At 70.2% G+C, this 223,699-nt stretch carries 234 protein-coding genes, 1 tRNA gene and 3 pseudogenes (2 of these 238 only partly in view); 128 read left to right on the forward strand and 110 right to left on the reverse strand.

Annotated features, from left to right (window positions below; genetic code table 11):
* The 6 genes from QSK25_RS18165 to QSK25_RS18190 all read left to right on the forward strand — a co-directional run.
* On the forward strand, positions 1–585 hold the 3' portion of the coding sequence (locus QSK25_RS18165) for a helix-turn-helix transcriptional regulator (protein ID WP_285639695.1). 579 nt of this gene lie to the left of the window's left edge; the window shows 585 of its 1,164 coding nt (coding positions 580–1,164); the start codon falls outside the window, past its left edge; it ends in the stop codon at positions 583–585.
* 6 nt (positions 586–591) lie between these two features.
* Positions 592–1,326: a 5-formyltetrahydrofolate cyclo-ligase gene (locus tag QSK25_RS18170; RefSeq protein WP_285639696.1), complete on the forward strand. Its 735-nt coding sequence runs from the start codon at positions 592–594 to the stop codon at positions 1,324–1,326.
* 158 nt (positions 1,327–1,484) lie between these two features.
* A complete protein-coding gene (locus tag QSK25_RS18175) occupies positions 1,485–2,339 on the forward strand; it encodes a radical SAM/SPASM domain-containing protein (RefSeq protein ID WP_285640122.1) in 855 nt (284 codons plus the stop codon).
* A gap of 19 nt (positions 2,340–2,358) precedes the next feature.
* The gene (locus tag QSK25_RS18180; RefSeq protein ID WP_285639697.1) at positions 2,359–3,102 is read left to right on the forward strand and encodes an AAA family ATPase; all 744 of its coding nucleotides are present in this window, start codon (positions 2,359–2,361) and stop codon (positions 3,100–3,102) included.
* Positions 3,103–3,104: 2 nt separating this feature from the next.
* Entirely contained in the window at positions 3,105–3,929 is an 825-nt protein-coding gene (locus tag QSK25_RS18185; protein ID WP_285639698.1) for a phosphotransferase family protein, read from the forward strand.
* A gap of 111 nt (positions 3,930–4,040) precedes the next feature.
* On the forward strand, positions 4,041–5,045 hold the full coding sequence (locus QSK25_RS18190; protein ID WP_285639700.1) for a helix-turn-helix domain-containing protein: 1,005 nt from the start codon (positions 4,041–4,043) through the stop codon (positions 5,043–5,045).
* A 53-nt stretch (positions 5,046–5,098) separates the two neighbouring features.
* On the opposite strand, the gene QSK25_RS18195 is transcribed toward QSK25_RS18190, so the two are convergent.
* The 3 genes from QSK25_RS18195 to QSK25_RS18205 form a co-directional block, all read right to left on the reverse strand.
* Positions 5,099–6,112, reverse strand: a complete 1,014-nt coding sequence (locus QSK25_RS18195; protein WP_285639702.1) for a tyrosine-type recombinase/integrase — start codon at positions 6,110–6,112, stop codon at positions 5,099–5,101.
* Positions 6,109–6,573 carry an AbrB/MazE/SpoVT family DNA-binding domain-containing protein gene (locus QSK25_RS18200; protein WP_285639703.1) on the reverse strand — a complete coding sequence of 155 codons (465 nt, stop codon included), beginning with the start codon at positions 6,571–6,573 and terminating at the stop codon, positions 6,109–6,111. The genes QSK25_RS18195 and QSK25_RS18200 overlap by 4 nt, the downstream gene beginning before the upstream one ends.
* Before the next feature lie 93 nt (positions 6,574–6,666).
* A tRNA-Leu gene (locus QSK25_RS18205) sits at positions 6,667–6,752 on the reverse strand.
* A gap of 352 nt (positions 6,753–7,104) precedes the next feature.
* Between QSK25_RS18205 and QSK25_RS18210 the strand changes: the two genes are divergently transcribed.
* Positions 7,105–7,806, forward strand: coding sequence for a squalene cyclase (locus QSK25_RS18210; RefSeq protein ID WP_285639704.1), 702 nt, complete (start codon positions 7,105–7,107; stop codon positions 7,804–7,806).
* Here QSK25_RS18210 and QSK25_RS18215 read toward each other — a convergent pair.
* From QSK25_RS18215 to QSK25_RS18240, 6 genes are all read right to left on the reverse strand, one after another.
* Positions 7,803–8,408 carry a response regulator transcription factor gene (locus tag QSK25_RS18215; protein WP_285639706.1) on the reverse strand — a complete coding sequence of 202 codons (606 nt, stop codon included), beginning with the start codon at positions 8,406–8,408 and terminating at the stop codon, positions 7,803–7,805. The two genes, QSK25_RS18210 and QSK25_RS18215, sit on opposite strands and share 4 nt — an antisense overlap.
* Positions 8,405–9,571, reverse strand: coding sequence for a sensor histidine kinase (locus QSK25_RS18220; protein WP_285639708.1), 1,167 nt, complete (start codon positions 9,569–9,571; stop codon positions 8,405–8,407). The genes QSK25_RS18215 and QSK25_RS18220 overlap by 4 nt, the downstream gene beginning before the upstream one ends.
* Positions 9,544–10,251, reverse strand: coding sequence for an ABC transporter permease (locus tag QSK25_RS18225; protein ID WP_285639709.1), 708 nt, complete (start codon positions 10,249–10,251; stop codon positions 9,544–9,546). Before QSK25_RS18225 ends, QSK25_RS18220 begins: the two co-directional genes overlap by 28 nt.
* On the reverse strand, positions 10,248–11,132 hold the full coding sequence (locus QSK25_RS18230) for an ABC transporter ATP-binding protein (protein ID WP_285639710.1): 885 nt from the start codon (positions 11,130–11,132) through the stop codon (positions 10,248–10,250). The genes QSK25_RS18225 and QSK25_RS18230 overlap by 4 nt, the downstream gene beginning before the upstream one ends.
* A 115-nt stretch (positions 11,133–11,247) precedes the next feature.
* Positions 11,248–12,129 (reverse strand): LysR family transcriptional regulator, encoded by an 882-nt coding sequence (locus QSK25_RS18235; RefSeq protein ID WP_285639711.1) that lies wholly within the window; start codon positions 12,127–12,129, stop codon positions 11,248–11,250.
* Positions 12,130–12,147: 18 nt separating this feature from the next.
* A complete protein-coding gene (locus tag QSK25_RS18240; RefSeq protein WP_285639712.1) occupies positions 12,148–12,552 on the reverse strand; it encodes a hypothetical protein in 405 nt (134 codons plus the stop codon).
* Positions 12,553–12,652: 100 nt separating this feature from the next.
* Here QSK25_RS18240 and QSK25_RS18245 point away from each other — a divergent pair, with 100 nt between their 5' ends.
* From QSK25_RS18245 to QSK25_RS18280, 8 genes are all read left to right on the forward strand, one after another.
* A complete protein-coding gene (locus tag QSK25_RS18245) occupies positions 12,653–13,321 on the forward strand; it encodes a GAP family protein (RefSeq protein WP_285639713.1) in 669 nt (222 codons plus the stop codon).
* A gap of 58 nt (positions 13,322–13,379) precedes the next feature.
* Complete coding sequence (locus QSK25_RS18250; protein ID WP_285639714.1) at positions 13,380–14,537, forward strand: PucR family transcriptional regulator; 1,158 nt, start codon at positions 13,380–13,382, stop codon at positions 14,535–14,537.
* A gap of 144 nt (positions 14,538–14,681) precedes the next feature.
* The gene (locus tag QSK25_RS18255) at positions 14,682–15,275 is read left to right on the forward strand and encodes a DUF6801 domain-containing protein (RefSeq protein ID WP_285639715.1); all 594 of its coding nucleotides are present in this window, start codon (positions 14,682–14,684) and stop codon (positions 15,273–15,275) included.
* A 27-nt stretch (positions 15,276–15,302) separates the two neighbouring features.
* Positions 15,303–16,193: a glutaminase gene (locus QSK25_RS18260; RefSeq protein ID WP_285640123.1), complete on the forward strand. Its 891-nt coding sequence runs from the start codon at positions 15,303–15,305 to the stop codon at positions 16,191–16,193.
* Between the two features lie 19 nt (positions 16,194–16,212).
* On the forward strand, positions 16,213–17,538 hold the full coding sequence (locus QSK25_RS18265) for a M20/M25/M40 family metallo-hydrolase (RefSeq protein WP_285639716.1): 1,326 nt from the start codon (positions 16,213–16,215) through the stop codon (positions 17,536–17,538).
* A 13-nt stretch (positions 17,539–17,551) separates the two neighbouring features.
* Positions 17,552–18,340 (forward strand): SDR family oxidoreductase, encoded by a 789-nt coding sequence (locus tag QSK25_RS18270; protein WP_285639717.1) that lies wholly within the window; start codon positions 17,552–17,554, stop codon positions 18,338–18,340.
* A gap of 63 nt (positions 18,341–18,403) precedes the next feature.
* Positions 18,404–19,237, forward strand: a complete 834-nt coding sequence (locus QSK25_RS18275; protein WP_285639719.1) for an alpha/beta fold hydrolase — start codon at positions 18,404–18,406, stop codon at positions 19,235–19,237.
* Positions 19,238–19,250: 13 nt separating this feature from the next.
* Positions 19,251–20,354 carry a hypothetical protein gene (locus tag QSK25_RS18280; RefSeq protein WP_285639721.1) on the forward strand — a complete coding sequence of 368 codons (1,104 nt, stop codon included), beginning with the start codon at positions 19,251–19,253 and terminating at the stop codon, positions 20,352–20,354.
* Here the strand turns inward: QSK25_RS18280 and QSK25_RS18285 are convergent.
* The 3 genes from QSK25_RS18285 to QSK25_RS18295 all read right to left on the reverse strand — a co-directional run bounded on the left by QSK25_RS18285 (position 20,335) and on the right by QSK25_RS18295 (position 25,366).
* Positions 20,335–20,778 (reverse strand): hypothetical protein, encoded by a 444-nt coding sequence (locus QSK25_RS18285; protein WP_285639723.1) that lies wholly within the window; start codon positions 20,776–20,778, stop codon positions 20,335–20,337. The genes QSK25_RS18280 and QSK25_RS18285 overlap by 20 nt on opposite strands.
* A gap of 189 nt (positions 20,779–20,967) precedes the next feature.
* A complete protein-coding gene (locus QSK25_RS18290) occupies positions 20,968–24,597 on the reverse strand; it encodes an nSTAND1 domain-containing NTPase (RefSeq protein WP_285639725.1) in 3,630 nt (1,209 codons plus the stop codon).
* Between the two features lie 46 nt (positions 24,598–24,643).
* On the reverse strand, positions 24,644–25,366 hold the full coding sequence (locus QSK25_RS18295; RefSeq protein WP_285639727.1) for an MmyB family transcriptional regulator: 723 nt from the start codon (positions 25,364–25,366) through the stop codon (positions 24,644–24,646).
* Positions 25,367–25,595: 229 nt separating this feature from the next.
* Between QSK25_RS18295 and QSK25_RS18300 the strand changes: the two genes are divergently transcribed.
* Positions 25,596–26,528, forward strand: a complete 933-nt coding sequence (locus QSK25_RS18300) for an aldo/keto reductase (protein ID WP_285639729.1) — start codon at positions 25,596–25,598, stop codon at positions 26,526–26,528.
* Here QSK25_RS18300 and QSK25_RS18305 read toward each other — a convergent pair.
* The 3 genes from QSK25_RS18305 to QSK25_RS18315 all read right to left on the reverse strand — a co-directional run bounded on the left by QSK25_RS18305 (position 26,521) and on the right by QSK25_RS18315 (position 28,584).
* On the reverse strand, positions 26,521–26,733 hold the full coding sequence (locus QSK25_RS18305) for a DUF5703 family protein (RefSeq protein WP_285639731.1): 213 nt from the start codon (positions 26,731–26,733) through the stop codon (positions 26,521–26,523). The genes QSK25_RS18300 and QSK25_RS18305 overlap by 8 nt on opposite strands.
* Entirely contained in the window at positions 26,730–27,386 is a 657-nt protein-coding gene (locus QSK25_RS18310; RefSeq protein ID WP_502881867.1) for a YncE family protein, read from the reverse strand. Before QSK25_RS18310 ends, QSK25_RS18305 begins: the two co-directional genes overlap by 4 nt.
* 232 nt (positions 27,387–27,618) lie before the next feature.
* Complete coding sequence (locus tag QSK25_RS18315; RefSeq protein ID WP_285639732.1) at positions 27,619–28,584, reverse strand: aldo/keto reductase; 966 nt, start codon at positions 28,582–28,584, stop codon at positions 27,619–27,621.
* Between the two features lie 72 nt (positions 28,585–28,656).
* Between QSK25_RS18315 and QSK25_RS18320 the strand changes: the two genes are divergently transcribed.
* Genes QSK25_RS18320 through QSK25_RS18330 form a run of 3 tightly spaced genes read left to right on the forward strand, consistent with a single transcriptional unit; the run spans position 28,657 to position 31,226 of the window.
* Positions 28,657–29,706 carry an LLM class F420-dependent oxidoreductase gene (locus tag QSK25_RS18320; RefSeq protein WP_285639734.1) on the forward strand — a complete coding sequence of 350 codons (1,050 nt, stop codon included), beginning with the start codon at positions 28,657–28,659 and terminating at the stop codon, positions 29,704–29,706.
* Positions 29,703–30,530, forward strand: coding sequence for an undecaprenyl-diphosphate phosphatase (locus QSK25_RS18325; protein ID WP_285639736.1), 828 nt, complete (start codon positions 29,703–29,705; stop codon positions 30,528–30,530). The genes QSK25_RS18320 and QSK25_RS18325 overlap by 4 nt, the downstream gene beginning before the upstream one ends.
* A gap of 9 nt (positions 30,531–30,539) precedes the next feature.
* Positions 30,540–31,226, forward strand: coding sequence for a histidine phosphatase family protein (locus QSK25_RS18330; protein ID WP_285639738.1), 687 nt, complete (start codon positions 30,540–30,542; stop codon positions 31,224–31,226).
* Here QSK25_RS18330 and QSK25_RS18335 read toward each other — a convergent pair.
* Both QSK25_RS18335 and QSK25_RS18340 read right to left on the reverse strand, forming a co-directional pair.
* Entirely contained in the window at positions 31,198–32,373 is a 1,176-nt protein-coding gene (locus QSK25_RS18335; RefSeq protein WP_285639739.1) for an RNA polymerase sigma factor, read from the reverse strand. The two genes, QSK25_RS18330 and QSK25_RS18335, sit on opposite strands and share 29 nt — an antisense overlap.
* The gene (locus QSK25_RS18340; protein WP_285639740.1) at positions 32,370–32,744 is read right to left on the reverse strand and encodes a YciI family protein; all 375 of its coding nucleotides are present in this window, start codon (positions 32,742–32,744) and stop codon (positions 32,370–32,372) included. The genes QSK25_RS18335 and QSK25_RS18340 overlap by 4 nt, the downstream gene beginning before the upstream one ends.
* Before the next feature lie 103 nt (positions 32,745–32,847).
* Here QSK25_RS18340 and QSK25_RS18345 point away from each other — a divergent pair, with 103 nt between their 5' ends.
* Positions 32,848–33,297, forward strand: a complete 450-nt coding sequence (locus tag QSK25_RS18345; RefSeq protein WP_285639741.1) for a YybH family protein — start codon at positions 32,848–32,850, stop codon at positions 33,295–33,297.
* A gap of 76 nt (positions 33,298–33,373) precedes the next feature.
* Here QSK25_RS18345 and QSK25_RS18350 read toward each other — a convergent pair whose 3' ends face one another.
* The 4 genes from QSK25_RS18350 to QSK25_RS18365 form a co-directional block, all read right to left on the reverse strand.
* Complete coding sequence (locus QSK25_RS18350) at positions 33,374–34,885, reverse strand: M4 family metallopeptidase (RefSeq protein WP_285639742.1); 1,512 nt, start codon at positions 34,883–34,885, stop codon at positions 33,374–33,376.
* A 365-nt stretch (positions 34,886–35,250) separates the two neighbouring features.
* Complete coding sequence (locus QSK25_RS18355; protein WP_285639743.1) at positions 35,251–36,369, reverse strand: site-specific integrase; 1,119 nt, start codon at positions 36,367–36,369, stop codon at positions 35,251–35,253.
* Positions 36,366–37,412, reverse strand: a complete 1,047-nt coding sequence (locus QSK25_RS18360) for a threonine aldolase family protein (protein ID WP_285639744.1) — start codon at positions 37,410–37,412, stop codon at positions 36,366–36,368. The genes QSK25_RS18355 and QSK25_RS18360 overlap by 4 nt, the downstream gene beginning before the upstream one ends.
* 51 nt (positions 37,413–37,463) lie before the next feature.
* Complete coding sequence (locus tag QSK25_RS18365; RefSeq protein ID WP_285639745.1) at positions 37,464–37,832, reverse strand: DUF4180 domain-containing protein; 369 nt, start codon at positions 37,830–37,832, stop codon at positions 37,464–37,466.
* Positions 37,833–38,034: 202 nt separating this feature from the next.
* Between QSK25_RS18365 and QSK25_RS18370 the strand changes: the two genes are divergently transcribed.
* The 3 genes from QSK25_RS18370 to add all read left to right on the forward strand — a co-directional run bounded on the left by QSK25_RS18370 (position 38,035) and on the right by add (position 40,420).
* On the forward strand, positions 38,035–38,787 hold the full coding sequence (locus QSK25_RS18370) for a dienelactone hydrolase family protein (protein WP_285639746.1): 753 nt from the start codon (positions 38,035–38,037) through the stop codon (positions 38,785–38,787).
* 53 nt (positions 38,788–38,840) lie between these two features.
* Positions 38,841–39,350 carry a hypothetical protein gene (locus QSK25_RS18375; protein WP_285639747.1) on the forward strand — a complete coding sequence of 170 codons (510 nt, stop codon included), beginning with the start codon at positions 38,841–38,843 and terminating at the stop codon, positions 39,348–39,350.
* Positions 39,351–39,427: 77 nt separating this feature from the next.
* A complete protein-coding gene (gene add, locus QSK25_RS18380) occupies positions 39,428–40,420 on the forward strand; it encodes an adenosine deaminase (RefSeq protein ID WP_285639748.1) in 993 nt (330 codons plus the stop codon).
* On the opposite strand, the gene QSK25_RS18385 is transcribed toward add, so the two are convergent.
* Both QSK25_RS18385 and QSK25_RS18390 read right to left on the reverse strand, forming a co-directional pair.
* Positions 40,372–40,698, reverse strand: a complete 327-nt coding sequence (locus QSK25_RS18385) for a hypothetical protein (RefSeq protein WP_285639749.1) — start codon at positions 40,696–40,698, stop codon at positions 40,372–40,374. The genes add and QSK25_RS18385 overlap by 49 nt on opposite strands.
* Entirely contained in the window at positions 40,698–41,240 is a 543-nt protein-coding gene (locus QSK25_RS18390) for a DUF4240 domain-containing protein (RefSeq protein WP_285639750.1), read from the reverse strand. Before QSK25_RS18390 ends, QSK25_RS18385 begins: the two co-directional genes overlap by 1 nt.
* Positions 41,241–41,614: 374 nt before the next feature.
* Here QSK25_RS18390 and hrpA point away from each other — a divergent pair, with 374 nt between their 5' ends.
* From hrpA to QSK25_RS18405, 3 genes are read left to right on the forward strand one after another with little or no spacing between them, the layout of a single operon-like run.
* On the forward strand, positions 41,615–45,481 hold the full coding sequence (gene hrpA, locus QSK25_RS18395; protein WP_285639751.1) for an ATP-dependent RNA helicase HrpA: 3,867 nt from the start codon (positions 41,615–41,617) through the stop codon (positions 45,479–45,481).
* 16 nt (positions 45,482–45,497) lie between these two features.
* A complete protein-coding gene (locus QSK25_RS18400; protein ID WP_285639752.1) occupies positions 45,498–46,037 on the forward strand; it encodes a hypothetical protein in 540 nt (179 codons plus the stop codon).
* 42 nt (positions 46,038–46,079) lie between these two features.
* Complete coding sequence (locus QSK25_RS18405; RefSeq protein ID WP_285639754.1) at positions 46,080–47,489, forward strand: amidase; 1,410 nt, start codon at positions 46,080–46,082, stop codon at positions 47,487–47,489.
* On the opposite strand, the gene QSK25_RS18410 is transcribed toward QSK25_RS18405, so the two are convergent.
* The gene (locus tag QSK25_RS18410) at positions 47,450–47,791 is read right to left on the reverse strand and encodes a winged helix-turn-helix transcriptional regulator (protein ID WP_285639755.1); all 342 of its coding nucleotides are present in this window, start codon (positions 47,789–47,791) and stop codon (positions 47,450–47,452) included. The two genes, QSK25_RS18405 and QSK25_RS18410, sit on opposite strands and share 40 nt — an antisense overlap.
* A 24-nt stretch (positions 47,792–47,815) precedes the next feature.
* On the opposite strand from QSK25_RS18410, the gene QSK25_RS18415 reads away from it, so the two are divergent.
* On the forward strand, positions 47,816–48,175 hold the full coding sequence (locus QSK25_RS18415) for a YybH family protein (protein WP_285639756.1): 360 nt from the start codon (positions 47,816–47,818) through the stop codon (positions 48,173–48,175).
* Here the strand turns inward: QSK25_RS18415 and QSK25_RS18420 are convergent.
* From QSK25_RS18420 to QSK25_RS18430, 3 genes are read right to left on the reverse strand one after another with little or no spacing between them, the layout of a single operon-like run.
* Complete coding sequence (locus QSK25_RS18420; protein WP_285639757.1) at positions 48,144–48,905, reverse strand: ATP-binding cassette domain-containing protein; 762 nt, start codon at positions 48,903–48,905, stop codon at positions 48,144–48,146. The two genes, QSK25_RS18415 and QSK25_RS18420, sit on opposite strands and share 32 nt — an antisense overlap.
* Entirely contained in the window at positions 48,902–49,900 is a 999-nt protein-coding gene (locus tag QSK25_RS18425) for an ABC transporter permease (RefSeq protein WP_285639758.1), read from the reverse strand. Before QSK25_RS18425 ends, QSK25_RS18420 begins: the two co-directional genes overlap by 4 nt.
* Positions 49,901–49,904: 4 nt before the next feature.
* Positions 49,905–50,918 (reverse strand): sugar ABC transporter substrate-binding protein, encoded by a 1,014-nt coding sequence (locus QSK25_RS18430; protein WP_285639760.1) that lies wholly within the window; start codon positions 50,916–50,918, stop codon positions 49,905–49,907.
* Between the two features lie 136 nt (positions 50,919–51,054).
* Between QSK25_RS18430 and QSK25_RS18435 the strand changes: the two genes are divergently transcribed.
* Positions 51,055–52,101 (forward strand): LacI family DNA-binding transcriptional regulator, encoded by a 1,047-nt coding sequence (locus QSK25_RS18435; protein ID WP_285639761.1) that lies wholly within the window; start codon positions 51,055–51,057, stop codon positions 52,099–52,101.
* Here the strand turns inward: QSK25_RS18435 and QSK25_RS18440 are convergent.
* The gene (locus tag QSK25_RS18440; RefSeq protein ID WP_285639763.1) at positions 52,085–52,810 is read right to left on the reverse strand and encodes an alpha/beta hydrolase; all 726 of its coding nucleotides are present in this window, start codon (positions 52,808–52,810) and stop codon (positions 52,085–52,087) included. The two genes, QSK25_RS18435 and QSK25_RS18440, sit on opposite strands and share 17 nt — an antisense overlap.
* Before the next feature lie 157 nt (positions 52,811–52,967).
* On the opposite strand from QSK25_RS18440, the gene QSK25_RS18445 reads away from it, so the two are divergent.
* From QSK25_RS18445 to QSK25_RS18455, 3 genes are read left to right on the forward strand one after another with little or no spacing between them, the layout of a single operon-like run.
* Positions 52,968–53,309 (forward strand): effector-associated constant component EACC1, encoded by a 342-nt coding sequence (locus QSK25_RS18445; RefSeq protein WP_285639765.1) that lies wholly within the window; start codon positions 52,968–52,970, stop codon positions 53,307–53,309.
* Positions 53,309–54,586: a caspase family protein gene (locus tag QSK25_RS18450; RefSeq protein WP_285639767.1), complete on the forward strand. Its 1,278-nt coding sequence runs from the start codon at positions 53,309–53,311 to the stop codon at positions 54,584–54,586. Before QSK25_RS18445 ends, QSK25_RS18450 begins: the two co-directional genes overlap by 1 nt.
* A complete protein-coding gene (locus QSK25_RS18455; RefSeq protein WP_285639768.1) occupies positions 54,576–55,787 on the forward strand; it encodes a Clp protease N-terminal domain-containing protein in 1,212 nt (403 codons plus the stop codon). The genes QSK25_RS18450 and QSK25_RS18455 overlap by 11 nt, the downstream gene beginning before the upstream one ends.
* Here the strand turns inward: QSK25_RS18455 and QSK25_RS18460 are convergent.
* From QSK25_RS18460 to QSK25_RS18485, 6 genes are all read right to left on the reverse strand, one after another.
* On the reverse strand, positions 55,780–56,529 hold the full coding sequence (locus QSK25_RS18460) for a dienelactone hydrolase family protein (protein ID WP_285639770.1): 750 nt from the start codon (positions 56,527–56,529) through the stop codon (positions 55,780–55,782). The genes QSK25_RS18455 and QSK25_RS18460 overlap by 8 nt on opposite strands.
* Before the next feature lie 19 nt (positions 56,530–56,548).
* Complete coding sequence (locus QSK25_RS18465; RefSeq protein WP_285639772.1) at positions 56,549–57,517, reverse strand: PP2C family protein-serine/threonine phosphatase; 969 nt, start codon at positions 57,515–57,517, stop codon at positions 56,549–56,551.
* Entirely contained in the window at positions 57,517–59,643 is a 2,127-nt protein-coding gene (locus QSK25_RS18470) for a serine/threonine-protein kinase (protein ID WP_285639774.1), read from the reverse strand. The genes QSK25_RS18465 and QSK25_RS18470 overlap by 1 nt, the downstream gene beginning before the upstream one ends.
* A 13-nt stretch (positions 59,644–59,656) precedes the next feature.
* Positions 59,657–60,613, reverse strand: a complete 957-nt coding sequence (locus QSK25_RS18475) for a glutamate ABC transporter substrate-binding protein (RefSeq protein WP_285639776.1) — start codon at positions 60,611–60,613, stop codon at positions 59,657–59,659.
* Positions 60,610–61,851, reverse strand: a complete 1,242-nt coding sequence (locus tag QSK25_RS18480) for a GlnX family signal transduction membrane protein (RefSeq protein WP_285639777.1) — start codon at positions 61,849–61,851, stop codon at positions 60,610–60,612. Before QSK25_RS18480 ends, QSK25_RS18475 begins: the two co-directional genes overlap by 4 nt.
* Before the next feature lie 106 nt (positions 61,852–61,957).
* Entirely contained in the window at positions 61,958–62,713 is a 756-nt protein-coding gene (locus QSK25_RS18485) for a TetR/AcrR family transcriptional regulator (RefSeq protein ID WP_285639778.1), read from the reverse strand.
* Between the two features lie 41 nt (positions 62,714–62,754).
* Between QSK25_RS18485 and QSK25_RS18490 the strand changes: the two genes are divergently transcribed.
* The 5 genes from QSK25_RS18490 to QSK25_RS18510 are packed head-to-tail and all read left to right on the forward strand — an operon-like array spanning position 62,755 to position 67,764.
* Entirely contained in the window at positions 62,755–65,076 is a 2,322-nt protein-coding gene (locus QSK25_RS18490) for a DEAD/DEAH box helicase (RefSeq protein WP_285639779.1), read from the forward strand.
* Positions 65,076–65,834, forward strand: coding sequence for an SWIM zinc finger family protein (locus QSK25_RS18495; RefSeq protein ID WP_285639780.1), 759 nt, complete (start codon positions 65,076–65,078; stop codon positions 65,832–65,834). Before QSK25_RS18490 ends, QSK25_RS18495 begins: the two co-directional genes overlap by 1 nt.
* A 17-nt stretch (positions 65,835–65,851) precedes the next feature.
* A complete protein-coding gene (locus tag QSK25_RS18500; RefSeq protein WP_502881872.1) occupies positions 65,852–66,370 on the forward strand; it encodes a sugar O-acetyltransferase in 519 nt (172 codons plus the stop codon).
* Complete coding sequence (locus tag QSK25_RS18505; protein WP_285639782.1) at positions 66,360–66,998, forward strand: DUF2238 domain-containing protein; 639 nt, start codon at positions 66,360–66,362, stop codon at positions 66,996–66,998. Before QSK25_RS18500 ends, QSK25_RS18505 begins: the two co-directional genes overlap by 11 nt.
* Complete coding sequence (locus QSK25_RS18510; RefSeq protein ID WP_285639783.1) at positions 66,991–67,764, forward strand: DUF3626 domain-containing protein; 774 nt, start codon at positions 66,991–66,993, stop codon at positions 67,762–67,764. The genes QSK25_RS18505 and QSK25_RS18510 overlap by 8 nt, the downstream gene beginning before the upstream one ends.
* On the opposite strand, the gene QSK25_RS18515 is transcribed toward QSK25_RS18510, so the two are convergent.
* Positions 67,752–68,720 carry a helix-turn-helix transcriptional regulator gene (locus QSK25_RS18515; RefSeq protein ID WP_285639784.1) on the reverse strand — a complete coding sequence of 323 codons (969 nt, stop codon included), beginning with the start codon at positions 68,718–68,720 and terminating at the stop codon, positions 67,752–67,754. The two genes, QSK25_RS18510 and QSK25_RS18515, sit on opposite strands and share 13 nt — an antisense overlap.
* Positions 68,721–68,769: 49 nt before the next feature.
* Here QSK25_RS18515 and QSK25_RS18520 point away from each other — a divergent pair, with 49 nt between their 5' ends.
* Both QSK25_RS18520 and QSK25_RS18525 read left to right on the forward strand, forming a co-directional pair.
* Entirely contained in the window at positions 68,770–69,246 is a 477-nt protein-coding gene (locus tag QSK25_RS18520; protein ID WP_285639785.1) for a hypothetical protein, read from the forward strand.
* A gap of 64 nt (positions 69,247–69,310) precedes the next feature.
* The gene (locus tag QSK25_RS18525) at positions 69,311–69,814 is read left to right on the forward strand and encodes a DUF2087 domain-containing protein (protein ID WP_285639786.1); all 504 of its coding nucleotides are present in this window, start codon (positions 69,311–69,313) and stop codon (positions 69,812–69,814) included.
* On the opposite strand, the gene QSK25_RS18530 is transcribed toward QSK25_RS18525, so the two are convergent.
* Together QSK25_RS18530 and QSK25_RS18535 are read right to left on the reverse strand one after the other, a co-directional pair.
* Positions 69,796–70,527, reverse strand: coding sequence for an SDR family oxidoreductase (locus QSK25_RS18530; RefSeq protein WP_285639787.1), 732 nt, complete (start codon positions 70,525–70,527; stop codon positions 69,796–69,798). The two genes, QSK25_RS18525 and QSK25_RS18530, sit on opposite strands and share 19 nt — an antisense overlap.
* A 488-nt stretch (positions 70,528–71,015) precedes the next feature.
* The gene (locus QSK25_RS18535) at positions 71,016–71,261 is read right to left on the reverse strand and encodes a hypothetical protein (RefSeq protein ID WP_285639788.1); all 246 of its coding nucleotides are present in this window, start codon (positions 71,259–71,261) and stop codon (positions 71,016–71,018) included.
* 114 nt (positions 71,262–71,375) lie between these two features.
* Between QSK25_RS18535 and QSK25_RS18540 the strand changes: the two genes are divergently transcribed.
* Together QSK25_RS18540 and QSK25_RS18545 are read left to right on the forward strand one after the other, a co-directional pair.
* A complete protein-coding gene (locus QSK25_RS18540; RefSeq protein ID WP_285639789.1) occupies positions 71,376–71,954 on the forward strand; it encodes an RNA polymerase sigma factor in 579 nt (192 codons plus the stop codon).
* Positions 71,951–73,192, forward strand: coding sequence for a hypothetical protein (locus tag QSK25_RS18545; protein ID WP_285639790.1), 1,242 nt, complete (start codon positions 71,951–71,953; stop codon positions 73,190–73,192). Before QSK25_RS18540 ends, QSK25_RS18545 begins: the two co-directional genes overlap by 4 nt.
* Here QSK25_RS18545 and QSK25_RS18550 read toward each other — a convergent pair.
* Positions 73,176–73,895, reverse strand: coding sequence for a hypothetical protein (locus QSK25_RS18550; protein ID WP_285639791.1), 720 nt, complete (start codon positions 73,893–73,895; stop codon positions 73,176–73,178). The genes QSK25_RS18545 and QSK25_RS18550 overlap by 17 nt on opposite strands.
* 107 nt (positions 73,896–74,002) lie before the next feature.
* Between QSK25_RS18550 and QSK25_RS18555 the strand changes: the two genes are divergently transcribed.
* From QSK25_RS18555 to QSK25_RS18605, 11 genes are all read left to right on the forward strand, one after another.
* Complete coding sequence (locus QSK25_RS18555; protein WP_352236096.1) at positions 74,003–75,622, forward strand: MFS transporter; 1,620 nt, start codon at positions 74,003–74,005, stop codon at positions 75,620–75,622.
* Complete coding sequence (locus QSK25_RS18560; RefSeq protein ID WP_285639793.1) at positions 75,619–76,128, forward strand: GNAT family N-acetyltransferase; 510 nt, start codon at positions 75,619–75,621, stop codon at positions 76,126–76,128. The genes QSK25_RS18555 and QSK25_RS18560 overlap by 4 nt, the downstream gene beginning before the upstream one ends.
* A complete protein-coding gene (locus QSK25_RS18565) occupies positions 76,106–76,882 on the forward strand; it encodes an arylamine N-acetyltransferase family protein (protein ID WP_285639794.1) in 777 nt (258 codons plus the stop codon). The genes QSK25_RS18560 and QSK25_RS18565 overlap by 23 nt, the downstream gene beginning before the upstream one ends.
* Positions 76,883–76,921: 39 nt before the next feature.
* Complete coding sequence (locus QSK25_RS18570) at positions 76,922–77,431, forward strand: YflT domain-containing protein (RefSeq protein ID WP_285639795.1); 510 nt, start codon at positions 76,922–76,924, stop codon at positions 77,429–77,431.
* Entirely contained in the window at positions 77,428–77,649 is a 222-nt protein-coding gene (locus QSK25_RS18575; protein WP_285639796.1) for a hypothetical protein, read from the forward strand. The genes QSK25_RS18570 and QSK25_RS18575 overlap by 4 nt, the downstream gene beginning before the upstream one ends.
* Before the next feature lie 68 nt (positions 77,650–77,717).
* A complete protein-coding gene (locus QSK25_RS18580) occupies positions 77,718–78,416 on the forward strand; it encodes a hypothetical protein (RefSeq protein ID WP_285639797.1) in 699 nt (232 codons plus the stop codon).
* A gap of 69 nt (positions 78,417–78,485) precedes the next feature.
* Positions 78,486–79,241: a TetR/AcrR family transcriptional regulator gene (locus QSK25_RS18585; RefSeq protein ID WP_285639798.1), complete on the forward strand. Its 756-nt coding sequence runs from the start codon at positions 78,486–78,488 to the stop codon at positions 79,239–79,241.
* Complete coding sequence (locus QSK25_RS18590) at positions 79,238–80,074, forward strand: NAD(P)H-binding protein (RefSeq protein WP_285639799.1); 837 nt, start codon at positions 79,238–79,240, stop codon at positions 80,072–80,074. The genes QSK25_RS18585 and QSK25_RS18590 overlap by 4 nt, the downstream gene beginning before the upstream one ends.
* Positions 80,075–80,134: 60 nt before the next feature.
* On the forward strand, positions 80,135–80,365 hold the full coding sequence (locus tag QSK25_RS18595) for a YciI family protein (RefSeq protein ID WP_285639800.1): 231 nt from the start codon (positions 80,135–80,137) through the stop codon (positions 80,363–80,365).
* Positions 80,366–80,372: 7 nt separating this feature from the next.
* Entirely contained in the window at positions 80,373–81,617 is a 1,245-nt protein-coding gene (locus QSK25_RS18600; RefSeq protein ID WP_285639801.1) for an RNA polymerase sigma factor, read from the forward strand.
* 66 nt (positions 81,618–81,683) lie between these two features.
* Positions 81,684–82,445: a hypothetical protein gene (locus QSK25_RS18605; protein WP_285639802.1), complete on the forward strand. Its 762-nt coding sequence runs from the start codon at positions 81,684–81,686 to the stop codon at positions 82,443–82,445.
* Here the strand turns inward: QSK25_RS18605 and QSK25_RS18610 are convergent.
* Positions 82,438–83,028 carry a LysE family translocator gene (locus QSK25_RS18610; protein WP_285639803.1) on the reverse strand — a complete coding sequence of 197 codons (591 nt, stop codon included), beginning with the start codon at positions 83,026–83,028 and terminating at the stop codon, positions 82,438–82,440. The two genes, QSK25_RS18605 and QSK25_RS18610, sit on opposite strands and share 8 nt — an antisense overlap.
* 108 nt (positions 83,029–83,136) lie before the next feature.
* On the opposite strand from QSK25_RS18610, the gene QSK25_RS18615 reads away from it, so the two are divergent.
* Positions 83,137–83,574 carry a VOC family protein gene (locus QSK25_RS18615; RefSeq protein WP_285639804.1) on the forward strand — a complete coding sequence of 146 codons (438 nt, stop codon included), beginning with the start codon at positions 83,137–83,139 and terminating at the stop codon, positions 83,572–83,574.
* On the opposite strand, the gene QSK25_RS18620 is transcribed toward QSK25_RS18615, so the two are convergent.
* Complete coding sequence (locus QSK25_RS18620) at positions 83,567–84,304, reverse strand: helix-turn-helix domain-containing protein (RefSeq protein ID WP_285639805.1); 738 nt, start codon at positions 84,302–84,304, stop codon at positions 83,567–83,569. The two genes, QSK25_RS18615 and QSK25_RS18620, sit on opposite strands and share 8 nt — an antisense overlap.
* Before the next feature lie 100 nt (positions 84,305–84,404).
* Here QSK25_RS18620 and QSK25_RS18625 point away from each other — a divergent pair, with 100 nt between their 5' ends.
* From QSK25_RS18625 to QSK25_RS18635, 3 genes are all read left to right on the forward strand, one after another.
* Complete coding sequence (locus QSK25_RS18625; RefSeq protein ID WP_285639806.1) at positions 84,405–84,959, forward strand: TIGR03086 family metal-binding protein; 555 nt, start codon at positions 84,405–84,407, stop codon at positions 84,957–84,959.
* A 4-nt stretch (positions 84,960–84,963) separates the two neighbouring features.
* Positions 84,964–85,665 carry an aspartate/glutamate racemase family protein gene (locus tag QSK25_RS18630; protein WP_285639807.1) on the forward strand — a complete coding sequence of 234 codons (702 nt, stop codon included), beginning with the start codon at positions 84,964–84,966 and terminating at the stop codon, positions 85,663–85,665.
* A gap of 87 nt (positions 85,666–85,752) precedes the next feature.
* Positions 85,753–88,902 carry a S8 family peptidase gene (locus tag QSK25_RS18635; RefSeq protein WP_285639808.1) on the forward strand — a complete coding sequence of 1,050 codons (3,150 nt, stop codon included), beginning with the start codon at positions 85,753–85,755 and terminating at the stop codon, positions 88,900–88,902.
* Positions 88,903–88,951: 49 nt separating this feature from the next.
* On the opposite strand, the gene QSK25_RS18640 is transcribed toward QSK25_RS18635, so the two are convergent.
* The 6 genes from QSK25_RS18640 to QSK25_RS18665 form a co-directional block, all read right to left on the reverse strand.
* On the reverse strand, positions 88,952–89,089 hold the full coding sequence (locus QSK25_RS18640) for a hypothetical protein (RefSeq protein ID WP_285639809.1): 138 nt from the start codon (positions 89,087–89,089) through the stop codon (positions 88,952–88,954).
* Between the two features lie 151 nt (positions 89,090–89,240).
* Positions 89,241–89,651: a YciI family protein gene (locus QSK25_RS18645; RefSeq protein WP_285640125.1), complete on the reverse strand. Its 411-nt coding sequence runs from the start codon at positions 89,649–89,651 to the stop codon at positions 89,241–89,243.
* A gap of 5 nt (positions 89,652–89,656) precedes the next feature.
* Positions 89,657–90,055 (reverse strand): VOC family protein, encoded by a 399-nt coding sequence (locus QSK25_RS18650; RefSeq protein WP_285639810.1) that lies wholly within the window; start codon positions 90,053–90,055, stop codon positions 89,657–89,659.
* 46 nt (positions 90,056–90,101) lie between these two features.
* Complete coding sequence (locus QSK25_RS18655) at positions 90,102–90,665, reverse strand: TIGR03086 family metal-binding protein (RefSeq protein ID WP_285639811.1); 564 nt, start codon at positions 90,663–90,665, stop codon at positions 90,102–90,104.
* 4 nt (positions 90,666–90,669) lie between these two features.
* Entirely contained in the window at positions 90,670–91,341 is a 672-nt protein-coding gene (locus tag QSK25_RS18660; protein WP_285639812.1) for an RraA family protein, read from the reverse strand.
* A gap of 10 nt (positions 91,342–91,351) precedes the next feature.
* On the reverse strand, positions 91,352–92,512 hold the full coding sequence (locus QSK25_RS18665; protein WP_285639813.1) for an MFS transporter: 1,161 nt from the start codon (positions 92,510–92,512) through the stop codon (positions 91,352–91,354).
* A 74-nt stretch (positions 92,513–92,586) separates the two neighbouring features.
* On the opposite strand from QSK25_RS18665, the gene QSK25_RS18670 reads away from it, so the two are divergent.
* Positions 92,587–93,324, forward strand: a complete 738-nt coding sequence (locus QSK25_RS18670) for a DeoR/GlpR family DNA-binding transcription regulator (RefSeq protein WP_285639814.1) — start codon at positions 92,587–92,589, stop codon at positions 93,322–93,324.
* Complete coding sequence (locus tag QSK25_RS18675) at positions 93,321–93,869, forward strand: HAD-IA family hydrolase (RefSeq protein WP_285639815.1); 549 nt, start codon at positions 93,321–93,323, stop codon at positions 93,867–93,869. The genes QSK25_RS18670 and QSK25_RS18675 overlap by 4 nt, the downstream gene beginning before the upstream one ends.
* Positions 93,870–93,876: 7 nt before the next feature.
* On the opposite strand, the gene QSK25_RS18680 is transcribed toward QSK25_RS18675, so the two are convergent.
* Genes QSK25_RS18680 through QSK25_RS18690 form a run of 3 tightly spaced genes read right to left on the reverse strand, consistent with a single transcriptional unit; the run spans position 93,877 to position 95,440 of the window.
* A complete protein-coding gene (locus tag QSK25_RS18680; protein WP_285639816.1) occupies positions 93,877–94,413 on the reverse strand; it encodes a vitamin K epoxide reductase family protein in 537 nt (178 codons plus the stop codon).
* Positions 94,410–95,006, reverse strand: coding sequence for a DsbA family protein (locus tag QSK25_RS18685; protein WP_285639818.1), 597 nt, complete (start codon positions 95,004–95,006; stop codon positions 94,410–94,412). Before QSK25_RS18685 ends, QSK25_RS18680 begins: the two co-directional genes overlap by 4 nt.
* Before the next feature lie 56 nt (positions 95,007–95,062).
* Positions 95,063–95,440 (reverse strand): hypothetical protein, encoded by a 378-nt coding sequence (locus tag QSK25_RS18690; protein ID WP_285639819.1) that lies wholly within the window; start codon positions 95,438–95,440, stop codon positions 95,063–95,065.
* Positions 95,441–95,479: 39 nt separating this feature from the next.
* Between QSK25_RS18690 and QSK25_RS18695 the strand changes: the two genes are divergently transcribed.
* Positions 95,480–96,247, forward strand: a complete 768-nt coding sequence (locus QSK25_RS18695) for an NAD(P)-binding domain-containing protein (RefSeq protein WP_285639820.1) — start codon at positions 95,480–95,482, stop codon at positions 96,245–96,247.
* Here the strand turns inward: QSK25_RS18695 and QSK25_RS18700 are convergent.
* Together QSK25_RS18700 and QSK25_RS18705 are read right to left on the reverse strand one after the other, a co-directional pair.
* Complete coding sequence (locus tag QSK25_RS18700) at positions 96,244–97,626, reverse strand: carboxylesterase/lipase family protein (protein ID WP_285639822.1); 1,383 nt, start codon at positions 97,624–97,626, stop codon at positions 96,244–96,246. The two genes, QSK25_RS18695 and QSK25_RS18700, sit on opposite strands and share 4 nt — an antisense overlap.
* A gap of 70 nt (positions 97,627–97,696) precedes the next feature.
* Positions 97,697–98,263, reverse strand: a complete 567-nt coding sequence (locus QSK25_RS18705; protein ID WP_285639823.1) for a TetR/AcrR family transcriptional regulator — start codon at positions 98,261–98,263, stop codon at positions 97,697–97,699.
* A gap of 112 nt (positions 98,264–98,375) precedes the next feature.
* On the opposite strand from QSK25_RS18705, the gene QSK25_RS18710 reads away from it, so the two are divergent.
* From QSK25_RS18710 to QSK25_RS18730, 5 genes are all read left to right on the forward strand, one after another.
* The gene (locus tag QSK25_RS18710; RefSeq protein ID WP_285639824.1) at positions 98,376–98,657 is read left to right on the forward strand and encodes a hypothetical protein; all 282 of its coding nucleotides are present in this window, start codon (positions 98,376–98,378) and stop codon (positions 98,655–98,657) included.
* Positions 98,654–101,599 (forward strand): tetratricopeptide repeat protein, encoded by a 2,946-nt coding sequence (locus QSK25_RS18715; protein WP_285639825.1) that lies wholly within the window; start codon positions 98,654–98,656, stop codon positions 101,597–101,599. Before QSK25_RS18710 ends, QSK25_RS18715 begins: the two co-directional genes overlap by 4 nt.
* Positions 101,600–101,687: 88 nt before the next feature.
* Positions 101,688–102,566 (forward strand): helix-turn-helix domain-containing protein, encoded by an 879-nt coding sequence (locus tag QSK25_RS18720; RefSeq protein WP_285639826.1) that lies wholly within the window; start codon positions 101,688–101,690, stop codon positions 102,564–102,566.
* Complete coding sequence (locus QSK25_RS18725; protein ID WP_285639827.1) at positions 102,529–102,687, forward strand: DUF397 domain-containing protein; 159 nt, start codon at positions 102,529–102,531, stop codon at positions 102,685–102,687. Before QSK25_RS18720 ends, QSK25_RS18725 begins: the two co-directional genes overlap by 38 nt.
* A gap of 109 nt (positions 102,688–102,796) precedes the next feature.
* Positions 102,797–102,973, forward strand: a complete 177-nt coding sequence (locus tag QSK25_RS18730; protein ID WP_285639828.1) for a hypothetical protein — start codon at positions 102,797–102,799, stop codon at positions 102,971–102,973.
* 3 nt (positions 102,974–102,976) lie between these two features.
* On the opposite strand, the gene QSK25_RS18735 is transcribed toward QSK25_RS18730, so the two are convergent.
* A complete protein-coding gene (locus QSK25_RS18735) occupies positions 102,977–103,468 on the reverse strand; it encodes an FBP domain-containing protein (protein WP_285639829.1) in 492 nt (163 codons plus the stop codon).
* Between the two features lie 67 nt (positions 103,469–103,535).
* On the opposite strand from QSK25_RS18735, the gene QSK25_RS18740 reads away from it, so the two are divergent.
* The gene (locus tag QSK25_RS18740) at positions 103,536–104,105 is read left to right on the forward strand and encodes a TetR/AcrR family transcriptional regulator (RefSeq protein WP_285639830.1); all 570 of its coding nucleotides are present in this window, start codon (positions 103,536–103,538) and stop codon (positions 104,103–104,105) included.
* A 746-nt stretch (positions 104,106–104,851) separates the two neighbouring features.
* On the opposite strand, the gene QSK25_RS18745 is transcribed toward QSK25_RS18740, so the two are convergent.
* Positions 104,852–105,217 (reverse strand): VOC family protein, encoded by a 366-nt coding sequence (locus QSK25_RS18745; RefSeq protein ID WP_285639835.1) that lies wholly within the window; start codon positions 105,215–105,217, stop codon positions 104,852–104,854.
* Between the two features lie 84 nt (positions 105,218–105,301).
* Between QSK25_RS18745 and QSK25_RS18750 the strand changes: the two genes are divergently transcribed.
* Positions 105,302–106,204: a helix-turn-helix transcriptional regulator gene (locus QSK25_RS18750; protein WP_502881868.1), complete on the forward strand. Its 903-nt coding sequence runs from the start codon at positions 105,302–105,304 to the stop codon at positions 106,202–106,204.
* Here QSK25_RS18750 and QSK25_RS18755 read toward each other — a convergent pair whose 3' ends face one another.
* The gene (locus QSK25_RS18755; protein ID WP_285639839.1) at positions 106,205–106,642 is read right to left on the reverse strand and encodes an Lrp/AsnC family transcriptional regulator; all 438 of its coding nucleotides are present in this window, start codon (positions 106,640–106,642) and stop codon (positions 106,205–106,207) included.
* A 103-nt stretch (positions 106,643–106,745) separates the two neighbouring features.
* Here QSK25_RS18755 and QSK25_RS18760 point away from each other — a divergent pair, with 103 nt between their 5' ends.
* Together QSK25_RS18760 and QSK25_RS18765 are read left to right on the forward strand one after the other, a co-directional pair.
* A complete protein-coding gene (locus QSK25_RS18760) occupies positions 106,746–108,005 on the forward strand; it encodes an ArgE/DapE family deacylase (protein WP_285639840.1) in 1,260 nt (419 codons plus the stop codon).
* Between the two features lie 117 nt (positions 108,006–108,122).
* Positions 108,123–109,364: a coiled-coil domain-containing protein gene (locus QSK25_RS18765; RefSeq protein ID WP_285639841.1), complete on the forward strand. Its 1,242-nt coding sequence runs from the start codon at positions 108,123–108,125 to the stop codon at positions 109,362–109,364.
* On the opposite strand, the gene def is transcribed toward QSK25_RS18765, so the two are convergent.
* Complete coding sequence (gene def, locus QSK25_RS18770) at positions 109,304–109,888, reverse strand: peptide deformylase (protein ID WP_285639842.1); 585 nt, start codon at positions 109,886–109,888, stop codon at positions 109,304–109,306. The two genes, QSK25_RS18765 and def, sit on opposite strands and share 61 nt — an antisense overlap.
* Positions 109,889–109,932: 44 nt before the next feature.
* On the opposite strand from def, the gene QSK25_RS18775 reads away from it, so the two are divergent.
* From QSK25_RS18775 to QSK25_RS18790, 4 genes are all read left to right on the forward strand, one after another.
* Entirely contained in the window at positions 109,933–110,352 is a 420-nt protein-coding gene (locus QSK25_RS18775) for a winged helix-turn-helix domain-containing protein (protein ID WP_285639843.1), read from the forward strand.
* Positions 110,353–110,358: 6 nt separating this feature from the next.
* A complete protein-coding gene (locus QSK25_RS18780; protein WP_285639844.1) occupies positions 110,359–111,147 on the forward strand; it encodes a pentapeptide repeat-containing protein in 789 nt (262 codons plus the stop codon).
* Between the two features lie 82 nt (positions 111,148–111,229).
* A complete protein-coding gene (locus tag QSK25_RS18785) occupies positions 111,230–112,318 on the forward strand; it encodes an agmatine deiminase family protein (protein ID WP_285639845.1) in 1,089 nt (362 codons plus the stop codon).
* Positions 112,315–112,881, forward strand: coding sequence for a TetR/AcrR family transcriptional regulator (locus tag QSK25_RS18790; protein WP_285639846.1), 567 nt, complete (start codon positions 112,315–112,317; stop codon positions 112,879–112,881). Before QSK25_RS18785 ends, QSK25_RS18790 begins: the two co-directional genes overlap by 4 nt.
* A gap of 70 nt (positions 112,882–112,951) precedes the next feature.
* On the opposite strand, the gene QSK25_RS18795 is transcribed toward QSK25_RS18790, so the two are convergent.
* The 3 genes from QSK25_RS18795 to QSK25_RS18805 form a co-directional block, all read right to left on the reverse strand.
* On the reverse strand, positions 112,952–114,025 hold the full coding sequence (locus tag QSK25_RS18795) for an alpha/beta fold hydrolase (protein WP_285639849.1): 1,074 nt from the start codon (positions 114,023–114,025) through the stop codon (positions 112,952–112,954).
* A 94-nt stretch (positions 114,026–114,119) separates the two neighbouring features.
* Positions 114,120–114,626 carry a hypothetical protein gene (locus QSK25_RS18800; RefSeq protein ID WP_285639850.1) on the reverse strand — a complete coding sequence of 169 codons (507 nt, stop codon included), beginning with the start codon at positions 114,624–114,626 and terminating at the stop codon, positions 114,120–114,122.
* Between the two features lies 1 nt (position 114,627).
* Complete coding sequence (locus QSK25_RS18805; RefSeq protein WP_285639851.1) at positions 114,628–115,167, reverse strand: TetR/AcrR family transcriptional regulator; 540 nt, start codon at positions 115,165–115,167, stop codon at positions 114,628–114,630.
* A gap of 85 nt (positions 115,168–115,252) precedes the next feature.
* Here QSK25_RS18805 and QSK25_RS18810 point away from each other — a divergent pair, with 85 nt between their 5' ends.
* A complete protein-coding gene (locus tag QSK25_RS18810) occupies positions 115,253–116,464 on the forward strand; it encodes an FAD-dependent monooxygenase (RefSeq protein ID WP_285639852.1) in 1,212 nt (403 codons plus the stop codon).
* 12 nt (positions 116,465–116,476) lie between these two features.
* Here the strand turns inward: QSK25_RS18810 and QSK25_RS18815 are convergent, their stop codons facing one another.
* Positions 116,477–118,138: a M14 family metallopeptidase gene (locus tag QSK25_RS18815; RefSeq protein ID WP_285639854.1), complete on the reverse strand. Its 1,662-nt coding sequence runs from the start codon at positions 118,136–118,138 to the stop codon at positions 116,477–116,479.
* Positions 118,139–118,242: 104 nt separating this feature from the next.
* On the opposite strand from QSK25_RS18815, the gene QSK25_RS18820 reads away from it, so the two are divergent.
* Both QSK25_RS18820 and QSK25_RS18825 read left to right on the forward strand, forming a co-directional pair.
* Positions 118,243–118,962, forward strand: a complete 720-nt coding sequence (locus tag QSK25_RS18820) for a class I SAM-dependent methyltransferase (protein ID WP_285639856.1) — start codon at positions 118,243–118,245, stop codon at positions 118,960–118,962.
* A gap of 58 nt (positions 118,963–119,020) precedes the next feature.
* Complete coding sequence (locus tag QSK25_RS18825; RefSeq protein ID WP_285639858.1) at positions 119,021–119,599, forward strand: DinB family protein; 579 nt, start codon at positions 119,021–119,023, stop codon at positions 119,597–119,599.
* 151 nt (positions 119,600–119,750) lie between these two features.
* On the opposite strand, the gene QSK25_RS18830 is transcribed toward QSK25_RS18825, so the two are convergent.
* The gene (locus QSK25_RS18830; RefSeq protein WP_285639859.1) at positions 119,751–120,839 is read right to left on the reverse strand and encodes an epoxide hydrolase family protein; all 1,089 of its coding nucleotides are present in this window, start codon (positions 120,837–120,839) and stop codon (positions 119,751–119,753) included.
* 62 nt (positions 120,840–120,901) lie between these two features.
* Here QSK25_RS18830 and QSK25_RS18835 point away from each other — a divergent pair, with 62 nt between their 5' ends.
* Together QSK25_RS18835 and QSK25_RS18840 are read left to right on the forward strand one after the other, a co-directional pair.
* Positions 120,902–121,828 carry a helix-turn-helix transcriptional regulator gene (locus QSK25_RS18835; protein ID WP_285639861.1) on the forward strand — a complete coding sequence of 309 codons (927 nt, stop codon included), beginning with the start codon at positions 120,902–120,904 and terminating at the stop codon, positions 121,826–121,828.
* Positions 121,821–122,396: a pyridoxamine 5'-phosphate oxidase family protein gene (locus tag QSK25_RS18840; RefSeq protein ID WP_285639862.1), complete on the forward strand. Its 576-nt coding sequence runs from the start codon at positions 121,821–121,823 to the stop codon at positions 122,394–122,396. Before QSK25_RS18835 ends, QSK25_RS18840 begins: the two co-directional genes overlap by 8 nt.
* Before the next feature lie 69 nt (positions 122,397–122,465).
* Here QSK25_RS18840 and QSK25_RS18845 read toward each other — a convergent pair whose 3' ends face one another.
* Entirely contained in the window at positions 122,466–123,758 is a 1,293-nt protein-coding gene (locus QSK25_RS18845; protein ID WP_285639863.1) for a M20/M25/M40 family metallo-hydrolase, read from the reverse strand.
* Positions 123,759–123,803: 45 nt separating this feature from the next.
* Positions 123,804–124,631 carry a M55 family metallopeptidase gene (locus QSK25_RS18850; RefSeq protein ID WP_285639864.1) on the reverse strand — a complete coding sequence of 276 codons (828 nt, stop codon included), beginning with the start codon at positions 124,629–124,631 and terminating at the stop codon, positions 123,804–123,806.
* 83 nt (positions 124,632–124,714) lie between these two features.
* On the opposite strand from QSK25_RS18850, the gene QSK25_RS18855 reads away from it, so the two are divergent.
* Genes QSK25_RS18855 through QSK25_RS18870 form a run of 4 tightly spaced genes read left to right on the forward strand, consistent with a single transcriptional unit; the run spans position 124,715 to position 129,754 of the window.
* Positions 124,715–126,430: an ABC transporter substrate-binding protein gene (locus QSK25_RS18855; RefSeq protein ID WP_285639865.1), complete on the forward strand. Its 1,716-nt coding sequence runs from the start codon at positions 124,715–124,717 to the stop codon at positions 126,428–126,430.
* 45 nt (positions 126,431–126,475) lie between these two features.
* On the forward strand, positions 126,476–127,381 hold the full coding sequence (locus tag QSK25_RS18860; RefSeq protein ID WP_502881873.1) for an ABC transporter permease: 906 nt from the start codon (positions 126,476–126,478) through the stop codon (positions 127,379–127,381).
* Complete coding sequence (locus QSK25_RS18865) at positions 127,378–128,226, forward strand: ABC transporter permease (protein ID WP_285639867.1); 849 nt, start codon at positions 127,378–127,380, stop codon at positions 128,224–128,226. Before QSK25_RS18860 ends, QSK25_RS18865 begins: the two co-directional genes overlap by 4 nt.
* A 4-nt stretch (positions 128,227–128,230) precedes the next feature.
* Positions 128,231–129,754 carry an ATP-binding cassette domain-containing protein gene (locus tag QSK25_RS18870; protein ID WP_285639868.1) on the forward strand — a complete coding sequence of 508 codons (1,524 nt, stop codon included), beginning with the start codon at positions 128,231–128,233 and terminating at the stop codon, positions 129,752–129,754.
* 685 nt (positions 129,755–130,439) lie between these two features.
* Here the strand turns inward: QSK25_RS18870 and QSK25_RS18875 are convergent.
* Positions 130,440–133,157, reverse strand: coding sequence for an AfsR/SARP family transcriptional regulator (locus QSK25_RS18875; protein ID WP_285639869.1), 2,718 nt, complete (start codon positions 133,155–133,157; stop codon positions 130,440–130,442).
* Between the two features lie 173 nt (positions 133,158–133,330).
* Between QSK25_RS18875 and QSK25_RS18880 the strand changes: the two genes are divergently transcribed.
* Positions 133,331–135,430, forward strand: coding sequence for a choice-of-anchor P family protein (locus tag QSK25_RS18880; RefSeq protein ID WP_285639870.1), 2,100 nt, complete (start codon positions 133,331–133,333; stop codon positions 135,428–135,430).
* Between the two features lie 27 nt (positions 135,431–135,457).
* Here the strand turns inward: QSK25_RS18880 and QSK25_RS18885 are convergent, their stop codons facing one another.
* Positions 135,458–135,850 carry a cupin domain-containing protein gene (locus QSK25_RS18885; protein ID WP_285639871.1) on the reverse strand — a complete coding sequence of 131 codons (393 nt, stop codon included), beginning with the start codon at positions 135,848–135,850 and terminating at the stop codon, positions 135,458–135,460.
* Between the two features lie 49 nt (positions 135,851–135,899).
* Between QSK25_RS18885 and QSK25_RS18890 the strand changes: the two genes are divergently transcribed.
* Entirely contained in the window at positions 135,900–136,871 is a 972-nt protein-coding gene (locus QSK25_RS18890) for a GlxA family transcriptional regulator (RefSeq protein ID WP_285639885.1), read from the forward strand.
* Here the strand turns inward: QSK25_RS18890 and QSK25_RS18895 are convergent.
* The 5 genes from QSK25_RS18895 to QSK25_RS18915 all read right to left on the reverse strand — a co-directional run bounded on the left by QSK25_RS18895 (position 136,849) and on the right by QSK25_RS18915 (position 141,636).
* On the reverse strand, positions 136,849–137,385 hold the full coding sequence (locus QSK25_RS18895; RefSeq protein ID WP_285639886.1) for a GrpB family protein: 537 nt from the start codon (positions 137,383–137,385) through the stop codon (positions 136,849–136,851). The two genes, QSK25_RS18890 and QSK25_RS18895, sit on opposite strands and share 23 nt — an antisense overlap.
* Before the next feature lies 1 nt (position 137,386).
* Positions 137,387–138,259, reverse strand: a complete 873-nt coding sequence (ligD, locus tag QSK25_RS18900; RefSeq protein ID WP_285639887.1) for a non-homologous end-joining DNA ligase — start codon at positions 138,257–138,259, stop codon at positions 137,387–137,389.
* Positions 138,249–139,691, reverse strand: a complete 1,443-nt coding sequence (gene ligD, locus QSK25_RS18905) for a non-homologous end-joining DNA ligase (protein WP_285639888.1) — start codon at positions 139,689–139,691, stop codon at positions 138,249–138,251. The genes ligD (QSK25_RS18900) and ligD (QSK25_RS18905) overlap by 11 nt, the downstream gene beginning before the upstream one ends.
* A complete protein-coding gene (gene ku, locus QSK25_RS18910) occupies positions 139,692–140,516 on the reverse strand; it encodes a non-homologous end joining protein Ku (protein WP_285639889.1) in 825 nt (274 codons plus the stop codon).
* 142 nt (positions 140,517–140,658) lie between these two features.
* Positions 140,659–141,636 (reverse strand): tyrosine-type recombinase/integrase, encoded by a 978-nt coding sequence (locus QSK25_RS18915; protein ID WP_285639890.1) that lies wholly within the window; start codon positions 141,634–141,636, stop codon positions 140,659–140,661.
* Positions 141,637–142,406: 770 nt separating this feature from the next.
* Here QSK25_RS18915 and QSK25_RS18920 point away from each other — a divergent pair.
* A complete protein-coding gene (locus tag QSK25_RS18920; protein WP_285639891.1) occupies positions 142,407–142,901 on the forward strand; it encodes a DinB family protein in 495 nt (164 codons plus the stop codon).
* A 64-nt stretch (positions 142,902–142,965) separates the two neighbouring features.
* Positions 142,966–143,760, forward strand: coding sequence for an LLM class flavin-dependent oxidoreductase (locus QSK25_RS18925; protein WP_285639893.1), 795 nt, complete (start codon positions 142,966–142,968; stop codon positions 143,758–143,760).
* Here QSK25_RS18925 and QSK25_RS18930 read toward each other — a convergent pair.
* Both QSK25_RS18930 and QSK25_RS18935 read right to left on the reverse strand, forming a co-directional pair.
* On the reverse strand, positions 143,749–144,309 hold the full coding sequence (locus tag QSK25_RS18930; RefSeq protein WP_285639894.1) for a TetR/AcrR family transcriptional regulator: 561 nt from the start codon (positions 144,307–144,309) through the stop codon (positions 143,749–143,751). The two genes, QSK25_RS18925 and QSK25_RS18930, sit on opposite strands and share 12 nt — an antisense overlap.
* Before the next feature lie 9 nt (positions 144,310–144,318).
* Positions 144,319–145,113 carry an SDR family NAD(P)-dependent oxidoreductase gene (locus QSK25_RS18935; RefSeq protein WP_285639895.1) on the reverse strand — a complete coding sequence of 265 codons (795 nt, stop codon included), beginning with the start codon at positions 145,111–145,113 and terminating at the stop codon, positions 144,319–144,321.
* A 147-nt stretch (positions 145,114–145,260) separates the two neighbouring features.
* Here QSK25_RS18935 and QSK25_RS18940 point away from each other — a divergent pair, with 147 nt between their 5' ends.
* On the forward strand, positions 145,261–148,155 hold the full coding sequence (locus tag QSK25_RS18940) for an NACHT domain-containing protein (protein WP_285639896.1): 2,895 nt from the start codon (positions 145,261–145,263) through the stop codon (positions 148,153–148,155).
* On the opposite strand, the gene QSK25_RS18945 is transcribed toward QSK25_RS18940, so the two are convergent.
* Entirely contained in the window at positions 148,103–148,369 is a 267-nt protein-coding gene (locus QSK25_RS18945; RefSeq protein ID WP_285639898.1) for a hypothetical protein, read from the reverse strand. The two genes, QSK25_RS18940 and QSK25_RS18945, sit on opposite strands and share 53 nt — an antisense overlap.
* Before the next feature lie 2 nt (positions 148,370–148,371).
* The gene (locus QSK25_RS18950; RefSeq protein ID WP_285639899.1) at positions 148,372–149,316 is read right to left on the reverse strand and encodes a helix-turn-helix transcriptional regulator; all 945 of its coding nucleotides are present in this window, start codon (positions 149,314–149,316) and stop codon (positions 148,372–148,374) included.
* A gap of 52 nt (positions 149,317–149,368) precedes the next feature.
* On the opposite strand from QSK25_RS18950, the gene QSK25_RS18955 reads away from it, so the two are divergent.
* Positions 149,369–150,451, forward strand: a complete 1,083-nt coding sequence (locus tag QSK25_RS18955; RefSeq protein ID WP_285639901.1) for an epoxide hydrolase family protein — start codon at positions 149,369–149,371, stop codon at positions 150,449–150,451.
* A 46-nt stretch (positions 150,452–150,497) separates the two neighbouring features.
* Positions 150,498–150,635, forward strand: a pseudogene (locus tag QSK25_RS18960) (ZIP family zinc transporter); the annotation flags it as partial.
* Here the strand turns inward: QSK25_RS18960 and QSK25_RS18965 are convergent.
* Together QSK25_RS18965 and QSK25_RS18970 are read right to left on the reverse strand one after the other, a co-directional pair.
* Positions 150,632–151,261 carry a class I SAM-dependent methyltransferase gene (locus tag QSK25_RS18965; protein WP_285639903.1) on the reverse strand — a complete coding sequence of 210 codons (630 nt, stop codon included), beginning with the start codon at positions 151,259–151,261 and terminating at the stop codon, positions 150,632–150,634. The pseudogene QSK25_RS18960 and the gene QSK25_RS18965 overlap by 4 nt on opposite strands.
* A 50-nt stretch (positions 151,262–151,311) precedes the next feature.
* Positions 151,312–152,007 carry an SDR family NAD(P)-dependent oxidoreductase gene (locus QSK25_RS18970; RefSeq protein ID WP_285639904.1) on the reverse strand — a complete coding sequence of 232 codons (696 nt, stop codon included), beginning with the start codon at positions 152,005–152,007 and terminating at the stop codon, positions 151,312–151,314.
* A gap of 49 nt (positions 152,008–152,056) precedes the next feature.
* Between QSK25_RS18970 and QSK25_RS18975 the strand changes: the two genes are divergently transcribed.
* Genes QSK25_RS18975 through QSK25_RS18990 form a run of 4 tightly spaced genes read left to right on the forward strand, consistent with a single transcriptional unit; the run spans position 152,057 to position 154,173 of the window.
* Positions 152,057–152,644, forward strand: coding sequence for a PadR family transcriptional regulator (locus tag QSK25_RS18975; RefSeq protein ID WP_285639907.1), 588 nt, complete (start codon positions 152,057–152,059; stop codon positions 152,642–152,644).
* Complete coding sequence (locus tag QSK25_RS18980) at positions 152,641–152,970, forward strand: hypothetical protein (RefSeq protein WP_285639909.1); 330 nt, start codon at positions 152,641–152,643, stop codon at positions 152,968–152,970. Before QSK25_RS18975 ends, QSK25_RS18980 begins: the two co-directional genes overlap by 4 nt.
* Before the next feature lie 47 nt (positions 152,971–153,017).
* Positions 153,018–153,260, forward strand: a complete 243-nt coding sequence (locus QSK25_RS18985; RefSeq protein ID WP_285639911.1) for a hypothetical protein — start codon at positions 153,018–153,020, stop codon at positions 153,258–153,260.
* 49 nt (positions 153,261–153,309) lie between these two features.
* Positions 153,310–154,173, forward strand: a complete 864-nt coding sequence (locus QSK25_RS18990) for a ferredoxin family protein (protein WP_285639913.1) — start codon at positions 153,310–153,312, stop codon at positions 154,171–154,173.
* 43 nt (positions 154,174–154,216) lie between these two features.
* Here QSK25_RS18990 and QSK25_RS18995 read toward each other — a convergent pair whose 3' ends face one another.
* Positions 154,217–154,849: a cyclase family protein gene (locus QSK25_RS18995; protein ID WP_285639915.1), complete on the reverse strand. Its 633-nt coding sequence runs from the start codon at positions 154,847–154,849 to the stop codon at positions 154,217–154,219.
* A 40-nt stretch (positions 154,850–154,889) separates the two neighbouring features.
* Here QSK25_RS18995 and QSK25_RS19000 point away from each other — a divergent pair, with 40 nt between their 5' ends.
* Complete coding sequence (locus tag QSK25_RS19000; protein WP_285639916.1) at positions 154,890–155,420, forward strand: P-loop nucleotide/nucleoside kinase family protein; 531 nt, start codon at positions 154,890–154,892, stop codon at positions 155,418–155,420.
* Here the strand turns inward: QSK25_RS19000 and QSK25_RS19005 are convergent.
* Both QSK25_RS19005 and QSK25_RS19010 read right to left on the reverse strand, forming a co-directional pair.
* Positions 155,403–156,014 (reverse strand): TetR/AcrR family transcriptional regulator, encoded by a 612-nt coding sequence (locus QSK25_RS19005; RefSeq protein WP_285639920.1) that lies wholly within the window; start codon positions 156,012–156,014, stop codon positions 155,403–155,405. The genes QSK25_RS19000 and QSK25_RS19005 overlap by 18 nt on opposite strands.
* Complete coding sequence (locus tag QSK25_RS19010; RefSeq protein WP_285639922.1) at positions 156,001–156,207, reverse strand: hypothetical protein; 207 nt, start codon at positions 156,205–156,207, stop codon at positions 156,001–156,003. Before QSK25_RS19010 ends, QSK25_RS19005 begins: the two co-directional genes overlap by 14 nt.
* 26 nt (positions 156,208–156,233) lie before the next feature.
* Here QSK25_RS19010 and QSK25_RS19015 point away from each other — a divergent pair, with 26 nt between their 5' ends.
* Positions 156,234–156,734: a CGNR zinc finger domain-containing protein gene (locus QSK25_RS19015; RefSeq protein WP_285639923.1), complete on the forward strand. Its 501-nt coding sequence runs from the start codon at positions 156,234–156,236 to the stop codon at positions 156,732–156,734.
* Between the two features lie 3 nt (positions 156,735–156,737).
* Here QSK25_RS19015 and QSK25_RS19020 read toward each other — a convergent pair whose 3' ends face one another.
* Positions 156,738–157,610, reverse strand: coding sequence for a hypothetical protein (locus tag QSK25_RS19020; RefSeq protein ID WP_285639924.1), 873 nt, complete (start codon positions 157,608–157,610; stop codon positions 156,738–156,740).
* A gap of 80 nt (positions 157,611–157,690) precedes the next feature.
* The gene (locus QSK25_RS19025; RefSeq protein ID WP_285639925.1) at positions 157,691–158,188 is read right to left on the reverse strand and encodes an NlpC/P60 family protein; all 498 of its coding nucleotides are present in this window, start codon (positions 158,186–158,188) and stop codon (positions 157,691–157,693) included.
* Positions 158,189–158,238: 50 nt separating this feature from the next.
* On the opposite strand from QSK25_RS19025, the gene QSK25_RS19030 reads away from it, so the two are divergent.
* Positions 158,239–159,657, forward strand: coding sequence for an amidase (locus QSK25_RS19030; RefSeq protein WP_285639926.1), 1,419 nt, complete (start codon positions 158,239–158,241; stop codon positions 159,655–159,657).
* Between the two features lie 36 nt (positions 159,658–159,693).
* Here the strand turns inward: QSK25_RS19030 and QSK25_RS19035 are convergent, their stop codons facing one another.
* From QSK25_RS19035 to QSK25_RS19055, 5 genes are all read right to left on the reverse strand, one after another.
* The gene (locus QSK25_RS19035; RefSeq protein WP_285639928.1) at positions 159,694–160,770 is read right to left on the reverse strand and encodes a hypothetical protein; all 1,077 of its coding nucleotides are present in this window, start codon (positions 160,768–160,770) and stop codon (positions 159,694–159,696) included.
* Between the two features lie 83 nt (positions 160,771–160,853).
* Positions 160,854–162,128, reverse strand: coding sequence for an RNA polymerase sigma factor (locus tag QSK25_RS19040; RefSeq protein WP_285639930.1), 1,275 nt, complete (start codon positions 162,126–162,128; stop codon positions 160,854–160,856).
* A gap of 28 nt (positions 162,129–162,156) precedes the next feature.
* On the reverse strand, positions 162,157–162,582 hold the full coding sequence (locus QSK25_RS19045) for a YciI family protein (RefSeq protein WP_285639932.1): 426 nt from the start codon (positions 162,580–162,582) through the stop codon (positions 162,157–162,159).
* Between the two features lie 153 nt (positions 162,583–162,735).
* Positions 162,736–163,941 carry an SPFH domain-containing protein gene (locus tag QSK25_RS19050; RefSeq protein ID WP_502881874.1) on the reverse strand — a complete coding sequence of 402 codons (1,206 nt, stop codon included), beginning with the start codon at positions 163,939–163,941 and terminating at the stop codon, positions 162,736–162,738.
* 36 nt (positions 163,942–163,977) lie between these two features.
* Entirely contained in the window at positions 163,978–164,403 is a 426-nt protein-coding gene (locus tag QSK25_RS19055) for an NfeD family protein (RefSeq protein ID WP_285639935.1), read from the reverse strand.
* Positions 164,404–164,501: 98 nt separating this feature from the next.
* Between QSK25_RS19055 and QSK25_RS19060 the strand changes: the two genes are divergently transcribed.
* Positions 164,502–164,939 carry a hypothetical protein gene (locus QSK25_RS19060; protein WP_285639938.1) on the forward strand — a complete coding sequence of 146 codons (438 nt, stop codon included), beginning with the start codon at positions 164,502–164,504 and terminating at the stop codon, positions 164,937–164,939.
* Here QSK25_RS19060 and QSK25_RS19065 read toward each other — a convergent pair.
* The 4 genes from QSK25_RS19065 to QSK25_RS19080 form a co-directional block, all read right to left on the reverse strand.
* The gene (locus tag QSK25_RS19065; RefSeq protein ID WP_285639940.1) at positions 164,920–165,726 is read right to left on the reverse strand and encodes a DUF3097 domain-containing protein; all 807 of its coding nucleotides are present in this window, start codon (positions 165,724–165,726) and stop codon (positions 164,920–164,922) included. The genes QSK25_RS19060 and QSK25_RS19065 overlap by 20 nt on opposite strands.
* Positions 165,727–165,736: 10 nt before the next feature.
* On the reverse strand, positions 165,737–166,438 hold the full coding sequence (locus QSK25_RS19070; protein ID WP_285639941.1) for an aminoglycoside phosphotransferase family protein: 702 nt from the start codon (positions 166,436–166,438) through the stop codon (positions 165,737–165,739).
* A gap of 5 nt (positions 166,439–166,443) precedes the next feature.
* Positions 166,444–166,872: a hypothetical protein gene (locus tag QSK25_RS19075; protein ID WP_285639943.1), complete on the reverse strand. Its 429-nt coding sequence runs from the start codon at positions 166,870–166,872 to the stop codon at positions 166,444–166,446.
* A gap of 150 nt (positions 166,873–167,022) precedes the next feature.
* On the reverse strand, positions 167,023–168,057 hold the full coding sequence (locus tag QSK25_RS19080; RefSeq protein ID WP_285639944.1) for a S66 family peptidase: 1,035 nt from the start codon (positions 168,055–168,057) through the stop codon (positions 167,023–167,025).
* 2 nt (positions 168,058–168,059) lie between these two features.
* Here QSK25_RS19080 and QSK25_RS19085 point away from each other — a divergent pair, with 2 nt between their 5' ends.
* Complete coding sequence (locus tag QSK25_RS19085) at positions 168,060–170,516, forward strand: KAP family P-loop NTPase fold protein (protein WP_285639945.1); 2,457 nt, start codon at positions 168,060–168,062, stop codon at positions 170,514–170,516.
* On the opposite strand, the gene QSK25_RS19090 is transcribed toward QSK25_RS19085, so the two are convergent.
* A complete protein-coding gene (locus tag QSK25_RS19090) occupies positions 170,513–171,298 on the reverse strand; it encodes an SCO1664 family protein (protein ID WP_285639946.1) in 786 nt (261 codons plus the stop codon). The two genes, QSK25_RS19085 and QSK25_RS19090, sit on opposite strands and share 4 nt — an antisense overlap.
* A 1-nt stretch (position 171,299) precedes the next feature.
* Complete coding sequence (locus QSK25_RS19095) at positions 171,300–171,866, reverse strand: DUF3090 domain-containing protein (RefSeq protein ID WP_285639948.1); 567 nt, start codon at positions 171,864–171,866, stop codon at positions 171,300–171,302.
* Positions 171,867–171,944: 78 nt separating this feature from the next.
* Here QSK25_RS19095 and QSK25_RS19100 point away from each other — a divergent pair, with 78 nt between their 5' ends.
* The 3 genes from QSK25_RS19100 to QSK25_RS19110 are packed head-to-tail and all read left to right on the forward strand — an operon-like array spanning position 171,945 to position 175,450.
* The gene (locus QSK25_RS19100) at positions 171,945–173,831 is read left to right on the forward strand and encodes a prolyl oligopeptidase family serine peptidase (RefSeq protein WP_285639950.1); all 1,887 of its coding nucleotides are present in this window, start codon (positions 171,945–171,947) and stop codon (positions 173,829–173,831) included.
* Complete coding sequence (locus tag QSK25_RS19105; RefSeq protein WP_285639951.1) at positions 173,828–174,676, forward strand: S66 peptidase family protein; 849 nt, start codon at positions 173,828–173,830, stop codon at positions 174,674–174,676. The genes QSK25_RS19100 and QSK25_RS19105 overlap by 4 nt, the downstream gene beginning before the upstream one ends.
* On the forward strand, positions 174,677–175,450 hold the full coding sequence (locus QSK25_RS19110; RefSeq protein ID WP_285639952.1) for a poly-gamma-glutamate hydrolase family protein: 774 nt from the start codon (positions 174,677–174,679) through the stop codon (positions 175,448–175,450).
* A gap of 36 nt (positions 175,451–175,486) precedes the next feature.
* Here the strand turns inward: QSK25_RS19110 and QSK25_RS19115 are convergent, their stop codons facing one another.
* The 3 genes from QSK25_RS19115 to QSK25_RS19125 are packed head-to-tail and all read right to left on the reverse strand — an operon-like array spanning position 175,487 to position 178,355.
* A complete protein-coding gene (locus QSK25_RS19115) occupies positions 175,487–176,698 on the reverse strand; it encodes an acyl-CoA dehydrogenase family protein (RefSeq protein WP_285639954.1) in 1,212 nt (403 codons plus the stop codon).
* Positions 176,698–177,702, reverse strand: a complete 1,005-nt coding sequence (locus tag QSK25_RS19120; protein ID WP_285639956.1) for a phosphotransferase family protein — start codon at positions 177,700–177,702, stop codon at positions 176,698–176,700. Before QSK25_RS19120 ends, QSK25_RS19115 begins: the two co-directional genes overlap by 1 nt.
* Positions 177,699–178,355, reverse strand: coding sequence for an HAD family hydrolase (locus QSK25_RS19125; protein ID WP_285639958.1), 657 nt, complete (start codon positions 178,353–178,355; stop codon positions 177,699–177,701). Before QSK25_RS19125 ends, QSK25_RS19120 begins: the two co-directional genes overlap by 4 nt.
* Before the next feature lie 142 nt (positions 178,356–178,497).
* Between QSK25_RS19125 and QSK25_RS19130 the strand changes: the two genes are divergently transcribed.
* The 3 genes from QSK25_RS19130 to QSK25_RS19140 all read left to right on the forward strand — a co-directional run bounded on the left by QSK25_RS19130 (position 178,498) and on the right by QSK25_RS19140 (position 182,664).
* Positions 178,498–179,982 (forward strand): carboxylesterase/lipase family protein, encoded by a 1,485-nt coding sequence (locus QSK25_RS19130; RefSeq protein WP_285639959.1) that lies wholly within the window; start codon positions 178,498–178,500, stop codon positions 179,980–179,982.
* 3 nt (positions 179,983–179,985) lie between these two features.
* Positions 179,986–181,245: an MFS transporter gene (locus QSK25_RS19135; RefSeq protein ID WP_285639960.1), complete on the forward strand. Its 1,260-nt coding sequence runs from the start codon at positions 179,986–179,988 to the stop codon at positions 181,243–181,245.
* A 231-nt stretch (positions 181,246–181,476) separates the two neighbouring features.
* Complete coding sequence (locus tag QSK25_RS19140) at positions 181,477–182,664, forward strand: GGDEF domain-containing protein (RefSeq protein ID WP_285639962.1); 1,188 nt, start codon at positions 181,477–181,479, stop codon at positions 182,662–182,664.
* Positions 182,665–182,676: 12 nt separating this feature from the next.
* Here QSK25_RS19140 and QSK25_RS19145 read toward each other — a convergent pair whose 3' ends face one another.
* On the reverse strand, positions 182,677–183,519 hold the full coding sequence (locus QSK25_RS19145; RefSeq protein ID WP_285639964.1) for an alpha/beta fold hydrolase: 843 nt from the start codon (positions 183,517–183,519) through the stop codon (positions 182,677–182,679).
* A gap of 10 nt (positions 183,520–183,529) precedes the next feature.
* Between QSK25_RS19145 and QSK25_RS19150 the strand changes: the two genes are divergently transcribed.
* Complete coding sequence (locus QSK25_RS19150; RefSeq protein WP_285640130.1) at positions 183,530–183,994, forward strand: PPOX class F420-dependent oxidoreductase; 465 nt, start codon at positions 183,530–183,532, stop codon at positions 183,992–183,994.
* A gap of 1 nt (position 183,995) precedes the next feature.
* Here QSK25_RS19150 and QSK25_RS19155 read toward each other — a convergent pair whose 3' ends face one another.
* The 3 genes from QSK25_RS19155 to QSK25_RS19165 form a co-directional block, all read right to left on the reverse strand.
* Positions 183,996–184,604, reverse strand: a complete 609-nt coding sequence (locus QSK25_RS19155) for a VOC family protein (RefSeq protein WP_285639965.1) — start codon at positions 184,602–184,604, stop codon at positions 183,996–183,998.
* 51 nt (positions 184,605–184,655) lie between these two features.
* Positions 184,656–186,659 (reverse strand): sensor domain-containing protein, encoded by a 2,004-nt coding sequence (locus QSK25_RS19160; RefSeq protein WP_285639966.1) that lies wholly within the window; start codon positions 186,657–186,659, stop codon positions 184,656–184,658.
* A 72-nt stretch (positions 186,660–186,731) separates the two neighbouring features.
* Positions 186,732–187,073, reverse strand: a complete 342-nt coding sequence (locus tag QSK25_RS19165) for a hypothetical protein (protein WP_030475304.1) — start codon at positions 187,071–187,073, stop codon at positions 186,732–186,734.
* 296 nt (positions 187,074–187,369) lie between these two features.
* Between QSK25_RS19165 and QSK25_RS19170 the strand changes: the two genes are divergently transcribed.
* Both QSK25_RS19170 and QSK25_RS19175 read left to right on the forward strand, forming a co-directional pair.
* Positions 187,370–188,131, forward strand: coding sequence for a glycerophosphodiester phosphodiesterase family protein (locus QSK25_RS19170; RefSeq protein WP_285639968.1), 762 nt, complete (start codon positions 187,370–187,372; stop codon positions 188,129–188,131).
* 54 nt (positions 188,132–188,185) lie between these two features.
* Positions 188,186–189,598 carry an MFS transporter gene (locus tag QSK25_RS19175; protein ID WP_285639969.1) on the forward strand — a complete coding sequence of 471 codons (1,413 nt, stop codon included), beginning with the start codon at positions 188,186–188,188 and terminating at the stop codon, positions 189,596–189,598.
* Here the strand turns inward: QSK25_RS19175 and QSK25_RS19180 are convergent.
* Together QSK25_RS19180 and QSK25_RS19185 are read right to left on the reverse strand one after the other, a co-directional pair.
* Entirely contained in the window at positions 189,595–190,470 is an 876-nt protein-coding gene (locus QSK25_RS19180) for a hypothetical protein (protein WP_285639970.1), read from the reverse strand. The genes QSK25_RS19175 and QSK25_RS19180 overlap by 4 nt on opposite strands.
* A complete protein-coding gene (locus QSK25_RS19185) occupies positions 190,467–190,814 on the reverse strand; it encodes a PadR family transcriptional regulator (RefSeq protein ID WP_285639971.1) in 348 nt (115 codons plus the stop codon). Before QSK25_RS19185 ends, QSK25_RS19180 begins: the two co-directional genes overlap by 4 nt.
* Before the next feature lie 228 nt (positions 190,815–191,042).
* Here QSK25_RS19185 and QSK25_RS19190 point away from each other — a divergent pair, with 228 nt between their 5' ends.
* The 6 genes from QSK25_RS19190 to QSK25_RS19215 all read left to right on the forward strand — a co-directional run bounded on the left by QSK25_RS19190 (position 191,043) and on the right by QSK25_RS19215 (position 196,392).
* Positions 191,043–192,599 carry a 5'-methylthioadenosine/S-adenosylhomocysteine nucleosidase family protein gene (locus tag QSK25_RS19190; protein WP_285639973.1) on the forward strand — a complete coding sequence of 519 codons (1,557 nt, stop codon included), beginning with the start codon at positions 191,043–191,045 and terminating at the stop codon, positions 192,597–192,599.
* A gap of 1 nt (position 192,600) precedes the next feature.
* The gene (locus QSK25_RS19195) at positions 192,601–193,215 is read left to right on the forward strand and encodes an NUDIX hydrolase (RefSeq protein ID WP_285639975.1); all 615 of its coding nucleotides are present in this window, start codon (positions 192,601–192,603) and stop codon (positions 193,213–193,215) included.
* Positions 193,208–193,786: a hypothetical protein gene (locus tag QSK25_RS19200; protein WP_285639977.1), complete on the forward strand. Its 579-nt coding sequence runs from the start codon at positions 193,208–193,210 to the stop codon at positions 193,784–193,786. The genes QSK25_RS19195 and QSK25_RS19200 overlap by 8 nt, the downstream gene beginning before the upstream one ends.
* Positions 193,783–194,835, forward strand: a complete 1,053-nt coding sequence (gene selD / locus QSK25_RS19205) for a selenide, water dikinase SelD (RefSeq protein ID WP_285639979.1) — start codon at positions 193,783–193,785, stop codon at positions 194,833–194,835. The genes QSK25_RS19200 and selD overlap by 4 nt, the downstream gene beginning before the upstream one ends.
* Before the next feature lie 218 nt (positions 194,836–195,053).
* A complete protein-coding gene (locus QSK25_RS19210) occupies positions 195,054–195,809 on the forward strand; it encodes a thymidine kinase (RefSeq protein ID WP_285639980.1) in 756 nt (251 codons plus the stop codon).
* A gap of 238 nt (positions 195,810–196,047) precedes the next feature.
* Complete coding sequence (locus QSK25_RS19215) at positions 196,048–196,392, forward strand: RNA polymerase-binding protein RbpA (protein WP_065919117.1); 345 nt, start codon at positions 196,048–196,050, stop codon at positions 196,390–196,392.
* Between the two features lie 79 nt (positions 196,393–196,471).
* Here the strand turns inward: QSK25_RS19215 and QSK25_RS19220 are convergent, their stop codons facing one another.
* Complete coding sequence (locus tag QSK25_RS19220) at positions 196,472–197,113, reverse strand: TVP38/TMEM64 family protein (protein WP_285639985.1); 642 nt, start codon at positions 197,111–197,113, stop codon at positions 196,472–196,474.
* A gap of 30 nt (positions 197,114–197,143) precedes the next feature.
* Here QSK25_RS19220 and QSK25_RS19225 point away from each other — a divergent pair, with 30 nt between their 5' ends.
* Positions 197,144–197,968 (forward strand): aldo/keto reductase, encoded by an 825-nt coding sequence (locus tag QSK25_RS19225; RefSeq protein ID WP_285639986.1) that lies wholly within the window; start codon positions 197,144–197,146, stop codon positions 197,966–197,968.
* 209 nt (positions 197,969–198,177) lie between these two features.
* The gene (locus tag QSK25_RS19230) at positions 198,178–198,618 is read left to right on the forward strand and encodes an MgtC/SapB family protein (protein WP_285639987.1); all 441 of its coding nucleotides are present in this window, start codon (positions 198,178–198,180) and stop codon (positions 198,616–198,618) included.
* On the opposite strand, the gene QSK25_RS19235 is transcribed toward QSK25_RS19230, so the two are convergent.
* Complete coding sequence (locus QSK25_RS19235; RefSeq protein ID WP_285639988.1) at positions 198,615–198,923, reverse strand: DUF1540 domain-containing protein; 309 nt, start codon at positions 198,921–198,923, stop codon at positions 198,615–198,617. The two genes, QSK25_RS19230 and QSK25_RS19235, sit on opposite strands and share 4 nt — an antisense overlap.
* Positions 198,924–199,129: 206 nt before the next feature.
* Between QSK25_RS19235 and QSK25_RS19240 the strand changes: the two are divergent.
* From QSK25_RS19240 to QSK25_RS19250, 3 genes and pseudogenes are all read left to right on the forward strand, one after another.
* A pseudogene (locus QSK25_RS19240) lies at positions 199,130–201,001 on the forward strand (TIR domain-containing protein); the annotation flags it as partial.
* Positions 200,980–201,555 carry a tetratricopeptide repeat protein gene (locus QSK25_RS45600; protein ID WP_502881869.1) on the forward strand — a complete coding sequence of 192 codons (576 nt, stop codon included), beginning with the start codon at positions 200,980–200,982 and terminating at the stop codon, positions 201,553–201,555. The pseudogene QSK25_RS19240 and the gene QSK25_RS45600, both read left to right, overlap by 22 nt.
* Positions 201,552–202,139, forward strand: coding sequence for a hypothetical protein (locus tag QSK25_RS19250; RefSeq protein WP_285639993.1), 588 nt, complete (start codon positions 201,552–201,554; stop codon positions 202,137–202,139). The genes QSK25_RS45600 and QSK25_RS19250 overlap by 4 nt, the downstream gene beginning before the upstream one ends.
* Here QSK25_RS19250 and QSK25_RS19255 read toward each other — a convergent pair.
* Genes QSK25_RS19255 through QSK25_RS19265 form a run of 3 tightly spaced genes read right to left on the reverse strand, consistent with a single transcriptional unit; the run spans position 202,053 to position 205,163 of the window.
* Positions 202,053–202,889, reverse strand: coding sequence for a toll/interleukin-1 receptor domain-containing protein (locus QSK25_RS19255; RefSeq protein WP_285639995.1), 837 nt, complete (start codon positions 202,887–202,889; stop codon positions 202,053–202,055). The genes QSK25_RS19250 and QSK25_RS19255 overlap by 87 nt on opposite strands.
* A 31-nt stretch (positions 202,890–202,920) precedes the next feature.
* Positions 202,921–203,697: an amino acid ABC transporter ATP-binding protein gene (locus tag QSK25_RS19260; RefSeq protein ID WP_285639997.1), complete on the reverse strand. Its 777-nt coding sequence runs from the start codon at positions 203,695–203,697 to the stop codon at positions 202,921–202,923.
* Entirely contained in the window at positions 203,694–205,163 is a 1,470-nt protein-coding gene (locus QSK25_RS19265; protein WP_285639998.1) for an ABC transporter substrate-binding protein/permease, read from the reverse strand. Before QSK25_RS19265 ends, QSK25_RS19260 begins: the two co-directional genes overlap by 4 nt.
* Before the next feature lie 67 nt (positions 205,164–205,230).
* Between QSK25_RS19265 and QSK25_RS19270 the strand changes: the two genes are divergently transcribed.
* The 3 genes from QSK25_RS19270 (at position 205,231) to QSK25_RS19280 (ending at position 207,712) form a co-directional block, all read left to right on the forward strand.
* A complete protein-coding gene (locus QSK25_RS19270; RefSeq protein WP_285640000.1) occupies positions 205,231–206,010 on the forward strand; it encodes an alpha/beta fold hydrolase in 780 nt (259 codons plus the stop codon).
* Between the two features lie 95 nt (positions 206,011–206,105).
* Positions 206,106–206,690, forward strand: a complete 585-nt coding sequence (locus QSK25_RS19275; RefSeq protein ID WP_285640001.1) for an NADPH-dependent F420 reductase — start codon at positions 206,106–206,108, stop codon at positions 206,688–206,690.
* Positions 206,687–207,712 (forward strand): LLM class flavin-dependent oxidoreductase, encoded by a 1,026-nt coding sequence (locus QSK25_RS19280; RefSeq protein WP_285640003.1) that lies wholly within the window; start codon positions 206,687–206,689, stop codon positions 207,710–207,712. Before QSK25_RS19275 ends, QSK25_RS19280 begins: the two co-directional genes overlap by 4 nt.
* A 4-nt stretch (positions 207,713–207,716) precedes the next feature.
* On the opposite strand, the gene QSK25_RS19285 is transcribed toward QSK25_RS19280, so the two are convergent.
* The 4 genes and pseudogenes from QSK25_RS19285 to QSK25_RS19300 form a co-directional block, all read right to left on the reverse strand.
* Complete coding sequence (locus QSK25_RS19285; protein ID WP_285640005.1) at positions 207,717–208,253, reverse strand: hypothetical protein; 537 nt, start codon at positions 208,251–208,253, stop codon at positions 207,717–207,719.
* A 14-nt stretch (positions 208,254–208,267) separates the two neighbouring features.
* Positions 208,268–209,437 (reverse strand): ABC transporter permease, encoded by a 1,170-nt coding sequence (locus QSK25_RS19290; protein WP_285640007.1) that lies wholly within the window; start codon positions 209,435–209,437, stop codon positions 208,268–208,270.
* A 266-nt stretch (positions 209,438–209,703) separates the two neighbouring features.
* Positions 209,704–210,387: pseudogene (locus QSK25_RS19295) on the reverse strand (ABC transporter ATP-binding protein); the annotation flags it as partial.
* Entirely contained in the window at positions 210,384–211,421 is a 1,038-nt protein-coding gene (locus tag QSK25_RS19300; RefSeq protein WP_285640008.1) for an RND family efflux transporter, read from the reverse strand. The pseudogene QSK25_RS19295 and the gene QSK25_RS19300, both read right to left, overlap by 4 nt.
* An 80-nt stretch (positions 211,422–211,501) precedes the next feature.
* On the opposite strand from QSK25_RS19300, the gene QSK25_RS19305 reads away from it, so the two are divergent.
* From QSK25_RS19305 to QSK25_RS19325, 5 genes are all read left to right on the forward strand, one after another.
* Positions 211,502–212,197 carry a response regulator transcription factor gene (locus tag QSK25_RS19305; protein ID WP_285640009.1) on the forward strand — a complete coding sequence of 232 codons (696 nt, stop codon included), beginning with the start codon at positions 211,502–211,504 and terminating at the stop codon, positions 212,195–212,197.
* Positions 212,187–213,884 (forward strand): HAMP domain-containing sensor histidine kinase, encoded by a 1,698-nt coding sequence (locus tag QSK25_RS19310; RefSeq protein WP_285640010.1) that lies wholly within the window; start codon positions 212,187–212,189, stop codon positions 213,882–213,884. Before QSK25_RS19305 ends, QSK25_RS19310 begins: the two co-directional genes overlap by 11 nt.
* A 34-nt stretch (positions 213,885–213,918) precedes the next feature.
* Positions 213,919–214,710: a glycoside hydrolase family 20 zincin-like fold domain-containing protein gene (locus tag QSK25_RS19315; RefSeq protein WP_285640011.1), complete on the forward strand. Its 792-nt coding sequence runs from the start codon at positions 213,919–213,921 to the stop codon at positions 214,708–214,710.
* A 257-nt stretch (positions 214,711–214,967) separates the two neighbouring features.
* On the forward strand, positions 214,968–215,615 hold the full coding sequence (locus QSK25_RS19320; RefSeq protein ID WP_285640132.1) for a response regulator transcription factor: 648 nt from the start codon (positions 214,968–214,970) through the stop codon (positions 215,613–215,615).
* Positions 215,612–216,841, forward strand: coding sequence for a sensor histidine kinase (locus QSK25_RS19325; protein ID WP_285640013.1), 1,230 nt, complete (start codon positions 215,612–215,614; stop codon positions 216,839–216,841). The genes QSK25_RS19320 and QSK25_RS19325 overlap by 4 nt, the downstream gene beginning before the upstream one ends.
* Positions 216,842–217,038: 197 nt before the next feature.
* Here QSK25_RS19325 and QSK25_RS19330 read toward each other — a convergent pair whose 3' ends face one another.
* Positions 217,039–218,535 carry an aromatic amino acid ammonia-lyase gene (locus tag QSK25_RS19330; RefSeq protein WP_285640014.1) on the reverse strand — a complete coding sequence of 499 codons (1,497 nt, stop codon included), beginning with the start codon at positions 218,533–218,535 and terminating at the stop codon, positions 217,039–217,041.
* A gap of 63 nt (positions 218,536–218,598) precedes the next feature.
* Here QSK25_RS19330 and QSK25_RS19335 point away from each other — a divergent pair, with 63 nt between their 5' ends.
* The 4 genes in view from QSK25_RS19335 to QSK25_RS19350 are tightly spaced (each overlapping or abutting the next) and all read left to right on the forward strand, a layout consistent with a single transcriptional unit that may run on beyond the window.
* The gene (locus tag QSK25_RS19335) at positions 218,599–220,140 is read left to right on the forward strand and encodes an NAD(P)-binding domain-containing protein (protein WP_285640015.1); all 1,542 of its coding nucleotides are present in this window, start codon (positions 218,599–218,601) and stop codon (positions 220,138–220,140) included.
* Positions 220,127–221,503, forward strand: a complete 1,377-nt coding sequence (locus QSK25_RS19340; RefSeq protein ID WP_285640016.1) for a class I adenylate-forming enzyme family protein — start codon at positions 220,127–220,129, stop codon at positions 221,501–221,503. The genes QSK25_RS19335 and QSK25_RS19340 overlap by 14 nt, the downstream gene beginning before the upstream one ends.
* Positions 221,488–223,038, forward strand: coding sequence for an NAD(P)-binding domain-containing protein (locus tag QSK25_RS19345; RefSeq protein ID WP_285640017.1), 1,551 nt, complete (start codon positions 221,488–221,490; stop codon positions 223,036–223,038). The genes QSK25_RS19340 and QSK25_RS19345 overlap by 16 nt, the downstream gene beginning before the upstream one ends.
* Positions 223,035–223,699: the 5' portion of an alpha-hydroxy acid oxidase gene (locus QSK25_RS19350; RefSeq protein WP_285640018.1), read on the forward strand. Its footprint extends 331 nt past the window's final position; only the first 665 of its 996 coding nucleotides appear in the window; the start codon lies at positions 223,035–223,037; the stop codon falls past the right edge of the window. The genes QSK25_RS19345 and QSK25_RS19350 overlap by 4 nt, the downstream gene beginning before the upstream one ends.

A 223,699-nucleotide genomic window follows, 5' to 3' on the forward strand; every position in this document is an offset into this window, starting at 1 on the left:
CTGCTGCGAACGTCTTACGTTGAGCTCTACGGCACCGAAGATCCGGGTCAGGGCCTGGTTCTCACTGAACGCGCCGCCGACGTCGCCCGTGGGCACAGTGATGTGCTGACGGGGCTGGCAGAACTGCACGCCGCCGAAGCACGCGCGATGGTGGGCGAACGCAGTGCGTGTGAGCGTTCGCTGGAACGAGCACAGGACCACTTCGCGCGGATCTCGGACGAGGAGCCCGTCGCGGAGATGTACTCCGAGACGCAGTACGACCGCCTGGCCGGATCCTGCTATCTGCGTCTGCGGGATGCCCCGAGAGCCCAGACGACGCTGGAACGGGTCGCTTCTCAATCGCCATCACGCTCGAAGTCGCGCACCATCATCCTGGCGAACTTGAGCCTGGCGCACATCCAGCAGCACGAACTCGACCACGCCGCAGCTGCGTTGCACGTCGCGATCGACTGCGTCGAGACGACGTGGGGTGGCGGTGGACTCAAGGTGATCTTCGGCGTGGCACAGGAACTCCGTCCCTGGCGGAAAGAACCTGTGGTAGATCAGGTGTATGACCGCCTGTTCACCATGATGGCGGCGTCGTAGGAAGGGGTGTCTGTGGCGAAGCTCGACGAGGCCAAGAACGAGGTTCGCCACCGCGTCTGGGACCTGCTCACCGAACACCGCGCCGCTCAGCCGGACGTGCACGGCTCGATCCCGGACTTCGTGGACGCCGAACTGGCTGCCCAGAAACTCGCTGAGCTTCCGGTCTGGAAGCAGTCGCGCGTGGTGAAGGTCGTACCGGACAAGCCGCAGTTGCCGGTCCGCCTGCTCGGTCTTCAACAGGGCAAGCTGCTCTACGTGGCGGTTCCCAAGATCGCCGCGGAGAAGCCGTTCTACGAGCTCGATCCAGCGACGCTTGCTGTTCCGCCTGAGGAAGCGGCGGTGCCGAAGAAGGCCGCGTTGTTCGCCAGGACCGTCGACACGGACGAGATGCCCAAGATCGACCTGCTCGTGTGCGGGACCGTCGCGGTGAACCGCCGAGGCGTCCGGCTGGGCAAGGGTGCGGGATACGCCGACATCGAGGTCGCCTTGCTGCAGGAGGCCGGGCTGATCAGCGAGGCGACGACCATCGTCACGACGGTTCACGACCTCCAGGTCGTCGACGGCGATCTCCCGGAGACCAGCCACGACTTCTCCGTCGATCTGATCGTCACGCCGACTCAGGTCATCGAGTGCGGTCCACCTCGGCGTCCGTCGGGAATCCTGTGGTCGGAGCTCGACCCGGCGAAGATCGCCGCGATTCCAGCGCTCGCCTCGCGGGCTGCCCGGCGTGAGGCCGGCTGAACAACGCTTCCGAGTCTGATCGAGTGATCGCCTTCCTGGCCTCTGGCTTGGACGCCCTCCAAGAACTACGCAGGTAGTACGCGGAGTGCGAGAAGTTAGGGGAACAAGTGGGGGCTCAGCTCAACCTGCAATCGCGGGTGACGTTCGCGTGGCTCGAAGTGACCGGAAAGTGCCAACTGCGATGCGACCACTGCTATGCCGACTCTGGCCCAGCTGGTTCGCACGGGGCGATGACGACCGAGGAGTGGGCGAGCTCGATCGATCAGCTCGCCGATCTCGGCACGAGGATGGTGCAGTTCATCGGCGGTGAGCCGACGCTGCACCGCGGACTGCCGGCGCTCGTCGGCCATGCCCTTGACCGTGGGTTGGCGGTTGAGGTGTTCACGAACCTGGTGCGCGTGAGCGCGGACTTGTGGGAGGTCTTCTCCCAGCCCGGCGTCAGGCTCGCCACCAGCTACTACTCCGATGATGCAGAGCAGCATGAGCGGATCACCCGAGGCCGCCGGAGCTACGAGCGGACGAGGTCGAACCTCGTCGAGGCTGTTCGGCGTTCTATCCCGGTGCGCGTAGGCGTGATCGACGTCGATGAAGGACAGCGTGTGCAGGAGGCGGTCTCACAACTGCGGAACCTCGGTGTCGAGGGCGAGGTGCGGGTCGATCGACTGCGGCAGGTCGGGCGGGGCGTCCGGGATGGTGGCCCTGAGCTGGGTGAACTGTGCGGTCAGTGTGGTGACGGTAGGGTCGCGATCGCACCGGACGGGTCGGTGTGGCCGTGCGTTTTCTCCCGGTGGTTGCCGGTGGGGAACGTGCGGCAGGACTCGCTCGCGAACATTCTGGTGGGGCCGAGGATGACGGAAACCGCATCAGCGCTCGCGACGGAGTTCGCGCGGCGACCTCTGAATCCGTGTGTTCCGAACATGTGTGATCCGCAGTGCGGGCCGAGCTGCAGCCCGGCGTGTCGACCGGCCGGCAACCGCACACCTACGGGAGCCTGCGCTCCGGATTACAGCTGAACCGAAGGAAGATCTGCTCATGCTCGCCCGCCGCGCGTACATCCCCGACGAGTCGTTGCCTCGTGGCTCACGGCGGCAATGGCCGCTCGACGTGCCGTGTGTCGCCCAGTTGGCGGACGAGGGGATGACGTTCGAGCGGCCGGTGACCTTCCTGGTGGGAGAAAACGGCTCCGGGAAGTCCACTTTGGTCGAGGCGTTTGCCGAGGCGTGGGGGCTGGACGCGCATGGCGGGCGTGCTGGGCGGAAGTACGTCAACGACAGGCCGAAGTCGGAACTCGGTGAGTTGGTGCGGTTCGAGACCACTGCGCTCGGTGCCCGTCATCGCATCGGTCCGCGGACGAAGCGCAAGGGTTACTTCCTGCGTGCGGAGACCGCGTTCGGGTTCATGAACGCGGTGAGCGGCATGAACGGGTACTGGGACGAGGACACCAGCGAGATGAGCCACGGCGAGGGCTTTCTCACCGTGTTCGCCGCGATGTTCCGCGAGCCGGGCTTCTACCTGATGGACGAGCCCGAGGCCGCGCTGTCGTTCCAGTCGTGCCTGCGGTTGATGCGCCTGATGTATGAGCTCGGCAAGTCAGGCGCACAGATCATCTGCGCTACTCACTCGCCGATCCTGGCGTCCACTCCGGACGCGGACATCATCGAGGTGGGGGAGCACGGCTTTCAGCGGTCGAAGTGGGAGGACCTGGCGCTGGTCGACCACTGGCGCCGGTACATGACGACGCCCGAGGCCTACCTGCGCTACGTCACCGAGGAGTAGCAGTGGCCGAGAACCTTGCCGACGCCGATGCCCAGTTCCGTGGGTGGATGCTCGAGAACCTTCAGCGGGCCGGGACGCAGTTCGGTCTTGTTCTGACTGGCGAGCCGCGGCTTGGCTGGATGGATCGCTCGATCGGAGTGCTCGCCGTCCGAGGCGAGGAGACTTTCTGGCTGCGCGTGGTCTCCGAGAACAAAAAGTGGATCGACGGTGAGTTCTGGACCGGCAACCTCGACGCCAACGTGATCACCGGGGTGGCTAAGCCGCGGGTGCTGGATGTTTACGAGTGGGAGGAGCACCGGCAGCAGCGAGCCGAATTGCTCACCCTGCTGCCGGGCTCACCGTGTTCTCGAACCGACGCGCTCCGCGAGCCTGTTGATCTGCCTGAGGAGTGGTGGGCGGAACTCCGTCGCACGGTCGATGTCGTCAGGGCCACTCCAACGGAGCGCGTCAACGCCGACCAGGAACGGGTCAGCAGTCGAATCGGGCAGCGATTCGGAGATTCTGCGGATACAGCCGTCTCACGGTGGGAGACGGTTCATGGCGACCTGCATTGGGCCAACCTCATGGGGCCGGACTTCGGTGTGCTCGATTGGGAGTGGTGGGGACGGGGGCCGGCGGGCACTGATGCCGCGACCTTGCTCAGCTACAGCCTCCTCGTGCCCGAGATGGTCGAGCGCGTGCGTTCGGTCTTCGGTGACGTGCTGGAGTCGCAGTCAGGTCGGGTCGCTCAGCTCTACGTCGCCTCCAGGCTCTTCCGCAGGATCGACAAGGGTGACCACCCGGACCTTGTCGCCGCGTTGGCTGCTCACACCGACGCGCTTCTGTGAGCAACGTGGTGGTGACGTAACCACCCCATCGGGCTACGACGTCGCTGGTCCGACGTTTCTGCAGTTGAGCTGTGGTGGTTGCGGGATTCGTGCTGGGTTGCTGCGTGATTGATGAGCTGGTCCGGGCTGTGCTGGGGCAGTTGGCTGATTGTGCCTGGCACAACAGATCCCAGCTACAGCAAGGAATTTCCCATGCCACAGAGAAGCTCCACGGCTCGTGGCCGCGAGTTCGGCGAAGGCGTACGAGCTGCGATCAGGGCCTCCGGAATGCCCGCGCGACGGGTCGCCGAACTCGTCGGCTGGCAGGAAGCGAAGCTGTCGGACTTCCTCAACGGCAAGATCGGCTGCACCGAGACCGAACTGGCGTTGCTGCTGGGCGTGTGCCGCACACCCGTCGAGGAACGTGACCACCTCCTGGATCTCCGGCCCGCGACGCACGTCAAAGGCTGGTGGCAGAAGCACGCGTCGCGTCCACCGGCCCGTCTGCGGACCCTGGTGGAGAACGTTCAGGCGGCGAAGACGTTGACGACGTGGAACCCGCACGGGCTTCCGGTCTATCTGCAGGCGCCGGATTACAGGCGTGCCGCGATCGAGGCCTCGCCGAACGTGCCGGACGCTGAGACGGACCTACACCTCAAGGCAGGACGAGAACTGCAGGACATGCTCTCTCGTCGTGATCTGCAGTGCGTGTTCTACATCCACGAGCAGACCTTGCATCTGCCGGTGGGTGGTCATGATGCTCATGTGGGGCAGATGCACCACCTATTGCTGGCGGTGGTGCGCACGAACGCGACGATCAGGATCGTGCCGACGTCGATCGGAGCGCACGCAGGCCTGTCTGGCGCGTTCACCCGGTTGACGTTCCCCACCTACGAACCGCTGGTCTTCCTGGAACAGGAAGGCTCCGTTCTCATCGAGGAGCAGAGCGAGACGGTCGAGCTCTACCAAGAGATCGTTCGTTCACTCGCCAGTGCGAGCTTGAACGAGGAGGAATCGAAATCGGTGCTGCTTCGAGTTTGCGAGCAGCTCGCCGTTCTTCACGGTCCCGGGCACAGTTACACGCTGCCGGGCGCCCTGGCCGTGGGCGTGCCCTTCCTCGGCAGTCATAGGTCGTGAGCTCGGGTTGCCTGCTCACCACGGTGAGCAGGCAACCTTGAGATCCGGATCAGTTACGCGGCGAGCGGATGGTGCTCACCGGTGAGAGCGGCCAGTGCCCTCGCGACTTCCTCCACGGTGGCGCGGATGTAGGTGGTGGTGCTGCCTGCGTCGGTGTTGGAGTCGTTGTGTCCGGCATAGGCGCGGGCGACGGCGTAGCCGAAATGCCGTTCGACCCAGGTAAGCGTGGTGTACCGGAGCCAGTGCGTGCTCACGCCCTGCTTGCCCGCCCAGGTGAGGTTCTCGCCGACGCGGTTCCAGAGGTAGTCGTAGCGGTGGTAGGTGATCTGGGTGCCGTTGGCGTGGCGGAGCAGGCGGCCGTTCATCGGCGCGCCGCGATGTTCGACGTGTTGGAGCAGGTGCCATATCAGGGTGGGGGAGACCGGTTGCCAGCGTGAGGTCTCGCCCTTCTCTCTCAAGTAGACCAGGCACTGCTCCTCGTCGAGGTCCTTGGGGCGCAGGGCCAGTGCGCCACCTCGTCGAGCGGCGGTCTCGGTGTGGAACCGGATGATCAGCGAGTCGAGCTGCGGGTCGTTGCCGGTCGTGGCGACGATGTCGTTGAGCTGGTCCATCTGCCTGCCGGACAACGCCCGCCGGTTGCTGGGCTGGCGTCGCGGTTTGGCGACCTTGGCGGCCGGGTTGGACCGCTCGTCGATCAGCTCGTCGTTGACGGCGTGCCGGTAGAGGCAGCGCAGTGCGGCGATGAGGTGCTCGGCTGCGGAGTTGCCGTTGCGGGTGTTGCGCCGGACGGTCAGGTTGGCCTTGCTGTGCTGGACGAGCCGCTGGATGTCGGTCGGGCTGCGGTCGCTGAGCGAGATGTGCGCCCACTGGTCCAGCACGCGGTTCCAGTACGGGGTGTAGGCGCGGCGGGTGCCGTCGCTGACCGCGGCGGACACGATCGGGATGTACTCGGCGAAGGTCGGCGCCGGCGGTTTGATGGAGTTGAGCAGGTCCTCGGCGGTCACGCCCATGCGGTCGAGGACCAGGCGCGCGGCGGCGAGCTCAGCCTGGGTCGGTGCGCCGGTCACGCCTCCTCACCACCCGGCAGGGCGCGCTGCAGGAGGTCGTCCAGTGCGACGGGTGGGAACACCGTCACGGTATGGCGGTCGAGGTGTGTCAGAAGGAGCACCCCGTCGCCGCAGCTCACGCCCGCTGCGCGGCGGGCGTCTGCTGGTAGGCGGAGGTAGCCCTGCTTGGTGGGTTGGAAGACGCCGTGCGGGTCGGCGGTGATGACCAGCAGGCCGTCGTGCTCGCGGATGTTCAACCGGGTGCCCGCGTTCCAGTTCAGCGCGGCCGTGGTGTGTCGGTCGGCGAGGCGGCCGCGCTGGTCCACGGTGGCCATCCGGTACAGGACGTTCGTCAGCCTGGGCGGCCGGGACGCGGGGACAGCGATCAGGGGGAGAGGTTGGGCAATGGCGCGGGTCAAGGCGTCGGAGGCCTTTTCCGGCGTCGTGTCCGGGACGATCGGGCGGATGTAGGAAATCGTCATCGAACGCCACCTGCCGGTGGCACGGAAACGCAAAACAGGTGCTCAAGTGGACTTGAGCACCTGCCACGTAGACGTCGCAAATTTGCGACATTTTGGTGTCCGAGGGGGGACTTGAACCCCCACCCCCTTTCGGGGACTAGCACCTCAAGCTAGCGCGTCTGCCATTCCGCCACCCGGACTTGTTCAGTTGTGCCTCGGCTCGCGCCGTGGTGTGTGCATAGATTACATGATCGTCAGTGTGGGCCAAAATCGGGGGGTTGAGTGGGTGTTTGTGCTGGTCGGGGGCTTGGGGGGCTTAGGGTCCTGACATGCGGGAGCTGGCTGGGTGGTTGTTGGACTCCGATCCTGCCTTGCGGTGGCAGGTTGAGCGGGATCTGGTGGGGGCGCCTGAGGCGGTGTGGGCGGCTACTCGGGCGCTGGTGGCTGAGTCTGGGTTTGGGGCTCGGCTGTTGGGGCTGCAGGGGGCGGACGGGATGTGGGCTGGTGGGGCCTTCTTTCCTGCCGGGTTTGCCGGGGGTGGGGTGGTCAGCCTTGGACGGCTACCACCTGGTCGTTGAACTCGCTGTGGGAGTGGGGGTGCCGGCCTCGCGGTTGGAGGGGACCGTGGGGTTGTTGGCGGCCAATGCTCGGTGGGACTACGCGGGGTTGCCGTACTGGGAGGGGGAGGTTGACTGCTGCATCAACTCGTGGACGTTGGCCAACGGGGTGTGGCTCGGGGCTTCTGTCGAGAGGATTGCTCGGTGGTTCGTCGACCATCGGCTCGGGGATGGCGGGTGGAACTGCGAGTGGGTTGAAGGCTCGGTGAGGTCTTCGTTCCACTCGACGCTCAACTCGTTGAAAGGGTTGCGGGCGTACGAGGTGGCTGTTGGTGGGGACGACGATGTCAGGCGTGCTCGGGAGGGTGGGGAGGAGTACCTGCTGGAGCGGGGGTTGATGCGGCGGTTGTCCAGCCGGGAGGTGGTGGGGGAGTTCGTGACCCAGTTCCGGTCGCCGTTTCGGTGGGGGTACAGCGTGTTGAACGCGTTGGACTACTTCCGGGGCGTTGGGCGGAAGGATCCTCGGATGGCTGAGGCTGTGGAGGTCGTGCGGGCCGCTCGGCAGGACGACGTGACCTGGTTGCAGGGTGGGCGGCATCCTGGGGACGTCTGGTTTGAGATTGACGTGCCCAAGGGGGAGCCGTCCAAGTGGCTCACGTTCTATGCGTTGCGGGTGTTGGGGTGGTGGGGGAGTTAGATCCAGCCCTTGGCGCGGGCGAAGCGGGCTGCTTCGTGGCGGTTGGAGGCTCCGGTTTTGCCCACGGCTGAGCTCAGGTAGTTGCGGACCGTGCCTGGGGAGAGGGAGGCGCGGCGGGCTATTTCGTCGATCGGGGCGCCTTCCAGGGCCAGTTCCAGGACGTCTGCTTCTCTTGGGGTCAGAGGGCTGTCGCCTGCGCTGATCGCTTCTGCGGCCAGGGCCGGGTCGACGTAGCGGCCTCCTGTGTGGACGGTGCGGACCACGGTGGCGAGCACGTCTGAGGAGACGGTTTTGGGGAGGAAGCCTCGGACGCCTGCTGCCAGCGCTCGTTTGAGGTGTCCTGGGCGGCCGTGGCTGGTGACGATCATGGTGCCGCAGGTGGGGAGTTCTGTGGCCAGGGATTGGGCTACCGCGACGCCGTCCAGGTCCGGCATCTGCAGGTCGATCACGGCCACGTCCGGGCGGACGATCCTGGCTGTGGCCAGGGCTTCTTTGCCGGTGGCGGCCTGGGCTACCACCTCGAGGTCGTCTTCCAGCGAGAGCAGGGCGGCCATCGCGCCTCGGATGAGGTGTTCGTCGTCGGCCAGGAGGATGCGGATCACGGGAGCTCCACGGTCAGTACGAAGCGGTTGGGGGGCTCTGGGGTGGCTGTGACTGAGCCGCCTAGCGCTGCTACTCGTTCGTGGAGTCCGGTCAGGCCGCTGCCGAAGCGGAAGGGGGCGGGGGAGGCGCCGTCGTTGGACATCGTCAGGACTTTGCCGCGGAGGGTGATGGTGCAGGTGCGGGCTTCGCTGTGGCGCAGGACGTTGGTGACGCCCTCGCGCACCGCCCAGCCGAGGGCGCCCGCCGGCTCGCCGGTGAAGGTGACGTCGCCGATCACCCGGCAGTCGATGCCGGCGGAGGCGAGGAGGGAGCGGGCGCCTGCCAGTTCCGCGGTCAGGTCGGCGGTGCGGTAGCCGCTGACGACCGCTCGGAGTTCGTCCAGGGAGTCCTGGGCGATCTGGCGGACTTCCAGCATTTCGTCGATGGCCGCGGACGAACGGTCCCGGCGGGCCAGTTGGGCGGCCAGGTCGGCCTTCAGGGCCACGGCCGAGAGGTTGCGGCCCACCACGTCGTGGAGGTCCCGGGCGAAGCGGAGGCGTTCTTCGGCGACGGCGAGGTTGGCTCTCACCTCGCGGGAGCGGTCGAGTTCCCAGACGATCTTGAGCATCCAGAGGGTGGAACGGAAGGCCGCCACCAGGAACTGGAGCATGAGGCTCAGGAAGAACGCGTTGCCCAGGGGCGCGGTGAGGAACGCCCAGACGCCGCCCGCCAGGGCGATGAGGACCAGGGTCCTGGGGCGCAGGACGGCCGAGTACGTGGTGATCGCGAGCACCAGGAAGATCACCGTGATGCCGTCGCCCGGGCTGTCCGGCTTGCCCTGCACCGGGTCCGGGTAGACGAGCTGGCCGGTCACCAGGACCACGCAGGTGGCGATCGCGTGGGCGATCAGCAGGCGGCGGGGGAACTCGGTGCGGCCCAGGTTGTACTCGAGGCCCAGGTGCACCAGGCGGACGCTCACGGCCGTGTAGGCCAGCACCGTCGTGATCAGGACGACCAGGGCGACGGTGCTGACCTCGTTGGCGAAGCCGAGCAGCAGCAGTGGCGGCAGGAAGACGTAGGAGAGGTAGAACGTGTAGCGGACGAACAGGTCGAACCGCGCCGCGTTGCCACGCGACCGCCACCAGCCGAGCAAGTTCACCTCCGCGGGTCCCACCTGAACCACTTCTGCACAGCGTAGGTGCCGAGCACGATCCACACCGCCACGACGGTCAGCGGCTTGATCACCGGGCCGTCGGCCCACGCCGCGTTCAGCAGTTGCAGGACCGGGGTGAGCGGCAGGTACTGCAGAACCTTCGCGAGCACCTCGGGCAGGTTGGTGAGCGGGAACATCATCCCGGAGCCGAAGAGGCACGCCATCAGGATCGGCAGGGAGGTCACCTGGGCCATCTCGACGGTCCTGGTGAACGCCGAGGAGGCCGCGGCCAGCAGCACGAAGATCGCCACGCCGCCGAGCACGCCCAGCAGCAGGAACCACGGCCGGGACGGCAGGTCGACGCCGGTGACCACGGCCACGACGAGGCAGTACAGCACCATCTGGCCGAGTGCGATCACGACGGACGGCAGCGCGGCGCCGACCAGGATCTCCGGGTCGGTCAGCTCGCCGACCCGCAGGCGCTTGAGCACGAGCTCCTCGCGCCGGGCCACGAACGTCGTGACGAGGTTGTAGTAGACCGCCATCAGCAGGGCGAACCCGACGAGCCCGATCACCAGTGGCACGCCCGAGGCGTCCACCGCGATCAGCACCGGCACCAGCAGCAACGGCATCAGCAACGAGTTGAACAGCGCGGTCCGGTTGCGCCAGAACAACTTCAGCTCGGCCTGTCCCACAGCCACGGCCCTCATGCCGCCTCCTCCGCGATCGCCAGGAACGCCTCTTCCAGCGACGCCGAGCGGGCGTCCAGACCGGACAGTTCCACGTTGTTGAGATGTGCCCAGGCCAGCAGTTCGTGCAGCGACGACTGCAGCGAGTTGGTCCGCAGCGTCACGCGGCCCGACGGCTCGGCGTCCACCACGAACGGCAGCGTCACGCCGGCGGGCGGGACGAACGAGATGCGCGACGGATAAGCGTCCACGACCTCGGACACCGTTCCCTGCGCCACGATCCGGCCCCGGTGCATGATCGCCAGCCGATCGGCCAGCGCCTGCGCCTCTTCCAGGTAGTGCGTCGTCAGCAGAACGGTCACGCCCTCGCGCAAGAGGGCACGAATCAGCTCCCAGGTGTTCCGGCGGCTTTCCGGGTCGAGTCCCGTCGTCGGCTCGTCGAGGAACAGCACCTCGGGCTTTCCCAGCAACGCCAGCGCGAGGTCCAGCCGGCGCCGCTCACCCCCGGACAGCTGCTTCACCCGCACCGTGGCGCGATGGGTGAGGTCCACCATCTCCAACGCCTCGTCGACCGGCCGCGGCGACGTCAGCGTCCCGGCCCACATCCGTGCGGCCTCGAACGCGGTCAGATCAGGCGGAAAGCCGCCCTCCTGCAACATGACCCCCATCCGCGGGCGCACCTGGGCGCGCTCCGCGAACGGGTCGTGGCCCAGCACGCGCACGGTCCCCTCCGCCGGACGCGAGAGCCCTTCCACCACCTCCACCGTCGAGGTCTTCCCCGCACCGTTCGTGCCGAGCAACGCGAACATCTCGCCGCGCTCCACCTCGAATGAGACGCCCCGGACAGCTTCGAATCCTCCGCTGTACCGGCGGGTCAGCCCCCGCACCTCGATCGCTGTCATGGATCAACGATCTCGGGAAACAGCGGGAAGCGGCAGTGCGGTCCCACATCAAAACCCCATGACAGATGTCATGGTCGTCATCTGCAGAGCTTTCCGCGTCCACTCTCGACGGTGCTCATGGGCGAGTACCACTGACTAGCGCCTCCACCACCACGGACGCTGGTTCGGAGAGGTTGAGCCACGCGGCGACGACGCGCTGACGCTCTCGTGAGCGCACACGGATCACCTGCACCCCCGTAGGCACCAATGTCGCCAACGGTTCAGGCAGCGTCGTGATGCCCGCACCGGTCGCCACGAGCTGAAGCTTCGCCAGCCAGTCACGCGCGACATGGGCGACCACGGCCCGTTCGTCGAGGCCCGGCCACACGCCTAACCCCGGCGGCCCGGCGATCCACGCCCAGCCGCGCAGGTCCGCCACGTCGATGAAGTCCTTGTGCGCCAGTGGATGCGTCGACGGCACGGCCAGCAGCAGTTCGCGTTCGTCGAGCACCTTCGTCCGCAACGCCGGCGTCTCGTCGTCCAGCGGCGGGAACGGCGGTTCGGACGCCAGCACCGCGATGTCCACCGTGCGCGCCCGCAACGCCCGCACGAGCGACGCCGTGGTGCCGTCCCGCGTCGTCACGGTCAACGCGGGATGACTGCGCCGCAGCGCCGCGAGCGCGGACGGGACCACCGTGCCGCCCGCGCTGGTGAACCACCCCAGCCGCACGGTGCCCGCCGTCGCCGGGAGCCCGGACAGCTCCCGGCTCGCCGCGTCGAGCTGCGCGAGCACCAGACCCGCGTGCCGCAGCAGCACATGCCCGGTATCGGTCAGTTGCACGACGTCGAGCTGACGGTCGAACAACGGCGCGCGCACCACCCGCTCCAGGGCGGCGATCTGCCGGGAGACCGCCGACTGCGTGTAGCCCAGGGCGGCGGCCGCGGCGCTCAGCGAGCCCCGCTCGGCCACCTCCTGGAACACCCGCAACGCCACCAGCGGCACCGCACTCACGTCCATGACCCACGTGTATACGGGCTACGGGTGGTATCGCCCCTGAATCTCGGTGATCTCACCGTCGCCGTTGAACGTCAGCCGCGGCGCGTAGATCGGCTCCTTGTCCGCGAGGAAGTCGGCCCGCGCGCACGGCGCGTCACCCAGGCCGAACACGGTGAGGGTCAGTGCCTCCGCCTGCCCGCAGCCGAACGGCGTGCGGATCACGACGTCGTCCGCGAGCCGGGACACGTGCTTCTCGCCGGGCAGTTCGTGCACCTCGGAGTTGTTCTCCTCCGCCGGGCGGATCTCGCCGTCCACCCAGGTCACGGTGCCGTCCGGGGTGATCGCGGTGATCACCGCGACGTCCGCGGTGTCCGGCACGGCCCACCAGATCGCACCGGTCACGACCGGGACCGCGGCCACGGCCGCCCAGCTCCATCGCTTCACGAGCTGTTCGACGCCGCACGGCGGCGAGGGGTTGCCCGGGCGCGTTGCGAAGATCAGGTCGAGGCCTTAATATTACGATCGTGCTAAAACGGGGGAACGCATGACTCTGGGACTGATCGCGGCGCTGGCGGGGCTGGCGCTGCTCGACTCGACGAGCATCGGGACGTTGTTCATCCCGATCTGGCTGATGCTCACGCCGGGCCGGCTGAAGCTGAGCAGGTTCGCCGTCTACCTCGGCACGATCACCGTCTTCTACTTCGGCGTCGGCGTGCTGATCGTGCTCGGCGCCTCGCAGGTGGTCGGCCACCTCGACGGGCCGGTGGCGTCGTGGATCCAGCTGGTGATCGGCGTCCTGTTGTTCGCGGTCAGCTTCCGCTTCGACGGCAAGAAGAAGCCGGACACCGGCAAGTGGCAGGCCAAGATCAGCGCCAACGGGCCGGCGGTGGCGCTGGCGGGGGTCGCGCTGCTCGCGGGTGTGGTCGAACTCGCCACGATGCTGCCCTACCTCGGCGCGATCGGGATGATGAGCGCCGCGGACCTGACCGCGGGCCAGATCGGCGTGCTGCTGGCCGGGTACTGCCTGGTCATGATCGTGCCCGCGCTGGTGCTGCTCGGCGTGCGCCTGGCGTTGCGCGAGAGGGTCGAGCCGTTCCTGACGAAGATCAGCACGTGGTTCGCGGAGAAGGGCGCGAGCACCACCGGGTGGGTGCTCGGCATCGCCGGGTTCCTGGTCACCCGCGACGCCGTGGTCAGGCTGTTCTTCGTGTGAACCACTTCGTCCGGTTGGCTGAACGACCCGGTTTCGTTTTCCTCCTACACTCGCCAGGATGACCGGTCTGGACGATCCGCGCAGATCGGTCCCGCGCGCACTGGCGCCGTTGCTCCGAATGGAAGTGGCACCGGTCGCGGTGGGTATTTTCGAGGCCATCGAGAAATCCATTCCCGAATACAGCGAGTTTCGGGACAACGTCGTCGACGGAATCCGGCAGGCGTTGGTGAAGTTCGTCGACCGCATCGCCGCGCCCGATGCCGAACCCGACCCGCACGACGACATCCACCGCAAGCTCGGCGCGTGGGAGTTCCAGTCCGGCCGCAGCCTCGACAGCCTCCAGGCCGCCTATCGCATCGGCGCGCGGGTGGCCTGGCGGCACGTCTGCGATTTCGCCGAGCGGCGGGAGCTGTCGCTGCGCGAGATGTCGGTGCTGGGCGAGGCGATGATCGCGCACGTCGACGAACTCGTCAGCCTCTCGGTCGAGGGCTACGCGGCCGCGCAGGCCAGCGCGGCGGGCACCCTCGAACGCAGGCGGCGCAAGCTGCTGGAACTGCTGGTCGGCGACCCGGCGGCCCACTGGCAGGCGGTCGTCGGCGCGGCCCAGGCCGCGGCGTGGCCGATGCCGGACCGGCTCGTGGCGGTGGCGCTCGAGCCGTCCGCCGCGCCCGCCGACGACCTGCCGGCCGACGTGCTGGTCGACTTCGAGGACGCCACCCCGTACCTGCTGGTGCCGAACCCGGTCGCGGTCGCCCGGTGGCTCGCCCGCGCGTTGCCGGGCTGGCGCGCGGCGGTCGGCGTTCCGGTCGCCCCGCACGACACGCCGAGGTCGCTGGCCGGCGCACGCCGGGTGCTCGCCCTGGCCAGGGACGGCGTGCTGCCCCGCCGGGCGGTTCTCGACTGCGCCGACCACCTCGTCGAACTGACCGTCCTCGCGGACGAGTTCCTGGCCGGGCAGCTGGCGCAACGGGCGCTCGCGCCGCTCGCCCCGCTCACCGACCGGCAGCGGACCAAGCTCGCCGAGACCCTGCTCGTGTGGCTCTCGGCCCGCGGCGGCGCACCCGAGGTCGCCGCCCGGTTGCAGGTGCACCCGCAGACCGTGCGCTACCGGGTCAACCAATTGGACGAACTGTTCGGCGACCGGATGCACGACGCCGAACAGCGGTTCACCCTCGAACTCGCCCTGCGCGCGCACTATTTGTTGCAGCGCGGCTGACAAATCACCGCGACGCATTTCGCATCCAAGTGACAAAAGCGGATTTTCGCTTGCCACGAAGAAACTGTCCTGGTTACTTTACTGGCGAGTAAAGCAACACCGCCTTCTTGCAGTTCAATGTCGTACTCATGGAGGTCCCTGCAGATGAAGACCGGACTTTTCGCGCGCGCCGCCGCCGTGGTTCTGGTTGCCGGAGCGCTGAGCGTGGCGACGGCCGGCACGAGTTCCGCCGCGACCGCCTCGCTGGACATCACCTACCGGTGCGAGTTCTCGATCACCGGTACCCACGACGTGCCCACCGTGGTCACCTCGCCGGACGCGCCGGACTCGGCGACCGTCGGCGTGCCGACCGCACCGGCGTCCACGAGCGTGGCCGCCACCGTGTCGGACGACATCCGCAACACGCTGTGGTGGATCGGCGGCCGTTCCGTGGACGGCACGCTGAGCACCGCCATCACGGTCACCAACGGCAGCGACGTGCAGAACATCACCGCGACGTCGACCATCCCGAACACCGCGGTGCCGTCCTCCGGCACGTTCCAGGTCGTCGCCACCGGCACGTTCCCGGCGCTGACCCTCGCCAACGCGGGCACGGCCACGATCTCGCTGGGCAACGCGACCCTCTCCCTGACGCCGCGCTACGCCAACGGCGACCCGACGTGGATCGGCACCGTCAACTCGCCCTGCACCGTGAAGGCGGGCCAGGCCACCGAGTTCCACGAGTTCCCGGTGGCGTGACGCTCGTCCCGTGATGGGATGAGCGGCATGGAGCTCCAGCAACTGGTGGACCGCATCGCGTCCGAGGTCACGCCAGGAGGCTCAGCCGCCGACTACATCCCGGCTCTGGCCCGGATCGACCCGCACACCTTCGGCCTCGCCGTCGCCACACTGGACGGCGAGGTCTTCGGCGCGGGGCGGTACGAGAGGCCGTTCTCGATCCAGAGCATCTCCAAGGCGTTCACGCTCGCTCTGGCCCTCGCCGAGAACGACGACGTGTGGACCCGCGTCGGCCGCGAGCCGTCCGGCTCGCCGTTCAACTCGCTGGTGCAGCTGGAGACCGAGCAGGGGATCCCGCGCAACCCGTTCATCAACGCCGGCGCCGTCGTCGTCACCGACCACCTCGGCCTCGGCGCGGCCGACCGGTTGCTGGAGTTCCTGCGGCAGGAGAGCGGGAACCCGAGCCTGGACGTCGACCCCGAGGTCGCCGAGTCCGAACTGGACCACAGCGACCGCAACCACGCGCTCGCGCACTTCATGGCCTCCTACGGCAACATGCGCAACCCCGTCGACGTCGTCGTGCGCGAGTACGTGCGGCAGTGCTCGATCGCGATGAGCTGCGCCGACCTCGCCCGCGCCACCCTGTTCCTCGCCCGGCACGGCGTCCGCAACGACGGCACCCGGCTGCTCGGCGTCAGCGGTGCCAAACGGGTCAACGCCGTCATGCTCACGTGCGGCACCTACGACGCGGCCGGCCAGTTCGCCTACCGCGTCGGCCTGCCCGGCAAGAGCGGCGTCGGCGGCGGCATCATCGCCGTCGTCCCCGGGAAGTGCGCGATCTGCGTGTGGAGTCCAGGATTGGACGCACGCGGCAACTCGGTGGCCGGAGTCGACGCGCTGGACCGTTTCACCACTCTCACAGGCTGGTCCGTGTTCTGACGGATGGTAGGAAGACGGGGTGAGCACAACGGGGAACGCACTGGCACTGGCAGAAGAAGAGGCCGTCACGCTCGTCAGCGAGCTGATCAGGATCGACACGACCAACACGGGTGACCCCGCGACGGTCGTGGGGGAGCGCGCAGCCGCGGAGTGGGTCGCCGAGAAGCTCTCCGAGGTCGGCTACGAGACCACCTACGTCGAGTCCGGCGCCAAGGGACGCGGCAACGTCGTCGCGCGCCTCGCCGGTTCCGACCCGAGCCGGGGCGCGTTGCTGGTGCACGGGCACCTCGACGTCGTGCCCGCCGACGCCTCCGAGTGGTCGGTGCACCCGCTCTCCGGCGCCGTGCAGGACGGGTACGTCTGGGGCCGCGGCGCCGTCGACATGAAGGACATGGTCGGCATGACGCTGGCCCTCGCGCGGCACTTCAAGCGCGAGAACGTCGTGCCGCCGCGCGACATCGTGTTCGCGTTCCTCGCCGACGAGGAGGCGGGCGGCCTGTTCGGCGCCAAGTGGCTGGTGGAGCACCGGCCCGAGCTGTTCGAGGGCGTCACCGAGGCGATCAGCGAGGTCGGCGGGTTCTCGATCACGCTCAAGGACGACGTGCGCGCGTACCTCGTCGAGACCGCCGAGAAGGGCATCCGCTGGCTCAAGCTGCGGGTCAAGGGCACCGCCGGGCACGGCAGCATGATCCACCGCGACAACGCCGTGGCGAAGCTCGCCGCCGCCGTCACGAAGCTCGACCAGCACCAGTGGCCGTTGATCATCCGCCCGTCCGTGCGCGAGTTCCTCGACGGCGTCACCGAGATCACCGGCCTCGAGTTCCCCGACGACGACGTCGAGGGCTCGATCGGCAAGCTCGGCGCGCTCTCGCGGATGATCGGCGCGACCCTGCGCGACACGGCCAACCCGACGATGCTCTCGGCCGGGTACAAGGCGAACGTCATCCCGTCGACCGCCGAGGCCACAGTGGACTGCCGCATCCTGCCGGGCCGCGAGGAGGCGTTCGACCGCGAGCTCGCCGAGTTGCTCGGCCCGGACGTGGAACGCGAGTGGGTCGGCCTACCGCCGGTCGAGACGACGTTCGACGGCGCCCTGGTGGACGCCATGACGGCGTCGATCATCGCGGAGGACCCGGGCGCCCGCGTGCTGCCGTACATGCTCTCCGGCGGCACCGACGCCAAGTCGTTCCAGCAGCTCGGCATCCGCAACTTCGGCTTCGCGCCGTTGAAGCTGCCCGCCGACCTCGACTTCTCCGGGCTCTTCCACGGCGTGGACGAGCGCGTGCCGGTGGACGCCCTGAAGTTCGGCGTCCGGGTCCTCGACAGGTTCCTGCGCAACAGTTAGCAAGGTGATCGCCGTGTCCACTGTGGACTTGACCGGCCAGGTCGCGCTGGTGACCGGGGGCGCGCGCGGCATCGGTGCCGCCGTCGTGCACCAGCTCGCGAAGCTGGGTGCCCGCGTCGCCGTGCTCGACCTCGACGCGGCCGGGGCACAACGGGTCGCGTCCGCGGTGGGCGGCCTCGCCGTCGCCGGTGACGTCACCGATCCCGGCACCATGCCCGCCGTCGTGGCTCAGGTCGAGCAGGAGCTCGGCCGCCTCGACGTCGTGCTGCTCAACGCCGGGACCGGTGGTGGCCAGGCCGGGGTGGACGACGCGCTCGACGTCGCCCGCTACCGCAAGCTCGTCGGCGTCAACGTCGACCACGTCGTGTACGGGCTGTGCGCGGCCGTGCCGGCGTTGCGGCGCCAGGGCGGCGGGCGGATCGTGATCACCGCGTCGCTCGCCGGCCTCACCGCGATGCCGTCCGACCCGCTGTACACGCTGACCAAGCACGCGGTCGTCGGCTACGCGCGGGCCGCCGGTCAGGCGCTGGCGGGGGAGGGGATCACGGTCTCCGCGCTGTGCCCCGGGTTCGTCGACACGTTGCTGCTGGGCGGGGCGAGGGAGGAGTTCGCCGCGGCCGGGTTCCCGCTGCTCACGCCGTCCGACGTCGCCGGCGCGGTGGAGAACGTGCTCGCGGACGGCCAGCCGGGAGAGGCGTGGATCATCCAGCCCGGCGGGAAGGCCACCGCCTACGGGTTCCGCGGCGTGCCGGGCGTCGGCGGCGGGCAGCGGCCACCCGATGTGGTGCTCCGCCACATTTAGACCGTGTCCTGGAACCGGGTTGTCTCGTTAGGACGAACAGGCGACACGGCGAAAGGACAGCGCATGGTGCGGCTGGAGGACGGGACCGAGCTGAACGTGGTGCGCGCGGGGGACCCCGACGCCGCGGTGACGGTCGTGCTCGCGCACGGCTACGCGCTCGACCACCGCAGCTGGCACAAGGTCGTCGCCGCGTTGAGCGCCGACTTCCAGGTCATCGCCTACGACCACCGCGGGCACGGCGATTCGGGCGCCGCGACCAAGGAGACGGCGACGATCGAGCAGTTGGGGGAGGACCTCGGCGAGCTGATCGAACGGGCCGTGCCGCAGGGCCAGGTCGTGATCGCCGGGCACTCGATGGGCGGCATGGCGGCGCTGGCGATGGCGGAACGGCGGCCGCGGCTGTTCCGGCAACGCGTGCTGGGCAACGTGTTCGTGTCCACGGCGGCGAGCGGCATGTCCGAGACGGCGCTGGCGTGGCCCAAGGCCGTCGGCAAGCTCGTGCGGGAGCTGGAACGGGCGTTCGGGCCGCTGGTGCGGGCGGTGCGGGAGAAGATCGAGCCGACCAAGACCGCGGGCCTGCGCTGGTGGTTGTTCGGTGACGAGCCCGCGCCCGAGGACGTGGACCTCACCGCGGACATGGTGTGGGCGCACTGGCCGGAGACCGTCGCGTTGTTCCGGCCCGCCGTCGACCGCTACGACCGCGAGGCGGGGCTGATGGTGGCCGGGGAGAAGGCCGTCGTCGCCGTGGTGGGGGACGAGGACCGGCTGGTGCCCGAGTCGGACGCGGTCCGGTTCGGCGGAACGTCGGTGATCTTGTCGGACGCGGGTCATATGCTTCCCCTGGAGCGGCCGGCCGAACTCGCGAACCTGATCCGGGAGGTCGCCGCCAAGGCGTAGCCGGGGGGCTGTGGTGCAGTACCTGGAACCGAACACGGACGTGCCCGCGAAGGACGACTGGTCGACCGGCCTGATCCTGCGGGACATGCGCTGGGGTGCGAAGGCGCTCGGCTTCATCGCCCTGGCGACCGGGGCGGGCGCCGTGGCGTGCTGGTTGCTGGCGTCGACACCGGGCAACCTCGGCGCGTTCGTGGTGCTGGTGCTGATCACGTTCGTGTTCGGGCTGGTGCCGCTGATGTACCGGGTGGAGACGCGGGCGCAGCGGCGTGGCCTGCTGGAACAGCCGTGGCGGCGGGTGCCGGCGCAGGTCCTGGAGAAGTACGACGACGGCACGGACCGGCTGCGGCTGGCGGACGGCGTGGTGCTGCGCGGCTGGTTCCAGGACCTGCCGGACATGGTGCTGGAACGGGAAGAGGTCTTCGTCTGCGGGCCCGACGCGGACGGCAGGGCCGTGGTGCGCGCCGCCGGGTTCGCGAAGATGGAGAACGCCAAGGTCGACCGGTCGCCGGACCCGGAGCACCCGGCGTGCGAACGGGAGGAGCGGCCTCTCGGCCGTCCGCTCGACGACCCGGCGACCGCGCAGGCGTTCCAGGGCTTCCGGTGGGGCGAGCGGGCGTGGCTGTGGGCGGTCGTGCCCGCGGGAGCAGGCGCGGTGCTGGTGCTGCTGAGCCTGTTCCCGCTCGCACCGGCCGGGCTGGTCGTCGGCGGTCTCGTGCTGGTGCTGGGCCTGCTCGGCATCCCGACCGCGACCGAGATCAGCCGCTGGTACCGCGACGCGGTGCGGGCGGTCGAGAACTCGGCTCAGTGGACGCCGGTGACGGTGACGCTGTTCCCGTGGCAGCCCAACCAGAACGTGGCGGGGCTCGCCCAGCTGCCCGACGGCAGGCTGGCGCTGGTGCAGTTCGTGGTGCCCGAGCTCAGCGTGATCGCGAACATCGCGGACACGGGCGTCATGTGGATCGCCGGCACGCACGACGACGTGATCGCGGTCGGTGTGCCGCGCGTGCCGGTGCTGACCTTCGCCGCCGTCCAGCCGGATCGGGACACCCCGAAGGAGGACCCGATCCCCTGGATCCAGCGGTTCACCCAGCCCGACTTCAGCGGCCTGCCGCGCTAGGACGGCGGCGGCCGGGCGGACGGCCGAAGAGCCGGACGTGCTCGTCGACCAGCCAGTCCTTGAGCGGCGCCCACTCCGGGTGGTGGTTGAGCACCAGCAGGCGGTGCATCCACCAGTTCGGGTCGTCGTTGCGGGGGAACGCGGCGAGCCAGGCGGCCCGTTCGTCCGCGGTGAGTCCCCAGAGGTGCTGCAACTGGCCTTCGGCGTCCGTGTCGAGCTGGGCCGTGATGCGGCCGTCCTCGGTGTGGTACTCCGCGCGCAGTTCGCGCAGCACGGCTATCGCGCGTTCGTCACCTTCCTCCGCGGTGACGACGACTGTGTGCAGGCCCTGCGCGGCGGCTTGCGCGAGCAGGGCGCGGGCGGACGTTTCGTCGTGCGGCAGTGCGCTGTGAGCGACCCCGACTTCGTGCGGCACGAGCTCCATGACCCAGAATCTGATCACATCTACAACCAGTTCGGTGAATTTTATTGCTTCAGTGTTGACTGATGTCTCACCTTCCCGGGTTCGGGCCGCCGCGTTGGACGAACGTTGTTGTAAGGCGCCCCGACACCGACACCACACAACGTTTTCGCACTACAAACGTGGTGTAGAAGAGAGGGGAGCGTTCCTTGTTCAGCAGAGTGGCCTCGGGTCGACACCGGGGAAGTAGTGGTCCCAATGACGACTGGACAGGTGCGCCGTCGTAGTCGCACACACGCGGGCGGCGGTGGCCTCGGCGTCGAGGTCCCAGACGCGGACGGTGCGGTCCGCTCCCGCGGTCGCGAGCGTCCGGTTGTCCGGCGCGAACGCCACGCCCCACACCCGTTCGGTGTGACCGTGCAGCACTGCCCGCACCTGGGGGTTGCGGGGATCGCGCACGTCCCACACGCGGACGACGTCGTCGGTCGTACCGGCCGCGACGAGGGTGCCGTCGGGGGAGAAGGCGAGGCGTTGCAGCGGGCCGCCGTCGTTGGGCAGGGTGCCGAGTTTGCGCGGCTGTGCGGGATCGCTGATGTCGTACAGCGCGCCGCTCGCGCCCTGGTTCGCGAACGCCACGACGGTGCCGCTGACGGCGACCGTGAACACCTCCTCGCGGCCGGCCTGGCCGCCGCGCCGGATCGGGCTCGGGTTCTCGTCGGTCTGCAGCGCCGGGTGCGCCCTGGGGTGCGCGGGGTCGCTCACGTCCCAGATCAGGAGTTCGCGGCTGCCGTTCGCGATGACCACCGTGCGGTCGTCCTGGGACAGCTCGAGCTGCCACACCGTGTCGGTCTCGGGGACGGCGAACCCGCCGACCTTGACCGGCTCGGCCGGGTCGGCGACGTTCCACAGCTCGACGACGCCGTCCTCGTCGGCGGCGACGAGCATCCTGCCGTCGTGGCTGAAGGCGGCGGCGACGACGGGGGCGTTGAACGTGATCGCCCTGGTGAGCTCGCGGGGCTTGGCGGGATCGCTGACGTCCCACAACGCGGCGTACTTCGAGGTCGAGCCGAACATGACGTCACCGACGGGGCTGATGTCGATGGTCTGCGCATCGTCGTCCGGGGCGAACACCGGGAGCGTGGAGATCTCCTGGGCGTGCCGGTCCTCGGGGCGCCAGAGCTTGGTGGCTCCGTCGGAGGAGACGCCCGCGAAGTACCGCCCGCGCTTGTCGTAGTCGAGCTTCCAGATCGTCTCCCGGTGGTGCGGGTAGGTGAGGTTGGCCAGGTCGAGCACCCTGACCTCGGCATCGGTGGTGGCGGTGACCATGTGCCGCGAGTCCGAGCTGAACGCGACCGACCAGAGGGCGTCGCTGTGACCTCCGAGCACGGAGACGAGCTGGACGTTGCGCGGGTCGCGCACGTCCCACAGGCGGGTGCTCTTGTCGCCGCCGCCGCTCGCGAGGAACCTGCCGTCGGGGGAGAACGCGACCGTGTGGATGTCGAAGGTGTGCCCGCTCGCCTTGCCGATGCCGACGGGGGCGCGGGGGTCGGTGACGTCCCACAGGCTCACGTCGTTGGCCGCGCCGCTGGCGACCGTGCGGCCGTCGGGGGAGAAGGCCACGGCGTAGACCGGGAAGTCGCCGGAGATGGTGGCGAGCAGTGCGCCGGTGGTGAGGTCCCAGAGCTTCACCGTGCGGTCCCAGGAGGCGGACGCGAGACGCGTGCCGTCGGTGCTGATCGAGATCGCGTGCACGAGCCACGTGTGGCCCTGCAGGGTGCGGGTGAGGGTGGCGGGTCCGGTGATGTCCCAGACGCGGACGGTCTTGTCCTCACCGCTGCTGACCAGCGATCGGCCGTCCGGCGTGAACTCCACGGCCTGCACCTGGCCGTCGTGGCCGGAGATGCGTGCCTTCTCGACGGGCTTGCGCGGGTCGGACACGTCGAAGAGGCGGACGAGGCCGTCCCACCCGGCCACGGCGATGGTCCTGCCGTCCGGGCTGAACGCCATGCCGTGGGTGGCGTGGTCGCCGGCGCGGACGCGGCTGAGCTCGGTGGGGTGGTGGGGGTCGGTGAAGTCCCAGATGATCAGCGTGCGGTCGTCGCCCGCGGTGGCGAGGAGCTTCTTGTCGGGGCTGAACAGGGCGAACGACGCCGGCTCCGCGTGGCCGCTGACGACGGTGACCTGCGGTCCGGCAAACGTGCTCAGCAGGCTGTCGCGCGCGGCGGGGATGCCGGTGAGCCGGTAGGCGGCCAGCCGCAGCTGGCTCGCCAGGCCGGGGTCGCGTTCCTCGAGGTCGTCGGCCTCGGCGATGGCCTTCTGGGCGAGTGCGATGGTGCGTTGCTCGGTGGTCTGGCGTTGCGCTCGCACGGCGAACACCGTCGCTGTCGTGGCCACCAGCAGCAGTGTGGCGAGCAGCGCTACGACGCGCCTTAGGTTCGTGGTGCGGCGTCGGTCCGTGGCGAGGTCACGTTCGACGGCGGCCTTGCTGGCGTCCAGGAAGGCTTGTTCCAGGGCGTTGAGGGCGCCGGGGTCTCGCTGGGTCCAGTCGGTGGCCTGGGTGAGCGGGACTCCCCGGTACAGCGAGCCGGGGTCGCGGCCGTGGGCCTCCCAGTCGGCGGCCGCGGCGGTGAGCCTGCGGTGCACGCGGAGGTCGTCCCTGGCTTCCGCGACCCAGTCCTTGAGGCGGGGCCAGCTGCGGATGACGGCTTCGTGGCTGATCTCGACGCTGTCGCCGTGGACGGTGAGGATGCGCGCGTCCGCGAGGTGTTCGACGACCTCGTCTGCGGCGAGTTCGGACCGTTTGACGTGCCGTTTGGTGTCCTCGGTGCCTTCGCCGGGGGTGATGAGCCGAAGGAAGACCTGCCGGGCCTGCCGCTGCCGGGACTCGTCGAGGTCGTTGTAGGCCTTCTCGGCGGTGTTGGCGACGGCGCGGGCGATGCCGCCGCTCTCGTGGTAGCTCGCGAGGGTGAGGGTGTTGCCGCGCTTGCGGTGCCACGTCTCCAGCAGCGCGTGGCTGACGTGGGGGAGCACGCCCGCCTCGCCGGTGGCGTCGGCGATCAGCCTGGCCACCAGGCCGGTCTCCAGCGCGCAGCCGACCTCGACGGCCGGTTGGGTGATGGCCCGCCTCAGCTCGTCCGTCGTCATCGGTCCCACCAGGACCTGGGCGTCCTCGACGGCCTTGACCAGCTCGGGGTGGCGGGCGCAGTGGCCGTAGAAGTCTGCTCGCAGTCCGATGACGGTGTGTGCGGTGCGCCGGGTGAGGGCGGCGATGAACTCATTGCGGTGGGGGAGGGCGAAGATCTCCTCGAACTGGTCGACCACGAGGAGCGCGTCCGTCTCGGGGAGCGTCTCGTGGGTGCCCGGGGTGATCAGCTCGCCGTCCGTGCGGGCCAGCAGACCGGCCCTGAGCAGCGACGACTTGCCCGACCCCGACGCGCCGACGACGAGCACGACGTCGTGGTGCTCGAGCTTGCCCAGCAGCTTGCCGAGGAGCCGTTCCCGGCCGAAGAAGCGGTCCGCGTCGTCGACGGAGAACGCCTTCAGGCCGACGTAGGGGGAGTCGGCGCCGTGCGTCTCGGTTTCGGCCTCGCCGATCTCACGCCAGCGCCGCTCCCACAGGTCTTCGTCGCCGCCGCAGGCCCGCACGAACGCGAGCGCGACGGCGAGGCTGGGGAGTCGCTGGCCGCGGGCGGCGTCGGCGAGGGTGCTGGCGGAGTAGTGGCTGAGGCGGCCGAGTTCGCGGTAGCCGGGGGAGCCGGCCTTCTCGCGGAGCTTGCGCAGGTCGAACGCGAACTGCTGGACGGGCCCGGCGAACGGGTCGAGCGGCTTCTCCGGGCGAGGCATGACGGGAATTGTTCCATCCGCTGGAATATCGTCATTCTCTATAGCTTCAGTGTTGACTAAAATAAATCACCAGGCGGTGTTCGGCCTCACCCGTTACGTGCAAAGACTCGAACACCAGGAGGTGAGGTCCCCAGCGTTCGGTGCCGGTGGCCGGGGGCAGGGCGGCCGCCGTGTCGTAACGACTGGTGAAGGGGGCGCCGGAGGTGAGGGAGAGTTCGAACGCGAGTGCCGCCGCGGAGTGGTCGCCCAGGTCCGCGGCGGCACGCAGGGCCCGGGCGCGGTCGGTCGCGATGGCGTCCCAGTCGGGGTAGTGGGTTCGCGCGGGCTCGCTGAAGGCGAAGCGGGCGAGATTCTGCTCGCCGCCGAGGCCGGAGATCGCGCGGAACCCGCCGGTGCAGGCGCGCACGTCGAGGGCGGGGGTGAGGACGGCGGCCGCGGTGGGTTCGAGGGCGGCGAGCGTGGCGAGGATCGTCGGGCGCAGCGGTGGCGGCGGGGCGGGGGAGCAGGTCGACCCGGCCTTGATCAGGCGGTACAGGTGCACGCGTTCGTCGGCGCTCAGGGCGAGGGCGTCGGCCAGGGAGGTGAGGACCTGGCCGGAGGGGGAGCGGTCGGTGCCGCGTTCGAGGCGGGTGAGGTATTCGACGCTGATGCCGGCGCGGTCGGCGAGTTCGCCGCGGCGCAGGCCGGGGGTGCGGCGGCGTTCGGTGGTCGGGGGAGTGGTGGCTTCGCGGCGGGCGCGCAGGAAGCGGCCCAGGGCGTTGTCGGCCATGGCGGGTGAGCTTAGGGCTCGTTCCCCGGGGCGTTTCAGACCGGTTTGCGCCACACCTAGCGGCGTTGCGGAAGCACTCGACCTGTTCGTCACCGGCACACCGCGTTCCCGGCGCGGGACTCCCACCCGTCCGGTCCGGATCGCGAACTCCGGTGCGCGGCCGTCTCCGGCCAGAGGGGCCCTGAGCGGGTCTCCCTGGACCGCCGTGGGTGCGGCGATGCTGTCGATCATGCGATACCGACTGTTCGGGCAGACCGGCCTGCGTGTCTCGGAGTTGTTGCTGGGCACGATGACGTTGCGTTCGGAGGAGGTGGCGCGGCCGGTGGTCGACGCGTACGCCGATGCCGGGGGGAACTTCCTCGACACCGCCTCGGCCTACGGCGAGAGCGAGGAGGTGCTGGGCGCGGTGCTGGGGCGGCGGGACCGGTTCGTGGTGGCGACGAAGTACTCGTTGTCGCGCGACCCCGGTGATCCGAACGCGGGTGGGAACCACCGCAAGAACCTGGTGGGGTCGTTGGAGCGGTCGTTGCGGCGGTTGCGCACGGACTACGTCGACGTGCTGTGGGTGCACGTGTGGGACCGGCACACGCCGGTCGAGGAGACGATGCGGGCGTTGGACGACGTGGTGCGGGCGGGGAAGGTGCTCTACGTCGGGGTGTCGGACGCGCCGGCGTGGGTCGTGGCGCGGGCGAACACGCTGGCCGAGTGGCGGGGCTGGTCGGCTTTCGCCGGTCTGCAGGTGCCGTACAGCCTGGTGTGGCGGGACGTGGAGCGGGAGTTGCTGCCGATGGCGTCGGCGCTGGGGCTGACGGTGGCGGCGTGGGCTCCGCTGGCCGCGGGGAAGTTGGCCGGTGGCACGCAGCGGTCCGGGCGGCTGTCGGAGCGGGAGGCGGCCGTGGCGGGGGCGGTGCGGGAGGTCGCCGGGGAACTGGGGGTGACGCCGGCGCAGGTCGCGTTGGCGTGGGTGCGCGGCAAGGGGGCGCTGCCGTTGGTGGGCGCGCGGACGCCGGAGCAGGTGCTGGACTGCCTGGGCGAGGTGGTGTTGCCGCCGGAAGCGGTCGCGCGCCTGGAGGCGGCGGCCCCGTTCGTGCGGGGCTTTCCGGCGGACTTCGTCGACGAGTGCGAGCCCGTCGCGTTCGGGGACGGCCTGGTGGTCAGGTGATGAGGCCTGGCACCAGGGCGGGCTGGACCTTGCGGCGCAGCCACATCTTGCGGGAGCCGTCGCTGTAGAGCAGCGTGCGCGACAGTTCCCAGCCGGAGAACTCGGCCTGGATGGCCAGCTGCGTGGTCGCGGCGCGGCGGGAGACACCGGGCGGCAGGCGCAGTGGCCTGTACTCCCAGTCTCCGTCGATCACCCCTTCGGTCATGGCGAGATCACCTGTATCCCTCCGTTGTCGCCGGACGTCACGGTGACCCGTCCGGATTCCTGGTCGACGCTGACGGTGTTGGGTTGGCGCACGGTGGGGAACCGGTACTTCTCGGCGGGTTCTCCACCGGCGACGTTGAGTCCGACCACCTCGTTGCGCTCGGTGAGGGTGATCCACGCGATGTCGCGCTTGGCGTCGTAGGCGATGCCGTACGGGGTGCCGGGCATGGGGTAGCGCTGGCGCATGATCAGCGGGTTGATCGAGAACGCGATGAACTCGCCGCCGCGGGTGTCGACGACGAGCAGGCGGCCGTAGCGGTCGGGGACGCCGTTGGTGGCGCCGTCGCCCGCGCGCAGGCCGGCGCCGCGGGTTTCGGCGCCCTTGTCGTCGGTGGTCATCTCGAAGACGGCGCTGCGGAGGCGGTCGAGTTCGACGTTGCGGCCGTTGACCTGGAACTTCAGCGTGGTGTCGCCCTCGGTGAACGTGCCGCCGGGGGTGATCTCGCCGGGCGGGGTGGCGTTCTGGGCGGGGGAGTGGGCCGGTTTGGCGGCTTCGAGGGTTTCCGCGACCTGCAGCGGGTCCTGTGACCCCTCGCTCTGGCCGCACGCTGTCAGCGTGGCGGTGGTCAGGATCAGAGCAGCGAGCCGGCGCAAGATCGGGTCCTCCTGTGGAACGTGGTGGTCTCCAGCATCCCTGACGTTCGCTTCGAGGTCACGCAAGGGGTAGGCGGAAACCCCGTTCGGCCGCCTGCTGGCGGTTCTCTCTATAGCTTCAGTGTAGACCAAAACTATTGCTCGTTCCACACCCCCTCGACCACACGAACCAAAACACAAAGAAGAGGGCCGCCTCGGCGAGCGTGGCGGCCCTCTTCGATGAAGTGGCAGGTCAGGGCATCGGGCGTTCGGGGTAGGCGAGCTCGATGGCGCTGACGTCGTCGAGTGCGGCGCGGATGGCCGGGGGCAGGGTGAGCGCTTCGGCTTCCAGGGACGCGATGAGCTGGTTGGTGTCGCGGGCGCCGACGACGGGGGCGACGACGCCGGGCCGGTCGCGGACCCAGGCGAGGGCGACGCACAGGGCGGAGGTGCCGAGGCCTTCGGCGGCGGTGGCGACGGCCTGGACGATGCGGGCGGCGCGTTCGTTGCGGTGTTGTTCGACGTAACCGGCGAAGTGGGCGGAGGCGCCGCGGGAGTCGGGCGGGGTGCCGTTGCGGTACTTGCCGGTGAGGACGCCGCGGCCCAGTGGTGCCCACGGGAGCAGGCCGAGGCCGTGGTGCAGGGCGGCGGGGGCGACTTCGCGTTCGATGCCGCGTTCGAGCAGGGAGTACTCGACCTGGGTGGAGATGAGGGGGTAGGTCGTGGGGGTCATGGCGGCGGTGGCGAGTTGCCAGCCGCTGTAGTTGGAGATGCCGGCGTAGCGGACTTTGCCGGAGCTGATGGCGAGGTCCAGTGCGGACAGTGATTCCTCGATGGGAACGCCGGCGTCCCAGGCGTGCAGTTGCCAGAGGTCGATGTGGTCGGCGCCGAGGCGGCGCAGCGATCCGTCCAAGGCGGACAGCAGGGCGCCTCGGGAGGCTCCTCCGCCGAAGGGGCCTTCGGTGCGGCGGGCGGTGGCTTTGGTGGCGAGGACGAGTTCGTCGCGGGGGACGATCTCGCCGAGGAGGGTGCCGAGGATGCGTTCCGCTTCGCCGTCGGAGTAGACGTCGGCGGTGTCGACGAGGGTGCCGCCGGCGTCGGCGAAGGCCATGAGCTGGGTGGCGGCCTCGTCCGCGTCGGTGTCGCGTCCCCACGTCATCGTGCCCAGTGCCGTCCTGGACACGCGGAGGCCGCTGCGGCCGAGGTATCGCTGTTCCACGTGCGCGATGCTAAGGGGTGATCATCGTGTGAGCCTGGCAATCGGTGTTACTGACCGGTAGGGTCACGGTTCGTGAAGCTCGGATTGAACCTCGGATACTGGGGCGCCGGCAACGACGCCGCGAACCTTGAGCTGGCCAAAGAGGCCGACCGTCTCGGCTTTTCGGTGGTGTGGGCCGCGGAGGCCTACGGCTCCGACGCGCCGACGGTGCTCGCGTGGGTGGCCGCGCAGACCGAACGCATCGACGTGGGTAGCGCGATCTTCCAGATCCCGGCGCGGACGCCGGCGATGGCCGCGATGACCGGGGCCACTTTGGACACGTTGTCGGGTGGCCGGTTCCGGATGGGGCTGGGTGTGTCGGGTCCGCAGGTGTCGGAGGGCTGGCACGGTGTGCGGTTCGACAAGCCGCTGGCGCGCACGCGGGAGTACGTGGAGATCGTCAAGAAGGCGTTGACGCGGGAGAAGCTGCGTTATGAGGGTGAGCACTACACCCTGCCGCTGCCGGACGGTCCGGGTAAGGCGTTGCAGCTGACGGTGCACCCGGTGCGCGACCAGATCCCGATCTACCTCGCGGCGGTGGGCCCGAAGAACCTGGAGCTCACAGGTGAGATCGCGGACGGCTGGCTGGCGATCTTCTTCTCGCCGGAGTACTCGGCGGAGTCGCTGGCGTCGGTGAGGGCCGGGCGGGAGAAGGCCGGCAAGACGATGGAGGGGTTCGACGTCGTGCCGACGGTGCCCTTGATCGTCGGGGACGACTGGAAGGCGTGTGCGGACCCGGTGCGCGCGTACACGGCGTTGTACGTGGGCGGCATGGGCAGCCGCAAGCAGAACTTCTACAACAACCTGATGGTGCGGATGGGTTTCCCGGCGCAGGCGGAGGAGATCCAGGAGAAGTACCTGGCCCGGGACTACGCGGGTGCGATGGCGGCGATCCCGCTGGAGTTCCTGGACGCGACGTCGTTGCTGGGGCCGAAGGAGCGCATAGCAGACAAGATGAAGGCGCTCGCTGCCGCGGGGGTCACCACGCTGTCCGTTTCGCCGATGCTGCAAGATCTGGAGCAGGGGATCGCGGGCCTTCGCACCGCGGCCGAGGCTCTGGATCTGGCAGGAGTGGGTAGTTGAGCTGGTTGCAGGCTCTTGTCCTCGGACTCGTCCAAGGACTGACGGAATTCCTGCCGATTTCCAGCAGTGCGCACCTGCGCATCACGTCGACGCTGTTCTTCGGCAACGACGCGGGCGCTTCGTTCACCGCGGTGATCCAGTTGGGTACCGAGGTGGCGGTGCTGATCTACTTCGCCAAGGACATCGGGCGCTTCATCAGCGCCTGGTTCCGCGGCCTCTTCAGCGCGGAGGCGCGCAAGGAGAAGGACTACAAGCTCGCGTGGTACGTGATCATCGGTTCCGTGCCGATCTCGGTGCTCGGGTATCTGTTCAAGGACGAGATCCGGACGTCGGCGCGGAACCTGTGGATCACGGCGACGATGCTGGTGGTGTTCGGTCTGCTGCTGGGTTTGGCGGACCACATGGCGAAGCAGCAGCGTGATCAGTTGCGGATGAAGGACGCGATCGGGATGGGGCTGGCGCAGGCGCTGGCGTTGATCCCGGGTGTGTCGCGTTCGGGTGGCACGTTGACGGCGGGGTTGTTCCTGGGTCTGACGCGTGAGGCGGCGGCGCGGTATTCGTTCCTGCTGGCGATTCCGGCGGTGTTCGGTGCGGGCTTGTTCTCGATCCCGGACGTGCTGGAGCGCACCGGTGCGGCCGGGGAGGCGTCGATTCCGCAGATGGTCGTGGCGACGATCATCTCGTTCGTGGTGGGGTACGCGACGATCGCGTGGTTGTTGAAGTACGTGTCGAAGCATTCCTACTCGGTGTTCGTCTGGTACCGGTTGATGCTGGGCCTGGTGCTGATGGGGCTGCTGTCGATGGGGTTGTTGCAGCCGATCTAAGGTGGGGTCGTGGCCACGGTGATCCTGCTTCGACATGCTCGTTCGACCGCCAACGGGTCCGGTGTGCTCGCCGGGCGTTCGTCGGGGGTGGGTTTGGACGAGCGGGGGCAGGCGCAGGCCCGGACGCTCGTGGGTCGGTTGAAGGACGTGCCGGTCAGCGCGGTGGTGTCGTCTCCTCTGCAGAGGTGTGGGGAGACGTTGGCGCCGTTGCTGGCCGATCGTTCGTTGGTGGCGGTGACGGAGCCGGATCTGTCCGAGGTGGACTACGGCGCGTGGACCGGTAAGGCGTTGAAGGATCTGTACGACGAGCCTTTGTGGGCGGTTGTGCAGCAGCACCCTTCCGCCGCTGTTTTTCCTGATGGTGAGGGTCTTGCGCACGTGCAGGCGCGTGCGGTGGCCGCGGTGCGGGCGCATGATGCGCGGATCGCCGAGGAGCATGGTCCTTCTGCGGTGTGGGTTCTGTGTTCGCACGGTGATGTGATCAAGGCCGTGCTGGCGGATGCTCTGGGTGTGCATCTGGACGGGTTCCAGCGGATCGTGGTGGACCCGTGTTCCATCTCGGTGGTGCAGTACACGCAGACGCGGCCGTTCGTGTTGCGCACCAATGACAACGGCGGGGATCTGTCGGGGGTGGTGCCTGCTGTGAAGGAGGCGCCGTCGTCGGACGCTACCGTGGGTGGCGCGACCGGTGCCTGAGGTAGCGCTGTTCCGGGACGCTCAGCGTTAGTGCGGCTGCTTTCTCGTATTCCTGGCGGGCTTCGTCGTGTTTTCCTTGCAGGTCGAGGAGATGTGCTTTCACGGCGTGGACGCGGTGGTGGTCGAGGTCGAGTGTGGACAGTTCTCGTAGTGCTCGGTCGGGGCCGTGGACCATGGCGACGGCGACGATGCGGTTGAGGGTGACCATCGGGCCGGGTGCGGTGACGGTGAGCAGGTCGTAGAGGCCGAGGATCTCGGTCCAGTCGGTGTCTTCGGCTTTGCCGGCGTCGGCGTGGACGGCCGCGATCGCGGCCTGCAGCTGGTAGGGGCCGATCTGCTGCGTGGTGAGGGCGTGGTGCACGAGCTGGGTGCCTTCTGCGATCGCTTCGCGGTCCCATTTCGTGCGGTCCTGCTCGGCGAGGGGGACGAGGGCGCCGTGGGGGTCGGTGCGGGCGGGGCGGCGGGCGTCGGTGAGCAGCATCAGCGCGAGCAGGCCGGTGACCTCGCCTTCCGGGCGGCGGCGGTGGAGCTGGCGGGTGAGGCGGAGGGCTTCGGCGGTGAGGTCGACGCGTAGCAGGTCGTTGCCGGAGCTGGCGGTGGAGCCCTCGGTGAAGATCAGGTAGAGCACGTGCAGGACGGCGGTGAGGTCGCGGGGTGGGCGGAACTGGGCGCCGGATTGTTTGATCTTCTGCTTGGCGCGGCTGATGCGCTGGGCGATGGTGGTTTCGGGGACGAGGAAGGCGCGGGCGATCTCGGCGGTGGTGAGTCCGCCGACGGCGCGCAGTGTCAGGGCTGTCTGTGATGCTGTGGTGAGGGACTCGTGGCAGCACAGGGCGAGGATCGTGAGGGTGTCGTCCTGTGCGGGTACGGGGTCGGGTGGTGGTGGCGTGAGGGCGATGACCTTGTCCTCGCGCTGACGGCGTGCGGTGTCGGAGCGGTACTGCTCGATCCAGCGTCGTGAGGCCGCGGTGATGAGCCAGCCCTTGGGGTTGTCCGGGATGCCTTCTGCCGGCCATTGCTGGGTGGCGGCGAGGAGGGCTTCCTGCACGGCGTCCTCGCAGACGTCGAACTGGCCGTGGCGGCGGACGAGGACGCCGAGGACCTGCGGCGCGAGGGTGCGCAGCAGGCCCTCGATCTCTCGGTTCACGCGCCGTCCAGCATGGACATGTCCCACACGGGCCTGACCTCGATGCCGTCGTTGTGGGCGTCGGGCAGGGTGGCGGCGTGGGCGATGACCTGGTCGATGGTGTCGGCTTCGACGAGGTAGAAGCCGGCGAGGTACTCCTTGGCCTCGGCGAAGGGCCCGTCGGTGACGACGACCTCGCCATTGCGGATGCTGACGCCCTTGCCGGTCTCGGGTCCGGGGAGTCCTTCGCTGACGATGAGCTCGCCGGAGGCGCGGAGCTTGTCGCTGAGGTCGTAGTGGTCCTGGCCGAACTTCATCTGCTGCTCTTCGGTCAGCTTCTCCCAGGCGGCGCGGGACTTGGGGTTGCTGTAGATGAGGATCAGGTACTTCACGTCGGCCTCCGCTCGTGGCTTGCGAAAGATCTTCTCACCGCCATGTCGAGACCGCGGGTCTTGTTTCGACACCGGGGTGTCACACCGAGCCGGAGGTACTGAGATGACCCGCACGCTGACTGTCGACGAGGCCGCGATCCGCGGGCTGTTCACCGAGCACGAGGAGGGCATGCGGTTGCGTGACCCGGCGCGGATCGTGGCCCGCTACGCCGGCGACGTGGTGACGGCGACGTTGGCGCCGCCGCTGCGCAACTCGCCGTTGGACGCGCGGGACGTGGAGTCGCTGGCGGGGTGGATGGCCGGGTTCGAGGGGCCGATCACCCTGGAGCACCGCGATCTGACGGTCGTGGTGTCGGGGGACGTGGCGTTCGCGCACGGGTTGGCGCGGCTGGCGGCGGTGCCGGTCGGCTACCCGGAGGGGTTTTCGATGTGGATGCGCACCACGGTGGGGTTCGAGAGGCGTGACGGCCGGTGGCTGGTGACGCACGCGCACGACTCGGTGCCGTTCCACATGGAGGGGTCGTTCCTGGCGGCGACGGATCTGGAGCCCTGACCGTCGGCGGGGGTGTGCCGAGGCCCGGACCGTGCAGGGGGTCGGTCCGGGCCTCGGCGCTTTACCGGCGGCGGAGCTACTTGACGTTGACCGCCGCCCAGGCGCGGTCGACGGCCGCGTACTCGGGTGAGGAGGCGCCGTAGAGGTCCGCGGTGGCCGCGAGGGTGCCGGTGCGGGCGGCGGCGTACTTGGTGCTGGAGGTGAACTTGGTGGTCAGGGCGCGGTACCAGATCTTCTCGGCCTTGGCGCGGCCGATGCCGGTGACGGGCTGGCCGTCGACGGTGGGGGAGTCGTAGGTGACGCCGCCGATGGTTTTCTGGCCGCTGCCTTCGGCGAGCAGGTAGAAGAAGTGGTTGGCGATGCCGGAGGAGTAGTGGACGTTGACGCTGCCGGCGCTGGAGGACCAGTAGTCGAGGCTCTTGCCGTCCTTGGACGGTTTGTCCATGTAGCGCAACGGCTTGCCGTCGCCGCGGATGTTGATCTTCTCGCCGATCAGGTAGTCGCCGGTGTCGGCGCTGTTGGCGGCGTGGAACTCGGTGGTGGAGCCGAAGATGTCGCTGGTGGCCTCGTTGAGGCCGCCGGACTCGCCGGAGTAGATCAGGCCGGCGGTGGCGGAGGTGACGCCGTGGCTCATCTCGTGGGCGGCGACGTCGATGCTGGTCAGCGGGTTGCGGTTCTGGGCGCCGTCGCCGTAGGTCATGCAGAAGCAGGAGTCGGTCCAGAAGGCGTTGCTGTAGTTGTTGCCGTAGTGGACCTTGCTCAGGGCGCCCTGGCCGTTGTTCTTGATGCCGTTGCGGCCGTGGACTTCCTTGTAGTAGTCCCAGGTCTTGGCGGCGCCGAAGGCGGCGTCGACGCCCGCGGTGGCCTTGTCGGTGTAGGTGCCGTTGCCCCACTTGTTGTCGGCGTCGGTGAACAGGGTGCCGGTGCCGCTGCCGTTGTTCAGGTTGTTGACGGCCTGGTTGCCGCGCGCGGGGTCCTTGAGTTGGAAGGTGGCGCCGGACTGGGTGGTGTTGACGGGCACGGTGCCGCTGTAGGTGGACTGGCCGGTGCCTTCGACGTGGTGCACGCCGTCGTAGGTCAGCAGGGTTGCGCCGGTGCGGGCGTCGGTGAAGGTGTGCAGTTCGCTGGGCGTCTGGTCGTCCTTGACGCTGTGCGTGACGGTTTCCCAGGCCAGCGTGGGGGCGCGGTCGACGGCGAACACGACGAGCGTGCCGTTCGAGGTGGTGGCGGGCGTGGAGGTGTCGAGGCCGGCGAGGGAGGCCTCGGACGCCTTGGTCACGCTCGTGACCTTGCCTGCTTTCTGGGCGACGACGAGGTCGCCGCCGATGACCTTCAGGCCGTTGAGGGTGCGGTCGAAGCGGAGGTGGTGCGTGCCGTCGGCGTCGCGCACGACGTCGCGCGGGACGAGTTGTTCGCCGCCGGACAGGCCGAGGGCGGAGGAGATCGTCCCCGCCTGCTCGGCCGCCGCGTGCAGAGCTTGTTCTTGCGGCCTCGGCTGCGGTGCGGCGTTGGCTCCCAGCGTGCCCGTGGCGGCGAGTGCCGCTCCGGTCACCAGGGCGGTGGTGATGCCCAGGGTTTTGCGCTTCATGAACGCTCCTTGTTCCGGTGCAGGGAGTGGCCGCCGCGGCGTTACAGGGGTGCCGGGCGATCACCGTTGGAACAGCCCGGCCATCGTCGATGACCGGGCGTGGTGATCGTATTGCTCTGGGTGCATGCGACCAGCCACTCCCAGAATGCGAGATCGATTCATGATTCGCGTCGAGTCGCTGGTCAGGACCCCGGTTTTTGTCCGAATGGCGGGACATAAGAGCAGCTCAAACGGCGTGGAAACACCACGGAAACTTCACGGGATGCTCGTTCTCGTGGCGTAACGCGCTGCGCCGTCCGGCTCAGCCCTGCCGGAGGGGATCTTGTTTACAGTTAACTACGCAGAGTGAGAGCTGAGTCACAGGTTCACAGGCCGAGGCGGGTCACGGCGTTGTCTTCCAGCGGGTTCGCCGTGCGGATGTAGCGGTGCACCGTGCGCGGGTTCGTCCACCGGCCCTGCCGCATGATCTCCCGGTCGCTCGCCCCGCCCAGCGCGGCCTGCGTCGCGAACCCCGCCCGCAGCGAGTGCCCGCCGAACAACGCCGGATCCAGGCCCGCCCGCACCGCGTAGCGCTTGACCAGCTCCGCCACCGCACGCCCCGACATCGCCTTGCCGCTCACGCCGCCGTGCCGGTTGATGATCGGGAACACTGCCCCCTGGCGTGAGGACTGCGCGAAGCCGTGGCAGCGGTGCAGGCCGGTCTCGGTGATCTCGCGGCCGTCGAGGACGTCGGACCAGTCCGCGAACGCGCACACCGGGCACGTCGGCCTGCGGCTACCGCGCGGCAGCACCACCTGCTGCTGATGACGGCCCGTCTGGTCGGTCTTCGTCGTCCCCAGCCGGATCAGCAGCAACGGCTCGTGCGTGCGCGGATCCACGTCCACCGACACGTCCTCGAACTCGATCGCCGCCAGCTCGCTGCGCCGCAACGCCCCCGCGAACCCCACCAGCAGCAGCAACGCGTCGCGCGTGCGCGCCGGGCCGTCCTGCGGGCGTTCCGCGAGCAACGCCTCCAGCGTGTCGAGCAGCACCGGCCGCTTGCGCCGGGGCTGCGCCTTGCGGGTGCGGCGGATACCGCGCAGCGTCAACCGCACCACGTCACTGCGCGTGGGGCTCGGCAGCCCGTTCGCCGCGTGCACCGCCGCGATCGCCGCCGACTTGCGTTCCAGCGTCGACGCCCCGAACGCGGGCGACCCGTCCGGCTTCACCGTGTCCGCCGCGACCGCCAGGTACACCGCCACGTCCAGCGGATCCGCGGGCAACGCCTGCCTGCCCTCCGCCTGGCACCACCCGGCCCACGCGATCCAGTCCGACCGGTAGGCCCGCACCGTGTTCGGCGACTGCGCGCTGCGCAGGTAGGTGCCCAGCGACGCCGCCTGCTCGTCGTCGAACCGCTCGCGCACGCTCTGCAGCGCACCGGCGTCGATCAGCACCGAGTGCGACACCCTGACCAGCGCGTGCACAACGGGTTCGGGCAGGCTCACACCCGCGATGGTAGTCCTCTGATCAACTCCGCCACCTCGCGCGGCGTGAACTCCAGCCCGCTGATCCCCACGCTCACCTCGAAGCTGCTGCGACCCGGATCCGGGTTCGACCTCGCGTAGAGGAACAGCTTGATCCCCGTCTCCCGCAGCAGGTGCCCCGCCGCCCGTTGCGCGTCGTGGCGTGACATCGGCAGGTGCACGTGGAACAGGGGAGTGGACGGCACCCGCGGCACGGTGTGCGCGAACCCGTCGGCGTTGATCGCGTGCGCGAGGGCCTGGGCGTGGTCGCGGAACTCGGGCATGCGCGGCAGGTTCGTGTCCATGCCCAGCAACGCGATCGCCGCCAGCGGCCACGCGTCCACCAGCGCCCCGCCCATCCGCCGCCGCCACACCGAGGCCTGCGCGATCGTGTCGTCGTCTCCGGCGAGGACCGCGCCCCGCACGCCTTCGAGTCCTTTGTAGAGCGACACGTACACCGTGTCGAACAACGCCGCGATCTCCGCCAGCGACGCGTCGTAGCCGGTCTGCGCCTCCCACAACCGCGCCCCGTCGCAGTGCGCCGCCGCACCCGTGCCCCTGACCCACCCGGTCTGCGCGGCGAGATCGGCGAACTCCGGCAGCACACCGCCGATGTCGCGCTGCGGCAGTTCGAACACCACCGCCGCCACCGGCTCGTGCACCGCCTTGAGGTCGTCGAGACCCATCAGCTCGTTGCGGTCGCCGGTGGGGTGGAAACGCAAACCGTGCAGCGCGTTGTAGCCCTGGTTCTCCCACACGTGCAGATGCGTCTGCGGATGCCCGGCGAACGCCTTGCGGCCCGTCCGTTCGGCGTGCACCCGCAACGCCACCTGCTGCGCCATCGTCCCCGACGGGAAGAACAGCGCCTTCGGCTTGCCCAGCAGCCCCGCGACCCGTTCTTCCAGCTCCCGCACCGGATCCTCCGGTCGCGTGTCCGGCGTGACGTGCTCGGCCAGCCGGCGCAGCACCTCGAACGGCGACTTGCGCGGACCACTGTGCTGCGACAACGAGCGGCGAACGTCCATGACCCGACGCTACCTATTGCAAGTCAGTGGCAATAGGTCCGTTCGGCGTGGTCAGGCAGCGCCGAGCCGGGCATCCAGCTCCGCCTCGTCCGCCACGAACCACAACTGCCGCCCCCGATTGGACTCGTAGACGAAGTCCCGCAACGCCGTGCTCGCCGCCACCTGCTCCGCCACGTCCCCGAGCACCGCGACCTTGAACCCGTACTGCTGGAACTTCTGCACCACCGCGCCCGCCACCCGCGTGCGCAACACCAGGAAGTCCTCCGACAACCGCCGCGTGGGCAACGCGATCCACTGCACGTCCTGCCCCCACAACGTGCCGATCAAGTCCACAACGGACTGCTCGTCACCGATCGTCGGACCGTCCTCGGCGCACATCAGCACCGTCGCGCCGTGGCGCGTCTGCACAACATCAGGCATGGCACCGAAACCTAGCCGCGCCCCGCACCCGGTGTCGCGCGCAATACCGCTTGCTAGGGTGATCGCGTCGCGACCGGCCAGAGGAGGTGAGTCCCATCAACGCGGTTCATGTGAATGGGCGCTCCCTCCAGCCCACGGCCTGACGCCACCGTCGCGCGTCGCCCCGGGAGCGCTCCAGCAGCGTCCCGAAAGGCGAACCACCATGCACTTCACCACTTCTGCCTCCGTCGACGGCGTCACCGGCCGCGACCTCGTCCACGACGGCGTCCCCGGCGTCCTGTGGACCCCGCCCGGCACCGCCACCGGCCTCGTCCTGAGCGCCCACGGCGGCGGCCAGCACAAACACGCCCCCGGCATCCGCGCCCGCGCCCACGCGTGTGCCGTCGCCGGACTCGCCGTCCTCACCCTCGACGCACCCGGCCACGGCGACCGGCCACGCACCCCCGACGACGAGCACCACGCCACCGAGATCCGCGCCCGCATCGCCGCGGGCACCGACGCCGGCCCGCTCGTCGCCGAGTACAACGCCCTGCAGTCCGCCCGCGCGATCCCGGAATGGCGGTCCGCGCTCGACGCGCTGCTCGCACTGCCCGAGTTCGCGCACCTGCCCGGCGCCGTGTTCTGGGGTGTGTCGATGGGCAGCGCCCTCGGCATCCCCCTGGTCGCCGCCGAACCCCGCGTCGTCGCCGCCGTGTTCGGTCTCATCGGCGCCACCGACCAACTCACGACGGCCGCCGCGTCGATCACCGTGCCGGTGCGGTTCCTGCTGCAGTGGGACGACCGGCTCATCGCCCGCCCGGCGGGACTCGCCCTGTTCGACGCCCTCGCCACACCCCGCAAAACCCTGCACGCCAACCCCGGCGGGCACGGCGACGTCCCCGGCCACGAACTCGCCGACGCGGTGCGGTGGCTCGCCGAAAGGGCACGGGAGGCCACAGTGCACACCCCGAGCTGAGCGGGATCGCGCGGCGTCGGGCGGGCGGGGGCGCGATCGCTAACGTGTGGCAGATGTACCTGTGGGACTACGAGATGCGCGAAGTGCGGCCACTGGTCGACGCCCTGTCGCCGAGGCAGAGCTTCGCGCTCGCCGTGCGAGCGATCCGGCACCTCCTGACGTTCGACCAGGACCTCCTGGCGGACACCAACCCCGCCATCGCCGACTTCGCACGGCGCTCCCTCGACCTGGCCGACGAGGCCGTGGCCGCCGGTCGCGACACGATCGGCGAGCCCGACGGGTATGCCGACGAGGCCGACGAGCTCCTGCGGGACTACTCCGAAGACAGTGCCACCAGCCCGGAGGACGGAGCCGACGCGGTGATCATGGCACTGCTCAACCTCTACGGAGAGGCCGAGATGGCGCCCTCGCACGCGTACGAGACCTTGTCCTCCGCCTACGAGGCGGTGCTGATCAGGCAGAGGATCTGGGTGGTCACCCCCGAGACCGAACGGGAGAACACCACCCTGGTCCAGCTCATCGCACAGCAGAAAGACCTGGTGAGGGCGGCCGGCACCCCGTGAGCGCCGAAGCCCGGTCGACGCGGACGGGCAGGTAAATCGCGGGCGTGCGCCCGGCGGTCCTGGGTAGCGTCGCGATCATGCTCGACCTCGCGGCACTGCCCAAGGCCCACCTGCACGTCCACCTCGAGAGCACCGTCCGCGCGGACACCCTCGCCGACCTCGCCGCACACCACGGCGTCGACGTGCCCGCGGTGCAGATCGGCGCCTTCGCGGACTTCGCGCGGTTCGCCGCCCACAACGGGGCCGTGCGGGACTGCCTGCGGCGAGCCGAGGACTTCCACCGGATCGCGTACGAGTTCTGCGCCGAGGAAGCAGCGCAGGGGACCCGGTACGCCGAGGTCACGTTCACCGCCGCAGCGCACGGTGAACGGCTCGGTGATCCGGACATGCCGCTCGAAGCGGTGTTGTCCGGGCTCGCCGCAGGACAGGCCGCCCACGGCATCGAATGCCGTGTGATCGTGGACCACCCCAGGAAACGGTCGGTCGCGCGTTTTCAGGACTCGTTGCGGCTCGCGCGGGCACACCCGCACGTCGTGGCGATCGGCACGGCCGGAGCCGAAGACCACCCGCTCACCCCGTTCACCGCCGTGTTCCGCGCCGCCCGCGACGCCGGCATCGGACTCGTGCACCACGCCGGCGAGTCGTGCGGGGCCGCCAGCGTCGCCGAGGCCGTCACCGTCGGGCTGGCCGACCGCATCGGGCACGGGTTCCGGGCGCTGGAAGACCCCGAGGTCGTCGCCCTGCTGCGGGACCGCGCAATCCCGCTCGAGTCATGCCCCTCGTCCAACGTCGCACTGGGACTGGTCGACTCCATCTCCTCTCATCCGCTGCCACACCTGCTCGAAGCCGGGCTGACCGTCACGCTCAGCACCGACATCCCCGCCTCCACCGGCACCACGCTCACCGACGAGTACCGCCTGCTGCGCGAGCACCTCGGCTTCGACGACGACACGCTCGCCCGCATCGCCACCAACGCCGTGGACGCCTCGTTCGCCCCGCAGACCACGAAAACCGCGCTGCGTCAGGACATCGCCGCCTGGCGAGCCGGCTCGAAGCACACCAGCCCGTGACGGGCCGCCAGCAACGCCACCAGATCCAGCACCTGCCGCCGGCCCGGCCACACCACGTGCACGATCACGGCGTCCACCCCCACCGTCAACGCCTCGTCCCACGACACCTCGGACGAAGGATCCGGCGAGGTCTGCCGTAATTCGCGCACGAACGCCGCCACCGCCGGGTCGAACGCGCCCAGCGGCGAGGAGCGCAACTCCGCGTACCGCGCCGCCGCCTCCGCGAACGACTCCGGCCCGGGAGCCCGCCACACCACCACGTCCACCGGCACGTCCATCACGCCACCTTCCCGAACAACGAGCCCAACCGCGGCACCCGAGCGGCGATCTCCGCCGGGTCAGCGAAATCCCAAGGCACACCGGCCGGCACCGGATCCGACGACAACCCGGCCGGCAACGCGTCCTCACCCACCACCTCAGCGGCCACGTAGGCGAGGCCTTCCCACTCCGGCCACTGCGCACCGCTCCACGCGTGCGTGCCACCACGCGCCGCCAACGCCCGGACCTCCGGCACACCGGCCAAGGCGTCCGGATCGGCGGCCACCGACTCGAACACCTCCCGGCCCAGACCGATCAGCCACGACTGGAAGTAGAAGAACGAGTCCGTGCCGCAGTACCCGCCGTGGACCACCGCGGCCGCGTGCCACAACGCCCACGTGTCGACCCGGCGCCGCACCTCGTCGAGCCGCACCGCGAACTCCACCACCTCGCGCGCAGGCAGCACGGCGAGAGCGGCGGCCAGCCACTCCTGCCGGGTGTCCCGATCGGAACCCTGCGCACAGGAGCCCTCGATCAGGACCCAGAACGCGTTCAGGTCCATGCCGCAGACGCTAGCGAGGGGGTCTGACAATTTTGGACGCCCCGGTGTCGCCGCAGGTCAGGGCGCCGGGAAGGAGCGGCGAAGGGGAGAAGCGGCAAGTGATGGGCAGGCCGACGGGGGAGCGCTGGTGACGAACGGCCACGGGGGATGGGGGCTGGGGGTGGTCTGGGTTGGAGCGCGCAGAGGCAGCAGGGGGACGGGCCACGCGCCGGAACGCAGGCGGGACAGCAACGCAGGCGGGGGCGGGAAGGCCGAAGAGGCTGGGCGAGCGCGGACGGCGGGCCGGGCGAGCGCGAGTCGGCGGGCCTGCCGAGACGCGGCACACGGTTATTGGGGCGAACGAAGTGGCGGGGGCTGACTATCCTTGAACCCAAATGGACACCCCGCACGCTGAACTGCACAAACGCCTGCCCGAGCTCATGCCGCGTGATCAACGCCGGCTCGCCAGGCGCCTCGACGGCGCACGCAAGGTCAAGGACCCGCTCGCGCGCAAGAAGATCACCGAGGAGATCGCCGCCCAGATCGACGAGGCCGCGCTCAAGGTCGCGCTGCGCAGGGAGTCCGTCCCCAAGATCAGCTATCCCGCCGAACTGCCGGTCAGCCAGCGCAAGGACGACATCAAAGACCTGATCGCACAGCACCAGGTCGTGATCGTCGCCGGCGAGACGGGCTCGGGCAAGACCACCCAGCTGCCCAAGATCTGCCTCGAACTCGGCCGCGGCGTCACCGGCCAGATCGGGCACACCCAGCCCCGCCGGATCGCCGCGCGCACGGTCGCGGAACGGGTCGCCGAGGAGCTCGGCACCAAGCTCGGTGACACGATCGGGTACAAGGTGCGGTTCACCGACCAGTCCGGTGACGACACGCTGGTCAAGCTCATGACCGACGGCATCCTGCTCGCCGAGATCCAGACCGACCGCACGCTGAGCCGCTACGACACGATCATCATCGACGAGGCGCACGAACGCAGCCTCAACGTCGACTTCCTGCTCGGCTACCTCAAGCAGCTGCTGCCGCAACGGCCCGACCTCAAGATCATCATCACGAGTGCCACGATCGACCCGCAGCGCTTCAGCCAGCACTTCGAGAACGCCCCGATCATCGAGGTCTCCGGCCGCACCTACCCCGTCGAGACCCGCTACCGGCCGCTCGAGGAGGACGACGACCAGACCCAGGGCATCATCAACGCCGTCCACGAACTGCAGGCCGAGGGCCCCGGCGACGTCCTGGTGTTCCTCTCCGGTGAACGCGAGATCCGCGACACCGCCGACGCCCTCAAAGCCGAAGACCTCAAAAACACCGAGATCCTCCCGCTCTACGCCCGACTCAGCGTCGGCGAGCAGCACCGGGTGTTCCAGCGGCACACCGGCAGAAGGATCGTGCTCGCCACCAACGTCGCCGAGACCAGCCTCACCGTGCCGGGCATCAAGTACGTCGTCGACCCCGGCAACGCGCGCATCTCCCGCTACAGCCACCGCCTCAAGGTCCAGCGCCTGCCCATCGAACCCATCAGCCAGGCGTCGGCGAACCAGCGCAAGGGCCGCTGCGGCCGCGTCAGCGAAGGCATCTGCATCCGCCTGTACTCCGAGGAGGACTTCGAGGCACGGCCGGAGTTCACCGACGCGGAGATCCTGCGCACCAACCTCGCCAGCGTCATCCTGCAGATGACCAACATCGGCCTCGGCGACGTCGCGAAGTTCCCGTTCATCGACCCGCCGGACTCCCGCAACATCAACGACGGCATCGGCCTGCTGCAGGAACTCGGCGCCATCAACGCCGCCGAGAAGAAGCTCACCCCCACCGGCCGCAAGCTCGCCGCGCTGCCGGTCGACCCGCGCCTGGGCCGCATGGTGCTCGAAGCCGACACCACCGGCTGCCTCAAAGAGGTCATGATCATCGCCGCGGCGCTGTCCATCCAGGACCCCCGCGAACGCCCAGCCGACCAGCAGGAAGCCGCCACCCAGCAGCACGCGCGGTTCGTCGACTCCGAATCCGACTTCGTCACGTTCCTCAACCTCTGGCAGTACCTCAAGGAACAGCAGAAGGAACTGTCCGGCAACCAGTTCCGCAAGCGCTGCAAGGCCGAGTTCCTCAACTACCTGCGCGTGCGCGAGTGGCAGGACATCTACCTGCAGCTGCGGCAGGTCGCCAAGCAGATCGGCATGCACGTCAACGACCAGCCCGGCGACCCCCGCAACATCCACATCGCGCTGCTGTCGGGCCTGCTCAGCCACATCGGCGTCAAGGACGTCCTCAAGAAGCAGGCCCCCAACGAGAAACGCCGCCCCATGACGGAGTTCCTCGGCGCCCGCAACGCCAAGTTCGCGATCTTCCCCGGCTCGGCGCTGGCCAAGAAACCACCGCAGTGGGTGATGGCCGCCGAACTCGTCGAGACCAGCCGCCTGTGGGGCCGCATCGTCGCCAAGATCGAACCCGAGTGGGCCGAACGCCTCGGCGAGCACGTCGTCAAACGCCAGTACAGCGAACCGCACTGGGAGACCAAACGCGGCTCCGTCGTGGCGCTGGAGAAGGTCACGCTCTACGGAGTGCCGATCGTCGCCGGCCGCAAGGTCAACTACGGCCGCATCGACCCCGAACTCTCGCGTGAGCTGTTCATCCGCCACGCCCTCGTGCAGGGCGAGTGGACCACCCACCACCGGTTCTTCCACACCAACCGGGCGATGCTCGAAGAAGTCGGCGAACTCGAGAACCGGGCACGACGCCGGGACATCGTCGTCGACGAGGAGACCCTGTTCGACTTCTACGACAAACGCGTCGCCCCCGAGGTCGTCTCCGCCCGGCACTTCGACTCGTGGTGGAAGAAGCAGAAGGACAAGAACCAGCTCACCTACACCTTGGACATGCTGGTCAACGAACGCGCCGACGTCACCCCCGACGCCTATCCCGACCAGTGGCGCCAGGGCGAGCTCACGCTGCCGCTGAGCTACCACTTCGAACCCGGCAGCCGCAACGACGGCGTCACCGTTCAGCTCCCGCTGCCCGCGCTCACCACCCTGGACGACGACGCGTTCTCCTGGCAGATCCCCGGCCTGCGCCACGACCTGGTCGTCGCGCTGATCCGCAGCCTGCCCAAGCAGATCCGCCGCAACTTCGTGCCCGTCCCCGACGTCGCCACCGCCGTGCTCGCCCGCATCAAACCCGGCGACACCTCGCTGCTGGGCGGCGTCGAACGCGAACTCAAAGCCCTCACCGGCGTCACCGTGCACCGCGAGGACTGGCAGTTCGACGCCGTCCCCGACCACCTCAAGCTCACCTTCCAGGTCGTCGACGAGCACAACCGCACCCTCGCCGAGGGCAAGGACATCGCCGCGCTCAAGGAGAAGCTGCGCGACGAGGTCCGCGAATCGCTGTCCCAGGCCGCCGGGCACCTCGAACGCACCGGCCTCACCACCTGGGACTTCGACTCGCTGCCGCGCACCATCGAGCAACGCCAGTCCGGCATCACCGTCACCGCCTACCCGTCGCTGCTCGACCAGGGCGAGACCGTCGCGATCAAGGTCCTCGACACCCCGGGACGGCAGGCCCACGCCCACCGCCGCGGCGTGCGCAGGCTCCTGCTGCTCGGCATCAACTCACCCGTCAAGCACCTGCAACGCCACCTCGACAACGCCGCCAAACTCGCCCTCACGCGCAATCCGCACGGCGGCGTCGCGGCGCTGCTCGCGGACTGCATCATGGCCGCCGTCGACCGGCTCATGGGCGAGCCCGCCTGGGACGCCAAGGCCTACGCCGCGCAGCTCAAGAAGGTGCAGGCGGCGCTCAACGACACCACCTGGGTCGTCGTGCAGGAGGTCCGCAAGGTCCTGGAGGCCCACCACGAGGCGGAGTTGAAACTCGCCGGCCTCAAGGGCGCCCCCGACTCCGCCAACGACATCCGCGCACACCTCAACTCGCTGGTGTACAAGGGATTCGTCACCCACACCGGCTACGACCGGCTGCCGGACCTCGTCCGGTACCTCAAGGGTGTGTCGCGGCGCATCGAGAAGCTGCCCGAGAACCCGCGCCGCGACCTCGACTGGACCGACAAGGTCCACCAGGTCCACGCCGAGTACCGGGACCTGCGCTCCCAGACCCCGCCCGACGAACCCGCGCCCGAGCTCGACGAGATCCGGTGGATGATCGAGGAACTGCGGCTGTCCTACTTCGCGCAGACCATCAAGACCCGCTACACCGTCAGCGACAAGCGCATCTTCAAAGCGCTCGACGCCGTGCCGTTGTAGGCCGCTACCGTGGGACATGCACTTTCCTGGGGATTCCACCTGGCAGGTGTCCAGCGGCAGCGCGGACACCTTCGTGCTCTACGTCCGTGACGCGCTCGGCGTCAGCACCCCCACCGCCGCCGCCATCCCACCCCTGACCCCGCCCGTCGACCGCCTGCACGACGTGTACGTGCCGGAGACGTTCGGGTCGGGGTGGGACCGGTGGTGGAGCGAGTCGCTCATCACCGGCGGCGGAGGCAGACCGCCCGTCGGCGTGCCCGAACACCTGCGCGAGGCCCACCGGCGGTGGCGGCCCGACCACACCTCACCCGAGCAGACCCGGCAACGCGACGAGGCCCGCGCCGAGCTGTCCGCGCTGCTGCAGGAGATCGTCGAGCAGCTCACCACCGAACTCGGTCACCCGCCCGTGTTCACCCTCAACCTCGTCGAGATCCCCGTGCGAGGCCAGTTCTGGCGGCGCGTCAACACCACCACCGCCCTGGTCTCCGACGAGCTCAAGGCGTCGCGCAACCTCATCGCGCCCCTGGAAACCGTGCTGCGAGAACTTGCCCGATGACGAGTTTTATGGCTCCGGACCAGGTCAAATACGGTCAGGACCATGGACACCACGCACGCCCTCATCGCCGCCCTGCGCGCCGGTGACGTCACCTCCGAGCAGCTGACCGACGAGGCGATCGCCCGGATCGAACGCGACGACCACGTCGTCAACGCGATCTGCGTGCCCGACTTCGACCGCGCACGGGCCGCGGCACGCCACGCCGACCAGGCGCGTGCCCGCGGCGAGGACCGGCCACTGCTCGGCATCCCCGTGACCGTCAAGGAGAGCTACGACATCGCCGGACTGCCCACCACCTGGGGCATGCCCGAGCACCGCGACCGCCACCCCGCCGAAGACGCCGTTCAGGTCACCAGGCTCAAGCAGGCAGGCGCCGTGATCCTCGGCAAGACCAACGTCCCCCTGGGACTGCAGGACATACAGACCTTCAACGAACTCCACGGCACCACCCGAAACCCGTGGAACCCCGACCGCACCCCGGGCGGCTCCTCCGGCGGATCCGCAGCGGCCCTGGCAGCAGGGTTCGGCGCGCTGTCCCTCGGCTCCGACCTCGGCGGCTCCCTGCGCACCCCCGCCCACTTCTGCGGCGTCCACGCCCACAAACCCACCATCGGAATCGCCGCCACCCGAGGCATGGGCGCACCGCCCGCGCCCGCGTCACCGGCCGAGCACGACCTCGCCGTCGTCGGCCCCATGGCCCGCAGCGCCCGCGACCTCACGCTCCTGCTCGACGTCATGGCCGGACCCGACCCGCTCACGCACGGCAAGGCGTACGCGCTGACGCTGCCGCCACCCCGTCACGCCCGGATCAGCGACTTCCGCATCCTGGTCCTCGACGAGCACCCGCTCGTCCCGACCTCCGCGGCCGTGCACGCGGCCGTGCACAAGGTGGCGGAAGCACTCACGAACGGTGGCGCCCGCGTCGACCGGCACAGCCCGCTGCTGCCCGACCTGACCGAAGCCGCGACCACCTACCTGCGGCTGCTGTTCGCCGGGTCGGTCGCACGGTTCCGCATCGACGAGGAGCAGCTGCGCGAGACGCAGCTCAGCCACCACGACTGGCTCGCCCTGCACGCCCGCCGCGAACTCCACCGGCACGGCTGGCGGCAGTTCTTCGCCGGCTACGACGTCGTCCTCTGCCCGATCACGCCCACCCCGGCGTTCCCGCACGACCACGACCCCGACGTGATGCGGCGTCGCATCGACATCGACGGCGACCAGCGCCCCTACTTCGACCAGCTCGTCTGGGCGGGCCTCGCCACCATGCCCGGCCTGCCCGCCACCGCCATCCCCACCGGCCCGGCCGACGGCCTACCGGTCGGCGTGCAGCTCATCGGACCGATGTTCGAGGACCGCACCCCGCTGAAACTCGCCGAACTGCTCGAACACGAGATCGGCGGCTTCCACGCACCTCAGCCGCGCTCGGCCAGCAACGCCTCACCCGTGCGGTAGAGCTGCACCAGCAACGGCCGCAACAACAGCCCGGCGGCCGTCAGCGAGTACGTCGTGCGCACCGGGAAACCGGGGGAGCGGTGGCACGACACCAACCCCTGTGCCACCAACGACTCCAGGCGTTCGGTCAGCACCTTCGCGCTCAACGACGGCAACCCCGCCCGCAACGCCGAGAACGACTTCGGCCCGTGCATCAGATCGCGCACCACCAGCGTCGCCCACCGGCCGCTGATCGCCGCCAGCGCCACCTCCACCGGGCACTCGGCACTCGGGCGGTCCCACGTCACCGTTTGGTGACCCACGGAAGCGAACGCAACGCTGTCGGCATGCACCCCTCCAGTGTCGCCCACGCCTTCGCCGCAGCCTTCAACTCCCGCGACCCGGACGCCGTCGACGCCGTCTACGAACCCGGCGGCCTGTTCGTCCCCGCACCCGGCCTCACCGTCACCGGAACCGCCCGCCGCGACGCCAACCAGCGGTTCCTCGCCGCGGGACTGCCCATCGACATCAGGCCCAGGCACGTCTACGAACACGACGGCATCGCGTTGCTGATCGTCGACTGGAGCATCGGCGAGATCGAGGGCACCGCCACCGACGTCGCCCGCAGGGGCGCGGACGGCCGGTGGCGGTACGTGATCGACAACCCCTTCGGCACTAGCCGGGCGGCTCCAGAGCCCCGGTCATGATCGCCACCGCGTCCGACATCGACACCTGAGCGGGGTCGACGACGGCGATGCGGCGGCCCAGCCGCTGGATGTGGATGCGATCGGCCACCTCGAACACGTGCGGCATGTTGTGGCTGATCAGGATCACCGGCAGACCCCGTTCCCGCACCTGCAGGACCAGGTCCAGCACCGCGCGGGACTCCCGCACCCCCAGGGCCGCCGTCGGCTCGTCCAGGATCACCACCCGGCTGCCGAACGCCGCCGCCCGCGCCACCGCCACCGCCTGGCGCTGACCACCCGACAACGTCTCCACGGCCTGGCCGGGGTGCTGGATCGTCATGATGCCCAGCGCGTCGAGCTGCCGGCGCGCCTCCTCCCGCATGCCCGCGCGGTCGAGCATCCGGAACACCGACCCCAGCACGCCCTTGCGGCGCCGTTCCCGGCCGAGGAACAGGTTCGCGGCGATGTCGAGCGACGGTGCCACCGCCAGCGACTGGTGCACCGTCTCGATCCCGGCCCGCCGCGCGTCCAGCGGCGTCGAGAACGACACCGGCTCGCCGTCGAGGAAGATCTCGCCCTCGTCCGGCACCACCGCCCCCGACAACGCCTTGATCAGCGACGACTTGCCCGCGCCGTTGTCACCGATCACCGCCAGGATCTCGCCCGGCAGCAACTCCAGGTCGGACCCCGCCAGCGCGGTCACCCGGCCGTAGCGCTTGACCAGGCCCGACGCCCTCAGCACCGCCGTCATGACCTGACCTTCCTGATCCACTGGTCCAGCGACACCGCCACGATGATCAACACCCCGACCGCCATCGTCTGCCACAGCACGTCCACCCCGGCCAGCGCGAGGCCGTTGCGGAACACCCCGACGATCAACGCGCCGATCAGCGACCCCACCACCGCGCCGCGGCCGCCGAACAACGACGTCCCGCCGATCACCACCGCCGTGATGGAGTCCAGGTTGTCGGTCTGCCCGGCCTGCGGGCTCGCCGACGCGATCCGGCCGATCAACGTCCACGCCGCCAGCGCGTAGATCAGCCCCGCCGTCGCGTACACGCTCAACAGCACCCGCGTCGTGCGGATACCGGACAGCCGTGCCGCCTCGACGTCGTCACCGGTCGCGTACACGTGCCGGCCCCACGCGGTGTTCTTCAGCACGAACGCCATCGCGCCCACCAGCAGCACGAGCATCACCGAGCCGTAGGTGACCCGCGTGCCGAACACCGTGAACGTCTGACCCGTCCACAGCAGCAACGACGGCATGTCCGTGCCGCGGATCGTCGCACTGCCCGAGTACCAGAGGTTCAGCGCGAAGAACACGTTCAACGTGCCCAGCGTGACGATGAACGGCGGCAGCTTCAGCCGCGTCACCAGCACCCCGTTGAGCACCCCGCACAGCGTGCCCACGACGAACCCCAGCAGCAGCGCGGGCAACCCCGGCAGCCCGGTCTCCGCCGCGACCTTCGCCATCACGATCGAGGTCAGCACCATGATCGCTCCGCACGACAGGTCGATGCCCGCCGTCAGGATCACGATCGTCTGCCCCACGGCGAGCGTGCCCACCACCGCCACCTGCTGCAGGATCAGCGAGATGTTGCCCGGCGTCAGGAACCGCTCCGACAGCACCGCGAACACGACCACCGCCACCAGCAGCACCACCGCCGGCCCGATCGTCGCCTGCGCGTGCAGCAGGTGCTGAAGACGCGTCAGCGGCGACCGTTCCCGGGACTCCACCACGGCCATGCGATCAGCCCCAGCAGTTCTGCAGGCCCCACGCCGAGTCCTTCGACTCGACGCCGTCCGCCGGCTGATCGGTCACCAGCGTCACGCCCGTGTCCGTGTTCGACGGCTTCGACCCGTCCTTCGCGAACTTCGCGACCGCCTCCACACCCAGCTGCGCCATCTTCAGCGGGTACTGCTGCGAGGTCGCGCCGATCACCCCCGCCTTGACGTTGTTCACCCCGGGACAGCCGCCGTCGACCGAGACGATCGTGACGTCCTTCTCCTTGCCCGCCGCCTTGAGCGCCTCGAACGCGCCCGCCGCCGCCGGTTCGTTGATCGTGTAGACCAGGTTGATCGACGGGTCCTTCTGCAGCAGGTTCTCCATCGCCCGCCGCCCACCCGACGGGTCACCGTCGGTCACGTCGTGTCCCACGATCCGGGGGTCGGACTCGTCACCGATGCGGGTCTTGTCCTTCACGTCGACGCCGAAGCCCTCCAGGAAACCCTGGTCGCGCTGCACGTCCACCGACACCTGGTTCGGGTTGAGGTCCAGCAACGCGATCTTCGCCTGCTTGCCCTCCTTCGCGAACTTCGCCTTCGCCCACTGCCCGATCAGCAGCCCCGCCCGGTAGTTGTCCGTCGCGAACGTCGCGTCGGCGGCGTCCGCGGGTTCGAGCTGCGTGTCCAGCGCGATCACCAGCAGACCCGCCGCGCGCGCCTTGTCCACCGACGGCACGATCGCCTTCGAGTCGCTCGGCGTGATCAGGATGCCCTTCGCACCCGACGCGATCAGGTTCTCGATCGCGTCCACCTGCGTCTGGTTGTCGCCGTCCTGCTTGCCCGCGAACGACTGCACCGTCACCCCGGAGGACCCCGCCGCTTGCTGCGCGCCCTCCTTCATCTTCACGAAGAACGGGTTCGTGTCCGTCTTCGTCACCAGCCCCACCAGCGTCGAACCGCCGCCGGACGAGCCACCACCTCCGCACGCGGTGAGCACGAGCAACGCCGCTGCGCTGAAAACCCCGACCGTTCTGCGCATGACCAACTCCTACGTCAACGTTGACGTATCCGGCCCTCCGCTGTATCACCGTGAGTAACGGAAGAGCGGCTACGCGTGATATCGATCGGGTATACCGTTCGCGTCATCGTTGACGCAAGAGTCCAAGGACGTGCGCATGGACCCCGCAGCAGGCAGACGTGAACCCACGATGCGCGACGTCGCCGCGCTGGCGAAGGTCAGCACCAAGACCGTCAGCCGCGTCATCAACGGCCTGCCCGGCGCCGGAGCCGAGGTCACCGACCGCGTCCGCGCCGCCGCCCGCACCCTCGGCTACCGGCCCGACCTCACCGCCAGCAGCCTGCGCCGCTCCGACCGCCGCAGCGCCACCATCGGCGTGCTGTTCGAGGACCTCTCCAACCCCTTCGACGCCGCCCTGCTGCGCGCCGTCGAGGACCACGCCCGCCGCCACGGCGTCCTCGTGCTCGCCGGCAGCACCGAGGACGACCACACCCTGCAACGCGAACTGCTGTTCTCGCTGTCCGCGCGCCGCGTCGACGCCCTCGTCGTCATGGCCGCCGGCGGGCACCAGGACGCGTTGCAGCACGAACGCGAACGCGGCACCCCGATGGTGCTCGTCGACCGGCCGCCCACCTTCGGCGGCACCGACTGCGTCACCACCACCAACCGCGACAGCGCCCGCGACGCCGTGCTGTCCCTGATCGCGCTCGGGCACCGCGACATCGCGTTCCTCGGCGACCGCCGCACCCTGTGGACCAGCCAGGAGCGCTACACCGGCTACGTCGAAGGCCTCGCCCGCGCCGGGGTCGCGCTGCGCACCGAACTCGTGCACACCGACCTGCACGGCGCCGACCTCGCCGAGACCGCCACCGCCGCGCTGCTGCGCCTCGACCGGCCGCCCACGGCGTTGTTCACCGCCCAGAACCTCGTCACCGTCGGCGCCCTGCGCGTGCTGCGCGCGCGAGACCTGCACCGCCGCGTCGCCGTCATCGGGTTCGACGACTTCCCGCTCGCGGACCTGCTCGACCCCGCGATCACCGTCGTGCGCCAGGACGTCCCCGGCATCGGCCGCAAAGCCGCCGAACTCGTCCTGGCCCGCGTCGACGGCGACACCTCACCGCCCGTGCACGCCGTCGTCCCCGCCGCGCTGATCCGGCGCGGCTCCGGCGAGATCAGCCCGGACCGGATCAGCCCAGACCGCTGACCGACACCACCGCGTCGATCACCTGCGGCCCCGACACGAGCACCTCGTCGTTGTGGTCCGCGCCCTCGATCTCGACGAGCCTCGCCCGTGCCGCGCTCGCCACCTCGCGGCTCTGCGCGGGCGGCACGACCGAGTCCTTCGTGCCCAGCAACACCACCGTCGGCACGTCCACAGCGGACACCCGTTCCAGCACCGGGTACTTGTCCTGCAACAACATCCGCACCGGCAACCACGGGTAGTGGTGCGACCCGGCCGCCGCCAGCGAGGTGAACGGCGAGCGCAGCACCAGCGCCTTCGGAGCCCGGAACGTCGCCAGCTCGGTCGCCACCGCCGCCCCCAGCGACTCCCCGAAGTACACGACCGGCCCGTCGATGAGGTCCAGCGCCGCCCGCGCGTCGTAGGTCAGGCCCTCCTCCGACGGCAGCCCCGGGTTGCCGCCGTAGCCGCGGTAGTCGAACAGCAGCACGGACAACCCCCGCGCCGTGAGCCCGCGCGCCAGCGACAGGCGCCCCTCGCGGTTGCCGCCGTTGCCCGGGAACACGATCACCGTCGCCGGCGCGTCGGGCAGTTCGAAGTGCCAGCCCTCCAGCACCAGGCCGTCCGCCGTCACCAGCCGGACGTCACGGCCACCGGGCAGCGCCTCGTCCGCGGACGGCACCGGGCCGGGGGAGGGGAAGTACACGAGCTTGCGCTGGAAGGTGAAGACCACGACCAAGATGGTGACAAGCACCGCCGCGACGATCAACACCGCCCTCCGCAACGCCCCACCTCCCGCCTCCAGTGTGAGCCCCGCGCCCGATTTCCACCCCGCGCGGAAACAAGCCGATCCTCGTAACAGGACGTCACCGCCCGTCGATCGAACGGCTGTGCACCTCGTACTCGCGGCCGGCACCCCGGCGGACCTGGAAGCGCTGTTCGACTGGCTCGACGGCGACGCCGACATCACGGTGCGCAAGCACCTCACCCCGCCCAAGCCCGGTGAACTCGGCGCGCTGACCGACGCGTTGATCGTCTCGGTCGGCGCGGGCGGCGCACTGACCGTCCTCGCCGCCTCCCTGCGCGGGTTCTTCCAGCAGCCACGCCGGTCGAAGGTCAAGGTGTCGGTGCGGCGCGAGGCCGACGGCGCCGTCACCGCCGAGATCGACGCCGACCGCGTGCGCGGCACCGACGTCGAGGCGATGCTCGCCCGGATCCTCGACCAGGGCTGATGGCCGGCACCAGGGTCGTGCTGCTCGGCACCTCCAGGTACGCCGACGACCGCCTCCCCTCGATCCCGGTCGTCGGCCAGTGCCTCGACGACCTGCGCCGCGTCCTCACCGACCCGGCCACCGGCCTCGTCGCCCCCGACGACTGCACCGTCGTGCTCGACGAGCCCTCCCTGCCCGCTCTCGGCCGCCGCCTCACTCGCGCCATGACCGGAGCCGAGGACCTGCTCGTCGTCTACTACGTCGGCCACGGCATCGTCGGCCGCCGCCATGAGCTCTACCTGGGCATGCACGACAGCGACCCCGAAGACCCCGCGTTCGGCTCGCTGTCCTACGTCTCCCTGCGCGACCGCGTGCTCGACAGCACCGCCAAGACCAAGATCGTCGTGCTGGACTGCTGCTACTCCGGCCGCGCCCTGGGCGAGCCGATGGCAGACCCCGCCACCGCCGTCCTCGGCCAGCTCGACATCGACGGCACCTACCTGCTCACCTCCGCCCAACGCGACCAGGTCGCCCTCGTGCTGCCCGGCGAACCCCACACCGCGTTCACCGGCCGCCTGCTGCGCGTGCTGGAGGAAGGCATCCCCGGCGGCGGCGAACACCTCACCATCGACGAGGTCTACCAGCAGCTCAGCACGGTGCTGACCCGCGAGGGACTGCCGCGCCCGCACAAGCGCGGCACGTCCACGGCCGACCGGTACCGCATCGCGCTCAACCGCGCCCGCCGCACCGAACCGGGGCAAACACCCGGCCAGCCGCTCGAGGCCGTGATCAGCAGGGCCCGCCGCCACGGCTACCAGACCGTCCTGGACGACCTGCGCGCCCTGCTCCTCGCCCAGCAGCAGTTCCTGGGCGAGGAGCACGTCGACTGCCGGCGCACCGAGCAGCACCTCGCCCTGGCCGTCGGTGCCTCCGGCGACGCACCCGAGGCGTTGCGCAGGCTCGAAGACCTGCTCGCGCGCGGTGGCCCGCTCGAAGACACCCTCGACACCCGCCAGTTCATCGCCGTCACGCTGATGGCGCTGGGCAGACGGGCCGAAGCACTGCACACCGTGCGGGTCGTACTGGCCGACCGCCGCCGCCTGCTGGGGTCCGGCCACGAAGGCACCGCACGCGCGCAGCACGTCCTCGCCCGGATCACCGCGCTCAACGGCGACACCACCGAGGCGATCTCCCTGCTGCGCGACCTGGACGACCGGCTGCTCGGCCACGGCCTGACCGGTGACCGCGTCCGGCGCGACCTGGCCCTGCTCACCACCGAGGCACCCGATGGCCGTTGAACCGCTCACCGACCAGGCCCGCGCCGTCCTCGCCGCGGCACAGGCCGAAGCCCGGCTGCTCGGCCACGACTACATCGGCACCGAGCACCTCCTGCTCGGCCTGATCGCCGAACCGGGCACCTCGGCCACCGCGCTCGCGCGATGGGACCTCGGCCTCGCGAAAGGCCGGGGCCTCGTCGATCAGCTCATCGGCAGAGGACGCCACCGCCTCCGCGAGAACTTCGCCTTCAGCCCGCGCGCCAAGCGCGTCGTCGAGAGCTACGCCCCCGCGGAGGCGCGCGCTTTGGGACTGCACCACGTCGGCCCCGAACACCTGCTGCTCGGCATCCTCCGCGAAGGCGACGGGATCGCGGTGCGGATGCTCGAGATCGCCGGGGCGGACCTGGAACTCCTCGCCCACGCCGTCGTCTCCCCGCCGCCCAGGATCCGCCCCCTGACGCGGCTGGTCGACGGCCTGCGCCTGGGCAAGATCACCGAGCACGTCCCGCAGGCACGGGTGCGGGGCAGGTACCAGGAGATCCAGCGCGCCGCACAGGTACTGGCCAGGCACAACCGCAGCAACCCCGTGCTCGTCGGCCGGCCGGGGATCGGCCGCCGCGAGGTGCTCGACGGCCTGGCCGGGGCACTCGTCGACGGCACGGTGCCACCGGCGCTGCGCGACCGGCGGATCTACGACATCTCCGGCGACACCGACGCCGTGGTCGCACAACTGCGGGACAACCCCCGCGCGATCGCCTGGATCGGCGACATCGGCGAGGCGCGGGAAGAGCTCCGCCAGGCGATCGTGGACGGTCAGGTGCAGGTCGTCGGCATCGCCACGCCCGAGTCGTTCGCGGCGCTCGACAGCGCGCTCACCCGGCGGCTTCAGCCGGTCCACGTCGAGGAGATGTCCGTCGAGGCGACCATCGAGGTGCTCGGCGACGTGTGCGACCAGATGGAGCGCCATCACCTGGTGCGGATCACCGACGACGCGCTGGCCGAGGTGGCGAGGAACGCCCAGCGCCCGCTGCCCGCAGGGGCGATCGACCTGCTGGACGAAGTCTGCGCACGCAGCCACCACCTCGGCTTCACCACCTCCGAGGTCGTCACCGCGCTCGTCGTGCGCGAGGTCGTGCAGGCACTCGCCGCCGAGTCGCGGTTCCCGCAGGCGGCGCCGGACCCGTTCGCCCGGTCCGGCGCCGACCTGTGGATGATCAGCTGAGCGTGCGGCCGAACAGGGCCAGCAGCGCACTCCAGTGCCGCTCCGCCGCCTCGGCGTCGTAGGCGGAGGTGTCGGACTGGGTGTAGCCGTGGTGCGCGCCCTCGTACACCTCGCACCGGTGCGTCACGCCCGCCTCGGTGAGCGCCTTCTCCAGCCGGTCGATCTGCTCCTGCGGCATGGCGGCGTCCTGGTCGGCGTGCGCGAAGTACAGCTCCGCCGTGACGGAGCCGGCCACCAGGTGCGGGCTGTCCGGCGCCTCCGACGCCAGGTTCGCGCCGTGGAAGCCCGCCGCGGCCGCCACCCGGTCCGGGTAGGTGGCCGCCGTGCGCAGCGCCACGCCCGCGCCCATGCAGTAGCCGGTGACGCCCACCGGGCCGTCGGTGGTGAACGGCAGGTCGGCCAGGTAACGCAGGTAGGCGCCGGCGTCGCTCATCAGACCGGCCGGGGTCAGCGACTGCATCACCGGGATGATCTTCTCGAACAACGCCGGGCGGGACGCCTGGTCGATGAAGTCCGGCAGGTCGAACAGCGGCGTGCGGCCCGCGCGGTAGAACACGTTGGGCACCAGGACCACGTACCCCGCGGCGGCCAGGCGGTCGGCCATCGCGGTCAGGTGCGGCCGCAGACCGAAGGCGTCCATGTAGAACAGGACCGCCGGGAACGGGCCGTCGCCATCAGGACGGGCCAGGTAGGCGTCGGCGATGCCGTCCGCGGTGGTCACGTCCACGGTCGTGCCGGGCATGGGTTGTCCTCCCCAGGACCTAGCCGGCCGGTGCGAACGGCACCAGCACGACGGTGATGTTGTCGTGGCCGCCCGCGTCCAGGGCGACCTTCACGAACTCCTCCGGACCGCACGGCAGCAGCGGTTGCAGGTCCTCCGGCTGCGGGCGGTAGTTGTGCAGGCCGTCCGAGCACAGCAGGAACACCCCCGCCGTGCTCGGGCGGATGGTCGCCACCTGCGGCACGACCTGGCCCGCGTCGGCGCCGATCCAGCGCGACAGCACGTGCGCGCGGCGGTCCGTGCGGGCCTGTTCCTCGGTCAGCACGCCCTCCGCGACGAGCTGCGCCGCCCACGTGTCGTCCGTGGTGAGCTGCTTCGAGCCCTCGTCGGACAGCCAGTACGCGCGCGAGTCACCGACCCAGCCGATCGTCACCGCCGACTCGGTCACCAGGGCCGAGACGAACGTGCACGACGGCGCCACACCGCGGGCGCCCGCCTCCATCGGCTCGTCCTCGACGAGCTTCTCCACCGCGGAGCACGACGCCGCCACCGCGTCGATCATCGCCTGCTCCGGGTCGGCGGTGTCGATCAGCGCGTTGAGCAGCACCTCCACCGCGGCGTCGGCAGCGGCCTGGGAGGCCTGCTCGGCGCGTTCGGACGAGGCCACGCCGTCGCACACCACGGCCGCGACGCCCTTGCCCGCCACGTGCCCGAACGCCATCGAGTCCTCGTTGCGGGCGCGGCGCTTGCCGCGGTCCGACACACCCGACACCGCGCCCAGCGCGTACTCGACCCGGTCGCGCGCCGACGGCTGGTGCCGGCCGCACTGGGTGCAGTAGTCCTCGTCATCGATGTCCGGCGACCCGCACAGGATGCACGAGGCCTGCGCGGGACCGGTCGGTCCGCCCAGCGGCGTGCGGCGCACCAGCAGGTTGCGTCCGCACGCCTCGCAGAACCGGTCCTCCGCCGCCACCGGCTCGGAGCACTCCGGGCACTTCAGGGTGTCCATCAAACCAACGTCCTAGGCCTTACCGCGTTCGCGCGGTCCACCAATGCGATCCGTTCCTCCGGCGTGGCCGCGAACCGGGCGAGCGTGCGGTAGCGACGCTCCAGACCCAGCCGAAGCTCGTGTTCGGAGAGTGCACAGTCCAGCACCCTCCCCTCGGCGGCCTGATTGCGGGTCACGTAGTCGTACGCCGCCTCGAGCACCTCGGCCGACAACTGGGTGTGCGACGCGACGTCGATGTCCAAGGCGTGCAAGCGTTCCCCGGCCGCGACGAGGTCCTCCGCCGCGCAGTCGCCGAGCTGCGCGCGCACCGCCGCGATCTGCGCCGGCAAGTGTTGTGAAGACGTGTCCGGGACCGACAGGAGCACCTCGACCGCTCGCGCACGGTCGCCACAGGCGAGCAGCACCCGCGCCAACCCGAACGCGGCGGACACGAACGAGTGATCTGTGCGCCACACCAGCTCGTACCAGGCCCCGGCCGACTTCAGGTCGTCCACGGCCTCGAAGCACACGCCCAGCGCCAGCTTCGGCGCCGCCTCACCCGGGACCGCCGAGCACACCGCGTCGAAGAACCCCCGCGCGTCGCCCGCCCGGCCGTCCGCCAGCGCCGCGAGGCCCCGGTACCAGTCGGGCCGCCAGTCCTCGGCCGGGTCGAGCTCCGGCTCGTCGAACATCGACGGCGCCGTCAACGCCTCCAGCTCCCGCAACGCCGCCGCGGTGTCGCCGGACTCGATCAGCACCCGCACGATCCGCAGCCGCACCTCCACCGTCAGCTCCGGCGCCTTGCGCAGCCCCTCCGGGTCCGACGTCGTCGCCGTCGCGAGCCACGAGGCCGCCGCGTCGGAGGTGTTCACCGACGGCGCGGGCAGCGCGAGCGCCACCTCCGCGAGGTCCAGCGGGCCCTCCACGCCGAACCGGCGGCGTTCCGGCGTGAACTGCCGCGACAGGCCCGGCCGCGCCACCCCGTCCTCCAGCGCCAGCACCTCGCGCAGCACGCCGGTGAGCTGCTCGGCCATGTCCTCGGCCGAGGAGAACCGCAGCTCCGGGTTCGGGTTCGTCGCCCGCAGCAGCAGCCGGTGGAACGACTCGAAGCGGCCCAGCAGCGGTTCCTCGTCCACCGTCGGCAGCCGGTCCTTGCAGCGGCCCCGGAAGTCGAACGGGAAGCTCATCACCGCCAGCGCCCGCCCGACCGTGTAGATGTCGGAGAACACCGACGGCCCGATCGTGCCGATCTCCGGCGCCTGGTAGCCGATCGTGCCGTAGATGGGGGAGTGGTGGTCGTCGATGCGCCGCACCGCGCCCAGGTCGATCAGCTTGAGCTGCTCCTCGGTGTGGATCATGTTGTCCGGTTTGAAGTCGCAGTACAGCAGCCCCACCCCGTGCAGGTAGCCCAGCGCGGGCAGGATCTCCAGCACGTACGCGATGGCCTGCGCCAGCGGCAAGGCCTCGTCGCCCCGGCCGTCGCGGCGCCGCTGGGTGATCATGTCCTTGATGGACTCGCCGCCCACGTACTCCATCACGATGTACTCGACGAGCTTGTCGAGCTCGCGGCTCTCGTGCCGGATGAAGTTGTGGATCTTCACGATGTTCGGGTGCTCGACCTCCGCGAGGAACCGCCGCTCGGCCAGCGCGGCCGCCATCGCGTCGGCGTCACCGGAGTCCAGCAGGCCCTTGAGCACGACCCAGCGGTCGCTCACCGCGTGGTCCAGCGCCAGGTACAGCCAGCCCAGGCCGCCGTGCGCCAGGCACCCCAGCACCTCGTACTGGTCGTGCAGCACCTCGCCCGGCTGCAGCTTCGGCGTGAACGAGTACGCGTGCCCGCACTGCGGGCAGAACCCCTCCACCCGGCCCGGCTTGGTGTCGCTGCGGCGGCCGACCTTCTTGCCGCACTTCGAGCAGAACCGCTTCGCCTCCGGGACCTCGGGGTTCTCCAGCACCGCGGTCTTCGGGTCCCGGTAGGGCACCCGCGGCACCTCGACCAGGCCCGCGCCCAGCCGGCCGCGGCTCATCGACCGCCCGCTGCCGCGCCGCGCACGTCCCGACGCCGACCGCGACATCTCCTGCGACGACGACCAGGGCGCGGTGCCCGGCGCTGTCTGCGGCCCTGTCTCCGGTAGCTCGTCACTCATCCGCACACACCCCCTAGTCCCGATAACGCGCGACGGGCGGCGCGGGTGCCGGGCCCAGCGGCGTGAGCCACCGGCCGTAGATCGCGGCCCACGTGCCGTCGGAGCGCATCCGCTCCAGCACGCCGTTGACGAACCGCACCAGGTCCTCCTGCCCCTTGGGCACCCCGACGCCGTACGACTCGTCGGTGAACCGCGCGCCCACCACCTCGGTGTACGGGTCCTGCGCCGCGAGTCCGGCGAGGATCGTGTCGTCGGTGGAGATCGCGTCGGTCTGCCCCTGCTGCAGCATCACCAGGCAGTCCGTCCAGTTCGGCACGCTCACGGTCGTCTTCACCCGGTTCACCACGTTGCCCAGCGACGTCGACCCCGACGCCACGCACACCCTCTTGTCCGCGAGCCCCTCCACGCCGGTGATGCCGGAGTTGCGGCGCACCAGCACGCGTTGCCCGGCCTGGTAGTAGACCTGCGAGAAGTCCACGTCCCTGAGCCGTTCGCAGGTGATCGTCATCGTGCGCACCACCACGTCGACGTCCCCGCGTTGCAGCATCGGGATCCGCTCCGCCGCCGTTACGACCTTGAACTGCACCTTCTTCTCGTCGCCGAACACGGCCTTCGCGATCTGCCGTGCCACGTCGACGTCGAAGCCCTCGATCTCGCCGGTGAACGAGTTGCGGAACCCCATCAGGTACGAGTTCTGGTCCACCCCGGCGATCAACCGGCCGCGCTGCTGGATCTTCGCCATCGTCGAGCCCGCGGGCATCTGGTTCGCCGGCGGCAACGCCCCGGGCCGCAGACTCGCCGTCGCGTCGCACGACGGGGGAGCACCCGCCGCGCTCGACGGCGCCGCCGACACCGTGCTCGCGTTCGCCGGCTGCGGCGCCGCGGCTGAGCGCGGCACCACCTCGCTCGGCGGCGGTCCCGCCGAGCACGCCCCGAGCAGCAGCAACGTCGCCAGGGCCAGTCGCCTCATCGGTACTCCTTGAGCCGCTGCCACAACCCCGTCGTGGATCCCGCGGCGCTGATCAGCGCCAGCACCAGCACCCCCACCACCGTGCCCGCGAGCGACGCCCGCGCCACCGCCACCTCGTCGCTGAAGTCCTGCCGCGCCTCGCCGATGCCCTGCACCAGCGCCTGGTCCAGCGAGTCGAAGTACGGGTTGTTGATCAACGCCACCGCGTCGGTGTACTGCCCCGCGTCGTCGGCCTCGCGGATGCGCTGGTGCACCTGCTGCCACTGCCGGAAGTGCCGCATCGCCTGGTCCACCGCCTCGGTGCCGCCGAGCTTCGCCGCCTGGTCGAGCAGCCCCTCCAGCCGTTCCGACACCTCGACGAAGTTCTTCTCGTAGGACTGGCCCGCACCTCTCGCGACCAGCGTCAGCGTCTCCTCGCCGCGCGCGGTCAGCGTCGCGATCCGGGCCTGGGCGAGCACGTCGACCTTCTTCGACGCCGCCCGCGAGTCCGACACGTCGTGCATCACCAGCACCGACACCGTCGTCACCCACAGCAGCGACACCGCAGCCGCGCCCGTGGCGACCAGCAACCCGACGTTGAGCAGCCGGTTCGTCCTGCGCGTCAGGTACCGCTGCGTGCCGACCAGCGCCACCACGAACCCCAGCGCGACCGCCACCGAACCCCACGGGAACGTGGCCTCGTCCTGCGCGCGGGCCACCCGGTCCGTCTCCGCCCGGTACAGCTCCTGCGCCGCCGGCAGCAGCTGCGTGCGCATCAGCCCCGACGCCTCGCGCAGGTAGGCCGCGCCGACCGGGAAGCCCTGCCGGTTGTTCGTGCGCGCCGTCTCGATCAGCCCCGTGTACACCGGCAGCTGCGCCGCCAGCGTCGCCGTGAGTTCGGGTGAGGACGCCGTGGCCACCGACAGCGCCGCCTGGGCCTGCGCGATGTCCGCCTCGTAGCGTTCCCGCAGCTCGGACGGCTCCAGGCCGCCTGAGAGGAACGCGCTCGCCGCCGTCGCGTCCGCGTCCTGCAACGCCCGGTAGACCTCCTGCGCGGCGTGCGCGAGCGGCTCGGAGCGCGTCGCCAGGTCCTCCAGCGCCCGTTCCTGCCGGTTCACGCTCCACGTCGTCAGCCAGCCGCTCGCGAGGCTCGCCACCACCAGCACCACGACGATCAGGCTCAACCGGCCGGGAGTCGACCGCGCCAGACCGGTGACACGGCGCACCAGCGCCTGCCGGGGACGGGAGTCGATCACCACGAGCGGGCCTCCCAGCGACGAAGTTGATCGGCGTGGCGTAACTGTAGGCACCCAGATGACACCGCGTGGGAATTAACGACGCATCCCGGCACGCGTCACTCAGGTGTTACAGCTCGCGCGACTCGATCAGCCGATTGACGCCGTCGAGGATCATCTCCAGACCGAACTCGAACGAGTGCTCGGGGGAGTAGGCGCTCTGGTGCGCCTCGCCGACCGCACCGCCCACCCGTGCCGCGACCGGGTAGCGCGCCGGGTCGAACACCGTCATCAGCACCGGCGCCGCCGCGTCCCACCACTGCTGGTCGGTCAGACCGGTCTCCTGCTCGGTCACCGCGGCCGCCGTCAGCCCGCGCGCCGAGTTCTGCACGTGCCCGAGCACCAGGTTGAGCACCGAGTCGATCTCCACGTCCGAGAGGCCGATGCCGTCCAGCCCGCGCAGCTCGAAGTCGTACTTCGCCGCCACCTGCGGGCCGAGCACCGTCCGTGACGGCGCGACCTGCAACAACCACGGGTGCCGCCGGTGCAGCTCCAGGTTCTCCCGCGCCACGTAGGTCAGGTGCTCGCGCCAGCCGGGTTGTTCTTCGCGGCCCGTCACCGCCTGCACCGTGTCGACCATGACGTCGATCAGCTCGCCCTTGCCCGGCACGTAGGTGTAGAGCGACATCGTCCCCACGCCCAGCGCCTCGGCCACGCGCCGCATCGACAACGCCTTGAGCCCGTCGGCGTCGGCGAGGTCGATGCCCGCCCGCACGATCCGGTCCACGCTCAGGTCCGGCTTGCCCTTGCGCGACACCCGTTCCTGAGTGCGCCACAGCAACGCGAGCGTGCGCGCCGGGTCTCCGCTGCCCGTGTGTTCGATCACGAGCGCGACACTACCGTACCGTATGCTGTACGGTACAGAGTATGTTCGTCCCCGCCGATCCACCCAGATTCGGTCAGCTCCACTCGAAACCCCTGCTCGAAGCCCTGCCCTCGGTGCTGGAGGGCACCGATTACTGGTCGGTGGCCGCGGCGACGGCGCTCGCCCTCGTGGCGCGCGGGCGGATCGTGCCCGACGTGACCGCCGGCGGGTTCGACGCCTGGCGGGTCGGGCCGCTCGACCACGCCGACGAACTGCACCTGCGGCAGCTGGCCGCGCACGGCGACTACGACACCCTGCGCGCGTTCCTCGACGCCGTCGCCGACACGCTGCCGCGTGGCGGCGGTACCGGACCGTTCGCGGGACACGAGGCCTGCGACGTGTCCGGGCTCAAGGGGTGGGCCGACGAGCAGATCACCCTGTCGCTGCGCATCGAGATGACCGCTGAGCAGCGGTTCCGGGCGATCGTGCAGGTCCGCGCCGTCACCGACCCCTCCCCGCGCGACGTGCGGGGCTCCGGCCGCGAACTCGACGCCATCCGGGCGATGGCGCGGATCGACTGGCCGCCGTTGCAGCGCCTGCTCGACGAGGCCGACCTCAGCGACACCGAGGTGTCCGAACTGCTCGGCCTCGACCTCGAGGTGCACTGGCCGCGCGAACTCTCCACCGGGCTGTCCGCGCGGGCCGTGATCGGCGAACCCGCGGGGGCGTTCCAGGCGGGCGACCTGCTCTCGTTCTGCTGGCGGCTCGCCCTCGGCGGCGCCGAACTCACCGAGGCCGAGATGGACCTCGTCGCCGAGGCGTCCCGGCCGGTCGTGCGGCTGCGCGACCAGTGGGTGCTCGTCGACCCGTCGCTGCGGCGCAAGGCCCGGCAGCAGCTCAAGCCGATCAGCGCCGTGCAGGCCGTCACCGCCGCCCTGACCGGTGTCGCGGTGATCGACGGCGAACGGGTCGAGGTCGCGCCCCACAGCCTCAGCGCGGCGATCACCGCCGTCCCCGAGTTCCCGCAGCCCCCGGCGTTGCGGGCCCAACTGCGCGACTACCAGCTGCACGGGTTGCGCTGGCTCGCCCACATGACCGGGCTCGGCCTCGGCGCGTGCCTGGCCGACGACATGGGCCTGGGCAAGACCATCACGCTGATCGCCCTGCACCTGCACCGGGCGGACGACCGGCCGACGCTCGTGGTCTGCCCGGCGTCGCTGCTGGGCAACTGGGAACGCGAGATCCGCCGGTTCGCACCCGGCGTGCCGGTCAGCCGCTACCACGGTCCACAACGGAGCCTCGCGTCCGAGGGCGTCGTGCTCACGACGTACGGCACGATGCGGCTCGACGCCGAGGCGTTGCGCGCCCACGAGTGGGGCATGGTCGTCGCCGACGAGGCGCAGCACGTCAAGAACCCGCACTCCGGCACCGCCAAGGCGGTGCGGTCGATTCCCTCCGCGGCCCGTGTCGCGCTGTCCGGCACACCCGTCGAGAACTCGCTGTCGGAGCTGTGGTCCATCCTGGACTGGACGACACCCGGCCTGCTCGGTACGCACCGCGCGTTCCGCAGCCGCTGGCCCGCGCCCGACGACACGCTGACCAAGGTCGTGCGGCCGTTCCTGCTGCGCCGCCGCAAGTCCGACCCCGGCGTCGCCCCCGAACTGCCCGCCAAGACCGAGACCGACCGGTACGTGTCGCTGTCGGTCGAGCAGGCCGCGCTGTACGAGGCGCTGACCCGCGAGACGCTCGAACAGATCGCGGCGTCGGACGGCATGGCGCGCCGCGGCCTGGTGCTGAAGCTGCTCACCGGGCTCAAGCAGATCTGCAACCACCCGTCGCACTACCTCGGGCACCCGACGCTGCAGGGCAGCTCCGGCAAGCTCGACCTGCTCGACGAACTCCTCGACACCATCGTCGCCGAGGACGGCTCCGCGCTGGTCTTCACCCAGTACGTCGGCATGGCCCGGCTGCTGGAGCAGCACATCAAGCAGCCCACCCGGTTCCTGCACGGCGGCACCCCCGTCCCGCAGCGCGAGCGGATGGTCGACGACTTCCAGCACGGCCGCGCACCCGTGTTCCTGTTGTCGTTGAAGGCCGCCGGCACCGGCCTCAACCTCACCCGCGCCGACCACGTGATCCACTTCGACCGCTGGTGGAACCCGGCCGTCGAGGACCAGGCCACCGACCGCGCCTACCGCATCGGCCAGACCCGGCCCGTGCAGGTCCACAAGCTCGTCGCCGAAGGCACCGTCGAGGAACGCATCGCCGCGCTGCTGCAGGACAAGCGCGACCTCGCCGACGCCGTGCTGCACGGGGGAGAGGCCGCGTTCACCGAACTCACCGACGCCGAACTCGCCGACCTCGTCGCACTGAGGAGCGCCTGATGACCGCCCGCGGATTCGCCGCGTTCCCGAAGGTCAAACGCCGCGTCGCCACCACCTGGTGGGGCAAGACGTGGGTCAGGGCGCTGGAGGACACCGCGCTGGACACCACGTTGCTGCGCCTGGGCCGCCGCTACGCCCACGCCGGCGTCGTCGGTCCGATCACCGTCAGCCCCGGCCGCCTGCACGCCCAGGTCCACGACAACGACACCGTCCACAGCACCACCGTCGTCGTGCCCGTGCTCTCCGACGTCCACTGGGGACGGTTCCTCGACCGCGTCGCCGAGAACCCCGCCCACATCGCGGCGTTGCTGGACAACGACATGCCACGCGACCTCGTGACCGCCGCCGAGGAGTCCGGAGTGGACCTCGTCCCCGGCATCGGCGACCTGGAACCCGAGTGCGACTGCGACGGCTGGGAACTCCCGTGCCGCCACGCCGCCGCCCTCGCGTTCCAGGTCGGCTGGCTGCTCGACGCCGACCCGTTCGTCCTGCTGCTGCTCAAGGGAAAACCGGAACAGGAACTCCTCGACGCCCTCCGCCTGCGCGTCGCCGGACCGCTCGCGACCAGAACACCTGTGGTGGTTTCCGTCGAACCCGCAGGTCAGCTACCTCCTCGCCCGCCGATGCCCGGCACCACACCTGTGGTGCTCCACGTCGAACCGCCACCCGGCTTCGAGGCCGACGAGCTGGTGGCGTTGATGGAGATCGCCGCATCCCGTGCCCGCGCGCTGCTGCGGTCGGGCACTCTCGAAGGGTGATCACCGAGAAGCAGAAGATGATGACCGGCGAGCTGTACCAGGACTCCGACCCCGAACTGGTCGCCGAACGCCTCGCCGCCCAGCGGCTGGTCGACGAGTTCAACGCCACCCGCGCAGCCGACGTCATCACCGAGCTCTTCGGCTCCATCGGCGAAGGCTCGTGGGTCATGCCGCGCTTCCAGTGCGACTACGGCTACCAGATCCACCTGGGCTCCAACAGCTTCCTCAACTACGACGCCATCCTCATGGACTGCGCCACCATCACCATCGGCAACGACGTCTCCATCGGCCCGCGCGCCCAACTCCTCACCGCCCTGCACCCGATCGAGGACCACGAAGCCCGCCGCCGGCGCTTCGAGTCCGCCGCCCCCATCACCATCGGCGACAACGTGTGGCTCGGCGGCGGCGTCATCGTGTGCGCCGGCGTCACCATCGGCGAGAACTCCGTCATCGGAGCCGGTAGCGTCGTCACGCGCGACATCCCGCCGCGTGTGCTGGCCGTCGGCAATCCCTGCAAGGTGATCCGTGAGCTGTGACAAACGCGTCGCCGAACCGCTGGTCCTGCTCGGCCTGACCGCCGTCGCGCTGGTGGTGTCCGGGATCGGCCCGTACTCGCGCGGTACCTGGTACCTCGAAGTCGCCCCCGTCGTCATCGGCGCGGGCGTTCTGGTCGCGACGTTCCGGCGGTTCCCGCTGACACCGCTGCTGTACCGGCTGCTGTTCCTGCACGCGCTGGTGCTGATCCTGGGCGGGCACTACACCTACGCACGGGTGCCGGTCGGCTTCTGGGTGCAGGACCTGTTCGACCTGGCGCGCAACCACTACGACCGGTTCGGCCACTTCGTGCAGGGGTTCGTGCCCGCGGTCCTGGCCCGCGAGGTGCTGCTGCGACGGACACCGCTGCGGCCGGGCGGCTGGTTGTCCGTGCTGGTCACGTCGGTGTGCCTGGCGTTCAGCGCGTGCTACGAGATGCTGGAGTGGCTCTCGGCCGTGCTGGGTGGCGAGGCCGCCGGAGACTTCCTCGGGACCCAGGGCGACGTGTGGGACACCCAGTGGGACATGTTCATGGCACTGCTGGGAGCCGTGGTCGCGCAACTGGTGCTGGCACGGCTGCACGACCGCCAGCTGGCACGGCTCGGTGGAGCGAGGCGCGCGGATGGGTGAGCAGGGGACGGTCGAGCGCGCGATCGCGCACGTCGAAGCCCTGTCCGCCGGCGGCCCCCTGCCCCGCGACCTGCGCGTCACCCTCAACTTCCACCCCGGCCGGGGAGTCCTCGCCCAGCTCGCCCGCGACGGCGCCTACCGCTCGCAGTTCGAGACCGGCACCAGCAACGGCGGTCTCACCGCCCACCCCGGCGGCGACCGCTGGCAGTGGGAGAGCAGGCTCTTCGGCGGCGCCTACGACCGAGCAGACCCCTCGGCGCGGCCCAAGTACGGCGCCCTCGACCACCGTCGGCGCGGCTGCGGGGCAGCGCCCCGCTTCGGCTCTGCGCACCTGCGGCTGACCGAAGCGGTCCTGGACCGCACCACGTTCTGCCACCCCGACAGCGTCTTCGACCCGGTCGACTTCGGCACCGCACGCCGCTTCGCCCTGCTCGGCCACGCCACCCCCGCCGACCCGCTCGACGACTACGTCGAGGCCCACGTCCACGGCCCCGTCACGTTCGACGACGTGGAGGCCGTCGTCCTCGACCCGACCTTCCCCGAGGTCGACCTGCCGTGCCGCGTCGAACGCCACGCGGGCTTCCGGCTGTCCACACAGGACCTCCTGCGGCACGCCGGCTACCGCACGCAGGAGTCGGTCGAGCTGGGACTCGAACTCGCGCGAGACGGGGTCCTCACCCCGGACCTGCTCGACACCGCCAGCGCGCCACCGCAGGTGGTCAAGCACCTGTGGCACCACCTCGCGAGGTTCGGCTACCCCAGGTAGAGCTCCGCCAGCCGGCGCACCGCAGCCGTCACCTGCTCCCGCAGTTCCGCCGGCTCCAGCACCTCCACCTCACCGCCGAGGCGCAGCAGCATCCCGGTCGCGTGCGCCACCGACTCGATCGGGATCGTCACCCGGAACCCGCCGCCGTCCTCCACAACGGACTCCGCGGCCGCCTTCGCCACCACCGGCAGCACGTGCGAGTCGAAGACCTCCCACCCGCGCGCCGACAACCGGACCACCGCGGTCCCCGTGTGCTGGCGTGCCTGGAACTCCTCGAGCGACGCCGCCCAGTGCGCGGCCAGGTCGAAGCCGGCGGGCCGGTCGAACGGCTCCAGCACCTCCACCGACTGGATCTGGGCCACCCGGTACGTCGAGATCCGCGCCGACGACCCCTGCGCCACCAGGTACCAGCGCCCCGCCTTGAGCACGAGCCCGAGCGGCCGCAGCGTCCGCGTCACGTCCTCGGGCGCACGCCACCGCCGATAGCCGACCTCGATCGTCCGCTCCCGCCACACCGCGTCCGCGACCACCTCCAGCAACGGCGACCGCTCCGAGTCGTAGTACCAGGACGGCGCGTCCAGGTGGAACCGCGTGGCCATCCGCGACGCCCGGTCGCGCATCGGCGACGGCAACGCCGCCATCAGCTTCAACTGCGCCGCCGCCACCGCGTCCCCGAGCCCCAGGTCCGCCGCCGCCCCCGGCAGCCCGGCCAGGAACAACGACTCGGCCTCCTGCTCGGTCAACCCGGTCAGCCGGGTGCGGTAGCCGTCGAGCAGCTGGTACCCGCCGGTGGGGCCCGCGTCGCCGTACAGCGGCACCCCTGCGGCGTGCAGCGACTCCACGTCCCGGTAGATCGTCCGCACCGACACCTCCAGCTCGGAGGCCAGCGCGGACGCCGTCATGCGGCCCTTCGTCTGCAACAGCAGGAGCAGGGAAACCAGTCGACTCGCACGCACGCGGAATACACTGACACACCCTGTCAGGGTTAGCTCATACGTTCGACGCATGGCTTTCTACGAGAAGCAGCTGGCGGTCAAGGAACCGCTGGTCGTCGCGGGCAGACACGTCAAGCGCTACGAGGTGGTCACTCCCGGTCTGGAGATCACCGACGACATCCGCGACGCCGCCCACGCGTTCCTGCCGCGGATCTACCCCGACTTCGAGGACCCGACGCCGCCCGCCACGGTGACGGTGCTGCACCGCAGCGCGGCCGGCATGTACCTCAACGCGTACAACTGGGTCTGGGACAACGTGCTGCACTGCCGCACGGCCGTGTCGGGCGACCAGCCGTTCCTCGGCAGCACCGACCCCGACCTGCGCGCGTTCAGCGTCATCCCGAAGGACCTCATCGGCTGCGTCTGGGAGTTGCCGCCGCTGGAGCACGAACGGTCCGCCTGGGTGCGGCACGTCCTCGAACCCGACACGCCCGACCTCGACGGCTACCTCGCCGACAGCCTCGCCGCGGGACTGGTGGGCCGATGAACGACGAGTGGCAGGGCGCCGCGTCCCGGTAAAACCGGTGGACGGCGGCGTTAGGTTCGCAGACATGACCACACCGGAGAACGTCGTGCGCGCACTGGCCGAACCCGCGAGGCTGCGGGCCTTCGCCGCCGTCGTCCTCGGAGCGGGCACGCTCACCGACGTCGCCGCCGCCTCCGGACTCACACCGAAAGACGCCGGCACGGCGCTGCGGAAACTCCGCGAAGCCGGGCTGGTCGAGGGCGAACCGGCCCGGCCGGCCGACCTCAAGCCGCTCGCCGCGACGCTCACCGATGCCATGCCGGCGGACGGGCTCGCGCCGTTCGTCCTGAAGGACAAGCTCGTCTCCCTGCCGGTCGCCCACGAACGGCGCCGCAAGATCCTCGAGCACGTCGCCGCGCACGCCTTCACCGCGCGCACGTACTACGAGGAGAAGGAGATCAACGAGCGTCTCAAGGCGTGGTGCGACGGGGGAGAGGTCGACCACGTCACCATCCGCCGCTACCTCGTCGACCTCGGTCTCCTGGAGCGCGGTGGCGGCATGTACCAGGCTCAACCCCTGCCGATGTAGGGCATCGCCGTCGCCATCACGGTCATGAACTGCACGTTGGCGTTCAACGGCAGCTGCGCCTGGTATAGAACGGCGTCGGCGACGTGCTGCACGTCGAAGGTGGGCTCCGGCCGCACCTCGAAGTCGGCCTGCAGCACGCCGCCGCCCATCCGCGCGGTCATCTCCGTCGCCGCGTTGCCGATGTCGATCTGCCCGCACGCGATGTTGTGCGCGCGGCCCTCCAGCGACAACGACTTCGTCAGCCCGGTCATCGCGTGCTTGGTGGCGTTGTAGGCGACGGCGTGCGGGCGTGGCACCGACGCGGAGATCGAGCCGTTGTTGATGATCCGGCCACCGCCGTGGGTCTTCATCACCTTGAACGCCTCGCGTGCGCACAGGAACGCGCCCGTCAGGTTCACCCCGACGACCTTCTCCCACGCGCTCAACGAGAACTCCTCGACGGGCGTGGCGCGCACGTTCATGCCCGCGTTGTTGAACAGCACGTCGACCCGGCCGAACCGGGAAACCACCGTGTCGAACAACGCCACGACGGAGTCCTCACTGGACACATCGGTCGGCACCACGAGAGCGCTGTCGGGAAAGCCCTCTGCGGTCTCGGTCAGCGCGTCCTCGCGCCGTCCTGCCAGCGCCACCTGGAATCCCGCAGCCAGCAGGGTGCGCGCCGCAGCACGTCCCACACCCGATCCGGCGCCTGTCACGACCGCCACCGCCATCGGTGATCTCCCCTCGATCCAGCGATTGCCCGAAGTGTCCCCTGTGGAGTAATTACCAGGGGTGGAGTGTGAAGAGGACACCTGCCTGCTGTGCGCGGGGTCCGGAACGATGTCGTGGCAACAACCCGTTCCCGGTCCGGAAGGCCTTGTGCTGCACGAGATGTCGCACCCGTGCCCACGCGGTTGCTCCGGCTGGTGGAAGCTCCCGAACGGCGAACGCAGAGGCATCGTCGCAGGCAATGTCGCACGTGCCAACGAGATTCCAGCCGGACCGTCCACCCAGGCCTGATCACCGAGCGTGAACGATGGGGGTCACCCATTATTGCCGGGACGGTCCCTGCTTGGCGGCTGCCACCACTCGGAGTAGAAGCGGACACTGTTCTTCTGTGAAAGAGTGCAGCCGTTGCCTTGGTTCTGGGCTCAACGAGGACCGGACCGCCTGCCGGGTCTGCGGAGGCTTGGGCCAGGTCCCCGACCGGTAGCTGGGCCTATCTCTTCGTCATCAAGGTCGGGCCGAGGATCCGGCGGGCCAACCGCCGGGTCAACGACTTGGGCGCGGGCTTCGCCGCCGCCGCGGCGGGCGCCGGAACGGCTTTCGGCGCAGGTGGAGCGGGTGGTGCGGCCACCGGCTCGACACCGGGGATCGTGGCCTCGTCGGGCTCGTGCGTCGGGAACTTCGCGAACACCTGGGTCTCCGCCTCGACATTGCCGGGCTGCTGCTGCTCGAACGGCACGCGAAGATCTTGCCATCGGCGTCATTCAGGCCTCGAATGAGGGGTAACTCCCCGGTAACGAGGTGACCGGCGTCACGCAGCACACTGGGCGGTGGCGGCCCCAGGCGGAGTGTGATGACTGAAACGTCCGAGCTCGCGAACGTCGGTCCACCCGACACGCGGCTCTGGGAGCAGATCGCGCAGGGCGACCACGCCGCGTTCACGGAGCTGTTCGAACGGCACGCCGAAGCGGTCTGGAACTACGCCTACCGCCTCACCGCGTCCTGGTCGCAGGCCGAGGACCTGCTGTCCGCCACGTTCCTGACCGCCTGGCGCAAGCGCGGCGACGCCCAGCTCGTGCGCGACTCCGCGCTGCCGTGGCTCTACACCGTCACCGCGAACCGCGCCCGCACCGAGTGGCGGGCCAAGCGCAGGGCGTTGCGGCTGGTCTCGAAGCTGACGCCGCAGGACGAGCGCGACCACGCCGACGACGTGGCCGCCCGCACCGACGCCCGGCGCCGCCTGGTCCAGGTCGTGGCCGCCATCGCGAAGCTGCCGAACTCCGAACGCGAGATCGCCCAGCTCTGCCTGCTCGGCGACGTGTCCGTGTCCGACGCCGCCACGCTCCTCGGCATCACCGAGTCGAGCGTCCGCGCCCGCGTCTCCCGCACTCGCGCCCGGCTGCGCGACCTCACCCCCGAGGACAACGCATGATCGACCAGCTGCCCGACCACCGCCCGTTGCCCGACGACGTCCGCCTGCGGGCCCGCCGGCGCCTGTCCGAGGGCATGGACCCGCGCGCCCGCAACGGCAGGCCCGTCGTCATCGCCGCCGGCGTCGCCCTGCTCGCCGCCACGACCGTCTTCGCGAGCCAGGCACTGCTCGGCGGCTCCGCCGACGTCGCGGGCCCGCCGATGCAGTACAACGGCGAGTTCGTCGGCAAGGACCGCAACGTCGTCAACAACGTCGGCAAGGGCCCGCTCGGACCGGACATGATGGCGCGCTGCACCGCCGCCGCGACCGCGCACCCGCCGGCCGACCAGTGGTCGCTGATCGCGCTCAGCCACAAGAACGGCACCGTCCTCAGCGCGTTCCGGGCCTCGACCGGCGTGTTCTTCTGCGCGAACACCGCCACGACCACGACGATCTCCGCCCCGGACACGGCGCGGCTCGCCGAGGGCCGCGGCCAGGTGAAGGTCCTGTTCACCACGCCCTCCGGCGCGATGGCGGGCCTGGTGTCGCCGGACGTGAAGTTCCTGAGCCTGTCCCGCATCGCCGACCCCGGCTGGAACAACACCTCGCCCGGCATCATCGAGGGCCTGTTCCTCGCCCCCACCGGCTACGTCAAGGCGGAGACCGGCACGAAGGCGCTGGTCAACGGCGAGGAGACGGTCCTGAGGGGCGTACCGGGGCCGACCGCGTCCGTGACCGACCTGCCCCTGCCCCCGGCCGACCGCAGCACCCCCGAGGCCCAGCGGCTCGCCGCCTGCCTGCGCGACCGCGCCGTGCCCGACGCCGACCAGTTCTCCCACGGCGTCACCGCCAAGGTCAGCGCCACCAGCACGATCGTGCTCGGCGGGTTCGGCAACCTGATGTTCTACTGCCTCGACGACGGCACCCAGCGCCGCGGCCTGGTCTACGACCTGCGCGAGCCCGACGACATGGAACTCGTGCAGGGCCAGACCATCGGCTCGGTCCGCGCCTTCCACGACTTCGTGCCGGTCGAGGGCGGAGGCGAGAAGAGCGAGGACTTCGCCGCGGTGGGCATCCTGTTCGACCCGCAGGTCGCCTCGATCACCTACACCGCGCCCGGTGCCGCCGACGTGCCCGCGGTGATCGGCAACGGCACCTTCGTGCTGGCCGCGCCGTTCATCGAGAACCGTCCCGGTGCCCAGGTCGTGGTGCGCGACGCCCGGGGCACCGTGCTGGAGACGATCACGCCGAAGCGCTGAGGGCGGCGGCCACCCTGGCCGCGCGCTCGGGTGGCAGCGCGAAGTGGTTGGCCGGGTTGCGGTAGGAGTAGCGGCCGTTGTTGACCGCGTAGCCGGGACCGTCCGTCCAGCGCACCTGGCCGGTGGCTCCCTGGTCCTCCAGCAGCCGGGCGGCGACGGTGCCGGCGTCGTCCACGGCCGTGAGGGCGCGCAAAGCGGCCGACAAACGTGCCGCGGCGTCCTCGGGCAGGGCTTCGTCGCCGAACGCCGGCAGCAGGAGCAGCAGCCGGGCGTGCGGATCGACGGTGCTGCCGCCGGGCAGACCGCCGTCCGCGGCGGCGACGAGTTCGGGCCACGACAGACCGGGCCCCATGAAGTGGCCCTCGTCCTGCGCGAGTTGTTCGGCCTGGTCCCAGTCGGGGTGGTGGACGAGGTAGTCGGTGCCGGGATCGTCCTCGAACGTCCGGTAGACCACGTGCAGGCGGTGGTCCCCGGCGAGCGGGATGGTGAACGTCGGCCAGTCCGCCGGTTCCCGCAGCCGCCGGTGGAACTCGCCCGCGGCGTCGTGGTCCGCACCGAACAGCAGCTCTTCGGTCTCCTCGTCCTGCACGCAGGAGTACAGGTGGCCCAGCCAGAAGAGGGGTTCCTCGAGCAGTTCCGGCCGATGGGTCAGCGGGCCGCCTTCGTATCCCGGCAACTCGACGGGGTGCGCGTTCGTCGTCACGACGCAGATCTAACCCTGGGCGGATTGGTTAGCATGGCGAAGTGACTGTGCAGGCGCCGGCCGAGGCCGGGTACAAGTGGATCGCGCTGTCCAACACCACGCTGGGCATGCTCATCGCCACGATCAACTCCTCGATCGTGCTGATCGCGCTGCCCGACATCTTCAAGGGCATCGCGATCAACCCGCTCGACCCGGCCAACACCGGCTACCTGCTGTGGATGATCATGGGGTTCCTGGTCGTCACGGCCGTGCTGGTGGTGAGCTTCGGGCGGCTGGGCGACATGTACGGCCGCGCCCGCATGTACAACCTCGGCTTCGCGATCTTCACCGCGAGCTCGGTGATGCTCGCGATCACCTGGTTCGACGGGGACGCCGCCGCGCTGTGGCTGATCGGCTGGCGGGTCGTGCAGGGCGTGGGCGGGGCGTTCCTGATGGCGAACTCCTCGGCGATCCTCGCCGACGCCTTCCCGGTGACCCAGCGCGGCATGGCGCTGGGCATCAACGGGGTCGCGGCGATCGCCGGGTCGTTCCTGGGCCTCGTCATCGGCGGGCTGCTGGCGCCGGTCAACTGGAACCTGATCTTCGTCGTGTCCGTGCCGTTCGGGCTGTTCGGCACGGTGTGGGCGTACCTCAAGCTGCGCGACACCGGCGAGCGGCGGCACGCCGAGATGGACTGGTGGGGCAACATCACCTTCGCCGCCGGCCTGATCGTGCTGCTCGTCGGCATCACCTACGGCATCCAGCCGCACGGCACCTCGCAGACCGGCTGGACCAGCCCGTTCGTGCTCACCTGCCTGATCGGCGGGCTCGCGACGCTGGTGGCGTTCGTCGTGATCGAGCACCGCGTGCCCAACCCGTTGTTCGACCTGCACCTGTTCCGGCTGCCGTCGTTCACGTGGGGCAACATCGCCAACTTCGCCTCGGCTCTCGGGCGCGGCGGGCTGCAGTTCGTCCTGATCATCTGGCTGCAGGGCATCTGGCTGCCGCTGCACGGCTACTCCTACGAGGAGACGCCGTTGTGGGCGGGCATCTACATGCTGCCGATGACCGTCGGGTTCCTGCTCGCGGCGCCGACGGCGGGCATCCTGTCCGACCGGCTGGGCAGCCGGGCGCTGGCGTTCAGCGGCAACGTCCTGACGGCCGTCACGTTCGCGCTGCTCATCGCCCTGCCGGTGGACTTCCCGTACTGGGAGTTCGCGGTGGTCCTGGTGTTCACCGGCATCGGCATGGGCATGTTCTCCTCGCCCAACCGCGCCGAGGTCATGAACTCGTTGCCCGCCAACGCGCGCGGGTCCGGCAGCGGCATGATGACCACTTTCCAGAACACCGCGATGGTGCTGTCCATCGGGTTCTTCTTCAGCCTGATCATCGTCGGGTTCACGCAGTCGCTGCCCGGCGCCATGCGCACCGGGCTGGTCGAGCACGGCGTCTCGCAGACCGCCGCCGCCCAGGTCGCCGCGCTGCCGGCGGTGGCCGTGCTGTTCGCCGCGTTCCTCGGCTACAACCCGATCCAGCAACTGCTCGGCGACCAGCTCACGACGCTGCCGCCGGACCAGGCCGCGTTCCTCACCGGCCGCGGGTTCTTCCCGAGCCTCATCTCCGGGCCGTTCGCGCAGGGTCTCGCGATCGCGTTCGGGTTCGCCATCGCGCTGTGCCTGCTGGCCGCGTTCGCGTCGCTCAAGACCGCCCGGAAACCGGTGGACGACCGCGGCACGATGCGGGGGTGAGAACCGAACGCCTGACCCTGCGGCCGATGAGGCCGTCCGACGCGGACGCGCTGACCGAACTGCACGCCGACCCCGAGGTCATGCGCTACCTCGACCCCGCGCCGGTCGCCGGCTACCTCGGCGAGAGCTTCCTCGCCGCGCACGAGACCGCGACCGGTCGGTTCGTCGGCTGGTTCGAGTTCAAGGGCACGCGCGAGGTCGAGCTGGGCTACCGGCTGCACCGCGCGTTCTGGGGCCTCGGCTACGCCACCGAGGGCGGCCGCGCGTTGATCGCACGCGGCTTCACCAGCGCAGACGTCGACCGGGTCGTCGCCACGACGATGTTCGTCAACGCCGGCTCGCGGCGCGTGATGGAGAAGTGCGGGCTGCGGCACGTCCGCACCTTCCACCTCGACTTCCCCGATCCGTTGCCCGGCACGGAATACGGAGAGGTCGAGTACGCGCTTACGAGAGAGGAGTGGCAGCTGGCTCAGGGGGACGCGCATGTGGCAGACGGAAAAGGTTGACCTGGAGGCGTACTTCGCGCGAACGGGCGCATCGGCGTCGAGTTCGCTCGCGGAGTTGCACGAGAAGCACGTGCTCGCCATTCCGTTCGAGAACGCCGACGTGGTGCTCGGCAAGATCCCGTCCCTCGATCTGGACGACATCCAGGACAAGATGCTGCGCAAACCGCGCGGCGGTTACTGCTACGAACACCAGTTGCTGTTCACCGCCGTTCTGGAACGACTCGGCCACTCGGTGAGCCGGCAGATGGGCCGGGTGTTCACCGGCCCCCGCACGCATTTCCTGTCGATCGTGGACGACCAGCTCGTCGACGTCGGTTTCGGCGCGGGCGTGTTGCGGCCGATGCCGTTGCGGGACGGCGCGGAGGTCGACCAGGCCGGGTGGCCGCACCGGCTGCGCCGCGAGGACGGCCGCTGGGTGTTGGAAAAGCTCGAAGAGGGCGGCTGGACGCTCCAGCACGCGTTCGAGACCGGCATCGAGCAGCGGCCCGTCGACTACGACGCCGCCAACTACTACGTGGCGACGCACCCGCGTTCGCCGTTCAGCCGCCAGCTCGTGGCCATGCGCCTCGAACCCGGTCTGAGCCGCCGGCTGATCGGAGGCAAGTTCGTCGTCGAACGCGCGGGGGAGAAACCTGAGAATTCTCAGGTTGAGGACCTCGGAAAAACGCTGGAATCGCTCGACATCGTGCTCACCGAAGGGGAGCTGAGTCACATCGGGGCAACTCTGGGAACAAAAGAGGGCCCAAGTTCGTAATACCGGGTGTAAGGGGATCGCATTTCGGAGGTGTTGGAAATGACCACCGCGACTCCGTTCGCCACGGGAGTGAATTCCACGGGCGTCAACGCACTGCCCACCCCGCCCTCGGGCTGGCCCATCGGTTCGTACGCGACCTACGAGGAAGCGCAGCGGGCCGTCGACCACCTGGCGGACAACGACTTCCCGGTCGCGGACGTCACCATCGTCGGCGTCGAGCCGATGATCGTCGAACGCGTCACCGGCCGCCTGACCTGGGGCCGCGTCCTCGGCGCGGGTGCCGCGTCGGGTGCCTGGTTCGGCCTGTTCGTCGGTCTGCTGCTCGGCCTGTTCTCCACCGGCGGCGCGCTCGCCCCGATCGTCGTGGGTCTGCTCACCGGTACGGTCTTCGGACTCGCCGGAGCGGCCATGCGCTACGCCGCCACGCGCGGCCGTCGCGACTTCGCCTCGGTCACCCAGCTCGTGGCCGGCCGCTACGACGTGCTGAGCCACCCCCGCAGCGCCGAGCAGGGCAAGGACATGCTCACGAAGCTCGCGTGGCGGGCATGAGCACCCCGCTGACCGTCGACGAGCTGCGCACCGCGCTCGACGAGATCCGGCAGACCAGCGCCAGGCTCGGCGCGCAGGCCACGAACCTGGCCGCGCGCGCCGACCACGACCTGGGTCGCGACGTCGCCGAGATCGTGAAGGACCTCCGAGCGGCGGCCCGCCAGTTGCGGGTCACGCAGCTGCTGCTGGAACCGGCCAAGGCCGACCTGGCAGCCTGATTCCCCGCTCCCACCACAGGAAACGCCGTCCCGCACCAGCGGGGCGGCGTTTCCGCTTTACTGGCGGGATGCCGATCCTGGGGGAAGCGGTCCGCACCCACTGGTGGAGGTTCGCGCCCGTCGCCGCGGCCGCTGCGGTGTGCGTGCCGACGCCTGGTCCGTCGAACCTGTTCGGCCTGGTGCCGATCGTGCTGTGGTGCGCGCTGGCCCGCACGCGCACGACCGGGCTGGTCGTCGGCGGCGTGCTGGTGGTGTTGCTGGCGGCGTTCGTGCTGCCGCGCGCGTTCTGGTTCGCCGGGCCGTGGGTGCCCTCCTACGCCGAGCTGTTCTGGCTGTACCCGATGCTCGCGGCACTGGTGTGCCTGCCCGCGGTGCCGAGGCAGCGACGTGTCGCCGACGGGGCGCTCGTGCTGGCGGTGATGGTCTTGTCCGGGTTCCTGGCGACCGGGGTCTTGCTGGTTGCGCAACTGGAGGCCAAGCCCGGCGACGAAGGCGTGCTGCCGGCACCCACCGGGCTCACCGCGACCGAGGGTCTCGGCCACTGCGGGTCCGGCAACTGCTCGCGCGAGGTGACGCTGACCGGAGACCGCGCACCCGAGCGGGTGCGCGAACACCTCCGGTCGCGCGGCTTCACGCCCCGCGAGCGACTGAGTCCCGGCGACGACCGGGTGTGCCGCATCGACGGGCTCCTCACCACCCACGAGGTGTGCGCGGAGTCCCGCACGCTCACGTCCACCGAGGTCAGGGTCGTCTGGTACGTCGACTAGAACGGCAACGCCATTTCCGTAGTCCGTACGGTATTGTTTCCGTATGACCTACGGAAATGGGGTGGACGGATGGCCGCCGAACGCAGCGGCGGGGGAGACCCGGCGCGCACACTGGCCCTGCTCTGGCGTGATCCGCCGGAGCCGAAACCGGTCGGCAGGAAACCGAAGGTGAGCGTCGACCAGATCGTCAATGCGGCGATCACGGTGGCCGACCGCGAGGGGCTCGGCGCGATGTCGATGGCCCGCGTCGCGCAGGAACTGGGCGTCGGCACGATGTCGCTCTACACGCACGTGCCCGGCAAGGCCGAGTTGATCGACCTGATGACCGACACCGTGCTCCAGGAACGCGAACTCACGCCCGAGGGCACGTGGCGGGAGCGCGTCAAGCACTACGCGGACCGCACACGCGCCGTCTACCAGGCGCACCCGTGGATGCGGGACGTGTCGATGGTCCGGCCGCCGCTCGGGCCGGGGCTGATGGACGGGCAGGAGTTCCTGCTGGCCGCCCTCGCCGACTCCGGGCTCGAACCGCGCCACGTCACCGTCGCGCACGTCGCCGTCGAGGGGTTCGTGCACGGCGCGGCGGCGTCCGAGGTGGACGACCAGCAGCTCGCGGCGGCCACCGGGGAGTCCGGCGACTCGTGGTGGGGCGCGCGGCAGGTGTTCTGGGACGACTACTTCGACGTCGAGCGCTACCCGACGATGACGACCCTCTGGAACGCCGGCGCCTACGAGGTCGGCGACTCGCTGGCCGACCACGTGCACAGCTCGTTCGACTACGGGCTCGACAAGCTGCTCGACGGCATCGAGGGAGGCATGCGATGACCACGCTCGTCACCGGCGCGACCGGCACCGTCGGCCGGTTGGTCGTGCGGGGGCTGTCCGGGCACGTCCGCGCGATCACCCGCGACCCGGCCAAGGCGGCGTTCCCCGCACACGTCGAGGCTGTCCGGGCCGACCTCGACGACCCGGACAGCCTGCCGTTCGACGGCGTCGAGAAGCTGTACCTGTTCGCGCACCCGCCGACCGCGGCCGAGGTCGTGCATCGGGCGGTGCGCGCGGGCGTGCGGCGCATCGTCACGTTGTCCTCGGGCGCGGTGACCTACGGCTACGACAAGACGCACCACCTGCCGATCGAGCGGGCCGTCGAGGCGTCCGGGGTGCGGTGGACGCACCTGCGGCCCGGCGAGTTCGCGGTCAACAAGATCGACCTGTGGGGGCCGTCGATCCGCGCGGACTCGACGATCGTGCACCCGAGCCCCGACGAGTTCGGCCAGCCGATTCACGAGGCCGACATCGCCGACGTCGCGATCAGGGTGCTCGAAGAGGACGGGCACGACGGCCGCGCCTACGACCTGTCCGGGCCGCCGCCGCTCACCCAGCGCGACATGGCCCGCGAGATCGGCGCCGTGCTCGGCCGCGAGCTGACGTTCCGCGACGTCACCGTGGACGAGGCGCTGGAGCACTACGTGAGCGTCGGCTGGCCGCGCGAGATCGCCGAGTACGTGCTCGGCGTCGCCGGCTACGAGGGTGGCGAGGCCGACGACTTCAGCGACTACGAGTTCGTCGTGTCGCCCGACCACGAGCGGCTCACCGGCCGTCCGTACCGCACGTTCGCCCAGTGGGCCCGCGATCACGAGGCGGACTTCCGCGGCTGATCATCGCGTCGATTCCGGCCCCTCCTCGTTCGACGTACCGGTGAGAGCGAGGAGGGGCCGGTGCGGTTCATGGTGTTCGTCCGGAGTCCGGACGTGGCGGCGGCACGGCACGCCGAGGCGTTGCTGCGGGCGGGCGTGCTGCTCGACGCGGGCGACCTCGTGCCGGACGCGTGCGGGGTGTCCGGGTACTGGCTGATCGACGTCCGCGACCACGAGGAAGCCCTCGAGCGGGTCAAGCGGATCGCGCTCCCGGCGTGCGTCGTGGAAATACGTCAGGTGGCTGTGGTCTGATGCCTTCATGGGGGCTACCTCGGTGCATCGCACCATCGACGCGGTCTGGCGGATGGAGTCGGCGAAGGTCATCGCCGCGCTCGCCCGGTACACCCGCGACGTCGGCCTGGCCGAGGAGATGGCGCAGGACGCGCTGGTCCAGGCGCTGGAGCAGTGGCCGGTCGAGGGCGTCCCGCGCAACCCCGGCGCCTGGCTCACCACCGCCGCCAAGCGCCGCGCGATCGACCAGATCCGCCGCCGCGAGAACCTCAACCGCAAGGTGGAGGAGATCGGCCGCGACGTCCAGGAGGCCACCCCGGACGCCAGCGAGGGCATCGAGGACGAGATCGGCGACGACCTGCTGAGCCTCATCTTCACCGCCTGCCACCCGGTGCTCGGCACCGAGGCGCGCGTCGCGCTGACGTTGAAGATGCTCGGCGGCCTCAAGACCGAGGAGATCGCCCGCGCGTTCCTGGTCAGCGACTCCACCGTCGCCCAGCGGATCGTGCGCGCCAAGAAGGCCCTGGCCGACGCCGCCGTGCCGTTCGAGGTCCCCGAAGGCCCCGAACTCGCGCCCCGTCTCGCGAGCGTCCTCGAGGTCCTCTACCTGATCTTCAACGAGGGCTACTCCGCCACCCAGGGCGACGACTGGCTGCGCCCCGAACTGTGCGCCGAGGCGTTGCGGCTGGGCCGGGTGCTCGCCGAACTCGCGCCCAAGGAGGCCGAGGTCCACGGCCTGGTCGCGTTGATGGAGATCCAGGCCTCCCGCACCAAGGCCCGCACCGGCCCCGGCGGCGAACCCGTGCTGCTGCTGGAGCAGGACCGGGGCAAGTGGGACTGGCTGCTCATCGGCCGCGGGCTGAAGGCGCTGGAACGCGCCGAAGCCCTCAACCAGCCGCCCGGCCCGTACTACGTGCAGGCCGCCCTCGCCGCGTGCCACGGCCGGGCCCGCCGGGCCGAGGACACCGACTGGCACCGCATCGCCGCCCTCTACCAGGTGCTCGGGGGCATCTCGCCGTCGCCGATCGTCGAGCTCAACCGCGCGGTGGCGTTGTCGATGGCGTTCGGCCCGGCCGCCGGGCTCGCGCTGGTGGACGAGATCGCGGGCGAGAAGGCGTTGCAGGGCTACCACCTGCTGCCCAGCGTGCGCGGTGACTTCCTGGCCAAGCTCGGCCGCACCGAGGAGGCGCGCGCGGAGTTCGAGAAGGCCGCCTCGCTGACCCGCAACGTCCGGGAGCGCACGCTGCTGCTGGACCGCGCCGCGAACTGCTGAGCCGGGACCCCTCCCGAACCCGTCCGCCTACGGTTCCGCCACGGGCCGGGGGTGGGAGAGTCAGCGGTGAGCGAGGCGACGGAAGCCGACGGGTGGGTCTACGGCCTGGTGGGGGTCGTGGCCCTGCTAGCCGCGTTGCCGACGACGATCCTGACGATCGTCGGCTCACCGCTGACCCCGTACTTCCTCTTCGGCACGTTCGGCCTGATCAGCCTCGGCGTCCTGCACGGATGGCGCCGCGGCCACCTGCGCCTGCGCCCGTGGACCCCCTGGCGCCGGTTCGCGGTGGTGGCCATCGCCGGAACGCTCGTGACGACGCTGGCCACCGGTGGTCTGCTGCTCTCCTACGCGATCCTCGGCACGCCCCTGACGAACGACGACCTCGAACTGACCTGCACCGATCGCGCGTCGCACCCCAGGTCCGCGGTGCCGGGCGGCGACCGGATCGCCCGCGTCTACCTCGACACCGGCACCGGCCCGAGTCACTGGTGGGACTACGACCTGCGTCCGGTCGAGAACCCCGGCGACCTCCCCGACGTCCAGCTCGTGGGGTGCCTGACCCGGCTCGGCTCCGGCGAGGAGCTCAACACCTGCCACTGGACCGAGGTCCGCGGCATGCCCGCCACCAGTTCGAGCCGGCTCTACCGGGGCCGGTGGCGGCTGGACGTGCGCGAGGCCCGCACCGGCCGCACCGTCGCCGTCCACGAGCTCGACGGCGAGGACGACCCGGCCTGCCCGGACTCCAACCGGATCGGCGGCGACGGGCCGTCCGACGACCACACCTACCCGGCCGTCGCCGACGTCCACGCCCTGCTCGAAGCTAGGTGAGCGCGAGCTTCACCCCGAGCGCCGCGAACGACGCCGCGAAGAACCGCCGCAGCCACACCACCACCCGCGGCCGCGCCAGCACCCTGTCGCGCATCGACGCCGCGAACACCCCGTAGACCGCGAACACCGCGAACGTCAGCGCCATGAACACCGCGCTCAGCGTCACCATCTGCCCGAACCCCGTCGCGAACTGCGGCAGGAACGCCACGAAGAAGATCGTCAGCTTCGGGTTGAGCAGGTTGACCAGCACCGCCGACACCACGACCTTGCGCGCGGACGCCGGGGCCGCCGCCGTGTCCACGACCAGGTCACTGCGGTCGCGCCAGGTCGCCCACGCCAGGTAGACCAGGTACGCGACACCCAGGTACTTCACGACCTCGAACGCCAGCGCGCTCGCGTGCAGCAACGCCGCCAGCCCGGTCACGGTGGCCAGCACGTGCGGCACGATCCCCAGCGTGCAGCCGAACGCGGCGATCACGCTCGCCTTGCGCCCGTGCGCCAGACCGGCCGACAACGTGTACAGCACGCCGGTGCCGGGCGTGGCGACCGCGAGCAACGTCGTGATCAGGAATGCGAGGCTCATGCCCGCAACCCTGCCGCGCGACTGGTCCAGTTGACAGGTCCACAAACCGCCCGCGAAGTTGGACCACTTCCGATGTCGAGAACTGGCCGTGAGTACCGTCCCCGCAGCATGAGCATCAAGAGCATGCACCACGTCGGGATGACGGTCACCGACCTCGCGGCCGCCGTCGCGTTCTTCGAGGAGCTCGGCATGGAGCTCGAAGGCAAGGCGCACATGGAGGGCGAGTTCGTCGACGGCGTCATCGGCCTCGACGGGTCGGTCAGCGAGATCGCGATGCTCAAGACCCCGGACGACCGGTACCGCATCGAGTTCAGCCAGTTCGCGAAGCCCGACGCGATCGACGGCAGCGCGCACGCCCCGATCAACGCCCTCGGCCTGCGGCACGTCGCGTTCACCGTCGACGACCTCGACGACACCCTGGCCCGCATCAAGCCGCACGGCGGCGAGGTCGTCCGGAACATCGAGAACTACAACGGCATGCTGAAGACCTGCTACGTCCGTGGCCCCGAGGGCATGCTCATCGAGCTGTGCGAACACCTCACGTGAGAGCGCGCGCGTACGCCGTGGGGGAGACACCGACGGTCTGCGTGAAGTCCCGGACGAGATGGGCCTGGTCGCTGTAGCCCAGATCGGCGGCCAGATGAGCCCACTCGACGTCCGACTCTGCCCGTTCCAACGCCTCGTGGATGCGGTACCGCAGGATGACCCACTTCGGGCTGACGCCGACGTAGTCCGCGAACAGCCGTTGCACCGACCGCACCGACATGCCGCACTCCTGCGCGAAGTCCGCGACCCGCTGGATCTCCCGATCGTCCCGGATCCGTTGCACCAGCTCCATCGCGAGCGTCGCCTGCGGATCCGGCGTGGGCCCCAGTCCCAGCAGGAACGCGTCCAGCGCTTCGACTCGCGCGTCCTCGTCCTCCACGTCGAGCACGATCCGGGAGTCGACGTCGAGCCGCACGTGCCGCCCCGTCCACTCCGACACCGGCTCGCCGCGGAACGGCCGGAACCCGCCGGGCCGGAACTGCACGCCCGCGACCCGGACCAGCCCGCTCAACGTCCGGCTGAACAGCCCGAGTCCGACTCCCGCTACTTCGGGCCGGCTGTGCCCGCGTTCGAAGACGACGTTCACCGACGGGTGCGGCACGACGTGCGAGGTGTACGGCGCGTCCAGCGAGCCGTCGATCAGCCAGTAGTGCTCCAGGTAGGGCTGCAGCTCCGCACACGGCAGCCGCCGCCGGAACCGCACGCGCGCGAACAACTCGCGCGCGTCCACGATCCCCCGAGTGTCCCTGCGTGGCCCGTGCACAACGTCAGATCCTAGGTTGGCGCGTTTCTTCAAGAGCACGGGAGCACGGCGAAATACGGTGGCCGGCATGAAGCTCAGCGTTCTGCTCGACCGGGCCCGCGACCACGCGCTGCCCGTCATCGCGAACATCACCGACGACGACCTCACCAAGCCCACCCCGTGCGCGGACTACGACGTCCGGGCACTGCTCGACCACCTGCTGCACGTCGTCGTGGAGTTCCAGAAGCTCGCCGCCAAGCAGGACGCCGACTTCAGCCACACCCCGGCCTACCCGGACTGGCGCGACCGGTTCCCGGCCGAGACCGCGAAGCTCGTCGACGCCTGGGGCGAACCCGGCGCCACCGAGGGCATCGCCGGCAACATGGGCATGCCCGCCCAGACCGTCGGCGGCCTCGTCCTGCTCGACCTCACCATCCACGCCTCCGACCTGGCCCAGGCCACCGGCCAGCGCTTCAGCCCGGACGACGAGGTGTTCACCGAGGTCCACGCCCTGGTCACGCAGATGGGCCCGATGGCCACCGAGATGAAGGTCTTCAAGGCTGCCGTCGAAGCACCCGCCGACGCGTCGCCGTTCGAGCAGCTCCTGGCCGCCACGGGCCGCGACCCCGGGTGGAATGCTTGACCCCATGCTGACGATCGGGTTGCTGGGCGGAATGAGCTGGGAGAGCACCGCGGAGTACTACCGGCTGGCGAACGTGCTGGTACGCGAACGCCTCGGCGGTCTGCACTCCGCGAAGCTCGTCCTGCACTCCGTCGACTTCGCCGAGATCGAACGCATGCAGGTCGAGGGCCGCTGGGACGACGCGGGCCGGGCGCTGGCCGGAGCCGCCGCGAGCGTGCAGGCGGGCGGTGCCGACTTCCTGCTGATCTGCACCAACACCATGCACAAGGTGTACGACCAGGTGCAGGCCGCCGTCGACATCCCGGTGATCCACCTCGGCGACACCACGGCGGCGGCGATCCGTGCCGCGGGCATCACCACCGTCGGCCTGCTCGGCACCGGGTTCACGATGGACCAGCCGTTCTACCGCGAACGCCTGGAGTCGCACGGGCTCAAGGTGCTCGTGCCGTCGGTCGAGGACCGCGCGACGGTGCACCGGATCATCTACGACGAGCTGTGCGTCGGCGTGGTGCGCGACGAGTCGCGGCGGGCCTACCAGGACGTGATCGCGAAGTTCGACGGCGCGGAGGGCGTGATCCTCGGGTGCACCGAGATCGAGTTGCTGATCTCGCAGGCCGACGTGCCGTTGCCGGTGTTCCCGACGACGCGCCTGCACGTGGAGGCGGCCGTGGACCGGGCGATCCAGACGAAAACTGGGAACAACTGATCCACTCCCGGCTGCAACGCGGCCACGCAGCGAACTGTCCTAGTCACTGAGGGCTATTCCTCCTTCGGTGAACTAGGGGAGTTCGCGTTGAAACGATCACACATCGCGCTGGGGCTGTCGGCTGTCGTGGTTGCCGCCACGGCAGCCGTTCCCGCCTCCGCGGCGGCGCAGGAACAGCAGGTGCGCGCAGGCGACCTGACCACCAGGGTCACGCTCGTGACCGGTGACCAGGTCGTCGTCAACAAGGGCCACGTCGAGGCCAGAGGCGCCAAGGGCAGGGAGAACGTCGGCTTCCGGACGTTCACCGACGCGCAGGGCGACCTGCACGTGATCCCGCTCGACGCCCAGGCCCGGCTCAACGCCGGTGAGCTCGACGAGCGGCTGTTCGACGTCTCGCTGCTCGCGAGATCCGGCTACGACGACGCCTCCAGCAAGACGCTTCCGCTGATCGTGCAGGGGCAGGGGATCAGCGCGGCGAACGCCGAGTCGTTGCCGAGCATCGACGCCCGCGCGATCACGGTCGCGCGCGACGGTTCGTTCTGGAGTGGCGCCCGAGCGGCGGGAACCGGCAAGGTCTGGCTCGACGGCAAGGTCACCGCGTCCCTGGACCGCAGCGCCGCGCAGGTCGGCGCGCCCCAGGCGTGGGAGAAGGGCTTCACCGGCAAGGACGTCACCGTCGCGATCCTCGACACCGGCGTCGACGAGACCCACCCCGACCTCGCGGGCGCGGTGCTCGAGTCGAAGAACTTCTCCGACAGTGCCACCACCGACGACCTGGTCGGCCACGGCACGCACGTCGCGTCCACGGTGACCGGCGACGGCAAGTACAAGGGCATCGCGCCCGACGCCAAGCTCATCAACGGCAAGGTGCTCGGCGACTACGGCGGCGGCCGCGAGAGCGACATCATCGCCGGCATGGAGTGGGCCGCGGCCAAGGCCAAGGTCATCAACATGAGCCTCGGCAGTTCGTGGCCCGACGAGGGCACCGACCCGATGTCGCTCGCCCTCAACCGCATCACCGAGCAGACCGGCGCGTTGTTCGTGGTCGCGGCCGGCAACTCCGGTGGCCCGATCGGGTCGCCCGCGTCCGCCGACGCAGCCCTCACCGTCGGCGCCGTGGACCGCGACGACGAGCTCGCCGACTTCTCCTCGCGCGGCCCGCGCTGGGTCAACAACGCGGTGAAGCCCGACATCACCGCGCCCGGCGTCGGCATCGTGGCCGCGAAGGCGAAGAACGGCCGGATCGGCACGCCCGTGGGTGACGGGCACGTCGCGCTGGACGGCACGTCGATGGCCACGCCGCACGTCGCCGGGGCGGCCGCGATCCTCGCCTCGAAGAACCCGGCGTGGAAGGCCGAGGACATCAAGGCGGCGTTGATGAACAGCGCCGAGCCCAACCCGTCGCTCACGGTCTACGAGCAGGGCGCCGGACGTCTCGACGTCGGCCGCGCGGTGTCCGCCGCGGTCACCACGAACCACGGCAGCTTCTCGCTGGGCACCGCGTTGTGGCCGCACGACGACGACCAGCCCATCACGCAGAAGGTGACCTACCGCAATCCCGGCACGTCCGACGTGACGCTCGACCTGAGCATCGCCGAGGCCAAGCCCGCCGCGGGCCTGCTCGCGGTCTCGCCGGCCGAGCTCACCGTTCCCGCAGGTGGCAGCGCGGACGCCGTCATCACCGCCGACACCCGCGCGTCCGTGCCCGACGGCATCTACGGCGCCGTCGTCCTCTCCTCCGACGGCACCCGCGTGCCGGTCGGCGTGGTGAAGGAGGTCGAGAGCTACGACGTCACGCTGAAGTTCGTCGACGGCACCGGTGCCCCGTCGGGCAACTACAACTACCGGTTCGTCAGCCTCGCCGAGCCGCAGGCGTACTTCCGCTTCGACCCGTCCGGCACGCTCGTGCAGCGCCTGCCCAAGGGCGAGTACTTCTTCGACTCGTCGGTCTACACGCCCAACGCCGACCCGACGCAGCGCGGCGTCAACACGATCGCCATCGAACCGGCCTTCAGCGTCACCGGTGACACGACCCTCACCGTCGACGGCCGCGACGGCAAGAAGCCCTCGATCGGTGTCGAGCAGCAGGCCGCGCCCACCCAGGCCGAACTGGCGTTCAGCCTCGAAGCCCCCTGGGGCAGCACCGGCACCACGTGGATCCTGAACAACTTCGACGGAGTGGCGGTCCGCCCGTCCGCGACGAGCTACCCGCAGTTCTCGTTCCACGCGCAGAGCATCATGGCCAAGCCCGACGGCAACGGCGGCTTCGCGGGCAGCCCGTACCAGTACTACGTCCGCATCGCCGAGAAGACCCGCGTCCCGGCCGACGTCCAGCGCGTCGTGAAGGACCGCGACCTCGCCCGCGTCGACTCGGTCGTGCACTCCCGCGTGCCGGGTTCGGCGGGCCAGCGCGACTACGGCGCCACGGGCCCGCTGCCGTTGCGCCTCAAGGAGCTCTACACGCCGGACGTCCCGTGGACGGGTTCGCTGAGCGAGCTGGCGACCCCCGGCGGACCCGAACTGATCGGCTACCAGTTCGGTGTCGTGCCGCGTGTGTTCAAGAAGGGCAGGACCGTCACCGAGCACTGGAACAGCGCCGTCTACGGCCCCGGCGTGCCGCACGACGGGGCGAACGTCCGGTTCGCGGGCCGCGTCGGCAACCTGCTGCGCCTCGACGTACCGCTCTACAGCGCGCAGAACTCGTACGGCTCGACCGGCGAGCGGGACGCGCGCACCGTCGTGAAGGTCGATGGCCAGGTGATCTCCGACCTGCCGTACTCCGGCTCGGCGAACGTGCAGAACGCTCCGGCGGAGCGCAAGCGCTACTCCGTCGAGACCACCTCGGCCCGCGACGGCCTGTCGTCCAAGGTGGACGCCACCTGGTCGTTCTACTCGGAGAACGTGCCGGGCGAGGAGTTCAAGTCGATCCCGCTGCTGGCCGTCCGGTTCGCTCCCGCGCTGGACGCCCACAACCGCGCCGGACGCGTCGTCACCGTGCCGATCACGGTGGAACGCAACGGAACGGGCCCCGTCACGAACATCAAGGACCCCGCCGTGCAGGTGTCCTACGACGAGGGCAAGACGTGGAAGCCGGTGCCGCTGCGCAAGAACCGCGCGGGCTGGCAGGTCACGCTGATCCACCCGCACGGTGCCGAGAACGTGTCGTTCAAGGCTCGGGCGGCGGACGCGGGCGGTGACGTCCAGCAGACGATCATCCGCGCGTACGACCTGAAGTGACGTGCGGTGGGGCCGGCCGCAGGCCGGCCCCACCCATCGAGCCGAACGTTCAGCGCATGACTTCTCCCTCGCCGTCGCAGGTGTTGCAGTCGCTCGGGTCGTAGTTCGGGAGTCGCCACTCCGGGTCGGCGCAGTTGTGGCAGTGAGCTTTGGCATCTGGGGCCCACGGGCCTTCGCTGTAGTCCATGAAGGGACCGTGCGGCCGTGGTGTCACCCGACCGCGCCGACGCAAAACCGCAGGTAGGAACGCCAGAGCGCACCGGTGTCACCTGGAACTTTCGCCTTTCGCGCCGGAGTCCTCCCACACTCTGCGGGAGGGCTCCGGCGCCGTACCAGACCTACTTCTGGTACGGCGCCAGCGTGTCCGGGTCCACGTCCGGCGCCGACATGATCGGGTGCACCTCGATCGGCTGGTTCATCACCGTCCCACCGGGCCCAGGACACGCCGACGCCTTCCGCGCGATCTCCAGCACCCGCTCCCGGCTGTCGACGTCCACCACCCAGTACCCGGCGATCACCTCCTTGGACTCCGCGAACGGTCCGTCCACCACCACCGGCCCGGACTCACCGCCCCGCACCACGAACGCCCGCGCCGGACCGCTCAGCCCCTCGGACTGCAGCAGCTCACCGGACGCGCGCAGTTCGGCGTCCAGGTCGCGCATGTAGGCGATCATGCGGTGCATGTCCTCGTCGGACCACGCGGCGAGCCCCTCCCAGTCCTCCTGGTTGCCGCCGTAGCTGACCAGCATGTACTTCACTTCCACTCCCCACCGGTCGCGCGGGCCTTGATCTCCTGCACGGCCCAGCTGTTGCCGTCAGGGTCGTCGAAGAAGATGAACGACCCTCCGTCCGCCTCGTTCATCCGCACGATCTCGCCCACCTCGACGCCGCGTTCGAGCAGTTGCGCGCGGGCCTTCTCCAGGTCGGAGACGACGAGTTGGACGCCCTTCAACGTGCCCGGCTCGCCCTTGACGATGCCCTTGCCCAGCACGATCGAGCAGCCGGAGCCGGGCGGGGTGAGCTGCAGGACGCGGGTGTCCTCGTTGAACGTCGTGTCGTGGTCGACGGTGAAGCCGAGCTGCTCGGCGTAGAACCGCTTCGCGCGGTCCAGGTCCGACACCGGCACGACGACGACTTCCAGGGTCCAGTCCATGACGAGATTCCTTCCCAAGCGGCCTTTGCCCAGTCGTCGAACCAGGTCAGAGGCTTTTCGACAGGGGGTCCCGACCCACATACCCGAGCAGCCGGTCCTGCAGCGGGGCGTCGGCGGCGACCGGTACCTCGGGTCCGTAGACCTCGATGCCCGGACCGAACGCTCCCGGCGTGCGGAACCGTTCCATCAGCTCGTAAGGCACCGAGGTCGCCGCGGCCCAGAGCCGTTCGACGTCGGCGGCCGGGATCGTTTCGTCCTGGCCGGTCGCGCGGGCCAGGTCCCAGCCGTGCAGCACGAGGTCGTCGCTCACGACCTGGTCGACGTGCTCCGCCAGCGTCATCGCACCAAGAGGTGTGCTGACCTCGTCAGACCCGCGCGACACCAGCGCCTCCTCGACCACGCGGCGGGCCGTGCGGAAGTCCGTGAGCGGGTCCTCGGTGCGGGGGACCGGGTGGCCGACCATCACGCCGTGCATGTCGATGACGTGGTCGACGACCTCCAACGCCGTCCACTGCGCACACGGCGACGGGTTGTCCCACTGATCCGACCCCACGCGCGCGACCTTCGCCTCGAAGGCGTCGGCACGGGCCCGGTACCGCTCCGCGATCATGGCCTCACTCCTCGACGGCGCCACCGATGCGGCGCAGGTGCTCGCGGAAGGTGACCCCGCTCGCGAGGTACTCGCCGAACCGCAGCTGGCTGCGCAGGGACTCACCCTGCCGCACCCGGTCCGCCTGCGCCCGTTCGACGTCCCGGATCCCGCGTGCCTTCTCGATCAGCGCCCCGGCTTCGGCGGCCGGCACGAACAGCACCCCGTCGTCGTCACCGAACACGACGTCGTCGGAGGTGACGGTCCACTGGTCCACCTCGGCCGTCGACAACGCCTCGGGCGCCCGGTCGCGCAACGACAGCGGGCCGGTCGGGTTCGCGCCGAGGCTGAACACCGGCAGGCCGATCGCGCGGATGTCCTGCGTGTCGCGGTGCAGCCCCCAGACCACCACGCCCGCGAGCCCGGCGGCCTGCGCCTCCAGCACGACCAGGTCGCCCACGCACGCCTCGTCGCGGCGGCCTTCGTTGTCGACGACCAGCACGTCGCCGGGCTGCGAGCGTTCGAGCGCCTCGAGGAAGACGTCGACGCTGCCGGCGTGCCGGGCGGGCAGCACGCGGCCGCCCGCCTTCCAGCCCGCGACGACGGGGGAGACGACGGCCGTGCGGACCGGCACGCCGGACCGGATGCAGGCGTCGGCGAGGTGCGCGGTGGTCAGATCCAGTTCGGCAAGATCCATGCCGACATTCTCACGCAGCGACCTTCTCCTCGGCGTGCTCGGTCTTCAACACGTTCGCCGACAGGGCCGCGACCAGGCAGAACGCGACCGGCAGCAGGAACGCGTAGTTGAGCGGCATGACGTGGGTGAGCCAGCCGATCACCGCGGGCCCGGCGAGGATGCCCAGGTAGCCGAGCCCCGCGACGCGCGAGACGTTGGCCGCCGCGGCCCCCGGCTCGTGGTGGCCGGCGGCGCTGAACAGCTGCGGCACCGTGCCCGACAGGCCGATACCGGCGATCGCCCAGCCGACCAGCGCGAGCCAGATCCACGGCGACAGCGCGGCGGTCGCGATGCCGACGGCCCCGATCACCGAACCCCAGCGCAGCACCGGCACCGAGCCGATCCTGGCGGTGACCCGGTCCGCGAGCAGGCGGCCGACGGTCATCGTCGTGGCGAACGCGCCGTAGGCGAACGCGGCGAGTTGCGGCGACGCGCCGAGGATGTCCTGAAGGTGCAGCACGCTCCAGTCGTTGGCGGCGCCCTCGCTCAGCATGACCAGCGCCGCGAGCACGGCCATGATCCAGATCTTGCGCGGCACCTTGCGCTTCGCGGTCGTCTCGGAGGCGTGCTGCTCCTCCTTCTCGTCGAGCAGCAACCGGCCCGTGGCGAGGCTGACGACGATGCCCAGCGCACCGGCGGCGGTGAGCGTGACCGCGGGGGAGAGTTCCCAGCCCAACGTCCGTGCGCCGGTCAACGCCGCCGCGACACCGCCGAGCGACCACGTGGCGTGGAACGCCGACATCACCGGGCGCTTGTAGTGCCGTTCGACGACCACGGCGTGGGCGTTCATGGTGACGTCCATCAGGCCGTTGCCGACGCCGAAGAGGAGCAGCGCCGCACCGAGCGTCCACTGGTTCACGGCGAACCCGGGCAGCGCGGCCGTGATGCTGCACAGCACACCGGACACCGGAACGATGAACTTCACACCCAGCCGGTCGGTGATCCTGCCGCCGATCCGCATGCCGATGAACGCGCCCAGCCCGAGCAGCAGCAGCAACCGGCCGAGCTCGGCGTGCGTGATGCCCGTGCGGTCCTCGACCGTCGGAATGTGCACGAGCCACAGGCCGAGCAGGAACCCGTTGAGCCCGAAGTACGTGAAGGTGGCCACCCGCGCGGCCTTGAGAGCGCTCACACACCGCACGCTAACGAACATGCCGCGCGTTTGAAAGGTTGTGTTTCAAACACCACTGATGTTCAATCCGAGCCGTGTCCCGACTCAAGCAGATCACCGAGGCCGTCCGCGACGCCGGCTCGCTCGGTGTGGCGGACCTGGCGACGCTCACCGGCGCGTCCGAGATGACCATCCGGCGCGACCTGGAGGTTCTCGCCGCCCAGGGCGTGCTCGAACGATACAGAGGCGGCGCCAGGAGTCTGCTGCTACGAGGCGAGGAACCCCCGTTCGCGCTGCGGTCGGACGAGAACATGGACGCCAAGCGCCGCATCGCCCAGGCCGTCGTGGCGCTCCTCGCCGACGGCGAGTCCGTCGTCCTCGACAGCGGCACGACCTGCCTCGAAGTGGCCCGCCTGCTGCACGATCGGCGCCTGACCGTCATGCCGTTGTCGCTGCACGCCGTCAACGCGCTGTCGTCGTCGCCCACCCTCACGCTGCTCGTTCCCGGCGGCCGCCCGAGACCGGGCGAACTCGCCCTGACCGGACCGTTGACGCTCGCCTCGCTGCAGGCGCTGCGCTTCGACACCGCCGTGATCGGCTGCTGCGGCCTGTCCGCCGAGCACGGCCTGACCGCCTTCGACCTGGAAGACGCCTCCGTGAAACGCACCGCCATCGCCTCGGCCCGACGGGTGATCGCCGCCGTCGACGCCTCCAAGCTCACCCGCACCGCCCTGGCCCACGTCGCCCCGGCGTCCGCGCTGCACGCCGTGGTCACCGACGCGGACGGCGACGACGGCCTGACCGCCGCGGGCGTCACGGTGGTGACGGCATGATCGTGCTGTTCGACATGTTCGGCGTCATCGCGCGCGACCAGTCACCCGAGGTCATGGCGGAGATGTCCGCCGACCAGGACTTCTGGGACGCCTACTGGGCACACCGCCCCGCCTACGACCGTGGCGACGTCACAGCGGATGAGTACTGGGCGCGCGTGGGCCACCCACCGCTCGTGGAGCAGGACGTCGCCAGCTGGAGCCGCGTCGACTACGAGATGGTCGCGCTGCTGCACGAACTGCACAACGCGGGCCAGCGCATCGCGTTGCTCTCCAACATCCCCGAGGACCACGCACGCAACTTCGAACGCGCCCACGCGTGGCTCGACCTGTTCGAGGTGCGCGCGTTCTCGTGCCGCATCGGCCACGCCAAACCGGACCGCGCCGCGTTCGAGTGGTGCCGCGACCGCCTCGACGACGACGACATCCTGTTCGTCGACGACCGCCTGGAGAACGTCCAGGCGGCCCAACTCGTGGGCATGCGCGGCCACCACTTCACCGGCATAGACGGCCTGCGCGCCCTGCTCGGCGCCGACAGACCCGTCTAGCGGCCGGTCACACCAGCGACGACCAGTAGAACCAGAACGCCTGCAGCACTCCGGCCGCGATCACCAGATACCACAGGATCAGCACGACGCTGTGGAACTGGAACTGCGGCCGGATGTTGCGCAGCGTCGTGTACCAGAAGATCGGGATCGTCACGGCCCACACGACCATGCAGTACGGGCACAGCGCCTTGATCTCGTACAGCGACTGCACGATCAGCCAGTGCACGAACAGCACCCCGAACGTGGCCCCGACCTGCAGCCCGATCCACACCCACGACGGCAGTTCGACGCCGGCGAGCAGCAGCACGCCGAGCGTCGTCACCACCGCGAAGCCCACGACGCCGATCAGCGGGTTCGGGAACCCGAACACCTCGGCCTGCGCGGTCTTCATGATCGAACCGCAGCTCAGCACCGGGTTGATGCTGCACGTCGGAACGTAGAACGGGTCCTTGAGCAGCGCGATCTTCTCGATCGTCAGCACGAAGGAGGCGCCGAGGCCGATCGCTCCGCCGACCGCCAGCACCCACGCGACGATCCGGTTCACGAAAGCTCCTTCTCGATCGCCTTCTTCAGCGCGTCGTACGTGGGCGCGCCGGTGAACTTGGTGCCGTTGACGAAGAACGTCGGCGTACCGGTCACGCCGGCCTTGCTGCCCTCGTCCCGCGAAGCCAGCACGCGCGTGCGCAACGCCGAGTCGTCCAGCGCCTTCTCGAACGCGGCCTGATCGAGCCCGAGCTGCTCCGCGAACAACCTGAACGCCGCCCGCTGCGACGTCTGCTGCCCGCCCCACTGCGGCTGCGCCTCGAACATCACCTTGATCATCTCGTCCCGCTTGCCCTGCGCGCCCGCCGCCTCGACCGCGACGGCGGCGAGTTCGGCGTTGCGGTGGCTGGGGATCGGGAAGTGCCGCACGTCGAACGTCACGCGGTCGCCGTACTCACCCTTCAGCTTCTCCACGCCGGGGTGGGCGGCGCGGCACGACGGGCATTCGAGGTCGAGGTACTCGACGACGGTGACCTTCCCGTCGGCGGACTGCGGTGCCGCCGTGGTGTCGGTGCGGCTGAACAGGAAGAACCCGGCGACCACCACCGCCACGACGGCGACGATGATCAACGAAAGTCGAGCGTTCTTGGACATGACAAACCTCCACGAGGTACGCGAAAGAGACCGGGGAACCGCGGAACGGGTTCGGTCTAGGCGCGCAACACGCAGAGCTGGGCGAGCCGCACTTCCAGGCGGCGCGACGGGGGAGAGAGCACCGAGGGCAGGCGCACCGCGAGCGTCCGGAACGACCCGGACCGGCGCAGCACCGCGAACCCGATCAGCACGGCGAGCGCCACCACCAGGCACGCCCCCGCGACGAGGATGCCGTCGAGCACCGACGAGCCCGCGTCCACGTCGTCCACCACGAACGCGATCGAGCTCGTCGCCGACGTCGGGCACTGCGCGGTCCAGGCGAACTCGGTCTCGCACGGCGTGCCCTGCATCATCGCGACCCCGGCCACCAGCGCGAGCACGGCGAACACCCGCGCGAAGTACGCGCGGGTTCGCGAGCTGCGGGTGCCAGGCACGTGATCCAGAGTAGCGACCCGCGGCCTACGCTGGCGCGGGTGGGCACACTGCAGCGCGTCGGCGTCATCGGGGTGGGCGAGATCGGCAAGGCCGTGGTCGAGGGCCTGAGGCACGACGGCGACCCGACCCCCGAGATCCACCTGTCCCCTCGCGGTGCGTCCGCTGACCTGGCCGAACGTTACGAGGCCGTGCACCTGTGCATCGACAACCAGCAGGTCGTCGACCGTTCCGACCTCGTGCTGATCGCCGTGCGCGGCCCCGACCGCCACTCGCTCGCCGGCCTCCGCATCCCCGGCGACAAGATCGTCGTCAACGTCATGGCAGGCGTTTCCAACGACGACCTGCGGTCCATCCTGGACACTGCCGCGCCCTTGGTCCGCGCCATCCCGTTGCCCGCCGTGCGCGAACGCATGTCCGTCACCGTCGTGCACCCGTCCGACCCGGTCGTGAACGCGATGTTCGACGTCCTCGGGGGAGCGATGCCGGTCGCCGACGAGACCGCGTTCGACGTCTTCTCGGCCCTGACCGGCACCTTGACCAGCCACTACGCGTTCCTCGTCACGCTCGCCGAGTGGGCCTCGAGCCACGGCATCGCTCCCGACGACGCCGACCGTTACGTGCGCGGCCTCTTCGAGAACGTGGGCCGCTCGCTCGGCGACGAGACCCGGACGTTGCCCGGACTCGCCGCCGACCACGAAACCCCGAACGGCAGCAACGAACGCATCCGCACCACCTGGTTCGCCTCTGCCGCCGACGGCCTGCGGGAGTCGCTGGACGCCCTGCTGACCGACCTGCGCCGCCCCTAACCCCAGAACGCGAGCTTGTGCTCGGCCGCGAAGTCCACCGGCCCGATCGCCCCCGGCGCCAGCGACTGCACGTGCTGCCCCTCGTCGAACCGCGGCCACCCCGGCGTCCCGGTGCGGGCGAAGTCCGTCCACGCCTTGATCATGTAGTCGGACAACCCGCGGTCCTTCGTGAAGTCCCCGTCGGGGAACAGGTACTCGATGTCCGCCGAGTGCCTGGCGTCCTGGCCCGCGAACTCGAACGCGTAGACAGGCGCCTTCTTCGCGTACAACGTGTTCTGCCGGAACGTCGCCCGCGCCCACACACGATCCGTCAGCAACGTCGCCCAAGCCTGCTTCGGCGACGCGTACGCACTGACCGGGTACCCACGTTCGACCTCCGCCGCCCGGTCCGGGAACGCCTCCCGCACCAGCCGCGAGTAGTCCTCGGCCGACATGGGCTCCGGCCGGAACAACTCCACGAAGCTCGTGTGCTCGTCGCGCGTCGACCCGGCCAGGATCGGCACGTCCGCGAACTCGCCGGCCTCCAGCGACTCACCGGGCAACTTCGGCAACAGCTCACCGCCGTACCCGACCGGCTGGAAGATGTTCATGATCTGCGGGTGGTCCAGCAACTTCTCGACCGGCAACCGCCGCAGGCACTCGACGTCGGCGCACCCGAGTTCCTCGCCGATCATCGCGCCGACCTCCTGGATCTCCGGCACCGCCCGCCAGGCGAGCGACGGCAACGCCTCCAGGTCCGGGAACCAGGCCCCCTTCGGCACGTCCACGAGCGTGAACGAACTGTGCATGATCGCCCTGTGGAACAGGGGCTTCTGCCCGATCAGATGCGCACTCACGGCCGTCGCCCCGAACGACACCCCGAACAACGTCACGTTCCCCGGATCCCCACCGAACGCGGCGATGTTGCGTTGGACCCACTCCAAGGCCGCCCGCTGATCCAGCAACCCGAACTCGCCCGAGTGCGCCAGCCCGGGCAACCCGAACCCGCCGAACACACCCATCCGGTAGTTGAACGTCACCACGACGACGTCCCCTTGCCGCGCAAGGCGTTCCGCGTCGAAGTGGTGCCCTGCCCCGATCGCCCCGTCCCCGTGCACCCACACCAACACGGGCTTGCTCCCGCTCGTTGACGGCGTGGTGACGTTGGCGAAGAGGCAGTCCTCCTCCGTCGACCTGGTCTCGGAGTAACTCGACCCCACCTGCGGACACGGACTGCCGGGCTTCGTCGCCTCCCGCACCCCGCTCCACGTCGCCGCCTTCACCGGCGGCTTCCACCGCTCGGGCTTGGCCGCGTAAGGAATCCCCTGGAACCGCAGATGCCCGTCCCGCTGCTCACCCCGAACCTGCCCGGTATCGAGCTCGACCACGTCCGACGGCATCGCTTCCCCCGTCCCACACGCACCGACCAACACCACCGCGGCTAACAACAACGTCCCCCGACGCACGTGCCTACCTCCCCGTCATCAGCTCGACGGCCGCGATCAACTCCCTCTCGCAGACGTCGAGATCAAGTGCCCCGGACCGCAACACCACGCCGTTGCGCATGGCGAGCACGAACACCGCCACCACCTCCGGGTCGAACACGCGGAACTCGCCGGCCTCCTGCCCCCTGCGCAAGAACCCGGCGAGCTCCACGTGATCGGAATCGGCGATGCCCCCGTCCGTCACCGCCGAGTGGGCCCGAATCCGCAGGAACGCCACCATGTCGTCCCGGTGCTCCCGCAAAAAGGCGATGTTGGCGCTCAAGAACGCCCGCAACTCCTCCTTGGCGGACCCCTGCCCCATTCGAGCGCTCACAAACCCTTGGAACCGCTCCAAGATGTCCGCGAACACCACGTCCACCAGCTCCTGCTTGTTCCTGAAGTGGTACGAGATCAACCCGGTGCTGCTGAGCCCAGCCCTCGCAGCGATCGCCTTGAACGACGTCTCCGCGTAGTCCAACTCCGCCACGGTCGCGATCGCGGCCTTCACGATCTGCGCCCGCCGAGCCTGCTCGGTAACCGACTTTGCTCGCACAAGCAAAACTTAGCACGCCTGAGCAAACCATGGCTCATTCGGATGGAAACACCTTGACCCAATCGCCCGATCTCAAGTAGGTAGCTCGTACATCGCAGCAAGGGGAGTAGCCGTGGCTCAGGGTTCCGCCACCCGCCGAGTGATCACACCGACGATCGCCATGGCCGTCGTCCTGTCCGGCACCGCGATCACGATCAACCTGGCCACCGACTGGAAGACCAACCTCTGGGCCTGGCTAGGCGTCTTCGCCCTGACCGCCGCCACGGCCGCCGTGTCCTACTGGCTCTACAAGGCCCAGGACCAGTCACAGCCGCCGTCCGTCGAACGCTCGGTCACCGGCGACGTCTCCAACAGCACCGTGATCATCGGAGACGGGAACCAGGTCCAGCGGTGATCGAGCGCTCAGTGGTCGGCCCGGTCGACCACAGCCAGGTGGTGATCGGCAACGACAACACGGTGATCCACAACGCGGACCGCGCACCGATCCGCGTCAGCCCACCGCGCCGTCGCGCGACCGCAGAACGCCTGCTGTTCGGACCCGACACGACGCACCCCACCACAGACCGCCCCCTGACCTGGCTGCGACCAGACGCCGGCGTCGTCCCGATCCAGCCCCGCCCCGAAGACGCAGACCTGCTCTCCTGGTGCACGGGCAACTCCCCGCTACGGGTCCGCCTCCTCTGCGGCCGCGGCGGCCAAGGCAAGACCACTACCGCACGACAACTCGTCAAGGTCCTGCATGCCCGCAAGCACATCGCGGGCTTCCTCGACCTGACTTTCGCCGACGACGCCGAATCAGACTTCGCCCGTCGCCGCTGGGCCGAGATCGAAGCCGCGCTCATGAGTCGCCCAGCCCAACGCGCGATAACCCTCCTGGTTGTCGACTACGCGGAGAACGAACCTCTCTCCCTGCGCCGACTGCTCACTCTGACCCGCGAAGCCCCCACAACTCGCGTGCTGCTCCTGAGCCGCAACGAAGGCAACTGGTGGCCAGATCTCCTGGCCGACCCCACCTGGTCGCCCCTGCTCGACGCCGAATCGACCCGCCTCGAGTCGCTCGCTACCCACCTGCCCGCCGCCGAACTCCACGCGGACGCGGTGCGCCGCTTCGCCGACCGCATCCCCGGCAGCCTCGTACCACCGGACGACTTGCTCCCAGAGTTCGCCACCACGCTCGACCTCTACGCAGACGCGCTCCTGCGAGTGCTGGACGCCGCGGCGGTCGAGCGCGGCGAACAGCCGATCCGCATCGCCGGTGGCGACCCGATCACCGACCTGCTGGCCCACGAGTCACGTCACGTGAAGTCGATGCTCGCCGACCAGCAGATCGAGATGCCCCCGCACGACCGCGATCTGGTCCTGGCAGCCCCGTTCCTGGTACCCGCGCCCACTCTCGACGACGCCGTGCGCCTGCTGCGCACGCTCGGGCTCGAAGGCGGCCACGACGACGCGTGGTTCCGCCGCGTGGCTAAGGTCCTCGGGAAGCTCTACCCCGACGAGCAGACCGGTGGAGTCTGGTCGGCACCACGCCCCGACCGCCTGCCGGACACCCACCTGCTCGCCCTGGCCAACCGTGCCGCATCCGACGGCGACTGGACCGACGTGGTCTCCCGTGTAGCCGCCACCAGCGACGTGGAACTGGCAGGACACGTCTTGAAGGCATTGTCGCGGTGTCTCTCGACGCCTGGAGCGGAGCGCAGGTTCCAGGTCGGGGTAAGGCGTCTCATGGCTGCGGTGGACTGCCTGGTGCGCATGCATCCCAAGGGATATCTGTTACCCGCGCTCCTGTTGTTCCCCGGCAGGGTCACCGACGCCATCAGCGAGGCTGTCGGCGACCCCGAGGCTCTGTCGACAGCCGACGTGGCGGCCGTCGACAACGTGTTGGCGAGGCTCGGGCGCTCCACAGGCCGAGCCTTCGACGTTCTTCACATTTCCCGTCGCCTGATCCAAGACACGGCGCTGGGGCCTGACTCCGACCACGTGGCGGTGGATCGCCACGCTCGCCTGCTGACGCGGTTCAGCTTCCGGTTGGCCCAAGTCGGACAGCACGAGCAGGCGGTTGTTCCCGCCCAACGCGCCGTTGATCTTCGTCAGCGCCTGGTCGCTGACGATCCCGACGGCGACCAGGCGGCCCTGGCCATGGCACTCACCGACCTCGCCGCCCGATTGGGAAACATCGGTCGCCGCGAACAGGCACTGATCCCTGCACATCGCGCTATCGAGATCCAGGAGCAACTCGTCGGGACCGACCCCGACGCGAACCTGCCCAGACTCGCCGGAACCCTCACCAACCTCGCCCACTTGCTCCAGGAGATGGGGAGGTCCGAGCAGGCCTTGATCCCCGCACGTCGCTCGGCCGAAATCTGGGAGCGACTCGTGGAGGCGGACCCCGTGCCTCACCTACCCGATCTCGCCACAGCGCTCAACAACCTGGCCAACACGCTCGCGGAAACAGGACACCGAGAGCAGGCACTGACCGCAGCCGAAAGAGTCCTCGCGATCCGGGAGTCCCAGGCCGAGGCCAACCCAGACGGCTACCTGCCTGATCTCGCCACCGCGCTGAGCAACTTGGCCAACCACCTGCTGGCGGCGGGACGAGCAGGGGAGGCACTGGACGCCGCGGAGCGCAGTGTGGAGATCCGGGAGCGGCTCGTCGACTCGAACGCCGATTTTCACCTGCCCCACCTCGCCGCAGTTCTTACCAACCTGTCCTTGGTCATGTCGCAAGCGGGGCGGCGCGACGAGTCGCTCGTTCCGGCACGACGAGCCATCGACTTGTTCGAAAAGCTCGCCGAGACGAACAGCGATGTCTACCTGGACCTCCTCGCCCGATCTCTGCACAACTTCTCGGTGGTACTGGGGGCGGCGGGGCAAGAAACGGAATCAGCCATCTATGCGGAGCAAGCCGTCTGCCTCTACCAACAGCTCGTCGCCGAGGACCCCGATGGCTATTCGGCCCAGCTCGCCGTCACGAGCAGGAATTTGTCCATTCGATTGGTGACGGTCGCACTGACCGAGTCGGCGCGTACAGATTCGGCGCTCACGGATGACCTTGCCGCGATGGGCGTGGATGCCCGCCTCGACGTCATCGAGCGCGCGGTTGAGGTCTTCCGCCACATCAGCGAAGCGGACGTCAAAGCCCTACTTCCTAACCTCGCGTCCGCACTGGCGAACCTGACGGATCGAGCGGCAGAGATGGACCAGGATCAACAGGCAAGAACTGCCCGTCTGCTTCAGCATCTGGTCGGCGCGTGCTCGGACCTGGACTTCCCGATCCCAGGGATCGCTGAGCTTCGCAACAGCCTGGACGAGGTTCGCGGCCCAGGTTCCGCGTGACTTTGGAGAAGTTCCAAAACGCATGCTTTCAGGTTGACCTCTGGCGAATGGGTGGAGCCAAACGGAACGGTGGCCCTACCGTTCCCGCATGCCATTGCGGAGATCAACGGTGCGCGGCCGTGAGTTCGGGGACGCCCTCCGCGCGTTGCTGCGGGCGGCCGGTCTCACCAACCGCGAAGCCGCCCTCTTGCTGGGTTGGCAGGAGGCCAAGGTCTCCGAGCTGATCAACGGCAAGGAAGGCGTCAGCGACGTCGAACTCGCCCAGTTGCTCGGGCTGTTGCGGACGCCGCCTGCCGAGTTCGCGCATCTGATGGCGTTGCATCGGGAGACGCACCAGCGTGACTGGTTGCAGCCCGCCAAGTCCGGCGTCACGGACCGGGCTCGCACCCTCCGCGAACACGAGAAGATCGCGTCCAGCATCACCGGGCTGTCGATGAACGTCGTGCACGGACTGCTTCAGGTGCCCAACTACACCCGCCACCTCGCCATCGCGAAGCCGGTGCCCGCCGACGAGATCAACCCGCTCGTCGCGAACCGGGGCGCCCGGCAGAACGCGGTTCTCGACGGCTATCGGGCGGTCACGATCTTCATGCACGAGCAGGCGTTGCGGTTGCCGGTCGGAAACCCCGAGATCATGGCGGAGCAGCTGCACCACCTGCTGCGCGCATCGGTGAGGCCGTACCTGACGGTTCGGATGATTCCGACGGAGTTCGGTCCGCATGCGGGGCTTGCCGGCGACTTCGACCTGCTGAAGTTCAAGAAGATCCCGCCGATCGTCTATGTCGAGAGCGAGGGGGCTAACGTCTTCCTCGAAGATCAGCCTTCCGTGGCGCTCTATGACACCGTGGTCGAATCACTCTCTCGGACGGCGTTGGACGAGGCGCAATCGAGGAAGCTGATCACCGACATCATCGGTGAGGGGTTGCGGTATGACCAGGTGGCGGAAGAGCAGCTACAGCGCGAGTGACGGCAACTGCGTCGAGGTCGGCCGTGGAGTCGGCATCAGGGACAGCAAGTCGCCAGCCGTCGAACTGCCGCTCAGCGACCGACAATGGGGCGCGCTGTTGCACCTGGTCAAGGCGAGCTGACAATTTTCTGTCGCCTGTCATTCGCACCCGTTCGGTGATTCGCTGCCCGTGAGCGGCGTCACAGGTGCATGCTGGAGTCCGACGACCTCAGAGCCGAGGACTGATGATCATGACGAGTGCGACTGCGGGCTCCCGCCACAACTGGGAGTCGGACCTGGAGCGCTACCGGACCAGGGCGGTACAGGTGCTCGACACGCACCTGCCCGCCACCACCGGGTGCACCGAGTGCGGTGACCCCTGGCCGTGTGCCAGGGCGTGCACCGCGGAGCTGGTCCTCGAGCTCTGAGCACTACGAGGTCACCCGGCCGAGGAACGCGCTGATCCCGGCCGTCATGCGTTCGACCTGGTCGTCGAGCGACAGCGCCTCCTTGAACCGCGAGCCCGGGCCCGCGCTCTTCTTGCCGCGCAGGTACAGCGAGCACGCCAGGTCGGCGCACACGTAGACGCCGACGGTGTTGCCGAGCTGGCCCGACTTGCCGGCCTTGCGCGCGCTCATCAGGGACACCCCGTCGCCGGAGTGCGTGGTCAGGCACCACGAGCACATCGTCTTGCGCGCCCGCCCGGCCTGCGCGGCCCGTCGCAGGGCGATGCCGGTCAGTGTGCCGTCGAGGTCCATGACGAGGTACGAGCGGTCCGGTGCGGCGGGGTCGGTCCAGCCGAGGAAGTCGAGCGAGTCCCACGGGCGTTCGCCCAGATCCTTGGGTACGTGCATGCGCTTCGCCTCGCCCTTGGTGGAATTGACGAAGGACGCGCGGATGTCGTGTTCGGTCAGCGGCTTCATGACCAGGAACGCTAGGCTTGCCTAGAGGTCCTAGGCAAATCATTAAGCCCTTTAGGAAGGGTGACGGATGGCACGTGCGGGGCTTTCGGCCGATCGCCTCACGGAGGCAGCGGCGGACCTGGCGGACGAGGTCGGCTTCGAGAACGTCACGGTCTCGGCCCTGGCGCGCCACTTCGGCGTGAAGGACGCCTCCCTCTACTCGCACATCCGCAACGCCCAGGACCTGCGCGTGCGCCTCGCGGTGCTGGCCCTGTCGGAACTGGCCGACCAGGCCGCGGCCGCCATCGCCGGTCGTTCGGGCAAGGACGCGCTGGTCGCGTTCGCCGGCGCCTACCGCCGCTACGCGCACGAACACCCCGGCCGCTACACCGCGACCCAGATGGCCCTGGACCCGGACACCGTCGCGACCGGTCCGTCCGAACGGCACGCCGACCTGACCAGGGCCGTCCTGCGTGGCTACCGGTTGTGGGAGCCGGACGAGACCGATGCCGTCCGCTTCCTGCACAGCACGCTGCACGGGTACGTGACGCTGGAGCGGGCGGGCGCGTTCCACAGCCATCCGCGCGGCGTCGAGGCGTCGTGGTTGCGTGCTCTCGACGCGCTGGACTCGTTGCTGAGCGACTGGCCTGCGGGTTAGGCTCCCGGCAGAATCGAGTCCCGCGTCCGCGCATGAGCGGATCCCCCTACGACCACGCGGTCGCACTCCACCGCCGGTTCCCCGACGGCCCACCGCCCAGGGACGGCGCCCCTTATCCCGACGAGGAACGCCAGCGTGCCCGCCCACCTCGGCAACGGCACAGCCACCGTTCCCTCGGAGTCGCCACCGCTGCCGCTTTCGACGCGTACTTCTCGTCTCGACGAGTTCGGTCGAGCGACTCGCCGAGACGTTGACCGCGGTCGGGGCGCTCAACCGGCTCAACGACCACGTCACCGCAGCGGTACTGCGCGCGAACAGGTGGCACGTCCGCCGGGCGGGACGCTCGCTGGTGCGCACGGCGAGGACCGCGGTGTGGTCGCCGCCGATCTGGGCCTGCCGGCGAGCGACGACCACGCCGGCGACATCTCGCTGCTGCGCACGATCGGGCTGCTGTCCCACTCGTTCGCCCCGCTCGTGTCCGACGCCCTGCTCCGTCGCAAGGACGGTGTGATGGCGCTGACCTGGCTCGGCGATCGCACGGGCAGGCTGCTGGGAGTCCTCGCCTACGCCAGCGGAATGGGCACTGACCTGTGGCACTACCCGGCGGCCGTCCCGGTGGTCGAGGCCTACGCCCGGCAGGTGGCGCGGCTGCCTGGGACCGAAGGACGCCGCGCCGTGCGCACCTGCCTGGCCGAAGCCCTGCGCAAGAAGCCGTTGCCCGGCCTCGAACCGGCCGTCCTGCTCGCTCAGGCGGCTCGCTTGAAGAAGTTGACCAGGTTGCCGTCGGGGTCGCGGACCAGCAACGACCGGTTGCCCCACGGCATCGTCGTGGGCTCCTGGACGACCTCGACGCCGGCCAGGTTCTCGTGCACGCCGTCCACGTCGTCGACGAGGAACTCGATGATGACGCTGCGGTTGGCCTCGGGTTCGGCGCTGCCCGCCGCGAACATCGCGACGGTGCGGGTGCTGCCGATCGCGAGGGTGGCGGCGGGCATCCTGAGCTCGGCGAAGTCCTCGGTGGCCCACTCGGCGCGGGTGCCGGTCGCACGTTCGTAGAAGGCGGTGAGGCGGGCGACGTCGGAGGTGATGATGCGGATCGATGCGAAGGTCATGGACCGCACGCTAGGAGCAATACCGGGCAGAACCCGCCCGGTATTTGCGGGATACTTCTCGATGTGACCCGGCCGATAGCACGTGTGCTCTCGCTCTTGGAGCTGCTCCAATCCGGCGGTGTGCGGACGGTCGCCGAGCTCGCCTCGCGGCTGGACGTGGACGAACGGACCGTTCGCCGGTACGTCGGCCACCTGCTCGACCTCGACGTTCCGGTCGAGTCCGTGCGCGGGCGGCACGGTGGTTATCGGCTCGTGGCCGGGTACCGGATGCCGCCGTTGATGCTGAGCGACGACGAGGCGCTGGCGGTGCTGGTCGCGCTGGCGCCCGTGACGGGCACGGCGAGCGAGACCGCGGCCGCGAAGATCCGCCGGGTGTTGCCCCCGCGGCTGGGCGAACGGCTCGACGCCCTGCTGAGCGCGCTGGCGTTCACCTCGCCCGGCACGGCCAGTGCTCCCGAGGCTGCGGTGCTGCTCGCGCTCGCCGACGCGGTGACGCACCACCGGCCGGTGTCGATCCGCTACCCCTCCGGCGAACGGGCGTTGCACGCGCACGGGCTCGTCGCGCACGCCGGGAAGTGGTACGTCACCGGCATCGATCCGGGCCTCGGCGAGGAGCGGACGTTCCGGCTGGACCGGATCGCCTCGGTGCGGACGTTGCCGGGTTCGTTCGAGCCGCCTGAGCAGTTTGACGCGGCCGAACGCCTGCTGGCCGGGTTCGCGACCGCTCCGCACCGGCACGAGGTGACGCTGCGGATCCAGGGGACCGTCGCGCAGATCCGCGCCCGACTGCCTGCGAGCGTCGCGGTGGTGGAGCCGGGCGACGACGGGTGGTCGCACGTGGAGATGCGGGTGGAACGGCTCGACTGGCTGCCGGGCGTGCTCGCGCTGCTCGACCTGCCGTTCGTGATCGAAAGGCCTGACGAGCTGCGCGACCTCGTCGTGGAGAGTGCGCGGCGGCTGGTGGAGCGGGCGAACTCCCGGCCGTGATCACAGGCGAGGGCGGGTCAGGAGTCTGGACAGCACGATGGCGCTTTCGGTGCGGTCGATGAGGGGCGCCGAGCGGACCCGTTGGATCGCCTGCTCGAGGTGCGGGATGTCGCGGGCTAGCAGGTAGAGCATCGCGTCGGCGGCGCCGGAGACCGTGCACGCCTCGACGACCTCGGGGATGTCGTGCAACGCCTTGGTGAGCGCGGCCGGGGTCGGGTTGCCCTTGCAGTAGACCTCGACGAACGCCTCGGTGCGCCACGCCATCGCCTGCGGGTCGACCACGGCGCTGAAGCCGCGGATGGCACCGGTCGTGACCAGGCGGTCGAGGCGTCTCTTCGCGGCTGACGGGGACAGGCCCGCCTCCTTGCCGATCTCGGCGTAGGTGGCACGGGCGTCGCGGAGCACGCAGCGGATGATCGCCTCGTCGATGGAGTCCATACGCAAAGATCTGCCACAGCAGGCTGTTCTTTGCAAAGTTTTCGCTGTTGAACGCCGTTGATGGCGATTGTTGGCGTGGCCGGGCGTACCTAGTGTCCGGCTGGTGACCATCAACGATGTCGAGGCGGCCGCGCTCGCGGCGGTGGACGAGGCGGCGATCGGACCGCTGCTGCTGGACCTGCTGCGGGTGCCGAGCGTGACGGGCAGTGCGGCGGAGTCCGATCTGCAGCACGTGCTGGCCGGGCGGTTGGGACAGCTCGATCTGGACGTCGACCTGTGGTCGATGGACCTGGAGGCGCTGCGGGCGCACCCGGACTTCCCCGGCGGCGAGGCGCCGCGCACCGAGGCGTGGGGGTTGGTCGGCACCCGTGGTGGTGACGACGGGCCGACGCTGATCCTGCAGGGACACGTCGACGTCGTGCCCGCTGGTGACCTCGCGCAGTGGCGGGGTGATCCGTTCCGGCCGCGCGTCGAGGGCGGTGCTGTGCACGGGCGCGGGGCGTGCGACATGAAGGCGGGTGTGGTGGCGATCCTCGTCGCACTGCAGGCGCTGCGCTCGGTTCCGTTGCGCGGCAAGGTGTCCGCGCACTTCGTGGTCAGCGAAGAAGACGGTGGGCTCGGGGCGTTCGGGACCTTGCGGCGCGGGCACACCGGTGACTGCTGCGTCATCACCGAGCCGACCAGCGGCGCGCTCATGGTCGCCAACGCCGGCGCGCTCACGTTCCGCGTCGAGGTGCCCGGCCGGGCCACGCACGGCAGCACCCGGTACGCGGGCGTCAGCGCCATCGACGCCTACCTGCCGATCCACGCCGCTCTCGCCCGGCTGGAGGCGCGTCGCAACGTCGAGGTCGATCCGCTGCTGGCCGACTACCCGGTGGCGTACCCGTTGTCGGTGGGCACGGTGCAGGCCGGTGACTGGGCGAGCAGCGTGCCGGACCTGCTGGTGGCCGAGGGACGGCTCGGCGTGGCGCTGGGGGAGGACCCGGCGCAGGCCCGTGCGTCGCTGGAGGCCTGCGTGGCCGAGGCGTGTGCCGGTGATCCGTGGCTGCGCGAGCACCCCGCGGTCGTGACGTGGCCCGGTGGTCAGTTCGCGAGCGGACGGCTGCCGGTCGGTCATCCGCTCGCGGCTCTGGTCGGTGAGGCGCACGCTGACATCACACGGACTTCACCTCCTGCTTTGCGCGGGGCTCCCTACGGCAGCGATCTGAGGCTGTACGCGGGGGAGGGCATTCCGACGCTCCAGTACGGGCCCGGTGAGGTCCGGTTCGCCCACGGTCCCCAGGAGCACGTTTTTCTGAGCGAGGTCGTCACGGTCGCCCGTGCCCTGGTCCTCACCGCATTACGTTGCGTCGGCTCTCGCTGACCGGTGTTTCTGGCCGCCGATAACGTTCACTTATCGGCGGCCAGCATTCTCCCGCCCCATTGAGTAGCGTTGCGTTTGATAACGTTAGTGCACACGTAATTCTGCTACGATATGCGGGTGGAGACGAGCTGTAACTTCCCGGGCTGCGAACGCCCCGTTTTTCGAGGTGGCGGGCCCGGCAGGCCCTCGGAGTACTGCGACCTGCCCGAGCACACGCGCTGGCGGGCGTGGCGGGAACGGCAGCGGCTGGCCGAGACCCCCGAACAAAACCTGGAGGTCGTCACCGTGACGAATCTCCCGAGGGTCTCCGGTACCGCCAAGATCAGGGCCGAAGAGCTCCTCGACCGGTTCCGGGTGCTGTCCGAGCAGATGACCCAGACCCTCGGACGGGCCGTCAGCGAACTGAACGCGATGGCGGACCCGAGCGTCGCGGAGAGCCAGATCCAGGCGGCCGAGGCCGAGGCGGCCCGCCGGGTGGCGGAGGCCCAGGCGGACCTGGCCGCGGCGGAACGGCGCCGGCACGACGCGGAACAGGCGCGCAAGGCAGCCGAGGAGATGACCGAGCAAGCGGTGCGGGCGGCGGAGGAAGCCGACGGGGCCGCGGACCGGGCGCTGACCGAGAGGGACGAGGCGCTGGCGGCGGCTCGGGCCGCGCGGGAGTCGGCGGAGGCGGCGATCGCCGAGGTGCGGGTGCAGGCGGCCGCTGTGGTCGAGGAGATCCGGGCCGAGGCCGAGCAGGCCAAGGACGACGCGGTGAAGCACGCGGAGCAGGCTCGGCGGCAGGCGGCCAAGGAGATCGAGCAGGCACGGGTCTCGGCGGCCGAGGAGGTGGAACGCGTGCGGGGCGAGACCGCCCAGCAACTGGACGAGGCGCGGGCGAGCGCAGCACGGCAGGTGGAGGAAGCCCAAGCGCACGCCACCGCTGAAATCGAGCAGGCGCGCAGTGCGGCCGCGCAGGAGCTCGAGCGGGTGCGCAGCGAGGCCCAGACCATCGCTGACCAGTCCAAAGCCGAGGCGGCCGAGGCCGTTCACGCCGCCCAGCAGGCGCGGCAGGAAGCGGCGGACACCGTCAGCCGGGCCGCCAAGGCCCGGGATCTGGCCGTGGTGCGGGCGGAACGGGCCGAGCAGGCCGCCGGCGACGCGAAGGCCGAGTTGGAGCGGTCACGGGCCGAGTTCGAGGTGCGATTGGAGCGGGCTCGGCAGGAGGCGGCGGAGCAGGTGGCCGCAGTGCGGCAGACGTTGGCCGTGGTGGAGGACGCACGGGCGCAGACGTTGACCCGGGCCGAGCGGGCGGAACGTCAGCTGGACGAGGCCAGTGAGGAGCTCCGGGCTGCCCGGCGCGCGAAGACCTCGTCCTGAGAGACGGTCATCTCGCGCAGTGCCGACTTGCGTTCGCGGGTGGTGAGGCGGTCCAGGTAGAGACGGCCATAAAGGTGATCGGTCTCGTGGTGCAGGCAGCGGGCGAAGTAGCCGGTGCCCTCGACGACGAGGGGCTCGCCGTTCTTGTCCTGACCGCGCACGACCGCGCGGTCAGGGCGGGCCACCGTGCGGTACGGGCCCGGCACGGACAGGCAGCCCTCGGGTTCCTCGAGGAGTGTGCGCTGGTCGGCGGCCAGGTCGTCGAGGACCGGGTTGCAGATGTGGCCTCGGTGGTGGGTGCCGCGTTCGTCGGTCATGTCCCACACGAACAGCTGCAGGTCGACGCCCACCTGGTTGGCGGCGATCGCGGCGCCCTCGGCGACCCAGTTCGTCGCGACCATGTCGTCGATGAGCTGGTCGAGTTCGGCGCTGCCGAACTCGGTGACCTCGCGGCAGCGGCGGGCCAGGACTTCCTCACCTACGACGGTGATGCGGCGCGGGGTGCCGCGGAGAACCTCGGACATGCTTTGCAAAGTAGCAGTCTTTGCAAAGCGGTAGGGTGTCGGGCATGTCTCGACGGCCGCTTCCCGACCATCCCGTGCGCGTGGCGTTGCTCGACCTGCTGGCTGAGCGCGGCACGCTGACTTCGACGCAGGCCGCCGCGCTGCTCGGGCAGAGTTCCGGGTTGTGCTCGTTCCACCTGCGGCAACTCGCCGATCTGGGGCTCATCGAGGAGGCTCCGCACCAGGGCGGGAAAGCGCGGCCGTGGCAGCTGCGGTGGGAGACCGAGGACGAGGTGCCGGCTGACGAGGGGTTCAGCGCGCTCATCCACGTGACGCCGCGGGAGATGGCGGAGATCGGGGCGTCGATCCAGCGGTTGTTGTTCCGGTACCGGGATCGGGGCACGCGGCCGGCGGACGCGGTGGCGGTGACGGCGGAGGTCCGGTTGCGCAGCGGCGATCCGGTAGGCGGCGACCCAGTAGGCTGAGCGGCGATGTCTCAGCTGAAGGGCGACTGCGCCAACTGCTTCGGGTTGTGCTGTGTGGCGCTGCCGTTCGCCAAGTCGGCCGACTTCGCCGCCACCAAGGACGCCGGTACGCCGTGCCGCAACCTGCTGGCCGATCACCGGTGCGGCATCCACGACAAGTTGCGGCAGAGCGGGTATCCGGGCTGCACGGTCTACGACTGCTTCGGTGCCGGTCAGCGGGTGTCGCAGACGGTCTTCGCCGGCACGGACTGGCGCACCGCCGGGCGCGAGCAGATGTTCGCGGTGTTCCCCGTGGTCAGGCAGTTGCACGAGCTGCTGTTCTACCTCGACCAGGCGCACCGGCTGGACCCGCACGACGACCTGGCCGAGGCGTTCGCCGAGGTGGAACGGCACACCGTCGCCGACCCCGACGCCATCCTGGCGCTCGACGTCGCCGAGATCCGCGCGAAGGTCAACGTCCTGCTGCTGCGCACCAGCGAACGGCTGCGGACCAGCGCGAAGTCCTACCGGGGCGCGGACCTGATCGGCGCGCGGCTGCGCAACAAGAACCTCGCGAGCGCCGACTTCCGCGGTGCGTACCTGATCGGTGCCGATCTCACCGGCTCGGACCTGTCGCGGGCGGACATGATCGGCGCGGACCTGCGCGGGGCCGACCTGTCGGGAGCGGACCTGGGCACCTGCCTGTTCCTGACCCAGCCGCAGGTCAACGCCGCGCGGGGCGACGCGAGGACGAAGCTGCCCGAGGCGTTGACCCGTCCCGCGCACTGGGCGGCCCAGCCCGCCCGGCGCCGCTAGACGACCACCACCCGACACCCACACGGGTTCGACCTGCGATTTCGGTTTGACTGAAATTTCAGTCAGGAATACCGTGGGGTGTATGAACAGGCGCAACTTCGTGCAGGCGGCGGCCGCGGCCATCAGCGGTGTGCTCGCCGGCTGCGCGAGTGGGACGAGCGGAGACACCGTGTCCAAGGCGAGCAACGACACGAGGCGGTGGGTGATGCCCGAGGAGGGCGAGCCGCACCGCCGGACGTGGATGGCGTTCGCGGCGAGCGACCGGATCTGGGGACGGGACCTGCCGCGGGTGCGGGCGGACCAGGCGCGGATCGCCACCACGATCGCCCGGTTCGAACCGGTTTCGGTGCTGGTGCGGGCCGAGGACCTGGAGGCCGCCCGGCCGCTGATGCCCGGTGTCGAGTTGGTGACCGCCGAGCTCGACGACCTGTGGGTGCGCGACACCGGGCCGGTGTTCGTGCGCGACGGGGGCGCGGTGGACTTCAACTTCAACGGCTGGGGCGGCAAGCAGCAGCACGGCCGGGACAAGAGGGTCGCGGGCTTCGTCGCCGGTCAGGCCGGGGCCGAGCACGTGCGCACGGACCTGGTGCTGGAGGGTGGCGCGCTGGAGGTCGACGGGCAGGGCACGGCGATCATCACCGAGAGCTGCGTGCTCAACGGCAACCGCAACCGCGGCTGGAGGAAGTCCGACGTCGAGGAGGAACTCGCCCACCTGCTCGGCATCCGGAAGGTGATCTGGCTGCCGGGCATCGCCGGCAAGGACATCACCGACGGCCACACGGACTTCTACGCGCGCTTCGCCGGACCGGGCGTCGTGGTGGCGGGACTGGACAACGACCCCGAGTCGTTCGACTACGACGTCACGCGCCGGCACCTGGAGATCCTGCGGGGTGCGACGGACGCGGCGGGCCGGCCGCTCCGGGTCGAGGTGCTGGAGGGACCGGAGCAGACGCGGGTGCGCGACGACGACTTCGCGGCCGGGTACATCAACTTCTACGTGTGCAACGGCGCGGTCGTCGGACCCGAGTTCGGGGACGCGCGGACGGACGCGGCGGCGAAGGCGACGATGGAGCGGCTGTTCCCCGGACGTACGGTGGTGCAGATCAACATCGACGCCATCGCGTCGGGCGGTGGCGGCATCCACTGCACCACGCAACAAGAACCCAGGTGAGGACTCCAGTGTCGGACCGCAGGACCCAGATGCTCGAAGCCGCGGTGCGGGTGATCGCGCAGGACGGTGTGCGCGGCCTGCGGGTGGAGAAGCTCGCGGCCGAGGCCGGGGTGTCGACGGCGTTGATCTACTACCACTTCAAGGACCGCGCCGGGATCCTGCGGGCCGCGCTGGAGCACGTGAACCACCGCGCCCTCGCCTACACCAGCGAGGAAACCCGTTCCGACGTTCCGCGCGAGCAGGTCGAGCAGATGCTGCTGGGCGAGCTGCGCGACGACGACCGGGTGCGCGAGACCAGCGTCGCGTGGGGTGAGCTGCGGGCGAGCGCCGCGTTCCACGAGGAGCTGCGGGCGCCGTTGCGCACGGCGACCGAGGCGTGGAACGACGACGTGGCGGCCCTGGTGGGCCAGGTGCGTACGGACGTGGACGCGGGGGCCGTCGCGGAACGGCTCACCGCGCTCGTCGAGGGGCTCAGCGAACGGTGGCACAGCGGGACGCTGACCGTGGACCGGGCGCGTGAACTGCTGTCCGGTGCGATCGCCCGGGAGCTGGACGGGGCGTGAGGGTGGCGTTCACGGCGACCGACGAGCTCGACGGCGTGTCGAGGCTCGCCGGCATCGTGCTGCGGGTGTGTCAGACGGCGAGGCGTTGCTGGGCGACGGCGCGCGCGAAGCCCTCGACGTTGTCGATCATGATGTTGTGGCCGGTGTTGGGCACGGAGACGAGCTGGACGCCGGCACCGGCGAGTTCGCGGCCGCCGCTGGGCGGTGCGTCCTCGGGGTGCAGGAAGACGCGCGGGATCTCCAGTTCCAGCAACAGCTTGCGCATCGTCGGCGAGGTGCCGCGGACGAGGTCGACGGCGCTGCGGTAGAGGGCTTCGCGGCCCGCCATGCGCATGGTGGCGGCCCAGTGCGGGCCCACGTCGCGCAGGACGCGGTCGAAGCCGTGGCTGAGGAAGTCGGCCTCGCCGTAGGCGGCGATGCCCCGGCTGCCGGGGGCGCCCAGCGACGGGGTGGTGGGGTCGATGTTGGGGTCGACGAGGACGAGCGACCGCACCATCTCGGGGTGGCGGGCGGCGAGCACGATGGCGACGGCGCCGCCCATGCTGTGGCCGATGATCTCGCTGCGCCGCAGGCCGATCTTGGCGAGGGCGACGGCGAGGGCGTCGGCGTGGCCTTCCAGCGAGTAGGCGAACCCGCTGGGACGGTCGCTGATGCCGAAGCCCAGCATGTCCACCATGAGGCTGCGGCGGCCTGCCAGCAGCGGGTGCGCGACGGCTTCCGCGTAGTAGGGAGCCGACGAGGCGCCCAGTCCGTGCAGGTAGACGCGTGCGGGTGAGGCTCCCGGCACTTCGACCCAGCGGATCCGGACCCCAGGTCTGATCTCGACGGCGCGCATGTCTCTCCCGGCGGTAATCGGTTTCCGGACCCTACCCCGCGCTCCGAACGGCCGAGAGCGGTTTCGAGAGTCCGTTCTCATCTGGTCAACGAGCGGTGCGGACACCACCGCGAGCAACAGCGGCACGGCGGTGGACACGAAGGTGTGGGCGAATCCTATGGCGGTGACCGCGGCGGCCAGCAGCGTGGCGATGATCACCAGGCCGGGCAGCCGGCTCTGCTCGCCGTACCGCGGTGCGGCGGCGAGGGCGAGCGGCAGGGCGACGGCGGTGGGGGCCGGCGGCGGGACCCAGGCGCGGCGAAGGGCCATCGCGTGATGTTCGTCCTTCGCGGCGGCGATCAACAGCGACCGAACGGCGGCTTTTGAGACAGGCCATAGCTCGTGCGCGCGAGCGCCTGACCGGTCAGGCCTTCTCCTCGTTCACCTCGAACGCCGTCAGGCCGTCGTCGAGCGCTCCGGTGAGGTCGGCGACGAGCAGCTGGGTGAGGGTGCCGTCGAAGGTCTGTTCCTGGTACTCGGTGTCCCACACGATCGTCCAGCGGTCGGGGTCCGGGTCCGCGGTGTCCCACCATACGACGGCACGTCCCTCGGTGGTGGCGCACAGCAGCAGGCCGCCGGGCTCGGGGAACAGCGGGCGGGTCGTGAACTCGCGGATGCCCTCTGCCTGCACGGCGTGCTCGCCCGGCACGTCGTCGGGCGACACCAGGAAGATGCCGGCGAGGGCGAGGTGGCCGTAGCCGTCGACCAGGCGCTTGTAGTCCGACGGCAGGGCGCTGCCCAGGGCGGTTTCGATCGCGGGCCAGTCGAAGAAGTGCCGCGACGGGTCGTAGCGCAGTTCGGACATCGGGTAGGCGAGGCCCGGCGGGAAGGCGGCGAGGACGTCCTGCAGGCGGGCGAGATCAGCGGGCACGTCAGTCCTCGATCCCCAGGGCCGCGAACGCGGCCGTGATGGTGGCCTGGCGCAGTTCCTCGACCGGGGCGTCGGGGAACTGCATGGTGCAGTCCTGCATGCCGCCGAACGTGAGCACCGCGCGGGTCTGCTGCTCGAAGGTGGCGTCGGGACCGAACACGATCCGGGTGAGCCGCGCGCGCCAGGCGAGCACCAGGTCGATCAGGCCGAGCTCGGCGAGCGTGGTCAGCTCGGTGAGCAGCAGCAACATGTCCTTGCGGTGGCGGTGGTGGAAGTCGAAGAACCCTTCCAGCACCTCCCGCGTGGTGACGTCGGCGCGCGCCTCGGTGGCGGCCAGGAACCGTTCGCCGTCGTCGATGAGCGGCGTGACGATGCTGCGGACCAGCTCCTCGCGTGAGGAGAAGTGGTAGTACAGCGCCGGTTTGGTGATGCCGAGGCTCTCGGCGATGTCCTGCAGGCTGGTCTGCTGCACGCCCTGGCGCGCGAACAGGTCGCGGGCGGTCTGCAGGATGCGCTGCTTGGTGTCGGACTGTCGGGCCACGGCGGAAATCTTACTTAACGATCGGTCAGTTGCAGTGCTAGAGTCGGCCGGGTTGCTTACTAACCGTTAAGTAAGGGGGTGTGACGTGCGGATACTCGTTTCCGGGGCCAGCGTCGCCGGTCCGGTGCTCGCGTTCTGGCTCACGCGGTACGGGCACGAGGTGACGGTGGTGGAGCGCTCGCCGGTGCTGCGCAAGACCGGTGGGCACGCGGTCGACCTGTTCAAGCCCGCGATGGACATCTCCGAACGCATGGGCGTGCTGCCGCGCGTCGAGTCGCTGGCGACCGGGACCACGAGGTTGTCGTTCCTGCGCGAGGGGACGCGCACGCCGATCACCGGGGACGTCACGAAGATCTTCGCGGCCGCGTCGGACCGGCACGTCGAGATCATGCGCGACGACCTGAGCGAGATCTACCACGACGCCACGCGCGAGGACGTCGAGTACGTGTTCGGCGACTCGGTCACGGCGATCGGCGACGACGGCGAGGTGACGTTCGAAAAGGGCCTGCCACGGCGGTTCGACCTGGTGGTCGGCGCGGACGGGCTGCACTCGAACGTGCGGCGGCTGGTGTTCGGCGAGGTCGCCAAGTCGTTCACCGGCGCCTACCTGGCGGTGCTGTCGCTGCCGCGCGACGAAGGTGTTCCCGGGGCGATGACCGGCCACATCGGACCGGGGCGCAGCGCGGCGGTGTACGGGGCCGAGCACCTCGACGACGCGCGGGCGGTGTTCCTGTTCCGCTCGCCCGAACTCTCCTACCACCACCGCGACGTGGCGCGGCAGAAGGAGTTGCTGCGCGCGGCGTTCGCCGGGCTGCACCCGCAGGTCGACGAGTGGCTGTCGTTCCTGGACTCCGGCGCGGCGTTCTACTTCGACTCGATCACGCAGCTGCGGGAGGACACCTGGTCACGGGGACGGGTGGCGCTGGTGGGCGACGCGGCCTACTGCCCCGGCCCGGCCATCGGCGGCAGCACGAGCCTCGCGGTGCTGGGGGCGTACGTGCTGGCGGGCGAGCTGTCCCGCGCCGGCGACCACTCGGCGGCGTTCGCGCGCTACGAGCACGAGATGCGCGGCATCGTGCACGACAGCAGGGCGTTCGCGCTGGGCGTGGCCAAGACGCTGATCCCGGCGACGAAGGCCGGCGTGTGGGGACTGACGCGCGGCATGCAGGTGGTGACGGCGCTGCCGTCGTGGCTGGTGCGGCCGCTGGCGAAGCTGAACTCCAAGGGCGTGCGGATGCACGACTCGTTCCCGGTGCGCGACTACGGGCGTCAGGGCGCCGGAACACCGGCGCCCTGACCGTTCAACCCGCTAGAACTGCAGGCTCCACTTGTCGAGGAACCCGGTGTCCTGGTTGGCGTTGTCGTTCACCCGCAGGTTCCAGGTGCCGTTCGCGACCTCGCTGGAGGCGTTGACGGTGAAGGTCTGCAGGATGTTGTCCGCGCTGCCGCCCGCACGGTTGTGCAGGACGTAGACGGTGCCGTCCGGCGCCACCAGGTCCACCTTCAGGTCGCCCTTGTAGGTGTGCTTGATGTCGACGGCGACCTTGAGGGTGGCGGGGGCGTTGCCCGCCACGCCGGACACGGTGATCGGCGAGTTGATCGTGGTGTTGTCGAGGATCTGGAAGTCCGCGGCGTTCTCGAAGAACTTGCCACCGGGGTCCGGCGGGTCGACGCCGCAGTACTGCGCTTCCTTGCCGATCGCCTCGTACGGGCAGTCGGCGCGCTCGAGCAGTTGCAGCACGGCTTCCTTGTTGCGCGAGGTCTGCGCGGGGATGACCTCGTCGGGCGGGTAGAAGCCGCCGCCACCGGCGCTGCCGGGGTACATCTCGAAGGTGTAGGCGAAGATCCCCTGCGTGCCCCACAGCCAGTCCGGGATGGACCCGTCGGTGATGTAGAGGTCGCTGGACTGCTCGGGCGTGTAGCCGTTGCTCTGCGCCATCGACTGGCCGATGGTGGCGAACGTGTCGCGCTGGTCCTGGGTCAGGCCCGGCGCGACGTCGTCGTAGGTCCAGCCCCACGGCCACAGGATGAGCTCGCTGTAGGTGTGGAAGTCGATGGACGCGCTGATCTGCTGCTTGCCGCCGACGTTGCGGCCGCGCACGAAGTCGGCCACGACCTTCACCTCGGGCGCGGACTCGGCGCTCGGGCCGCGGTAGGTGTCGGAACCGGTGCTGCCGGAGGAACCGCCGCAGCAGCCCCACTTGTAGTTCCAGTTGCGGTTGAGGTCGGTGCCGACGTTGGACGACCCGGCGTTGGGCTGGCGGTTCTTGCGCCACGACCGGTAGCTGCCGGTGGCGATGTCGTACTCGCCGCCGTCGGGGTTGACGTCCGGGATGATCCAGATCTCGCGGGTGTCGACGAGGCCCTTGATGCGGGCGTCGGTCGCGTACTGGGTGGTGAACTGGTTGATCAGGTACAGCGCCATCTCGACGGTGAGGTGCTCGCGGGCGTGCTGGTGGTGCGTGAACAGCACCTCCGGCTCGGCCTCGTCGGTGGCCACGTTGTCGCTGATCTTGAGCGCCACGATGTCGCGGTTCTCGTAGGACTTGCCGATGACCTGCTTGCTGATCAGGTTCGGGTACGCCGCGACGGCGTTGTTGATCGCCGTCGTCATCTCGGCGTAGTTGTGGTAGTTCGAGTCCGCGGCGGGGAAGTCGAACGGGCCGATGGCCGAGTTCGCCTCCATCCGCTTGGGCAGCTCGGTGACCTCGAACCCTTGCGCCTTGAGGTTCCTGACCTCGCGGCCGGTCGCGGTGATCACGACGATGCCGTGCTCCTCGACCGAGTCGATGGCGGCACCCGACTTCGCGAGCTTGCTGCGCTGTTCAGCGGTGCGAACGTTGCTGACCTGGTAGTTCGTCGACGTTTCCGAGGCGTCCGGGGCCGCGCCGGTGGGCACGCCTCCCATGGCGAACACGACGCTCGCGGCGACGGTGACCCCGATCAGGGGTCTGAGATGGCTCTTTCGCATGCAGGGCAACCCTTTCGTACCACGGCAGGGACATGGCTTCTCGATGTTTAGTCCGTGTGAAGGCTCACTGTCAGCCCGCCATTCGTATGGGGTTATGTGGTGGGATGACGCGATACGACGCAGTGGAGGCGGGTTCCTACCGGGTGGCCCGGGAGATTTCGCTCGAGGGGTTGTCGTCGTGGCGGGACGCGGTGGCGCCGTACCTGACGCCGGGCCGGGTGGTGCTGGACCTCGGTGCCGGCACCGGGTTGTTCGTGCGGGCGTTCGGGTCGTGGTTCCCGGACGTGCCGGTGATCGCGGTGGAGCCGTCGGCGGACATGCGCGCGGCGTCGGGCCTGCCGATGCTGGCCGGGGACGCCTGTGCGGTGCCGCTGGAGGCGGGTGCGGTGGACGTGGTGTGGATGTCGACGGTGATCCACCACGTGCGTGACCTGCCGGCCGCGGGCGCGGAGTTGCGGCGGGTGCTGCGGCCGGGCGGGGTGGTGGTGTTGCGGTCGTTGTTCCGGGAGCGGCACGAGGGGATCGGGTTGTTCCGGTTCTTCCCCGAGGCGGTGCGGGCGTTGTCCGGTTTTCCCTCGGTGGAGGAGGTCGCGGAGGGACTGGGGTTCGCGGTGCAGCGGCTGGAGCCAGTGCCCCAGGTGACGGCGACGTCGCTGGCGGACAAGGCGTCGACGGTGCGGCAGGAGGCGGACACCCTGTTGCGGTCGCTGTCGGCGGAGGAGTTCGCGGCGGGGCGGGAACGGTTGCTGGCGGCGGCCGCGGTGGAGTCCGGTCCGGTGGTGGACCACCTGGATCTGCTGGTGCTCACGACCACGGGCGGCTGAGACGCCCGGCCGACGGAAATCGCCGACGCCGGAAGCCGGGCTCTGTCAGGGTGAGGGCATGGCCGATGACCCGAAAGCCTTTCTGCACCGCTACCTCAAGACCGCGCGCGAGTCGTTCCTGTGGAAGCTCGACGGCCTGTCGGAGTACGACGTGCGCCGCCCGTTGACGCCGACGGGCACGAACCTGCTCGGCCTGGCCAAGCACCTGGCGGGCGTCGAGGTGGGGTACTTCGGCGAGTGCCTGGGGCGCCCGTTCCCGGAGAAGCTGCCGTTCGACCTCGACGCCGACCCGAACTCGGACATGTTCGCGACCGCCGCGGAGACGCGTGAGGACGTGCTGGGGTTCTTCGCGCGGGCGACGGCGTTCGCGGACTCGAGCATCGAGGAGTTGCCGCTGGACGCGCCGGGGGTGGTGCCGTGGTGGCCGGAGGAACGGCGGTACGTGACGTTGCACCTGATGCTGGTGCACGAGATCGCCGAGGTGAACCGGCACGCCGGGCACGCGGACATCCTGCGGGAGGGGCTCGACGGGGTGGCCGGGTTGCGGTCGGGGAACTCGAACCTGCCGGAGCAGGACTGGGCGGCGTACCGGGCTCGGGTGGAGCAGGAGGCGGTGCGGGCGTCGGGCCGGGCCTGACGGCGGACGTCTCGCCCGGGACGCGCCAGCAGGCCTGACCGGCTTTCGCGACGCCGGACCCTGGGACCGGTGTGGCGTCGCGAAGCCGGGCCTGGGACCCGGTGTGCCGGGACGCACCCCCAGGAGCGTCCCGGCACACCGGCGCGGGCGGTCAGGCGTGCGCGGGCGCCGGGTGGTGGGTGGCGAAGTAGGTGCGGACGTCGGCGGCGTACAGGTCGGGGACCTCGATGGCCGGGAAGTGGCCGCCCCGGTCGTACTCGGTCCAGTGGGCGATCTCGTGGGCCGGGTCGAGCAGCGTGCGGATGCCGTTGTCGGCGGCGAAGGTGGCGAATCCGGTGGGGGCCGGGGTGGGTCCCCAGGCGCCGGGGGCGTTCATGGACTCGTAGACGAACTCCGCGGCGGTGGCGCCGCTGCCGGTGAACCAGTGGATCGACACGGCGGTGAGCAGGGCGTCGCGGTCGACGGTGGTGCTCCAGGCGTGGAACTTCTCGTACATCCAGGCGAGCAGGCCGACGGGTGAGTCGGTGAGGCTCGCGCCGATGGTCCACGGCTTGGTGGACATGAGCTGCAGGTAGCCGAGGCCGGTGGCGACGAAGTCGTTGAAGCGTTCGGCCCTGGTGAGTTCGACGCCGGTGAGGCCGTCGAGCGGGACCGGGCCGCCGAACGGGTGGGCGCTGGTGCCGTTGAGGTGGATGGCGGTGACGGCCGGGGTCAGCCGGCTCATGGCTCCGGCGATGCCCGCTCCCACGTCCCCGGCCTGGATGCCGTAGCGGTCGTAGCCCAGGCCGGCCATGAGGGTGGTGAAGGCGGCGGCGGTGCGGGTGATGTCCCAGGCGCCGGTGACCGGGGTGGAGAAGCCGAAGCCGGGGATGGACGGCACCACGAGGTGGTGGTCGCGGGCCAGGTCGGGCAGCACGGCCGCGTACTCGGCGAACGTCGAGGGCCAGCCGTGCACGAGCAGCAGCGGCAGGGCGTCCTCGCGGGGGCTGCGGACGTGGGCGAAGTGGATCCGCTGGCCGTCGATCTCGGTGGTGTGCTGCGGGAACGCGTTGAGGGCGGCTTCCACGGCGCGCCAGTCGAACCCGTCGGCCCAGTAGCCGGCCAGGGCGCGCAGGTCGTCGACCGGGACGCCCCTGCTCCAGCCGCCGATGCCGGACTGCGCGGGCCAGCGGGTGGCGTGCAGGCGGTGGCGCAGGTCGGCGAGGTCGGCTTCGGGGATGCTCACGCGGAAGGGGTTCATGGGACCAAGGTAGGAACGATTGCGGAAAGGTTCGTTCCGCGTTTCGGGAGAGAATCAACGGCATGGTGGAGACGTCGGCCCGGCTGTTGAGGTTGTTGTCGTTGCTGCAGGCCACGCGGGACTGGACGGGGCGCGAGCTCTCCGAACGCCTCGGGGTGACGACGCGGACGGTGCGCAACGACGTGGAACGGCTGCGGTCGCTGGGGTACCCGGTGCACGCGACGCCCGGTGTGGCGGGCGGGTACCGGTTGGGGGCCGGGGCGAAGCTGCCGCCGTTGCTGCTCGACGACGAAGAGGCGGTGGCGGTCGCGCTGAGCCTGAGCGGGCAGGACTCGGAGACGGCACGGCGGGCGCTGGGCAAGCTGGAGCAGGTGCTGCCGAGCCGGTTGCGGCACCGGGTCAGCGTGTTGCAGGAGGTCGCCCTCGGCACGGCCGCCGAGCTCGATCCCGAGGTGGCGGTGCAGATCGTGACCGCGTGCCGGGCGCGGGAGCGGCTGCGGTTCGACTACGTGAAGTTCGACGGCGAGGCCGACCGGCGTGAGGTGGAGCCGTACCGGCTGGTGCACACGCGGGGCCGCTGGTACCTGGTGGCGTGGGATGTGGGCAGGCAGGACTGGCGGACGTTCCGGGCCGACCGGGTGCGGCCGCGGGTGCCGACGGGGCCGCGGTTCGCGCCGCGCGAGCTGCCGGACGTGCAGGCGCACCTGGAGAAGGGGCTGGCCACGGCGGCGTGGCGGTTCCGGGCGACGGTGACGGTGCACGCGCCGGCCGAGCTGGTGGCGGCGAAGGTCCCGGCGGCGCTGGTGGAGGCCACCGGTAAGGCGGAGTGCCGGTTGACCGCGGGGGCGGACACGCCGGAGGCGCTGGCGGTCTACCTGGGGATGCTGGGGTGCTCGTTCACCGTGGACGGGCCGCCCGAGCTGGTCCGCCACCTGGGAATGACGGCTGACAGGTTCCGCGCGGCGATCGATACTGCTGAGCATGGGTAAGGAATACGAGCGGATCGAGCCGCGGCTGTGGGAGTTCATCGAGAAGCAGAAGGTGTTCTTCGTGGCGAGCGCTCCGCTGGCCGGGGACGGGCACGTCAACCTCTCGCCCAAGGGGCGGCAGGGCACGTTGCGGATCCTCGACGACCGCACGGTGGCGTACCTGGACTTCGGCGGCAGTCACGCCGAGACGGTCGCGCACCTGCGGGAGAACGGCCGGATCACGCTCATGTGGTGTGCGTTCGACGGGCCGCCGACCATCGTGCGGGTGCACGGGCGGGGTGAGCCGGTGTTCCGCGACGATCCTCGGTTCGCCGGGCTGGTGGCGGGATTCGGTGAGGCGGACGGGCCCGCGGTGCGGGCGGTGATCGTGGTGACGGCGGAGCTGATCAGCGACACGTGCGGGTTCGCGGTGCCGTTCATGGACTACCGCGGCGAACGCGAGTTGCACGCGGACTACTTCGGGCGCAAGAGCGACGAGGAGTTCCGCGAGTACACCGGCCGCAAGCCGTACAACATCGCGAGCATCGACGGGCTGCCCGCGATGGAGCTGCCCCTTCCGCCTCGCTGACACCTTCTGCGGGGACGGTGTCGGGGAACGGCGGCGCGGCTCCGTCCGCCGAGCTGGTGGCGCGCCCGGTCAGCTCGACAGGAAGCGGTCCAGCACGCGCACGCCGAACTCCAGGCCGGCGACGGGCACGCGTTCGTCGACGCCGTGCGCCATCGCCCGGTAGTCGTAGCCCCCGCCCTCGGGCAGTCGCAGCGGTGAGAAGCCGTAGCAGGCGATGCCGAGCCGGCTGAACGCCTTGGCGTCGGTGCCGCCGCCCAGGCAGTACGGCAGGACGTGCGCGGCGGGGTCCTCGTCGCGCAGCGCGTCGGCCATGGCGGTGAACCAGGCCGTGTCGATCGGCGCCTCGACCGGGGGCTGGTGCTCGAGGAACTCGCGGGTGACGCCGGGGGCGAGCAGCGAGTCGAGGGTGGCGACGAGTTCGTCGACGGTGCCGGGCAGGGTGCGGACGTCGAGCTGGGCGGTCGCGGTGCCGGGGATGACGTTGACCTTGTACCCGGCCTGCAGCATGGTCGGCGTCGTCGAGCAGCGCACGGTGTTCTCGACCAGCTTCGCCGCCGGGCCGAGGCGGGTGAGGGTGCCGTCGACGTCGTCGAGGTCCACCTCCACGCCCAGCGCCTTGCCCGCGCCCACGAGGAACGCCTCCACGGTCGGGGTCAGCCGCACCGGGTGTTCGTGCGCGGCGATCCGCGCCAGGGTCGTGACCAGCGCGGTCACCGCGTTGCTGTCGTTGCGGCGCGATCCGTGCCCGGCGCGGCCGGTGGCGGTGAGCTTCACGTGCGAGGTGCCGCGCTCGGCGGTGCCGACCGGGTAGAGCCGTACGCCGCCGACGTCGTAGGAGAACGCGCCGGACTCGCTGATCGCGGCCTGCACCCCGGCGAAGTGGGCGGCGTGGTGTTCGACGAGCCAGTGCGCCCCGTACACGCCCTGGTCCTCCTCGTCGGCGACGAACGCCAGCACGACGTCGCGGCGCGGCCGGCGGCCCTCGGCGTGCCAGCGGCTGAGCACCGTGAGCGTCATGGCGGCCATGTCCTTCATGTCCACGGCGCCGCGGCCGTGCACGAACCCGTCGCGGATCTCCCCGCCGAACGGGTCGAAGCTCCACTCGGCGGCGTCGGCGGGCACGACGTCGAGGTGTGCCTGGACCAGCACCGCGGGCAGCGACGGGTCGGTGCCCGGTACCCGCGCGAGGACGTTGGCGCGGCGCGGGGCCGGTTCGAGCAACGTCGACGGCACACCGCTGTCCTGCAGCAGGGCGGCGACGTGCTCGGCGGCCCCGCGTTCGCCCGCGCTGTCGCCGCCACCGCGGTTGGTGGTGTCGAAGCGGATCAGGTCTGCGCACACCTGTGCGACGTCCAACGCCATGATTCCCACCGTATCCGGACCTCCGAGGTGGAATCGGCGCAGGCCTCAGCCGTAGAGGTCCTCGATCGCGGCGGCGGCGATGTGGGTGACGACCTTGAACGCCTTCATGGCCTCGGTCATGGACGCGGCGTCGAAGCCCACGCGCCGTTCGCCCACCTGCTCGACGGTGGGCACGATCGCGGCGGCGTCGGCGAGGTGGGTGGCGTCGAACTCGATCTCGATGCGGTGCGGCGCGACTGACTGCGCCGTTCGGCCCGCCAGGGACATGGACGAAAGTGACGCCTCTGTGATGTGTGAAGAAGTCACCGCCGGGGGCAGGCACACGGCGGCGTAGCGCGACACGCACTCCTTGACCGCGACCGTGACGGCGTCCGGCGCGTACCCGGCGGCGTCGGCGCAGGTGAGGTCGTCACCGGTCACGAGCAGCACCGGAACGCCGTGCTCGGCGGCCAGGGCCGCGTTGAGACGGCCCTCGGAGGCGTGCACGCCGTCGAGCCACACGCCGGTGATCGAGTTCTCGAGGTAGGTGTGGGACAGCACGCCGCGCGCGCCGGCACCGGTGTGGTAGCCGAGAAAAACCACTCCGTCCACTTCGGAGTCGATACCTTGCATCATCGACAACGGTTTGTGCCGGCCGGTGAGCAGGCGTGCGGAGTGGTGGAGGTCTTCGAGCAGCAGGTTGCGTTGTGAGGAATGCGCTTCGTTGACGACGACCTGTTTCGCCCCGCCCGCTTCCAGGCCGGTGACGCAGGCGTTGACGTCTGCTGTGAACAGGCGCCGAAACCGTTGCCACTGCTCCGTTCCGGGGACGACGTCCCCGGTCCAGGTGACTCCGGTGGCGCCTTCCATGTCTGCCGAGATCATGATCCGCACATCTCGGTAAGTTAGCGGTGGGCTGCTGGGGAGAAGGGGTTTTCGTGCGGGTGAAGTTGTGCGCGTTGCTTGCTGTTTCAACGATGTTGGGGCTCGTGGCGACACCGGTGGCGGCGCAGCAGCCGGTGATTCTCAAGGTCGCGATCGTGCAGCAGATCGACTCGATGAACCCGTTCCTCGCGGTGTTCCAGTCGAGCACGGAGATCGGCCGGCTCATGTACGACTACCTCACCGCCTACGCGGCCGCCGACCAGACGGTGACCGAGGGCCTGGCGAACCGGTGGGAGCCCTCGGCCGACAAGCTCACCTGGACCTTCACCGTCCCCGAGGGCAAGAAGTGGTCCGACGGCCAGGCGATCACCGCCCACGACGTCGCGTTCACCTACCGGCTGATGATGACCGACGAGGTCGCGCGCACCGCGAACGGCAGCTTCGTCGCGAACTTCCAGGACGTCACCGCGCCCGATGACCGCACGGTCGTCATCCGCACGAAGACGCCGCAGGTCACGATGCTGGCACTGGACGTGCCGATCGTGCCGAAGCACGTGTGGGAGAAGGTCGGCAGCGTCAAGGACCACGCCAACGACCAGATGCCGGTCGTCGGGTCGGGTCCGTTCGTGCTGACCGAACACGTCGCCGGGCAGTTCATCAAGCTCAAGGCCAACCGGCAGTACTGGCGGGGCGCGCCGAAGTACGACGAGCTGCACTTCGTGTACTTCCAGAACTCCGACGCCGCCGTGCAGGCGCTGGGCAAGGGCGAGGTCGACCTGGTCAACCGCATGGCCCCCGCCCAGTTCGACTCGCTGGAGGGCAAGACGGGCGTCACGCGCAACAAGGCGCAGGGCCGCCGCTTCACCGAACTGATGATCAACCCCGGCGCGCAGACCCGCACCGGTGAACCGATCGGCGACGGCAACCCGGCGCTCAGGAACGTCGCGGTGCGGCGTGCGATCGCTCAGGGGATCGACCTGGACGCGTTGGTGGCGCGGGTGAACCTCGGCTACGCGGAGAAGGGCGCCGGGCTGGTGCCGCCGGTGTTCGGCAAGTGGCACTGGCAGCCGTCGGACAAGGAGCTGCGCAGGTTCGACCCGGCCGCCGCGAACGCCGCCCTCGACGCCGCCGGCTACCCGCGTGGCGCGGACGGCACCCGGTTCGGGCTGCGGCTGGTCGGCCGCGCGGGCCGTGCCTACGACGAGCAGGCCAGCGAGTACCTGAAGCGGTCGATGAGCGACATCGGCATCGCGCTGGACGTGCGGCTGGTCTCGGACAACCAGCTCAACGAGGCGACCACGGCGGCGACCTACGACCTGGCGTTCTCGGGCTGGGCGACCAACATCGACCCGGACTTCGTGCTGGGCCTGCACACCTGCGCGCAACGTCCCGGCGCGGACGGCAAGGGCGGCACCACCGACACCTACTTCTGCGACGAGGCCTACGACAGGCTCTACGCCCAGCAGCTCTCGGAGTTCGACGAGGCCAAGCGGGTGGAGATCGTCAAGCAGATGCAGGCCCGCTTCTACGACCAGGTGCCCGCGGTGGTGCTCGCCTACGACAACGCGCTGGAGGGCTACCGCTCGGACCACTTCGCGAGGTTCACGACCCAGCCCGCGCAGGGCGGCGTGATCATGGCGCAGAACGGCATGTGGGGTTACTACGGCGCTGAACCGGCCGAGCGGGCCGCGGTGGCGGGCACGGGCTGGACCGGGTTCGCGCTGGCCGGTGGCGCGATCGCGGTCGTGGCGGCGCTGGTCGTCCTGGCGGCCCGGCGCCGCCGGGCCACGGCGGGGGAGCGCGAGTAGGTGCGTCTGGCCGGTCGGTTCGGTGGTGCCGCGCTCAGCCTGCTGATGGTCGCGGTGCTGGGTTTCTTCCTGTTCCGGGTGGTGCCCGGCGATCCCGTGGTGTCGATGACGCGCGGCCGCCCGAGCACCGAGGCGCTGCAGGCCGAGCTGCGCGCGCAGTTCGGCCTGGACCGTCCGCTGCACGAGCAGTTCTGGAGCTACCTCACCTCGCTGCTGCACGGTGATCTGGGCACGTCGTTCACGTTCCGCCGGCCGGTGGCGGAGGTGATCCTCGAACGCCTGGGCCCGACGCTGCTGCTGGTGGGTACCTCGACGCTGATCGCGGTGCTGCTGGGGTTGTGGCTCGGGGTGCGGGCGGCGTGGCGGCGCGACTCGGCGTTCGACCGGGTCACCACGGGGGTGTCGCTGACGTTGTGGGCGGTGCCGACGTTCTGGCTCGGCATGCTGCTGATGGTGGTGACCGGCGACCTGTTCCCGTCGCGGGGCATGCGCGACACCGACACGGCACCGGACTTCGTCTCGCAGGCCCTCGACGTCGGGCACCACCTGGTGCTGCCGTCGATCACGCTGGTCGCGGTGGTGTGCGCGGAGTACGTGCTGGTGATGCGCTCGTCGTTGCTGCAGGAGATGCACGCCCCCTACCTCACGACCGCGCGGGCGAAGGGGTTGCGCGACGACCTGGTGCGCACCCGGCACGCGGTGCCCAACGCGGTGCTGCCGGCGATCACGCTGGTGTTCCTGCGGTTCGGGCTGGTGGTGGCGGGGGCGATCACGACGGAGACGGTGTTCTCGTGGCCGGGGCTGGGGTTGCTGTTCTACGACGCGCTCACCGGGCCCGACTACTTCCTGTTGCAGGGGCTGCTGGTGGTGACGGCGGGCGCGGTCGTGGTGATGAACCTGCTGGCCGACCTGCTGCACGGTGTGCTGGATCCACGGGTGAGGGTCGGATGAGCGTGGTGAGCAGGCCCGGGGTGGCGAGGTTGCTGAGCCACCGCGCCGGGGTCGCCGGTGCCGCCGTGCTGGTGGCGGCCGGGGTGCTCGCGGCGCTGGCGCCGTTGTTCATCAGCGACGAGACGCTCGACGTCACGCGCGTGACGGCGGCGGCGTGGCAGGGTCCCGGCGCGGATCACTGGCTGGGCACCGATCACGCCGGACGGTCGGTGGCGCTGCTGATGGCGCAGGGAGCCGGGACGTCGTTGCTCGTCGGGCTGTCCGCGGCGGTGCTGGCGGTCGGCATCGGCACCCTGGTGGGGGTCCTGAGCGGGCACTTCGGCGGCTGGCTCGCGGGCGCGTTGCTGCGGGTCACGGACTTCTTCCTGGTGCTGCCCGCGCTGGTGCTGGCGATCGCGCTGTCGACGGTGCTGCCGCGCGGGCTGGGCACGATCGTGCTGGCCATCGGCCTGACGAGCTGGCCGTCGACGGCGCGGATGGTGCGGGCGCAGACCCTGGCGATCGAGGCGAGGCCGTTCGTGGAACGCGCGCGGGCGCTCGGGGGCGGGCACGCGCACGTGATCGGGCGGCACGTGCTGCCGTCGGTGGTGCCGCTGGTGCTGGTGAACACGACCCTCGCGGTGGCCTCGGCGATCGTGGCGGAGTCGACGCTGGCGTTCCTCGGGCTGGGCGATCCGACGCGGATCTCGTGGGGCGCGCTGCTGCACCAGGCCCAGCTGCACGGGGCCGTGCCGCAGCGGGCGTGGTGGTACCTGCTGCCGCCGGGGCTCGCGATTGTGGCCGTGGTGCTGGCGTTCACGCTCGTCGGGCGGGCGCTCGAAGCCGTTGTGACGCCGAAGAGGTGACCCGGTGCTGGAACTGAAGAACCTGACCGTCCACTACGGGCACAAGCGCGTCGTGCACGACGTGGACCTGACACTGGCACCCGGTCAGACGCTGGGGCTGGCGGGCGAGTCGGGCTCGGGCAAGTCGACGCTGGCGATGTCGGTGCTGCGGCTGCTGCCCAAGACCGCACGGGTCGACGGGGAGATCCTGCTCGACGGCGAGGACGTGCGCACGATGGCGTGGGGCCGGCTGCGGGCGGTGCGGTGGGCGTCGGCGTCGGTGGTGTTCCAGGGCGCGATGCACTCGCTCAACCCCGTGCACCGCGTCGGCGACCAGATCGCCGAGCCGATCCGCCTGCACGGCACGACCGGCAGCGTCGCCGACCTCCTCGACCAGGTCGAACTGCCCGGGGACAAGGCGCGGGCGTACCCGCACGAGCTGTCGGGCGGGCAGAAGCAACGGGTCATGATCGCGATGGCGCTGGCGTGCGGGCCGCGACTGGTCATCGCCGACGAACCCACGACCGCGCTCGACGTCGTGGTGCAGGCCCAGGTGCTCGCCGTGCTCCAGCGCCTGGTCGCCGAGCAGGACCTCGGACTGCTGATGATCAGCCACGACCTGTCGGTGCTCGCCGAGACGTGTGACGACCTCGCGGTGATGCAGGCGGGCGAGATCGTGGAACGAGGCCGCACTCGTGAGGTGATCGCGAACCCGCGCCACCCGCACACGGCGGCGTTGACGGCGGCGTTCCCGGTGATCGGCGACCCGGCGCACCGCTGGGCCGACCCGCGCCCCACCCCGCCGCCGTTGCTGCAGGTGCGGGACCTGAGGGTCAACTACGGCCGCACCCGCGCGGTGGACGGGGTGGATCTGACGGTCGGGCACGGCGAGATCGTGGCGCTGGTCGGTCAGTCCGGCTCCGGCAAAACGACACTGGCTCGCACCATAATGGGGTTGCGAACGCCGTCCTCCGGTCGGGTGATCTTCGACGGGTCGGAGGTGCCCCGCGGCGGCAGGGCGCTCAAGGCGGTGCGGCGGCAGGTGCAGCTGGTGCTCCAAGATCCTTCCAGCGCGCTGAACCCGCGGCACCGGGTGTTCGACGCGGTGGCCGAGGCCCTGCGCGTGCACGGGCTGCGCGAGGACGAGGAAGCGCTGGTCACGGCCGCTGTGGAACGCGCGGAACTACGTCCGGCGAGCCTGTACCTGGACGCCCTGCCACACGAGCTGTCCGGGGGTCAGCAGCAGCGGGTGGTGATCGCCGGAGCCCTGGTGCTCGGCCCCCGGCTGCTGGTGGCCGACGAGCCCGTCGCGTCGCTGGACGCCTCGGTGCGCGGGGAGATCGTGGCGCTGCTGCTCCGGTTGCGGACCGAACTGGGCCTTGCTTCATTGATCATCACGCACGACCTAGGGCTGGCGTGGCAGATCGCCGACCGGGTCGCGGTGATGCATCAGGGGAAAATCGTGGAACAAGGCTCAGTCGAAGAAGTCCTCCTCACCCCCTCTCACGACTACACGCGCGCGCTGGTGCGTGCGGTGCCGCGGGTCTAGAGGGTGATCCCGATCGAACACGCCCGGCGCCGGGCCTCGCTGACGCCTGCCGAGATCGGGCGGGGCGGGGCCGACGGCTGGGTGGACGTGGGCGAGGTGCCGACGCTGGCGAGGCTGGCGTGGCACGACCTGGGCCGCCCGCCCGGGGTGCTGGCCGAGCTCGCGCAGGCCAGCGAGCCCGGGCACGTGCGGGAGCTGTGCCGGATCCTGGCCTCGACCTCCCGCGCGGACACCGCGGCGGTGTGGCGGTACCTGGCCGCGGACTGGGAACGCACCGGTGAACGCTCGGACGGGCGGCAGCGGTTCCTGCTGGACCGGGCGATGCGCGGCGAGGGCGTGGACTGGCACGACTACGCGGCGCTGATGGGTGTCTGCCGGCCCGAGGAGGTCGACGCGGCGTTCGACCGCGGCGAGGACATGGTCGGGGTCGCGGTGATCGGCCTGGCGATGTCGTGCCCGGACCCGCTGATCGCCTTACCCCTGGTGGCCCGCGCCCTGGACCACAACCGGCTGGAGGTGCGCGCGCAGGGCGCGACGGCGCTCGCGCACGTGGCCCGGCTGCACGGGGTGGTGTCGCGGGAGTGCCTGCAGGTGCTGCGCCGGCACCCCAGCGACACCGCCGAGGACGACCTGTGGACGTTCGTCGCCCACCGCAGGCTTCCGCTGTGGCTGTGGTGGCGCCGGATCACCCGTCCAGGGCGGCGAGTTCCGCGCGCACGGCGGTCTCGGTTACGCGGTTGCGTTGCCCGAGTGCCCGACGCAGCGCGTCCTCGAAGTGATCGCGTGCGGCGTCCGGGTCTCCCGCGGCCACGGCGATGCGGCCGCGTTCGCGGGCGATGTGGCAGCGCATCTCGTCGGGTCCGTACCAGCCGCCGGGGGTCAGTTCCCACGCCCGGTCGCACTCCGCGGCCGCCCGCACGTGATCCCCGCTGACGCGGGCCAGTTCCGCGAGCCCCAGGTGCGCACCGGCCTGCACGACCACCGCCCCCGAGCGGCGGGCCAGGCCCAGTGCGTGCCCGAAGTCCTCCCGCGCCCCGTCGAGGTCACCGGCCGCGACCTTCGCGTGGGCCCGGCCGGTGACGGCTTCGGCGGTGTCCTCGGTGGCGCCCAGTTCCGCGAGCAGCGCGCGGGCGCGTTCGATGTGCCGCAACGCGTCCGCGTGATCCCCGTCGAGCAGCGCGATCTCGCCGAGCTGGGTGAACGCCAGCGCCGCACCCCACCGGTCACCGACCCGCGTGAACGCCCGCGCGCCGTCGCGCAGCATCGCCTTGCCGGTCTCGGGGTCACCGCCCATCCGCGCGACGAGCCCGTCGCCGACCAGCGCCAGCGCGGCGCTCCACGGGTCGTCGCCCAGCAGCCGGGTGCGCCGGTGCCACACCTGGGAGTCGTTCTCCGGCGCCCCGAGCGCCATGCCCCACATCATCGTCATGATCGGGTACCGCGGCGGCGCGTCCAGGGTGGCCAGCAGCGCGTCGGCCTGACGGATGCGCCCGCTCTGGTCCCCGGCCGCCACCGGCCACGCGATCAGCAGGCACAGCGCGTACTCCTGCTCCCGCCCCGCGGGTGGGGTCTCGCCGCACGCGCGCAGCACGGTGTCGGCCTGCGTCGCGGCCTCGGTGCGCAGGCCCCGGCACCAGTAGTAGGTCGCCAGCGCCGCCACGAGTTCCAGCGCCAGCGCGTGGTCGTGCGCGGTCGCCCAGCCCACGGCGGCGACGAGGTTGTCGTGATCGGCCGACAGCTTGTGCAGCCACTCGATCTGCTCGTGTGCGCGCAGGTGCGGTTCGGCGTCCTGGGCCAGGCGCAGGAACCACCGCGCGTGCCGTTCCCGCAGGTCCGGCGCGTGGCTCGCGCAGAACGCCCGGATGGTGTCGAGCATCCGGTACCGGTCGTCGGCGACCTCGAGCAGTGACTTGTCCGCCAGCGACTCCAGCGTGTCCACCTCGGACTCGCACACCGCCGTCACCGCGGCCAGGCTCGCGCCGCCGGCGAACACGGAGAAGCGGGCGGCGAGGTCGCGTTCGGCGTCGGTGAGCAGGTCCCAGCTCCACTCCACGACGGCGTGCAGCGTGCGGTGCCGGGGCGCGGCGGTGCGGCTTCCCTTCGACAGCAACCGGAACCGGTCGTCGAGCCGGGCGGCGATCTCCGCGAGCGGCAGCGACCGCACCCGCGCCGCCGCGAGTTCGATCGCGAGCGCGACGCCGTCCAGGCGCCGGCACACCTCCGCGATCAGCGCCGGGTCGGCGTGGAACCCGGGTTTCACGGCTTGCGCGCGGTCCAGGAACAGCCGCACCGCCGCCTCGGCGTCGAGCGCGGCCACGGGGCTGAGCGTCTCGCCGGTGATGCCGAGCGGTTCGCGGCTGGTGGCGAGCACCCGCACGTCCGGGCACGCGCCGAGGACGCCGGCCAGCACGCGGGCTGCCTCGTCGACGACGTGCTCGCAGTTGTCCACCACCAGCACGACCTCGCGCACCGCCAGCGCCGCCCGCAGCCGCCCCTCGGCGCCGGGCCCGCCGGTGAGCAGCCCGGCCTCGCGCACCCCGATCCCGTCGAGCAACGCCCGCACGACGTCGGTGGTCGCGCTCAGGTCGACGAACGCCACCTCACCGGCCTCGCGGTGCGCGACCTCGACCGCGAGGCGGGTCTTGCCGGTGCCACCGGGCCCGACGAGCGTCACCAGCCGGGACTCCCGCAGCAACTTCGCCACCCGCCGCAGGTCCTCGTCGCGCCCGACGAAGCTGCTCAGCTGCGCCGGCACGCCCCGGTGCGGCGACACCGCCCGCAGCACCTCCAGGTGCGCTGCGCTCAGCACGGGGGAGGGGTCGACACCGAGTTCCTCGGCCAGCAGCTCCCGGCCGCGCGCGAACACCTCCAGCGCCTCGCTCTGCCGCCCGGCGCGGTGCAGCGACCGCATCAGCGCCGCACGCAGGTCCTCCCGCAAGGGATGCTCGGCCAGCAGGTCGCGGAGGACCTTCTCGCTGCCGCCGGACACCGCGCAGGTGATCAGCAGTTCGGTCAGGTTCTGCCGCGCGACCTGCACGAACGGCGCCTCGACATCCGCCAGCGCCGGTCCGCGCCACAACGCCAGCGCCTCCGCGGACCGCTCCTGCTCCAGCAGCTGCACGCACCGCAGGTGATCGACCTCCGCCGCCGAGGCGACCAGCCGGTACCCGGCCGGGTGGTGCTCGACCACCAGCCCCGGCACCGCACGCCGCAACCGCGACACCTGCGACTGCAGCGCGTTGGCCGCCCCCGCCGGAGGCTCGGTGTACAAGCCGCCGATCAGCTGGTCGTGACCCACGATCCGCCCAGCGTCGAGCACGAGCATCGCCAGCAACGCCCGTTGCCGCGGCGCCGCGACCCCCACGCCGCCGACCTGCACCGGACCGAGCACCCCGAACCTCACACCCCGTGATTGTTCCCGAGTCCCAAGATCGACGAGGCCCGAACTCGCACTGCTCCACTTAGGTCGACTATCTATGCATTCCGGTGACCCCCGGTATCCGTACCGCCACGTGCGGTCTCCTTCCGTTCGGTCGGGGACGAACTCACGAGCGGAGAACGCACAGCATGAGACCCATGATCACGGTCGGCACCGCACTGGTGACCACCGTGGCCCTCGCGATACCGGCGCACGCCGCCACCGGCAACCTGCCCGGCGGCACCAGCATCGGCGTCACCATCACCAGCCCCGCGAACAACTCCGTGCACCCGCCGGGCCCGGTCACCGTCACCGGCAAGGCCAGCATCGGCGAGGGCGTCGCGATCGCCGACACCGCCCTGACCTACGTCATCGACGTGTCCGGCTCCACCGTGGGCACCGTCACGGCGGGCTGCGGCGGCAACCAGAACGGCGACAGCTACCCCTCCTCGATCCTCGACTGCGAGATCGCCGCCGCCAGGGCGCTCAACGCCAAGGCCGCCGTCCCCAACACCGTCGTCGGCAGCGTCGGGGGCGCCGTGTTCGGCGCCAGCGCCGCGTCCCTCGACGTCGGTCCCGCCGCCGGCGAGCAGCTGACCACCACCCCGTCCGCCGACGCCGACAACAACGGCACCAACGACATCTCCCAGGTGCTCGGCGGCGTCCAGTTCAGCGGCGCTCAGCTGTTCACCCCGCGCGACGTCGGCGGCAGCACCAACTACACCGCCGGACTGACCGCGGGCCTCGCCTCGGCGACCGCCGCACCGCAGCAGCGCAAGCTGATGATCTTCCTGTCCGACGGCGCGGGCTCCGGCAACGTCGACGCCGTGCTGCAACAGGCCGTCAACGCCGGCGTCAAGATCTTCACCTTCGCCGTGTCCGACAACGTCGGCTGCGACATCGCGGGCAACAACTCGTTGCGCAAGATCGCCGAGACCACCGGCGGCACCTGCACCGAGGTCCCGGACGTCTCGCAACTGCCCGACGTCGTGCCCGGCGTGATCGCCTCCAAGCTCACCGGGCTCACGCTCAAGGTCGACGGCGGCGCGGACATCCCGATCACCTCGATCACCCCCGGCCTGCCGCAGGACGGCCCCAAGACCGTCGACTACACCGTCACCACCCCTGCCCTGACCCCCGGCGACCACCAGCTGTGCGTCACCGCCCGCGGCACGGACGGCGGAGGCGCGGGCGACGTCACCGAATGCGTCACCGTCAAGATCAACGCCCCACCCGTGGTCAAGACCGGCGGCCCGTACGCCGGACAGGAAGGCACCGACGTCGGCCTCGCCGGCACCGTCACCGACCCGGACGGCCCGTCGCTGACCACCATCTGGACCGCCACCCCGCAGTCCGGCGTCGACGCGGGCGCCACCTGCGCCTTCGGCAACGCCGCCGCCCAGACCACCACGGTCAAGTGCACCGATGACGGCGTCTGGGAACTCAAGCTCACCGCCAACGACGGCGTCAACACCGCCGTCGTCGCCACCACCACGCTCACCCTGACCAACGTCGCCCCGCAGACCAGCCTGAACGCCGACAAGACCCTGCTCACCCGCGGCACCACGGTGAACTTCACCGCCCCGTTCACCGACATCGGCGCCAACGACACCCACACCTGCACCTTCGACTTCGACGACGGCTCACCGATCGTCAACGGCACCGTCAGCCAGGGCACCTGCAAGGGCTCCCGCACGTTCACCGCACTGGGCGCCCACACCGTCCTGGTCAAGGTCACCGACGACGACGGAGGCGCCGCCACCGCCGTCCTCAAGGTCGTCGTCTACCTGCGCGGCGAAGCCTGGGCGCTCAACGCCACCGGCCTGATCAACGTCGCCAAGACCCCGCACGCGCAATGTCCCCCCAACGAGAACAAGACCGTCGCGAGCGTCAACGTGCTGGGCCTCGCCCAGGTCAACGCCCTGCACGCCGACTGCACCCTGGACCCGAACACCGGACGCACCGTGGCCAGCGCACGGGTGGAAGGAGCCTCACTGCTCGGAGGAGCGATCACGCTCAACGCCATCGAGGCCAAGTGCGAGAGTGACGCGAACGGCGTCGTCGGCTCGTCGAAGGTCGGCACTCTCAACGGCCAGCCCATCGGCACCGGCCCCGCCACCATCGGCATCCCCGGCGTCGCGACCGTGCACGTCAACGAAACCGCCACCGGACCGAACGGCCAGCTGATCCAGAACGCCGTCCGCGTCCGCACCCTGCTCGGCCAGGAGATCATCCTGTCGGCCTGCCGGCTCGGCTGATCCGATCACGTGCTGGGGAGCACCGCGCTAGCTCCCCAGCACGTGCCCCGTCGTCGCGTCCACGTGCGCCGGAACCTCCTCGTGCCGATCACCCACGGTCAACGTCCCGGACGGCTCGAACATCAGGATCCGCGCACCATGCGCGGACGACGGCTTGTGGAACGTCCCACGCGGCACGGTGAACACCGCACCCTTCACCAGCACCACCGCACGATCCGGCCCCCGCAGATCGATGCGCAGCTCACCGTCGAGCACCAGGAAGAACTCGTCGGTGTCGTCGTGCACGTGCCACACGTGCTCACCCTCGACCTTCGCCACCCGCACGTCGTAGTCGTTGACACGCCCGACGATCCGGGGACTCCACAACGCCTCGAACGACGCCAACGCCTCGTCCAGCACAACAGGGTTCTCAGTCACCAACCCAGCCTCACCGCTACCGGGCCCCAGCCGTGAGTGCTAGGAATCGCACATGCCGCAAGAATCCTCGCACCGGGTCGTCGTCATCGTCGACGAGAACTCCAACCCCTTCGAACTCGGCTGCGCCACCGAGGTCTTCGGCCTGCACCGCCCCGAGATCGGCGGCCACCTCTACGACTTCCGCCTCTGCTCACCCACACCGGACACGATCATGCGCGACGGGTTCTTCACCCTCACCGGCGTCACCGGCCTGGACGCCACCGAGCACGCCGACACGCTGATCGTCCCCAACCGCCCCGACGTCGACACACCCCGCAGGCCCGACGTCCTCGCCGCCATCCGCCGAGCCCACGCCCGCGGCGCACGCCTGGTCGGATTCTGCAGCGGAGCCTTCACCCTCGCCGAAGCCGGCGTCCTCGACGGCCGCCGCGCCACCGCCCACTGGCAGTGGGCAGACGAGTTCCGCACCCGCTTCCCGTCCGTACGGCTCGAACCCGACGTGCTGTTCGTCGACGACGGCGACATCCTCACCTCCGCCGGCAGCGCCGCCGCCCTCGACCTCGGCCTGCACCTCGTGCGCCGCGACCACGGCGCCCAGATCGCCACCTCGGTCAGCCGCCGCCTCGTCTTCGCCGCCCACCGCGACGGCGGCCAGAAGCAGTTCGTCGAACGCCCCGTCCCGCACATCCCCGACGAGTCACTCGCCCCCACCCTCGCCTGGGCCCAACACCACCTCGACACCCCACTCACCATCGCCGACCTCGCCGCACACGCCGCCATCAGCCCCGCGACCCTGCACCGCCGCTTCCAAGCCCAACTCGGCACCACACCACTCGCCTGGCTCACCGGCGAACGCGTCACCCTCGCCCGCCGCCTGCTCGAACTGGGAGAGAAGCGCCTCGACGTCGTCGCCCGCCGCACCGGCCTCGGCACCACCGCCCACCTCCGCACCCTGCTGCGCCGCGACACCGGCCTCACCCCGTCGCAGTACCGCCGCCGCTTCAGCCCAGCGCCCGCGCGATGATCCCCTCCACCACCTGCGTCTTCGCATCCGCGTAGTCCTGCACGCGTTCCCACGTCCGCACCGCGAGCTCCCGCTTCACCCGCTCGTACTCCGCCCGCTCCTCAGGACGCGAGCGCAGCCGGTCCCGGAACGCCAGCATCCGCTGCACCTCGACGCAGCCGGGGGAGAAGACGTGCATGTTCACGTTCGGCGACGTGCCCTTGACCAGCCGGTGCTCGTACCAGCCGGGCTCCCGCAACCGCAGGTAGTAACCCGCCTGCACCAACGCCGGCACATACGCGGCCTCATCAGCCGAATCCGGCACCACCAGCAGCACGTCGATCAACGGCTTCGCCGCCAGCCCCGGCACCGACGTCGACCCGCAGTGCTCCACCAGCACCACCCGATCACCCAGCGCCGCCCGGATCTTCGCCTCCTCCACGGCGTACCACCGCGGCCACTCGGCGTTGTACTCCTCCAACGTCACCGGCGCGTTGTGCGGCGGCTCCGGTGTCACGTACTCGACGTCCGACATCTCAGCTCCCGAACAGGTCCCCGGCCGCGTCCACCCGCTCGAGCACCTCACCGGCCAGGAACAGCAGATCCTCGACAGCCTCGCAGTCTTCCACCTCGTCCCACGTCACCGGCGTCGACGCCGCCGGACGCTCCCGAGCCCGCAACGAGTACGGCGCCACCGTCGTCTTCGCCGGGTTGTTCTGCGACCAGTCGATGAACACCTTCCCGGTCCGCTGCGCCTTCGCCATCGTCGCCACGACCAGCTTCGGCGACTCCCGCGCCAACCGCCGCGCCACCCCCTTCGCGTACTCCGCCGTGTCCTTCGCCGGCGCGTACGCGTACACCTGCATCCCCTTGTTGCCCGACGTCTTCACCCACGCGTCCACACCGTCGTCATCGAGCACCACCCGGATCTGCTCCGCCACCCGCGCACACTCCACGATCGTCGCCGGAGCCCCCGGATCCAGGTCGAACACCAGCAGATCAGGATCCCGCTTCCCACCCCGCGGCCCCACCGTCCACTGCGGCACGTGCAACTCCAGCGCAGCCAGGTTCGCCAGCCACACCAACGTCGCCAACTCGTCCACCATCACGTAGTTGACCGTCTCGTTGCCCTTCGTGCTGCCGGGCGAGTCCAACCGCATGGTCCGCACCCACTCCGGACGGTGCTCCGGCGCGTTCTTCTCGAAGAACCACTTCCCGTCCACCCCGTTCGGATAGCGCTTCAACGTCACCGGACGGTCCTTCAGATGGGGAAGCAGCACCGGCGCGATCCGGGTGTAGTAATCGATCACCTCACCCTTGGTGAACCCGAACCCCGGGTACATCTCCTTGTCCAGGTTCGTCAGCTTCAACACCCGGCCCTCGACCTTCACGGTCGCGTCACTCGACAACCCGACGCACCTCCCCAGCCGTCTTGTCCGGCCGCAGCCCGCGCCACGCCGGAAACCGCATCCGCCCGTCCGGCGTCCACTGCCGGAACACCACCTCCGCCACCAGCTCCGGCTCCACCCACCGCGCACCCTTCGACCGCTCCCGCGGCATCTCCGTCACGAACGGCGACGCCTTGCGGGCCAGCGCCTCCAGCCGAGGCGTCAGCACCGCCAGCTCCGCGTCGGTGAACCCCGTACCCACCGACCCCGCGAACGCCAGCCCACCGTCCTGCGGAATACCCAGCAACAACGCCCCCACAACGCCCGCCCGCTTGCCCTCACCCATCCGCCACCCGCCGATCACCACCTCCTGCGCCAGCAGATCGGTGATCTTGCGCCACACCGGGCTCCGCGCCCCCGGCTGGTACGGCGAATCCAACCGCTTGGCCACCACCCCCTCGAGCCCCTGCTCCCGGCTCGCCGCCAGCACCGCCGCACCGTCGTCGTCGTACGACGGGGGAGTCAGCCAATGCACACCCCTGAGCTCCAGACCCCGGAGCAACTCACGACGCTGCCGGAACGGCAGCTGAAGAGTCGAGCTGCCGTCCAGGTGCAGCAGGTCGAACAGCAGAAGGGTGACGGGAAACTGCCTCGCCGCACGTCTCGCCGCCTCCGACTTGGTGACGTGCATGCGGTTCTGGAGCGCGCTGAAACTAGGCACACCGTTCTGCAGAGCGACGATCTCCCCGTCGAGCAGCGCCTCCGTCGCCCCGAGCTGCTCACCGACGCCCTGGAGCTCGGGGTAAGCGACGGTGATGTCGTTGCCCAGCCGCGACCACGCCTGCACCCGGCCACCCTCGACCCGCAGGATCGCCCGGACACCGTCCCACTTGAACTCATACGCCCACTGATCGTCATCATCGTGGGGGAGCGGACCCGGCACCGCCAGCATCGGCTTCACCTGCTCCGGCAACACCTGCCAGTCCGGACGCACCGCCGCGTGCCGACGCTTCACCATCCAGTTCTTCCCGTCCTTCCCCGACCGGAAGAACACGAACTGACCCCGCGCCCGACGACCGTGCAGAACGACGTCCACCTCACGGTCCGACCACTTCACCGTCTCGTACCGGCCGCGATCCCAGATGAACATCTCACCGCCGCCGTACTCGCCCCTCGGAATCTCACCCGAGAACTGCGCATACTCCAAAGGGTGGTCCTCGGTGTGCACAGCCAGACGCACCACATCAGTCGTCGACGGCAACCCCTTCGGCACCGCCCACGACACCAACACACCATCACGCTCCAACCGCACGTCCCAATGCAGACTGCTCGCGTGATGCTCCTGAATCACAAAAGTGTCGTTATCGCCCTTCGGCAACTCATCAGCAGAAGGAACAGGCTCCGGCGTCCTCGCCGGATCCCGCTTGCGCCGGTACTCGTCGAGCCCGGCCATCTACGCCGACGAAGCCTTCTTCTTCGGCGCCGGCTTCTTCTCCGCGCCCTTCCGGCCCGCCTTCGCCTTCTCCACACTGCGCTCGAGCGCCGTCATCAGATCGATCACGTCACCCTTGTCCTCGGCCTCCGGCTGCTCGGGCAACTCAGCACCCTCCGCCTTCGCCGCGATGACCTTCTCCAGCGCGTCCCGGTAGTCATCGGTGAACGTGTCCGGATCGAAGTCACCCGCCATCGACTCCACCAGCGACGTCGCCATCTTCAACTCCTGCGGCCGCACCTCCACGTCCTGGTCCAGGAAGTCGAACTCCGCCTTGCGGATCTCGTCCGGCCACAACATCGTGTGCATCACCAGCACGTCATCGCGCGCCCGGATCGTCGCCAGCGTCTCCTTCTGCCGGATCGTGATCTTCACGACCGCCAGCTGCCCCGTCTTCACCAGCGCATCCCGCAACAGCACGTACGGCCGAGCCGCCGCCTTGTCCGGCTCCAGGTAGTACGTCTTCTGGAAGTAGATCGGATCGATCTCCTCCGCCGGCACGAACTCCAGGACGTCGATCGACTTGTCGGTCTTCACCGGCAACTTCTCGAAGTCCTCGTTCTCCATGATCACCATCCGGCCGTCGTCCAACTCGTAGCCCTTGGTGATGTCGCCGTACTCGACCTCTTCACCGCACACCGAACAGACGCGCTTGTACTTGATGCGCCCACCGTCCGCCCGATGCACCTGGTTGAAACGGAAGTCGTGCTCCTCGACAGCCGTGTAGAGGCGCACGGCGATCGTCACCAACCCGAAGGAGATGGCCCCACGCCACACGGATCTCATCTTCATTGGGTACCCCTGAAATGCGGTTCTCGCACTATCAGGTCACCCACTCGGCCTAACGATCCGGCAACTGAGCGACCCCCTGCCCACACGTCTCGCACAGCCGAGAGTGCCGCACCGGACTGGAACACCGCTAGATGCGCTAGATGTCCCTGAGCGCCCGATACGTCCTGTTGCTCGCCACCGCCGCACGCCGCTCCCGCGCCGTCGCCTCGATGTAGTTCTGACTCGTCGCCAAACTCGCATGCCCCAGCAACGCCATGATCTCGCTCGCCGACGCCCCGTCCTCCGCCAGCCGCGTCGCGAACGTGTGCCGCAACGCGTGCAGGTTCGCCCCCGTCGGCACCCGGTCGTGCAACCCCGCCCACCGGAAGCACTGCTTCACCAGGTACTCGAGCCCACCCCGCCCGATCGGCTCACCGTGCCGATCCCGCAGCAACGCACTGTCCCGATCGAACCGCCCCTGCGGAAAACGCTGCTTGCAACTCTTCAGATAGGCGTCCACGATCCGCTCCATCGGCGGCTCGATCGGCACACTGCGATCCCGGTTGCCCTTGCCCTTCACGTGCAACCTGCGATCACCCTCGCGCCCCACGATCGACGCCAACGTCAACGTCCGCATCTCCGCACTCCGCAGACCCGCCACCAACCCCAGCGCGATGACCAGCACGTCCCGCTCCGGCCACGGATCACGACCCTTCCGCGCCCCCTCCGCCGCGGCCGTCAGCAACTGCTCCGGAGTGTCCTCACCCCGCAGCGGCTTCGGCACCAGCGGAGGCGTCTTCGGACGCGCCACCGCCCCCATCGGGTTCCCGGCGATCAGGTCCTCGGCCACGCAGAACGTCAGGAACTGGTTCCACGTCGACCACGCCCGCAACACCGAACTCTTGGCGTGCGTGTCCGCGAACAACCCGAACGCCTGACGCAGGTTCCCGCCGGTCAAGTGACCGATGGTGAGGTCCTCGGCGGGTGTCCGCAGCGTCTCGGCCAGCAGCGAGGTCACGCCGGCGAGATCTCGCTGGTAGGCGGCCGTGGTGTGCGGCGAGTCCTTGCGAGTCCGGCGGGCGAGGAAGAAGGCGTCCTGGGCGGCGAGCACGTGCATATGGATCTTGTACCGCACACCCCCGACAATCCTCGCCGCAGGGGGAGGGGAGCGGTTGCCTGCTTTTGGCCCTGAACTGCGAAAACAGGCGTACGGTGGCCTGGTCGATGATCACTCGGCGGTGCAGCCCGGGGCAGTGTCACCCGTCCTGATCAGGCGTGGGGCCCGCGGTGGCGCACGGCGGTGATGAGAGAGCCGTTTCTCCCCTTGCTCCGTGCTGGATAATGGCGATTATGCATGAAATGTCCGTTTCATCCGGTTTGGCCGGATTCGGAAACGGCAGACAGAGGCACTGGACCAGGCGGCGTCACTTGTCGGGGATCGTGAGCGTAATGGCGCCCCGCCACGTACGTCTCACTGACGACACGTCGGTGTCGACCGCGCTCCGACATCGCCGTGGATCTGATGTTGTGGCGTCTGCAAGCGCAGCCGGCCTGCCCGTCGGCTGCGCCTTGCAGACGCGCCAACACGGGCGTTGCGGCCCCTTCTGAGGCGATCATCGCAGGTCGCCGTTTCGCCGATAATCTACATTATGTCAAGTAACGTAGATCCGGGCCTGCCCCGGGGCTTGTCCTGACGGCCTCCCTGTGGCGTCTCGCCCGCTCGTTCGCCGGCGTGCGCGCGTTGGTTCGCTCAGACGGCTCCTGCTGACGTTCGGCCGTGCGTCGTCGCGCTGTCTCCGTTGCGGGTGCCGCTCATCGGATCTCGTGGACGCTTCTCTCGTCTCTCGCTGTGCGCCTGCTTTCGTCACCGTGGCGTTAGACGTCGTCGTGGCAGGCTCTCGCCTCGTGATCGATGACTTCGCGAAGGCGTACTTGCACGGCGATCTGCGCGAGCTGCGTCAGGTGCTCGTGTGGAAGCTCGACGGTTTGCCCGAGGCCGACGTGCGGCGCCCGTTGGTGGCGTCCGGGACGAACCTGCTGGGTTTGGTGAAGCATCTGACGCTGACCGAGGCCCGGTACTTCGGCGAGGTGTTCGGGCGGCCGTTCCCGGAGCCGATCGCGCGCTGGGACGACCTGTCGGCGCGTGGCTTGGACATGCGGGCTGATGAGACGGAGTCCCGTGAGGACGTCGTGGCCCGGTACCGGCGGGCGTGGGCGCATTCGGACGCGACGATCGAGGCGTTGGCGGTCGACTCCCCCGGTCATGTGCCGTGGTGGCCGCGTCCTGACGTGATGTTGTTCAACGTGCTGGTGCACGTGGTGACGGAGACGGCGCGGCACGCGGGTCACGCGGACATCCTGCGCGAGCAGCTGGACGGGTCGACCGGCGAGGGTCGCTGAGCACGTTTGTGCTGGTGGCGCTCTCGTAAATGATCTTGTCGGGGTCGGTTGCCACACTGGTCCCATGCGCTACGCGATCTATGTTCCTTCGTTCGGTGCGTCGCTGGGTGACCCGTCCGTTCTCGTTTCGCTGGGCGTGGCGGCCGAGGAGTCGGGCTGGGACGGTTTCTTCCTGTGGGACCACGTGGTGGTGCCCGGCGAGCCTCTCGTCGCTGATGTGTGGGTGACGCTGGGCGCGGTGGCGGCGCGCACGAGGTCGATCCGGTTGGGCCCGATGGTGACGTCGCTGGGTCGTCGGCGGCCGTGGAAGGTGGCGTTGGAGGCGTCGACCCTGCAGCGTCTGTCGGGTGGTCGTGTGGTGCTGGGTGTGGGCGCGGGTGTGCCGCAGGACTTCGAGCCGTTCGGTGAGCGCGTGTCCCGTGCTCGGGCGTTGTCCGAGGGTGTCGAGCTGTTGTGTGCGTTGCTGTCGGGTGCTGAGGTGGAGCACCGCGGTGAGGTGTTCGAGGTGTCGGGTGTGCGGTTCGCTGCGGTGGAGGTGCCGATCTGGGTGGGTGGCAACTGGCCGCGTGAGAGCCCGTTCCGTGCGGCGGGGCACGCGGTGGGTGTGGTGCCGGCGACGTTCGGCCCGGAGGGTCTGGTGGTGCTCTCCCCCGCTGACGCCGCGCGTCTGAAGGCGGACTTCGTGGCGTCGGGTGGCCCGGTGGATGGCGATGTGACGATCTGGGGTGGTGCCGAGTTACCTCGCGAGGTGGCCGAGTACGAGGCCGCCGGGGTGACGTGGATGCTCACCGACGGCGGCGCTCAGTCTCTCGGCGACCTCCGCGCGTTCATCGCGGCGGGTCCTCCGTCACGCGCGTAGCCCGCGCAGCAGCGTCTCGAGGTACCGCCGAGCGGTGGGCAGCCGGTCGGCGGGGCTGCCGCTGTGCACGTAGGTGGCGTAGGCGATGCCGCACATGAGCGGGACGATGTCGGCGTCATCGAGGTCGGCCCGCACGGCTCCGGCTTCGCGTGCTTTGGCGAGCAGCTTCGAGCCGTTGCCCATGATCTGCTTCTTGAGGTCGGTGGTGCGCGGCAGCACGTCCTGCGCGGCAGCGGAGACCTTGACGAGCGCAGGGTCGGTGACCTGCCCTTCGACGATCTTCGTGAGGAACGCGGCGAACGCCTCCCACGGATCGTCGTGGGCAAGCCCCTGCTCTCCTTGACTGGCGAGCGCTTCAAGGCAGGGCGTGGCAACGGTCTCGAGCAACGCCTCGGTGGTGGGAAAGTGCCGGTAAACCGTTCCAACCCCGAGTCCGGCCCGTCGTGCGACGTCGTTGAGCTGCAGCGGCGTGCCCTCGTCGACGAGTTCACGGGCGACGGCGACGATGTGCTCCCAGTTGCGGGCGGCGTCCTTCCGCTGCGGCGTCATGCCCGAAGACTAATTGGATACGCCATCCGGAACGCGTCCGAGTGGTGCGTACCTCTCGCTGAGCCGGCGCACGGCTCGTTGCACTTTCAGGTCGGCGGCCGTCTTGGCGGGCTTCACCGGCGCCGCGTGCCGCCCGATGACAGTGCCGCTGGGCAGATCCCCGGTGGCGGCCACGATCGACGACCGAGCGGCAACGTCCGCGGGCCCGGAGGTGGACTTCTCGAAGGTGCGCCGCACCAGCGGCCACAGGACCCGCAACCCCACCTTCACCCCGGTCCCCTCGAGCCTTCGGGCGAGTTCCAGCGTGTAGGCGAGGTTCGCCAACTTGGCGCGCCCGTACCAATGGAACCCGTAGTACCCACCAGGAGGTTCAACGGCTTCGAACACCTTCCTGGCCGCGACCACGGCCCCGGAGGTCACGTTGACGACCCGGTCGGTGAGCACCGGCAGCAGCAGTTCGGTGAGCAGGTAGGGCGAGAGGTGGTTGACGACGAACGACCCTTCCACCCCGTCGAGGTCGACCCGGTCGGCGAACATCGCCCCGACGTTGTTGACCAGCACGTCCAGCTCCCCCTCGCCGGCGATCACGGCGGCGAGCGCCCGAACCTCGTCCAGCGACGAGAGGTCGGCCTGCAGGAACCGAGCTTCTTCTCCTCCCCTGGCGTTGATCCTCTCGACCGCTTGGGCCCCACGCTCACCGTTGCGCCCGACGACGGTCACGGCGAACCCGGCGTCCGCCAGCCCTGATGCCGTCTCCAGCCCGATCCCGCCGGTCCCAGCGGTGACAACTGCTCTGCGCCCCATGCCCACTCCCTCAATCCGGATATCGAATCCGCTTGTGGCTCCGACGCTAGCACACATACGGATGAACTATCCGTTTTGGGGTTGCACGCTTGGTCTGTTTGTGTTGTTCCGGACCGGAACGGGCCTGTCGTCAGGTACACAGTTCGGGTGCGAAGGACTTACAGCTACAACGAGGCCGTCAAGATCCTCGGAGGCAAGAACAACCCCGTGGTCGACGCCATGGACAAGATCCTGGGCGGCGCGCTCCTGGCGGGCTCGTTGGGCTTGTGGGAGGTGCTGAGCCTCTTCGACGCCAAGCCGGACTTCCTCAAGCTCAGCAACGAGCTCATCACCAAGCTCTCCCCCACCCGCCGCGAGGCGAGCCGTTACTCCCGCACCCAGCAGCTGCACGCCGCCCACGCGGTCCTGGTGATGACAGCGTTCTTCGAGGCCTGCGCCGAGCAGCAGATCACGCTGGACGGGAAGGACGAGAGCCTGACCTCCAACAGCAACCCGTGGCAGATGGAACTGCCGCTGCCGTCGGCGGACCGCCCTTACGAGGAGAACTTGGCGAAGATCGGGCACCTCTACGATCGGCTCGGTGGCCTGGTGTACTCGAGCTTCAGCGTGCTGGGCAGCTGGGGCGGTCGCGGCCAGGTGGAGCGGGACCGGCTGCATGAAGTTGGGACCCGTGTCGTGCCGGCACGCGCGCTGGAGCGCTACGAGGAGTTGCTCGCGCAGTTGGCAACGGACTACCCCGAGGTCAGCTTCTGGTGCTCGACCGCGGACGGCATGGCCACCCGCAAAGCGTTGGCGCGTCTGGAGGACGTGCTCCGCGAGATCACGACCGCCCGGACACCCGCGCCGTGGATCGCGGAGCTGGCCGGTGCCTATGAGGGTGCGTTGCGGCGCCCGCTGGCGAAGGACGTGCCCGGCGGCGTCCGAATCCCGAGCCTGGAGGAGGCGTACGTCGATCCGCGGTTCCAGGTGTTCGCCAGTGCCGAGCGTTTCGAGGCTCCGTCGCTGCTCGAATGGTGGAGCTCGGTGCCGGCCCGCGACGATCTCTACGCGTACCTGGTGGGGTACCTGACCTCTCCGCAGGCCCTGTCCGCTCCGCTGCTGGTGCTGGGTGATCCGGGTTCGGGCAAATCGGTGCTGACGGAGATGCTCGCCGCGAGGTTGCCCGCGGAGGACTACGCCGTCGTGCGGGTGGAGCTGCGCAACACTCCGGCGGACGCGGGGCTGGATCAGCAGATCGAGCACGGGCTGCGCCTGCTGTTGCAGGAGTCGGTGAGCTGGGCGGACTTCTGCCGGGAGGCCGGGGGCGCCCTACCGGTGGTGATCCTGGACGGGTTCGACGAGTTGCTGCAGGCCACCGGTGTGAGCCAGACGCGCTACCTGTCGGCGGTCGCCGAGTTCCAGCAGCGGATCGAGGACATGGGTAGGCCGGCGGCGTTCGTCGTGACGAGCCGGTTGAGCGTGTGCGCGGGTCTGGAACTGCCGCAGGGCACGCGGGTGGTGCGGCTGATGCCGTTCGACGACGACCAGGTGCGGGCGTGGCTGGAGGTGTGGAACGCGGTCAACCGGCCTTTGCCGGTGTCAACGGTGCTGGACTACCCGGACCTCGCGTCGCAGCCGCTGCTGTTGCTGATGCTGGCGTTGTACGACGCGGTCGACAGCTCGTTCCAGCGCGACCACCTCGGCATGAGCCGAGGTCAGCTGTACGAACGCCTGCTCACCCAGTTCGCTCAGCGCGAAGTCGTCAAGGGTGTCTCGAACGTGTCGGCGGCCGACCTGGGCAGTGACGTCGAGGTCGAGCTGGAACGTCTGTCGGTCGTCGCGCTCGCGATGTTCAACCGCGGCGTGCAGTGGGTGGCCGAGCACGCGGTGACCTCCGACCTCGGCCAGTTGCTGGGCATGGAGTCGCTGGAGCGCCTGTCCGGCACCCGGACGCCTCTCACCGCCGGCGAGAAGGTGCTGGGGCGGTTCTTCTTCGTGCAGAAGTCGGAGGCCGTGCGCGACGACCTGACGAAGCTGCGGACGTATGAGTTCCTGCACGCGACGTTCGGCGAGTACCTGGTGGCGCGGTTCGTGTGGGACAGGCTGATCGAGCTGCACCGGGAAGACGCGACACGATCACGCCGCAAGAACGCGCAGGACGACACGGAGCTGTACACCGTGTTGGCACACATGTCGCTGACCACCAGCAAGCCGGTGCTGGAATTCCTGCGGGAGCGATCGGACACATCGGACCGGGACGGGTTGTTCGATCTGGTGTCCCGGCTGCTGGCCCAGCGGGACGACACCAGGAAGTCGCGCGGTGACTACGAGCCGACGCGGTTGTCGGACTCGGCCAGGGACGCGAAGTACTCGCTGAACCTCGTGGTGCTGGCGCTGGCGTTGAAGGGCGAGCTCTCGTCCGGTGACCTGGGGCTGGACGTCGAGGCCTGGCAGCGGCTGACGCTGTTCTGGAAGTCACGCGTGTCATCCAGTGAGTGGGCCAGCGTGGTCCGTGCGCTCTGGGTTCTGCCGGTGGAAGGGACGCAGAGGTTCACGCTGGCGCTGGGTGATCGCACCGAGAGCTATCTGCCGATGGCCGAGCCCTACGTGACGTTGGACGAGGTCAGTCTGACGTTGTGCAACGCGGTGCGGCCGCTCGCGGAGAGGTACGGCATCGATGTGGCTGGTGCATTGGCCGGGTTGAAGGTCGCGACCGTCCAAGAGTGGTTGCCCGCCTTGCAACGGCTCCGGGACGCGGACAAGGCGAACCATGTGTTCTGGGAGGAGTTCTACTCAAGGCTCGGCATGGGCGGCGACGACGTGGCGTTGATGAGGGCGTTCGCTGACCTGAAATCGGCGATTCCCGTCCACGAGCAGTTGGAAGGGCTGCTCAGGCTGCACGAGCTGGGAACTGACGGCAGCGCGGTCGACTCCTTCAAGTTCGGGCTCGCAACGGCTCTGGAATGGTTCGAGCAGACAAGCTCTCACAGTCAGGTGCGGCCGGATCTGCTCAAGCGGGCCACACGGGCGGCGGAGGAGTTGGGTGTCCCGTGGACGCGGTGAGTTCGGCGGCCAGTGCCGCCAGTTCGACCTCGGTCAGGTCGCGCTCCCCCACCCTCCGCAGCAGCTCGGTGCGGGAGCAGACGACGACGGCTCCGGGGCGGCGTCCCAGCTCCGCGGCGGCGACGATGGAGGTCTCCCCGTTGTGCAGGACGAGGATCGGGTCGGGCGTGTCGGTGTAGAGCAGGCGCTCGATGTCACGTCCGGTGATGGCCATGCTCAGTCTTGTACGGCGCGGGCGTAGCGGGCCGCAAGGGTGCGAACGTGTGCCACGAGTTCCGGTGGTGAGGTGATCTCGAAGTCGAGGTCGAGCACGCCGATCCAGACGGCGAGGGTTTCGAGGGAGTCGGAGCCCGTCACGAGGACGCACGACACGTCGTCCACGGCTTCTACGGTGCCGATCATGGCGTTGATGCGGTCGGCCACCGTGGAGGCCGGGGCGTGGATCAGGACTCGGGCCTGGTATCGCCAGGCTGCCTGGTTGACGCGGGCGGCGACGTAGGTGGTGGCGTCGAAGTCCCGCGGGGTGAAGCGGGGGCCGAAGGGCGGCTGGGGTGGGGTGATGCGGTCGACGCGGAAGCTGCGCCAGTCGGACTTGTCGGCGTCCCAGGCCACGAGGTACCAGCGGCGGCCCCAGTTGACGAGGCGGTGGGGTTCGACTCGGCGGCGGGTGGGGGTGCCGTCGTGGGCCTGGTAGTCGAAGCGGAGGGTGTCGCTGTCGCGGCAGGCCGCTGCCAGGGTCGACAGGAGTTCGGGGTCCAGCGCGGGTGCCGGGTGGTCTCTCGGGACGGACTCGATCTGTTCCAGGGCTGAGACGCGGTGGCGCAACCTGGAAGGCAGGACCTGTTCCAGTTTCAGCAGGGCTCGCAGGGAGACCTCTTCCAGGCCTGTGACGGCGTTGGTGCGCAGGGCGGCGGCCACGGCGACCGCCTCGTTGTCGTCCAGCAGCAGGGGTGGGAGTTCGGCGCCGGCGCCGAGGCGGTAGCCGCCGAACGAGCCCGTGGTGGCGTTGACCGGGTAGCCCAGTTCGCGCAGGCGGTCGACGTCGCGGCGGACGGTGCGGGGGCTGATCTGCAGTTCGTCGGCCAGTTCGCTGCCCTGCCAGTCGCGGCGGGACTGCAGCAGGGCGAGCAGGCGCAGCAGGCGGGCCGAAGTTTCCAACATGGACGGACACTTTAGGACAGATGCTGGCCGCAAGGTTCGTTAGCCTCGGGTTATGACGGAGATCAGGGAATTCCAGATCGCGATCGACGACGCCGACCTCGACGAGCTGAAGGCGCGGCTGGGCAGGACGCGGTGGACCGACCAGGTCGAGGGGGCCGGGTCGCGCTATGGGGACTCCGTGGCGGACGTCCAGGAGATGGCGCGGTACTGGGCACAGGACTTCGACTGGCGGGCGGTCGAGGCGCGGCTCAACTCCTTCCCGCAGTTCGTCACCGAGATCGACGGCACGAACGTGCACTTCCTGCACGTCACCAGCCCGAACCCGGACGCGCTGCCGATCATGCTCATCCACGGCTGGCCGGGCTCGGTGATGGAGTTCGTGGACGTCGTCGAGCACCTGCGCGAGGACCACCACCTGGTGATCCCGTCGATCCCCGGCTTCGGGTTCTCAGGGCCGACGAACGACACGGGCTGGCACTCCGGCCGGATCGCGAGTGCGTTCGCCGAGCTCATGGCACGGCTGGGGTACGAGCGGTACGGGGTGCACGGCAACGACGCCGGCGCGATCATCGCCCCGCAGGTCGGGCAGGCCGACCCGGAGCACGTCGTCGGGGTGCACGTCACGCAGGTCTTCTCCTTCCCCTCAGGTGACCCGGCCGAGATGGAGGGGCTGACCGAGGACGACCACCGGCGTCTCGGGGTGCTGCAGAACTTCTGGGAGACCATGTCCGGCTACGCCAAGCTCCAGCAGGCGCGGCCGCAGAACGTGGCGTTCGCGCTCGCCGACTCCCCCGTCGGGCAGCTCGCCTGGACCATGCAGCTGATGGGTGAACCGGCCGTCACGAAGGACTTCCTGCTGGCGAACGTCGCGATCTACTGGTTCACCGGCACCGCCGGGTCGTCCGCGCGGCTGTACTTCGAGGACGCCCACCGCGAGGACCAGCCCGGCCCGACGACCGTGCCGATGGGGGTGGCGGTCTTCCCCGACGACTTCCAGACCATCCGCCGCTTCGCCGAGCGCGACCACCACAACCTCGTGCACTGGTCGGAGTTCGAGACGGGCGGGCACTACTCCGGGCACGACTCGCCGGAGCTGCTGGCGGGCGACATCCGGGTGTTCTTCGCGAAGATGTAGGGCGCGCCGCACTGGCTCGAGGCGGGGTTGCGGGGACTGGCGGGTGGCGGTCGCGGCCGGGGCGTTCCTGGCCATGATCGCCGACACCACGATCCCCGAGGCCTGCGAACGCGCCCGCCTCCACACCGGCCTGTGCACCACGGCGGGATTCCTCACGGCCTTCGTGGTCGAACGGCTGGGCTAGACGCGCCAGACCGTTGCGCCGCGGGTCTCGGTGCTCTCCAGCGTCATCGGCACCGGCACCTCGTAGCGGGCCTGCGCGGCGAACCGGCCGGGCGGCAGGTGCGCCCGGTCCGGGTCCCCCAGCAGCACCAACGCCCCCCGCGCCGCCGCACGCAGCAGGAACGGCAGCACCAGGGCGGTGATCGCGGCGTCGTAGAACGCATCGCCCGCCAGCACCACGTCGGCGCCGTGGGCGTCGCTGTCGAGCTGGTCGTCGCCCAGGACGGTGACCGCGACCCCGTTCGCGGCCGCGTTGAGCTGCACCGCCGTCAACGCCAGCGGGTCGATGTCGTTCGCGGTGACCGAGTCCGCTCCGGCCAGGGCCGCGGCGATCGCCACCAGGCCCGACCCGCACGCCAGGTCGAACACCTTCTTGTCGCGCACCAGGCCCGCGTTGTCCAGCAGGTGCCGCGCCAGCGCCTGGCCACCCGCCCACGGGAACGCCCAGAACGGCGGCTGGTCGTGGTGGGTGAGCTCCCACAGGTCCATCGCCTCGGCCGCGCTGTGCAGCACCACCTCCGGCACCAGCGGCACGGGGGTCAGCGTCGTGTTGGCGAGCACGAACTCGGTGAGCGTGGGCGCGGACATGACGGTGAAGCTTAGGGGCAGCGCGCGGGCGGCCCGCAGAGGCGAAAGCCTCACATCCCGCCGGCCACCCGCAGGATCGCCCCGGTCGTGTACGAGGCCTCGTCCGAGAGCAGCCACGCGATGGCGTTCGCGATCTCCTCGGGCTCACCGGGACGCCCCAGCGGGATCTTGGAGGCCACCCGGTCGGGACGGTCCGGCACGCCGGACAGCACGTGGATGTCGGTGCGGACGGTGCCGGGCTGCACGCAGTTGACCCGGATGCCGCGCGGCGCGAGTTCCTTGGCCAGGCCGATTGTCAACGCGTCCACGGCGGCCTTCGAGGCGGCGTAGTGCACGTACTCCCCCGGACTGCCCAGCGTCGCCGCCCCTGACGACACGGTCACGATCGATCCCGAGGTCATCCGGCGCGCCGCCTCCCGCGCCACGAGCAACGCGCCGACCACGTTGACGTCCACCACGCGGCGCAGGTCCTCGGTGCGCAACTCGGCCAGCGGCCCGACCGGCGAGGTGATGCCCGCGTTGCTGACCACCCCGGTGACCTCACCCGCCGCGTCGAACAGGCGCGCCACGTCCTCCTCGGAAGCCGTGTCCGCCCGCACCGCCGTGACCCCGAGTTCCTTCTCCAACGCCCGCGCCTCGTCCTGCGCCTGGCGGTAGCTGATCACGACCTCGTGGCCGTCGCGGACGAGCCTGCGCGCGGTCGCGGCACCGATACCCCGGCTTCCCCCGGTGATCACCGTTGTCATGCCACCCACCCTAACCCTTATACTCGGCACCGGATATACGGGAGCGGATATGACGTTCAAGCGCACGAATCCCCTGGCCCTGGCAGTGCTCGCCCTGCTCACCGAGCGGCCGATGCACCCCTACGAGATGGCGCAGACCATGCGCGAACGCCACCAGGAAGAGGTCGTCAAGCTCAACTACGGCTCCCTCTACACCGTCGTGGAGTCGCTGCACCGCCATGAGCTGATCACCGCCGCGGCCGTGCAGAAGGCCGGCAACCGACCCGAACGCACCGTCTACGCCATCACCGGGACCGGCACGGCGGAACTGCACTCGTGGCTGCGCGCCCTGATCGCCGAACCCGCGCGCGAGTACCGGCGGTTCGAGGCCGGGATCTCGATGGTCGGCCTGCTGCCGCCCGCCGAGGCGCTCGACGTCGTGCAACGCAGGTCGGCGGCCGTGGGCGAGCAGCTCACCGCGCTGGCCGTGCTGCTGGAGAAGCTCGCGGGCATGGGACTGCCCCAGCTCGCGTGGATCGAACTCGACTACCGCCTGGCGATGCTGCGCGCCGAACGCGAGTGGCTCGCCTGGTTCGCCACCGCTACCCGCGAGGGCACGGTCGGCGGCTACCCAGGCTGGGAGGACAGGCACCGATGAGACTGCTGTTCGAGGTGACCGGCGTCGTGCGGTTACCGCTGGAGGTCGTGCGCGAGCGGATGTTCGCCGACGCCGGCGAGTCCGGTTCGCACCGGCTCGTGGACCGCGAGCGGGGCGTCATCGCCCACTGGGGCGACTGGTGGTACCGCGGCGAGGACTCCCTGCACCCCCACCCCGAGGGCGCGCTGATCCGGCACCGCGTCCACAACATCGCCCGCCAGGGCAACTGGGCGCCGTACCTGGCCAACAAGCTGTTCCTCGGCCACCGCGCCCGCCTGGAGGAGGACATGCGGGCGCGGGTGCGTGCTCTGGAGGCTCGGAGCTGACCGAACACCGCCGGCGCGCCGAACACCGCCGGCGCGCACAGCACGAGGTGGACCGGCACCGTCGCGCCCTCACCACGCCGATGTCCTCGACCTGCCCGGACGTGAAGTCCTCCGCCCACGCCGTGCGCGGCTCGGTCGTCAGGGCCTGTTTCGGCTTCGCCAACTCGGTGAAGCCCGCCATGAGGTACAGGGCCGCCGGCACCCCCGACGCGATCCGCACCACGACGTTCATGACCACCGAACCCAGGCTGCGTGGGGAGACCACAGGTGACCGACACCACCGCCGTTGAGGTAAGGGTGGCCTTAGTCCTCACCCGAACGGCCGTATAGGGTGTGCAGATGAGGTGCTCGATACTCTCCGACTTCGCGGGTGAACCGCTGGCCGGCACGGCCGCGACCGCGACGGCGTGGCTGTGCCTGGAGCAGCCGGGCCCCTGGGGGCGCGACGCCCTGCTGGAGAGCCACCTCGACCCCGAACTCGGCGCGGAACTGTCCCGCCGCGCCGCGGGCACCGGCGTGCGCATCCTGCTCATCCGCCGCCCCGGCAAGCACTTCGACGACCACCTCCCGGCACGCCGCCGCCTGTACCTGGCCTCGACGAAGCCCGGCGCCTCATGGCTGGAGCAGGCCGATCTCGCCTCTCCGGAGGAGTGCCTCGAACTCGACTTCGAGGCGTTGGGCGCGGGCCGCTCCACGGCGTTCGGCACCCCGGTCGACGATCCGCTGCTGCTGGTCTGCACCAACAGCAAACGCGACGTCTGCTGCGCCCTGTACGGCCGCCCGATCGCCACCGCGCTCAACCTGTGGGAGTGCACGCACACCGGAGGGCACAGGTTCGCGCCCACCGGGGTCCTTCTGCCCACAGGTCACCTGTACGGACGCCTCGACCACCAGTTGGCCCAGCGCGTCGTCACGGAGGGCATCGTCGCCGACCGGTGCCGCGGCCGTTCCTGCTTCACCCCCAGGGGGCAGGTGGCCGAGGTCGCGGTCCGCTCGCAGATCGGCGAGTCCCGCGACGTGCTCACCGTCGTCGCCGAGACGGCCGACTCCGCGACCGTGCGGCACGCCGACGGCCGCGAGTGGAGGGTGACGCTGACCGAGCAGCCGGTGCCACCGCGTCCCGCGAGCTGCGGCAAGTCCCCGGACATCGCGATCGCCCTGGTCGCCACCGCCATCGACGAACTGGCGCGCGTCTGCCGCTGACCGGCGTTCGCCGATCGGGCGCGGGTCCGCGGCCGAGCGGTGCTCACTCGTCCACGACCGCGATCGCCCGCACCGGCATGGTGCCCATGCCCACCACCGGCATCGGCAGCGCCGTGAACCGCGCACCCCGCGCGGGCACCTGCTCCAGGTTCGTCAGGTGCTCCACGATCGGGATGCCCGCGCCCAGCAGCCCCTGGTGCGCCGGCCGGGTCAGGTCGGTGGCGTCGTCGATGTTGAGCGAGTCGATGCCGACCAGCGCGGGCCCGGCGGCGATCAGCGCCTCGACGACGTCCGCGGTGAGGAACGGGTGCCCGTGCTGGTAGGCGTCGGTGCCCCAGTGCCGCGACCAGCCGGTGTGGAACAGCACCGCGTGCCCCGCGAGCTCCGGCCCGGCCGGATCACCGATCCGCAGCACGGCGACGGGCACGTCGACGACCCGTTCCAGCGGCAGGCCCGCGGTGTCGTAGCCGCCCTGGTGGTAGTGCGCCGGCGTGTCCAGGTACGTGCCGGTGTTCGCGATCAGGTCGATCTGGCCGATCTCGAACGACACCCCGTGCGCCATCCGCGCCGCGGTCTCCTCCCGGCTGACGTAGGTGGACACGCTCGGCGGCCTCATGCCGCCCATGGTCGTCATGCCGTGGACGATGGGGTGGCTGAGGTCGACGATGCGGCGCATGCGCCCAGTATGAAGTGATCTTGCCGCTACCCTCGGCCGAGTGCCCCGGCTGATCCACCTCAACGGCCCCACCGGCGTCGGCAAGTCCACGATCGCCGCCCGCTACGCCAGCGAGCACCCCCGCACGCTCAACCTCGACGCCGACGAGATCGTCCGCCTCGTCGGCGGCTGGCGCGAGGACTTCTACGGCGCCGTCGACCTCGTCCGGCCCCTCGCGCTGAGCATGGCCGCCACCCACCTGGCCTCGGGCCACGACGTCGTCATGCCCCAGCTGATCATGCGCCACACCGAACGGGACAGGTTCGCGGCCGCCGCGGCGTCGGCGGGCGGCACCTACACCGAGTTCGTCCTCCTCGCCCCCGCCGAGGTCGCGGTCGGCCGGTACCGCGAGCGCACGCACCACATCGACCACGTCGTGGAGGCTTTGGGCGCAGAGCGGATCATCCACGACAGCCACGCGCGGATCGAGGACTATCTCACGACCGGCACTGAAGTCATCGAGGCATCAGGCTCGGTGGAGCACACCTACGCCACGCTGCTGGCGAGACTGGCCTCAGCCGGACTCCGCTGACCTCTGCCCACCGGCACCGCCGCCCGGCACGGTCGCCGAGAACACGCCGATCCCCAGCGCGTACGGGTCGTCCAGCCCCACCGTGCGCAACGTCTCCACCGGCAACGCCAGCAGCGAGATCGCCACCCCGAGGAAGTAGGCGTCCAGCAGCCCGGTGTCGCGCACCGTCGAGGGCAGGCCCGCCGCCTGCTGCAACGACGCCGCCGCCTCCGCGTTCGCCAGCACCATCCCGGACAGGGCCTCCCGCACACCCGGCCGGCGCACCGCCTCCAGGTACAGCTCGACCATCGCGAGCATCTGGGTCGGGTCGTCGGCCACCGCGCGGCGCAACAGGGCCGGGTAGAGCTCGGCGACGTCGGTGGCGCCGATGTCGGGCGGGGTGGTCTCCCGCAGGCGTTCGACCGCGGCCTGGTGCAGCGCGGTCATCCGCGCGGCGCAGGCGGTGAGGATCGACTCGCGGGTCGGGAAGTAGTTCTTGGTCGTGCCGATGGGGACGCCTGCCTCGCGGTCGATCGCGCGGTGGGTCAGGCCCCGGCCGCCCTCCACCGCGAGGATCTGGATCGCGGTGTCGCACAGGAGATCACGACGGCTCACGGTCCGGGACACTAGCAAGATCACCACCGGTGTGGTGAATCGGGGCGAACGTGCTGGTCCCGGCCGTCGCGGTGACCTCGCCGCGCTCCACCACGAGGAACAGGCCGCACACGCAGCGGACGTAGGCGACCGCGCCGTGGCAGGAGACGGCGGAGGTGCTGGGCCAGTGGCAGGCGGGGCAGGTGGCGATCATGTCCCCCAGCGTGCTGTCATGGTCTAGTGCATTTCAACCCTTACGGCGGGGCGGCCGCCGAGCTCGCCGCCAGGCTGGTCAACGCCGACCCGGCCGAACCCCTGCTCGACGTGCTGAAAGCATCGGACTACAAGCCCCTGGGCTCCCTCGACGCACGCCAGGAACGTGACGTACGAGACTGGGTCGAACGGCTGCGGCAGGTGTTCCGCGAGCCCGCCGTGGACCTGCTCAACGACCTGCTGGCCCAGTCCTCGACCACCCACTACATCTCCACCCACGACGGCCGGGCGCCGCACCTGCACTACGCCCGCGAGGACGCGCCCACGGACGTGCGGGTCAAGGCCTACACGGCGGCGGGCATGGCGGCGTTGTTCTGCGAGGACGCCGGGCGCATCGGCTGGTGCGGGCGGGAGGGCTGCGACACGGTGTTCGTCGACACCAGCCGCAACGGCAGGCGCCGGTTCTGCTCCACCAGGTGCGCGAACCGGGTCGCCGTCGCCGCGCACCGCGACCGCCGGAGCGCCTGACGCTCAGTCGGCGTGCACGCGGTGACCGAAGCGGGCGTTCTCGAACGACGACTCGCCGCCGAACGCCGCCTCCACGAAGTCCTCCCGGCCGCGGAACCACGTGCGCGCGAACGTCGAGGCACCCGCGAACCACGCCCGCCGGAACACCGCCCGGCCGCCGAAGCGCACGTCGGAGCTGTCCAGGTCGGAGCCGAACCGCGCGCACGTGAAGTCCGCACGGCCCGAGAACCGCGCACGGCCCAGCGTCACGGGTCCGGCGACCTGGATGTGCGACAGCTCGGCGTTGCCGCGCACCGTCACACCCCGCAGGCCCAGCCCGCGCGCGAACACCGAGCGGGTGAACAGCACGTGCCGCCCGAAGAACGCCCCGGCGGCGTCGAAGGCGCCCAGGAACGTCGACTGGTCGAAGCGGGTGTCACCGAGGAAGCGGGTGCCGTCGAAGCGGGCCGCGCGCACCCGGCACTCGGACAGGTCGAAGTCCACCAGCGTCGCGTGCCGCAGGTCGACGTCGCAGCCCAGCCAGAACCCCGGACCGGGCCGCAGCCGGGCGGCCAGCGTCGTCTGCAGCACCTGACGCCACCGCCGGTCGACCTCCGATCCCGGCGACGGCAGGTCCCGCAGCGTCGCGCACAGCACGTCCAGCGCGGGCTGCCGGTGATCGACCAGGCTCTCCCCGAAGCCGACCCAGTCCCGCAGCCCGTCGAGCCGCACGTCGGACTCGGCCGACCGCAGCCGCGCGGCGATGTCCTGCAGCGGCGACACCGGCGCCGGCAGCGTCACCAGCGTCGGGGTGGTCTCCGCGCGGCGCCGGCCGAGCGACGCCGCCGCGGTCAGGACAGCAGAGGTCGTGGTGAACCAGCGCGAGAGAAGCGACATGCCTCGATGATGTGACGTGGGTCATCCCGCGAGACAGTGGTGGAGTTCAACCCGGTGTTCCACGGCCGGCCCACCGGCGGTCACCCCGTCACGTTGGTCAGCCGCCGCGCGACGTACTGGTCGCCGCCCAGCCCGTAGCGCAGGACCCGGTAGGTGGTGCCGTAGGTGCCGCGCTGCTCGTAGGCGTGGTAGGCCGTCTTGTACGGGTCGGCCCACTTCTCGAAGATGACGACGTGGCGGGTGGTCTCGGTCCCCTCCGGGTCCACCACGATGTCACCCCACCGCAGGTCGCTCATCGCGATCCCGGTCGAGAACGGCCACTGGGCCAGTTCGACGGTCCGCTCACCGGGAGCACCGATCTTCGCGGCCATCGACACGAACCCCGAGCAGTCCTGCCGGTAGCCTTCCGCGCCCCAGTAGGAGGTGGTCGAGTACGGGACGGGACGGCCGTTGTTCGCGGTCAGCCACGACTTGGCGCGGTTGATCATCTCCTGGCGCGACACCTGCACGGCGTGCGCCGGGGACACCAGCGTGCTCAGGCCGATCAGGACGACGGCGGCCATCGCGAGAACTCTCATGCGGACTACTCCCATTCCGTAGATCACCTGTGGGCGCTTAGGGTCGGTTCATGGAGCTGACGGAGCTGTGTTTCGCCGGGGCCGCGAGGCAGGCGCGGGCAGTGCGCGACGGCGAGGTGAGCGCGGCCGACCTGGTCGCCGAGCACCTGCGGCGCATCGAGCGGATCGACCCGCGGCTCAACGCGTTCCGGCTGGTCTTCGCCGAGCAGGCGCTGGCGGAAGCCGAACGGGCCGACGCGCGCCGCGGTGAGGACCTGCCGCTGCTGGGCGTCCCGATCGCGGTCAAGGAGGACATCGCGATCGCGGGCCTGCCGACCACGAAGGGCACCAACGCCGCCCGCACCCCGCAGCCGCGGGACTCGGCGATCGTGCAGCGCCTGCGCGCCGCCGGGGCGGTGATCATCGGCCGCACCCGCATGCCCGAACTGGGACTGTGGCCGTTCACCGAGAGCCGGTGGGCGGGCCCGACGCGCAACCCGTGGTCGCTCACGCACTCCCCCGGCGGCTCCAGCGGTGGTTCGGCCGCGGCCGTGGCGGCGGGTCTCGCGGCGGCCGCGATCGGCACCGACGGCGCCGGCTCCATCCGCATCCCCGCCGCCATGACCGGGCTGTTCGGGCTCAAGCCCCAGCGCGGCCGCGTGTCCCTCGCCCCCGAGCCGCAGATGTGGGGCGGCATGGTCGTGGCCGGACCGCTCACCCGCACCGTCGCCGACTGGGCGCTGGTCGCCGACCAGATCCACGGCGCCGCCCCCGGTGACGCGCACGTCGCCCACCCGCCGCGCACCACCTTCACCGCGGCCGCGAGCACCGACCCCGGCCGGCTGCGGATCGGGGTGTCGCTGCGGCCGTGGGGTCCGGGCATCGCGATCGCCGACGAGGTCCGCGACGCCGTGCAGGACACCGCCGCGCTGCTCACCGACCTCGGCCACGACGTGGTGCGCCTCGATCCGCCGATGCGGGACCTGAGTGCCTCGACCCAGTTCGCGGCGCGCTACCTGCACAACGCCCACCTGGCGCACACGGGCATGGAGTTCCCCGACCTCGTCGAGGCGCGCACGCGTGCGGTCAGTGAGCTGGGCCGCCGGGTGCCGAAGCCGGTGGCGCGGTGGGCCGCCAAGGACGACGCGGCGCTCACCGCGCACGCCAACCGCGTGTTCTCCTCGATCGACGTGCTGCTGACGCCGGCGCTGACCCGCCCGCCGATCCGGGTGGGCGAGTGGGACTCCCGCAGCGCGTTCACGGCGTTGCTGGCGGCGTCGCACTACACGACGTTCCTGCCGTTGTGGAACATCGTCGGCAACCCCGCGGCCAGCGTGCCCGCCGGGCGTTCCTCCGCGGGTCTGCCGCTCGCGGTGCAGCTCGTGGGCCGCCAGCACGACGAGTGCACGCTGCTGTCGCTGTCCGCCCAGCTGGAACGTGCCCGGCCGTGGGCGGACCGGACCCCCTCCGGCCTCGATCATGCGAACTAGGATATTACGAGGACGGACTATCCGACTTCGAAACGGTCAGAATCCGCGCCGGGACAACTCGTCGAGCAGTTCCCGGTCGGCGACGTGCCGGGATTTGATGTGGTCCAGGTAGTCGGCGAACGCGTCAGGCTGCAGACCGCGTAGTTGGTGCAGCCATTCCACGACGAGTTCCTGCTCCTCGATGCCGCGGCGGGCGAGTTCGACCTCCACGATCCGCCGGTAGACCTCGACGGCGAGGCGGCTGGCGTCCTGCACGAGGTGGCGCACGAGTTCCGCGCGCAACGGCGGCCACTCGTCGGTGTGCACCACCAGCGCCCGCAGCTTCAGGTAGACGTCGAGGTTGGGCCGCGCGAAGAACGCCTCCCGGCACACCGCCACCGCCCGCTGCGGCGCGCCCCGGCGCAGGTGTTCCTCCACCGCGAGGTCGATCAGCCGCAGCGCCGCGCCCCGCCCGCCCACGGCGCGCAGTCCGCGTTCCACCCACTCCAGGGCTTCGTCGGACCGGCCGCTGTCGCGCAGCACGGTCGCGACCTGCAGGTAGTGCCAGCCCGAGGAGAGGTCCTTGGTCAGCACGAGCAGCTGCAGGTCGACGTCGTCGGTGTACTCGGCGAGCTCCTCCATGACGCGCAGCAACGCCCAGCGGGCGCGGTCGTAGCGGCCGGTCTCGCCGAACCCGATCACCGGCAGCGGCGTGAACAGCTCCACCGCGCGCCGCCGGTAGTGGGCCAGGCCCTCGTCGTCGAGTGCGTCGCCGTAGGCGGCGAGGCTCACGTCGGGTGCGTCGGGGTGTTCGAGTTGCAGGTCCAGCAGCCAGTCGGCGAGCCGCACCGGGTCGGGCTCGGTCTCGGCGCAGGCGCGGGCGTGCGTGCCGAGCACGCGGTGCGCGAGCTCCGCGAGTTCGACGCGGTGCCGGCGACTCGTGGCGACGCCGTCGGCCAGCTGGGTGACGATCTGCTCGATCAACGCCAGCAGCCGCGGGCCGGGGTCGGTGACCAGCAACGACTGCAGCTCGACCGACACGGCGGTGAGCGCCTGCCACTGCGCGGGCCAGTCGGTGGTCTCGCTGTCGGCCTCGGCGAGCGCGGAGGCGACGGTGGCGGGCAGCGAGTCCATCACAACATCATCTCGCCGTCACCTGGTCGAGTGCCACTCCTGTCGCCCAGAGGATTTAAGGTTCACCCTCGGTGTCTGAACGCCTACAGTTCCGCGAGCTTGCGGGACAGCACGACGCGTTCCCGTTCGTTGCCGCACAGACGTATGGCCTGCTCCAGCTCGGCGCGGGCCTCCTCGACCCGGCCCAGGCGCCGCAGCAACTCCCCGCGCACACCCGGGAGCTGGTGCGAGCCCTTGAACGCCTCGCTGCCCGCGAGCGCGTCGACGATCGGCAGCGCCGCCTCGGGCCCCTGGGCCATCGACACGGCGACCGCGCGGTTGAGGTCCACGACCGGCGACGGGGCGAGGCTGCCGAGCCCCTCGTACAGGGCGACGATGCGCCCCCAGTCGGTGTCCTCGACCGACGCGGCCACCGCGTGGCACTCGGCGATCGCGGCCTGCAGCCCGTAGTAGCCGTAGCCGCGCCCGGCGTCGGCGGCCTTCGCGAGCGCGGCCCGGCCCCGTGCGATGGCGGAGCGGTCCCAGCGGCGCCGGTCCTGGTCCTGCAGCAGCACCGTCTCCCCGTCCGGGCCGCGCCGGGCCGGGAAGCGGGCGGCGGTGAGTTCGAGGAGTGCGAGCAGGCTGTGCACCTCGGGTTCCTCGGGCATGAGCCGCGACAGGATCCGCGCGAGCCGCTGCGCCTCGCCGGCCAGGTCCAGGCGGATGACCTCGTCCCCGGAACTGGCCGACGACCCTTCGGTGAAGATCAGGTAGAGCACGCTGAGCACCTGAGCGAGGCGTGCCGGGCGTTCGTTGACCGGCGGCACCTCGAACGGCACGTTCGCCGCGCCGAGGGTCTTCTTGGCGCGGGTGATGCGGGCCTGCACGGTCGCGGTCGGCACGAGGAACGCGCGGGCGATCTCGTCGCTGGTCAGACCGCCGATGACGCGCAACGTCAGCGCCACCCCTGCCTCGCGGGACAGCACCGGGTGACACGAGGTGAAGATCAGCGCGAGGGTGTCGTCGTCGATCTGGTCGGGGTCCCACAGCACGTCGTCGGGTGCGGGGGCGGGGTCGGCGCCGGTCACCGCGCCTCCCTCGGGCAGGTTGTGGGCCATCGCGGCGTACTTCTCGTCGCGGGCGCTGCGGCGGCGGAACGCGTCGATCGCACGGCGGCGCCCGACGGTGAGCAGCCAACCGGCGGGGTTGTTCGGCACGCCCTCACGCGGCCACGTCACCAGCGCCTCGGCCAGTGCTTCCTGGGCGAGGTCCTCGGCGAGGGCGAAGTCGCCGGTGTAGCGGGTGAGCGCACCGATGATCCTCGCGGAGTCGATGCGCCACACCGCCGCCACGGCCTTGCGGCCGGTCGGGTCGCTCATGGCGCCCAAACTAGATCAAACCGAGCGGTCAGAGCTGGTTGTTGGCCTTGCGCCAGGCGAGTTCCTTCTGGATCCACTCGTTGTCCTGCGGGAACTCGTCGATGGTCGGCACGCGGCGGATCTCGGTGGCGAAACCGGGGCCCTGGATCGGCGCCTTCTTGGCCCACGCGATCGCGTCCTCCTTGGTGGGGACGTCGATCAGGTAGAAGCCGTTGAACAGCTCCTTGGTCTCCCCGTACGGGCCGTCGGTGACCACGGGCGGTTCGGAGGAGAAGTCCACGACGACGCCGTTGTCGGACGGGTCGGCCAGCCCCTCGGCGGCGAGCAGGACCCCCGCCTCGATCATCTCCTCGTTGAACCGGCCGACGGTCTCGATCATCTTCTCGAAGTCGATGTCGCCGAGGGCGTCCCAGGCGCTGTCGGAGGTGGTGCGCCAGATCAGCATGAACTTCATCTCGAGTGCTCCCAGTGCGGTCGTGCGGGTCCGTTGTGGACCCTTTCACGCCCAGGTCGAACGAGCAGGCCCTTCGATCGACACGAGCCCCGGAAAAAGTGGAGCGGCCCGCCCCCGGAATCGGGGACGGGCCGCTCACCCGCGGTTCTGTGCTCAGATCCGGTCGTCGGGCTGATGCAGCGACCGGGGCTGCTCGGCCTCCAGTTCCGGCACCGGCGAGGACGCGGCGACCGGGCGCGGCGGCGTCGACAGCGGTCCGGGGACCTCCTTGCGGGCCACGGCCTCCGCCGCGGCGACGGCCTCGGCGACCTTCGGGTCCGGGGCGGTGTCGAACCAGTCGGCGATCGACTCGTCGTCGTCCTCGGGCCTGGGGCGCTGCGCGGTGTCGGTCGGCGGCTCGTAGCGGAACACGCCGTCGTCGCCGGGGGCGCCGAGCATGCGGGCGAATCCCTCGAGGGCCTTGCCGTAGTCGGTCGGGATCATCCAGACCTTGTTCGCGTCGCCCTGCGCCATCTGCGGCAGCGTCTGCAGGTACTGGTAGGCCAGCACCTCCGGGGTGGGCTTGCCGTCCTTGATCGCGCCGAAGACCTTCTCGATGGCCTTGGCCTGGCCCTGGGCCTGCAGGTAGCGGGCGGCCCGTTCACCCTGCGCGCGCAGGATCTGCGACTGCCGCTCGGCCTCGGCGGACAGGATCGCGGCCTGCTTGGCGCCCTCGGCGGCGAGGATCTGCGACTGCTTCTGGCCCTCGGCGGTCTTGATCGACGACTCGCGCTGGCCCTCGGCGGTGAGGATCATGGCGCGCTTCTCACGGTCGGCGCGCATCTGCTTCTCCATCGAGTCCTGGATGGAGGGCGGCGGGTCGATCGACTTGAGCTCGACGCGGGCCACGCGCAGGCCCCAGCGGCCGGTGGCCTCGTCCAGCACGCCGCGCAGCTGACCGTTGATGTGGTCGCGCGAGGTCAGCGTCTCCTCGAGGCTCATGCCACCGACGAGGTTGCGCAGCGTCGTGATGGTGAGCTGCTCGACACCGACGATGTAGTTGGAGATCTCGTACACCGCCGAGCGCGGGTCGGTGACCTGGAAGTACACGACCGTGTCGATGGACACCGTGAGGTTGTCCTGGGTGATCACCGGCTGCGGCGGGAACGACACGACCTGCTCGCGCAGGTCGATGCGGGCACGCACCTTGTCGATGAACGGGACCATGATGTTCAGGCCCGGCGCCGCGGTGTTGCGGAAACGTCCCAGCCGTTCGATGACGGCGGCCTGCGCCTGCGGGATGACCAGCACGGACTTGACGGCGATGGTCAACACGAAGATCGCGATGACCGCGGCGATCACGAGGGTGATCGGGTCCAACTCGTTCACATCCTTCTTGGGTTCACACCCAGGGGGTCACACGGCCGCGATGACGACGGCGGTGGCTCCCGAGATCTCGACAACGGTGACGGCTTCGCCTTCTTCGACCACGGACCCGTCGAGGGTGCGCGCGCTCCAGGTGTCGCCGCCGATCTTCACCTGCCCGCCGTGCTCGTCCACCCGCGTGACCGCGACGGCCCTGCTGCCCAGCAGCGCCTCGTGGTGCATCCTGACGTTCGAGCCGAGCTGCAACCGCTTCTTGAGCAACGGCCGGGCCGTGACGATCAGGCCCAGCGACGACACCGCGAAGACGAGCACGCTCACCAGGTCGGCGGCACCCAGTGCGGACACGCCCGCCGCGGCCAGCGCGGCGGCGCCGAGCATGACCAGCACGAAGTCACCGGAGAGAACCTCGGCGACGACGAGCAGTATCCCGACGATCAGCCAGATCAGCGCGGCCATGAGCCCAGTCATACACCAACGGGCACGTCGTGACCGGGAGATTCACCGTGCTGCGCACCGGACCGTAACGAAATCGATCAACGGGAGATGTTCTGGTCGTGGCGAAGTCGGCGAACTCGGTGAAGTCGCGCAGGGGACGGTTCTTCTCCGGACTCGCGCTGGTAGCGGCGTGCGTGGGCCTGGTGATCCTGTTGCAGACCGCGAACGAGCAGCACTCGTGGGCGAGCACCGAGGCCGTGGTGCAGGAGCGGATCAAGTCGGGCAAGAACGCGAAGGTGCGCGTCGAGTTCCCGCTGCCCGGCGGCGGCACGCACGTGACGACGCTGTCGGAGAACGGCTCGATCCACGAGACCGGCACACGCGTCGAGGTGCGCTTCGACCTGGGCGGCGACGGGAAGGTCGTGGACGCGGCCCTGGCCGACAACGACCAGGGGTTCTGGGTGATGGGCGTGATGCTCGGAGTGGTGATCTCCGGCCTGGTCGTGCTGAACCTCGTCGCGTGGACGCCGGTGCGACCTAGTCCTGCGCAACGGTGACGAAGTCGATCAGGCGCTCGACGGCGCCGAGCAGGTCGGACTCGATGTCGCGGTAGCTGCTGACCGAGTTCAGGACGCGCTGCCAGCCCTCCCAGGTCTCACCCCAGCCGAGCCGCTCGCACACGCCGGTCTTCCAGTCGGTGCCGCGCGGGATGACCGGCCACGCCTCGATGCGCACGGCCCGGGGTTTCACCGCCTGCCAGATGTCGACGTACGGGTGGCCGGTGACCAGCACGTTGTCGTCGCGGACCTGGTCGACGATCTGCTGTTCCTTGGAGTGGGCGACGAGGTGGTCGACCAGCACGCCCAGGCGGCGGTGGGGCGCGGTGCCGAACTCGCTGATGCGCTGCGGGAGTTCGTCGACGCCGTGCAGGGGTTCGACGACGATGCCTTCGACGCGCAGGTCGTGACCCCAGACGCGTTCGACGAGCTCGGCGTCGTGCTTGCCCTCGACCCAGATGCGGCTGGCCTTCGCGGTCCGGGCGCGCAGGCCCTCGACCTTGACCGAACCGGACGCGCTGATCCGCGGCTTCTGCTGCCCGGGCGCGGGCTTCACGAGCGTCACGGGTGCGCCGTCGAGCAGGAACGCGGCCGGGTTGAGCGCGAACAGCCGCTGCCGTCCGTGCCGGTCCTCCAGCACGACCTGGCCGTACTCGAACCGCACGACCGCGCCGCAGAAGCCGCTGGCGGGGTCTTCGACGACGAGGCCGGGTTCGGCCACCACCTCGGGCACCTTCCTGCGCTTCGGGGTGTTGAGGACGTCGCGGCCGTAGTCGTGGGAACGCACGCCCGGAACCCTATCCGTAGAAGGGTTTGAACGCGGCGAGCCACTCGTGCACGCGGTCGAGGTCGACGTCGGCGCCGTGCAGGTCGTAGCCGGCGTGCACGAAGTCGAGCCAGTCCACGGCCGGGTCGCCCACGCACGCCCTGGGGTCGATGGCGACCGGCCCGTTCCTGCCCTGCAGGACGTTGCCGGGGTGCATGTCGCCGTGCAGCAGGACGGGTTTGACGTCGTCGTCGGCGAGTTTGCGGGCGCGGTGGTGTTCGGTGGCGTAGTAGGTGCCGGTTCTGCGGGTCAGCACGGTCTCGAACAGGTGGTCGATCCTGGACTTGAGCGGCGGGAACCCCTTCGGGCGCGCCTCGTGCAGCAGCGGCACGACCCTGGCCGGATCGGTGGCCTGGGTGCCGGGGTCGAGGCGTTCGAGCAGCAGCGCGCCGCGGCCGAGGTCGGCGTCGAGCAGGCCGACCACCGCCGTCGTGTCGGCCCAGGCGGCGAGCGCCCTGGCCTCGTGCACGGCGATGTCGTGCTCGGGGGTGAGTTTGAGAACGGCGTTGGCGCACAGGAACGTGGCGCTGGTGCCGCCGGGCAGGTGTTTGACGAGCGTGAGCCCCCACCGGGCGGTGAGGGTGGCGACCAGGTCGGGCAGCGCGTCGATCCACGCGGTCACCTCGGGCCCGAACCGGCGGACTAAGCGCGCTCTCGCGTCCTCATCGATCACCCGGTTCAGATTAGCGAGTTCGCTCCCGACTGGCGGCGGAACTGGTAGTCCGCGAGCGCCGGCCGCCACAGCCCGAAGGCGTCGAAAGACGTCGACAGCAGCTTGAGGTCGGCGCCGTCGCCGGTGATGGCGACCTTGCCGTCGACCACCCACCTGTTGGCCGGCAGCAACGGCACCGGCCATCCCGCCACCAGCAGCCGGTCGCACACCAGCCGCTGCAACCGCCCGCCGTCGTTCTCGACGATGACCGCGGGCGTGTCGAGGTCGAACTCCCGCACCGTGGCCCGCTCGTGGTGCCGAACCCCGACGTCGGCGAGCTCCGCCGCGCCGGGCCCGATGAGGTCGACCGGCCCGAACCTGCGCGCCAGGCACGCCGCCGCCCACGCGCCGAGCCCGGCCGCGCCCACCACGACGATCCGTTCGAAATAGGTCATGTCACCGTGTCCCGCATTCACCATTCGAATGTTTCCGCAGGTCAGAACACCCCGGAAAAAGATAGGGGCCACGCCGATCACCCGTCAAACCCTTCTCGGGTCTCAATTGGGGTATGTCAATGGGCAAGGAATAATTCTCCGATGACTCCCCTAGTACGTGACGGTGATCCTGCGGCGTGGCCCGTCCACCTCGATCGCGCCGCCCACGGGGATGATGACCTGCGGGTCGGTGTGCCCGAGGTCGACGTCGAACACGATCATCGCCTCCGGCGCGTACTCCCCGAACGCCTTGAGCACCGCTTCGCGCTGTTCGCGCGTGTGGGTCGTCCGGTCGGTGTCCTGGTTGTCGAAGAACCACGCCTTGGCCCGCCCGACGAGCACCGCGGGGAACCGTTGCAGCAGGCCGCGCTCCCCCATGTTGCGCAGGATCCGGTACACCTCGGTCGCGGACGGCATCTCCTCCGAGGTCTCGAAGAACAGCACGTTGCCGTCGTAGTGCTCGGGTTCGTTGATCTCCTTGCCGGCCATCATCAGCCAGGACAGGATCTCCAGGTTCCCGCCCCACGACGCGGCCTTGACGGTTGTGGTGGGCTGGTGCCAGATCCAGCCCTGCGCGGGTTCGAGCTCGGGTTCGGTCTTGAACGTCTCCGGGTCCTCCCACGGGCTGTCCTTGTCGCCGTACGCGGTGGACTCCTTCAGCTCGTACTCGCCGTTGGTGAACAGCGCGGCCTGGAGCGAGTCCTTGGTGGCGGGGTGCATGGCGCCTGGCCTGCCGAACTGCACCATGACGCTGCCGCCGTAGAACCCCTGGATCCCGCGGTTGCGCAGCCACGTGAGGACGTTGGTGTTGTCGCTGTGCCCGAAGTAGGGCTTGGGGTTGGCCGTGATCAGCTTCTCGTCCAGGTGCGGCAGCACCGTGATCTGGTCCTCGCCGCCGATGGTGGCGATCACGGCCTTGATGTCCGGGTCGGCGAACGCGGCGTGCAGGTCGTCGGCGCGTTCTTGTGGCGTAGCGCCCATCTTGCGGGTGGCCGGGTACTCGACGGGGATGAGGCCGAACTCGGTCTTGAGGCGCTGCAGGCCCAGTTCGTAGGGCAGCGGGAACAGGCCCGCGATGCCGGCGGCCGGGGAGACGATCGCGACGCGGTCGCCGGGCTGGGGTTTGGGCGGGTTGATCAACGACATGGGTGCCGAGCGTAGTAACGGGGTGGGGTGGGGGCGCGACCTTTAGCGGTGCCGGTAGCCGATCGTTCTGGGGATCACACATGACGCACGCACGCGGCGAGAGCGTGAGCATGGTGCTGCTGACGTCGTCGATCGACGTCTACTCGATGTGGCGGGAGGGACTCGTCGATCGAGAGCTGGTTACCGACGCCGCAGGCTCACAGTTCGAGTTCGGGACATTCAGGGGCAGCAGCACCCGTGTCGCGATCAGCCAAGGCGAGATCGGGCACTTGCGGATGGAGGACCTCGGTCGGCGAGCGGTGTCCGTGTTCCGGCCGTCGGCGGTGCTCGTAGTGATTCCAGGAGAGCGGCGAGCAGCGACCGACGGCGGCATTCTCGTGGCCTCCCACGTTCACGACCAGAACCGTTCCTCGCTGGAGCTGGAGTGGGAGGCACGCTTGCTGTCACAGACCTCGTGGTGGGATCTGTTCCCGGATGACGCGGCGTTTCAGGACACGGTTCCCATCAGCTTCGGGTCGGACAACGGATTTGGCGCTGTAGCCATCACCGGCAGACTCGGAGTACCGAGTCTGAAGATCTACGGGCTTGTCCCCACCAGGCCGGAAGCCGAGAGCGCCAACCGGTCAAGGGGCATGTACGCCGCTGGGCGTTTCGCGATGGCGTTGGCGATCAGCCCACGCCCCATCCTTGAATTCGAAGCGGTACTGCGACTCAAGACGATGGGGCACGGCGACCGGGTCGCCCGCACCGACCTGCTTGCCCGTCAGGCGTACGTGGAGTCGCTCGCCGAACTGCTGTCCCATTCCCACCAGGACCCGGACCTCGGCGGCCCGACGGTGATCGCCATCGAGGGGGCCTGGGGGTCGGGCAAGAGCACGCTCATGGACATGACCAAGGCCAGGCTCGACGCGGCTGGAGCGTGGCCGGGGAGGGTGGCAGGCTGGCGGCGGCGAAGGGTGTGGGCATGGGACGCCGACTTGATGTTGCGAGGCTGGTTCTGGCGGCCGAGGCGGAAGAAGCGGGTCGCGGCTCCTCAGGTGCTGACGGCGACCTACAACCCGTGGTCAGCTCAGACCGGTGAACACGTGTGGGCCGGGCTCAACGACTGCATCGTGGCGACGGGCGCTCCGGTGGTCGCGAGGGAGTCGAGTTCGTCGTTGCAGCGGTTCTGGTTCCGCCACAACGTCGAACAACTCGACCGCAACCATGTGCAGCGGACGTTGCGCAAGCGGGTCTTGTCGCCGGCGTTGAAGCTGGGCGTGTTCGCGGCGCCGGTGCCGGTGCTGGCCCAGTTGGTGCGGGCGCCGGCACCGTTGCGCGTGTTCGGGTTCGACGTCTCGCCGGCGGACCTGGCGTTGTGGGTGGTGGGGGTGCTGCTCGGCGTCGGACTGGTGCACACGGCCGCCGGGTACTTGTTCCGGCGGGCGGATACGTTGCTTCCTGCGGAGTTGTTCGGGCCGTCCGGTGCTATGGGCGCGTTGTCGACAGCAGTCGGAGCGGATGATCCATTGCGTGATCCTCACCGGCGGGCGCGCAAGGGCCAGCTCCTCAGCGCTCAGGAGGACGTCCACCGTCTGATTCGGCAACTGGGGGCGAACGGCACGCAGCTGGTGGTGTTCATCGACGACCTCGACCGGTGTTCGCCGCGCACGACGGCGGACGTGTTCGAGGCGATCAACGGGTTCTTGAGCGAGTCGTTTCCGGCGATCCGGTTCGTGCTGGGGATCGATGCTGCGGCCACGGCCGCTCACCTCGATGCGGCCTACTCGGCGTTGGTGGTGGCGGACGCTGGTAAGGACGCGGCTGATCCGAGTCCTGGGTGGACGTTCCTGCGCAAGTTGATCCAGTTGCCGCTGCCGTTGCCGAGGGTGGCACAGGCTCAGGTGGAGCCGTTGCTCGAAGGTCTGTTGGGGACGGCTCCCGAGCCGTTGGAGATCACGGCTGAGGACGTCGCAGGGCTGCACGAGACCGCGACTGCGCCGGTGAGCGGCTCAGGCCCGGCGGAGGTCGTGGTGCCCGTGCAACTGGCAATCGAAGCGTTGGAGCACGACAAGCAGGTGCAGGCGCGATTTGCGGAGCGGTTGAAGGCGCAGCCCGAACTGTCGGTGCGGGAGGCGAAACGAATCGTCACCGTGTGGATGTTCTACATCCGTGTCTTGAACCGGATCAATCCTGAGGAACGCGTTGCCTCGGTGCGGCGAGCGTGCCACCTGGTGTTGCTCGCGGAGATCGTGGCCCGGTGGCCGGCGTCGCAACGGAACCTCCACCGCCGGATGGAGGGTGTGCACGGGCTCCGAGCGCTCGCGGTAGCCGCCGACGACAACGTGCAGTGGGAGATCGAGGTCAAGAGGTACGAGCTCACCGGCGAGAAGCACAAGCCGTTCCGCGCGGGCCTGCTGAAGATCCTCCAGGACTACGACGGCCTGGAGATCGCGGGCCTGGCCGAGCAGTTGACCTAGAACGCCGGCCAGGGGATCGCGGGCCAGTCGCCGGACGGTTCCGGGTAGACGCCTGCGGCGAGCAGTTTGTCGACGCGCTCCCCCACCGCGCGGACTTCGGCTCGGGTCAGGTGGTCGTGCAGCGCTTCGTCGAGTGGACCGTCCAGGGCGGATCTCAGGCGGCGCAGCGTCTCGACGACCGACTCGGGGAGGGGTTGGGTGGCCCAGCCCCACAGGACGGTGCGGAGTTTGGGTTCGGTGTGCAGGCAGATGCCGTGGTCGACGCCGTGGACGGAGCCGTCGAGGGCGTGCAGGACGTGGCCGCCTTTGCGGTCGGCGTTGTTGACGACCACGTCGAAGGCGGACATGTCGGCTATGCGGGGGTGGTCGGCGTGGACCAGGACGGCGGGGTCGCCGAAGCGGTCGTGGGCGTGGAAGACGGGGATCCAGCCGGGGCGCACGGAGTCGACTCCGACGATGTCGACGAGTTCGTCCTCTTCGCGGGTGTCCACCCAGAGCTGGACCATGCCGGTGCCGAACGGGCCCGGGCGCAGCAGGGTGGGTGGGACGACGTCGAAGGAGGCGGCGGAGATCAGGTAGGTGGCCACCTCGCGGCCGGCGAGGGTGCCGTCGGGGAAGTCCCACAACGGGCGTTCGCCGCGCACGGGTTTGTAGACGCACTGGGCGTCGACGCCGTCCAACGAGATCTTGCAGAACAAGGTGGCGTTGGAGGCGTCGACGAGGCGTCCCTCGACCTCGATGCGGCCGTGTTCGAGCAGGTGCAGGGCCGCTGAGGTGTCCACGTCAGTCTTCTTCGGTGCGGCGGTAGCCGTTTTGCCGCGGGCAGATGTGGCCGTCGGTGTCGAGCGGTTCGGCGCACAGCGGGCAGGGTTTGCGGCCGGCGTTGACGACGCGGTCGGCTCGTTCGGCGAACGCGCGGGCGGCGGACGGGGACAGGAAGACCCGCACGGCGTCGGGGCCTTCCTCGGTGTCGTCGAGCACGACGGCCTCGTCGACCTCCTCCTCGGAGATCGCGAGGAGTTCGATGACGACCGCCTTGGACTCGGCGTCCCAGCCGAGGCCCATGGTGCCGACGCGGAACTCCTCCTCGACGGGGACGTCGAGGGGCTGCGTGTCGAGGTCGTCCGGAGGGGCGTCGTCGGGCACGTCGGTGCCGAAGCGGCGGTGCACCTCCTCCAGAAGCGAGCCGATGCGTTCGGCGAGGACCTGGACCTGCTGCTTCTCCAAGGCGACGCTGATCAACCTGCTCTGCTCGGAGGCCTGCAGGTAGAAGGTGCGGTCGCCGGGCTGCCCGACGGTTCCTGCGATGAACCGGTCGGGTGCGCGGAATACGTGAATGACGCGAGCCATGGCAGATACGACCCTAGGCCACGCGGAGATCGTCGGCAGGTCCTCCCCCACCAAACACTCCGCGTATAGGGTCGGGTTGTGGTGAAGATCGCTTCGTACGGGACCTGGACCTCGCCCATCACGGCTGGAGACACGTCGAAACCCGGCGGTGGGTTCCAGTGGGCGGACCTGCACGGTGAACACGTGTGGTGGGCCGAGAGCCGACCGGCTCAGGCAGGCAGAGTGGCGTTGGTGCGCGACGGCGTGGAGGTGCTGCCCGCGCCGTGGAACGCCCGCAACCGGGTGCACGAGTACGGCGGGCGGCCGTTCGTGGTGCTCGCGGACGACCTGGTGGCGTTCACGCACTGGGACGACCAGCGCGTGTACGTGTTCGACCCGGACTCGCCGGAGCCCACGCCGTTGACGCCGCAGCCGGAACGCCACCACGGGGTGCGCTACTCGGACCTGTCGGCGGGCCCTGATGGCGAGGTGTGGTGCGTGCGGGAGACCGTCACGGGTGAGGCGCGCACCGACATCGCCCGGGACCTGGTGGCGATCACCCGATCCGGTGAGATCCGGGTGCTGGGGGCGTCGCACCACTTCATGACGGGCCCGAAGATCAGCCCGGACGGCACGAAGTTCGCCTGGATCGGCTGGAACCACCCGCAGATGCCGTGGGACGGCACCGAGCTGTGCGTCGCCGAGGTCGGCGGCACCGGGCACCGCGTGGTGGCGGGCTCGGAGACGGAGGCGGTGTGCCAGTTCGAGTGGGAGGGTGACGCGCTGCTGGCGCTGACCGACCCGGACGGCTGGTGGAACCTGCACCGGATCTCCCCCGACGGCACGAGCACGAACCTGGCGCCGTGCGAGGAGGAGCTGGGCGGCCCGATGTGGCGGCTGGGCAACCGCTGGTTCGCCACCCTCTCGCCGGGCCGCTACCTGGTGGTGCGCTCGGGGAGCCTGGCGGTGCTGGACGAGCGCAGCGCGACGGTCACCGACGTGCAGACCGACCTGCCGACGTGGGTGCCGGACCTGTCGGTGCGCGACGGCGTGGTGGTGTGCGCGGCGGCGGGGCCGACGTCGGACTTCGCGGTGGTGCGCCTGGACCTGTCCAACGGCGAGCTCACCTACCTCACCGGCGGCGAACAGTCGCCGGAGGCGGCCTACCTGCCGGTGCCGGTGGAGCGGATGTTCGGGGAGATCCCGGCGTACGTGTACGCGCCGTCCAACCCGGACTTCGAGGGTCCGCAGGACGAACTGCCGCCGTACGTGGTGCACGTGCACGGCGGTCCCACGGGCCGGGCGCTGCCCAAGCTCGACAGCGACATCGCCTACTTCACCAGCCGCGGCATCGGTGTGGTGGCGGTCAACTACGGCGGTTCGACCGGCTACGGGCGGGCGTTCCGGGAGCGGCTGCGCGAGCAGTGGGGTGTCGTGGACGTGGCGGACTGCGCGTTCGTGGCCCAGCAGCTCGCCAAGGAGGGCACTGCGGACCCGGCACGGCTGGGCATCCGCGGCGGCTCGGCGGGCGGGTGGACGTCGGCGGCGTCGCTGACCTCGACCGACGTGTACCGGTGCGGCATGGTGGCGTTCCCGATCCTGGACCTGGCGGGCTGGACGGGCGAGGGCGGCGAGACGCACGACTTCGAGTCGCGGTACGTGGAGGGCCTGGTCGGCACGTTGCCGGAGGCCGCGGACCGCTACCGGGACCGCTCGCCGTCGACGAAGGCGCGGTCGGTGTCGGGCCCGGTGCTGCTGTTGCAGGGCCTGGAGGACGAGATCTGCCCGCCGGAGCAGGCGGACCGGTTCGCCGCGGATCTGGCCGGTTCGGGGATCCCGCACGCGTACCTCACGTTCGAGGGCGAGCAGCACGGGTTCCGGATGGCGCAGAACATCAGGGCGGCGCTGGAGGCGGAGCTGTCGTTCTACGGGCAGGCGTTCGGGTTCACGCCGCCCGGTGTGCCGGTGCTGGAACTGTCGCGGTGACCCTGCTCCGCCGCGGGGACCGGGTCGCGCTGGTGTCACCGGCCGGCCCGGCCCTCCCGTCGAGGGTCGCCGCGGGTGCGGAGGTGCTGCGGTCGTGGGGGCTGGAGGTCGCCACGCCGGTCGTCGAGCCGTGGGCGTTGCCGTACCTGGCCGGGTCGGACGAGGCGCGGGCCGCCGAGTTCGTGGACGCGTGGTGTTCGGACGTGGCGGCGGTGTTCTGCGTGCGCGGCGGTTACGGCTGTCTGCGGATGACGGACCTGGTGCCGTGGAAGGACCTGCCGCCGCGGGTGTTCGTGGGCTCGTCGGACGTGACGGTGCTGCACGCGGAGCTGGGCGCGGTGGGCCAGCCGACGGTGTTCGGCCCGATGCCCGGCACGGCGGACTTCGTGGACGACCCGGTGGCGCAGGCTCGGCTGCGGGCGGTGCTGTTCGACGGGGTGTCGTCGTGGACGGCGGGAACGCCGGTGGTGCCGGGGGCCGCGCGCGGGGTGCTGGTGGGCGGGAACACGGCGTTGCTGGCGGCGTCGGTGGGCGGGCCCCGGTGGGAACGTCCGGCGGACGGCGCGATCGCGTTGCTGGAGGACGTCGGCGAGGAGCCCTACCGGCTGGACCGGATCCTGACGCAGTTGGTGCGGGCGGGCTGGTTCGAGCCGGTGGCGGGGATCGTGCTGGGGTCGTGGACGGGCTGCGGGGACGTGTCCGACGTCCTCGCGGACCGGTTGTCGGGGCTCGGGGTGCCGATCCTGGGTGACTTTGGGTTCGGGCATTGCGCGGGGTCGTGGTCGTTGCCGCTGGGTGTGGCCGCGGCGCTGGACGTCGACGCGCGAACGCTGACAGTGGTGTGAGTGCCCGTCACCCGGTGGGCGGCGGCCGACCGGGTGACGGCAGGTAGGCTTCCCGCCGCCATGAGACCCCAGCCTCAGTGGGCGGCGTTAGACGTCTACGCGTCCAACTCCGACCTCTACGCCGATCCCCGACTGGTGGAACGGGTGGACTACCGGCGTCGCTTCAAGCGGCACCGCCCCCGCACGCCTTCCGTCGTGCTCGCCCCGCACGGTGGCGGCATCGAGGTCGGGACGTCCGAGTTGTGCCTGGCCATCGCGGGTTTCCACCCCGGGACGAGGGTGCCGATCGGGCAGACGCACGACTACTGGATGTTCGAGGGCCTGCGCACGGCCTCCAACGACGAGTTGCACGTGACGTCGTCGAACTGCGACGACCGGGTGGCGCGGACGCTGGTGTCGGGCGCCTCGCACGCCCTGGGCCTGCACGGGTGCACCGCGGCGGCCGCGGGGTTGGAGGACCACGACCGGGCGGTGCTGGTGGGCGGCCGGGACGCCCTGTTGCGCGGTGAGCTGCTGACGCGGCTGCGGCGGGCGGGGTTCCACACGATCGACGCGGTGGACCACCCGATCCTGGGCGGGTTCGACCGGGCGAACATCGCGAACCGGACGCGGTCGCGCCAGGGCGGGCAGCTGGAGCTGACGACGCCGTTGCGCTCGGCCATGTTCGAGGAGAACTCGCGGTCGGACCGGCGGCACACGACGACCGAGGTGTTCTGGGACTTCGTGCACGCGTGCCGGGCGGCGCTGGCGGCCCGCGAGGCGCTCGACAACTGACGTGAGGCGGGCGCGGAACCCGCCTCACGACCAGGACTACGCGTACTTCTTGAGTTCGCGCTTCGCCAGCGACATGCGGTGCACCTCGTCGGGGCCGTCCGCGAGGCGCAGGGTGCGGGTGGCGGCCCACAGTTCGGCCAGGGGGAAGTCCTGGCTGACGCCGGCGCCGCCGTGGGCCTGGATGGCCTTGTCGAGGACCCATTCGGTCATGGCGGGGACGCCGATCTTGATGGCCTGGATCTCGGTGTGGGCGCCCTTGTTGCCGACGGTGTCCATCAGCCACGCGGTCTTGAGCACGAGCAGGCGGGCCTGTTCGATGCGGACGCGGGACTCGGCGATCCACTCGTGCACGACGCCCTGGGCGGCGATGGGCTTGCCGAACGCGACGCGGGACAACGCGCGCTTGCACATGAGTTCGAGGGCGCGTTCGGCCATGCCGATCAGGCGCATGCAGTGGTGGATGCGGCCGGGGCCGAGGCGGGCCTGGGCGATCGCGAAGCCCTCGCCCTCGCCGGAGATGAGGTTGGCCGCGGGGACGCGGACGTCGACGAACTCGATCTCGGCGTGGCCGCCGTGGGCGTGGTCGCCGTAGCCGAACACGTGCATGGCGCGCTTGACGGTGACGCCGGGGGTGTCTCGGGGGACGAGGATCATGGCCTGCTGGCGGTGGCGTTCGGCTTCGGGGTCGGTCTTGCCCATGACGATGAAGATCGCGCAGTTCGGGTTCATGGCGCCTGAGGACCACCACTTGCGGCCGTTGATGACGTAGTCGTCGCCGTCGCGTTCGATGCGGGTGGCGATGTTGGTGGCGTCGGAGCTGGCGACGTCGGGTTCGGTCATGCAGAACGCGGAGCGGATCTCGCCGTCGAGCAACGGTTGCAGCCACTGCTTCTTCTGCTCGTCGGTGCCGAACATGGCGAGGACTTCCATGTTGCCGGTGTCCGGGGCGGCGCAGTTGAGCGCCTCGGGGGCGAGGTGGGGGCTGCGGCCGGTGATCTCGGCGAGCGGCGCGTACTGCAGGTTCGTCAGGCCTCCGCCGTGCTCGGCGTCGGGGAGGAAGAGGTTCCACAGGCCCTGGCGGCGGGCTTCCGCCTTGAGCTCCTCGAGGACCGGCTGGCGCTGCCACGGGTCGGCGGCGTCGTGCAGCTGCTGTTCGAGGACCGCTTCGGCCGGGTAGACGTGCTCGTCCATGAACGTGAGGAGCTGGGTGCGCAGTTGTTCGGTCTTGGCGTCGTAGGCGAAGTCCATTAGAGCTCCTTGTGGGCGGCGGCGAGTCCCTGCCGCACGAGGGGAACGGTGAACGCGCCGAGCTTTTCGAAGCCGGCGCCGACGGTCTTGCCGCTGGCGAAGCGGAAGTGGATGCCTTCGACGATGACGGCGAGCTTGAAGTAGCCGAAGGCGATGTACCAGCCGAGCCCGGAGGTGTCGGTGCCGGTGCGGGCGGTGTAGCGGGCGACGAGCTCGTCGGCGGTGAGGAACCCGGGCAGTGAGGTGACGCCGCCGGTGATGGGGTCGTTGTCGGCGCCGAGTCCGGCCCAGTAGACGTAGAGCAGGCCGAGGTCGGCGAGCGGGTCGCCGAGGGTGGCCATCTCCCAGTCCAGGACGGCGCTGATCGCCAGCGGTTCCTGGGTGACCAGGGCGTTGTCGAGGCGGTAGTCGCCGTGGATGATCGTGGCCCGCGGGGAGGCGGGGACGGTGTCGGCGAGCTTGTCGCGCAGTTCCTCGATGCCGGGCAGCTCCCGGCTGCGGGAGGCGTCGAGCTGCTTGCTCCACCGCTTGACCTGCCGTGCGAGGAACCCCTCGGGGCGGCCGAAGTCTGCGAGGCCGACCGACTCGGGGTCGACGGAGTGCAGGTCGGCGAGCACGTCGACGAGTCGTTCGGACAGGGTGCGGGCCTGCTCGGGGGTGAGCCAGGGGCACTGCGACCGCTCGCGCAGGGCCGCGCCGGGCATCTCCTGCATGAGGTAGAACGGCGCGCCGATGACGGAGGTGTCCTCGACGAGCTGCCGTGCGCCGGGGACGGGCACGGAGGTGCCGGCGAGGGCGGAGATGACGCGGAACTCGCGGGCCATGTCGTGCGCGGTGGCGAGGACGTGGCCGAGCGGCGGGCGGCGCAGCACCCAGGTCTGGGTGCCGTCGCTGACGCGGTAGGTGAGGTTGGAGCGGCCGCCGCGGAACAGCTCGCCGGTGAGCGGGCCGGTGCCGAGGTGGGTGGCGAGCGCGCCGAGGTCGAGGCCGGGAAGGTCGGTCACAGGGTCACTCCCAGGGTCGCGAGGTGGGCGCGGGTGCTCTCGGCGTCGGTGTGGCGGAAGGCGTGCATGCCGACGGCTTGGGCGGCTTCGACGTTGATCGGGGCGTCGTCGAAGAACACGCACCGGCCGGCGGGGACCGCGACCTGCTCGAGGGTGTGCCGGTAGATCCGCTCGTCGGGTTTGCGCAGGCCGATCCGGCCGCTGATGACGATCGTGTCGAACAGCTCGAGCAGCAGGTCCTTGGGGTAGCCCTCGCCCCAGCTGTTGGACAGCAGCGCGGTGTGCAGGCCGGCGGCGCGGGCCTTGCGCACGAGTTCGACCATCGCCGGGTCGGGGGTGGCGCCGCCGAACATGCGCCTGAGCAGACCGTTCTCGTCGATCGCGGCACCGGAGGTGGTGATCAGCTCGGCGGCGAGCAGGCGTTCGAACTCCGGCACGGACAGCTCACCGGTCTCCAGGCGGAACACCGGGTTGCCCGGCAGCGCCTCACGGCTGAGCCAGTCGCGCATGATCCGGCCGTAGACCTCGCGGTCGATGGACTCGGCGTGCAGCCAGGCTCCGACGAACTCGGGCACGGAGACGGTCAGCACGCCGCCCCAGTCGAAGATCAGGGCGTCGACCAGCGGCTGCTGAGGAAGCGTTGTGTCACCCACGGACCGGAGGGTACCGACCGGTCGGTATGTCGGCAACAGGGGACGGCCGCCTGCGACTTTCGATGGAGGCACCCTGTGGTCTTTCCGCAGTGTCCGCGGCCCACCGCTCCTCGCTACGTTCGAGACCGAAGGGGGTCCATACATGGCAAGGACGTACACGGTGGCCGTGGCCGCCGCAATGGCGCTCGCCGTCGTTCACGTGCCTGCGGCTTTCGCAGGGGACGCAGCGGTCGTCCGGACGGACAAGGGGACCGTGCGCGGCACGGTCACGCAGCAGGCGCGGACGTTCGGGAACATCCCGTTCGCCGCTGCACCGGTCGGCGCCGACCGGTGGCGTGACCCGCAGCCGGTGACCGCGTGGCAGGGGGTGCGGGACGCGACGACGCCCGCGCCGATGTGCGCGCAGACCCCGGAACCGGGCGGGCAGCCGTCGCTGGCCGAGGACTGCCTCTACCTCAACGTCACCACCCCGGCGTCACACGCCCGCACGCCGCGGCCGGTGATGGTGTGGATCCACGGCGGGTCGTTCGTCTCCGGGGGCGCGTCGACGTACGACGCCCGCCGGCTCGCGACCGAGAACGACGCCGTGGTGGTGACGGTGAACTACCGGCTCGGTGTGTTCGGGTTCTTCGGCCACCCCGGCCTGCCCGGCTCCGGCACGTTCGGGCTCGCCGATCAGCAGGCGGCGCTGCAGTGGGTGCAGCGCAACGCGCCGGCGTTCGGCGGGGACGCCCGCAACGTGACGGTGTTCGGCGAGTCGGCGGGCGCGCTGAGCATCTGCGCCCAGCTCGCCTCACCGCGCGCCGCGGGGCTGTTCGCGAAGACGATCATGCAGTCCGGGCCGTGCGGCGTGCAGGCGCCCACCACACCGGGGACGTTCGAGCCCCTGTGGAAGCCCCGGGCCGAGGTGGAACAGAGCGGGGTCGGCACAGCCGGGTGCGCTGATCTGACGTGCCTGAGGGCGTTGCCGGTGGACCGGCTGCTGACGGTGCACGAGAGGTTCTCCACTCCCGCGTTCGACACGGCCGTGCTGCCGATCGACCCGGTCCTCGCGCAACGCACCGGACGCATGCATCGGGTGCCGTCGCTGGTGGGCACGACGCACGACGAGATGACGCTGTTCATGCCGCAGGTGTTCCCGCAGCCGATCCCGGAAGCCGGCTACCGGCAGGCGCTGGCGGGGTTGTTCACCACGAACGCCGAGAAGGTCGCCGCGCGCTACCCGGTCAACGGCAACGGCGACGCCCGCGACGAGATCGCCCGGCTGCTCACGGACAAGCTGTGGTCGTGCACCGCGCAGACCACGCGGGACGAACTGCGCGGGCCGGTGTCGGGCTACGAGTTCGCGCAGCGGGACATCCCGATGTTCTTCCCGGGCCTGCCCGAGTTCCCCGGTGGCTACGGCGCGTTCCACGCCTCGGAGATCCCGCTGCTGTTCGAGTTCCCCGGCCTGCCGCTCACGGCCGGGCAGCGCGAACTCTCGGACTACATGATCGCGGCGTGGGGCCGGTTCGCCCGCACCGGCGACCCCGGCTGGCGCGCCGGCGTGCAGTCACTCGAAGCGGGAGCGGTCGGCCCGGCCGACTTCCGCAGGGATCACCAGTGCGGGTTCTGGTCCACCATGTGAGGCATGCCCGGCTACCGCGCCCTCGCGCGTGATCGCGAGTTCCGCGCGCTGTTCACCGCGCACGTGGTATCGGTGGCCGGTGACCAGTTCGCACGCGTCGCGCTGACGGTGCACGTCTACGACCGCACCGCCAGCGCGGGCCTCACCGCGCTGGCCTATGCGTTGACGTTCCTGCCGGACCTGATCGGCGGGCCCCTGCTGTCGGGACTCGCCGACCGGTTCGAACGCAAACAGGTGATGGTGACCGCCGATCTCGTCCGGGCGACCCTCCTGCTGCTGATGGCCGTACCCGGTCTGCCGCTGTGGGCACTCGCGGCGGTGGTCGTGCTGGTGCAGTTCGCCGGCGCACCGCACGGAGCCGCGCGGGCCGCGTTGCTGCCGCACGTCCTGCCCGACGAGCGCTACCCGCTCGGCCAGGCGGTCATGGGCACCGTGACACAAGGAGCGCAGGTCGCCGGGTTCATCGCGGGCGGCGCGCTGGTCGCGTGGTTCGGACCGGCGCTCGTGCTGGTCGCGGACGCGGTCACGTTCGCGGTGTCGGCGTTGCTGCTCGGCGTGTTCCTGCACGACCGGCCCGCACCGAAACGCGCACACACGAGAGCATGGCCGACGGACCTGGTCGGCGGCACGAAACTCGTCTGGCAAGACCGGAGACTGCGCGCACTGGTCGCACTCGCCTGCGTGTCGGGCTTCTACATCGTCGGCGAGGCACTCGCCGTCCCGTACGCGGCACACCTGGGCGCCGGACCGGCCGGGGTGGGCATGATCTTCGGCGCCTACGCGGCAGGCGCCGCCGCGGGCATGCTCGTCGTCGCGCACCTGCCCGAACGCCTGCAACTGCGGCTGATGCCGTGGCTCGCGATCGCGGCGTGCGCGGTACTCGTCCCGGCCGCACTGCGGCCGGGCCTGGTCGTCAGTGTGGGCATGTTCGCGCTGTCCGGGGCGGCCAGTGCCTACCACCTGGTCGCGAACACGCGGTTCGTGCGCGCCGTGCCGGACGAGTCACGAGGTCAAGCGTTCGGACTGGCCGTCACCGCGCTGCGCGTCTCCCAAGGGCTCGGGGTGGCGCTGGCCGGCGTGGCCGCCGAAACGATCACCGCGCACCGGGTCGTCGCCGCCGCCGGAGCACTCGGGGTGCTCGCGGCGAGCGGTGCGGCGATCCTGTGGTGGCTCAACGACGCCAGTCGGTCGGACGGGCCCAGTCAGTCGGACGCAGCCAGTCGGTCGGACGAACGGGACGGCCGGTGGCGGAAGCGCGGTTGATCATGACTGCTCCTATGGGTGTTCGTTGTTCGGTTGATGCAAAGGTTTGTGGCGTGCGAACAGGTGAGGACTACTCACGGTGAGGTCCCCCACATGGAGCCACGACTTTGTGTTACCCGGTAGCTACAGTGGTTGGTTCCTGGACGGTGGTGTGGGGGTGGCAGCGTGCCTTGGCTCGACCCGCGCCGGTGGAAGTTATGGTCGCTTCCTCCTGTGGTGCTGGCCTATGTCGTGACGGTGGTTGTTCTGGCGACCCTCGTCACGCTCGCCACCGCACGGCGTACCCCTGCCGAGGCCTTGAACTGGCCCTGGTTCCTGCTGCTCGCCGGTGGTGCTGTCCTGCACCTGGAAGCGGCACGGGGAATCGAACGGATCCGCGAAATCGGCGCCGAAGGGTCACCACACGCCCACATGCAGTCCGTGTGGCTGTTCGCGGGCGTGCTCGTACTACCGATGCCACTGCTCGTGGCGCTGATCGTCATCAGCTACACGCACTCGTGGTACCGGGTCTACAAGCGGCGGGCGGTCCTGTTCCGCAAGGTGTTCTCCGCGGCCACTGTCGTCCTGGGCAGTGCCGTGGCGCAACTCGTTCTAGGTCTCTTCCCGGACCGTGCTGTTGACGTTGACGGACCGCTCGGCCTGTTGGCACTGGTTACGGCCGGCGCCCTCTACTGGTTCATCAACTACGCCATGGTCGTGGCGGCCATCTACTTCACCAACCGCCACAACCCCCTGCGCACCGCCCTGGGCAACGCCTCCGACGTGCTCATCGTCCTCGCCTCGGTGGGCCTGGGCTCCGGCGTCGCGATCATCCTGAACTGGCGGCCCTGGCTCACGCCCATGCTGCTGCTCACCGTGCTCGCCCTGCACATGGGGCTGCTGCTGCCGCAGTTCCGCGTCGCCGCCCGCACCGACTCCAAGACCGGCCTGGTCGACGCCACGTTCTGGCACGACGTCGCCGAACGCGAACTGCAACGCGCCCGCCGCCTGACCTCCACCGTCGGCGTGCTCATCCTCGACCTCGACCACTTCAAACTCATCAACGACACCTACGGCCACCTCGCCGGCGACCGCGTCCTGCGCGCCGTCGCCGACGCGCTGAAGCACTCGGTGCGCTCCTACGACCTCGTCGGCCGCTTCGGCGGCGAAGAGTTCGCGGTGCTGCTGCCCGGAGTCAGCACGGACGAGGTCAAGGAAACCGCCGAACGCATCCGCTTCGAAATCGCGAGCCTGCACATCCTCGTCGTCGACCGCCTCGGCGAGGACCAGGTCGTCGCCGGACTCACCGCCTCCGTCGGCGCCGCCGTCTACCCCGACACCGCGACCCAGCTCAGCCCGCTGCTGCTCGCCGCAGACGAAGCCCTCTACCAGGCCAAGAGCAACGGCCGCGACCGCGTCGCCACCGCCCAGGTCTTCTGAACCACCCCGGACCTACCCGGCCAGGAACGCCTCCAGCCGCGCCGCCACGACATGCGGCTCCTCCACCCACGGGTAGTGCCCGACACCCTCGTGCACGTGCAACGTCACGTCCGGGAACAACCCGGCGAGCTCCACACACCGCCGCACCGGCGAGATCGGGTCCTCCGAACACGCGTACACCAACACCGGGTGATCGAACTCCACCAGCGCCCGCCGCAGCACACCCGGCACGAACGCCCCCTCCGCGTTGTACCCGGCCGCCACCTCGTAGCGCCACTGCCCGAGCTCCGCCTCCGCGTGCGCCTTCGTCGTCTCGTCCCACCGCGCGTACAGCAACGGCGACGCCGCCACCCGGTTCTCCACCGAATCGTCACCGGCCGCGTTGCGCTCCAGCGCGGTCGTCGCCGCCTCGAACCACGGCTGGTCAGCCCGCGCGGCCAGGAACGCGTCCCAGTCCGACTGCTCCGGCGACAACCCCACACTGCGCAACGCCGGCGTCAACAGCACCAGCCTGCCCACGCGCTCGGGGAAGTCCGCCGCATACCCCATCGCGATCCCCGCACCCGCCGAATGCCCGAGCACGTCCACCACGTCCAACCCCAGGTGCCGGCGCAGCACCTCCACGTCCCGCACCAGCATGTCCCGCCGGTACGTGAACGGATCCGCCGGCTCGTCCGACTCCCCCGTACCCCGGTTGTCCAGCACCACCAGCCGCCGCGACCCGTCCAGCCCGCCCAACGTCCCCAGGTACTCCGAAGCCCTGCCCGGACCACCCGCCAGCACGACGAGCGGAACCCCCTCACCCACTTCCCGATAGGCGAGTTCAGTACCGTCGAACGAGGTGAAGCGTGCCATGCTGCACATCATGCCGAAGATCGCCACAGCCGACCTCGTCGACCGGCCGCAGCTGCTCGAGTTCCTCAAAACCCGCCACCACGGCGTCCTCATCACCCACCGGTCCACCACCGACGGCCTGCAGGTCTCCCCCGTCTCCTGCGGCGTCGACACCCAAGGCCGCATCGTCATCGCGACCTACCCCCAGCGCGCCAAAGTCCGCAACGCCCGCCGCAACCCCCACGTCACCCTGTGCGTGCTCTCCGACGACTGGGACGGCGCCTACGTCCAGATCGACGGCACCGCCGAAGTCCTCGACCTACCCGAAGCCCTCGAGGACTTCGTCGAGTACTACCGCTGCATCGCAGGCGAACACCCCGACTGGGACGAATACCGCGCCGCCATGATCCGCCAGGGCAAATCCCTCCTCCGCGTCACCATCGACACCTGGGGCCCCATCGCCACCGGCGGCTTCCCACCCGAACTGGAGCAGTGACTCAACCGGCCCACGCACCACCCCAGCCCGCCGGCTTCTCCAACAGCACGCACGAACCCCCGCGCGGACTCTCGATCGACGCGATCCGCCCCGTTGGCACGGTCGTCGGCTCCAACAGCACACGACCGTCCAACTCGGACACCCGCACACACGCCGCGTCCAGGTCGTCGACCGCGAAGTACGGCTGCCAGCCCTCACCCCGCGTCGTCGTCAACCGGCCCGCCACCGCACGCGCGTCACCGTGCCGCGCCGACGTGAACACCACGAACTCATCAGCGGCGTCCCGGCCCTCCCAGCCCAGCTCGCCACACCAGTAACCGTCCTCCGGCGACGCCGTGAACAACTCCACCCAACAAGGCTCACCCGAACGCGGCGGCGGCGCCCACGGACCGTGCAACACCCTGCCACCGTCCACAGAGGAGTTGACCTTCAGCTCCCGCGCCCCGTCACCACCGAAGAACACGCCCCAACCACGTTCCCCCGCAACGACCTGCGCCGCGAGCCGATCACCCACCCAGCCCGAGAACGACCCACCCGGCTCCGCGATCACCGCCCACCCGAGAACCCCGGCGAAGAAGTCCACCGACGACTCCGGCTCGGCAACGCTCAACTCAAGACGACGAAGACCACAAGACGACACGGGCATCCCATCGGGCGGGGATCAAGGGCGGCGCGCACCATCCTCTGCTCCGACCACCTGAGACGACAATGCGCCATTCGGCGGCATGCGCTCCGCGCTCACGATGTCACTCAACGGCACCGGCCTGCCGAGGTGGAACCCCTGCCCGACCCGCACACCGAGCCCCTTCAAAGCGTCCACCTGGGACGGACGCTCCACCCACTCCGCCACCGCCGACAACCCCAGCCCGTTCGCGATCTGCACGATCCCCGACACCAGCACCGCGTCCGCGTCCGACGTCTCGATGCCCTTCACGAACTCACCGTCGATCTTGATCCCCGTGATCGGCAGGTGCTTCAGGTGCACGAACGACCCGAACCCCGACCCGAAGTCGTCCAACGTGATCCGGCACCCGAACCCGCGCAGCTGCGTCGCCAGCGTCACCGCGGCATCCAGGTTCGTCACCGCCGCCGTCTCCGTGATCTCCAACCCCAACCGGCCAGGAGCAACCCCCGCCGACCCCAGCATGTCCAGCACGAACCCACCGAAGTCCGGATCCTCCAACGTCCGGCCCGACACGTTCACGTTGAACCGCAGCCGAGGATCCGGCTGCGCCACCAAGGCGTCGATCGCCGTCGACAACACCCACCGGTCCACGTCGAGGATCAGGTTCGACCGCTCCGCCACCGGCAGGAAGTCCGCCGGACCCAGATACGGCTCCTGACCGTCCTCCAGCCGCAACAACAACTCGTGCCCCAGCACCTCACCGGACGCCAACTCCACCATCGGCATCCCGTACAGCGCCAAACCACCACCCGCCAGCGCCGCCCGCAACCGGTCCAGCACGCTGACCCGCTTCACCGTGTCCGCGTAGTGGTTCGGCTCGTACACCGTCACCCGGTCCCGGCCCGCCGCCTTCGACGCGTACAGCGCCAGGTCCGCGTTCGCCAGCACCAACTCCCACGAATCACCCGGACCGAACTCCGCCAGCCCCGTGCTCACCGTGATCCGCGCCGGCGTCCCGATACCGGCCAGGGGGAACCCCGCCACCGCGTCCCGCAGCCCGTCCGCCACCTCCGACGCGTCCTTCGGCGACGCCCCCGGCAACACGACCGCGAACTCATCTCCACCCAGACGAGCGATCAACCTGTCACCCAAACGGGACTGCAACGCGGACGCCAGCATCCGCATCACCCGGTCACCGACCGCATGCCCCCGCAGATCGTTGACGTCCTTGAAGTTGTCCAGGTCCAGCACCAGCAACGCACCCGAACCGTTGTTCGCCAGCTCCTGCTCCAACGCCCGCGTCAACGCCCGCCGGTTCGGCAACCCCGTCAGAGGATCCTGCTCGGCCATCCGCACCAGCTCGTCGTGCACCCGCGACGACTGCGTCACGTCATGAGCAGTGCCCAAAGCACGCAACGGCGCGCCGTCATCACCGAGAACGACCTCACCGAAGCACTCGAACACCCGCTCCTTGCCGTCCGGCCGCAACATCCGATGCGTGTACGTGAACACCGACCCGGTCTTCAACGCGTTGTCGAGGGTCTCCTCGATCATCGGCAGGTCCTCCGGGTGCACCAGCTGCGAGTACAACCCGAAGTCGAACGCCGTCCCCGGCGCGAACCCGAACATCTCCAGGAACGAATCCGACCAGGTCACCCGGTCGTCCCGGATCGACCACTCCCACGTCCCCATCCGCCCCAGCGCCTGCGCCCGGCGCAACGCGTCCGCCTCCTGCGTCACCGTCAACTCACGATCACGCCACGCCGACACGTCCACGACCTCGTACATCAGGTCGTCACCCAGCTTCGAGCACCGCACCTCGAGCCACTTCGGGCCCGGCACCAGCACTTCCCGCACAGGAGCGGGCACCTCGGGCACACCCGGCAGCAACGCGGGCAACGACCGCCCGTACGCCTGCTCGACCGGAACCCCCAGCACAACACCCAACGCGCGGTTGCACCACAACAGGTTGCCGCGCGAGTCCGTCACGGCATAGCCGACACCCGCCCGGTCCAGCACCGTGCGGCAGTAGGAGGTCACGCGCGTCATGATCGTCCGATCACCGGACGTAAGCAACCCGCTACGCCGGTCAGTTCGCTGTTGTGCGAACGGCTACCGCAGCCGCTCCAGACCCTTCGCCGACTCCACCAGCTCCGCCGCCAGCTTCCTCAGCTCCTCGTTCTCCGCCCCGTCCTGCGCCGCCGTCACCACATCCTCCGCGGCGCACCGCAGCTGGAACAACCTGTCCTGCAGATCCGCCAGCTCCGCGGTGCTCAGCACCACCGCGTCCTCCGGCAGACCACCCCGCTGCAACGCCGCCCTGCGCTCGTACGCGCGCTGACGACACGGCTGCGCGCAGTACCGCCTCGGCCGGCCGATCCGCCCGCTCCCGGGCAACCGCCTCCCGCACCACGCGCAGTGCCTGGGCTCATCCGCCTCCATGGAGCGCTCCATGGCGCGCGACGGTAGCGAATGGCGGTGGGTGGTCTCCAGCGACGCGCCAGAAAGCCCGACCTTCGTAGGGAACCGGACAGTACCCGCAGGGCCGTTCGTGTCGCTTTTGGGTCCGGTTTGATCAACTTCCGTTGACTTCCCTCGGTCCTTGGCGTCTTGGGAGCAGGGGTCCTCCGGGACGGACGGGCCGACAGGCCTCACTTCAGGCGACACTGAAGCTATAGAGACAAATCAGAAAGTGTGTCGCCACCCACCGTCCACCCCCGAGCCACCGCCGGCAGGCAGACTCACCACCCGTGACACACCCCTACCTCGCAGGCCCACGCCCCCGAGCCTTCGCCCACCGCGGCTGGCACGTCGGAGACCTCGCCGGCATGGAGAACTCGCTCAGCTCGTTCCGCAGGGCCGTGCAGGAGGGCTACCGCTACATCGAGACCGACGTCCACGCCACCGCCGACGGACACGTCGTCGTCCACCACGACGACACCCTCGACCGCACCACCGACGCCCAGGGCCTGCTCGCCTCCCTCCCCTGGACCGAGGTCAGCCGCGCCCGCGTCGGCGGCCGCGAACCCGTCGCCCGCCTCGCCGACGTCCTCGAAGAACTCCCCGGCACGTTCTTCAACATCGACGTCAAGTCCGAACAGGCCGTCGAACCGATCATCACCCTGCTCCGCAGGACCAAGGCCCTGCACCGCGTCTGCCTCGCCAGCTTCTCCGACGCCCGCCTCGCCCGCCTGCGCAAGATCGCCGGCCCCGAACTGCTCACCTCCCTCGGCCCCCGCTCCGCCGCCGCGCTCTGGGCCGCCCGCCGCCTCCCCCTCGCCGCGGCCGCCGTCCGCGGCCAGGTCGCCCAGGTCCCCGTCAGCCGCGGCAACCTGCACATCGTCGACCACCGCTTCGTCCAGGCAGCCCACCGCCGCAGCCTCGAAGTCCACGTCTGGACCATCGACGACGCCACCGACATGCACGCCCTGCTCGACCTCGGCGTCGACGGACTCGTGACGGACAGGCCAGACGTCCTGCGCGAAGTTCTCCAGTCCCGCAACAGCTGGTAACAGGTTGGACCACAGATCATCAGCGCGGTCGGCGGACAAGTACAGTCCGCCGACATGAAGAGCACGGGCGACGACACCGCCGACGCCAACAACGCACGAAGCCGTAAGAGAGAACAACGCGGCTGGGTCTGGTACGACGTGGCGAACTCCGTGTTCCCCACCTCGGTGATCACCGTCTTCCTCTCGCTCTACCTCACGAGCATCGCGACCAACGCCGCCAAGGCCGACACCGCGCTCAACGGGGCAAACCCGTGCGCGGACGACAACGCCTTCGCCAACTGCGACGTCACGATCCTCGGACTCCAGTTCCCCAGCGGCTCGCTGTGGGGCTACCTGCTCTCCATCGCCACCGTGGTCCAGGTGATCGTGCTGCCCGTCATGGGCGCCATCGCCGACCGCACCCAGAACAAGAAGAAGATGCTCGGCTTCTTCGCCTTCACCGGCTCCGCGGCCACCATCGCGCTCGCCGCCGTCGAAGGCACCAACTGGAAGCTCGGCGTCGTCCTCTTCATCATCGCCAACATCTGCTACGGCTCCAGCGTCGTCGTCTACTACGCCTTCCTGCCCGAGATCGCCCTGCCCGACGAACGCGACGCCGTCTCCAGCCGCGGCTGGGCGTTCGGCTACCTCGGCGGCGGCGTCGCCCTCGCCATCCAGCTCGGCATCACCCTCGGCGCCGACTTCCTCGGCATCACCTCGAGCGACGCCGCGCGCATCGCGTTCGTCATCTCCGGCGTCTGGTGGGCGGCCTTCACGATCATCCCGCTGCGCGCCCTGACCGAGCACCAGCGGCCGCACGGCGGCGAACAAGGCGCGTCGGTGATCTCCGCGGGCTTCAAGGAACTCGGCACGACCCTGCGGCAGGCCAAGGCCTTCCCGCTCACCCTCGCGTTCCTCGGCACCTACCTGATCTACACCGACGGCATCGCGACCGTCGCCAACGTCAGCGCCCAGTACGGCAGCGTCGAGCTCAAGTTCGAACAGCAGACGCTCATCACCGTCATCCTCATCGTCCAGTTCGTCGCCTTCGTCGGCGGCGTCCTGCACGGCTTCGTCGCCAAGCGCATCGGCGCCAAGAAGACGATCCTCGGCTCCCTGATCGTCTGGATCGTCGTCATCACCGCGGCGTTCTTCGTGCAGGCCGGCGACGAGACCTCGTTCTACCTCGTCGCCGCCGGCATCGGCATCGTGCTCGGAGGCACCAACGCGTTGTCCCGCAGCCTCTTCAGCCAGATGGTGCCCCCCGGCCGCGAAGCCCAGTACTTCTCCCTCTACGAGGTCGGCGAACGCTCCACCAGCTGGCTCGGCCCACTGGTGTTCGCGGGCGTCGGCCAGGCCACCGGCAGCCTCCGCCCGGCCATCCTCGCCCTGATCATCTTCTTCGTGGCCGGCTTCATCCTGCTGATCTTCGTGCCGGTCCGCCGCGCCATCAAGGCCGTCGGCAACGAAGAACCCGCCCTCGTCTAGACCACCTGCGGCGCCGCCTTCGGGCGGCGCCGCACCGGCCACACCGCGGCCAGCACCAGCACCACCAGGACGACCGTGCCGACCGTGCCGAGCGAGTCCCACGCCAGCACCAGGAACACCAGCGGCACGAGCTGCACCAGGGCGAACCACGACAACGCCCGCCCGAACACCGCGTCACCCCGCACGAACGCGAACACCCTCATCCCGGCCGTGACGAGCGCGAGCAGCAGCAACCCGGCCCCTGCGGCGAACCCGCCCACGACGCCGAGCGCCACCGCTCCCCCGCCCCACCACAGCAACCGCCTCGCCGGCGGCGTCGGCGCCTCGCGGTGGAAACCCAGGCACAGACACGTGAACGTCACCAACGCCGGCAGCTGGAACACCGTCCACATCCACACCGCGGGCCCCGGCTGGGTCAGCGCGTCCAGCGACACCAGCGCCGGCACCGCCGCCGCGATCTTCGCGAGCGTCCGCCGTCCCGTGAACAACGCGGGGAACGCCACGAACGGCGCCAGCTCCAGCACCCGCCACCACGGCGCGTGCGACCGCAGCGTGATGGTCAGGACGAGCCCGGACGTCGCGTAGTACAGGCCCAGCAGCAGCCCGAGCACCCCCAGCGCCCGCACCACCTCGCCCCGCCACACGACGTTCGCCGGCACGCTGCTCATCCCGGCCCCGGCCGCGAGGTGCGTCCGGAGCGACAGCCCCAGCACCGCCCAGGTCTCCCCCCACCCCGGCCAGCTGTGCTCCAGGTCCAGGTCGTCGTCCCGCTCGGCGAGGAAGATCCCGACCATCTCCTCCTCGCGGTCACGCCGGTACCAGCCCGGCAACACCTTCAACAGCGCCCGGTACCGCCGCTCCAGGTTCCTCATGCCCGCCCCGCCCACGCCTGGACACCCCGCGTCCTCAGCACGGCCGACGCCGCCCGCACGTTGGCGCTGAGCCGCGCCACCTCGGCCTGCAACGCGCGCACCCCGGAGTCGGTGAGCTTGTAGTAGCGCCGCAGCCGTCCCTGGTGCACCTCCTCGCGGTCGCGTTCGGCGAACCCGTCCGCCACCAGCCTGTCCAGCACCCCGTAGAGCGTGCCGACGCGCAACACCATCCGCCCCTGCGACAACTGCTCCACCGACTGCACGATGGCGTACCCGTGCAGGGCCTCCTCCGCCAGCGCGGTGAGCACCAGGAAGGTCTGTTCGGACATGACCCGACCACTCATGTCGCTGAATATATCGCGGCGCGAGCTATATCGGGAAGCGGAACAACCGGGGTGGCTGAGTTCGGTCAACACTGAAGTTATCGAGTCCGTCATGTAACGGAGGTTCGCGATCTCGCGACCACGAGGCATGCACAGCAGATCGACGCCGCGTGTCACCAACGCCGCTCCGCGTCGCGCGCCGCTACGCTTCAGCGTCGATCAAGCGGGATCAGAACCGGACGGACCTCGATGACAGCTCCCCTCGCCCAGGTGGGGCTGCTGGTCGCGCTACCGGAGGAACTCGCCCGCATCCAAAGCCAGTTGGTCCGCACCACCGGGCCGCGGCTGATGCACGGCCGCAGCGGCAGCGACTACGAGCTCTTCTGCCACCCCGAGTACCCGGACCTCACCATCGCCTGCGGCACGTCGAGCGGAATCGGCCTGCTCAACGCCTGCCTGGCCGCCCACCGCCTCGTCACCGACGTGCAGCCGGGCCTCATGGTCATGACCGGCATCGCCGGCAGCCTCAGCCACGACGCCCAGATCGGCGACGCCGTCATCGCGAGCGCCGTCGTGCACTACCTCGCCGAGGCGAAGGCCATCGACAAGGGCGCCGGTTTCCACCTCAGGCTCGACGGCCAGTCCACCCCGACCGACCCCCGCCTCAACGACCCCATCAGGCGCTTCATCGACGAACTGCACCGCGACGACCACACGTGGGAGAACCTGCGCGTGCCGTTCACGGACCTCGACTACCTCTCCCCCGAGGCGCTCGAACAGCGGCGCAGACCCGCCGACAAGCCGGAGGTGGTGCTCGGCAAGATCGCCTCCGGCGACGTCACCTGCGGTTCGCGCAACTTCCAGGCGTTGCTGACCCAGAAGGACCGCAAGATCCTCGCCATCGACATGGAGTCCGCGGGCGCGGCCGCCGTCGCCACCAACTTCCGCACGCCCTGGCTCTTCGTCCGGGGCATCAGCGACTACAGCGACGAGAACAAGTCGAAGCTCGACCAGCAGACGTCGCACGCGCGAGAGCGGGTGGGCCCGTGGCGGCGGCACGCGGCCGAGTTCGCCGGCCGCATCCTGGTCGCGCTGCTCCCCCACGTCGCTCAGAGCCTGCTCCTGGGCAGCGAGGACGGCATCGCGCGCCGGGAACGCGCGTTCCAGCTGCGTGACGGCGGCCAGCCGAGCGCGACCACCCTGGAGCGCCGGGAGGTCGCCACGTTCGACGAGACCGGCGTCGAACCGATCGCGCCGGAGACCTACCAGAGCTTCGACGAGTTCTACGAGCGGTTCCTGACGACTCACGGGCCGTCGGTGTACGTGGTCGGTGAGGACCCTCCACTGCGCCTGCGTCGTCTCGCGGACGGTCGCATCGAGATCTCAGCCGTGAGCGCCGCTGGGGCCGCGCTGAACTCCTACGGCCACATGCACGCCCAGAACATCGTCTGGGACCCCGACGTCGAGTACGGGACCGAGGAGAGGCTGCAGAGCCGCCTCGCCCAGGTCGCGTTGTGGCTCGAGAACGTGCCGGCGCAGAGCCGCCAGGAGCCCGCCCCGGCCTTCGCCGTCGTCGACACCGACGGCAACGTCACCGTGGGCACCGCGCTGCACCTGCACAGGTTCTCCCGCACAGTTGATCTTCGAGGATGGTCGTTGCACCGCAAGCTCGGCGACATGCGTCTCGACCTGATGCGCATGCTCGGCGCACGAGAGCAGGACGGTCCCGAACTGGTGCGCGCTGTGCGCAGATCACTCGCCGCGCAGTCGCTGCACCCCACCGGACCACGTCGAGAGGATCGCTGACATGTCCGCCCCAACCCCGGTCGGCCCGCCCGAGGTGGCCTTCCAGAGCCGTGTCTTCGCCCAGGTGCACACGCCCAACCAGGTGGGCGACCAGGTCGTCGTCTTCGAGATGGCGGTGCGCCCGCCGGGCGTGCGGGTCATCGTCGTGGACCGCACCGAACAACTCGTGTACCTCACCCGCGAAATGCGCACGGAGACCAACGGCTGGGACTGGCGAGTGCCCGGCGGCAAGGTCTACAACAAGATCGAGCCGTACCTGCCGCTCTACCTCGAACACGACGACAGCGGCCGGGCCGAGGCGCTGACGGAGAAGGTGCTGGACTCCGCGGTCCAGGAGGCGGGCGAGGAACTCGGTGCCGTCCTGTCCAATCCCGTCCTCCTGGGACGCTCTCCCTGCGGCGCCACCGTCCACTGGGACCTCTACTTCGTGCTCGCCGACCTGCAGTCGTTGCGGCAGAGCAACAACCCCGAAGCAGGCGAGGTGATCGAGGTCCGCCCGGTCCGGTGGACGGAGGCGCTCGACCTCGTCGACAGCGGCGAGATCCAGGAGGAGCGCTCGGCGATGTGGCTGCGGCGCACCCTGCTCAGGCTCATCAGGGAGGTGAGCGGTGGCTAGAGATCGCTCCCTGATCAGCGACGTGGTCAACCACCTCGACAAGTGCTCGACCGCCGACCAGGGCCTGAGTCTCGCCACCCGCGCGCTGTACAGCCTCGGCGTCCACTCGGCCTACACCGATCTCAGCTCCTCCCCGTTCGAGTCCGGACGGTGCATGCGGGCGACCAAGCTCTCGTTGTCGTTCATGGGACACACAGCCTCGAAGTGGCGCAATCATCCCGACTTCGAGGCATTCCTGAGGCGCATGACCGCCAATCACGGGAAGGTCCAGTTCTTGCTCTCCGAGGACGTTTCGGGGAAGGTCACGCAAGACCTGCTCGACCTTGAACAGCGCCACAAGTGCTTCAGGGCCAAAATCTACTTCTCCCGCCCGATGTTCCGGCTCGTGATCCAGGACGAGCAGATCATCGCCTTGCAGCACTACGAAGGGTTGGGGGTCGTTCCCGTGGGCGATCGCAATGACAGCCCGCTCATGACGTTGACCGCCAGGGGCGAGGACTCGTTGTTCCGTACACTTGTGGTCCACTTCAAAGAGTTGTGGACAGAAGCCAGGCCGGTGAGTGAGCTGTGACCGACACGAGGCTGGAAACAGAGCTGACGAGTGTCGGCTGTGGACGGAAGCTGCCGCCGCGCGTGCTCAAGGAACTGCTCCACGACAGCGATGTCGACGGAATGCTGGTCCGGCACATGGGCGACGACTGCGGCGTGACCGGGGCAGGCCCGCTCAAGTCGCTGCACACGGTCGACATCGTGCTGCCCATGGGCCTCGATCCGGAGACCTGGGGCAGGATCGTCGCACTGCACTGCGTGTCGGACGTCTACGCGGCGGGCGGCGTGCCCGAGGTCGCCGTGGGAATCGTCCAGCTGAGCCAGGAGTGGATCCGCAACGGGTGGCACGTGTCCGCGTACAAGGCGGCGGTGCGTGAGCTTCGCGAGTGCGGGGTCGACGTCGTCGGCGGCCACACCATGCGCAACCAGGTCACCAGCATGGGGTTCTCGATCACCGGCGCAGGGCTCGAGGACCACCTGCGCGCCCGCAGGAACGTCCAGGTCGGTGATGTGCTCGTGCTGACCAAGCCGGTCGGCAGTGGCCTCATCCTGGGCGCCAGGGCCTTCGACAGGACCTCCGTCACGGCTGAGGAACTGGCCGAGGTCGTGCGGTCGATGCTCGTTTCCAACGCACTCGCGGACGAGCTAGCCCACAAGTTCGGCGTGCGAGCCTCGACCGACGTCACCGGCTTCGGGCTGCTCGGATCGTGCCTCGAGATCGCCGACGAGGCCGGCGTCGTCGTGTCGCTCAGCCTCGGGACCATCCCGAAATTCCTCGGCGTCGACCGGGCGCTCAAGACCGCCAACGTCTCCCCCCTGGCAGAAACGATCATGGTCGACTCCGAACCTCACGTCTCGTGGGAGGAAACCCCGATCGAGGACCGCCTGCTCCTCTGCGACCCCCAGGTCAGCGGTGGACTGCTCCTGGCGATGCCCGAGGACGTCGCCGAGGCGTACACGGCGGCGATGGTCGAACGGGACGCCCGCAGCTGGGTGATCGGCAAGGTGGAAGCCCGTTCGGAGGGCACGCGGCACAAGGTGTCCGTCTCCCCCTCCTTCATGGAGCAGTAGTCGCGTTCCCGCCGGAACGCGACCGGTCTTCACACACCCTCGAACTTCATTCAACACTGAAACCTTCGAGTGATCCGAGCCGAGATGATGTTTGAACCCCCGGCGCAGCGGCTATGTCGACCGAAACGGGCAGGTCGCGCCGAACGAGACCGGACGAGGGGGTGCGCAGACCGTGGGGATTCTTCATGATCGGGATCGAGGCACTAGGGTGACCCGCCGTGGACGCCCTTCCCGATCCGACAGACGCCCTCTCCGCTGTCCCTGTCGCTGGTTCCCGGCGCTCGACGCCGGTGGTCGGGCACCTCAAGTTCTTCTTCGGCCCGATGGACTGCGGCAAGTCGACGCTCGCCCTGCAGATCGACCACAACAACTCGCGCCAGGGCCGGCGCGGGCTGCTGCTGGTGCGGCACGACCGGTCCGGGCGGCCGCAGATCTCCAGTCGCATCGGCATCACCCGCGAGGCGGCGGAGATCCGCGACGACGACCTGCGCATGCTGGTGCGTGCGGAGTGGGCCGAGGGGCGGCGGGTCGACTACCTGATCGTGGACGAGGCGCAGTTCCTCACCGGCGAGCAGGTGGAGCAGCTGGCGGAGCTCGCGGACGACGTCCAGGTCGACGTCTACTGCTTCGGGCTCGCCACGGACTTCCGCGGGGAGATGTTCCCGGGGTCGCGGCGGCTGTTCGAGCTCGCCGACGAACTGAAGGCGATCCAGGTCGAGGTTTTGTGCTGGTGCGGGGTACCCGGGAGGTTCAACGCACGGGTGCGGGCCGGACGGGTGATTCGCGCCGGGGACACGGTTCTGGTCGCCGACACGGTTTCGGACACGGAACAGCACCGATCGGGTACAGAGAGCGACAATGTAACCGATACCACGGAAACTACTGTCCGTTATCAAGTGCTCTGCCGGCGTCACTTTCGGTTGGGCGACCTAGGCCCTGACGTCGCACAAAGTGGTCAGCTTCGGTTGGCATAGGCGACTACCCACAGCCCCCGTTGGGCCATTAGAGTGATGCATGAGCGCAGGAGCTTGATAACGCGTCACGATCCTGTGGCGATCGCATCCATTAGTAGGAAGCCTTCGTTGACGAGTGAACGACGTCACTGTGGGCGACCATGAGAGCGAACCGGAAACAAACGGAGCAATCCGGGCGTTGCACACGGTGAGCAAGAAGCCTGGGCCCCGGCCCTGAGCCGAGCGAAAGGACACCGCCATGGCCGACCGCGTTTTGCGTGGCAGCCGGCTCGGAGCAGTCAGCTACGAGACCGACCGCAACCACGATCTCGCTCCGCGCCGGGCAGCGCGGTACGCCTGCCCCAAGGGACACGACTTCGAGGTCCCGTTCTCCGACGACGCCGAGTTGCCGCCGACCTGGGAATGCCGCCTCCACGGCACCGAGTCGAAGATCATCGACGGTGTCGAGCCGGAGGTGAAGAAGATCAAGCCGCCGCGCACGCACTGGGACATGCTCCTGGAGCGCCGGTCGATCCCCGAGCTCGAGGAGTTGCTCGACGAGCGACTCGAAGAGCTGCGCGGACGCCGTACTCGCACGGCCTGATCCAGGCCGGCAAGGTCGTAGACGCTTCAAGCCGTCCCGGTCTCCCGCCGGGGCGGCTTTTTGCGTGCCGCAACGGCCTCTAGGAAGCCCGCAGAGCGCCCGTGATCAAGTTCCGGCCCCACCACACCCCCACGGCGGCCAGCACGCCCCAGATCGCCAACGCGACGATCGAGCGCGTGGAGCCGAGGTCGCTCAGGGCGTCCCCCAGCACGGCGGCGAGCACCGTCGAGGGCACCAGGCCCAGCGCCGTGCCGAGCGCGAAGTCCCTGCCTCGCACGGAGGTCACACCGGCCCCGTAGTTCGCCAGTGCGAACGGCAGGATCGGCAACAATCTGATCACGAGCGTCGCCTCGACCCCGCGCCGCTCGAAGACCCGTTCCAGCACGGCCAGCCGCGCCCCGAGCCACCCCTTGACCGTCCCCCGGCCGAGCCCGCGCGCGACCCCGAACGCGATCATCGCCCCCGCCGTGAACCCGGCGACGGCGAAAGCACTCCCCCACCCCACCCCGAACAGCAGCCCCGCCGCCGTCGCGAGCACCGGTTTGGGCAGGAACACCGCCGTGCCCAAGGCACACACCACCACGAACGCGACCGGCGCCGCACCCCCGGCCCGGTCGACGAGGGCACGAAGCCCTGCCCCGTCGGGCAGGTCCACGAACTGGGCCGCCACCGCCAGCGCCACGACGAGCAGCACCAGCACGATCAGCCCCCCGTGTCGCATCAGCCCAACGTACCCGGCAAGCTGGGTCGCATGACCGTGCTGCTCCCCTCCGGCGAGACCGTCCCCGCGCTCGGCATGGGCACCTGGATGATGGGCGACGACCCGTCCCGGCGTGCCCAGGAGCTCACCGCGCTGCGCACCGGCCTCGACCTCGGCCTGACCCTGGTCGACACGGCCGAGATGTACGGCTCCGGGGCGTCCGAGGAACTCGTCGGCGAGGCGATCACGGGCCGCCGCGACGAGGTGTTCCTCGTGTCGAAGGTGCTGCCCTCCAACGCGTCCGCGGCCGGCACGGTCCGCGCCTGCGAGGCCTCGCTGCGCCGCCTGGGCACCGACCGCCTCGACCTGTACCTGCTGCACTGGCGCGGCACCGTCCCGTTCGCCGAGACCCTCGAAGGCTTCGCGGCACTGGTGGAGGCGGGCAAGATCCGCCACTGGGGCGTCAGCAACTTCGACCTGGACGACATGCGCGAGCTCACCGCGTTACCCGGTCACTGCCAGACCAACCAGATCCTTTACAACCTCACCCGCCGCGGCCCGGAACACGACCTCCTGCCGTGGCAGGCCGAAGCGGGCATCCCGATCATGGCCTACTCCCCCGTCGAACAGGGCCGCCTGCTCGGCTCCCCCGCCCTCGCCACCGTGGCCGGACGTCACGGCGCCACCGCGGCCCAGGTCGCTCTCGCCTGGGTGCTGCGCCACCCGCACGTCATCGCGATCCCCAAGGCGAGCACGGCCGAGCACGTCCGCGAGAACGCGGCGGCCCGCGACCTGCGCCTGTCCCCCGAGGACCTGGCCGACCTCGACCGCGCGTTCCCTCCCCCGGCCGGCCCCACGCCGCTGGAGATGCTCTAGCCGGAATGAGACGCGCGTCCCACTCTCACTCCGGGCTCACGTGCGACCCGCTAGCGTGGCTCCCCGGTCTTATCAACCAGACACAGAGGAAGCGAGGTGAGCGACACATGCCAGGCGCCAGTAGCCGGCGCAGGTGCTCGCACCTCGCTGACCCACGCTCGTAGTTCTGGCGTGTGACGCACACCCCTGCACACAAGGGGAGTCACACGATGCACGTCTTCGACATGACTTTGCGCATCGCCGAGAGCATGGGCCTCGGCGCGCTGATCGGGTTCGAGCGCCAGTACCGCGCTCGCATGGCGGGCCTGCGCACCAACGCACTGGTGGCCGTCGGCGCCGCGTTGTTCGTCCTGCTGTCCGCCCAGGGCTTCGACGGCCAGGGCGACCCCACCCGCGTCGCCGCGCAGGTGGTCTCCGGTATCGGTTTCCTGGGCGCGGGCGTGATCCTGCGCGACGGCCTGTCGGTGCGCGGCCTGAACACCGCGGCCACGCTCTGGTGCGCAGCCGCGGTGGGTTCACTGGCGGGCGCCGGCCTGCACGTCGTCGCGGCGGCCGGCGCGGTCGCGATCATCGCGGTCAACGTGGGCCTGCGCGAACTCGGCAGGGCCGTCGACCGCAAGGAGGACGACAAGGAGTCCGAGGAGGCCTAACGCGGCTGGTACGTCAGGCAGTTCGCGTGGTGGTCGCCTTCGCCCTGCCCGACCCGCACGCTCTGCGCCGTGCACTCCAGCGAGGCGTTGTGCGTGCAGTCGGTCCGGGAACAGGCGCCGACCTGCGCGACGACCTTGTCCAGGCCGCCTTTCGTGCCCAGCGGGATGAACGTGCCGCAGTCGGCCGCTCCGTTGTCGCCGCGCACGGTGATCGCGAACGCGTGGCAGCCGTCGTGGTTGTAGGAGCAGTCGCTCACGGTGCAATCGTGGACTGCGGGCATCGCCGGGTTCTCGAGGGTGGTCATGTCCGCTCCTGCCGTGGTGGGAAAGGTTCGGTGATCCGGACGATGCCACCGCGGCAGGAGCCCCGCAATTCGAGATGAATTAGGCGAGCCTATCCTTCAGAAATCAGAAATGTCATTTCAGCAGTTCCGGACGTTCACGGACGGAGCAGCGCGATTGACCCCGAACGATCTTTCCGGCGATCATGTCGGCGGAGAGGTGGGGTGCCATGCCCGAGGCTGGGAACGGCTCGAAGTACGACGTCTGCCTGTCGTTCGCCGGTGAGCAGCGCGAGTACGTGGAACAGGTGGCCGCGTGCCTGCACGCGGCGGACGTGCGGATCTTCTACGACCGCTACCAGACCGTGGAGCTGTGGGGACGGGACCTGGTCCAGGGGCTCGACGACGTCTTCCGCGGGCAGGCGCGTTTCTGCGTGATGTTCGTGTCCGCCGAGTACGCGGCAAAGGTCTGGACGTCGCACGAGCGGCGCAGCGCACAAGCGCGCGCCGTCGAAAGCGCCGGCACCTACATCCTGCCGGTCCGGTTCGACCAGACGGAGATTCCTGGTCTGCCCGGCAGTGTGGTCTACCTCAACGCCGCAGAAGTCGCGCCCCGGCAATTGGCTGAACTCATCATCGAGAAAATTCGTGAGAACAGCCCGAGTCCGGTTCCGGTGCGCTCGGCGGTGATGAGTCCCGTTCTCACCAACCAGCCCTACAGCATGGCTCCGGTGATCGGGCGCGGCCGGCTGTTGGACGAGCTGTCCGACGGGTTCTTCCACACGGCCGAGACCACCCGCACCCCTGCGTTGCGCGTGCTGACCGGCATCGGCGGAATGGGCAAGACGAGCGTCGCGCGTGCCTACGGGGAACGAAACAACCATCGCTACGACCTCGTCTGGTGGATCCGCGCCGAGTCACCGGAACTCGCGATCGAGGACTTCCGCGAACTGCTGGTGGCTTTGGGGGTGCCGGAGGTGCAGCGGCTGGAGCGCCCCGTGCACCCCGCGCACCTGCTGCTCGCGAACCGGCAAGGCCGCTGGCTCCTGGTTTTCGACAACGTGCCGGGACAGTCCGCGTTGCGTGGCCTCGTCCCTCCGCACGGGATCGGGGACGTCATCGTCACCAGCCGCACGCAGGCTTGGCCGGACCCGCGGGCGGTCCTGCCGGTTCCACCGCTCACCGCGGACGCGGGTTCGGCGTTGTTGTGTGACACCAGTCGCGACGAGGACCCGAGCGCAGCGCTCGCTCTGGTGGAGGAACTCGGTGGCTTACCACTCGCGTTGCACCAAGCGGGTTCGTACGTGGCGGAGAACCCCATCGGCCTGGCGGAGTACCTGAGCCTCTACCAGTCACATCGGAGCCGGCTCCACCAACTCGGCACCGCACCGGATTACGACCTTCGGGTCAGCACCACGTGGGAGGTCTCGTTCCAGATGATCCCTGAGAACGCACAGACGGTGCTGAACGTCCTGGCGTGGATGAGCCCGGAGAGGGTCCCGCTCGACCTGCTCCGTCAGGACCATCCGGTCGAGAACGTCCCCACCGCGGTCGCGGAGCGGGTGAACGCCGCCTTCGCCACGGATCTCGACTACTACGAAGCCGTGAGCGCGCTGTCCGGCTACGGCCTCATCACGGTCTCCGGCCGCGACGCGACGGTGCACCGGCTCATCTCGGCCGCCACTCGGGACAACACCGAGCCGGTCGGTGACGGCGCGGACTGGGCTGACGCGACCGCCGCCCTCCTGCTCGCCGCGGTGCCCCGGCCACCGGCCAACGCTGACAAGATCGAGACGTGGCTTCGCCTGCGTCCGCACGTCGAGCACCACCTTCGCTCGACGCCTTCCGCGAACAGCGAGCAGACACTCCGGCTCCACCACTGGAATGCTCAGTGGGCGGGAGAGGTGGGGCGCCCGTCCGAGGCGTTGAAGCTCTTCGAGGCGCTGATCCCGCGCCAGGTCGCCGTGCTCGGCGGCGCGCATCCCGACACCCTGCGGTCACGGCACAGCCAAGCGCAGTGGACGGGCGAAGCCGGCGACTTCTCCGAAGCCGTCGCCCTGTTCGACGAAGTGGCTGAATCATGGCGGGCGACATCGGGCCCGGACCACCCGGAGGCGCTCAGAGCGCTGCACAGTTCGGCCTACTGGCTGGTGAGGCGGGCAATCCGGACGCGGCACGGGAGCGGCTGGGCGAGGTGCTCTCCAGCCGGGAACGAACGCTCGGTCCCGAGCACCCCGACACCCTGCGCACCAAGCACAGTCTCGCTTTCCGGACAGGCCAGAGCGGTGACCACGAAACCGCCTGCGACATGCTCCGGGAGTTGCTGCCGATCCGCACACGACTGCTCGGCGCCGAACACCCGCACACCCTGCGGACCCGCTACAGCCTCGCGCAGTCGCTGGGACGCGGTGGCGACCCCGCGGCGGCTCGCGAGTTGACCGAGGAACTCCTGACCGACCAGAGCCGTGCTTTGGGCGCGGAGCATCCACACACCCTGCGCACGCGGTACAACCTCGCCCATTGGACCGGTGCCGCGGGTGATCCGGAAGCACAGCGGGCGGCACTGGTCACGTTGCTGGAGGACCAGGTCAGGATCCTCGGCCCCGATCACCCCGACACGGGACTCACCCGGCAGGCACTGGCGGGTGGTGGATGACCGGCGACGAGGTCACAGCTCTGGCCAGGCGCGCGCTCGACGCCGTGCTCGCCGGGGACAGACCACCGCTCGCCGTCGCGCATCCGCTGGACTTCATCTGCGTTCCGGTGCTGCGCACTCCCGGTTTCGGGGTTTGCGGGCACATCTGGCACGACGGAGAAACCTCGGACACGGTGCACAGCCACAGCTGGCACCTCGACAGCCTGGTGATCGCGGGCGCGGTGACCAACGAGGTCTTCGCGGTCACCGATGATCCTGGCGGCGCCCACGAACTCTTCGAGGTCACGAGCACCGGTCGGCTGGACGTGTTCACGCCGGCCGAACGGACCGTCACCTGCACGGCCGTGCGACGGGAGGAACACCCCGCGGGAACGTCCTACCGGCTGCCGGCGAAGTCGTTCCACCGGTCGCTCCCGGGCTCAGCCGGCCGGACCTTGACGCTGTTGAGCGCGACCACGCTCCCCGACGTCTGCGACCAGGTCGTGAGACCGGTCTGCTCAGCTCCTGTGCGACCGGTCCGACGACGCGAGTTGCCGCACCCCGACGCCCTCGGCTTCGCGGGGTTGCTGCGCAGTGCGCTGTGAAGGCAGGAACGCCACGGCGCCGATCTCCCGTTCCAGAGCCGCCTGATCGCCCTCGCAGAACCGCAGCGGTGCGCCCGCCCGCACCGCTGCCTCCAAGCCGATGTCCGATGGCGAGACCCAGAGCACCCAGGTACCGCGGCCTGCGGCGAACCCGGCCAGGAACAGGCACTCGGCAGGCGGACAACCCGCGATCACCACGAGGTGGGCCGAAGACGCGACCTCCAGCACGTCCGGGGCGAAAGCGCTGCGCCGCACCACGGCGAGGCCGACCGGTCTGGCCACGTCCGCGACGATCGCCGCCACCGCGTCGTCACTGGTCAGCAGCAGCAATTCCGGTAAACGGGCTGAAGCGACCTGTACCGGCGCGCCTGGGTCGTTGAACGAGCCCGAGAGCGCCAGGATCGCTTCCTCGTACCCGTCTGCCAGGTCGACGCCGTTGATGCCCGCGATTGCCGCGGGCAGGTCACCGAACCTGGCGCCGTCGGCCAGAACGGGAACGATTCGCCTGCCGAGCGTGCGGGCGGCCTCCACCTCCCGCATCACCCACTGAGAGGCGAGAGCGGCCGGAGTCGCGAGGACGACGACCGCCTGGGCCTCGTCGATGGCTGTGCTGATCGCGCTCAGCCACGAGCCTCCGAGACCCAGCCTCCGGTCGGACCACACGTCCACCCCCTGCGCGATCAGGTCCTCGCGGACTCGGTTGGCCAGGCCGCGATCAGACCGCGAATAGCTGAGGAAGACGTGTGGCATCCACCTATTGGACCGGGTTCGCCCGGCCGGATCACCCGTGATCCAGAACCCGCCGCAGGAATCGCCGCGTGCGTTCCCTGCGCGGATCCCCGATCACCTCCGCCGGCGTTCCGCGTTCCACGATCACGCCGCCGTCGAGGAAGAGCACCTGGTCGGCGACCTTCTCGGCGAACCGGATCTCGTGCGTGACAATGACCGTGGTCCACCCTTCCGAGGCCAGGTCCTTGACCACGGCCAGCACCTCCCCCACCAGTTCCGGGTCAAGTGCGGAAGTGGGCTCGTCGAACAGCACGACCCGGGGTTTCAAAGCGAGCGCACGGGCAATGCCCACCCGTTGTTGTTGACCACCGGAAAGCTGGTACGGGTACGAATCAGCTTTGTCGGCGAGCCCCACCTGGTCCAGCAACGCCCTCGCCTCCGCCACCACCTCGTCCTCCGGCCGCCGTTGCGCGACGACCGGGCCCTCGGTGAGGTTCTGCAGGACCGTGCGGTGCGGGAAGAGGTTGTGCGACTGGAACACCATGCCGCTCCGCGCCCGCAGCCGCGCGCTCTCGGCCCGGCCGGCCTTGCCCGCGGGCAGCGCGGAGAAGTCGACCGTCACGTCGTCGACGCGGACGACGCCGCTGTCGGGGGTGTCGAGGACGTTGAGCGAGCGCAGCAGGGTGGTCTTGCCGGAGCCGGACGGTCCCAGCAGGACGGTCGAGGTGCCGCGCGGGGTGGTGAAGTCGATGCCGCGCAGGACGTCGAGCGAGCCGAACGACTTGCGGAGGCCGGTGACCTCGATGCGGACGTCGGTCTGGTCGGTCATGCGATCACGTACCTGTTCAGCCTGGTCTCCAGTCGTTTCTGCCCGGCGGACAACGCCACGCAGATCACCCAGTAGTAGAGGCCCGCGAAGGCGTAGAGGGCGAGGAACTCGTTGCTCTCGGCCGCGGCGAGCTGGGACTCGCGGAAGAGTTCGGTCAGCAGCACGACCGAGCCCAGCGACGTGTCCTTGAGCAACGACAGCAGCGTGTTCGACAGCGGGGGCACGGCGGTGCGCGCGGCCTGGGGCAGCACGATGCGCCGCAACGTCTGCGCGTAGCCGAAGCCGATCGTGGCGGCCGCCTCGAACTGGCCGCGGGGCACCGACAGGATGGCCGAGCGGATCACCTCGGCCGCGTAGCCGGCGACGTTGAGCGAGAACGCGACCACGGCGGCGGTGAACGGCGGGAACTTCAGCCCGATCTGCGGCAGCCCGTAGAAGACGATGAACAGCTGCAGCAGCAACGGCGTGCCGCGGATGATCGAGATGAACGCCCGCGCGAGCCCGGACAGCACCCGGTACGGCGAGATCCTCGCCAACGCCACCAACAGCGCCAGGGCCAGCCCGATCGCGAACGACAGCGCGGTCAGCGGAATGGTGACCTTCACCAGCCCGACGAACATGGGCCACGCCGTCGAAGCGAGGACGTCCCACGTACTGCGCGGACCCCGGCCTTCCGAGAGATCAGCCGCGCCACCGTCCGCAACGGACACGTCGGCCTTGAAGTACTTCTGCGAGATGCCGCGCAACGTGCCGTCGGCCTTCAGCGCGTCGATCGCCGTGTTCGCCTGCGCCAGCAACGCGGAGTCGGCCTGCCGCAGCGCCAGCACCTGCTCGCTGCCCGCCTGCCCGGCGTCGCCCGCGATCTCCACGTCCTTGGACCCGGTGGTGGCGAGGTAGTCCAGCACGGCGATGTTGTCGTTGACGATCGCGTCGACGCGGCCCTGCTGCAACAACGCGGCGGCCTGAGCGAACCCCTCGACCGCCTCGACCTTCGCGCCGGCGTCCCGCGCGACCTTCGCCCAGTTGCTGGTGCTGGACTGCGCGGTCGTCTTGCCGCTGAGGTCGGCGATCGACTTGATCCGGTCGTCGCCGGTGCGCCGCACGATCACGCCGCGCGAGTACGTGTAGGTGTTCGAAAGGCCGTATTTGGCCGCACGCTCGGGGTTGCGCGACACCTGGTTGGCGATGAGGTCGATCCGCGAGGAGTCGAGCGCGGGGAAGATCGCGTCCCACTGCGTCTCGACGAACTCGAGCCGCCACCCGGCCCTGGCCCCGATCGCCTTGACGACCTCGATGTCGTACCCGGTCAGTTCCTGCGTGGCGGGGTCGTGGAACGAGAACGGCGGGTAGGTGCCCTCGGTACCGACCCGGACCAGCGGTGGTTGCTCTTGTTGCGCGTACGCCGGTGCGGGGACGACGATCAACAGCAGCAGGAGCAGCACCGCGCCCCTGAACACTTGTCGCATCCGGGCAGGGTAGAGCGAAGCGGGCGGGCGCCGCTGATGATCCACTATGCGGGACGGGGTGCGCGGCATGGCGACGGTGACCACGGCAGACGGCCAGCGGGTGTCCTACGTGGACCACGGCGGCGACGGGCCCGCCGTGGTGCTGCTGCACAGCTACCTGATGGACGTGACCATGTGGTCGCCCCAGGTCGCGGCCTTCGGTGACCGCTACCGCCTGATCGCGATCGACGAACGCGGCCACGGCGACACCCCGGTCTCGGCGCCCTTCGACCACTGGGACGTGGCCCGCGACGCCCTCGCCGTGCTGGACGCCTTGGACGTCCCCCGAGCCGCCGTCATCGGCACCAGCCAGGGCGGGTTCGTGGCGGTGCGGATGGCGTTGCTCGCGCCGGAGCGGATCACCGCGCTCGCGTTGCTGGGCACGTCGGGCGAGCCCGAGGACGAGCAGGTGGCCGCCGCGTACGAGCAACTCTCCGAGGTGTGGATCGCGCGGGGACCGGAGACGGTGATCGAGGCGGTGGCGAAGATCTGCCTGGGCGACCACGACCCGTCGGACTGGACGCCCAAGTGGAGCGCCGTCGAGCCCGACCGGCTGCGGCTGATCATGAGCGCGCTGGTGTCGCGCGAGGGGGTGCTGGACCGGCTCGGCGCGATCGAGGTGCCCGCCCTCGTGCTGCACGGGACCGCGGACCTGGCGTACCCGGTGGCGAGGGCGGAGGCACTCGTCGCCGCGCTGCCCGGGGCCGAACCGCTGGTGCTGGTCGACGGCGGCGCGCACTTCCTCAGCCTCACGCACGCCGCCGAGGTGAACCCGCACCTGGAGAGGTTCCTCGACAAGCCCCTCTGACAGGCCCTCCCCCCACGACACACCCCGCGGAATTATCCGGGGGCTGGTCCGGTTAGTCTTGATGACACGTCAACTAGCCAGGTCGGGTGTGTGCTGTGAAGATCGCTGTTCTGGGGGCGGGCCACGTCGGTCCCGTCATCGCGCGCCTCGCCCTGGCCGCGGGGTACGAGGTGGGCATCGCGGGTTCGGGCGACCCCGCCCGCATCGAGATGATCGTCGACTTCCTCGCCCCCGGTGCTCGGGCGCAGGCCACCGCCGACGCCGTCAGCGACGCCGACCTCGTGGTGCTGGCCATCCCGTGGCACCGGTTCCCGTCGCTTCCGCCGAGGACGTTCGACGACAAGGTCGTCATCGACGCGATGAACCACTGGCCGCCGGCCGAGGCCCCGCTGGGCACCAGCGAGGAGGTCGCGCGGCGGCTGGCCGGCGCGCACGTCGTGAAGACCCTCAACCACGTCGCTTACCAGGACATGGAGCCCGCGAACGGCCGGGCGGTCGGGTTCGCCGGGAACGACCCGGACGCCCTCGGGGCCGTCGCGGAGTTCCTGGAGCGCATCGGGTTCGACCCCGTCCCGATGGGGGCTCTCACCGCGGGGCGGTCGCTCGAGCCCGGCAGTCCGTTGTTCGGCGTCGCGGCCCACAGGCACGAATTCGAGAACTTCCTGAAGGAGCAGTCATGAGCGGGACCACGTTCGGGCTCGACACGTTCGGCGACGTCACGCACGACGCGTCCGGCTCGCCGATCACGCACGGGCAGACCATCCGCAACGTCGTCGAGGAAGGGGTGCTGGCCGACCAGGTCGGGCTCGACTTCTTCGGCATCGGCGAGCACCACACGCCGGACATGCCGCTGTCGGCGGCCGACGTGGTGCTGGCCGCCATCGCGGCGCGCACCGAGAACATCCACCTCGGGTCGGCCGTGACGGTGCTCAGCTCGGACGACCCGGTGCGGGTGTACCAGCGGTTCTCGACGCTCAACGCGGTGTCGGACGGCCGGGCGGAGATCATCCTCGGGCGCGGGTCGAGCATCGACTCGTTCCCGTTGTTCGGCTACGACCTCGCCGACTACGAGGACCTGTTCGAGGAGAAGACACACCTGTTCGCGGAACTCCTCAAGGGCGGCAGGATCACCTGGGAGGGCAAGACGCGGCCGGCGCTGCACGAGCAGGACGTGGTGCCTCACACCGCGCCGTTCCCGACCTGGATCGGCGTCGGCGGCAGTCCGCAGTCGGTGGTGCGGGCGGCCTCCTACGGGTTCTCGCTGATGCTCGCGATCATCGGTGGGCATCCCGGCCGGTTCGCGCCGTTCTCGGAGCTGTACAAGCACGCGCTGGAGAAGTTCGGGCGGGAGCCGCTGCCGATCGGGATCCACTCGCCGGGGCACGTGGCGGAGACCGACGAGCAGGCGCGCGAGGAGTTCTGGCCGCACTACCTGGACGTGATCGGGCGGCTCGGCAAGACGCGCGGGTTCGCCACGCCCACGCCCGAGTCGTACGCGCACGAGGTGGGGCCGCACGGCGCGTTGTTCGTCGGCTCGCCGGACACGGTGGCCGAGAAGATGGCGCGCACCATGAAGAAGCTCGACGCCAGCCGGTTCGACCTGAAGTACGGCATCGGCGGGCTCTCGCACGAGTCGCTGATGCGCACGATCGAGCTGTACGGCACGAAGGTCGTCCCCATGGTTCGCGACATGCTGGCCTGAAGGATCACTTGCGCGAGGAGGCGATCTCGCACTCCTTCGCGTGCTCCAGGCCCAGCGAGATCGACGCCGCGTCGTTGTTCGGGCCGCCGAGCGCGTAGCTGACGGCGGGCGAGCCGGGTTCGTTGTGCACCTCGACGTAGCGAACCCCCTTGCCCCGCAGGCACTGCACGACCCGGTTGGCGAAGTCGACCGCCTCCGGGTTCGTGACGTCCTTCTCCCACGGGGGCAGCGGCGTCTTCTTCTCGCACTCCTGCAGCGCCTCGTCGAGCTCCTCCTTGACCGGCTGCGGGCGTCCGGGGTCGGCGGCGCGGCCCTTGCGGTCCAGGCCGTGCTTGGCCATGCACTGGTCGTAGGGCACCTGGAGCGCTTCCAGGTCCTCGGGCGTCATGTCGAGGCGTTCGCGGGGGCGTTCCTCCTGCGGCGCCGAGGTCTGGGTGGCACCGCTCGACGGCGTCGAGAGCGAGGCGACCTGCGGAGCGGCTTCGGGCTTCGAGCAGGCGGCCAGGAACAACAGCACGGCGACCAGGGTGGCCTTCTTCATCGGTTTCCTCTCGTTCACGCGGCGAGCGCCTGCGTCGGCGTGAGCCGGGCGGCGCGGACGGACGGGTAGAGCCCGGCGGCGGCGCCCACGACGAACGCGGCGAGCACCCCCAGGGCGAGTACTTCGAGCGGGATGACGAGCGGCCACCGGTGCAGCGTCGCGTACGCCGCGACGCCGAGCGCGCCCAGTGCCGTGCCGGCCAGCCCGCCGAGACCGGACAGCAGCACGGCCTCGGTCAGGAACTGCGCGCGGATGTGCCCGCGGGTCGCGCCCAGCGCGCGGCGCAGGCCGATCTCACTGCGGCGTTCCAGCACGGAGATCACCATCGTGTTCGCCACGCCCACGCCGCCCACCAGCAACGCCACCCCGGCGAGCCCGAGGAACAGGGCGCTGTAGGAGTTCTGCGTGGCGCGCTTGGCCGCGAGGGCGTCCGACGGGCGGCTCACCTGCACCAGCCCGGGCACCTCGCTGTGCAACGTGGCGGGCAGCACCGCGCGGACGTCCTCCACGGACTCCTCCCGCGCCTTCACGTACACGACCGTCGGGTGCCCGTCGAACCCCAGCTGCGTGCGAGCGGCCTCCCAGCCGACCAGGACGGACCGTTCGAGGTCGGGCGCGAGCGGCAACGGCCCCAGCACCCCGGTCACGGTGAACCACCGCTCCCCCACGAAGATCGCCGGCCGCGCGCCGACGTCCGGGATGCCGAGGCGCTGGGCCGCGACGTTGCCGAGGACGACGCCGGGGAAGTCCGGCCTGGGCAGGAACTCGCCGCTGCGCAGGTGCCCGTTGACGGTGTCGAGCAACGTCGGGGTGGCCGCGAGGACGGTGATGTCGGAGCTGTGGCCGGGGTCGAGCAGGTCGTTGCGGCGCACGCGGGTGTGCGTGTTGGCGACGGCCGCGGCGCCGGTCACCGGGCCGATGCGCTCGACCATCGCGACGGACTCCGGAGGCAGCTTCACAGGGTCGTCCTGGCGCGGGGCCGGTTGGGCGCGCAGGAGGTTGGTGCCGAGGGTCGTGAGCTCGTCGAGCAACGCCTGCTGGCTGGACGCCGGGATGCCGGTGACGACCACGACGGTGGCCGTGCCGAGAGCGATGCCGAGGGCGGAGAGGGCGGCGCGGAGGCGGCGGGTGCGCATGCCCTGAGAGCCGACGGACAGCAGGTCGCGCGGCGAGAGACGGGTCATCGCACGCCTCCGGCGGACGGGCGGGGCAGGCGGAGGGTGGGGTGCTCGCGCACGGCGGGCAGCACCGTGGTGTCCGCACCCGCGCCGTTCCCCGGCTCCCGCGCTGTACGCAGCATCGTGGTGTCCGCACCCGAATCGGCCCCCGACCCGCGCACCGCAGGCAGCACAGCGGTGCCGGCGCCCGCGCCAGCGCCCGTGTCGCGCCCCGCAGGCATCACCGTGGTGTCCGTACCCGAATCGGCCCCCGACCCGCGCACCGCAGGCAGCACGGCGGTGCCGGCGCCCGTGTCGGCGACGATCCGGCCGTCCCGCAGCTCCACCCGGCGCGGCAGCGACGCCGCGATGTCCCGGTCGTGCGTGATCAGCGCGATGGTCGTCCCCTGCTCGTTGAGCTCCCGCAACAACTCCAGCACCGCCTGCCCGGTGGCGGTGTCGAGCGCCCCGGTCGGTTCGTCGGCCAGCACCAGGGCCGGGTGGTTCACCACGGCGCGCGCGATCGCGACCCGTTGCCGTTCGCCGCCCGACAGCTCCTGCGGCCGGTGCCCGACGCGGTGCCCGAGCCCTACCCGGTGCAGCGCCTCCACGGCCATCGGGTGCCGGTCCTTGCGCCGCACCCCCGCGTACAGCAGGCCGGTCGACACGTTCTCGGCCGCGGTCAGCCCGTCGGACAGGTGGAACTGCTGGAACACGAACCCCAACCGGCTCCCCCGCAACGCCGACAGCCGCCGGTCCGGCAGTTTCGACACGTCCTGCCCGTCCAGCTCGACCACCCCGGACGACGGCAGGTCCAACGTCCCCACCAGGTGCAGCAGCGTCGACTTGCCCGAGCCGGACGGGCCGACGATGGCCAGCAACTCGCCGGACGACACCGACAACGACACGTCGTCCAGCGCCGTCACGCCGCCCGGATAGTGCTTGCTCACCGAACGCAACGCCAGCACGGGGGTCACGACGCCGTCACCACTTCCAGGCCCGCCGCCACGCCGACGCCGGAGACCTCGACCCTGTCCTGCGAGTACAGCCCGGTCCGCACGGCCTTCAGCTCGCCGGAGCGCAGTTGCAGCGCATAGCCGCCCTCCTTCAACGCCACCAGTGCGGCCAGCGGCACGACCAGCACGCCGGTGCGGCTCTCCGACACCACCGTCACCCGCACGGGAGCCGTGTCGAGGTCCTCGACGTCGGCGGGGTTGTCCGGGGTCACGACGACGTCGGCCTTCGGGCCGGAGCCGTTCTCGGGCGGGGCCGCCACCGGCGTCACCGAGGTGATCTTCGCGGGGACGGCGCGGTTGTCGGGGCGCACGACCACCACGGCCATGCCCGCCTTCAGCGCGCCCGCCTCGGTCACCGGGATCTGCATCGTCACCAGCCGCGCGGTGGGGGTGAGTTCGAACAACTCCTCCGCGGCCGGTGCGCCCAGCTGGGCCTTCACCGCGCCGACGCGCATCGGGCGGTCCAGCACGAGCACACGGCCGGGCGCGAGGGTGCCGGTCTGCTCGACGCCCAGCGCCTTCTGCCACTTCTTCACCGCGTCGATGACGCGCTGGGTGAACTCGGCCTTGGCCGCGTCCTTCGGGCGGGTGCCCACCGAGTAGCCCAGGGCGGCGAGGTTGTCCATCAGCACGGCCACGTCGGAGCCCTTCAGGCCGGGCGCGTCGAGGGCGCGGAACAGCGGGGTGGCGCCGAAGAAGACGACCACGGGCTGGTCGTCGACGCGGTAGAGCTCCTTGCCCAGTTCGGTGGTCTGGCCGGGGGCGGGCAGCTTGGTCACGGTGCCCGTGGCGGCGCCCTTGACCGGGCGGGCCGCGCCGAAGCCCAGCTGGGCCTGCACCGTGCGGGTGTTCGTGAGGTCGCCCAGCTGCACGGTCGTGGTCCGCACCGCCACCGCCGCGGGTGCGGGAGGCTCGGCTGGCCTGCCCCGCACCACCAGCACCACGGCGATGACGACCACGACCACGACGGTGATCGCGACGAGTGTCCTGCGCATGCTGTGGATCTTCGGAGGCGCTTGTGAGGATCCTGTGTCGAACCGGTGAGAGCCGCGAGGGCGTCCCTATGATCGGCCCGGTGAGCGCTCTCATCCTGGTCGCGGAGGACGACGAGAACCAGGCCGAGCTGGTGCGCCGCTACCTGGAACAGGACCACCACCGGGTGCTGGTCGTCCACGACGGACGCGACGCGCTCGACGCCACCCGCGCGCACCACCCCGCGCTCGTCGTGCTCGACCTGATGCTTCCGGGCCTGGGCGGCCTGGACGTGTGCCGGGCGCTGCGGGCGGACTCGGACGTGCTGGTGCTGATGCTGACGGCCCGGTCCACCGAGGACGATCTGCTGCACGGGCTGGGCATCGGCGCGGACGACTACATGACCAAGCCGTTCAGCCCGCGCGAGCTGGTGGCGCGGGTGCGGACGTTGCTGCGCAGGCTCCCGGCCCGCACGCCCGCGCCGGCGTTGCGGGTGGGGCCGATCGTGGTCGACCAGCTGCGGCACGAGGTGACGGTGGGCGGCGCGCTGGTCGAGTGCACGCCCGGCGAGTTCGGGTTGCTGGAGGTGCTGGCGTCCGAAGTGGACCGGGTGTTCAGCCGCGAGCAGCTGCTCGAACGCATGCACGGCCTCGACAGCTTCCTCACCGCGCGCACCATCGACACGCACGTGAAGAACCTGCGCCGCAAGATCGAGACCGATCCGCGCGCGCCGCGGCACCTCGTGACGGTGTACGGGATCGGCTACAAGCTCACGGCCGGGCGCGGCGATGCGCCGTAGCGTCTTCACCCGGCTGCTCGTGGTCGTGGTCCTGATCGCGGTGTGCTCGATCGCCGCGACCGCCTGGCTCGCCACGCAGCTCACGCAGGCCTCGATCGCCCGCGAGCAGGGCCGCGAACTGGCCTCCGACAACCGGATCTACGCGACGCTGCTCGGCTACGCCACCGGCCACCGCGACTGGTCCGAAGTGGACGGCTGGGTCGACTCGCTGATCCGCGAGCACCCCGGCCGGCGGATCGTGCTCGTCACCAAGGACGGCCGCGCGGTCGCAGACCGGGGCGGGGACGGCGGTCAGCTGCCCGCGAAGGCGGCGGCCGTGGTGGACGCGCTGGAGGTCGACCCGGTGCTGGTGCCGGGCGCGCCCGCGGACCGGATCGACAAGCGCGTGCTCGGGCCGTTCCGCACGCCGATCGACTTCCGCGACCGCGAGGACCCCACGGGCGCGCTGTACTGCCTGCGGCTGAACAGGAAGGAGCAGACCGGGCTCGACTGCCGCGAACGCGACCTGCCGTTCGACACCAGGGCGGACTTCACCGCGCTGCTCGAACTGGAGGACCTGGTCAACGCCTGCCTGGCGCGCCGGCAGCTGCCGCCGGTCGACTTGGACCCCGACTTCACGCCTGCGCGGAAGCAGTCCGGCGGTGTGCAGCCACCGGACGAACCGGCCGTCGGCGCCTGCGTCGCCGCGTCGCGCAGGGAGCAGCTCACGCCGTACGTGGCGCAGCCGGTGCTGCTCTACCTGACGAATCCGACGGGCCAGCCGACCACCGCCATCTCGTTGTCGGGCAACGGCTGGCGGGTCGTGGGGGCCGCGGCGGCGGTGCTGCTGGCGGCCGTCGGGGTGGCGGCGTTCGCGGGTGCGCGGATCACCCGGCCGTTGCGGGCGTTGACGGCCGCGGCGACGCACCTGTCCGGTGGCGGGGACATCCCGCCGGTGCCGGTGCGCGGCCAGGACGAGATCGCGGGCCTGACCAGGGCGTTCAACACGATGGCCGCGAACAGGGCGCAGCTGGAGCAGGCGCGCAAGGCGATGGTCAGCGACGTCGCGCACGAGCTGCGCACGCCACTCAGCAACATCCGGGGCTGGCTGGAGGCGGCCGAGGACGGCGTGCACGACCTCGACCCCGCGCTGATCACGCTCCTGCTCAAGGAGGCGCTGGTCCTGCAGCACGTCGTGGACGACCTCCAGGACCTCGCCGTCGCCGAGGCGGGGTCGCTGCGCCTGACGCTCGAACGGGTGAACGTCGCCGCAACCTTGGAGCAGGTCCAAGCGGCGCACGAGGCGCGGGCTGCGCAGGTCGGCGTCACGTTGTCGGTGGCGGCCGACCCGGCGCTGTTCGTGCGGGCCGACGCGCTGCGGCTGCGGCAGGTCCTCGACAACCTCGTCGCCAACGCGGTCCGCTACGTCCCAGCCGGTGGGACGGTCGCCGTCGAGGGCACGCGGGAGGACAGCGCCTGCGTGATCACCGTCCGAGACACCGGGCCGGGCATCGCGGCGGAGGACCTGCCGCACGTCTTCGACCGGTTCTGGCGCGCCGACAAGTCGCGCAGCCGCAGCACGGGCGGTAGCGGGCTGGGTCTGGCGATCGTGCGCAAGCTCGTCGAGGCGCACGGCGGAACGGTCGGTGTGACCAGCACGACAGGCGTCGGAACCACGTTCCGCGTCCGATTGCCGGAACTCACCTGATACACCCAGCGTTAGTTCGCTGGAGAGGAAACCGGTGATTGTTCCCATGCCTGCGAGCGCGCCCCGTCGCACGGGCTCGTTCGTCCTGACCGAAGACGTGACCGTCCGGGTGACCGGGCAGGCGCGCACCGCGGCCGCGTTGCTGCGCGAGCACGTCTTCCGGGAGACCGGCTTCCTGCTGGCGGAGTCGCCGGACGGGATGCTGATGGTGTCGCACGACCCGGCCATGCGCGGCCTCGGCCCCGAGGGCTACGCGCTGCTGGTCAGCAACGACGCGATCATGCTCCGCGCGGGCACCCAGGCGGGGCTGCGGCACGGCGTGCAGTCGTTCAAGCAGCTGATGACCCGGGACGCGACGGTGCGCGCGGCGGACGTGCGCGACTCCCCCAGGTTCGCGTGGCGCGGTGTGTCGAGCGCGCTGCTGCCGCCCGCGGAGATGCGCCAGGCGATCGACCGGATGGCCGCCTACAAGCTCAACGTGCTGCACGTGTTCCCCGAGGGCGACCCGGAGGCGATCCGCGAGCTCGTGGAGTACGGCCGCGACCACGGCATCACGGTGGTGCCGGAACTGAGCCCCGCGACGATCGAGCTGCTGGAGCTGTTCCCGAGCCGCTGGGTGCACATCGGCACGGCCAAGCTGACCACCAGGTTCGCCGGTTTGCTGGAACGCCACGGCAAACTCCCGGTGCGCTGGCACGAGGACGGCGCGGACGTGCTGGGCCCGCACGGCAAGCTCGCCGAGGGCGACGCCGGGTTGCGCGCGGTCGCGACGGCCGGCTGGGTCGGGGAACTGCAGACGACCAGGGCCGTGGCGCCCGCCTGGTGATCGTTCACAGCACCGGCGTGAACGCAGGTCACGTGATGACCGCGATTCACATGTGGAAGTTTGACAGCTGAGTGCGTTCGGGCAGGGTTCCCTGTCCCGCGGGGGAAACTGTGCTGCACCTGGCCTCGCGGCCGGATCGATGACCAGGTCGGTTCCCAGTTGTCCGGTCGCCAAGATCTGTTTCGGCGCGGCCGGCGCGTGCCATCGTGACTGTCGTGCGGGCCTCTTCCAAGTTCCGGTCGGTGCACCGCTTCCGGTTGCTGCTCGTGGACGACGACCGGGAGCTGGTGGAGCTGCTCGCCGCGGTGCTGCGCGGCGAGGGGTACGACGTCGACGTCGCGTTCGACGGGCAGCGCGGGCTGCACCTCGCGCTCACCCACCCCTACGACGTGATCGTGATCGACCGCGGCCTGCCGGTGCTCGACGGCCTGGACCTGGTGTCCCGGTTGCGTTCCCGGTCCGTGCGGACGCAGGTGCTGGTGCTCACCGCGATGGGCTCGGTGCACGACCGGATCGACGGTCTCGACGCCGGTGCCGACGACTACCTGACCAAGCCGTTCGACCTGCGCGAGCTGATGGCGCGGCTGCGGGCGCTGTGCCGCCGTTCCGCGGAACTGGCCGCCGTGCTGCACATCGGCGCCGCCAGCCTGGAACTGGAGCAGCACCAGGTCGTGCTGCCCGACGGTGAGAAGGTCCCGCTGACCACCCGGGAGTTCGCGCTGCTGCGGGTGCTCGCCACCCATCCGGAGACCGTGCACACGCGGGCGGCGTTGCGGCGCACGGTGTTCTCCGACGCCCCCTCTCAGTCCATTGTGGATACCTACGTGCACTACCTGCGGTCGAAGGTGGGCCGCTCGGTCGTGCAGACGGTCCAGGGCATCGGCTACCGGCTGGGGGCGCTGTGACGGCGTGGGAGCGCTCGGAGTTCCGGAGGGCCCGCCTGCGGGTGAGCCTGCTGGTGGGCCTCGCGATCACCGTGATGATCGCGTTCGTGGGTGCCATCGCGTACGCGGTCATGGCGCACGCGCAGGAAACCGAGGTGTCGCGCGAACTCCGGTACAACATCACGTACGGCGTGCCGGGCGTGGCACCGAAGTGCGCCTGGGTGTTCGTGCTGGAGAACGGCGTGCTGGACGAGGGCCCGTTCGAGGTGCCCGCCGGGTTCCCGCTGCGCGCGGACATCGACGCCGTGCACACCTCCGGCACGCCCGTGACTCGTGACGTCTCCGCGAACGGCACCGAGTACATGGTCCTCACCTCACCGGGCGCCGCCGGCACGACGGCACAGGCCGTGTTCGACCTGCGCTACCAACTCGCCGACCGCGCACACCTGCTGCACGCACTGGTGATCGCACTGATCGCAGGCCTGGTGGTGGCCGCGCTGATCGGCTTCGGCGTGGGCCGCCGCACGGTGGCGCCGTGGGCGGAAGCCCTGGCCCGCCAACGCCGTTTCGTCGCCGACGCCTCGCATGAGCTGCGCACCCCGATCGCCCGCGCCTACCTGCGCGCCCAGCTCCTCGCCGCCGCGGCGGACCTGCCCGACGCGCAACGCTCCAGCCTCGACGCGCTGGCGAAGTCCATCCGCGGCCTGGCCGACGTCGTCGACGACCTCCTGCAGTCCGCACAACTCGTCCACCGCGCCGGCACCCCCGTGGACCTGGCCGACGTGGCGGAGGCCGCCGTGGTCGGCGAAACCGAACGGGCCGCCGAACGCCACATCACCCTCGACCTCGACCACCCCGGCCACCCGCTGGTGGTCTGCGGCATCGAGACCGGCCTGCGGCGCGCGGTGGACGAACTGCTGGCCAACGCCGTGCGCCACACCCCGGAGGGCGGCCGGATCGCCGTGGCCGTGCGGGAGGCGGACGGCCAGGTGGAGCTGGTGGTCGAGGACGACGGCGAGGGCTTCGCCGCGGGCGATGCGGCGCGGTTGTTCGAGCGGTTGCAGCACGGCGGTGGCGAGGGGCGGTTCGGGTTGGGGCTCGCGCTGGTGCGGGAGATCGTGACCGGGCACGGCGGCACGGTCGAGGCGGCGGGACGGCCGGGGGCCGGTGCGCGGTTCACGCTGCGGATCCCGGTGGCGGACAGCCGGGTGGTGGCGCCGGAACGGATCTCCAGCGCCCGCCCGTGAGAAGCGCACGCGCGGGAAGGCTGCGGTGGGTGCCGGAGCCCACGCCGGTTCCGGCACCCACCGCACTCATCCCAGACCCGCTGCGGTGCCGACCACCACGCCGCTTCCGACGCCACCGCGCCCGCCCCAGACCCGCGACGGTGCCAGCCACCACGCCGGCTCCGGCACCCACCGCGCTCACCCCAGACCCGCCACGGTCACCACCGGCCCGACACCACCACCTCCGCCGCCACCCGCACGTCCTCGTCCAGCGGCCGGTCCGGGTCCACCGGTGCGATCGCCGCCGCCAGCGCGTCCAGCAACGCGGCACATCGGGGCGCGGTCGGGCGGCGGCCCCCGACGTGCACCGCCTGTCGCAGCCCCAGTGCGAGCGATCCGCACAGCAGCCGCAGCAACTCCGCCAGGTCGTAGGCGCGCAACGCGGCCTGCGTGCCGAACGGCACCACGTCCTGGTTGTGCAGGTTGGTCGGCAGGCTCTGGGTGCTCGCGGGCAGCACGCCGCGCCGGATCTCCGCGACGAACGCCGTCGTGGCGAGTTGGACGCCCTGCAGGCCGTGTTGCTGACCCGGGCCGGCGGCGAGCATCGGGGGCAGGCCGGTGTTGCGGGCGGGGTCGACGAGGAGGTCGAGCTGGCGTTCGGCGAGGTTGCCCAGGGACGCGGTGACCATGGCCAGGACGTCGGCGGCGAACGCGGCGGGCTGGCCGAAGAAGTTGCCGCCGTGGGCCACGAGGTCGTCGGCGGGGAAGAACAACGGGTTGTCGCTGACACCGCCCAGGTCCGCGGCGACGACGCCGTCGGCGTAGCGCAGGGCGTCCTCGGCGGCGCCGAGCAGCTGGGGTGAGCAGCGGATGCTGTACGGCTCCTGCAACGCGCGCAGGCCGCTGGGCGTCGTCCCGTCCAGCGTGGAGCGCATCCAAGAAGCCACGGTCACCGCGCCGCCGTGCCCGAACGCCGAGATCAGCCGGGCGTCGGCGAACCCGGGATCGGCGCCGACCACGTCCACCAGCAGGCACGTCAGCGAAGCCAGCGCCCGGTGCGAGGCCCGCACCGACGTCAACGCCAAGGCCAGCGCCGCCGTCGTCACCGAGGTGCCGTTCACCAACGCCAGGGCGTCGCGACCGTCCAGTTGCAACGGCTCCAACCCGGCGGAGGTCAACGCCTCGGCCGCGGGTAGCCGGACGCCGTCGAGGTAGGCGTGGCCCCGGCCGCGCAACGCCTGGGCGGCGTAGGCGAGCGGGATCAGGTCCCCGCTCGCGCCGACCGATCCGTAGCGCGGCACGGCGGGGACGAACGAGGTCGCGAACATCGCCGACAGGCCGGAGACGACGTGCGGGGACACCCCGGACAGTCCCTGGGCGAGCGACCACGCGCGCACCAACAGGGCGGCGCGGGTGATGTCGAGGGGCAGGTCGGGGCCTTGGCCCGCACCGAGGTGTGCGAGGGTGTTGTCGCACTGGTCGGCTTCGTTCGCCCGGCCCGCGAACCCCACCAGCGCCCCGAAGCCGGTCTTCGCGCCGTACACGGGGCGGTCGTCGTCGGCGAGCACCGTGCGCAGGTAGGCGCGGCCGCGTTGGACGCGGTCCAGGACGGCGTCCCCGACGAGTACGGGCAACGGTGCCGAAGCGCGCTGGAGGTGTGCGGGAGTCAGGGGCGAACCCAGGTCCACGGACGTGTCTGAGGCGGTCGTGGTCACCGCACGGACGGTAGGCAGCCGATCTCAGAAAGTTCTGAGATCGCGTGGGTAGCTTCCCCGTCCATGGCTCACGACTACCTGATCATCGGCGCGGGACCGGCCGGTGTGCAGCTCGCCGCACTGCTCGACCGGGACGGTCGCGACTACGCGGTCCTCGAACGGGGCAGCGGGGCAGGCACGTTCTTCACCCGCTACCCGCGGCACCGCAAGCTCATCTCCATCAACAAGGTCCACACCGGGGTGCGCGACCCGGAGCAGCGCATGCGGATGGACTGGAACTCGCTGCTGCTGGACAACCCCGACCTGCTGTTCACCCGCTACACGCCCAGGTACTTCCCCGACGCCGACGACATCGTCCGCTACTTCCAGGACTGCGCGGCCGGGCTGAACATCACCTACGACGTCGACGTCACCCGGATCTCCCGCGACGCCGACGGGTTCGTGGTCGAAGGCGGCGGTAGGACCTGGCACGCGAGGAACCTCGTCATGGCCACCGGCGTCTCCCAGCTCTACCTCCCGGAGATCCCCGGCATCGAGCACGTCGAGCGCTACGACACCTTCGACACCAACCCCGAGTCGTTCACCGACCAGCGGGTGCTCGTGATCGGCAAGGGCAACTCCGGCTTCGAGACCGCCGACGCGCTGGTCGAGCACGCGGCCGTCATCCACGTCGCCGGACCGCACTCGGTGAAGCTCGCCTGGCAGACGCACTACGTCGGGCACCTGCGCGCGGTCAACAACAACTTCCTCGACACCTACCAGCTCAAGAGCGAGAACGCGGTCATCGACGGCTCGATCGAACGCATCGAGCAGCGCCCGGAAGGCGGTTTCCGCATCCGGTTCCGGTACGCGCGCACGGTCGAGAAGGTCCGCGAACTGGAGTACGACCGCATCATCGCGTGCACGGGCTTCCGGTTCGACGCCTCGATCTTCGCCGGCGACTGCCGCCCGGCGCTGATCATCAAGGACCGCTTCCCCCAGCTGACCTCGGCGTTCGAGTCGACCAGCGTCCCCGGCCTGTACTTCGCGGGCACGATCACGCAGTCCCGCGACTTCAAGAAGTCCACCAGCGGCTTCATCCACGGCTTCCGCTACGGCGCCCGCGCGTTGCACCGCGTCCTGAGCAGCCGCAACCACGGCGTCGACTGGCAGGGCACCGATCTCGACCTCTCCCCCGAGGCCATCAGCGACGCCGTGATCGCCCGCGTCAACACCTCTTCCGCGCTGTGGCAGCAGTTCGCGGTCATGGGTGACGTCGTGAGCGTCACCGGCGACCAGGCCCGCTACTCCGAGGAGGTCCCGGTCGCCCACGTCGCCGACGGCGGCCTCGGCCCGGCCGAGCACCGGTTCGTCACGACGCTGGAGTACGGGCCAGACCACGACACGGTCGACCCGTTCGACATCAGCGTCCCGCGCGTCGCCGAGAACGACGCCGTCAACGCCGCCGACGCGAGCTACCTGCACCCGGTGGTCCGCTACTACCGGCACGGCGTGCTCGCCGCGACCCACCACCTCGCCGAGAACCTCGAGAACCACTGGGACCTGCCAGAGGTGCACCAGCAGCCGCTCGTGGTGTTCGTGAAGGAATGCCTTGCCGGCGCGTGACCCGTTCCCCGGTGCCGTGCTCGACGTGCTCCGCGCCGCCGGGGAACGGCCGGTGTTCGAGCACGGCACCCGCGTGGTGACCGGCGACGAGCTCCTCGACCTGGTGGCGCGGATCGCGAACGGGTTGCGCGGCAGGGGGATCGGGCCGGGCGACGGCCTCGCGCTGCTGCTCGGGGTGAACGTCGAGGCGTTCGCGGCGATCCTCGCCGGACACGTGGTGGGCGCGCGAGTGGTCGGGGTGCGGCCCGGGCTGACCGACGCCCAGGTCGAGCACCTGCTGAGCCTCGACATCGAACTCGCCGTGCGGGACACCGGCGAACTCGTGCGGGAAGCGCCCGGCGACCTCACGTGCGAGGGCCGTCCACAGGACATCGCCCGCCTCATCCACACCAGCGGCAGCACCGGCGCCCCCAAGGCGTGCGCCCAGACCTACGCCTCGATGACCAACGCCTGGACCGCGCACCCGCAAGCCTGGCCGCCCGCGATCCGGGACCTGGCCACCCGGCTCGACCGCTACCTGGTGTTCGGCTCGCTCTCCAGCCAGGTCATGTTCGAGTACGCCGTCCTCACCCTCACCGCCGGCGGCACGATCGTCGTCGCCGAGAACCCCGCGACCGCGATCACCGACCTCAAGGCCACCGCCCGCGTGATCACCGTGCCGGGCCTCGCGAAGCTCGTCGCCGCCCAGCAACGAAAACCGGCGGACCTGTCGTCGCTCAAGGCCCTGCTGGTCTCCGGTTCCCCGCTCACCCCCGACCGCCACCGCGAGGCCCTGGACACCCTGGGGCCGGTGCTGTTCCACGGCTACGGCCAGACCGAGACCGGCATGATCTCCATGGCCACCCCGGACGACCCCCCTGGCACGGTGGGAAAGCCACCGGTCGACGTGGAACTGCGCGACGGCGAGCTGTACGTCCGCACCCCCGGCCAGAGCTGCGGCTACTGGGGCGCCCCCGAGGAGTCCGCCGAGGTCTTCGCCGACGGCTGGGTCCGCACCCGCGACCTGGGCCGGTTCGACGCGTTCGGGTACCTGCGGCTCACCGGCCGGGCCCGCGACGTCGTCATCGTCAACGCCAACCTGCACTACATCGGGCCGATCGAGCAGGTGATCGCCGAGCACCCGGACGTCGCGGAGGCCTACGTCGTCGCGGTGCCCGACGACGAGACCGGCGAGACACCCCACGCCTACGTGGTCCCGAAAACCCGCGTCCCCGGACTCGACGAGCTGCGCGACCTCGTCACCGAACGCCTGGGCGCGGCCAGCGCCCCCACGCGCGTCACCGCCCTCACCGAAGTCCCCGTCGCCCCCAGCGGCAAACCCGACAAGCGCGAGCTAAGGAGCAGGTCTTGTCCAGCGAGGTAACGACCGAAACTCTCGTGATCGGCGCGGGCCCGGCGGGGCTGCAGGCGTCCTACCTGCTCCAGCAGGCCGGACGCGACCACCTGGTGCTGGAGTCCGGCGCGGCCGCGGGCACGTTCTTCACCCGCTTCCCCCGGCACCGCCAGCTGATCTCCATCAACAAGGTCCACACGGGCTGGGACGACCCCGAGCTGAACCTGCGCGTCGACTGGAACTCGTTGCTGTCCGGCGATCCCGCACTGCTGTTCACCTCCTACACCCCGCGCTACTTCCCGCACGCCGACGACATGGTCCGCTACCTCGGCGACTTCGCCGTGAAGAACGACCTCCCGATCCGGTACGGCACCAAGGTCGTCTCCGTGACGCGGCCGGACGACTTCGTGGTGCGCGACGAGCAGGGCGGCACGTACCGGGCCAAGCGGATCATCGTCGCCACCGGCGTCTCGCAGCAGTACGTGCCCGACATCGACGGCGTCGAGCACGCCGAGCACTACTACGACGTCTCCGTCGACCCGCAGGACTTCGTGAACAAGAAGGTGCTGATCATCGGGCGCGGCAACTCGGCGTTCGAGACCGCCGACGCGCTCGTGGAGACGGCGTCGGTCATCCACGTCGCCGGGCCCGGCTCGCTGAAACTGGCGTGGCAGACGCACTTCGTCGGGCACCTGCGCGCGGTCAACAACAACTTCCTCGACACCTACCAGCTCAAGTCGCAGAACGCCGTGCTGGACGGGCACATCGCCGGCATCCGCCGCGACGGCGACGACCTCTACGTCAAGGTCAGCTTCCAGCGCGTCGACGAGGTGGTCAAGGAGATCCGCTACGACCGGGTGATCCTCGCGACCGGTTTCCGGTTCGACGCCTCGATCTTCGCACCCGAGTGCCGGCCCCAGCTCACGATCAGGTCGCGGTTCCCGGACCAGACGGCGGCGTGGGAGTCGGTGAACGTCCCCGACCTGTTCTTCGCCGGGACGATCACGCAGATGCGCGACTTCAAGAAGTCGACCAGCGGGTTCATCCACGGCTTCCGCTACGGCGTGCGCGCCCTGCACCGCATCAACGAGCAGCGCTACCACGGCGTGGACTGGCCCAGCCGCACCGTCGAGCCCACGCCGGACGCCGTCACCGAAGCGATCATCGAGCGCGTCAACCGCACCTCCGCGCTGTGGCAGCTGTTCTCGTTCCTCGCCGACGCCGTGCTGACCCTGCGGGACGGCACGGTCCGCTACGTCGAGGAGGTGCCGGTCGCGCACCTGCACGAGGCCGTCGCCCGCGGCGAGTTCGGCGACGTCGAGTCCTACCTGACGGTCACCCTCGAGTACGGCGCCGACCACGACAAGGTCAACCCGTTCGACATCACCGCCGGACGCACCTCCCAGGACGACACCAGCGGGCTCGACGGCCGCTACCTGCACCCGGTTGTCCGCCGGTTCCGCGCCGGCGAACTCGTCGACGAGCACCACATCACCGAGAACCTCGAGAACGAGTGGGACAGCGAGAACGTCCACAAGGCACCGCTGCGGGAGTACCTGCGGTGAACCCCGTGCTCGCGGAACTGCACGACAAGGCACGCGCGGTGCTCGACCCCGTCCACTACGACTTCTTCGCGGGCGGGGTCGGGGACGAGGTCGTGCTCGCGGCGAACGAGGCGGCCTTCCGCCGCCTCGCCCTGCTGCCGAGGGTGTTGCGCGGCAAGGAGATCGCGCCGGACTTCCCGGTGCTGCTCTCCCCCACCGCGTTCCACCGGCTCGCCCACCCCGACGGCGAACTCGCGACCGCACGGGCGCTCGACGGCACCACGCTGGTGTCGAGCATGGCCTCGACCGTGCCGATCGCCGACGTCGTGGCCGCCGCGACCGGGCCCGTGTGGTTCCAGCTCTACCTCCAGCCCGACCAGGACGTCACGCGGGAGTTGGTGCGCCGGGCGGAGCGGGCGGGCTGCCGGGCGTTGGTCGTCACGGCCGACTCCCCCGTCTTCGGCCGGCACCGGCGCGACCTCGCGCACGGGTTCCACGACCTGCCCCCGGGACTGGCCGCGGAGAACATGCGCGACCTCGGCGGCGTCCCGCTGCGGAACATCGAGATGTCCCCCGCCCTCTCCTGGGACGACGTCGACCGGCTCCGCGAGACGACCTCACTCCCGTTGTGGGTCAAGGGCGTCCTGCACCCGCGGGACGCCGAGGTCGCGATCGGGCACGG

It is taken from the genome of Lentzea sp. NBRC 102530 (assembly GCF_030269365.1).
Taxonomy (GTDB): Bacteria; Actinomycetota; Actinomycetes; order Mycobacteriales; family Pseudonocardiaceae; genus Lentzea.

Coding starts and splice junctions, on each gene's coding strand:
- QSK25_RS18740 (WP_285639830.1), top strand. CDS start 103,536: ATGGCACGTGCGGGGCTTTCGGCCGATCGCCTCACGGAGGCAGCGGCG.
- QSK25_RS18835 (WP_285639861.1), top strand. CDS start 120,902: ATGGTGGAGACGTCGGCCCGGCTGTTGAGGTTGTTGTCGTTGCTGCAG.
- QSK25_RS19250 (WP_285639993.1), top strand. CDS start 201,552: ATGACCGGCGACGAGGTCACAGCTCTGGCCAGGCGCGCGCTCGACGCC.
- QSK25_RS18865 (WP_285639867.1), top strand. CDS start 127,378: ATGAGCGTGGTGAGCAGGCCCGGGGTGGCGAGGTTGCTGAGCCACCGC.
- QSK25_RS19255 (WP_285639995.1), bottom strand. CDS start 202,889: ATGCCACACGTCTTCCTCAGCTATTCGCGGTCTGATCGCGGCCTGGCC.
- QSK25_RS18645 (WP_285640125.1), bottom strand. CDS start 89,651: ATGCTGGTCAGCTACGGCGGCAACCAGGAGGACTGGGAGGGGCTCGCC.
- QSK25_RS18890 (WP_285639885.1), top strand. CDS start 135,900: ATGCCGCAAGAATCCTCGCACCGGGTCGTCGTCATCGTCGACGAGAAC.
- QSK25_RS18655 (WP_285639811.1), bottom strand. CDS start 90,665: ATGATCGCGGAGCGGTACCGGGCCCGTGCCGACGCCTTCGAGGCGAAG.
- hrpA (WP_285639751.1), top strand. CDS start 41,615: ATGGACACCCCGCACGCTGAACTGCACAAACGCCTGCCCGAGCTCATG.
- add (WP_285639748.1), top strand. CDS start 39,428: ATGCTCGACCTCGCGGCACTGCCCAAGGCCCACCTGCACGTCCACCTC.
- QSK25_RS19145 (WP_285639964.1), bottom strand. CDS start 183,519: ATGGCACGCTTCACCTCGTTCGACGGTACTGAACTCGCCTATCGGGAA.
- QSK25_RS45600 (WP_502881869.1), top strand. CDS start 200,980: ATGGCGGGCGACATCGGGCCCGGACCACCCGGAGGCGCTCAGAGCGCT.
- QSK25_RS18975 (WP_285639907.1), top strand. CDS start 152,057: ATGACGTTCAAGCGCACGAATCCCCTGGCCCTGGCAGTGCTCGCCCTG.
- QSK25_RS19175 (WP_285639969.1), top strand. CDS start 188,186: ATGAAGAGCACGGGCGACGACACCGCCGACGCCAACAACGCACGAAGC.
- QSK25_RS18365 (WP_285639745.1), bottom strand. CDS start 37,832: ATGCCTGATGTTGTGCAGACGCGCCACGGCGCGACGGTGCTGATGTGC.
- QSK25_RS18580 (WP_285639797.1), top strand. CDS start 77,718: ATGCCGATCCTGGGGGAAGCGGTCCGCACCCACTGGTGGAGGTTCGCG.
- QSK25_RS18725 (WP_285639827.1), top strand. CDS start 102,529: ATGACCAGGTGGCGGAAGAGCAGCTACAGCGCGAGTGACGGCAACTGC.
- QSK25_RS18660 (WP_285639812.1), bottom strand. CDS start 91,341: ATGGATCTTGCCGAACTGGATCTGACCACCGCGCACCTCGCCGACGCC.
- QSK25_RS19220 (WP_285639985.1), bottom strand. CDS start 197,113: ATGCGACACGGGGGGCTGATCGTGCTGGTGCTGCTCGTCGTGGCGCTG.
- QSK25_RS18245 (WP_285639713.1), top strand. CDS start 12,653: ATGACTCTGGGACTGATCGCGGCGCTGGCGGGGCTGGCGCTGCTCGAC.
- QSK25_RS18190 (WP_285639700.1), top strand. CDS start 4,041: ATGAGCTGGTCCGGGCTGTGCTGGGGCAGTTGGCTGATTGTGCCTGGC.
- QSK25_RS18495 (WP_285639780.1), top strand. CDS start 65,076: ATGACCGCCCGCGGATTCGCCGCGTTCCCGAAGGTCAAACGCCGCGTC.
- QSK25_RS18180 (WP_285639697.1), top strand. CDS start 2,359: ATGCTCGCCCGCCGCGCGTACATCCCCGACGAGTCGTTGCCTCGTGGC.
- QSK25_RS19230 (WP_285639987.1), top strand. CDS start 198,178: ATGCACGTCTTCGACATGACTTTGCGCATCGCCGAGAGCATGGGCCTC.
- QSK25_RS18945 (WP_285639898.1), bottom strand. CDS start 148,369: ATGGCCATCACCGGACGTGACATCGAGCGCCTGCTCTACACCGACACG.
- QSK25_RS18415 (WP_285639756.1), top strand. CDS start 47,816: ATGCACCCCTCCAGTGTCGCCCACGCCTTCGCCGCAGCCTTCAACTCC.
- QSK25_RS18650 (WP_285639810.1), bottom strand. CDS start 90,055: ATGGACTGGACCCTGGAAGTCGTCGTCGTGCCGGTGTCGGACCTGGAC.
- QSK25_RS18970 (WP_285639904.1), bottom strand. CDS start 152,007: ATGACAACGGTGATCACCGGGGGAAGCCGGGGTATCGGTGCCGCGACC.
- QSK25_RS19285 (WP_285640005.1), bottom strand. CDS start 208,253: ATGAAGAAGGCCACCCTGGTCGCCGTGCTGTTGTTCCTGGCCGCCTGC.
- QSK25_RS18345 (WP_285639741.1), top strand. CDS start 32,848: ATGACCCGCACGCTGACTGTCGACGAGGCCGCGATCCGCGGGCTGTTC.
- QSK25_RS18360 (WP_285639744.1), bottom strand. CDS start 37,412: ATGGACGTTCGCCGCTCGTTGTCGCAGCACAGTGGTCCGCGCAAGTCG.
- QSK25_RS18500 (WP_502881872.1), top strand. CDS start 65,852: ATGATGACCGGCGAGCTGTACCAGGACTCCGACCCCGAACTGGTCGCC.
- QSK25_RS18200 (WP_285639703.1), bottom strand. CDS start 6,573: ATGACGATTTCCTACATCCGCCCGATCGTCCCGGACACGACGCCGGAA.
- QSK25_RS19150 (WP_285640130.1), top strand. CDS start 183,530: ATGCCGAAGATCGCCACAGCCGACCTCGTCGACCGGCCGCAGCTGCTC.
- QSK25_RS18225 (WP_285639709.1), bottom strand. CDS start 10,251: ATGAGGGCCGTGGCTGTGGGACAGGCCGAGCTGAAGTTGTTCTGGCGC.
- QSK25_RS18250 (WP_285639714.1), top strand. CDS start 13,380: ATGACCGGTCTGGACGATCCGCGCAGATCGGTCCCGCGCGCACTGGCG.
- def (WP_285639842.1), bottom strand. CDS start 109,888: ATGTCCGAGGTTCTCCGCGGCACCCCGCGCCGCATCACCGTCGTAGGT.
- QSK25_RS18840 (WP_285639862.1), top strand. CDS start 121,821: ATGGGTAAGGAATACGAGCGGATCGAGCCGCGGCTGTGGGAGTTCATC.
- QSK25_RS19215 (WP_065919117.1), top strand. CDS start 196,048: ATGGCCGACCGCGTTTTGCGTGGCAGCCGGCTCGGAGCAGTCAGCTAC.
- QSK25_RS18555 (WP_352236096.1), top strand. CDS start 74,003: ATGCTCATCGCCACGATCAACTCCTCGATCGTGCTGATCGCGCTGCCC.
- QSK25_RS18275 (WP_285639719.1), top strand. CDS start 18,404: ATGGTGCGGCTGGAGGACGGGACCGAGCTGAACGTGGTGCGCGCGGGG.
- QSK25_RS18855 (WP_285639865.1), top strand. CDS start 124,715: ATGTTGGGGCTCGTGGCGACACCGGTGGCGGCGCAGCAGCCGGTGATT.
- QSK25_RS18735 (WP_285639829.1), bottom strand. CDS start 103,468: ATGAAGCCGCTGACCGAACACGACATCCGCGCGTCCTTCGTCAATTCC.
- QSK25_RS18675 (WP_285639815.1), top strand. CDS start 93,321: ATGATCGTGCTGTTCGACATGTTCGGCGTCATCGCGCGCGACCAGTCA.
- QSK25_RS19280 (WP_285640003.1), top strand. CDS start 206,687: ATGAGCGGGACCACGTTCGGGCTCGACACGTTCGGCGACGTCACGCAC.
- QSK25_RS18305 (WP_285639731.1), bottom strand. CDS start 26,733: ATGACCGAAGGGGTGATCGACGGAGACTGGGAGTACAGGCCACTGCGC.
- QSK25_RS18585 (WP_285639798.1), top strand. CDS start 78,486: ATGGCCGCCGAACGCAGCGGCGGGGGAGACCCGGCGCGCACACTGGCC.
- QSK25_RS18300 (WP_285639729.1), top strand. CDS start 25,596: ATGCGATACCGACTGTTCGGGCAGACCGGCCTGCGTGTCTCGGAGTTG.
- QSK25_RS18880 (WP_285639870.1), top strand. CDS start 133,331: ATGATCACGGTCGGCACCGCACTGGTGACCACCGTGGCCCTCGCGATA.
- QSK25_RS19195 (WP_285639975.1), top strand. CDS start 192,601: ATGTCCGCCCCAACCCCGGTCGGCCCGCCCGAGGTGGCCTTCCAGAGC.
- QSK25_RS19095 (WP_285639948.1), bottom strand. CDS start 171,866: ATGGCTCGCGTCATTCACGTATTCCGCGCACCCGACCGGTTCATCGCA.
- QSK25_RS18230 (WP_285639710.1), bottom strand. CDS start 11,132: ATGACAGCGATCGAGGTGCGGGGGCTGACCCGCCGGTACAGCGGAGGA.
- QSK25_RS18780 (WP_285639844.1), top strand. CDS start 110,359: ATGTCTCAGCTGAAGGGCGACTGCGCCAACTGCTTCGGGTTGTGCTGT.
- QSK25_RS18545 (WP_285639790.1), top strand. CDS start 71,951: ATGATCGACCAGCTGCCCGACCACCGCCCGTTGCCCGACGACGTCCGC.
- QSK25_RS18965 (WP_285639903.1), bottom strand. CDS start 151,261: ATGTCCGCGCCCACGCTCACCGAGTTCGTGCTCGCCAACACGACGCTG.
- QSK25_RS18845 (WP_285639863.1), bottom strand. CDS start 123,758: ATGGCGTTGGACGTCGCACAGGTGTGCGCAGACCTGATCCGCTTCGAC.
- QSK25_RS19310 (WP_285640010.1), top strand. CDS start 212,187: ATGCGCCGTAGCGTCTTCACCCGGCTGCTCGTGGTCGTGGTCCTGATC.
- QSK25_RS18420 (WP_285639757.1), bottom strand. CDS start 48,905: ATGACGGCGGTGCTGAGGGCGTCGGGCCTGGTCAAGCGCTACGGCCGG.
- QSK25_RS18755 (WP_285639839.1), bottom strand. CDS start 106,642: ATGGACTCCATCGACGAGGCGATCATCCGCTGCGTGCTCCGCGACGCC.
- QSK25_RS19020 (WP_285639924.1), bottom strand. CDS start 157,610: ATGTCGCTTCTCTCGCGCTGGTTCACCACGACCTCTGCTGTCCTGACC.
- QSK25_RS18685 (WP_285639818.1), bottom strand. CDS start 95,006: ATGTCCAAGAACGCTCGACTTTCGTTGATCATCGTCGCCGTCGTGGCG.
- QSK25_RS19040 (WP_285639930.1), bottom strand. CDS start 162,128: ATGAGCGACCCGACCGGCCGCAAGGCCGTGGCGGCGGTGTGGCGCATC.
- QSK25_RS18390 (WP_285639750.1), bottom strand. CDS start 41,240: ATGGACCTGAACGCGTTCTGGGTCCTGATCGAGGGCTCCTGTGCGCAG.
- QSK25_RS19165 (WP_030475304.1), bottom strand. CDS start 187,073: ATGGAGCGCTCCATGGAGGCGGATGAGCCCAGGCACTGCGCGTGGTGC.
- ku (WP_285639889.1), bottom strand. CDS start 140,516: ATGAGATCCGTGTGGCGTGGGGCCATCTCCTTCGGGTTGGTGACGATC.
- QSK25_RS18625 (WP_285639806.1), top strand. CDS start 84,405: ATGAAGCTCAGCGTTCTGCTCGACCGGGCCCGCGACCACGCGCTGCCC.
- QSK25_RS18860 (WP_502881873.1), top strand. CDS start 126,476: ATGGTCGCGGTGCTGGGTTTCTTCCTGTTCCGGGTGGTGCCCGGCGAT.
- QSK25_RS18290 (WP_285639725.1), bottom strand. CDS start 24,597: ATGCCTCGCCCGGAGAAGCCGCTCGACCCGTTCGCCGGGCCCGTCCAG.
- QSK25_RS18385 (WP_285639749.1), bottom strand. CDS start 40,698: ATGGACGTGCCGGTGGACGTGGTGGTGTGGCGGGCTCCCGGGCCGGAG.
- QSK25_RS19180 (WP_285639970.1), bottom strand. CDS start 190,470: ATGAGGAACCTGGAGCGGCGGTACCGGGCGCTGTTGAAGGTGTTGCCG.
- QSK25_RS18720 (WP_285639826.1), top strand. CDS start 101,688: ATGCCATTGCGGAGATCAACGGTGCGCGGCCGTGAGTTCGGGGACGCC.
- QSK25_RS18400 (WP_285639752.1), top strand. CDS start 45,498: ATGCACTTTCCTGGGGATTCCACCTGGCAGGTGTCCAGCGGCAGCGCG.
- QSK25_RS19235 (WP_285639988.1), bottom strand. CDS start 198,923: ATGACCACCCTCGAGAACCCGGCGATGCCCGCAGTCCACGATTGCACC.
- QSK25_RS18925 (WP_285639893.1), top strand. CDS start 142,966: ATGCGCTACGCGATCTATGTTCCTTCGTTCGGTGCGTCGCTGGGTGAC.
- QSK25_RS19185 (WP_285639971.1), bottom strand. CDS start 190,814: ATGAGTGGTCGGGTCATGTCCGAACAGACCTTCCTGGTGCTCACCGCG.
- QSK25_RS19225 (WP_285639986.1), top strand. CDS start 197,144: ATGACCGTGCTGCTCCCCTCCGGCGAGACCGTCCCCGCGCTCGGCATG.
- QSK25_RS18540 (WP_285639789.1), top strand. CDS start 71,376: ATGACTGAAACGTCCGAGCTCGCGAACGTCGGTCCACCCGACACGCGG.
- QSK25_RS18895 (WP_285639886.1), bottom strand. CDS start 137,385: ATGTCGGACGTCGAGTACGTGACACCGGAGCCGCCGCACAACGCGCCG.
- QSK25_RS19030 (WP_285639926.1), top strand. CDS start 158,239: ATGGAGCTGACGGAGCTGTGTTTCGCCGGGGCCGCGAGGCAGGCGCGG.
- ligD (WP_285639888.1), bottom strand. CDS start 139,691: ATGGCCGGGCTCGACGAGTACCGGCGCAAGCGGGATCCGGCGAGGACG.
- QSK25_RS18255 (WP_285639715.1), top strand. CDS start 14,682: ATGAAGACCGGACTTTTCGCGCGCGCCGCCGCCGTGGTTCTGGTTGCC.
- QSK25_RS18935 (WP_285639895.1), bottom strand. CDS start 145,113: ATGGGGCGCAGAGCAGTTGTCACCGCTGGGACCGGCGGGATCGGGCTG.
- QSK25_RS18465 (WP_285639772.1), bottom strand. CDS start 57,517: ATGGACACCCTGAAGTGCCCGGAGTGCTCCGAGCCGGTGGCGGCGGAG.
- QSK25_RS19055 (WP_285639935.1), bottom strand. CDS start 164,403: ATGGCCGCGCTGATCTGGCTGATCGTCGGGATACTGCTCGTCGTCGCC.
- QSK25_RS18990 (WP_285639913.1), top strand. CDS start 153,310: ATGAGGTGCTCGATACTCTCCGACTTCGCGGGTGAACCGCTGGCCGGC.
- QSK25_RS18615 (WP_285639804.1), top strand. CDS start 83,137: ATGAGCATCAAGAGCATGCACCACGTCGGGATGACGGTCACCGACCTC.
- QSK25_RS18610 (WP_285639803.1), bottom strand. CDS start 83,028: ATGAGCCTCGCATTCCTGATCACGACGTTGCTCGCGGTCGCCACGCCC.
- QSK25_RS18630 (WP_285639807.1), top strand. CDS start 84,964: ATGCTGACGATCGGGTTGCTGGGCGGAATGAGCTGGGAGAGCACCGCG.
- QSK25_RS19115 (WP_285639954.1), bottom strand. CDS start 176,698: ATGGACTTCGCCTACGACGCCAAGACCGAACAACTGCGCACCCAGCTC.
- QSK25_RS18475 (WP_285639776.1), bottom strand. CDS start 60,613: ATGAGGCGACTGGCCCTGGCGACGTTGCTGCTGCTCGGGGCGTGCTCG.
- QSK25_RS18795 (WP_285639849.1), bottom strand. CDS start 114,025: ATGGCCCTTCGCCGCGCCTGGGTCCCGCCGCCGGCCCCCACCGCCGTC.
- QSK25_RS18995 (WP_285639915.1), bottom strand. CDS start 154,849: ATGCGCCGCATCGTCGACCTCAGCCACCCCATCGTCCACGGCATGACG.
- QSK25_RS18640 (WP_285639809.1), bottom strand. CDS start 89,089: ATGGACTACAGCGAAGGCCCGTGGGCCCCAGATGCCAAAGCTCACTGC.
- QSK25_RS19270 (WP_285640000.1), top strand. CDS start 205,231: ATGGCGACGGTGACCACGGCAGACGGCCAGCGGGTGTCCTACGTGGAC.
- QSK25_RS18980 (WP_285639909.1), top strand. CDS start 152,641: ATGAGACTGCTGTTCGAGGTGACCGGCGTCGTGCGGTTACCGCTGGAG.
- QSK25_RS19335 (WP_285640015.1), top strand. CDS start 218,599: ATGGCTCACGACTACCTGATCATCGGCGCGGGACCGGCCGGTGTGCAG.
- QSK25_RS18525 (WP_285639786.1), top strand. CDS start 69,311: ATGACCACACCGGAGAACGTCGTGCGCGCACTGGCCGAACCCGCGAGG.
- QSK25_RS18425 (WP_285639758.1), bottom strand. CDS start 49,900: ATGGCCGTGGTGGAGTCCCGGGAACGGTCGCCGCTGACGCGTCTTCAG.
- QSK25_RS18520 (WP_285639785.1), top strand. CDS start 68,770: ATGGCTTTCTACGAGAAGCAGCTGGCGGTCAAGGAACCGCTGGTCGTC.
- QSK25_RS18600 (WP_285639801.1), top strand. CDS start 80,373: ATGGGGGCTACCTCGGTGCATCGCACCATCGACGCGGTCTGGCGGATG.
- QSK25_RS18530 (WP_285639787.1), bottom strand. CDS start 70,527: ATGGCGGTGGCGGTCGTGACAGGCGCCGGATCGGGTGTGGGACGTGCT.
- QSK25_RS19265 (WP_285639998.1), bottom strand. CDS start 205,163: ATGCGACAAGTGTTCAGGGGCGCGGTGCTGCTCCTGCTGCTGTTGATC.
- QSK25_RS18565 (WP_285639794.1), top strand. CDS start 76,106: ATGTGGCAGACGGAAAAGGTTGACCTGGAGGCGTACTTCGCGCGAACG.
- QSK25_RS19260 (WP_285639997.1), bottom strand. CDS start 203,697: ATGACCGACCAGACCGACGTCCGCATCGAGGTCACCGGCCTCCGCAAG.
- QSK25_RS18430 (WP_285639760.1), bottom strand. CDS start 50,918: ATGCGCAGAACGGTCGGGGTTTTCAGCGCAGCGGCGTTGCTCGTGCTC.
- QSK25_RS18820 (WP_285639856.1), top strand. CDS start 118,243: ATGACGCGATACGACGCAGTGGAGGCGGGTTCCTACCGGGTGGCCCGG.
- QSK25_RS19075 (WP_285639943.1), bottom strand. CDS start 166,872: ATGACCTATTTCGAACGGATCGTCGTGGTGGGCGCGGCCGGGCTCGGC.
- QSK25_RS18775 (WP_285639843.1), top strand. CDS start 109,933: ATGTCTCGACGGCCGCTTCCCGACCATCCCGTGCGCGTGGCGTTGCTC.
- QSK25_RS18570 (WP_285639795.1), top strand. CDS start 76,922: ATGACCACCGCGACTCCGTTCGCCACGGGAGTGAATTCCACGGGCGTC.
- QSK25_RS19010 (WP_285639922.1), bottom strand. CDS start 156,207: ATGATCGCCACCTGCCCCGCCTGCCACTGGCCCAGCACCTCCGCCGTC.
- QSK25_RS18815 (WP_285639854.1), bottom strand. CDS start 118,138: ATGCGAAAGAGCCATCTCAGACCCCTGATCGGGGTCACCGTCGCCGCG.
- QSK25_RS18350 (WP_285639742.1), bottom strand. CDS start 34,885: ATGAAGCGCAAAACCCTGGGCATCACCACCGCCCTGGTGACCGGAGCG.
- QSK25_RS18700 (WP_285639822.1), bottom strand. CDS start 97,626: ATGCCGTCGGACGTGGTCGAGCTCGATACCGGGCAGGTTCGGGGTGAG.
- QSK25_RS18435 (WP_285639761.1), top strand. CDS start 51,055: ATGGACCCCGCAGCAGGCAGACGTGAACCCACGATGCGCGACGTCGCC.
- QSK25_RS18285 (WP_285639723.1), bottom strand. CDS start 20,778: ATGGAGCTCGTGCCGCACGAAGTCGGGGTCGCTCACAGCGCACTGCCG.
- QSK25_RS19080 (WP_285639944.1), bottom strand. CDS start 168,057: ATGTCGTTGATCAACCCGCCCAAACCCCAGCCCGGCGACCGCGTCGCG.
- QSK25_RS18235 (WP_285639711.1), bottom strand. CDS start 12,129: ATGGACGTGAGTGCGGTGCCGCTGGTGGCGTTGCGGGTGTTCCAGGAG.
- QSK25_RS19135 (WP_285639960.1), top strand. CDS start 179,986: ATGCCCGGCTACCGCGCCCTCGCGCGTGATCGCGAGTTCCGCGCGCTG.
- QSK25_RS18405 (WP_285639754.1), top strand. CDS start 46,080: ATGGACACCACGCACGCCCTCATCGCCGCCCTGCGCGCCGGTGACGTC.
- QSK25_RS18785 (WP_285639845.1), top strand. CDS start 111,230: ATGAACAGGCGCAACTTCGTGCAGGCGGCGGCCGCGGCCATCAGCGGT.
- QSK25_RS18460 (WP_285639770.1), bottom strand. CDS start 56,529: ATGCCCGGCACGACCGTGGACGTGACCACCGCGGACGGCATCGCCGAC.
- QSK25_RS18575 (WP_285639796.1), top strand. CDS start 77,428: ATGAGCACCCCGCTGACCGTCGACGAGCTGCGCACCGCGCTCGACGAG.
- QSK25_RS18370 (WP_285639746.1), top strand. CDS start 38,035: ATGCACTTCACCACTTCTGCCTCCGTCGACGGCGTCACCGGCCGCGAC.
- QSK25_RS18510 (WP_285639783.1), top strand. CDS start 66,991: ATGGGTGAGCAGGGGACGGTCGAGCGCGCGATCGCGCACGTCGAAGCC.
- QSK25_RS19025 (WP_285639925.1), bottom strand. CDS start 158,188: ATGAGAGTTCTCGCGATGGCCGCCGTCGTCCTGATCGGCCTGAGCACG.
- QSK25_RS19300 (WP_285640008.1), bottom strand. CDS start 211,421: ATGCGCAGGACACTCGTCGCGATCACCGTCGTGGTCGTGGTCGTCATC.
- QSK25_RS18260 (WP_285640123.1), top strand. CDS start 15,303: ATGGAGCTCCAGCAACTGGTGGACCGCATCGCGTCCGAGGTCACGCCA.
- QSK25_RS18375 (WP_285639747.1), top strand. CDS start 38,841: ATGTACCTGTGGGACTACGAGATGCGCGAAGTGCGGCCACTGGTCGAC.
- QSK25_RS19045 (WP_285639932.1), bottom strand. CDS start 162,582: ATGAAGTTCATGCTGATCTGGCGCACCACCTCCGACAGCGCCTGGGAC.
- QSK25_RS18450 (WP_285639767.1), top strand. CDS start 53,309: ATGGCCGGCACCAGGGTCGTGCTGCTCGGCACCTCCAGGTACGCCGAC.
- QSK25_RS18490 (WP_285639779.1), top strand. CDS start 62,755: ATGTTCGTCCCCGCCGATCCACCCAGATTCGGTCAGCTCCACTCGAAA.
- QSK25_RS18930 (WP_285639894.1), bottom strand. CDS start 144,309: ATGACGCCGCAGCGGAAGGACGCCGCCCGCAACTGGGAGCACATCGTC.
- QSK25_RS19290 (WP_285640007.1), bottom strand. CDS start 209,437: ATGACCCGTCTCTCGCCGCGCGACCTGCTGTCCGTCGGCTCTCAGGGC.
- QSK25_RS19130 (WP_285639959.1), top strand. CDS start 178,498: ATGGCAAGGACGTACACGGTGGCCGTGGCCGCCGCAATGGCGCTCGCC.
- QSK25_RS19190 (WP_285639973.1), top strand. CDS start 191,043: ATGACAGCTCCCCTCGCCCAGGTGGGGCTGCTGGTCGCGCTACCGGAG.
- QSK25_RS18295 (WP_285639727.1), bottom strand. CDS start 25,366: ATGGCCGACAACGCCCTGGGCCGCTTCCTGCGCGCCCGCCGCGAAGCC.
- QSK25_RS18470 (WP_285639774.1), bottom strand. CDS start 59,643: ATGAGTGACGAGCTACCGGAGACAGGGCCGCAGACAGCGCCGGGCACC.
- QSK25_RS18955 (WP_285639901.1), top strand. CDS start 149,369: ATGACGGAGATCAGGGAATTCCAGATCGCGATCGACGACGCCGACCTC.
- QSK25_RS18590 (WP_285639799.1), top strand. CDS start 79,238: ATGACCACGCTCGTCACCGGCGCGACCGGCACCGTCGGCCGGTTGGTC.
- QSK25_RS18950 (WP_285639899.1), bottom strand. CDS start 149,316: ATGTTGGAAACTTCGGCCCGCCTGCTGCGCCTGCTCGCCCTGCTGCAG.
- QSK25_RS18825 (WP_285639858.1), top strand. CDS start 119,021: ATGGCCGATGACCCGAAAGCCTTTCTGCACCGCTACCTCAAGACCGCG.
- QSK25_RS19035 (WP_285639928.1), bottom strand. CDS start 160,770: ATGGACTCGCTGCCCGCCACCGTCGCCTCCGCGCTCGCCGAGGCCGAC.
- QSK25_RS18455 (WP_285639768.1), top strand. CDS start 54,576: ATGGCCGTTGAACCGCTCACCGACCAGGCCCGCGCCGTCCTCGCCGCG.
- QSK25_RS18730 (WP_285639828.1), top strand. CDS start 102,797: ATGACGAGTGCGACTGCGGGCTCCCGCCACAACTGGGAGTCGGACCTG.
- QSK25_RS18745 (WP_285639835.1), bottom strand. CDS start 105,217: ATGACCTTCGCATCGATCCGCATCATCACCTCCGACGTCGCCCGCCTC.
- QSK25_RS18830 (WP_285639859.1), bottom strand. CDS start 120,839: ATGAACCCCTTCCGCGTGAGCATCCCCGAAGCCGACCTCGCCGACCTG.